Here is a 230,686-nt window from a genome sequence, read left to right on the forward strand (position 1 = left end):
TGGACCGAACACGATACAACAGTTCCGGAAAATGCAGCTGACAGAAAAAAATGGCTGAACGATAAAATAACTTCCTGGAGTAAAATCAATCCACCTGTCCGAAAAACATTGGAAAAATGGTATGGTGCTGAACGTGGTGGTAAAATTGCAACTGCGGAAGCTTTCGAAATATGTGAGTATGGCATAAGTCCAACGGATGCTGATATACGCCGCTTATTTCCAATGTTGCCACGTAATTAAAGATTACAGGTTTACTGCTATTTTTTGTCGGGATGACTGGATTCGAACCAGCGGCCTCTTCGTCCCGAACGAAGCGCGCTACCGGGCTGCGCTACATCCCGAATGGACTCCCAATTAACACAGCAAATATAAAATCCGCAGCTATTTTTTCAAAAAGAAGCATCATAATTCATGTACAGAAATTCCTAATCCTGGTGCTTCAGGCAAAACCACTTTCCCAAAATTGTATTGTAATCCGGTGGCCAGGTCTTCTGCCAGCAGTAACGGACCATCCATATCCAGCCAATCGGCCAGCGGAGCCAGGTGCGCAAGCGCTGAAGAACCTATGGTTGATTCATTCATGCAACCCAGCATCACTTTCATTTTCCGGTTACGGGCATCCGAAATCATTCGTAAAGCGGGCGTTATTCCCGTGCATTTGGTAAGCTTAATATTAATGCCGTGGAAATGCCCTTCGCATTTTGACACATCGCTTTCAAATACACAACTTTCATCTGCAACTAAAGGTAACGGGGACCTTTCATACAACCATTGCATACCTGCCCAATCATCTTTGGCCAGGGGTTGCTCTACAAATTCCACATTCAACTTCGCGAAAGCCGTAATTTTCTCAAGAGCTTCTTCTTTTGACCATGCTGCATTTGCATCAATACGTAAGGGCGTATCCGTGTGTTTCCTGATTGCTTCCAGTATCTCAATGTCGCGATCAGTTCCCAGTTTGATCTTATAAATTGGCCAGGGGGTTTCCTGCATTTTCGCAATCATTTTTTCAGTACTGTCAATACCAATAGTATAATCCGTTAATGGCATTTTTTCTGGCTCAGCACCAAATAATTTATACAACGGCTGTCGTTTTATTTTTCCATAAATGTCCCATGCTGCTATGTCCAGCGCACAAACAAGAAAACCGTTATTTGGGAGTAAGTGGTGCAGGTAATGCCAATAACGGTCTGGCGTAGTAAATGCAAATTTCTCTACAAACATTTTTTTTGCAGTGAGTTCTGCCTGCATTTGTTCTGCCGGAATATTATAATAGCTGATGGATGGGGCCTCCCCATACCCTTTTATACCATTGAATTCGAGCTCCACCACAAAAGTGGGCTGGTGGGTTTTTGTACCTTTTGAAATAGTGAATGGATGTATAAAAGGCAACTCTTTAATGAATGATCTTACCTTCATAAAATTCTGCTCATCAGGCTCTGCCACTGGCCCTGATATATTCTTTCAGTTCGTGGTTAAATGATTTTTCTTTGCTCAGTTCCTCTAAAGTCATATGCATACGGTACCGCCAGTAATGCTTAGCGATGGAAGGGATATTAATGCGTTCATCTGCCGGATCGGGTCTCCTTATTTTTTCATCCATTCCCAGTAAATCCTGCAATTGGAAAATACTCCACATGGCAGGTGAATATAAATGTTGGATCACAATTGCTTTATTGATCCAGGCTTCGCATGATTGCGGGGCTTCTCCCCATTCACCCATTTCATTGTTGAAGAATCGCTGGGTTTTAGCCGGATCTTCTTCCCACCATCCCCTTATAGTACTCATGTCGTGCGTTGATGGTGTTACAACGGATAAATATGGTGCATCATTGGGATGGAAAAATTCTTGTTTCGGGTCCTTGGGCATTCGCTGGATTTCCAGGCTGAGGATGCCGAGTTGCTTCATTACATCGGGCACACAGCCTGGTACCATACCAAGGTCTTCGCCACAAATCAACATATTGGTGGATGCTTTTAGCGCAGGAAGTTTATGCATTGCTTCCTTCATCCAGAAGTCATCCTGGCGTCGATAGAAATAATTCAAATAAAGTTCTTTCAAGTCCTGCCTGGTATTCCATTCCAGGGCCTGGTAGGAACTTGTATTTTCCATTCCAAACCGGAAATGGAATTGTTTTCCGGTGGAACCTTCAGCTTCAAATAATATTATATTGGCATGAAGATCATAAAGTCCCTGCCTGATTGCATCGTTCTCTTCATTTTTTTCCTGGCGTGCAAACCAGGACTCAATTTTCCTTTGGGTATCAAATTCTTCCCTGAAAGTGAATTCACCAAATCCTGTGGCATCAAGGAAAGTGTTTTTTACTCCAAGGGAAAGGCTCTCAAAACGGTCCCAAAGAATCTGTTCTGTAATGTAAGGCCTGGTATACCGGTTAAAATTAAACCATGTATTCCTTTGGTGGAATTCATCAATATGAACAGGAATAGCAGGTACAAAATGGCCCATTATGCCTTCCACCGAATGCCATGGAATTGACCATATCCTGAAAAAGCCAAGAATATGGTCAATACGGAATGCATCGAAGTATTCGCTCATCTGGCTGAACCGTTGCTTCCACCAGGTAAAGCCATCCTCCTGCATTTTGTGCCAGTTATAGGTTGGGAAGCCCCAGTTTTGGCCTTTGATGGCAAAATCATCTGGCGGTGCCCCGGCCTGCTGGTCCATATTAAACAATTCCGGTGACATCCATGCATCACAACTAAACCGGTAAATGCCTATAGGTATATCGCCTTTTACAATGACACCTTGTTTATGTGCATATGCAGTGGCTTTCTTTAACTGCAAGTGAAGGTGGAATTGCATATAATAGTGAAAGCAGATCTGATCGTAATGTTTCAGGTCCGGTGACACAAACTTTTCAATAGCCGCAGCATCATATTTACTATGGTCTTTCCATTTTGTGAAATCTGCGGTGCCATGTTTGTCGCGCAGCAAGCAAAACGCTGCATATGGTACCAGCCAGTGCTTATTTTGTTCAAAGAAATCCAGGTAATCCTGGTCAATGATCCATGATTCTTTTTGTTGCTGGAATATTTCCTGCAATACTGCCAATTTAGTTTTCAATACTTCCTCATAATCTACACCTGGCAGTTCATTCAGTTCCTTCTGCTTTTTTTTCAGGGGTTTTACCAGGGCTGAGTGCTTTTTGCCCGCAACTTCTTCCAGGTTGATATAAATTGGATTCAGCGCAAAAGCAGAGATTGCTGAATACGGATAAGAATCAGTCCAGGTATGTGTTGCTGTCGTATCATTTATGGGTAATAACTGGATCAGCCGCATATTGACCGATTCTGCCCAGTCTGCTAATAACGGTAGGTCTGTAAACTCCCCTATTCCAAAGCTATTATTGCTGCGAAGGCTGAATACAGGTATTGCAACTCCAGCGCCTTTCCAGGTGTTATTGGGCAGGTGAGCGAATCCATCATGTATAATGGTTCTCTCGTGTTGGTAGGCATCCCCAAATAATGTGCGGTTTTCGCCAGTTTCAAATCGGACAAACTCCTTGGCTTTTACATTGAATACGCCATATTTGTAATGCAGGGGAAATCCTTCTTTGGGAAGGTCCAGGTTAGCAGTCCACCAATTACCTGCCAGGTGAAATAAAATGGGATTGTCTGTATTCCATTCCCCCAGCACCGGCCCGCTGCCAGCCATACAAATTACTTCATTTTTGTGTAGTAAAGGTGCTTTCACCCTGAACGTCTGAGTGCCGTTTTTGTTGTGTTTGTTTTTCTTTTTATCGTGCTTTGGCAATAATGTTTCTCTAAAAGGCGCAGTATAAAATGCATTTTCGTATTCGCCGGCAAAGTTCCAGGTATCAATTACCTGAATTTCATTGACGTCGTTATCTGAAAGGGAAATTATCCGGTCATTTCCCCATTCCTCAATAATTTTGCCATCAGGCATCTCTAACTGGTAGGAATACCTGCAAATGGGGTCATGGGCTGGATCAATTTCTACGCTTGCCTGCCAATACTCGTGGTTAAAGTAGGTCATCAAGAATGCCTGGCCATTGTCTTGGGTGAATGCTTTGAGGTTTCCGGTTATCTGGAGTCGCTGGCCGTATGCTGTATGAAACTTAAGGTAAAAGTGAATTTTCATTCAATTATTTTTTGTCGAATGGAATAAATAATTAAAAGTTTATGATTCGTGTATAAGATACACGATAAATGTAATATAATCGATATAAAAACAGACAGCCTCACCAGGGTGAGGCTGTCTTATAAAGATATGAAAACCGGATTAGATGATATCCATTGCCTTAACAAAACTGGTACAAACAAAAGGGATAATCATGGTTAGGTATTCCCAATGCAAAACGATTGCCGCAATTAACGCAGCGGTGGATACGAAGAAACCCAACCACCAAATACCGGTACTCTTTTTTTGTGTTTCCATGCGTTCAAAAAATTTGAAGCGAATTTAGTAAAATGCCCCGAATTAACGGGGCATTTTTTTTATTCTTGGTTCACGGTTCACAATTTACCGTTTACTGCTTACCAGATTATTTCACCTCCTCAAACTCTGCATCGGTAACATTTTCACCTGTTGCTCCTGCCTGTGCACCTGCTGGTCCGCCTGAACCAGGCTGGGCTTCACCTCCTTGTTGGGCTTTGTAAATCTCTTCAGAAGCGGCTGTCCAGGCAGTATTCATTTCAGTTACCGCAGCATCAATAGCAGCGATATCCTGTGTCTTATGCGCATCTTTAAGTTTTGCGAGTGCTGTTTCAATAGGCGCTTTCTTATCCGCAGGGATTTTTTCGCCAAACTCTTTCAGTTGCTTTTCAGTTTGGAAAATCAGGCTGTCGGCCTGGTTGATTTTCTCCACTTTTTCCCTGGCTTCCTTATCAGTTGATTCGTTGGCTTTTGCTTCAGCCTTCATTTTTTCAATCTCTTCTTTAGTTAGTCCGGAGCCTGCTTCAATCCTGATTTTCTGCTCCTTGCCTGTTCCTTTATCCTTGGCTGTTACATGTAAAATGCCATTGGCGTCGATATCGAAGATTACTTCAATTTGCGGCACACCCCGCGGAGCTGGCGGAATATCGTTCAGGTTGAACATACCCAGACTCTTATTTTGGGATGCCATCGGACGTTCACCCTGTAATACGTGTATCTGTACACCTGGCTGGTTATCGCTGGCAGTGGAAAAAGTTTCTGACTTCTTGGTTGGAATCGTTGTATTAGATTCTATCAAACGGGTCATTACGCCACCCATTGTTTCAATACCGAGGCTCAGCGGGGTAACATCTAGCAGCAATACATCCTTGACTTCGCCTGTTAAAACAGCTCCCTGGATACCGGCACCTACTGCCACAACTTCATCGGGATTAACCCCTTTATTGGGCTTTTTGCCAAAGAATTTCTCTACAATTTCCTGCACTTTTGGTATACGGGTTGAACCACCTACCAAAATCACTTCATCGATCTGGGAAATGTTCATTCCGGCATCTTTCAGGGCCTGCTCACAAGGCTTCAGGCAGCGCTCGAACAATTTGTCAGCGATCTGCTCAAATTTAGCACGGCTCAATTTCTTGACAAGGTGCTTAGGAACTCCATCAACTGCGGTTATATAGGGCAGGTTGATTTCTGTTTCAGATGAGGAAGATAATTCCACCTTGGCTTTTTCAGCTGCCTCTTTAAGGCGTTGCAGGGCCATGGGGTCTTTACGGAGGTCAACATTTTCCTCTTTTTTGAATTCATCTGCCAGCCAGTCCATGATCACTTTATCGAAATCATCACCACCAAGGTGGGTATCACCGTTAGTCGATTTAACTTCAAATACGCCATCACCCAATTCGAGAATGGAAATATCGAAAGTACCACCACCAAGGTCAAATACAGCAATCTTCTGGTCTTTGCCTTTTTTATCAAGTCCGTAAGCCAAGGCGGCAGCTGTTGGTTCATTTACTATCCTGCGAACATTCAGGCCTGCAATTTCCCCGGCTTCTTTCGTTGCCTGGCGCTGGGCATCATTAAAATATGCTGGCACAGTGATTACTGCATCGGTCACTTCCTGACCAAGGTAGTCTTCAGCTGTTTTTTTCATTTTCTGTAATACCATGGCACTGATTTCCTGTGGTGTATACAGGCGGCCATCGATGTCAATCCGTACTGTGTTATTATCACCCTTGGCAACTTTATAACTCCAATGGCTGATTTCTTCAGTAACCTCGTCAAAACGACGACCCATAAAGCGTTTTACAGAGGTAATGGTGTTTTGAGGGTTTGTGATAGCCTGACGCTTTGCCGGGTCACCAACTTTACGTTCTCCGTTTTTCAGGAAGGCTACCACAGAAGGGGTCGTACGGCGGCCCTCGTCATTGGCGATTACTACAGGTTCATTTCCTTCCATAACGGCCACACAACTGTTGGTAGTTCCGAGGTCTATACCAATAATCTTTCCCATATGATTAATTTTCCTTTTATAAATGAATTACTCTTTTGATTGTCAATAGATATGCCAATGACTTCGGAAGGTGAAAAAATGGCAGAAATGGCAGTTTTCATGGGTGCCGACTGACAAATTATTATTTTACCCGCCGGGTATTACCCGCCGGGTGGACAAAATGCCCTATGACTGCTCCCCTTTCCGGAAGGTGAATTTGCGCTGGGCCATATAGCTGAAAGCAACCACAATAAGGGTGGTTAGCATCTTCGCAACGGTGGGATAAATGCCAAAACGCTCTACAAAAAGTTTTATAAAAATGTAATTGAGCAATATGCAGACAATAACCATTAAAATATAACGAAACAGCTGGACCCTTCCTTTCAGGTCAGAATCATGGAAAACAACCGTACGCATCAGGAAAAATCCCGTTGGGAAACTAATGGTAAATGCCAGGATAAAAGCCATGATATGCGGACTTATGGCAATACTGCCAAAATGCACGACCTCTTTTTGTAAGATGAAATTGTAACTGATAAAATAAATAAATATATCGAGGAAGGTATTTCCTCCCCCGCAGGCGATATAGCGGAAGGTTTGTAACGGAATGAACCGCTTGAAGGGCGGGTAAAAAAAATCTATAACCTTGGTGATCGTGTTTACTAACCAGTTGGACATAGGCCTGCAAAGATATTCTTATTACTTTTGCAGCCCACAACGAATTTATGGCAATAACAGAACAGATACATCGCCTTGTTTCATCGGCTATCGCTGCTGGCTATCCAGGCCAGGCTGATCCCCAGGCATTCCAGATCAACCAGACCAAACCGGAATTTGAAGGAGATTATACGATTGTTTTATTTGGACTTATCAAATCATTGAAGGCTTCCCCGGAAGCACTCGGAAAAACCCTCGGCGACCACCTGGTGGCTAACAGCAATGGGTTTGTTACACGTTATAATATTATCAAAGGATTCCTGAACCTGGTGATTGCAGACCAGTTCTGGACAGGTTTCCTTGAAAAATCATACTCTGACAAGAACTTTGGCAAGTCACCCCGCAACGGGAAAAAAGTGATGGTGGAATATTCTTCTCCTAATACCAACAAACCCCTCCACCTGGGCCATTTGCGAAATAATTTCCTTGGCCGTAGTACCGCTGAAATTTTGCAGGCAAATGGTTTTGAAGTCATTAAAAGTTGCATTGTAAATGATCGGGGAATCCATATTTGTAAAAGTATGATTGCCTGGCAACGTTATGCTAACGGGGCTACACCCCAGTCAACCGGAAAAAAAGGGGATCATTTCGTAGGTGACTATTATGTACAATTCAACGATGCATTAAAAGCTGAAATTGAAAGCCTGGTTACTGGTGGCATGTCAAAAGAACAGGCCGAAAAAGAGGCTCCGATTATGAAAGCAGCGCAGCAGATGCTTGTTGACTGGGAGGCTGGAAAGCCCGAAATCATTGATCTCTGGAAAAAAATGAATAGCTGGGTTTATGCCGGTTTCACAGAAACCTATAACCGGATCGGAAGCGATTTCGATATTACCTACTATGAAAGCAATACCTACCTCCTGGGCAAAAAAACGGTACAGGCGGGATTGGAAAAAGGTGTGTTTTATAAAAAAGAAGATGGCAGTGTTTGGATCGACCTTACAGCCGACGGGCTGGATGAAAAGCTGGTACAACGGAAAGATGGCACCTCAGTTTACATGACCCAGGATATAGGCTTAGCACAACAGAAATACGAGGAATATAAAATTGACCAGAGCATTTATGTGGTCGGCGATGAACAAAATTACCATTTTAAGGTTTTGAAGCTGATTGCTGAGAAATTGGGGCTTCCCAAGGCTGATGGGATTTTCCATTTATCTTATGGAATGGTGGAACTGCCAACTGGAAAAATGAAAAGCCGTGAAGGCACTGTGGTTGATGCTGATGACCTGGTTGATGAAATGGTAAAAATTGCGGAGCACCATACACAGGAACTGGGAAAGGTTAAGGATTTCAGTCCGGCAGAATTAAAGGAATTGTATGATATAATTGGCCTTGGTGCTTTGAAATTTTACCTGCTTCGGGTAGACCCTAAGAAAAAAATGATTTTCAATCCGGAAGAATCAATCGATATCCACGGATATACGGGGCCTTTCATACAGTATACCCATGCGCGGATTAAATCGATACTTCGCAAAGAGCAACCTGGCAATGGTATTGATTTTTTTGCTGATAGTTTATTACCGCTGGAGAAGGCTTTGCTGGTAACACTGGAACAATACACTGAAATCATAGGCCAGTCTGCCGCAGAACACAATCCTTCAGCACTGGCTAATTATATATACAACCTGGCAAAAACATTTAATTCATTTTATACGGAACATTCAGTCAGTAAAGCGGAAACTCCCGGGAAAAAGGAATTGCGGTTAAGAATTGCCGTTATGACAGCCAATGTGATTGAGTCTGGTATGAATTTGCTGGGAATTAAAGTTCCTGAAAAAATGTAGGAACCATTTTGGTGAAAGCAGGTTTACAGCCCAAATTGCGACCGGTTATTTTTAAGGCTTGCCAGCGAAGGATCCATGGCAATAGCTTTATCGCATAAGGATTCCCCTTTTGAATTTTCTCCAGATTTAATATAGGCAATCCCAATCATAAAAATGGCCCTGGACTGGTTTTTATCGATAGTCAGCATTTTTTCCCAGTAATTAATGGCATCCTGCAATTTGCCCAACCTGTAACTGGCCTCCCCGCCCATGTAAAGCATTTCCAGGTCATCGGGCTTTGCAGCCAGAATTTCATTGGTCAGTTTAAGGCATTTGTCATAGGCTTTTGCCCCCATATAAGATATTACCATGCTGCCCATCACTTCCCTTGTTCTTGGATATCCTTTTCCAATTGCCTTTTCAAACCAAATAACGGCTTTCACTTCGTCAGGAATGGCAGAATATGTCATGGCAACTTCATACATCCATACTTCATTATCCGGTGCCAGGCGTAAGGCCCGCTCGTAAAATTCGGTGGCTTTGGGATATTGTCCCAGTTCAACATAACTGCGGGCCAGGGTAAATGCGGTCTCAGCATTTGAGCTGTCTTTCTTCCAGGCTTTTTCCAGGTATACAGCAGCACTGCCAAATTCCCCTGTTTCGTAATAAGATTTTCCAATTATCCAGTCATTGTTTGTGCCTGAGCTAAAAGTATTCGCCCGCTTGGCCATGTCAATTGCATCAGTCCATTGATGGGTAATGAAATTCATTTGGGCCAGTTGACCGACTGCAGCAGGATCATTTGGTGTTAATTCCAGTAATTTTTTAAAAGTTTCCCGGGCAATGGCGTAGTATTTAAGTTCACTGGCCGAATTTGCCATTCCCCTTAAAGCTACAGGATTTCTGGAGTCGAATGAAGTGGCTTGTTTATAGTATTGATAAGCTTGAAGTGTTTGTGCCGTTGAAATTGCTTCCTGCCCTTTTTTGAGGTAAAAATTCAAACTATCAGACTGTCCATGGCATATGGCAATAGAGATGAAACAAATCATTGTCATGACTAGCTTTGTCATAGAAACGGATTGAAATGATATAACCTGCCGTGGATGATTACCGCAGCACTATAGCCCCTAACGGCGGAAGGTGCAGGTTTATTTCAAATAAATCCCTTTTTTTATCCACCTCAGTAACTGGTATATCAGGATTGAAAACATCGCCGGTACCCCAATACTGCTTGCCATCACTGTTGAATATTTCTTTCCAAACAGCTTTACCATAGGAAGTGATTTTCCAGTCGCGACGCACTTCAGGGGTCATATTCAACACAATTAGCAGGTCATTCTCTGGATTTAAGCCTTTCCGGCGAAATACAATCACTGATTCTGCACGATGGTCGAGATCTACCCATTCAAATCCTTCTTTATCAAATTGTTTCTCATATAAAGCAGGCTCCCTGCGCAATAAAAGGCAAAGGTCACGCACGCAATCCTTCAGGCCGCGGTGTGATTCAAACTGCATCAGTTCCCAGGGTAATTCACTTTTATAATTCCATTCAACAGTCGATCCAAACTCATCACCCATAAAGAGAAGTTTTCCGCCAGGGTGGGCAAACATATAAGAATATAATAATCGCAGGTTGGCAAATTTCTGCCAATCGTCCCCAGGCATTTTATAGATCATCGGGCTTTTGCCATGCACCACTTCATCATGACTAAGGGGCATCATGAAATTTTCGTCATAATAATACATCATGCTGAAGGAAAGTGCATCTTGCGCGAATTGCCTGTAAATGGGGTCTTGTTTAAAATAGCGAAGCGTATCGTGCATCCAGCCCATCATCCATTTCATACCGAAACCCAGTCCGCCTTCGAATGTGGGTTTGGAAATTCCTGGCCAGTCAGTAGCTTCTTCGGCAATAGTTTGTACGTCTGGGAAATCACGGTAAATCGTTTCATTCAGGTCCTTAATAAAAGCAATAGCCTCAAGGTTACCGTCTCCGCCAAATTCATTGGGCTCCCATTGTCCTTCCGACCTTGAATAATTCAGTTTCAGCATGGAAGAAACAGCATCCACCCTGATGCCGTCTATATGGAATTGATCTAACCAAAACCTTGCACTACTTATAAGGAAAGATTTCACCTCTCCCCTTTTATAATTAAAAATATAAGAGTTCCAATCAGGATGATAACCCTTACGCATGTCCGCATATTCGTATGTATGCGTTCCATCAAACATATACAGTCCATGGGAATCATATGGGAAATGTGAAGGTACCCAATCAAGTATAACACCAATACCTGCTGCATGGAAAGCATCGACCATAGCTTTGAAATCCTGGGGCGACCCGAACCTTGATGTTGGTGCAAAATAGCCTGTGCCCTGGTAGCCCCAGCTACCATCGAAAGGATGTTCCATTACCGGCATGAGTTCAACATGTGTGAATCCCATTTCCTGGACATATGGCACGAGCCGGGCAGTAATTTCTTCGTATGAATTATATGTTTCTTCATCATTTTTATCAGGCCGCATCCAGCTTGCAAGGTGTACTTCATATACACTCCAGGGGGCATCCAGGGAATTGTGCTTTTTACGGGTTTCCATCCACTCCTTATCTTTCCAGTCATAATGAAGGTCCCAGGTTATGGAAGCAGTTAATGGCCTCTTCTCCCAGAAATTTGCAAAAGGATCGCCTTTATCCACCTCAATGCCCATAAAACCCTTGATATGGTATTTGTAAACCTCGCCTAAATTGAAGCCAGGTATAAACCCTTCCCAAATACCACTTTTATCCCAGCGGGGATATAATTCATAGTCAAAGTTTTTCCAGTCATTAAAGTTGCCTTTTACAGAAACACTTGTTGCATTAGGCGCCCATACAGCAAAATACATTCCCCATTTATCCAAAACCTTAATAGAATGTGAACCTAGTTTATTATATATACTATAGTGTGTACCCTGTTGATAATTTCGGATATCCTCATCTGTTAGTATGGAATAATTCCAGACTTTCTTGCTTGTATCGATAAAGTTATCTTGTTCGTAGGTTAAGTCCGTTATTGGCATATTAAATCTGTTGTCTTAAAATTAACGTTTTAACGATATATTAATGCATGAACTACCAGTTGTTCGAATATTTAATATCATTTTCGGCATTCGCTTCCAGAACCGATTATGAGAAAATTAAACTACCTTATCATGGGCCTGTTGCTGGCCGGTTCATTGCATGCACAAACTATTATTGTTAGCGGCCAGGTTGGCGATACGTCTGAAAGGAAGCCCCTCTTCAATGCAATTGTTTCAATATTAACCAGGGATTCTATACTGCTAAAATATACAAGGACTGATGCTTCCGGCCACTTCCAGCTAACTGTTAATACTACCAAGCCCTTACTGCTAATGGTTTCCTACCCGAAATTTGCTGATTTCCTCGATGAAATAAAACCTGATGGGAGCAGTTTGGATGTAGGTAAAATTAACCTTATTAAGAAATCGGTCCTGCTGGAAGAAGTAATTGTTTCCCAAAAAATCGGGGCGATAAGAATGCGTGGAGATACGCTGGAATTCAAGGCCGATAGCTTTGCAGTCCGGCAAGGCGCCAATGTTGAGGAATTACTGAAGAAATTACCCGGATTGCAGGTTAATAAAAAAGGAGAAATCACCGCCCAGGGCGAAAAAGTCCAGAAGGTACTGGTAGATGGGGAAGAGTTTTTCAGTGATGACCCTGCCGTGGTTACGCAAAATTTACGGGCGGATGCCATAGATAAAGTGCAGGTATTTGATAAGAAAAGCGACCAGGCGGCATTTACAGGGGTCGATGATGGCGAAAAACAGAAAACTATTAACCTGCAGATGAAGGAAGACCGTAAGAAAGGCTATTTTGGCAAAGCTAAAATTGCTGGCGGATTACCTGGATATTTTGAGAATGAAGCCATGGCCAACCTGTTCAAGGGCAAACGAAAAATTGCAGCCTATGGCACAATGGCAAATACTGGTAAAGCCGGGCTGGACTGGTCTGATAACAACAAATTCAGTGGAGGTGATAATGTGGAATTTAACGAGGAAGAAGGTTATTTCTATTCCTATAACGAAGGTGATGAGTTTAATACCTGGGGAGGGCGTTATAATGGTGAGGGTTTGCCAAAGGCCTGGACTGCAGGAGCCCACTACTCTAATAAATGGTTGGCTGACAAAAGAAACCTGAATGCCAACTACCAATATTATAAACAGGATATTTTAAATGAAGGCACTAATATCACTCAATATATTTTGCCAGATACCCTATACTTTTCCAATCAGTTGCGAAAAACCAATACGCTTAACGACCGGCACCAGTTTAATGGCTTTTATGACGTAAAACTGGATTCATTATCCAGCCTGAAAGTAACGGCAAATGGCAGCCTGGCAAGCGCCAGGAATGAATCCCAGTTTATTACCAAATCCTTAAATGAGGACGGGCAACCGGTAAATGGCCAGTTAAGAGACCTGTTTTCAACAGGCGAAAAGCAACAATCAAGTATATCCGCCATCTGGCGAAAGAAATTTGCCAGGAAAGGCCGTACAATTTCAATTGCCTTCGATCACAAGTACAGTAATAACCAGACGGATGGGCAATTAATGGCCATCAATAGTTATTACAACAGTGCCGGCCTTAATTTCAGGAACGATACGATAGACCAGAAAAAAGATAATTTCCAGCAAAGTAATATTTTTAACGGCAAGATTTCCTACACAGAACCTTTATCAAAGAAATGGTTTGTCGAAATAAATTACGGCTATAGAATTAACAATAGCAGCGCACTGAAAAGCTCCTATAACAAGGATCAAAATGGAAAATACCAGTCTTTGGATTCCATATACAGCAGTGATTATGCATATGATATTAATTCACAGAGTGGCGGCTTAAATTTCAGGTTTAACGGAGATAAAATTACCGCTTCCTTCGGTTCTAATTTATCCAACGCAAGCTATAAACAGACAGACCTTGAAAAGGATACAACCTACCGCTATAATTTTGTAAACCTGTTTCCAAAAGCAAACATCCGCTTTAAAATGGGCGCCCAAAGGGGATTAAGGTTCAGTTATAACGGAAGTACCAGGCAGCCTACACTGCAGCAAATACAGCCTATTGCAGAAAACACAGACCCCTTGAATATACAGGTGGGTAATCCAAACCTTAAGCAGGAATTCAGGCATAATTTCAATGCTTTTTTCAACGATTATAAAGTGCTGACCAGCCGGAATATTTATTTGAATGGCGGAATGGACCTGGTTGAAAATGCAATCAGTGGAAATGATTTTGTTGATTCCGTAGGAAGAAGGGTTTACCAGTTTGTTAATGTAAATGGAAACATTAATTACTTCCTGTATGGTGGCTATTGGTTCCAGTTGAAGAAGCTGAAAGTTAATATAAACTCCGGCCTGAATGCAAATGGTGGCAAGATCAATAATTTCATTAATGGAATTAAGAATACCAATACATACTATACCCTTGGTGGGAATTTAGGGGCTTACTATGATAAGGAAAAAAAGTTTTCAATGAATATCGAAACACGGCCATCATTTACCAATAGTAAATCATCTGTCCGGCCCGATATCATTACCAAATACTGGACTGTAGATAATGAGTTTTCCACAACTGTTCAGCTGCCCTATAAATTCGAAGTCAATTCTTCCTTAATGTATAACTGGCGTCAAAAAACTGATCTGTTTGGCAAGGATCGCAATATTTGGCTATGGAACGGCTGGCTGGGCAAAAAATTCTGGAAGAATGATGCCGGCGAACTTCGGTTTATCATGAACGATATATTAAACCAGAATGTTGGGTACCAGCGAAATGCTGCCAGCAATTTTGTTTCTGAAAATACCTACTTAACCTTAAAACGCTACTGGCTGCTGAGTTTTACCTGGAACTTCAGCAAGAACCCCGGTGCAAAATAGTGCTATGAAAAATATTCTGATACTTATTGCAGGTTTCTGCCTGGTTAGGCAAACCCAGGCACAGACTATTTTTATTAACAACGGTACAATTGAATATGAGCGGAAAATTAATGTTCACCGGCAGTTTGAATCAGAAAATAATGACGATAGCGAGTGGTTCAAGGATTTCCTGACCAAGCAGCCTAAGTTTCATACTTCCTATTTCCAGTTGTCCTTCAATAAAGACAAAGCAATATACCAGCCTGGCAAAGAAGCAGACGCTAAAATGGAGCCCTGGATGATTGGACCGGCTAAAGAAAATTCTGTGCTCACCGATTTCAACGGGCTTTTATTCACGAGCCGTAAAACTGTATTCGAACAAACATTTATTGTTGCTGACAGTACCAATCGCCTGCAATGGAAATTAAGTAGTGAAACCCGCACTATTGCCGGTTTTGAATGCCGGAAAGCAGTAACTGTAATTTGTGATTCCGTATATGTAGTCGCTTTTTACACAGAGGAAATCCCCGTTAGTGGTGGTCCAGAATCTTTTGGCGGATTACCGGGCATGATACTTGGATTAGCTGTACCGCGTTTATATTCAACCTGGTACGCAACAAAAGTTGAACTCAACCAGCCTCCGGCTTCAGTTTTTGCCATCAACGGTAAAGGAAAAAAAATCACAAGCCATGAACTTGCGCCAATGCTCACAAGTACGTTTAAGGATTGGGATAAACGCGGACAAAAATTCATCTGGTGGTCTATGTTATAACTATATTTCACCCCGCCAGGGGTAGTTTTAGCGAAGGTTCAGGACCAGCATATTCATGGGACTTAGATGGAGGCTTTTTCCAAGCTGAAAATTTTTACCGGTCGGGATATCGCTGGCAGTTTTAAATTTGTTTAACCGTTCCCTGAATCGGGAAAGGTCAATGTCTTTTTCAGTATTATTGGTATTCATGATACACATAACAGTTTGCAACTGGTCGTAGCGGAAATAAACATAAACACCTTCTTCGGGGGCAAATTGCATCATTTTGCCTGTTTTGATGGCCGTAGAGGTTTTCCTGAATTGGGCTAAATTGCGAATGTGGTTAAAAATGGCATTTTCTTTTTGGGTGCGTCCTCCGGCTGTGAATTTATTTACCGTATCTCCTACCCAGCCTCCTTTGAAATCCAGCCTCACCCGGCCATCAGGATTTGTAAAACCGGTCATTAGGTTTTCATCCCCGTAATACAATTGCGGCACACCACGAAATGTAAGTAACCAGGAAAGGGCTACCTTATATTTTGCTGTGTCTTCGTTTAATACTGAATAGAATCGCGGCAGGTCATGGTTACTAAGAAAAATCACTTCACGCATTGGGTTCTTATACAGGAAATCCTGTGCAGTAGTGGTATACAGTTTGTTTACACCGTCGGTCCACCCAAATGGTTTTGCCAAAGATTCCTGGATGCCATAAAACAATAGCTGGAAGTCTGTGGTAGCCGGCAAATTACTGTTAAATGACAGTTTCATTGTGTTCTCACAGAAAAAACTTTGGTTGGGCACACCATGCACCCAGGTTTCACCAAACAGGGAAATCCGGGGGTATTCCTCTAATAATGCCTTATTGCAGCGATTCATGAAAGCCAGGTCATTATAAATATAGGTATCTATCCGCCAGCCGTCGACCCTAAAGGTTTCCACGCTCCAGATGGCATTCTGGATCAGGAAATTGGCTACAAAGGGATTATTTTGGTTCAGGTCCGGCATCATAGGCGTAAACCAGCCATCAACCATTTTTTGCTTGTCTGTTTTTGCAGCATACGGATCAAAAAGAGCCTGGTCTTTATAATTGGTACCTGTATAAGTCGGCCATTCGTGCAGCCAGTCTTTCATTGGCTTGTCCTGCACAAAAAAATGGTATAAACCACAATGGTTATAGACTGCGTCCTGTATCAGTTTCATGCCTCTTTTGTGCAGGGCATTACCAAGCGCTATATAATCTTCGTTTGTACCTAACCGGGGATCAACTTTATAATGATCGGTAATCGCATAGCCATGCTCCGTCCTGTCCGGCATGTCGTTTTCCAGCACAGGGGTCATCCAAACTGTAGTTGCACCAAGATCCTGCAGGTAATCAAGATGGTTAATAATCCCTTTAATATCTCCCCCATGGCGGTTGAATATGGAATCCCGGTTCAAAGACTGGTCCTTTAAACCTGGTATACGGTCATTGGATGGATCCCCATTGCTGAACCGGTCGGGCATCAGCAGGTATATCAGGTCTGAAGAAGTAACCCCCTGGGCGTAGGTTCTGCCCTTGCCTTCCTGTCTTACTTTCAGTAAATAATCTGATTTTACAAGTTTTGTGCCTTGTTTAAACTGTATGGCCAGCTTTCCGGGTTTTGTATTTGCCGAAATCAGCAAATCGAGGAATATGTAATTTGGATTTTCTGCTTTAGTTATTTTTTGCAGGGTAATGCCTTGGTATTTTGCAATACTGACCGTGCTTTTGCCAACATCCTTACCATGCACCATGATCTGCAACTTAGGATTCTTCATTCCGACCCACCAGTTTGTGGGATAAAATGAAAGTTCCTGGGCAAATGTTTGGGAAAGCAAAAATATAGCGCATAAAACTGAACAGATCTGTTTCATCCCTTTTTATTATCGGGTTACATTGATAAGTTTTTCCTGTTTGATTTTAACCCAGCCTTCATCATATACAAACAGGACACTTACTGCGGCGCATAACATGAAAAATCCTGCTAAGACAATGGCATAAACTGGTTCTCCATTGTAAATATGTTTAACAATCCAGCCTCCAAATACACCGTTAACTATTTGTGGAAGGGTTATAAAAAAGTTGAAAATCCCCATATAAATCCCCAGTTTACCCGGAGGAATAGAACTTGATAAAATAACATAGGGCATTGCAAGAATGCTTGCCCAGGCAAGGCCAACACCAACCATTGAAAATTTCAGCATGGAAGGGTCTTTAATAAAAAAAATGGAGATCAGTCCGATTCCGCCTGCTATTAAGGAGAAAGCATGCGTTAATTTCCTGCCGAAAGTCCGGGCTATAACTGGCAGGAATAATGCATAAACCATTGCGATGAAATTATAGACACCAAAGGCGGAGCTCACTTTGTTTCCTGCTTCGTTATATTCTATTGATTTGGAATAATCCCCGCTTAAACCATAAACGTGTGTTGCAACTGCATCTGTTGTAAATACCCACATACTAAAAAGTGCAAACCAGCTGAAAAATTGTACCAGCCCCAACTGCCTCATTGTTCTTGGCATGTTTTTGAAATCCTTAAGTATCTCGGTAAGGCCGGCTTTTTCCTGGCTCCTGTCCTGTTTGCCATGATATAGTTCATATTCAGCTGGTGTATATTCATTTGAAAAGAAAATAGTTACCAAAATCGCTGATATGAAAACAGCTGCACCTATATAAAATGAATATTTGATATTATCAGCCACACCATTTGGACCGGCTTCCATACTAAATCCAATTTGCGACAGCAATTCGGGGAGTATTGAACCTGCTACAGCCCCTAAGCCGATTAGAAATGTCTGGATACTGAATCCTAATGTACGCTGGCTATCGGAAAGATTATCTGCGACCAAAGCCCTGAAAGGTTCCATCGCGATATTAAATGAGGCATCCATTACCATTACCATTCCTGCCCCTATCCATAGTACAGGTATTATACCAGCCAAAGTTCCGGAGTTTGGCAGGAATATAAGAGCAAGCGAGGAAAGTAAGGCCCCGGTTAAAAAATATGGTTTCCTTCTTCCCATACGATTCCAGGTGCGGTCACTATAATGGCCAATGATCGGTTGGACAATCATGCCGACCAGAGGTGCTACAAGCCAGAACATTGGCAGGTTTTCAACATCAGCCCCGAATGAACGCAGGATCCTGCTTGTATTTCCATTTTGCAGTGCAAAACCAAACTGGATTCCCAGGAATCCGAAACTCATTGTAAAAATCTGGGCAATAGTGAGTTTTGGCTTTGGGATTAAACCAGTCTTGTTGGAAGCGCCTGGAGACGGTGTTGCGGCCATAACAATCGTTGTTAAATGTGTATGAAAGACACAGTATCTAAATTAAGGTAAAAAAAGTGAAAGGTGAAAGGGAAAAAATCTTTCACCTTTCACCTTTCACCTTTCACTAACTGAAATTACTGTTGTTTAAATAACAAACCCATTCGGTATGATAGCCCCTTTTTTTACAACCACAATTCCATCTTTTACAGTATAAAGGGCATGGTCGCAGTTTTCAAGGTGTGGCCCGCCATTAATCCGTACATCATCACCTATGCGAACATTCTTATCCACTATGGCATTCTTAATATAGCAGCGGTCGCCAATTCCCAGTACCGGATGTCCTTGTGCCTTTGAAGAATTGATTTCAGATATGGTTTCAAAATAATCATTTCCCATCAGGTAACAGCTTACCACTGTGGTTCCGTGGCCAATCCTTGAACGTATTCCAACTACTGTATTTTCAACCCGTGAAGCGTTTATAATAGAACCTTCCGCGATTACCGTTCTTTCCAGGGTAGAACCGCTGATTTTAGCAGGCGGAAGCATACGGGCCCTGGTATAAATGGCATTATTGTTATCGAACAGGTTAAAATCAGGAATATCTTCGGTCAAGCCAAGATTCGCTTCGAAAAAGGAATAGATATTTCCAATATCAGTCCAGTATCCGTCATATTGGTAACTGCAAACTTTGTATTTATCAATAGATTCCGGGATGATTTCCTTACCGAAATCAGTGGCATCCTTTTTTTCATTCTCCAGGAGGTCAAAAAGGAGTTTCCGGTTAAAAATATAAATACCCATTGAAGCCAGGTAATTCCTGCCATGCGCTTTCATTTCGGCTCCTGTATCACTAACCCAGTCTGGCAACAATTCCTTTTTGGGCTTTTCGATGAAAGAGGAAATAAAGCCATCTGAAGTTTTCAGAATACCAAATTCAGGTGCTTCACGGTCTGCTACAGGTATTGTAGCGATGGAAATATCAGCACCGTTCTTTTTATGGTTATCCAGCATGGCACTAAAATCCATCTGGTACAACTGGTCCCCGGAAAGGATCAGTACATATTCACTGTCGAATGGGCCAATGTGGCGCAGGCTCTGGCGAACAGCATCGGCTGTACCCTGGAACCAGGTAGGATTGTCGGGTGTTTGTTCAGCGGCGAGGATATCTACAAAAGCCGAACTGAACGCACTAAAATGGTATGTGTTCTTGATATGCCTGTTCAGGGATGCAGAGTTAAACTGCGTAAGCACAAACATCCTGCTTATGTTCGAATTGATACAGTTCGAAATGGGAATATCCACCAACCGGTATTTACCTGCAATAGGGACTGCTGGTTTGCTTCTGCTCGCAGTAAGGGGGTACAAACGGGTGCCTGCGCCACCTCCAAGAATTACGGCAAGAATCTCTTTACTTATTGACATATATGTATGTTGGATTTATTGGTTTATTAAGGTAATAAAGATTTGTACACATCTATGTATTGTTGGGCACTATTATCCCAACTAAAATCTTTTTGCATCAGTTGCTTCCTGATGGCATTGAAATAGACTTTGTCTTCGTATAATTCAGTACCCCTGAATACAGCATTGGTGATATCCCCAACGCTGGCCTGGTTAAAGCAAATGCCATATCCGCCGGGTTCGCCAATATCCTTAACCGTATCCCGCAGGCCACCTGTTCTGCGTACAACAGGAACAGTGCCATAACGCATCGCATACATCTGGTTAAGCCCGCAGGGCTCCACACGGCTGGGCATTAGCAAAAAATCTGCCCCGGCATACATTTTATGGCTTAATTTTTCATTGTAACCGATCCTGGCATTGTAATTCCCGGCCCAATATTCGCGCATATTATCCAACTCTCCTTCAATGTAAGGCTCCCCACTTCCAAGCACAAGGAAATTCATGCGTTGATTCATATAATATAATGAATCCCCTATTGCCTTCGGAAGTAGTTCGGCGGCTTTCTCACCGACAAGCCTGCCGATAAAAACAAAAAGCGGCTTTTCCTGGTTTAACCCAAATTCGGTACAAAGCGACTCTTTATTGGCCCTTTTGCCTTCAGGCAACGTGTTTATTGAAAAATGTTCGTCGAGATAGCTATCCGTTTCAGGATCCCACACTTTGGTATCAATTCCGTTTAATATACCTGCACATTTCCCTCTTTCATATTCAAAAAGGGCTTCCAGTCCATTGCTTTCTTCCCGCATTTCATGAAGGTAACTCCAACTTACAGTGGTTACCTTCCATGCACTCCTGATGCCTGCTGCGAGTGGATTGATCATATTATTCCAGTCTAATACGCCCCATCTCCAGCCATCCCAATGCGGTATGTAATCGGACTTGCTCCAATCCAGCCAGCCCTGGTATTGTGCATTATGGATGGTCAGTACTGTCGGGATCTCCGCCAAATTCTGGTAAGGATAGCAATATTTGATCATGAAAGGAATCAGCGCAGTATGGTGGTCATGGACATGAATGATATCCGGATGATGCTTCCAGGAAGCCACCCAGTCTACAACTGCAATTTGAAAAGAAATAAACCGTTCCGGGTCATCTTCATAGGAATAAATCCTTTCCCGATCGAGCAAGCCGTTAATATCAACCAGGTATAAATCAAAGCCAAGCGAATTCCTGGCTTCTTTGATAATGGTATAGTCGAACCATGTATTTCCCAGGTAAGCACTGCCTTTGTGGACTACCTCCCATTTGTTGTCATACAGGAATTTGGTCCTGTACATGGGCATAACCACTTTGGCTATATGCCCCGCCGCATTGAGGTATTTGGGCAGGGCACCAACTACATCCCCTAACCCGCCGGCTTTTGCGACCGGGTAGCATTCCGCTGAAACATGAAGAATTTCCATAGTTATAATTGCAATTCAATATAGCAAGAAAAAGCCGAGACAAGTATTACCCGTTAAAAAATTTCAGACAAATAAAATTCCTTCCTATTTTCACCAACTCGGGAAAGTTCATCAATGGTCGGGGAAGGCTGGTCAGCAATAGCAGCGCCTTTAATTTATCTGAGGTTTTCCGGGTAACTAAAACTTAAGATTGCTTATGTCGCAAACTAAACAACCTACCAACACAGGTGCGCTAACTACACTTGTTATGGTGTTCTTTTTCTGGGGATTTATTGCTGCCTCGAACAGCATTTTCATTCCATTTTGTAAAACACATTTTGGCCTGAACCAGTTTCAGAGCCAATTGATTGGTTCAGCTTTCTATGGGGCTTATTTTATTGGATCCCTGGCACTTTTCCTGGTATCTAACCTTCTGGGATATGATATTCTTAATAAAATCGGTTATAAGAAAGGAATCATTTATGGCTTATGGATATCTGTGGTTGGTGCCTTACTTATAATTCCTTCGGCTAATGCAAACTCTTTCTGGGCCATTCTATTTTCCTTTTTTGTAGTGGCGCTTGGGTTTTCCCTGCAACAAACAGCCGCCCAGCCTTTTGCCATTTCCCTGGGTGACCCTTCTACAGGATCCCACCGGTTGAACCTGGCTGGTGGTATCAATTCACTCGGCACCACACTAGGTCCCATTATCGTGAGCCTTTTCCTTTTTGGATCCGTTGGTGGTGAACATAAGGAAGTAACGGTTACCAATGTCAATAACCTTTATATCATCGTAGCAGCAGTTTTTGCTGCCGTTGCCTTGTTCTTCACTTTTTCCAAACTGCCGGAAGGTAAAAACACTGAAAAATTTGAACAGGCTAATAAAGCAGCGATTTCATTGGGCACAATGACAGGAATCATTGCTGCTATCATACTGATTGGACAAATTACTGATCTCAGTAAACTGCCGCTGCTGATAATGACACTGGTAGCTGTCGTTGGCGTTCTTTTCTGGTCAAATAATTCAGCTACCCGTAACAGCGAAGGTTGGGGAGCGATGCGCTACCAGCAATTGATTTTCGGTATGATTGGGATTTTTGTATACGTTGGTGCAGAAGTGACTATCGATAATAATTTTGGGGCCCTGCTGAAATCCCCCGGGTACCTTACTGATGCCGGGTTAGATGAAAGCAAGATCTCACAGTATATTTCGCTTTATTGGGGTAGCCTGATGATAGGCCGCTGGACTGGCGCTATTGGCGTGTTCAACCTATCAAAAATGGGTAAACGGATCGCAACTATTCTGGTTCCTTTTGTTGCTTTTGCTATTATTTTACTGGTGAACCGGGCATATGGTAACGATGTAAGTGATTTGTATGGATATGCTATTGTTGTGGTGATTGGAATTCTGGCATTTTTCTACGGACAGGAAAAGCCGGTTAAAACACTGCTGACTGTTTCTGTATTAGCAACCGTAGCAATGTTGACTGGTGTTTTTACCCATGGAATTGTATCTGTTTATGCCTTCATGGCGGGTGGCCTTTGCTGTTCTGTAATGTGGCCAAGTATATTCTCGCTCAGTGTAGCCGGACTCGGGAAATACACCAGCCAGGGATCTGCTTTTCTGATTATGATGATTTTGGGTGGAGCAATTATTCCACCACTTCAGGGAACCCTGGGAGATATGAAAGAAACTATCGGTTTCCATAATTCGTACCTTCTCGCGGCAGCATGTTTTGCTTTCCTGGCTTACCTTGCGCTGAAGCTGAGGAGTGTATTGAAACACCAGGGATTAGACTTTGACAGCCAGGTTGGCGGGGGACATTAAAATTTTATTTAGAAATATCATGACCAAAACATCGCTCGAATATGCAATTGGTGTCGACATCGGGGGCACCAATACAAAATGCGGAATTGTTAACCGCCGTGGAGAAGTGTTACAATATGAACAGCTTTCCACCCCTGAATACGAAACTCCCCAGGCATTTGTAGATGCCCTTTGTGTGCGCCTGAACCTTATGCTGGATAAGGTTGGTGGCTCTGAATATATTAAAGGGATTGGCATCGGCGCACCAAACGGTAATTATTATACGGGCACCATTGAATATGCACCAAACCTCAGATGGGAAGGTGTCGTTCCGCTGGCTGATATGGTTTCTGAAAAGATGGGATTGCCTACTGCCCTTACCAACGACGCGAATGCAGCTGCTGTTGGTGAAATGCAATACGGTGCTGCAAAAGGAATGCGTGATTTCATTACCATTACGCTTGGTACCGGTGTAGGAAGTGGTATTGTTGCCAATGGACAATTGATTTACGGACACGATGGATTTGCAGGGGAATTGGGTCATACTATTATTCGTCCGGGCGGAAGGCCACACTGGTCAACGAAACTTGTAGGCTCGCTGGAAGCCTATGCTTCAGCGACCGGGGTTGTAATTACTGCAAAAGAAATGCTTGCCAAGAACCCGGAAAAAGAAAGTCTCTTAAGAAAATACAACCTTGAAGAATTAACCAGCAAACATGTTTTTGATTGCGCTATGCTGGGAGATGAAATTTCCCGTGAGGTATACCGGTTTACCGGGCAGATTCTCGGTGAATCACTGGCTAATTTTGTAATGTTCTCTTCGCCGGAAGCAATTATTTTATTTGGTGGATTGATCAAAGCAGGCAAACTTATTTTTGATCCCACTATTGAACATATGGAGAAAAATTTATTGCCTATTTTCCAGAATAAAGTGAAAGTGATAAAAAGCGATTTGCATGAAGCAGATGCAGCTATCCTGGGCGCCAGCGCATTAGTTTGGGAAATGAAGCAGAGTCACGCTTCATTGTAGTTATTGGTAAATAGTGAATGGTGAATGGAATATCCAATTGCCATTCACTATTCACTTTTTTCATTTTGCCATTTATTCTTCCCGTAACCGGCAATTACATGTTTTTCTGAATGATAGGAAGACCTTACCAGGGGGCCGCTTTCTACATAATCCAGTCCCAGGTTATAACCGATTTCCCGGTATTCAGCAAATTCATCTGGATGCACAAATCGGTCAACCGGCAGGTGTTTACGGGTTGGTTGCAGGTACTGACCAATTGTCACTACATCTACCCCATTATCGCGCAGGTCTGTTAACGTTCTGATTACTTCTTCCCGGGTTTCACCTAATCCAAGCATGATGCCGCTTTTTACACGCATTTTGCCTTCTTTTAGTGTACGAAGCACTTCCATGCTTCTCCAGTATTTCGCCTGTATCCTCACTTTTTTGGTAAGCCGTTCAACAGTTTCAATATTGTGGGAAACCACCTCAGGTGCACCTTCGATGATGCGTTGTATCTGGTCTTTAAATCCCCTGAAATCAGGTATCAGGGTTTCCAGCGTTGTATCCGGGTTAAGCTGCTTTACGGCCTTTATTGTATTGTACCAGATGACAGATCCGCCATCTTTTAATTCATCTCGGTCTACAGAAGTGATGACAGCATGCTTAACTTTCATGAGGTAAATGGCTTCGGCCACGCGCTGGGGCTCATCCCAATCAACTGGTTCCGGCCTGCCGGTTGCTACTGCACAAAATCCGCAACTCCGGGTACAAACATTGCCCAGTATCATAAAAGTGGCCGTGCCGGCACCCCAGCATTCGCCCATATTTGGACAATTACCGCTTTCACAAATGGTGTGCAGTTTATTGGTATCTACCAGTTCCCTTACATGTTTGTAATTTTCGCCGGTTGGCAATTTAACCCTAAGCCAATTTGGCTTCTTCACTTTGGTCGTTGCTTCCTGGAGCTTGGATACTACGGGTAATTCCTGCATAATTGGCAAAATTACATTACTTCCGCTTACCAAAGAGCAAGCTTACATAAGCATTGAAAAAGAGGTGATTCTCTTTATTATCTACCATCTGCAGAACACTTTTACCATAGTATTCTAGGTTAACGCCGGCTTCAATGGCTGAAACCGCCTCATTGAAACGTCCGTAATCAAACCGCATGGCGGTTTTCAGGTGTGCACCCGGATTTAATTTTAATTCCCCCCAGCCTACTGTGAAACCTGAGGCCCCCAGGTAAGCATATTGGTTGAAATCTTGTATATCCGTAAACTTTTTACGATCCCTGATTTCAGTATTTACATCTACCACATCAACATAATATGGCTTTTCAAGTCCAATTGCCAACCCTCCTGCCCAAAGCGCAGATACAGAAACCCCATTCTTATTGGATTTTCCGCCTATTAGGTATTGCTGGCCATAGCCTACTTTAAACTGGTAAAAATTAATGGCTTTCCCAAAAACATATTGATTAATATTTCCGAACAAGTCAACACTGCCAGCATCCTTATTTTCTTTGGGATGTTTTTTCTCATTGAATTCAAACTGAAGCAGCCTGGTTTTTTTGGGAGTTAAAAACTTTCCTTTTTCATATGAAAATCCCCAGCCATCTGTATTTAACTTAAATCCAAATACCGAATGCGTATTAAATATCAATTGTCCCTCTTCCTCTATTTTAATCATGGCATTGATCCGTTCCTTCTTCACCGTTTTCTTGTCCTTGGTTTGAGGAGTGGGTGTAGATTGGGCCCAGGTCATCGTTGCACAAATAAATCCGATCGATAATAACAGTATTTTTTTCACGGTCATGATTTTAGATACCAGCTGACGTAAATTTAGGCAAAAATAATAGCATGACAGCATCTGTAGTTTATGAAGGACAACTTCACTGTAAGGCAACCCATATCCAAAGTGGTACCACTATTGAAACTGATGCACCTACTGATAACCGGGGCAAGGGAGAAAGCTTCTCACCAACGGATATGGTTTGTGTAGCGCTTGGAACCTGTGCCATTACTACAATGGGTATTAAAGCCATGGACATGGATATTCAGCTTGATGGCGCTACCCTCGACATTCAGAAACACATGGTCAGCGACCCAAGGAGAATTGGGAAAATTGATGTTGTAATCCGCTTCCCCAAAACGTTAAACCTAAGTGAAAAAGACCGGACCATCCTTGAAAGGATTGGTAACAATTGCCCGGTCGTTAAAAGCCTTTCTCCGGAAGTTGCGGTTAACCTGGTTTACGAATGGTAATGTATATGCCATCACCTGTTCAGCAAGTGATGGCATAGCTGGCAGTCAAGGCATTTTTTGTAATTGCAGTAATAGTTTTTCAGTTCACAAAGTGCCTGGCTTCCGGCTGCATTTTTGGATATAATTCCTTCCCTGTTCCAGTTGCTTATTATGCTGTTTTTTTCTGCAGGCAGCTCTTCAAGCCAGCTGATTGCTCTTTGCCGGAAATGGGGTTGCTGGTGACGATAGCCTATTGCATATACCAATGGTACTATGGCATTGATAATAAGGTGATGGATTGTTTCTTTGCCCAGGTGCTTGGGCTGGAATGGCGTGGCTTCTTCCAGCGTATAATGGTAGTGCCAGAAATCATTGGCGGTAATATTAAGCATTGTTTCCAACCCTTTCCAATCATTGCTTTCAAAAATATGCGTTTGTATTTCTTTCCATCGGTGCAAAAGCATGGCTAACTGGGCCAGACGGACAGCCGGAAATCCAGCAGGTCTCATGCGCAATAGTTGTGCTTGCCCATGAACTTCCGAAAGCTGGTATTTGGAGGATAAAAAACGGTGTTCCCTTTGTAATAACTGTACGTATGGGTCACAGTTAGATTCTTTTAAAAAGTTGGCTTGTCCCAGTAATAAAGCTTCCATCTGTATCACCTGGCTCCTGTGCCTCATCAGGGTGTTTATGGGTAAAGACCTTGCAACCTGTTCAAAAAAAACTGCATTGACCGGACCGCCGAATTGCCGGGCAATCCACCACCAGCTGCACTCTTCCCAATTATTCCTGGCTTCGGTATAGCGATCCAATACCATTTCCGACTTGCGGGTCAGGCGCCGGGTTAGTAATTCTTTTTTCCAGCCTTTCCAAACAGTTTCAGGAACTTTATGCAATAGTTCTTTACAGGCGATCCCTGAGTTCTGCTGCATCAGGGTTTGGTAGCGGCTAAGCATTATGGAAGGCACCCTGTTTTGCAAAACCAGTGTAGGGATTGAGTCAGACAGCATCTTATCGTCATTTTCCCAAACTACATGCAGTATTACATTGTTATAATTTTTATCTGAATGATGCTTATGCTGGTACCATTGTGAACTTTTTATGTGTATTTCAACATGTCCTGCCCATTTAGTACCGTTTAGCAAAATACGGGCATCCAGGAAATCAGGCCCTTGCCGGGTATTGAAAAGGCCGGCATCCTGAATTACAATTTCTTCACCGGTTTCCGTAAATAAAGATGAGGTATTGAAATATTTCTCCTGCCAGATAAATTGTAATAGCCTTTCCTGCATTTTTTCCTGCAAAATAGCTTTTGACACATCCCTTCACAAGCGTTATAACACCCTTTTATTGCCAGTTTGCCAAAGCCTGGACAACCCGGCTTACGGGTAATCCCATTACATTGTAAAAATCACCTTCTATTGATTTGATGCCGGTAACACCGATCCACTCCTGGATTGCATAAGCGCCGGCTTTATCAAATGGCTGGTATTTGTCTACATAGAAAATAATTTGAGCCTGTGTTAACGGATGAAAATAGACTGTAGTAATATCTGAAAATGCAATTTCCTGTTCACCTTTGCGTAATACTACCCCGGTTATAACACGGTGGGCTTCGCCCGACAATTCCTGAAGTATATCAATGGCATGCTGGCGATCCGTTGGCTTGCCTATAATTTTCTGGCCTAAAACAACAATTGTATCAGCAGCGAGAATCAGGTGATTATGGCTTAATTCAGCCTGCACCACTAATGCTTTCTGCCGGGCAATGTGTATGGGGATTTCCGGAATGGGAAGATTTTCAGGATACGATTCGTCAGTTGGCCGGACAATTATATCAAATTCCACTTCAGCCCATTCGAGTAATTGCTTTCGGCGTGGCGATTGGGAAGCCAGGACAATTCTTTCCATTATAAATACCATTTAAAGAAAACCATTGATAAAATACCTGCAAGCATCACCCATTTAATTTGGCTGCTAAGGTGGTGATAGTCTTTGGTGATGCCAGCTTTCCGGAGGTTTATAAGTATTTTACCCAAAGGCAGTAAAACCGCTATGAAACAATAAACAGCTCCGACCCACCACCCTTTCAGCAATCCGTATAACTGAAAAATTATAAGGGCAGAACCAAGAACGATTAACCATACAGATACAAACATTTTAGTGGCCGGTACTCCCCAGACGATGGGCATTGTCCGGCAACCATACCGGGCATCTCCTTCACGATCTTCAATATCTTTTACCACTTCCCTGATCAGTGAAATGATAAATGCAAAACTGCTGTATATGATGGCGTACTTGAATACCGAATTGATCTGGCTCCTGTAAAGAGGCTCATTAAAACGTGAAATACTTAATTCAGAAAAATAGATAACCAGTATTACCCAGGCTGTTAATAGTGAAATCAGGATGTTTCCTGCCAGCAATTGCTTTTTTAAGGATGTGGAATAAAGCCATAACAATAGTACACAACCGAAATTTGCAAATCCAATGATCGGGTTTTTTAATTTCCATGAAAGGTAAAAAGCAATGCCGGCGCCGATTGAGGATAAAACCAGGTGCCAGACTATGGCCCATCTTCTTCTTATAATCCGCTGTATAACGATTGCCCCTGGCTTATTTACCTGGTCAATATTTAAATCAAAGTAATCATTTATAATATAGCCTGCTGCTGCAATTAAACCGGATGATATAACCAGCAAAATGAAGTATTGTGGATCTAGCTTTAAAGGAGTGTCCCATTGCAGGGCGGTTTCCCCGACAGATGCTGTTGGCATCAGGATACAGGTGTAGAATAACACCTGTGTAACGATGATGAACAATAAATTAGGCCACCTGATCAAACGAAAAAATGCAGCAATAAGTTTCAAGCTGGTTGAATTGATTGGCTAAAATATACAAAATGAATGCTTATTTACTGGAAACAGTTGTGTCAATATCCCAATCGCCCCTTAGTTTCATCACTTTTTCAATAATTTCACGAACGCAACCCTGTCCACCGCGGATCCGGCTTATATAATGTGCAATGTGTTTGATTTCCACCGCAGCATCTGCAGGAGCGCAACATAACCCGGCCTGTTTCATGACCGCGTAATCCGGAATATCATCTCCCATATACAACACTTCAGTTCTGGGTATTTTATTTTGTTGACAATACTGTTCCAGCACTTCGGTTTTATTCTCCACTTTTAAGTAAACATCCTGTATGCCCAGTTTAAAAAGACGTTGTTTTACCGCTTCTGAAGTACCTCCCGATATAACCAATACCCGGTAACCTTTTTTAATGGCCAGCTGAAGGGCATATCCATCTTTTATATTCATACGCCTAACCATCTGGCCATCGTCATATATCCATAGGGTTCCGTCGGTCAAAACGCCGTCAACATCAAATACAAATGTGCTTATTTCTTTAAACCGCGGTAATAAAGACATGCAGCTGGTTTTGTTTTTCCCTACCCCTATTTTTGGTTATCGCGCCATTCGTAAACCCAGGAACTCTGGATCATTTCAAGGTGTCCTTCATTGCAATCTTCCCTTTTGCCGACAAAATTTGGCAACTGGAGCACCCACTCTATAAGTTCTGTAAAACGTACCCGGTATATTTTTCCTTCATTGAATTCATCCCCGAATTTCTCATAGAGTTTAAGGGCAATATCTTCATAATCTTTCCAGTGTATTGGTGGTTCGTAATGCGCCATATATGCTTTGTGTTTCTAAAAATGTGGAATCAAATTATTCACCCAGGAATTGGGTCTGGTCTGGAAGGGTTACTGCAATTTCCCCGGATTCTCCGGTATGCAATACGCATTGGCATCCCAGCCTTGAATTCAGCCTTGGATTGACCGCCCTGTCGATGAAATCTTCTTCTTTATCCGTAATCTCATCGATAAATTCTTCACCTTTTTCAAGGTAAAGATGGCAGGTGCTGCATGCGCAAACACCGCCGCAATTATGGTGCAATTCAATGCCATTATCTAAGGCAACTTCCAGTATACTCTGGTCTGCCGCAACATTATTCAAGGTAATTGGCTCCAGTCCCTTCTGTTCAAACTTGAAAGTGATCGAATACATCTATTATTCCTTTTAAACCTGCAAAAATAGCCCAAACCTTGTACATATTGGTTTCAATTATACTCTTCGGGTAAAAAAGCCTGATGTATTAGCAAATTTGTTACTTTAACAGTGCCTAATATATTCAATATGAAATTGCTTTTTAAAATCCTTATATGGATTGCCGGAATAATAGGGATATTCCTTTTGATTGGCGCGTTCCTGCCAGGATCAGCCAATGTTTCCCGGTCAATTACCATCAAAGCGCCGGCAACTTCCGTCTATGGCATTTTGAATGACCTGAAAACCTATAATGCCTGGATGCCCTGGAACCAAAAAGATTCGGCAATGAAAGTGGAATGGGGACCCCAAACCTCCGGTACAGGTGCCTGGTATTCCTGGCAAAGTTCAAAGGTTGGTACAGGCAAGATTACTATTGTTGAATCAGTTCCAGATAAACTGGTGACCACCAGCCTTGCTTTCGGTGGGTTTGACCAACCGTCTGTTGCAGGTTGGGACCTTGTTGAATCGGGCGGGAATACTACCGTAACCTGGAAAATGACTGCCGAACTATCGCACAATCCCGTGAATCGTTGGTTTGGTTTATTCTTTGGAAAATTAATTGGCCCTGATTTCGAAAACGGACTCTCCCAGCTTAAGGAGAAAATCGAAAACGGTAGCCTGAAAGTCCAGGAACCCAAAGTGAGTTTTGAAAAAATGATGCGGCCTGCGATGCAGGTCCTTACTATTATGGATACCGCAAAAATTACCGGGGAAATAGGGCCAAAGCTGCAAAAGGCTTATGGCGAAATGGGACAACTTATGAAAAATGAAAAATTGTCTATGAGTGGTGCGCCGTTTGCCTGGTATTATACCGCGAATGAACCCTTTATTCTGGAAGCGGCTGTCCCAGTAGATAAAGCGCCTGCTAATACAAGCGGCAGGGTCCATTTCAGGAAATTACCTGCCGGGAATGCTGTTGTGGCCCATTTTTTCGGTCCTTACGATAAAGTCTCTATTGCGTATACCCGTTTGGGTGAGTGGGTGAAGGCCAATAATTTAAAGGCCAGTAATCCACCTTATGAAGTGTATGTGGATGACCCTACTACAAAAAAATCTATGTACGAGGTTCAAACAGATATTGTGCAGCCAGTCAATTAAGCCATTCGCTGGATTTCTTCACTCAGCATACTATAGAGTTGTAACCAGTTTGGATGGTTTACAAGCAGTGCCTTATGCTTTTCCAGGGTATTTTGGTCTTTCCTGATTGCAGGTCCGGTTTGCCATTCCCAGGGGTCGTGAATGCTTATCCGCCCTGCTGTTTCTGCTATTAACGGTTTGAGTAACCGGAAGTCCAGTTCTTTTTCCAGGCAAATTTTAAAGGCTATGCTGTACAGCAGGTTTGGAAAATTATTTACCCACACCGCTGCAAGGTGCATTTGCAGTCTTTGTTCATCATTGCTTACCTGAAATGGAGAATGAATAGAACGGACCAGTGTCTTTAGCTTCTTCAGGCCCCCTTCAGTATTCGCATCAATTAAAAATGGGACCTGACCGGTTGAAGGTGCTTGTCCCCGCAGGCTTTGCAAGGGATACAAGACACCATATTGACCTGAAACAGGTTGCAAAACTTCTGCAGGCACGGCACCGGCAGTATGAACAATTAACTGGTCCTTCAACCGGATATGCTGTGAAATTCCTGTGATTGCTGAATCTGAAATGGCTACGACATACAGATCTGCTTCAGGGATCAGTTCCTTCCAGGAACAGGTATATGTGCTTTCCAGCTTGCCTGATAATTCCCTTGCAGAGGCTTCAGTCCTGCCGAAAACCTGAACTATCCTGTGTCCTGCCCTGGTGAATTGTTCACCAAGAACAGTTGCCACATTGCCTGTGCCGATCAGAATAATATTCATGTTGTAGATTTGTAACTATGAAATTAGCACAAAAGCTGGCGATCAATTACCTGCGGGCAAGATTGAATATTGTTGGCATGTTTTCCAAACGTAAAGCCGCTGAGCAGGCTTTTGAAATTTTCTGCACCCCATTACGCAGGTCAAAGAAAAAGGAAACTCCGGTTTTTGCAGAAGCAGAAAGGCATTTTGTTGAGGTTGATGGGCAAAGGGTGATTGTTTACCGCTGGAACAAAGCCGGACTGCGTAAAGTGATGATCCTGCATGGATTTGAATCTTCTGCATTGAATTTTGACCGGTACATCCACCCACTGATTAAAAAAGGGTATGAAGTGATCGCTGCAGATGCGCCTGCGCACGGTGCATCAGAAGGCCAGCAAATCAGTTTGCCGGTTTATGTGAAAACTATTGCAGCGGTATACGAGGAATTTGGTCCTATTGATAGTTTTATGGCACATTCCTTTGGCGGACTGGCTATTGTACATTTCCTGGAAAACATCTCCCATGATGATCATGTAAGGCTTGCACTTATAGCCCCTGCAACCGAAACAATTACAGCAATTGACAGCCTTTTTAAAATCCTTCAGCTGGATGAAAAAGTCAGGGAAGAGTTTGAACTAATTGTTGTTGAAAAAGGCGGTGTGTCTGCTGCTCATTATTCTATTCCAAGAGCACTGGACAGCATCCATGCAAAAATTTTATGGATCCATGATGAAGATGATGATATAACCCCCCTTAAAGACGTGAAACCCATTATTAAAAAGAATTTACCCAATATAGAGTTCATGATTACCCGGGAACTTGGTCATCGTAAAATATACCGTGACCCCAGGGTGGTAAAAAAAGTGGTTGATTTCCTTTAATGTGTTTAACCGGGTTATTGGCCATTTTTCCCTTCAAGCATCGGCACAAAGGAAAAATCGTCAAAAATCTCTTCCGAACAAGTCAGGTCGGCATTCCTGGTAAGTCGCATCATTTTCTGGACACTGCCTTCACCCAGGGGAATAATCATTTTACCACCGACTTTTAGCTGGCTGATTAGTTTTTCAGGTATATATGGTGCTGCAGCGGTAATAAGCACTTTGTCGAATGGTCCGTAAGTTGGAAGTCCTTCAAATCCGTCACCATAAAAGAATTTGATCTTGGGGTATTTCTTCAGGTGGGCAAATTGCTTGTTTTGCTCAAATAAAGTTTTCTGGCGCTCAATAGTAAAAACCTGTGCGCCTATTTCTGCCAGAACACAAGCCTGGTAGGCACTTCCGGTGCCAATTTCCAATACTTTGTCAAATGGCCTGATTTCCAGTAACTGGCTTTGGTAGGCAACTGTATAAGGTTGTGAAATGGTTTGTCCAACAGCTATTGGGAAGGCTTTGTCTTCGTAAGCCTTTTCGTCAAATGCAGAGTCCAGGAAATAATGCCTTGGTATCGTATTAATGGCTTCCAGCACCCTTTCATCGGTAATGCCCTTTTCCCGTAATAAATCAACCAGTTTTTTCCTTAATCCTTTGTGCCGGTAACTGTCTTCATATTTTCTCATACGCATCCGCAAGATAAGAAAACGGTAGGGTGTCTGGCACCTTTTAAGTGCCAGACACAAAAAATCAAACCTTCAGGTCTGCAATTATTCCTTTAATCCGGTCATCCATTTCCTTTTGGACTGATTGGAATGCTGCAGCATTGGGCAATATCGTGTTTACACTGAAATAAAATTTAATCTTAGGTTCGGTACCACTGGGCCTTGCTGAAATCTTGCTGTCATCTTCAAGGATGAATTGCAAAACATTGCTTTTGGGGAGGTCAATCGTCCACTCCTCGCCTGTTTGCAAATTGCGTCCCTTTTGTAATTCATAATCCAGCAGCATGGTTACTGCAGATCCGTTTAGGGTTTTTGGCGGATTTTTGCGGAATCCTTCCATCATTGCCGCGATTTGCTGCTGGCCATCCATTCCTTTTTTGGTAATGGAAATCAGGTGTTCCTTATAATAGCCGTATTGTACGTATAAATCAATCAGCTTTTGGAAAAGGCTCCGGCCCTTTTCCTTTTCATATGCAGCCATTTCACATAACATAGCCACGGCGCTGATTGCATCTTTGTCCCTGATTTGTGAACCGATCATCAATCCATAGCTTTCTTCACCACCTACAACATAATTTTCCTTCCCTTCTTTTGCTTTGATGAGTTCTGCGATCCATTTGAAACCCGTCAGCACATTATAACAATTAATATCGTTCTGCCGGGCTATCTCATCAATAAGGTCTGTTGTTACAATAGTCTTCACCACCATATCATTCTCCCGGGCCAGGCCCTTTGCCTTCCGGGCTTCAATCATATAGTTGAAGGCCAGTACTGCAGTCTGGTTTCCGTTCATTAACACCCAGTTCCCGTCATTATCTTTAACCCCGATGCCTACCCGATCGCTGTCGGGGTCGGTACCCAGTAAAATATCGGCATCAATTTCCTTTGCTTTTTTCAAACCGTATGCCATTGCATCGGCCTCTTCAGGGTTTGGATATCCAACCGTAGGGAAATTACCATCCGGCACCATTTGTTCTTCAACAATGGAAACATTCGTAAACCCGAATCGTTTAAGGATCTCCGGTACCAGGGTTATCCCGGTTCCATGTATGGGTGTATATACAATCCGAAGGTCATGCTGCTTTGCAATAACATCAGGATACACACTCAAACCTTTTACCATGGTGAGGTATGCATCATCAATTTCCTTACCTACCAGTTTTATATTGGATTCGCCTCCTGTAAACCGGACATCGTCAACACTGGCAATTTTTTCGACTTCTGCTATAACATTATTATCATGGGGGGGCACTAACTGGCCGCCATCATTCCAATATGCTTTATAGCCATTATATTCTTTCGGGTTATGCGATGCTGTACAGACAACCCCGGCATGGCAACCCAGGTGCCTGATGGTGAAACTCAATTCGGGCGTAGGCCGCAGCGCTTCAAAGAGAAAAACTTTAATACCATTCGCACCAAAAACATTTGCTGTTGTTTCGGCGAAGAAACGGCTATTGTTCCGGCTGTCATGTGCAATTGCAACTTTAATCTCTGCACCCGGGTAAGTTTTTTTCAGGTAATTGGCGAAACCCTGTGTAGCCATTCCCACGGTATATTTATTCATTCGGTTCGAACCAACGCCCATTATCCCACGCAAGCCACCGGTTCCAAATTCAAGGTTGCGGTAAAATGAATCTGCCAGTTCAGTTGGATTATTTGCAGCTAATTGTTGTATGGCTTCTTTTGTTGCTGCATCATAATTCCCATTCAGCCATTGGTTAACTTTCTCTTGAATCTTTGCATCCATATTTTCAGGTTTAAATCTGGTTTGAAGATATACATTTTCAGTTTTGAATCCACTTCTGCCTGCAAAACGTATTTTTGCCGGAAAGAAACCAATTCTGTAGTGCGCTTTACTTTTTTTTTCACCCCTTTTTTAATCTGCATCCTCCTTGGGTGTTTTATCATTAACCCGGTCCAGGCGCAAAGCCTGCAGACAAATAGCCAGACGGATTCCACAAAACCAGCTGCTAAACCCGACAAAAAAAGGATATGGCTGGTTGCCGGCGTACATGCTGCGGTATGGACCGGTACTTATATTGCCCTTAACAAGGCCTGGTATGCCGATTACCCTAAAGAAAAATTTCACTTTTTCAATGATTTGAAGGAATGGAACCAGATGGATAAGGCAGGTCATATCTGGACTGCCTACCAGCTTGGCAGGTTATCGGGCTCTACCTGGCAATGGGCGGGATTACCCGAAAATAAAGCCATATGGCTGGGTGGCGCCAGTGCGCTGGCTTTCCAAAGCGTGATTGAAATCCAGGATGGGTTTTCTGCTGAATGGGGTTTTAGCTGGTGGGATATGGCTGCCAACCTTACCGGTGCCAGTGCTTATGTGGCGCAGCAACTAGGCTGGAAGGAACAACGCATTCAAATTAAGATGGGCTATTGGCCTTATGATTACCCCGATGACCTCCTGTACCGGAGGGATGAATTATTCGGTTCCGGCAGCCTGGAAAGGATATTAAAAGATTATAACAGCCAGACCTATTGGATCAGTGGCAACCTGCATTCCCTGATTCCGGGAAGCAAAATCCCCAGGTGGTTGAACCTTTCACTGGGTTACAGCAGTGACCTTATGCTGGGTGCCGTGAATAATACCTGGGAAGATTCGGAAGGCAATACTGTGGACAGGACAGATATCGCCCGTGTCCGCCGGTTTTACCTTTCTTTTGATGTGGACCTAACAAAGATCAATACCCGCAGTAAATTCCTGCGGTCTGTATTTTATGCCCTTAACGCATTTAAAATTCCCGCTCCGGCACTTGAATTTAACTCAACAGGGAAATTCAGCTTTCACGCTATTCACCAATAAGCTTATTCCATATAAGCGCCTGTAATCCGGTCTCCGTCTACTTCTACATAGATATGTTCCTGGAGGGTTGTAGCCATGCTGATACCAACATAATCTGCTTTAACCGGGAAAGCCTTGTGCGTGCGTTCCACCAGCGTTAGTATCTGGATCATTTTCGGGTAACCTTCCAGGAATGGCTTAAGTGCATAGAGCAGTGTTTTACCACTATTGGTTACATCATCAACCAATATTATAATCCGGTCTGTAAAATCCATGACGCTATCCAGGTGAATCTCGCCCGGATGCCTTTTATCCAGTGAAACTTCGATAATTTCTGTATTCAGGCCGGCAATGGTTTTTAGTTGGCCTGCCAGGATCCTGGCCATGACTACCCCATTGTCCCTTATGCCTGCTAATATAACCGGAGTCTTCTCACCCACTAATTCCTCGGCAATTTCATAGGCCATTCTTTCCAGCTTTTTTGCAGCTGTATTTTCATCCAGAATGTATTTTCGTTCTGTATTCATACCCGATTTTAAAAGCGAAAAATTACAACAAAACATTGAGCCTTGCTGAAAACGCTTAATTTAGTCGGTACAATACCCTCTCTATGCATTACCTGCAACAAATTGCCTTTGTATTGTTAGCGGCTGTGGCTGTCTGGTTCTTCAGCAGGAAAATCAGCCAGGTGCGCAGGAATATCCTGCTGGGAAAGGATGAAGATTTTTCAGACCAACCCAATGCCCGCTGGAATAATGTATTGCTGCTGGCTTTTGGCCAGAAGAAAATGTTTAAGAATCCATTGGTGGCCGTAATGCATTTTATCATCTATGCCGGGTTTATCATTATCAATGCAGAGGTCCTGGAAATTATCCTGGATGGCATTTTCGGAACACACCGGTTATTTACCGGCCCGCTTGGCGGTTTTTATAATTTCCTGATCAACTGTTTTGAATGGCTTGCCCTGGGTGTTTTGGTTGTTTGTATAATATTCCTGGTTCGGCGTAATATCCTGAAATTAAAAAGGTTTATCAGCAGGGACCTCGATGGATGGCCCCGCAGTGATGCTAATTATATATTGCTGACAGAAATTATTTTGATGTCTTTGTTCCTTACTATGAATGCTGCCGATACTACTTTGCAGGCACGTGGGGTTGGTCATTTTGCTGAACATATTACAGGTGATTTTGCCGTGTCTTCCTGGTTAAAACCATTAATGTCCGGCTGGTCTGATGTGGCATTGATGTCCATTGAAAGGGTTTGCTGGTGGCTGCATATTGCCGGGATTTTTGCATTCCTGAATTACCTTCCGTATTCAAAACACCTGCATATACTGCTGGCTTTTCCAAATGCCTACTATGCACGGTTATACCCGGAAGGTAAGATGCGGAACATGCCGGCCATCCAGAATGAGGTATTGTATGCTATGCAACCTGAACTTGCCCCGTCGGAATCAGGTGAAACGCCATCATTCGGGGCAAAGGATGTAACAGACCTTAGCTGGCGCAATTTACTGGATGCCTATAGCTGTACGGAGTGCGGCAGGTGTACGGCTTCCTGTCCGGCCAATATCACTGGCAAATTATTATCACCACGCAAAATCATGATGGGCACCCGCGACCGCCTTGAAGAAGTTGGGAAGAATATTAATACCAATGGAAGTTTCCAGCCAGATGGCAAATCATTACTGCATGATTATATCAGCGTAGAAGAACTTAGGGCCTGTACGACATGCAATGCCTGCGTGGAAGCATGCCCGGTAAGTATCAGCCCGCTTGAAATTATCCTTGAACTTCGCCGTTCACTCGTGATGGAAGAAAGTAATTCCCCCCAGGAATGGAATTCCATGTTCAGTAATGTTGAAAATAATTTTGCCCCCTGGAAGTTTAGTCCGGATGAGCGTGATGCCTGGGTAACCCAATAATTTATTTTTCATCTGCCGATGGCCCGTAGAGGCCCGGAACCGCTACATTATTCATCCGCAGGTAAACGGACAATTGTCCGCGGTGGTGAATGATATGGTTAAAAACCATAGATCTCAGGACTGCTCCTTTAGGAAGGGTAAAGAAAACATGGCTGCCATTTTTCAGTGTCCAGTTGCGGCCTAATTCTTCATCTGTTACATTTTCCAGGGCTTCCAGGGCCTCCGCTTTTAGCTGGTCAAATAGACTAAGGATGTCTTCTGTATGATTAATCGGAGGAGTTTTAGGGTAATCAGCACTAAAGTCAAGTTCATCCTGCTTTATGGTGATGGTAGCCCATCTGGTCATTTCCGCAACATGAAGGGCAAGTCGTTTTAAAGTCATCGATTTCTCGTGCGGCTTCCAGTCAAAATGTTCCTGTGGCACCCGCTCCAACATTTTACGGGTATTCGCTGATTCCTGTTTAAATTCAGCTATCAATGCGCTATTCATTGCCATTTCTTTTTTTTGAAAGCTACAAAATTATAGGGCAGATGTCCGGTAAATAAATTGTTATGCATAATTATTATACTTACCTCGCTCTTGGTGATTCTTATACAATTGGGGAGCAGGTATTGCTAACTGAAAGTTTCCCATACCAGCTGGTGCAATTGTTCAGAAAACAGGGATTTTTTTTTACAGCACCAGAAATTATTGCAAAAACCGGCTGGACAACTGATGAGTTACTTGTTGAAATCGAAGCATATTCACTGTTGCCGCATTATGACCTTGTTAGTTTATTGATCGGCGTGAATAACCAATACCGGCAAAGACCTGTCGAAATTTATATAAAAGAATTTGAGGTCCTTATAAAAAAGGCAATTCAGTTTGCCGGCAACCGGCCAGGGCATGTGACAGTGTTGTCCATTCCCGACTGGGGCGTTACCCCGTTTGCAGAAGGACGCGACCGGGACCAGATCTCGAGGGATATTGATTCCTACAATAACATCAACCTGGCAATTGCAAACCTGCATCGGGTTAAATATATTGAGATCACCCGGGGTACACGGGAAGCAGCACATAGGCCAGAATTACTGGCTTCAGACCAGCTGCATCCATCTTCGGTTGAGTATCAACGATGGGCTGTAAAAATAGCAAAAGAAATACAACCGGTCAGGTAACGGAGACACCGATCAATTTTCCGATACCGAATGTAACAGCGGCAGCAGCAAGCCCGAATATTACCTGCCGGAAACCTGAAAATCAGATACTTTTTCCTGTGAATAAAGTTATTGCTGACCCAATTAAAAACAAACCGATTGCACTGCAGGCAACACTAATTATTATGGCAGTGAAACCACTGGTAAACATGAAAGGGGCAACTGTAGTGTCTGGTTCGTTCTCGGCTAATTTTTGGTATAAATAGCAGGCATCGACTTCTGTTTGGATATTCTGGTTCATTTATATTCAGGTTGTAGTTTGAAACTTCCGGAAGCTAAAATTATTCCCAGGAATGAAACCAGAAGCAGATGAATTTGCTTTGGTAATTGTGGTAGTACCTTGTAAGTAATTTCCATCCATAAAAGTACCAAATGTTACCAGACTGGACCCGGTTTTTATCAGTTCCAGTTCTGCATTGCAGTCCAGGTAATATGGTGATTTTACCGCAGGCATTGCTGTTGCCTGCTGTTCCATGTTAAATATTCCAGGTTGATATTTCCAGTTTAATCCGATTTGAGGTAAGGATCATCGTATCATTATAATTTTTGCCTGTGCAGAAGCTTCCCATCAATGAAATATTTTTATCCAGAAAGCACTCAGGACTAATATTATCAGCTTGAAAATAAAAGATAGGAGCAATTGTTGAATCTTCAACATTTGCTCCTATCTTAAGTTTTTCAAGCGATATTTCATTCCAAAAACATTACTTCTGCTTTCGCCACTTTCGAAAACCCTGGCGACTTGAATATTTCTTAGTACTCCACATCATCATTTCGCGCCAGCCTCCGTTATTCACCACCTATCGCTTTGCATATTCGTTACGTTTTTACCAATAGACTATATGGTATGTTCAGCACCATGGATAATACAATTTATTTCTTATCTTCTTCCACATCTGCCACTTCATACATGTCTTTCCCATTCTCCTCAATGGGTTGAAAATAAGTTTCACCCAATTTTATGTAGGTAACATCACCCATTTTAACTTCTTCACCACCTTCTGACACATGCTCAACAACTGATCCGGCAAGTGGGGCTACAACCTTATAACCTTTTGAATTCTTTTCATAAAAGGTTCCGCCATAATAGTAATTCTTGGTATTGTCATCCAATGTAATGGTTTCATAACCAGATGGCAGGGTTTTAATTATTGCGCCAATCGGAGCCGAAACAACTGTGTAGCCATCGTCACCTTTAAGATAAAATACGCCCTGATCATAATAATATTCATCTGCTAAGTTCAGGGCACTATTCTTTGGTGTATAATAATAATTTTCCTGGAAATCCATAAGGGTTATATCATATGGACCAGAAAGAGCTAGCGCTGCTTCACTTATATTATGGCCATTTCCCAAATCAGCATTCCAGGCCAGGTTAATATCAGGCGGCATATCATTGTCAGCAAAAGAAACAATTATGGCAGTAGTTGCAAGGGCAGCTATGAAAAATCCCCATGGGTGCCACATCGGACCCCATACAAAAGGATGGAATGGATGAAAGTGGTAAGGGTGGTAGCACATGAACCTGCGGCCTCCATAAACAAAGGGCGGTCGCACATAAGGCCTTGTATTCCTTCTTACAACAGTATTCCGGCTATTATTTACGCGCACATTTGTACTATGGTTAATGTTTATGTTTACATTTTTGTTGTTGGAGCCTACATTATTGGTTCTGTTACCTGGCTTATTTCCGGTAGCTGGCCTGTTTGCCGTCCCGGTGGATGGCCTGGTTCCGGCCACCGGTTTGCTTGCCGTTGCTGGCCTGGCACCACCACCACCTCTTGGCCTTTGCGCTGACAGTTGGAGACCGGCAAACATAAATATTAAACCAAGTCCGAGTACATACCTCAATGGATTTACTTTCATAATTATTGCAGTTTTCATTTTTTGTCTTTTAATAATTAAACAATTTGTTACTTATCTTCTGAAAGCTCCCATAGCCTCGCCATGTCCGGGCTTAAGATGATTTCTATACGCCTGTTTTTCTCCCTTCCTTCCGGGGTATCATTATTGGCTTTAGGGCTGTATTTGCCTTTTCCCGCTGCAGTAAGCCTTGATGGATTGATATTATAGAGATCATGCAAAACCCTTACAACCGCAGCGCCTCTTTCAGTACTCAAAGACCAGTTGTCACCTACCCCTTTTACAGGCAGGGTATCCGTATGGCCAACAATAGTAGCGGTTATGGCCGGGAATTGACGCATCACTTCTGCTAACATATTTAAGGATTCCCTTCCTTTGACACCTATAGTTGAACTACCCGATTTAAAAAAGTACTTATCCTGAATATTAATATGTATCAAACCATTCCTGTAGGTCACATCACCACCATCTTCTTGAAACTTACCAATGGCAGCCGCTGCTTTCTCCTGGATTTCTTTCATAGAAGTGCCATTTTCTGCCAAAGCCTTGTCCAGGTTTTCCATCCGATGTGCCATTGCAGCCTTTGCCATTCGGCATTCTTCCGCCTCTTTACCATATTGGATATTTTCCTGCTTAAGCTGGGCAATCTCCTTTTCATTCTCTGCAACCTTTACATTTAATGTGGTGACCTGTCCGTTCAATTGCTCAATTTGTGCATTTGCTGCTTTTAATTTCTTACTGGGCCCGCAGGAGGCGAATAGGATACTTCCCAATGCGATGGCTAATAGTGTTTGTTTCATGATTTATTTCTTATTTGGTTAATGACTTGTTTATTTTGTTTATTTTTTAATATACAAGATTACTGCGCTATTTTTATTACTGTTCTCCTGCTTTGAGCATGTCCCTCCTCTTTAGAATTATCACCAATCGGGAATTGTTCACCATATCCGACCGATTTCAACCAGTTAACTTCTATTACTTTTGAAACCAGGTATTTCACTGAATTAGCCGGGCGTTTTTCAGAAAGTTTCAGATTATATTCAGTGACTCCTAATGTGCTAGTATGGCCTTCAATGATAATGCTAAGGTCTGGTTTATTTTGAAGGAAGGTAACCACTTTATCCAACTGTGCTTTATCATCTGCGCTTAATGCGGATTCAGCCCTTTTGTAATAAAGCATCATTTCCGGGCAACCTGAATTTCCTGAAATTCCACCTGTATTTGGACATTTATCTTCTTCATCATTAATGCCGTCACCATCATTATCAGAATCAACACTTGCAACAACAACGGGCGTTGCGGCCATTGCCTTTGCTCTCACTTCAGCTTCCGGTTTCTTCTTATTTAAATAAGCGAAAGTGACAGAAAGCCTGAACATATTTGACTTGGCATCATTATCGCCGATGATGATGCCTCCATAATCAGCGTAAGCACCTAAAAATGGTAAAATCTGGTATCCGAGTCCTGCACCACCACCAAGGATACTCATAGTATTGCCATCTTCTACACCGTCAGCAGAAGTCTGGCCACCCTGCTGAAAACGGAGATTACCCACCACCCAAAATCTTGGTGTGAAGTTGTGGGAAAGGTGGTTTTCAACAATGAATAACAGTGCCTGTGTAACCTTTTCAACCTTTTTTGATCCCGGAATCGGATTCCAGGAAGGTTCGTTGTTCGTGCCAGGGTTAAATAACTTACTTGATTCATAGGTGCCCGAATACAATATCAGGCCAGTATAAATCAAGAAATCCGGCATAAATAAGATTGCTTAAAAGTATAATTACCACAAATTTATCTCTTTCAATCCAATTGCCAGATTTACCAGTAAACTAGTTTTTTAAACGGATTGCTTCCCCAACTGGATGGTCTGCCTTAAATTCGAATCCCATTAGGTTTGCCAAAGTTTGGGCCAATTGCTTCTGGAAAACCTGACCGGCTTGTTTAATTTCCCCTTTGGCAGGAATACCAGCGCCTATGAGGGCAAACCAGATTTCATGGGCATCAGGAATTCCCTGGCCATGGTCAGTCCAGGTTGATTTTACCTGGTCGCCACGGCCATGGTCAACCGTAATGAGCAGTGCTGTTTTATTCCTGTATTGTTCTGTTGATTGAAGATAGTCCCAGATGCTTTTCAGCCAGGTGTCTACATGGTGGGCTGCTGCCAGATAATCTTTATACCTCCCCTCATGGGCAAACTCATCTGTTTCGCCATACCCGATAAACAAAACCCGGGGCTTTTTTTCCTGCAAATATTGCATCGCAGCATAATGGGTAAATACATCAAGGCATTCACCATCTCCAAATGGCTTATAGGAGTCCTGGAGCATTTGGTTCAGCAATGATTCCTTTGGACCAGGCGTTTTGCCACCGATCGGATCAAAAGCTGCAGTAACGGGAAAGCCGGACCTGGGTTCATTAAATATCCTGTTAAACGCTTCCCAGGCTCCAAATGCTGCAACCTTTCCTTTAAACTCCGGTCGCTGGTTCAGGAATTCCAGCAAATTAGTATTCGGATTGTTGGGGTAATCATTCGAATTAACCGCAGTATCCGGATAACCGGTAATTATTTCGTTATAGCCAGGATAAGAGAACCAGTAAGGATTGGCATTGTCTACCCTGTTGCCTAAACGCCGGTTTCCATAAAGCTGTCCTTTTTGTGCCACTACTGACCATAAAAAAGGGAAAATTGCTTTTCTCCTGGCTTCTTCCGTAGGCTTCCAATAAGTTGTAAATAAATAATTACTATCCTCCTGGTTGAATTTTTTGTCTGCTGCAATAAGGCTGTCCATGCCTTTATACACTTCCTGCCAGCGCAGCCCGTCAATGGTTACAATAACAAGGTTCTCTGCTTTTTGCTGCGCGTGCAACTGACCCATGGCCAGGACAAGAAAAAACAAAACAATTTTTGATTTCATATGCATAAAATATAGTTACCAGTTTTCAATTTAGTTAAAGGCCGCCTGGTTAACAGGCTCTAAAATAGCAGATTTTTTACACGGGATCATTCCTAACCTGTAACCGCCAGGAATTCTTATTTTATAATTGAATTATCCATGTATCAATGCTTAATAATCGCCGTAATATATTTTTTGCGTATAGCTAGCTATCCCTGGAACAGTCCTCATTGCCTCCCCGATACTACCTCTTTGGGTCCTCTTTGGGTCCTCGGCCCCGGAGGTCTTTCCGAGGACCCAAAGAGGACCCAAAGAGGAGGCAAAGAGGTGTTTTCGAGGTAAAACAGACATTCATCACAGGAATGAGTATAGCCCGTCACAAGAATGAGTACAGACCGTCACATAATTGAAAAAAAATAGCGGTTATGGTTTGATTTTTGGGACCTGGTTACTGCCTGTGGAGTGTTGCGTAAGGTCAATTGGAACGCACCCGATAACCTTCTCCCCGGGCAGGAACCGGAATATCTAAAAACCAATTTTTTATTTAAAAAACCAATTTTATTATGGCAAATTCAAACAATTCCGTCATTACCGGAAAATTCAAAGGCTCCCTCGGGAAAGAACTTGTATTCCGCGAGTGGGCAGGCAAAACTGTTGTGGCCAAAGCGCCAAAAGCCAGGACGGGCGCTGCTACAGCGGCCCAGGCAAAGACCCAGGAAAAATTCCTGCTGGCCGCACGTTATGCAAAATTCATTATCAATGACCCCGCAATGGTAGCAGGCTATGCCGCTAGCTTAAGACCCAGGCAGAACGTATACAGCAGGGCGTTGGAAGATTTCATCAATCCACCGGCAGTGGTGGGTATCACCAGCCGCGGATACACCGGTGCTGTGGGTGATATCCTCACCATCCGGGCCAAGGATGATTTCCGCGTGGCCAATGTACTGTTGGAGATCTATGCCGCAGACGGCACCCTGCTGGAGCAGGGAAATTGCCTGCAGAACAACAATGGTGTTGATTACACCTACACTGCAAAGCAGGCAAATCCATCGCTGGCAGGATGTACAATCAAAGCTATTGCATTCGATGTTCCGGGAAATGAAGGCAGCCTGGAACTAATTTTGTAATGGGCTAATCCGGAAGGTGCATCAGCAATGATGCACCTTCCTTTTTTACTGTTTACATTGTGCCGGGAAGTGGGAGGACTTCGGGTTGTTTCTATATAAACTTCCTGCGTACTACAACAGTATGCAAACCTTATAACTTACGGTTATGTATAAACGTGATTACGAAGCATGTATGATTAATGATTTTTTTGTGTCCTGAATCTTGTCCAAAACGGGACAAAAAAAGAGACAGGTTATAAAAACCTGTCTCTTTTAAATAATTGATTATCACTTCTTTAAGCTGTCGGGACGACTGGATTCGAACCAGCGACCTCTTGCACCCCATGCAAACGCGCTACCGGGCTGCGCTACGTCCCGAAATTCTCCCCGTTTAAGGGGTGGCAAAACTACATTAAAATTTGATTTCACAAAAATCAAATAACAGTCCTAATTTTGCACAACGTTATACAGATGAAAGTATTATTACAACAGGTTATTATCAACGATCCCCGCTCTCCTTTTAACGGTTCCACCAAAGATATTTTAATTATAGACGGCATTATTGTCCGTATTGCTGACAGTATCGAAGATGCTGATGCCAGGACAATTTCAGCGCCATCCTTAACCGCATCCCCGGGTTGGGTTGATCCTTTTGCCCATTTTAATGATCCCGGTACCGAATATAAAGAGACTATAGAATCTGGTTCCGCAGCTGCAGCAGCGGGCGGATTTACCACTGTATTTGTATTGCCCAATACCAAACCGGCGGTTGATTCGAAATCACAGGTTGAATATGTGGTAGCCAAAGCGGCTAAACTTCCTGTTAATATATGGCCAATCGGTGCTGTATCGCGCCAGTTAGAAGGAAAAGACCTGGCTGAAATGTACGATATGAGAGCCAGTGGTGCCATTGCCTTTAGCGATGGAACAAACCCTATCCAGTCTTCCGGTTTACTGGTTAAGGCCCTGTTATATGTAAAAACTTTTGACGGCGTAGTGATCCAGTTGCCCGATGATACCAGCATCGCCGCCCATGGACTGATGCATGAAGGCATTGTGTCAACCCGCCTGGGATTACAGGCCAAACCTATGCTCGCTGAAGAACTGATTGTATCCCGCGATATTGAACTGGCAAGGTATACCGGCAGCCATATTCATTTTACAGGTGTCAGTTCCCCGAAATCCATTGAATATATTCAACGTGCAAAGGAAGCTGGTTTAAAAGTGTCTTGTTCCGTAACGCCATACCATCTCTTTTTCTGTGATGAAGACCTGCAGGAATATGATTCAAACCTCAAGGTAAACCCGCCACTAAGAACCCGCAATGATATGATGGCCCTAAGGGAATCCCTCCGCAAAGGGCATATCGATTGTATCGCAACCCATCACCAGCCGCATAATTATGATGCCAAAGTGCTGGAATTCGAATATGCAAAATTTGGCATGATTTCCCTGGAGTCCTGTTTCGCTGCGCTGCATACCGCTGTACCGGGATTGAGCCCTGAACAAATTGCCAACCTGTTTTCTATCAACGCCAGGAATTTATTTAAACTTCCCGGCGCCCTGATCCAGGAAGGCCAGGTTGCCGATATTACTTTGTATGAACCCGGCGCGGAAATCATTTTCACAAAAGAAATGGTCAGGTCGAAATCGTCTAATTCTCCTTTCCTGGACCGGCTTTTAAAAGGGGCTGTTACTGGTATTGTAAACGGACATCACCTTATTCTTAACAAGGCCTTATGATCAGGAAACTATCCTTGTTAACTGGTGCTGCTGCCGGTTTTCTCTATGCTGCGGTATTATTTATTACCTGGAAATCCGGCATTTCAGCTTTGGCAAATTTCCTTACATTTTATACCTGGACACCCATCATTTTACTGATTATCGGGGGAACCGCCTGGTGGTTGAAAAACAGGTCCGGGATACTTACCGGTTTCAAGGCTATTTTACAATATGCTTTGCTTGCCTACCTTGTGTTTGAAATTATTTATGCCGCAGCCAATTATGGGCTTTTTGGCGTACTCGATAAACAATTAAATGACCAGCTCGTTCAGCACCTGCTCGATAGTACCCGTGAAAAACTACAAAGAGGCGGGGCTGGAAAAGACCAGATTGCATCTGTGGAAGACCTTGCAAATGCAGGGCGGTTACCATTAACCATAAAGCAAACAATTATCGGTCTAGGGCAAAATATGCTGATCGATTTTTTGAAGTGCCTGTTTATTGCTACTATTACCAAACAAAATATTACACCGAAAGTATAATTTGAATATGGATCTTTCAATCGTCATCCCTTTACTGAATGAGGAAGAATCACTTCCCGAACTTTGTTCGTGGATCAATAAAGTGATGACAGAGCACCAATTCAGTTATGAGGTTATCCTTGTAGATGATGGCAGCACGGATAATTCATGGGCAGTGATCAGTAATCTCCAGGCAAAGGATCCGGTACATATAAAAGGCATAAAATTCCAGCGGAATTATGGTAAGTCAGCTGCCCTCAATGAAGGATTCAGGGCCACCCAGGGCAACGTTGTAATAACGATGGATGCTGATCTCCAGGACTCCCCTGATGAAATTCCAGGACTGAATAAAATGATTGTAGAAGATGGCTTTGACCTGGTCAGTGGCTGGAAGAAAAAACGTTACGACAATACGCTTACCAAAAACCTTCCCTCTAAATTATTCAATGCCGCAACAAGAAAAGTATCAGGTATCTACCTGCACGATTTTAACTGTGGATTGAAAGCCTACCGAAAAAAAACGGTTAAGAGTATTGAGGTTTATGGCGAAATGCACCGGTATATCCCGGTCATTGCCAAATGGGCCGGGTTTACAAAAATTGGCGAGAAAGTAGTAGAACACCGGGCAAGGAAATACGGGGTTACAAAATTCGGCCTTAACCGTTTTGTAAATGGTTTCCTGGACCTGGCATCCATCACTTTCGTTGGAAAATACGGCAAGAAGCCTATGCATTTCTTTGGTCTGTGGGGATCACTCTGCTTCCTGTTGGGGTTTACCTCAAGTGCTTATCTCATTGTTACTAAAATAGTAGATCCGGATGTAAGCCTGAGTAACCGGCCGATTTTTTTCATTGCCTTAACTGCAATGATTATCGGGTCCCAACTTTTCCTGGCAGGTTTCCTGGGTGAATTAATTTCCCGGAGCTCTGCCGCTCGTAACCAATACCTGGTGGAAGAAAAACTCGGACTGGGTTAAGCAAACTATCCCGCATGTCTTTAAAAATTGTCATACTTGGTCCCGCCCATCCATTCAGGGGCGGCGGCATCACTACATTTAATGAAAGGCTCGCTGCAGAATTACAGCACGAAGGACACCAGGTGTCGATTTTGAATTTCACGGTACAATACCCTGCTTTCTTATTTCCGGGGAAATCACAACTGACCAGCGAACCGGCTCCTGAAGGTTTGACAATAATAAGAATGCTGCATTCCATGAATCCAATCAGCTGGATTAAAACCGGTAATTACCTTCGCCACCTAAAACCCGACCTGGTCATTGTACGTTACTGGTTACCACTTGTGGGCCCTGCCTTTGGAACAGTGTTGCGAAGGGTAAAAAAGAATGGCCATACTAAAATATTGGCTATTACCGATAACGTACAACCACACGAAAAACGGTTTGGTGATACTGCTTTTACAAAATATTTTGTTGGCGCCTGCGACGCTTTCGTTTGTATGAGCGAAAAGGTTCTGAAAGACCTTAAAACCTTTCTCCACCAACAGCCCGTCATCAAACTCAATCATCCTTTGTATGATAATTTCGGGGAAGGCATTGATAAAAATATCGCCAGGCAAAAACTGGGAATCACAAGGGACGCCCGGCTTTTATTATTTTTTGGGTTTATCCGCAAATACAAGGGACTCGATATTTTATTAAAGGCACTGAAAGAATTGGATGATCCAACGGTTCGGTTACTGGTAGCCGGAGAATTTTATGAAGATGCCGGCAAATACATTGAACTGGTAAATAATTTGGGCATAGGTAAGCAGGTCATTTTTAAAAATGATTTTATTCCGAATGATGAAGTGAAATATTATTTCAGTGCAGCGGATGTAGTGGTTCAACCTTACCGGAATGCCACCCAAAGTGGCGTTACGCCCCTTGCCTATCATTTTGAAAAGCCTATGATCGTAACAAATGTAGGTGGATTACCAGACTATGTGCCGGATGGCAAGACTGGTATAGTGACCCTGCCGGAACCGGTTGAAATGGCTAAATCAATCCGCCGCTTTTTCGAATTAGGAGAAGCTCATTATACAGCAAATATCCTGGCTGAAAAGCAAAAATTCAGCTGGCCGGCATTTTCCCGATCTTTGCTGGACTTGTATAAAACTTTAGTTGAAAGCAATTAATATGCAAAAACAGATTCAAGAAATTATTCAGCAGTCCATCCGGACGAAAGATAAAATACTGGCTAACCCGGAAATTTTGCAGCGGCTGGAAGATGTTGTTGAACTCATTACGGCAGCTTTCAGGAAGGGGAACCGGCTTTATTTTTGTGGCAACGGTGGAAGTGCAGCCGATGCACAGCACCTGGCTGCTGAATTCAGCGGAAGGTTCTATAAAAACCGTAGGGCCCTTCCTGCAGAAGCCCTGCATTGTAATACATCATACCTGACTGCAGTAGCAAACGATTATAGTTTTGATGTGATTTATGCCCGTTTGGTAGAGGGCATTATGGAAAGCGGCGATGTTTTACTGGGATTTTCCACCTCAGGTAATTCACCCAATATTCTATTGGCTTTTGAGGCCGCGCGGAAATCGGGTATCCATACCATTGGTTTCACCGGTTCCTCCGGCGGTAAGCTGAAAGACCTCAGCGATTTCCTCTTCAATGTTCCAGCTGATGATACCCCCCGGATCCAGGAAAGCCATATTATGCTGGGACATATTATTTGCCAGTTGGTAGAGGAAAAATATTTTGCCTAAATACACTTCACATGCTGAACCTTGCAGACGTTGATAAGAACTGGACCCTTTTCCTTGATCGCGATGGTGTAATTAATTATGAAAAAGAAGGCGATTATATTTACCATCCCGGTGAATTTGTTTTTTATGAAGGTGCTGTGGAGGCAATGCAAATATTTTCAAAGCTGTTTAAAAGGATCATAATTGTCACCAACCAAAGAGGCATTGAAAAAGGCCTGATGGCAGAAAAAGACCTGCACGATATACATTCCCATATGCGGGCTATTTTAGCAAATGTGCATGTAACTATCGATGAAATTTATTATTGCACATCACTGGACAACGAACACCCAAACCGGAAACCCCAGCCAGGCATGGCCCTACAGGCACATGCTGATTTTCCGGATATTGATTTTTCCAAAGCTATAATGGTGGGTAATAACCTGAGTGATATGATCTTTGGACGAAATGCGGGAATGCATACCGTTTTTGTTAAAACTACCACTCCGGCCCTGCCCCTTCCCGACCATGCCATTGACCTCGCCTTCAATGACTTGTTAAATTTTGCCAGGGCATTGCCACAGGCATGAAAACTGTACCTTCATAGCAGGTAACAAATATGAAAACAATTATTTTTTTAGCGCTTTTGTTTGCAATGCCAGTCCTGGTTTCGGCCCAGGGGAAGATCAGTGTAAATAACCTGAAGGAACTCCGGAAAAAAGAGGATTCCCTTAAGATTTATGCCGACAGTATGATCAATGCCGGCAGTGCTGGAAAGAGGTTTTTAAATGACAGTATTTTTGTCCGCAGTTTTATCCGCGCCCTTAAAGTGCCCTATTCATTTGAATACGGTTTTGATTCCATAAGCTCTGTTTCCAGGTTGTATGCTCCCGACAGCAGTTTTAAGATATTTACCTGGCAATTGAAAAAAGACGAATATTTCTATTACCAGAAAGGGGCTATCCAGATGAGGACCAAAGATGGCAGCCTTAAATTGTACCCGCTTTTTGATGCTTCCATGTTTACCCGGAAGCCACTTGATTCCATCAGGAACAGGAATGCCTGGATTGGTGCGATCTATTATAAGGTAATCCAGAAGACCTGGCAGAACAAGAATTACTACACGCTGATAGGCTTTGACGGATATACGGTGAGCAGTAACCGAAAATGGATGGATGTGCTGACTTTCGATGATAAAACAGGGGAACCTGTTTTTGGAGGGCCATTTTTCCTGGTACAGCCCGATAGTGCAAAAACGGCCAGGGTGCAATACCGGTTTAATATCGAATACAAAAAAGAAGCCAGTACTACCTTTAATTATAACCCGGAGATGGATATGGTTATTTTTGATCACCTTATTTCTGAATCTGATGAACCAAACCGCCCTGAAACCTATGTGCCTGATGGGGATTTTGAAGGCTTCCGCTGGAAAGATGGGAAATGGGTGCATGTGCCGAAAGTATTTACAGATGTCCCCGATCAATTCAAAAAAGTAGATCCATTTTTAGGGAATGCGCCAGTTGAGGATGCAATCCGGGATAAAGACGGAAACATTGATGAAAAGAAACTGGAAGAGCGTTCCCGGAAAAATGAAGAAAAGGGCAAGGAAAAAGAGAAAGTAAAACCTAAAAAAACGGGTGGCGGATAAAATTAAAATTCCATTCGGACAATTACTGCTGCAGTATAGCAATACTGCATTGAATATTATTTTCCCCCTCATTCTTTTCCCATACATGACCCGAACGCTGGGTCCGTCTGGTTATGGTGTTATCGGATTTTATGAATCGATGATGACTGTCGTGATTGTCCTGGCTGGATTCGGCGTCAATTATTACGGGTTAAGATTACTCAGCAAATCTGCCATAGGTGATACAGACCAATCCAATACTGTTCTTCATTTATTGCTGATCAATACCATTATGGCTGTTTCGGGTATGGCAGTTTACCTGGTTTATGTACTGAATAAGCCGGTCCAGATTGGTGGCAGGGAAATTACCTGGCTGTATGCCTACATTATGACGATTTACATGTTCCATGCCGACTGGTACTTTCAATCACAGGAAAAGTTCAGGTTTTTATTACAGCGTACTTTTATTCTTCGGCTATTCGTCCTTGTAAGTTCATTCATTTTTGTGAGGAACCCGGCGCACCTTATTCACTATATTATTATAAGTGCCATAAACTATACATTAATTGCCGGGAGTGCCTGGTGGAATATGCGCGAAATATTTTCCCATTGGAAATGGGATCCGGCGCTGTTTCGAAGGTTATTAGCTGCCCTTTTACCTTTTGCTTTTTTGGGAGTGCTGAGTTCCCTGTATTTTACGGTAGATACCATATTGCTGGCCCGTACAGGAAAGGTGGCAGATATAGGCCAATATACAGTAGCGGCAAAAATTGTACGCCTTGGACTTAATGTATTTGTTGGCGCTTCCATCGTGTTTTTCGTGCGCCTTTTCCGGAGTGCCGTAGATAAAGACCTGCAATCGCAAAGCTTACTGATGATGCTGCACCTTAGTATACCCATCGGCGCATTACTTTTTTTCTTCGCTTCCCCGGTAATAAGGTTTGTTGTTGGTGATAACTACCTTCCCGCAATTAATATCCTGCACATCTTTGCGTTACTGTGGGTTGTGGTACCACTCCATGATTTTTTCAATATCCAGGTATTAATGGTACACCATCGCGAAAAATTACTGGTGGCAATTTATGCGGCAGCAACAGCTGTATCTTTCCTGCTAAACCTGGTCCTGATTCCGGTTTGGTTTACAACAGGTGCTGCAATTGCTGTACTAATTACAGAATGTGGTGTATTGGTTGCTTCGATCCTTTATTCGAGACAGTATTTTAAGATCAGCCTGGAATTGGCCAGGGAATTGATTGTATGCCTTTCGGCTTTCCCTTTGGCCCTGTTATGTTCCCAGGTAGCCATAATAGCATCACCAACCGCATATGGGCAACTGGCTATTGGTTTGACAGGTTTTGCAGTGCTTTACCTGTTGCTGCAATTAGTCATATTCAGGAATGCCTTTTGGCTGAAAATCTGGTCCCTCGTACAGGAAAAGCTTACTCCTTCTGCCTAATCATCTAATTTGAGAACTGCCAGGAAAGCTTCCTGCGGAATTTCCACAGAGCCTATCTGCCGCATCCGTTTTTTACCTTCTTTCTGTTTCTCCAATAGTTTTCTTTTACGGCTAATGTCTCCACCGTAACATTTGGCAGTAACGTCTTTACGCATTGCGCTGATATTCTCACGGGCAACTACTTTGGCGCCGATGGCAGCCTGGATGGCAATCAGGAATTGCTGTTTCGGTAATAACTCCTTCAATTTTTCACAGAGCTTCCGGCCGAAATCATTGGCCCTGCCGCGATGGATCAGCGCGCTCAGTGCATCCACCCTTTCCGCATTCAGCAGGATATCCATTTTCACAATATCAGCTTCGCGATAGCCGATCGGATGATAATCAAAGGAAGCGTATCCACGGGTTTGGCTTTTCAGTTTATCGTAGAAATCAAAAACTATTTCGGTAAGCGGTAATTCAAAAATCAATTCCACGCGGGTTTGCGTAAGGTAGCTCTGGTTAATCAGAATACCCCTTTTACCCAAACAAAGTGTCATGATATTCCCGATATAATCGGGCTTTGTAATGATCTGGGCTTTAATAAATGGCTCTTCAATCCGGTCAATCCTGCTGGGGTCAGGCATTTCTGTCGGATTATTTACAATAATCTTTTCGCCTTTGCTGGTGTATGCGATGAAACTTACGTTGGGAACAGTGGTAATTACCGTTTGGTTAAACTCCCGTTCCAGCCTTTCCTGGATGATTTCCATGTGCAACATACCCAGGAAGCCGCAACGAAATCCGAAACCAAGCGCCTGCGATGTTTCCAATTCATAAGTAATTGAAGCATCGTTCAATTGCAATTTATCCATGCAATCGCGCAACTCTTCAAATTCATCAGTTTCCACAGGGAAAATTCCGGCGAAAACCATGGGTTTCACTTCCTGGAATCCTTTAATGATTTCAGTAGTCGGGTTATTGGCAAGCGTTAAGGTATCACCCACCCTAACCTCTTTGGCATTCTTGATACCGGTAATTACATAGCCCACATCACCAGCAGACACCTCATTCCGTTCCGTCATTTTAAGCTTAAGGATACCGACTTCATCTGCAAAATATTCCTGCCCGGTAGAAACAAACTTAATTTTATCACCCTTGCGGATGGTACCATTGTTTACCTTGAAATAAACGATAATTCCCCGGTAACTATTAAACACGCTGTCGAAGATCAAGGCCTGCAGGGGTGCATCCGGGTTGCCTTTTGGCGGTGGGATGCGTTCAACAATTGCCTCAAGGATTTTATCCACGCCCAGGCCGGTACGGCCGCTGGCCAGTAAAATTTCTTCCGGTTTACATCCGATCAATTCAACGATCTGGTCTTTAACCTCTTCAATCATTGCACCTTCCATATCAATTTTATTGATAACAGGAATGATTTCAAGGTCATTATCAATGGCCAGGTACAGATTACTGATCGTTTGCGCCTGGATACCCTGGGCAGCATCTACAAGCAATAAAGCGCCTTCACAGGCAGCAAGCGCCCTGCTGACTTCATAACTGAAATCCACATGGCCGGGGGTATCGATAAGGTTTAAAGTATATTCCTGGCCATCGGGATGGCGGTAATTGATCTGGATAGCATGACTTTTAATAGTAATACCTTTTTCCCGCTCCAGGTCCATATCGTCCAATACCTGGTCCATCATTTCCCGTTCACTGATGGTATTGGTGCTTTGCAGCATCCTGTCAGCCAGTGTACTTTTTCCGTGGTCGATATGGGCAATTATGCAAAAATTCCTGATATTCTTCATCTCATGCTTTCTTAAATGCGGTGCAAAAGTAGCAAAAACTAGGCAGGAATTGCGTTAAAATCAATTACTTTCGCGGCAAATTTACACTGGACATGGATCAACAAAGACTATTTGAGCAGGCAGTAGCAGAAAGCAAATCACTTAGTGAGCGTCCCAGCAATGAAACTTTGCTGAACCTATATTCCTTGTACAAACAGGCAACAGAAGGTGATGTAAATGGAGAAGGACCCAGTATGTTTGACTTTGTGGCAAAAGCAAAGTATGAGGCCTGGTCTGCATTGAAGGGCAAATCCAAAGAGGATGCCATGCAGGCTTATATTGACCTGGTGCAGAAACTGAAGAACTAAACACAATGGCTTATTGCCTTATAAAAGTTCTTTGGTGAGCTTATCCAAAGCAGCCTTTAAATGGGCACCTGTACTGATTGCCCTGGCTATAGGTTCCATCCTGGCAACAGTCTCCTTATACTCGGCTGGTGAAATACTTTTAAGCAATTGGGGTATTTCTGCTAATGATTGTACCAGCCAGCCAATCCGGTGCTCTTTAATAAAAGATGCTGACCCTGCAAAACCCGGGGCAATCACCGGCATCCCGGCCAGTATATATAATGATAATTTATGGTGGTTAATAAATTGCATGTAATGCCCCAGGCTTCCTTCCGGACCATCAATTGAATTGCCATCCCAAATTAATCCATAACTGCCTTTAATCAGAGATGGTAATTCATGGGGATCAAAAGCCCCATGCCAGGTAATATTGGGAAGGTTTTTAATGGCTGGGGTAATTCCATTCCCATACAGGTGAAAATGCAATTCAGGTAGCAGGTGCAGGTTTCCCAGAAAAAGGCTTTTAGCTAAATTCCCTGAGAAATTAATGCCTTCATCCTGGCCCCGGTCTGTATAAGCCGGGTTTGTTAAAAAATCAAATGGCCCAAGTTGCGCAATTTTTGCATCTTTTCTGAAAGAACGAACCCAGCCTTCCATATTTTCATTGTGTACAATGAAGAAACTGCAACTGCTTAAGAATTCTTTTTCCTGTTGTAACAACCTGTTGTTGCCATCTTTCAGGCCATCGATATCAGCAAGGAAAACAATTACGGTAACCCCTTTTTTCAGTAATCGCCTGATAAGGTAACGGTACATGCGCGGATAAACCGGGAACTGGCAAACAAGGATAGCATTAGCTGGTGTTTTTTGAGCAATGGAACGTGATACAAGCCACCTTTGCAACGTAAGTAAAGGAGATGAATGCTCTGGCAGCGAAACAGGCCTGTAACCTTCAGCCAACAATATTTTTTCCGCATCAGTATTGCCTACGCCACCATGACGGAATGAAATATCACCGTATGCATGAAGAAAATATTTGTCCGGTTTTATGCCAGCCTTGTTGTTTTCCATATTAATTTGGTAAAAGTAAGTATTGCAATGAATGTAGGAATTCAGGAAACAGATCATTTTGAAGGAGTTTATCCGGTAATCCGTTTGTTTGACAATGGCCATAACCAGTTATTCATTTTTGTGAACCAGCTTACTTACACGAGACTAATTGACCTGCTGGGTCCGGATGCCGGGAAATTTCACTGGATAATACAGGAAGAAAAAGAATCAAGCTTTTCCTTTTGCCTGAAAATCAGGAAGGCAATCATAGAACACCATATCCGACTGCTTTATCTCAATACAGTTTCAAAACATCATTTGTGGTACGCCCTGATTTTACCGTTTGGAAAAACTTCAAGGTCAATTTTAACAGTGCATGACGTGAATTGCCTGTTCAGGGATAAACCCGGATTGTCACCGCGGAAAATGATCAAATACCTTGGCAAAAAATTACTGACTGCCAGGGTGCAATCCTTCAATACTGTTGCTGAAACGGTCAAACCATATTTATTAAAGGTTTCCGGCGGTAGTAAAGAAGTCTTTACCATCCCGGGGGCTGTATATGAAAATCAGCCGGTTGGAATTCCGCCTTATGATCATATTAATATTGCGATACCGGGATCCATCGATAATAAAAGAAGAAATTATCCGGTGGTTTTTGAATTGGCAAACATGCTTAAAGGACTACCGGTAACCATCACCCTGCTTGGTGGTGGTGATAACGAATTTGCACGAAATATCTGGAATCAATGCAGGGATTCCATTTCCGCCAACCTGGTATGGTTCGAGACTAAAATAGTTGACCAGCATATTTTTGATGAAATTTTAGACCTGGCACATTTTATCTGGATACCTTCTGTTATACACACCACTATTTGTGGGAAAATTCCAGAGACATACGGCATTACCAAATCGTCCGGGAATATTTTTGACATTGTAAAACATGCAAAGCCTTTTATTTACCCGGCTTCCCTGCAGGTTCCCGGAATCCTGAAAAAAGCCGGTTACTCTTATGGTTCGGTTGAAGATATTCGTAAACTGATAATACATTCCCTGCAAAATCCGGGTTCTTATGAAGAGCTGGCAACAGCAGCCAGGGAGGCATCCGGTAATTTTACGGTTGAAAACCTGAGAAAGCAGTTTGCGCCTTTGTTTGACCAGGTTCCGGGTAATGTATGAACCAATTATTGAGGATTGCCTTTAAAACTGTGGACAATTCAATTGCTTTTATTGCTTCAGCCTGGTAGTGGGTGGAATAAAAAAATTCGTTAAGTTCCGGACTGACTATTTTTTCGAGGAGTTGATAATCATAAATTTCAGCTGGGCTGGTACAGTTAAATAATGCTACGCAAGGGATCCTGTAAGCAAGTGCGAGATGCATAGCCAGGGTATCACCCGACACAATCAGGCTGCACCGGTTAATTTCGGCCATATAATCCCGTAATGAATTTTTCCTTTCAAAAAAAACAGTTTCATATCCCATGCTGCGAAGGATATCATTTAGTTTATCATAGCCTGCCCAATTTTTATTGGGCCATCTTCGTCCGGCAGTTTTTTCAATTCCTATTAAGTTCCTGTTTTTTTCTGCTGCAGGCTGGTATATTTGATATGGCTCGCCATTAAAGGGCAGTCCGACCATTGCATATAACAATTCGGGATAGCTGAACAGATTCGCTTTCTTCTTTTCATTGGCAATATCTTTCCCAAAAACTGATACCAGGCTCATATCAAACCAGCCGGAAGAATCTTTTGTATATGATATGCCATCAGACCAAAAAATGCCCGTCAACTTTTGTGTATCTGCACTGCTGGCAAGTTTTGCACAAAATTCATCTTCTTCCAATGAAAGTACCAGGTGGAATTTTTCAGACAACAGGCTTTCGGGGATATCCTGTATTGCATAAATCTTTAGATGCGGATATCCTTCAGCCGGAAATAAAGGAACACAGGAAGAATCAGTAATCCATGTAACAAAGTCATCTTTTAATACAGGCAACAAACAGCTTGTACGGACAACATCACCTGCGGCGCCGGTTTTAATTATAAGGATTCTTTTCGGGTTGGACATTTTTTGGTTTTCATTCCCAAAAATGGTTCGTGTAACTATTACAAACCGGCTGGCTTTTATCTTCTTTGAATAGGATGTGATTCAATTCTTTTTCAGGAATAAAATCCTGCATTTGCTGGAATACAATTCTTTCTTCGAAACGGATATGCTGTTCCAATTGGTCGGCAAGGCTGCCGATCAGCCGTTCATTAAGGTTTTGCTGCTTCAGGTGTTCAATACCATTGCGTAAAAGTTCATGGTCCCTTAAAATAGTTGCTGCAAAAGTTTTGCCTTCGGGATACCTGTTAAGCAGGGGGACCAATAGTCTTTCTTCTTCCTCGATATGTGGCAACAGGTCTTTTTCCCAGCTCTTCAGGAAAAAATCTGCCATAACTGCAACGGATGCCTGCTTGCTGATTCCCTTTCGAATCAGCAGGCAGGTCATCAATGCGGCTTTATGTTGCCTTGACAAAGGTTGTAACGTTTCCGCCCGTTGCATAAATCTCTATTTTAATGCTTTGATAATTGCAATAAACTCTTCAGCTACAAGTGAGGCACCGCCCACAAGTCCACCATCCACATCAGGTCCGGCAAAAATTTCGCCGGCATTAGCGCCTTTTACGCTGCCGCCATATAAAATGGATAAATTATCTGCAATGGCAGTGCCATATTTCTGCTGTATAATGCTTCTTATAAATTCATGCATTTCCTGTGCCTGGGCGGCTGAAGCAGTTTTTCCCGTTCCGATTGCCCAGATTGGTTCATAGGCGATAATAACTTTTTCCATATCGCCAGGTTGCAAATGAAAAAGTGATTCTTTCAATTGTGTTTCCACCCAATTGTTTTGGGTGCCTGCTTCCCTGATGGAAAGTGCTTCACCACAACAAAAGATAGGCTGGATGCTTTTTTCCAGAAGAAGGTCAATTTTTTCTGCCAGCTGCTGGTTTGATTCAGCAAAATATTCACGCCGCTCACTGTGGCCGATTACACAATATTTAATCCCGATAGACTGTAGCATTTCAGTAGATACTTCACCGGTAAAAGCACCCGATTTTTTATGGTAGCAATTCTGGGCAGCCACAGCATAATTGTTCTCGTTGGCTACCGCACTGTTCGCCATAATCAGGTAAGGGTAGGGTACTGTAAAAATTACCTGCTGATGAGGAGCCAAAGGAATTTTTGCCGTCAGGATATCATCTAATAATTTTTCTCCCTGCTGGTACGTCAGGTTCATTTTCCAGTTAGCCGCTGCGATTTGCTTTCTCATTAATTGCTATTGGTTTAATAATTATCGTAAATGTATTTCAAGATATGTTCTTCTCTCCTGCTAATTTCTGCATCTTTTAGTCCTTTCCAATTCCTGATATCCCTCAACGCCAGGTCAAAATCATATTTCCTGATACCATCTGCACCCCATGAAAAGTTGGGTATATATTTGGGTAATAGCCCCGAACCAAATACACTACTCGAAACGCCAATAACTGTTCCGGTATTAAACGAAGTATTGATTGCAGAGCGGCTGTAATCTCCCATCATCAAACCGCATTTGATACCAGCTTTACCACGCCCCCCATCACTGGTTGGATGGTAAACATAAACCTCCCCTGCATTATTCTTAACATTAGAAGCGGTTGTACCGGCTCCAAGGTTACACCATTCACCAATTACGGCATCACCAAGATATCCATCGTGCGCTTTATTGGAATATCCCATCATAACGCTATTCTTTATTTCACCACCGGCGATACAACCCGGACCAATAGTTGTTGCACCATAAACCTTACTACCCATCTTCAATACTGCATTTGGAAGCAAAGCTAAGGAGCCCCTTATCATGCAGCCTTCCATAACAAGGGCATTGGCGCCAAAATAAACAGGACCACTGGATGCATTTATAATGCTATTCTCAACCACAGCCCCGGCTTCTATAAAAATATTTTCTTTGCCAATTACCTGGTTGGATGCGCTAACAGGCACAGATTTCCTGCCTTTTGTCAACAGCTCAAAATCGAGCCTCAGTGCAATATCATTTTTCATGAAAATCTCCCAGGGTGCCTTGAGGCAATGCACTTCCTTATCATAATTAGTAGTCTGCCTTACTTTAATACGATGCAGTGAACTGACATCACCTGAGCTAAAATGAAAAGCTATTGCTCCTGACTCAGGATGCATCAGCAATTCCCCAGGCGACAAGGCCATAATAGCTTTTGCAAGAGTTTCGGTGGGGAGAATATTAGCATGTACCAATAGGTAATTTCCTTCTTCCAGTCCGCCATCGATGCGGATAGACCGGGTCCCTTCTTTATAATCACCTTCCCATTTATCAAAGGAAGGCAGACCAAGGATTTTTTCCCATTTTTCACGAATGGTCAGAATGCCGATCCTGATATCCTGAATGCGCCTGGTAAGGGTAAAAGGGAAAAGGTTTTCCGGTTGGCAATATTCTTCAGAAAAGATGATGCATTGCATAGGTATAAAGATAGTGAATCGTATATCGTGAATTGTTAACCGAGAGTTAGGATTTATAATATACTAAACACAAAAAAACCGGCCTGAGCCGGTTTTTCACTATTTCTTCGCGTATTTCTTTTTGAATTTGTCGATACGTCCTGCGGTATCCATCAATACATTCTTACCAGTGAAGAACGGATGTGAAGTATTGGAAATCTCCAATTTAACTAAAGGATATTCTTTACCATCTTCCCATTGAATGGTTTCTTTGGTATTGGCGGTTGATTTGCTTAGGAAAGCAAATCCATTACTCATGTCTTTAAAAACTACAAAGCGATAATTCGCTGGATGGATACCTTGTTTCATAACTGCTATTTTAAGGTCGTACGGATTTTGCCGTACTGTTTTAAATTATTAAGAAATGCAAAATTAGGGCTTTCCAACGGTTCCCCCAAAGACTTGCCAGAAAAAAATAGGCCTCCCAACCTATTGATTATCAGCTCTTCATATTGATATATTGTAAAGGGATGCCTAATCCCCAGGTTTTACTGGCCTGGATAACGGTCTGCAGGTCATCTATTTTCTTACCTGTAACCCTAATGATATCATCCATTATAGCAACCTGTACTTTCAAACCCGCATCCTTAATCAGCTTTACTATTTTCTTGGCATCTTCCTGTTTAAGGCCATTCCTGACGGGAATATCCTTTTTCCATACTTTACCACTCTGGTAACCGGCTTTGGATTCAAAATCATAAATCTGCGCTTCCAGGCCTTGTTTTATAGTTCTGCTAATCAGGACATCAATAACCTGTTGCAGTTTCATATCACTCTCCACTTCGACATTTACCACCAGGTCTTTCTTGTTCAATTCAATCTGAACATGGGAATCTTTAAAGTCAAATCGGTTGGTGATTTCCTTTTTTACTGTATTGATGGCATTGTCTAAGGTTTGCAGGTCAACTTTACTAACCAGGTCAAATGATGGCATATAATTAATTTACTGTACAAAAATAAGGATCGTGTTGTAGAAACAGGACGCTATAAAACTAAACTAACAAATCCGGGATAAATTTTCCGGAATTCCGGAAATAAGAACGGCCTGTTCAATAGAACAGGCCGTTCCGGATAAGGTAACCGGTTAATGGATGTACTTAATTATTGCCCCCTTTTTTAACCCTGTTTTCTTCTTCATTTGCCCCACCGGTGCTTTTCCTGGGTTGCACGCCTTTTATAGGATTACCAAAACGGTACACGAAAGAAATATTAACCACTCTTGAATCACGACTATTATGGAACCAGGCTTCAGTTGTCTGGAAGTTAATATTGCCTTTGACTTTTTCGGTATAGAATAAATCGCGCATATTCATTTTAATAGTTCCTTTTCCTTTCAGTACCTGCTTAGAAACACCTGCAGAGGCTGAGCCCATTGGATTGATCACAATTTGTCCTTCAACTCCTTTTGTCCGGTACCAGCCGCTCAATTCTGCACTCCACCCTTTACCGAAATTGAATTGGTTATTTACATTCATGGTAAGGTTCCCGCCTGCCACATCTATTTTTTCGCCGTTAAGATCTCCGCTGAATGCACTGTAACTATAGTTAGCATATAAGGTGGCCATCCAGCCTTTTACAACCGGCACTTGTGCGCTTACTGCAATTCCTCCATTCTGGCGGACACCAATATTACCCTGGCGAACAATTATAGCATACTCTTCTTCGCCATTTTCTTTTTTACCCTGTGAAAATGTTTCACTTATATAGTCTTTTGTATAACTATAGTTCAGGGTAGTGGTCAGAATTCCTTTAAAAGTGTGGCTTAATTCAATATTATTGGTATACTGTGGGCGCAGGTATGGGTTTCCCCGGCCGTATGTGTATTTATCCAGGTAAAAAAGGAATGGGTTCAGGTCCTGGTAGGCAGGGCGGTCAATTCTTTTTCCATAGGACAATCCAAATTCATTGTTTTTATCGGCTGAATATCCAAGGAAAAATGTTGGAAACAGGTTACCATAACTTCTATTAAAAGATGAGTCTGGTTGTGTTGGGTTACCAAACTGGATTCCTTCCATGATCGTATGTTCATAACGCAAACCTGCCTGCACATTGAATTTCTTTATCTTTCGACTATAGTTCAGGTAGCCGGCAACAATATTTTCCTTGTAGTTGAACTGGTTGGTTTTGCTATAATCAATCTGCTCTGACCCGTTAACAACATTATAGTAATTCGCAACATTCTCAGTATTTACATAACTGGCTTTTATACCTGTTTCCAATTTCGCATTTTTCTTTAAGGGTTGTATATAATCAGCCTTTGCAGAATAAATATCAATGTTTACCGGTAAAACACCTTTCAATTGCTCCTGGCCTTTTTCTACCCAATCCGGCGTATAAATTGTGTTCACAAAATTTTGCTTGCTATTTGAACCATAGGTAACATAATCAATATCTGCCGTCAATTCCCTGCCAGTTGAATCATACTGGTGACGTAAATTAAGGTTTACACTATTATTCTTCCATTGATCTTTGTTATAGCTGGTTGAATAAATAATAGAATCAATATTGGCCTGGTTGTCTTTTAGGTAACTTGTGTTTTGGCCGGACTGTTGTTCAGGCGATAAATTGCCATTCAATACAAATCCGAGGGTGGTTTTTTTGTTTAAGTAATAATCTGCACCAACCTTCAGCGTATAATTTTTATTCTCATGTTTCATGAAGGAATTCTGCTCAAATATTGCCGTAAGTTCCTTTGAACCGGCGTCAGTATATTGCCTTTTGATGTCCAATTCCTGGAAACCGTTCCAGACACTAAAGCCTCCATTGGCGAATACGTTAAATTTTCCATTCCTGTAATTCAGGTTCAGGCTATTATTGGTTCTCCAGTAAGACCCTTGTCCGTAGTTTGCCGTAGCGCTGCCATTAAAACCCTTTTGTTTGTTCTTTTTGGATTTAATATTAATAATCCCGGAGTTGCCGGCTGCATCATATTTAGCGGAAGGGTTAGTAATAATTTCAATCTGGTCAACTGAGCTGGCCGGCATTGATTTAAGCAGGTTAGCCAGTTGGTCGGGGGTAAGGTATGTAGGCCTGCCATCCATCATCACTGTAACACCCTGTTTACCCTTCAGGCTAATATTACCATCCTTGTCAACTGTTACACCAGGAGATTTCTCCAGAACTTCAAGAACTGTTGCCCCAACATTAGTTACAGCGGCATCAACATTTACGATCATTTTATCCATTTTTTGTTCAATTAAGGGACGGCGGGCTGTAACCGTTACAGCACCCATTTCCTTTGAACTGGTACTCATTTGTATTTCGGGTATCTCCACTTCGGTTTTCTCTCCATCAAGGGAAACAGGGGCTGAATATTCCTTTTGAAAGCCAACAGCCGATGCCATAACCAGGTACTGTCCATTTGAAATTTCATTGAAACGGTAAGCCCCGGATTTATCTGTTGCCAAAATTTTTGCAACGGAAGAGTCTTTAGCGTGAAGGAGGCTGATAGTGATGGCTTCTGCTGGTTTTTTACTGGCATCGGTAACTCTGCCCTGAATTATACCTGATTGGGTTTGAGCATGGCCGACCAGGCAAAACTGGGTTAAAACAAGTGATAGTATAGTTAAGGTTTTTTTCATTTTAGGTTATTTTAATCTGTTGGTACCATTCAAAAACAATTACAAATCAAAATTAAGTACTATGCAATGCAATGTACATGGCTTTGTGTCGAATGGCTTTAAAATCTGATTTTCGGTAAAATTCGTGGTAGCTATGTGACGGTGAAGCAAGCCGCAGGTTACAGAAAAGAGATGCTTTCTGATGGATGGTTGTAAAAACGGAAGAGCGGCCAAATGACTTTTGGCCGCTCTTCTAAATATTTAAATTTAGCCTATCCGACTTTGGAAGCTTCTTTAACGGGAAGTTTACCCACCAAAAACCACAGAACCAGTCCTAAAATGATAAGCGCGCTGGAAATCAATTCTGCCTGTGTGGGATGAAATCCGAAAATACTGTATTTGGTATTAACCCTGATTTTTTCAATCAGGAAACGTTCCATGCCATTTAATACCAGGTAAAATGCAAAAATCCGTCCGGGTATTACAATTTTTTTCCTGAAATACCAGATTACGCCAAAAAGAACAAGGCACATCAGTGTTTCATAAAATGCTGTAGGATAAACCGCAAAAGGGAGTTCACTGCAATAGTTTCCGCTACATCCCGGAATCGGAATGCCGGCATTAATAACATTATGTGGATATGTATATGCCCAGGCCCAGTTTGGTATCCAGGAAAAAGGTTTTACACTATTATTCGCTATGCCCCAATCTCCGTCACCTGACACCTGGCAACCAATCCTTCCGATGGCATAGGAAATCATCAGTGCCGGGGCTGCAGCATCACACAAATGCCGCATAGAAATTCCGTGCCGTTTGCCGTACCAGAGAATCGCAATAGCTGCACAAATTAAACCACCATAAAATGTAAGTCCGCTAAATGATAACAAAGCCCCTATTGGGTCAGCAATGAATTCTGTCCAGTTTTCCAGGTTGTGAAATATTTTTGCACCTCCAAAGCCAAATAAAGCTGCGAAAACGACAATATCCCCCACCCTGTCCTGCGGCCATATCCTGATTTTCCGGTCTTCAGGTTTCGGTAATTTTTCCTTGTTTTTTTCCCACCATTTTAATGCAGCAAAAAACAATCCGGTAAGTATGCCTGCAGCCCAGCTACCCTGGCTGGAAAAAATAAAACTTTGGGGGTCATCCGGACCAATTACAAAAGCGCCAATTATTTTATATCCCAGTAAAAAGCCTAAAATAAAATTGGTCAGTAAATCAAGGAAACTTGCGGGTTTACCAATTGTAATAGTAGTTTCTTCATATTGTAAAAGCCCCTCTTTACTTTTCCGCCTCAATTCATTGCTAAGAATCCAGGCTGCCACCAAAAAAGCTATGGCAACAAAAAAGCCAAAAGAATTAATGAATCTTAATCCAGGCAAATTCAGTCCAAACAGGTCCTTGAAGGCATAATACAGATTGGGGTACATGTATATATATTATTATTAGGCGGTATTATTAAAGGGCAATGATAAGAAATCGGCCAGATATCTATCGTGCAAAAAAGATAACCCCTTCAAATTTGAAGGGGTTACCAAAGAAATTAACGGACCACAAAGATCGGACAATTCTAACAATATTGCTCGAAAGCGGCAATCAGGTTGTGTGCAATCATCTGTGCTGAACGGCCTTCAATCTGGTGCCTTTCAATGAAATGAACCAGTTGGCCATCTTTGAATAACGCAATTGATGGAGATGAAGGTGGATAAGGCAAAAGGTGTTCCCTCAGCTTTTTTACAGCATCCAAATCGAAACCCGCAAAACTTGTGGCTAGGGTATCTGGCTTTTTCTCAGTATTATTTACAGCCATCAATACGCCAGGGCGTGCAGTTCCTGCCGAACATCCGCATACTGAATTGATCACCACCAGGGTCGTACCCTGCTGGCTTAACTGATTTTCTACTGCATCAGATGACAGGAGTTCTACAAACCCTTCTTCGGTTAACTCTTCCTTCATCGGAATAACTATTTCTGCTGGATACATAGTGTATTTATTTTTCCATGCAAAGTTACAGAAAAGGAAGTAGAGAAATAATTAGTTCAAAGTGTCATTATGGCGCGCCTTTGCAGACATGGGTGCCATATTGGCAATAATATTAATGTTGCCAGGTCCTCTATGAGTTAAAATGACAGAAAAAAATGGGTTGGTCCGGGGTTTGACAAATAAAAACAAACAACAAACATTAAAACTTAATAATTATGACATTCGTAAAAGTAAACCAGCCGGCCCGTCAGTTTGGAACTATGCTAGATAACCTGTTCCAGGACATTCCATCCTTTATTGGGCGTGAAGTTTCACAGGCTATTCAGCCTGCCCCGGTAAATATAGCAGAAACAGCGGAAGCCTACCATCTTGAATTAAATGCGCCCGGCCGTAATAAGGAAGACTTTAAGGTTACAGTGGAAAATGGTTTGTTAACTATTTCCTACGAACAGAAGGAGGAAGAAAAAGTATCAGAGATTAAATCTGTAAGAAAGGAATTCAGCCTTCCGTCTTTTAAACGGACTTTTACCGTGGATGAAAAAATTGAAACAAATAACATCCAGGCAAAATATGAAAATGGCCTGCTGAAACTATACCTCCCGAAAAAAGAGGCCGTTAAAGTTCAGCCCCAGGCTATTGCGATTCAATAAATGTTTCTCATAAGCAGTTGGTTTTGGTTATGCCCTGTTGTTTTTACAATGGGGCATTTTCTGGGTGGCTTGTCCATTCATCTATTCTAACAAATTGTTAAACAATCATCTGTAAAAAAAATGCTAATATTGCCCCACTTTTAATAACGAAAATATCAATGAAAAATGGCCGTATTTCGGTTTCGAATGTATTGGTTAGGGTTTTTACTGGTAATTTTTACCGGCTCCTTGTATGCGCAGGTTGATACTTCTAAAATTTTACATGCTACAGATACACTTCCTGTTAAAGCAGACACAGCGCTAAGGATAATTAACCTCAATCCTTATATAACATTACACGTTGATTCATCAATCAACTATGACCTTGATATTAATAAAGATTCTTCCAGGTACTATTGGTTTTTAAGGAATGCCCCGGTTGGCTTACGCATTAATAAAGACAATGGTGTAATTTCTTTTAAGGCAGAGAAATCCTATTTTTTATCGGGCCGGTTAAAATACGACCAGGAATACAAGGTTCAGCTGGGGGTTCAAAACCTGAGCGATCCAAGGGAGAAAGTAGATACATTTTTTACCGTAGTATTTTATAATACTGAGATTGTGCTATCAAAGCTAAAGCCTTCCGTTAGCAGCTTAATTTATATTGATGAAGGCGATACCCTTTCTTTTAAAGTACAATGTGAAAACGGGAGTTTTCCGATAGAAAATATTTCCACCCTGGTAAATGTTCCCCTCAAAAACTATGTTGCCATAAATAAATGCAATGATGAATTCAGTTGGGTCATACCATTTGATTTTGTAAAGGAAACGGATTCCGGTAAAGTCAAGATATTTACAATTAGCTTAATCAGTACAGATAAATTTTTTAACCGCGATACGGCCCTGGTAAAAGTTATCGTTCGTGATGCCTTGAATTTTCCCTTCCGCCTGCAGGAATATAATAAAGTGGTTAAGGATATAGAATTGTATACCACACAGCTCAAGTTTACCTTTAAGGAACTGGATAAAAAGGTCAAAAGCACTAAAACCACGCGATCCACATTTGACCTGGCATCCGGAACAACTGCTATGAGCGGTGCAGTAATGGCTACCAGCACTTCTGAAAGTGCAAAAAATCTTGGTAAAGTTATGCCCAGTGTTGGTGTAGCATTAGTTCCGGTTAAGGAAGCAGTGTCCCCGGTTAAGACCTATGAACAGAATTCTGCATCCCTGGTACGTACCAGTATTAAACGGCTGGATTATACCCTTTCGGATAATGCTTTAAGTGGTGAACGTGATCCCGATATCCTGACCAAAATAACAAAGCTCCGTAATGAGCTGAAACAAATCCAGGTGCAGCTATTGGATATTCCGATGGTCGATACCGGAGAAATGACAAAAGAGCAACTGGATGAGTATTTCAACAATCCTAAAGTAAACAAGAAATACAAACTCTCTAAACACTAATCACTTCATTTCGCAAGGTTCTTTTCTGCGGGTATCGATAATGTATTGAAGTTTCCATTCATTATTGATTTTCACCAGCTGGAAAGAATTAACGCCGCAGTGGCTAAATGTTTTGCCCAGGTAAAATTTGTAGGGGGTCCATACTGAAGCCAGGTTGGCCTCGATTAAAATGTTGCCGTATTGAATCTGTTCATCATAAATTTCTTTATGCGGCTTTCCTATTGAACTAATAAATTCATCCACCTGTTCCGTTCTAACCTCAACTGAACCATCTTTTTTCTGCACGATTGTTTGTAAAACCGCAGTTGGAGAGAAGGTCCCTGCGACCATAATGGTATCACCACTACGCATACCCGTAAAAAACCGGTCAATTGTCGTTCTAATTGCTTTTTCTTCCGCAGGTTGGGATTTGGCTGATAATGTAACGCTGGTCAAAAGAAACATAAATAATAATCGCATTGCTGATTTTTTACCTGGTATAAAAGTCAAATATATTACCAACAGCAATACCACAACTCCTATACAGCAGATAAATTCCCTGTTCTTGCGGATTCCTGTTCACTTACCAGGGCCCTTTCAATGGCAGTCATGGGTACAAGCTCCTGCTTTGCCAGGGCAATATCGTAGGGGCCTACGGGTAATAAGAGTTTAGCCAGTACTGGTGCAATTTCAAGCAAAATGATCAGCAGGCTGATCAGCAGATTGGCGGTATATACACTTTCCTCCTCCCCGGATAAATCATGGAGGGCCTTGTTCCGTTCAAGGAAACCGATATTATTAATTGCTGCAGCGGCAAATACCGCCTTCTCCTTTTGCAGGTTCACCAGGGCTTCTGTAAGAAATTTATTCTTTACCAGTAATCCTGAATCAATTTGCCTGAATTCCTGGGCAAAATGACCAGCAGTTTGCTGGTAGGCCCCCTGTTTAAGGATAGTGATAGATTCAACTCCCCTTTTGCCAGACCCCCCGGTTCCATCCGCTTCCTGCACATAAGACATTTGAAGTTTTAACAAAGTATCTTCCATTGCTTTTCGCCGGGACAGCAACTGGTCCCGTTCAGCAAGGACTGGACCAGTAATTGCCTGTTGAATAGCATCCTGTTGAAGATTATAGTTTTTAATCTTGTTGGAAATGTTTGCCGTTACTTTCAGGTTGATTTCTTTTTCAAATAATTTCAGTTCAAGCGGCCGTGCAATGGTAATCCCGATCATTATGGCTAATAGAATCCTGGGAATGGCAACCCGCCACTGGTGGCTGGATGAAATGCCATATTTTCTGATTGTGGCTACCATAAACCGGTCAAAATTGAAAATGATCAATCCCCACAACAGGGCAAATCCCATAGCCCAACCTACAGTACCAAATATAGTATAGAAAGCGTAGCCCGAAGAAAGTGCTGCAAGTGCAAAAGTGGCCAGCAAAACTCCCCCCAACGTATTATATTTTGGGTGTTCGGTGGGGAACTCTTCAAGTGTTGGCGCATGTGCAGCGGCGCACCACCATAAAAAAGACCCGGTTTTGTTCCCATTCCCTGTAAATGCATCATAGCCGGCAATAGAATTGCCCTGGCCCTGGTTTGAATTAGGCATACAAATCAATTAATAAGTAGATGATGTTGAGTTGGTAGAAGTGGGAACAATGCAAAGAACGGAGATTTGCCGGTAATATTTCTTAAAGGATTGGTAATGCTGTTCCAAGGGCTTAATTGGTATTTTCATCCTTATACACTAAACTTGCACGGAGCAGAAGCATTTTTTTAATTGATTTAGAATCACATGGCTAAGAATTTATTGATCGTGGAGTCCCCGGCAAAGGCAAAAACCATTGAAAAGATCCTGGGAAAGGATTTTGAAGTGAGGAGTTGCTATGGACATATCCGTGACCTTGAAAAAGACGAAATGGGTATTGATATTAAGAACCAGTACAAGCCAAGGTATATAGTACCCGACGACAAGGAAAAGGTGGTTCGTGAATTGAAGCAATTAGCCCATAAAAGTGAAGAAGTTTGGCTGGCAACGGATGAGGACCGTGAAGGGGAAGCCATCAGCTGGCATCTTTGCGAAGTACTCGGATTAGATCCTGCAACGACTAAAAGGATTGTATTCCATGAAATTACAAAGCCTGCCATACAGAAAGCCGTTCAACATCCCCGGACTGTTAATATGAACCTCGTTAATGCGCAACAGGCCCGCCGGGTACTTGATCGCATTGTCGGTTTTGAACTGAGCCCGGTACTCTGGCGTAAAATGAGTATGGGAAGTTCCCTTAGTGCAGGCAGGGTTCAAAGCGTAGCTGTTCGGCTGATTGCGGAAAGGGAAAGGGAAATTAATGCGCACAAACAGGTTAGTCACTTCAAAGTGGAAGCCTTGTTCTCCGCAAAAGATAATAATGACAAACAGGTTACTTTCAAGGCAGAAGGACAGCGGTACAATGACCAGGAAGGTGCTGAGAAATTCCTGAGTTCCTGCATTGGCGCAGGTTACAGTGTGGCAGATATCCAGGTTAAACCCGGAAAGAAATCACCGGCTGCTCCTTTTACCACTTCCACCCTACAGCAGGAAGCCAGCAGGAAACTTGGCTATTCGGTTAGCAAAACCATGCTACTTGCACAAAAGCTTTATGAAAGCGGAAAGATCACTTACATGCGAACCGACAGTGTTAGCCTGAGTGAGACTGCAATAGATGCTATTAAGGCACAGGTTAGCACCCAATTCGGGAACAGGTATTTCCAGGCCAGGAAGTATAAAAACAAGAATGAGTCTGCCCAGGAAGCCCACGAAGCAATCCGGCCCACTTATATGGATACGCTTTTTGTAGAAGATCCCGATACACGAAGGTTGTATGAACTAATATGGAAGCGTACCATGGCTTCCCAAATGGCCGATGCTGAATTAGAAAAAACCATTGCTAAAATAAAAATATCCACAAACCAGGAAGAACTGTCTGCCAGCGGTGAAGTACTGAAATTCGACGGATTTCTTAAAGTATACATGGAAGACCGTGACGAAGAAGATATTTCTGAAGAAGATGGTACAGAAAGTATGCTTCCTCCCCTTAAGGTTAAACAGGAATTACCCCTTAAGGAATTAAAAGCTACTGAGCGGTTTAACCGTCCGGCTCCCCGTTATACGGAGGCATCATTGGTGAAAAAACTGGAGGAACTTGGTATCGGCAGGCCTTCTACGTATGCCCCTACCATTACTACGATCCTTAAACGTGGGTATGTTGAAAAGCGTGATAAAGATGGTGTGATCCGGCAATTCCGCATACTCAAACTTGTGGGGAATACTGTTACAAAACTTACAGACCAGGAAACAACCGGCACTGAAAAATCAAAATTGTTCCCGACTGATCTCGGGCTGGTGGTTACCGATTTCCTGAATCAGTACTTTAATGATGTAATGGACTATGGTTTTACCGCAAAAATTGAAGGTGAATTTGATGATGTTGCCACTGGTAAAATGCAGTGGCATAAAATGATTGATGCTTTTTACAATCCATTTAAAAAAGATGTCGATAAAACCATTGAAACGGCTGAACGGATAAGAGGTGAAAGGGAATTGGGTATCGACGCTATAACCGGGAAAAAGGTAGTTGCCCGTATGGGACGCTACGGACCAATGGTACAGATCGGCGATGTAAATGATGAGGAAAAACCACGTTTTGCCAAATTAAAATCCGGCCAGAGTATCGAAACCATATCGTATGATGAGGCGATGGAATTGTTTAAGCTGCCATTAACTATTGGTGAATATGAAGGTCTTGAGGTTGTTATAAATGTGGGCCGTTTTGGTCCATATGTAAAATGGGGGGAAGAATTTATATCCATTCCGAAAGGTGAAGATCCTATGACAGTAGACATGGATCGTGCAATTGCCATCATCAATTCGAAAAAACAGGCAGATGCGCCTATCGCTACCTATCAGGGCGGGCCTGTAACGAAGGGCAAAGGCAGGTTTGGACCCTTCATCAAATGGAACGATTTGTTCATAAACATTCCTAAAGCCTATAATTTTGATCACCTTACCCAGAAGGATTGTGATGAGTTGATTGCTAAAAAGCTGGAAAAGGAAGCCAATCGCTTTATCCGCCAATGGCCGGAAGAAAAGATTGCCCTGGAAAATGGAAGATGGGGGCCATTTATCCGTTTTGGGAAGAAAATGCTTAAACTAGGCCGGAAGCCTGATGGAGGAAAATACGCAGAAGCTGACCTGGCAGATATTTCATTAGATGAAGTAAAAAAAATGATCCTTACTGAAATACCAGGCGCTTTTGATAAAAAAGGTAAAGCGGGGACTACTAAAAAAACTTCCGCAGTAAAGAAATCGCCTGTTAAAAAAGCAGCAACAAAAAAACCGGCAGCCAAAAAAAAATAGGGATTACCGCCTTATTCACGTCTGTGGATAATTAACAAGCATTAATCTTAGCAGGGCAACCGAAATTTATTTGCAGATCCATAACAATAAATGGCTGCCATTAAGCGTCATTATTATAATGCTGATCCAAATAACCCTTTGCGTGAATGGAAGAAACCCGTGAAATATCAGCCCTTTTTCATCTTATTGATGACCCCGATGTAGAGGTATTCTCCACCGTAAGTGAACGTATTATTTCGATGGGAACCAGCATTATCCCAAATCTGGAACACCTTTGGGAAACAACCCCTGATGAATCTGTACAGGAAAGGATTGAGTTACTTATTCACCGCCTTCATTACTGTGACCTTGTTCAGGATTTCGAACGCTGGAAAAAATTGCCAGAGCCGGATTTATTGGCAGGGGCACTTTTGGTGGCTAAATTCCAATTCCCTGAACTGGATGTCAGTACTATTTTACAGGACATTGAAAAAATGCGCCGGAATATCTGGCTTGAATTAAACAGTTACCTCACACCGCTTGAACAAACCAATGTCCTGACCACTATTCTTTATAATTATTACCATTTGAAAGGCACTGAGATCAGTTATACTGACCCCAATGATTTTCTGCTCAATAAAGTCATTGAAACAAAAAAAGGCAATGCACTCAGTAATGGTATTCTTTACCTTGTTTTGTGCGATCTGCTGGATATTCCGATCCGGGCTGTGCCGATTCCGAGGCAATTTATACTGGCTTATTTTGATATAGAACCAGAACAATGGATGCAACTATCGGGTAACAACCCAATGCAACTGATCCAATTTTATATTGATCCCATGAGCGGCCAGGTTTTTTCGCAGAAGGATATAGAAACATATTTTCGCCGGATTTCTGTACCGACTACTGCGTCTTTTTTTAAACCAATGAGTAACATCAGGATAATCCAGATGCTTGTAGAAGAATTGGCTAAATGTTTTGATGATGAAAAAAATGCCTACAAGCGGGATGAACTCCTTCAGCTTGCAGGCATTCTTGGTGAATAGATTATAAAGAAAGTTCCCAGCCTTGCCTTCTTTCCCTCTTCACATACTGGTTTGCTTCCTCGAAATTAGTTATGCGCATATTTTTGGCATCCCACAGTAAGGTTTTTCTGCCGAGGTATTTGTCATTCCAGCCTTTAAGATTTGGATTTTTATACATCCAGCTCCTGATGGCAAGGTTCCCAATTAAGATAGATTCCGTAAATGGTCCGGCATATTCAAATGGAGAGCTGGTAACTCCTTTGCCATGGCCGGCAATGCAGGCATTTACCCACTGGGCATAGTGCCCTTCAGGCACCCTGGGCAGGGTAATTGGTGGTAAGGTTTCTTTCATTTTTACTGTTGGCAGCAGCCGTGGATTATCACCATAGCAATCTGCCAGTAACTTCCCTTTTGTACCAATAAATAAAACGCCACCATCCCAGTTCCCAAAAGCCTCTTCCGGCAATAACTCATCGGGCCTTTCCGGCAACAGGCCGCCATCATGCCAGGAAACTTTTATGGTTCCTTTGTCATCTGTTCGAGGATAGCTGAGGTGAATGATAGAAGAAGGCGGACAACTGTCAGTAAAGCTGCCTTCAACCCACATATCTTTCCATGTATTGGCTACACTACATTCAACCGAACTTGGATATAGTATTGGCAATATCCTGTAAATAGGGTCCATAATGTGACAGGCCATATCGCCAAGGGCACCGGTACCAAAGGCCCACCATCCTCGCCAGTTAAAAGGCAGGTAAGCAGGGTTATAATCAATATATTTTGCAGGCCCAAGCCATAAATCCCAGTTTAACTCTTTCGGGATATCAAATTTCCCGGTAGGTGTTGCAATACCCTGGGGCCAAACCGGACGATTAGTCCAGGCATGAACAGTATGCACATCACCAATTAATCCGGCATCGATAAATTCCTTTGTTCTCCTCACGCCATCCCCGCTTCCGCCCTGGTTGCCCATTTGGGTAACTACTTTATATCGTTTAGCTGCATCCGTTAGTAACCGGGCTTCATAAATATCATGTGTAAGTGGCTTCTGTGTGTAAACATGCTTACCCAGCTGCATGGCTGCAAGAGTGGCATTGGCGTGGGTATTGTCCGGTGTGGAAATAGAAACTGCATCGATATTCTTCTTCTCTTTTTCCAGCATTTCCCTGAAATCCTTATAGTAACCTGCTTTGGGAAAAGAATTGCGGGATGTTGCAGCAGCACGGTCATCCACATCACACAAAGCAACAATATTCACTTTTTTTGTTTTGAAGAATTCCGCCAGGTCACCCTGGCCCTTTCCACCAGCCCCGATACCTGCAACATTTAAGGTATCACTGGGAGCGATATAACCTTTACCAAGCACATGTCTTGGTACAATATAAAATCCTGCTGCGGCCAGCGAGGAGTTTTGAATAAACTTTCTTCTTGAGGATGAATGTCGGGCCATAATAACAAGCAGATTTAAATATTTAAGGAAAATGAATTTACACAAAGCGGCGTATATTGAAAAAAAAATATGATCAGCTGGAATGATTTTGAAAAAGTTGATATGAGGGTTGGGACTATACTGAGTGTACATCCCCTGGAGAATGCAATTAAGCCTGCATTCAGGTTAGAGATAGACTTTGGGCCACTGGGAGTAAAAAAATCTTCAGCCCAGTTAACGAAATTGTATACACCCCATGACCTGCTGGGTAAGCAGGTAATTGCAGTAGTAAATTTCCCGTCAAAAAAAATCGCAGGCTTTGTTAGTGATGTCCTTGTACTTGGCGTCTATAATGAAAACAATCATGTAGTTTTATTAAAGCCTGACCGGCTTGTGGCAAATGGCCATAAAATCGGGTGATGCCTATGTTCATTTCATTTTATAATTCCCCACTGGGAGTTTTACGCATAATGGTTAAAGAAAGTTATGTAACTGAAATCCATTTTTGCACAGATGATGAATTGAAGGATTCAATGGTTACCACCGGATTCCACCCTTTGCTGCAGCAATGCACCGAACAATTAATTGAATATTTCCAGGGAGCCAGGAGGATATTTGAATTTCCTGTACACCAGTCTGGAACTCCATTCCAGCAATCAGTATGGGGAGAACTTACCGGAATTCCTTTCGGCAAAACCATTTCTTATATGAACCTCGCCCGTAAACTTGGAGATCCGAAAGTTATCAGGGCAGCTGCAGCTACCAATGGCAGAAACAAAATTGCCATTGTAGTACCCTGCCACCGGGTTATTGGCAGCAACCGTGAAATGGTCGGATATGCGGGTGGTATCTGGAGAAAAAAATGGTTATTACAGCATGAACAGAAAATAGCTAATGGCGTTCAAACACTCTTTTAAGGTCTGGACATATCCCCGCTGGAAAAAGATAAAGGAAGCAACATGGCCGATTTCGGTATTATGATAATTTTCCCTTCCATGCCACCCAAAATGAGCCTTATAGGTTGCTTTACCCTGTCTTCATATTCCTGCAGTGATTGCCTGCAAATCCCACAAGGAGTAATCGGATGATCGCTCTCAACAAGTTTGCTGTTATAACTCAGTGCTATTGTATCTACCCGGGCATTTGGATACAAAGATGAAATTGAAGCGAGCAATACGCGTTCTGCGCAAAGTCCAACCGGATAAGATGCATTTTCCTGGTTAGTCCCGGTTAAGATATCACCAGTAAACAATCTGGCTGCAGCCCCAACATGAAAATTAGAATAAGGGGCGTAAGCATTTTTGGTAACATCCCTTGCCTTTGTAAGTAACCATGCATCCGCCTCCGTAAGTTCACCAATTTCAGTATAAACTTCATAATCGAAATAATAGGAATTACGGGTCATAAAATGCTCAGTTGGAAATTCAGGATAGTTGTTTACTTAATGCTTCTGAATAATCTATTCCATCGGATACCTTTATTCAAACTCATCCAAATAATCCATGCTTCTCCTACGATATGGTCTTCAGGAACAAATCCCCAAAAACGGCTATCCTGCGATCCATGCCTGTTATCTCCCATCATCCAGTAATAATTCATTTTGAAAGTATACTGGTTAGTGGCAGCACCATTAATGAAAAACTTACCTTCTTTTTGTTCCAGCGTATTGCCTTCATATACCCTTATAGCCCGTTCATAAATCGAGTAATTTTCAGGAGTCAGGGTTAATGTGGCGCCTTTTGCGGGAATCCAGATTGGACCATAATAATCGATAGTCCATTTGTGTATGGTATCATATGGATAATTAACCTGGCCCCATAACCTGGCATCAACCTGGTCGGGCCTTATTAATTGTGGTGTTATAGATTTTGCTAACCCGGATGCCTTCATTTTATCCACTGCTTCGGCCGTTAGCAACATAATATATTTGTTGCCGGTCTGGGAAGGAATTTCTTCCGGGTTTTCTATGTCAATATTATATTGCTCCTTCATGAGGTCAGCATCCAGGGGCTGGCCACTGGTTTCCACTTCATAAAAGATTTGGGAGTGCGGCGGAATAAACCCAGGCTGGCTATTGATATAAACCCTGCCATCCCTCACTTCCAAAGTATCCCCGGCAATAGCAACACAACGTTTAATATAATTCTCCCGCTTATCCACCGGGCGGACTACTAACGGATAAGTTTCCGGATCATTCAGGATCATTTGCCGGCCTGTGTTCAAATTTCCGTTTCCGATTCGCCGGGCAACATCGTAGTAAGGATCTGCAGATTGAAATTCCGGCTTATTAATTACTGTATCACCATTGGGAAAATTAAAAACAACAACATCATTTCGCTTAATCGGGCTCGCAAACCAACGGCTATAAGGAAGTTTGATTAATTCAGAATATGACCTCGCAGAGGTTCCGGGTAAGGTATGATGGACAAAAGGTACAGCAAGCGGAGTATTGGGAATCCTGGGACCGTAGCTCAGTTTACTGACAAACAAAAAGTCATTGATGAGCAAAGTTTTTTCCATTGAACCAGTCGGTATCGTATATGCTTCAAATAGGAAAGTCCGGATAAGTGTAGCTGCAACAATAGCAAAAACACCGGCGTCTATCCATTCCCGTGCAGTTGATTTCTGGTAATGTTTTACTCCTTTTGCACCGATGAACCGCGTTTTTTCATCAAGAGCAACCATCGGGAAATATAAAAAAGGGACAAGGCAGGTTAAAGCATGTTCCCAAAAAGCAAATTTGCCGAAACATTTAATGAATTCAATGAAAATGCCCATCGTTACAAACCAACCCGCTACGGGAATTAATTGCCAAAAAAACCAATGTTTCGGACGTTCCGCAATTATGATCATTTCCCAGGAATTATATAAGGGGACAAAAGCTTTCCACCCGGGCACCCCTGCTTTTTTGAAGAGTTTAGATAATCCAAAAGCAGGCAGAATAAATAATAATAAAGAAATAAGGGCTACGATCAGGATTTGATTCGTTGTCATTCAGCGATTTTTAGAATTCGGGCAAAAATACCATTCTGCCTCAAAAATGGTGTTTATTCAGATCATTTGACGTGGAATTATCGAAAATATGACAGTGACACTCAAAAGAATTTGTTAAGGTGCCTGGTTCTACCGCTTGCCGGAAGTGGAAATCATCTGGGGATCACATTGTTTATCACATCTTCACGAAGTATTGTTTTACCGGATAAAATAACCAAACGTTCAACTACGTTGCGCAGTTCCCGGATATTACCTGTCCAGTTATATTCTTTCAATGCATCCATTCCGCTTTTATCAATTTCCTTTTTGGCAATTCCGTATTCTGAACAGATATTTTCCAGGAATTTATCAACCAAAGCCGGAATATCCTCCCTTCGATCATTCAAAGAAGGAACATGTATAAGGATTACACTCAGGCGATGGTATAAATCTAGGCGGAAATTTTTTTCTTCCACCTCCTTCAGGAGGTCTTTATTGGTAGCTGCAATAACCCTTACATCAACTGAAATTTCTTTATCCCCGCCAACCCTGGTAATCTTGCCTTCCTGCAGGGCCCTTAAAACTTTCGCCTGGGCGCTTAGACTCATATCCCCAATTTCATCCAGGAACAAGGTTCCTCCATTGGCTTGTTCAAACTTTCCGATACGTTGTTTTATGGCTGAGGTAAATGAACCCTTTTCATGGCCAAATAATTCGCTTTCAATTAATTCAGTGGGAATAGCAGCGCAATTAACTTCAATTAATGGACCATTGGCACGGTTGCTTTTTTCATGCAGCCACCTGGCAACCAATTCCTTACCCACCCCATTTTCACCGGTAATCAATACCCTTGCTTCGGTTGGCGCAACTTTTTCAATCGTGTCTTTAATCCGCTGGATGGCAGGTGAATCCCCTATCATTTCCTGTACTTTGCTAACTTTCCGTTTCAGAACTTTGGTCTCAGTAACCAAAGAGGTTTTATCCATCGCATTCCTGAGGGTAATCAACAACCTGTTGAGGTCGGGTGGTTTTGATATATAGTCAAAGGCCCCTTTCTTTACAGCTTCAACAGCAGTTTCAATGGTCCCATGCCCGGAGATCATAATAATTGGCACATCCGGATTTGCTTCCCTTGCTTTATCAAGGAATTCTATTCCATCAAGCTTTGGCATTTTAATATCGCAAAGCACTACATCAAACACTTTTTCCCTGAATTTTTTCAGTCCTTCTTCTCCATCTGAAGCCTCCTCAATTTTATACCCTTCATAGGATAAAATTTCACCCAGTGTTTTTCTGATAGCTCTTTCGTCGTCGATGATAAGGATATTTGACATGACATTGGTTTTTTCTGGAATTCTCTTTGCCCTGTTGGGTTCTGTTCAAATGTAACAATTATTGTCTATGCCATTTTAAAGATGGATATATTAGTATAATTACTATATAAAATGGGTAGATTTCTCCTTGACAAGGCCTGATGGGGATTGTATTTTTGAGTTATCCTATTGAATCATCAAAAAATATCCACCTATGAGCACTTTAGAACATCCCATAAAATCTACGCAAGAGGTTAGTGTATGGCAGTTGACTGCTAAACTTGTAGTATTAGCCGGCGTTTTAATGGCCTATAGCTATTGCTTACTCCTTACTATCGGAAGCGTTTTAAAACTTGCACACAGTTAATTATAACACTATAAATATTAAAAAAGGCCGCTGATCTCAGTGGCCTTTTGGTTTTGCTATTTTTTGAGGTACATCACTTCTTTTACAAGTTTTACCGTACGGGAAACATCAGGAAGTGCTGCAGCAACCAGGTTTGGTGCATAGTGCAGGGGAGCATCTGCTGCTGTTATTCTGCGAATCGGGGCGTCCAGGTAATCAAATCCTTCTTTTTGGATACGATAGGAAATTTCAGATGAAATAGAAGCAAATGGCCATTGTTCTTCAACAATTACGAGCCTGTTGGTTTTTTTAACGCTCTCCAGTATGGTCATCCAATCGAGGGGGCGAATTGATCTCAGGTCAATCACTTCAGCACTTACCCCTTCTTTTTCCAGTTCGGCTGCGGCACCAAGGGCAACTTTCATCATTTTATTAAATGATACGATAGTTACATCCTGGCCGGCTTTCTTAACATCGGCCTTGCCAATCGGGATATAATATTCTTCCTCCGGCACTTCTCCTTTCTCGCCATACATTACTTCACTTTCCATGAAAATCACAGGATCTTCCTCATACCTGATGGCTTGTTTCAATAAACCTTTTGCATCATACGGATTACTGGGGGAGATTACTTTAATGCCTGGAATATTGGCATAATAGCTCTCAAATGCCGTGGAGTGTTGCGCACCAAGCTGACCTGCTGAACCATTTGGTCCACGGAAAACAATCGGACAAGATAACTGCCCACCACTCATAGCAAGCATTTTAGAAGCGGTATTCAGAATCTGGTCAAGTGCTAATACAGCAAAGTTCCAGGTCATGAATTCCACAATCGGGCGAAGCCCATTTTGAGCAGCACCTACGGCAATAGCTGTAAATCCCAATTCTGAGATCGGGGTATCAATTACCCTCTTTTCACCAAACTCATCCAGCATACCCTGGCTCACCTTATAGGCACCATTATATTCAGCTACTTCTTCACCCATCAGGAAAACACGCTCATCGCGACGAAATTCTTCATTCATTGCCTCGCGTAGTGCTTCTCTAAATGCGATTGATCTTGCCATTCTTTAACTTTTTGGAGTGGCAAAAATATTGGTTCAGCAGCAAACGCGCAAAAATTGATATAGGGGGAAGCAAAAAGCCCCGTAAACCGGGGCTTTGCGAAATCATTATGTTCCAATTCTTACTTTAATCCAGGTATTACCTTTCTGGATTCCACCATGAATTTGTATTTATGGGAAGGTAACCGGTTATAACTCCGGATTAATTCAGCATCGCTCCGGATATTATCCTTGGTCTCAGCTTTAAATCCGCCAGTTGTGAGATATTTGAAAGCACTGGCCAGGCAATCTTCAGAAAGGTCCCCCCAGGGTTTGTCAAGGCCATCCATTACCGTGTTATCGGGGGTAAAACCATTGAAATAATTGCCCACATTCAGGCTGTTAACAATGCGAAGGGAAACCGGGAAAACGTACCAATCACCTACAGGAATATTAAAGAAACCGACGGGCTTTCCATGAGTATGGCTGGGTCCAACAATTTTCACATCAACATGCGGTTTCATGATGTTAATTAATGCTTCACTTGCCGATGCTGTATTCTGGCTGGCTATGAAAACGATTTTTGACGGGTTCACTGATCCCTTTTTAGAAAAATAACTTGATCGGTTGTATTGCGAATATTTATCATTATATGACTGGCTGTACATCAATTTTCCATCTTCAGAAGCGGGGGCGAGGTAATTGGCCAACTCTTCCTGTAAAAACACATAACCACCGCCGTTATAACGAAGGTCGACCACTATGTCCGTAACATTATTTGCGGCGAACTTGGTAAAGATATTATTAAAGCCATTTTTAATTTGTGCTGTATCACCCAGGAAGGAATTCAATATAAAATACCCCACTTTTTTACTTCCACTGGTATAAATCGTATCCAAAATCAGTGGTTCTTCTTTATAAGTAGAAGGAGATAAAGTCAGGTCTACTGTTGTGCCATCAGGTTTTAGAAAACTTATATTGGCAGTTTTACCACCATAAATAGCATCAACTATATAATTAATACTTGCATCTGAAGTATTTATAGCAGTGCTTCCATTGATTTTTGTAATCCGCCATGACCTTTCCACACCTGCTGTTCCGGCAACCGACTCTTTCTCTACATAGGAAACACGCAGGTCATTTTGTGCCAGGAAAAATATACCCAAGCCGAGATCCCCACTAATACCACTGCTGGTATTGTTCCAATCTTTCTGTAAAATGCCAAAACTCCACCGGTCAACCGGGTCTGTAAAACCAGGTTCAATACTATAAGGCCTGATTGCCTGCATTACTTTATCGGGGTCTGCATAAGCCCTTGGGTTAAAAGTTGCGGGAATTTTATCGTACCACAAATAAATATCCCTCGCAATCAGAAGAGAGGTATCCTTTACTTTATCGGCCGCACTTACTGTATCACCACCCGGACTTGGAGTTGGAGTTGAAGTGGTAGAACTTTCCTTTTTACAGGCGCCCAGGACGAGTCCAATTATCAGAGAAAGCACCATTACACGTTTCATAAGGGAATCATTTTATATGAAATTAAGATTTAGATTTATTTAGCGATATTCTGCAAAGGTATAAAAAGCCGATAATGGTAAAACTTTAACCATTTGCTACAAATTCCTTACCATCAGCCAATCTGTTTGAAGGTCGTTTCCCAGCATAAATCCATGGCTGCCAACTTTTTCAAATCCGTTTTTCAGGTAAAATTTAATGGCCCTTTCGTTATTTTCCCATACTCCGAGCCAGGTGCTTTTTAAACCACCCTCCTTTGCCCAATTCAAAGCATAGTCCATTAACAGCTTTCCTATGCCAGTAGCAATTACTGTTTTTACAACATATAAACGACATAATTCTATGGAAGGCAATACTTTAATACAGTCTGGATGACTTTCGGGATGTTGCTTAATTTTCATGTATCCAATTGGTTCCCCATCATCCAATGCAATAAAGAAGAAATTGCCAGGCTGGCGGAACTCCGCTTCCAGTATTTCGCTGGAAAACTGGGTATCCATAAATAGATCCGTATCTGCCTTTGTATTGGAATCAGCAAAAGTGTCATAAAATGTTTGCCGGCTTAGCCCTGCGATTTGTAAAGCAGATTCAAATCCTGCAGGTTTCACAATTGCCATAAACCTAATTGATATTTTCAATCACCATGGCTGATGCGCCTCCTCCTCCATTGCAGATCCCTGCAGCGCCATATCGGGCATTCTGCGATTTCAATACATTGATGAGGGTTACGATGATCCGTGCTCCGCTGCAACCTAGCGGATGCCCGAGTGAAACAGCCCCTCCATGAATATTTACGGTTGCAGGGTCCAGTCGCATCCTTTTGCTGTTTTCTATACCAACCACTGCAAAAGCCTCATTAAGCTCCCAAAAATTAATATCCTTCATTGATAATCCGGCTTTTTCAACTGCCCTTGGGACAGCGAGCGAGGGTGTTGTTGTAAACCACTCCGGGGCTTGTTCAGCATCGGCAAAAGATAATATGCGTGCAATGGGTTTAAGTTTGAGTGCATCGGCTTTTTCTTTGCTCATCAGTAACAAAGCAGCAGCACCGTCATTCATTGTTGAGGCATTTGCGGCGGTTACAGTGCCGTCTTTTATAAACGCTGGTTTTAGTTCGGGTATTTTATCAAACTTCACATTCCATGCTTCTTCATCGCGATTGAATAAAACCGGATCGCCTTTTTTCTGGGGAACCGGAACCGGAATAACTTCATTATCAAATTTACCTGCAGCCCATGCAGCCTGGCTACGGCGATAACTCTCAATGGCATACTGATCTTGTTCTTCCCGGCTGATACCGCATTCCTTCGCGCACAATTCAGCCGCATTTCCCATGGCCTTTCCATCATATACATCTGTTAGCCCATCTTTAGCAATTCCATCGATCAATGCAGAATTCCCATATTTATTTCCCCAACGCATGGCATCTATATAAAATGGAACGTTACTCATGCTTTCCATCCCGCCGGCAACAACAATTTCGGCATCTCCCAACAGAATGCTTTGTGCGGCGAGACTAATCGCTTTCATTCCGCTCGCGCAGACCTTGTTAATAGTGGTGCAATTCACTTCATTTGGAAGACCTGAAAACTTTGCTGCCTGTCTTGCCGGCGCTTGTCCCAGGTTTGCCTGGATCACCGAACCCATTAATACGTCTGTCACCATACCAGGCTGAATGCCCGCTTTATGAATTGCTCCTTCAATGGCAATGGCACCCAAGCGGGTAGCCGAAAAATCTTTCAAGCTGCCGCCAAAACTACCAATAGGCGTGCGTACAGCGGAAATAATATAGACTTCTTTCATAAGCTTTTGTATGAATTTGTAGGTACAAATGTACTAAAAGGAACTCGCTGCCTAACTATTGATAGTATCAGGATTTATCATCCCCTAACAGCACAGCAAGAGCTTCGCCACCTTTTATCCGCTCAGCCACAAGTTTCAGGATTGCTGCAAAAGGCACAAAGAGTATCATGCCTGCGGCACCCCATAAAATACCCCCGAGAATAATTGCAACAATTGTCATTAATGTATTCAGGTTAAGTTTCCGGGAAACAGCCCAGGGGAATATAATATTTGCTTCAAGGTATTGTACGAAAGCAAAAATGGCAATTACGCCGATAGGATACCAGACAGAGTTATAGGTAACCCAGGAAATGGTAATTGGAAACAAAGAAGCAACCATAATCCCTACATAAGGAAGAAAAGTAAGTACGGCAGCAATACATCCAAATAATATCGCATGGGGTACGCCAAGTAACAATAAACCAAGGCTGTTCAATATACCAACAACCAGGTAAACAACCAGCATGCCTTTGATAAAATTATAATAGGAATCAATGGCTAAATGGATAATTTCAGTTATGCCAGGTCGATAGTCTGATGGAAGCATTAAAACGAGCGCTTTAAAAAGCCTTTCACGATAATAAAGTATCAGGAAACAATAGATAGGGATCAACAGCAATAGCACCAGGGAAACAATTGATGAACTTATGGTCTGTTGCAGCAGGTTAAAAATATTTGCAGTAGAATTTTCACCAAATTGTTGCAGCCATTTTTGCTGTTGAGCTTCATTTATATTCCACTCTGTGTTCAGGTAAGCAGAAAGCTGTTTAAACGATTCTTCCAATTTGGTTTTTAAAAGCGGCCATTCAGCACCAAAATTATTTAGTTGATTAATCAGCAAAAAAATAATGCCGCCGAGCATGACTGTAACCAACACCAGGTTTATCAGTATTGCAACGCTTTTGGGGATACCTTTTTTCTCCATCCATTTGCATACCGGGAATAAAACAAAACTAATCAGCAGGGCAAAACTCAGGGGTATAAACAGTGACCGGCCGGTATAAAGAATAACTCCAGCAAGAACTATTGCCAATAATATTTGAATTATTCTGGGCATCAGGTGAATAGTTTTATGGTAAGCTAATCAAACTACCGTAAATTAAATCAATCATAACTATAAAAATGAAAGCCTGGTACCAACTTGATATAGAGGAAATATACCAGCTAACAGAAAGTGGAAACGACGGACTAAATACTGCCGCCATTCTCCGGCGCCAGGCGGAATTTGGACTAAATGCAATACCCAAACCAAGAGACAAATCGGTTTTAGCAATTTTTGCGGGTCAGTTTTTAAGCCCTTTGATCTATATTTTGATAGCGGCAGGCCTTATTTCACTGGTTGCCGGCGAAAGCAGGGATGCCCTTTTTATTCTGATAATTATTACCATTAATGCCATTTTGGGAACCTGGCAGGAATATAAAGCTGAAAGCAGTGCTGCTGCGCTGAGAGATTTGGTGCATATTCAGTCGAGGGTTAAAAGAAATGGCAAGATTGTGCAGGTGGACGCCGAAGAATTGGTAACCGGGGATATCGTTCTGTTGGAGTCGGGGGCAAAAGTACCTGCAGACCTCCGTTTGATCAGCTGCCAGGACCTCATAATTGATGAAGCCCTTTTGACCGGGGAGTCCCATGCAGTAAACAAAAGCGCTGAAAAAATAACTTACCTGGAATTGTCATTGGGCGACCAGACTAATATGGCATTTGCTGCCACCACTGTTTTAAAAGGACGTGCCACAGGTATAGTAATTCAGACAGGCGTTCAAACTGAAATAGGGAAGATTGCAGAATCTTTGGCTACCACGACACCGGAAAAGCCCCCCCTTATAAACCGGATGGATATTTTTTCAAAAAACATCTCATTTGCTGTTGTGCTAATATGCGGCCTGTTAGGATTATTAGGTTATATGCGGGGAATCCCTGCCGGGGAACTGTTTTTCTTTATGGTAGCTGTTGGGGTTTCGGCGATTCCTGAAGGATTGCCTGTAGCACTCACCGTAGCTTTGGCTATCGGTACAAACCGGATGGCAAGGCGGAATGTTATCGTCCGGAAATTGCCTGCTGTAGAAGGGCTTGGGAGTTGCACCTTGATTGCTTCTGACAAAACCGGCACGTTAACGATGGACCAGCAATCCGTTAAGGCCATATTCCTTCCCGATGGAAAACAATTACAGGTTTTGGGAGACGGGTATAATGGGATAGGAAGTATAAAAAGCGAAATTGGCAAGGACCTGGATTTTTCAAATGACCTTTTATTCAATTTTATCCAGTGTGCACTATTAAGCAATGAAGGGATACTGCGGCAAAGTGCTGACGGATGGGAATACAGTGGTGATGCCGTGGATGTTGCACTCAGGGCCCTTGCCTATAAGGCTGGGAAAAATCCGGCCTATTTCCTGCAGGAAATTACGATACTCCAAATGGTTCCTTACGAATCAGAAAATAAATTTTCTGGAGTGTTCTATTCCCAGAATGGCCAACTGTATTTTTCCATGAAAGGGGCAGTTGAAGTTGTGAGCCAATATTTATCTGAAACAGGGATGGCTATCAGTTTAAATGAATCGGAAATTATGGCATCAAACGGACAAAGGGTTATTGCATTAGCCTCTGGTCCGGTTGAAAAAGCTGATTTATCACAACTTGGTCAACTCAACCTGGCTGGTTTAGCCGGACTAATAGACCCTCTCAGGCCAGAGGCGATTTCTGCTATAAAAAATTGCAAGGAAGCCGGAATTGAGGTTGTGATGATAACCGGCGACCATCCCTTAACAGCTCTGACCATTTCCAAGCAGTTAGGTATAGCCGCAACAAAGGAACAATTAATTACCGGCAAGGAATTATTTGCACTTGAAAGCTCACATGATAACAGGCTGAACGAAATTATTGCGAATAAAACAGTATTTGCAAGGGTTACACCAATGCAGAAAAAACTGATAATAGATAGTAAAAAAGCTCTTGGACACTATGTAGCGGTTACGGGTGATGGCGTAAATGATGCTCCGGCCCTTAAGGCAGCCCATATTGGTATCGCAATGGGTTCCGGGACAGACCTTACAAAAGACACATCTTCGATTATAATAACGGATAATAATTTCGCATCCATTGAAGCCGGAGTTGAAGAAGGCAGGAATACCTATAATAATTTGCGTAAGATTATTTATCTCCTGGTATCAACAGGACTTGCAGAAATTTCACTCGTAGCCATTCCGATAATTTCCGGGATGCCTTTACCCTTCCTCGCGGTTCAGCTTCTCTGGTTAAACCTGGTTACCAATGGCATCCAGGATGTGGCACTGGCTTTTGAAAGAGGCGATCCCGCAGTAATGAAGGTACCGCCAAGGAAACCGGGGGAAAGTATTTTTGACAGGCAAATGAAGTTGCAGGTTTTTATATCTGCAGGAATCATGACCTTAATCACTTTCGGTTGCTGGGCATTACTGCTAAATGTATGGCATTATGAGGAAAAGCACGCCAGGGTAATTGTAATGATGCTTATGGTCTTTCTGCAGAATTTCCATGTAATAAATTGCCGTTCTGAAACCCAGTCAATTTTTTCAACACCACTTGGGCATAACCAAATTGTTATTATTGGAATTACACTTGCACAAACGGTACATATCAGTGCTGCATATATACCAGGCATCAATGACATTCTGCAACTTGAACCGATTACAGCCATAGAATGGATCATATTGCTTCCAACAGCTTTATTGATCCTTGCAGGAATGGAACTTTTTAAACTGATGATTTCTAAAAATAAAAAAGGGCCAGAATAAAGGCCCTTTTTTATCAGTTACTCACTGGAGAAAAATGATACCCTACTTCACAGAGAATAAACTCATTGGGTACTACATTGAATAAGGTTTGATGCATGTGCTTCTGGTATCGGAGATTGGTTTCCGGTAAGTGTTCAACCAGTTTCCAATTCCTGATTTTTAAAATAGCCATTTTGCTTGCATCGCTCAGGTGATCCTCGATCATTTGGAATTTTTCGGCTATATGAGCCTGATCGTTGAAATACAACTGTTGATTCATCGGCATGGAAGTTTTCATTTAGGGAATTAAACGGATTAAAAACGGATTATTCCAAAAACGGGCAAACCAATCCTAAATTGTGTTTATTCGTCGAAAACATATATAACTAAATGAAATCAAGGTAGTTATATCGTCTAAAATCAACAATCCTAAAATTGGTTTAACCAAACCAGCCTTTTAAATTTAAACTTCTTCTAATACAGAATTCTTATTATAATCTTCGGTTAATTTTTTCTGCAATTCCATTGGCACCGGAGCATAATTATCAAATTGCATTTTAAATTTTGCCCTTCCCTGGGTAATTGATCTCAGCGATGAAGAATATTCATGCATTTCAGCAATGGGCACCTTTGCAATTATTCTTGTAAAATGACCTTCAGACTCCATTCCTTCCACAATTGCCCGTCGCGTTTGAAGGTCACCCATAACTGCTCCGGTAAGTTCATCAGGGCACATCACTTCCAGTTGGAAAATAGGTTCCAGCAGTTGAGGATCGGCATCCTTGAAAGCCTGTCTGAATGCTTGTAATCCTGCAAGTTTAAAAGAAATATCATTAGAATCAACCGGATGCATTTTTCCATCGAATACACTAACCCTGATATCCCTCACATAACTACCGGTTAAAGGGCCTTCCTGCATTTTTTCCATGACGCCTTTTAATATGGAAGGCAGGAAACGGGTGTCAATAGCTCCACCAACAATACAATTGTAGTAGACGAGTTTTCCTCCCCAGGGAAGTTCATGCGTTTCACGGCCGCGGATGGTTAGTCCATGTGGCTCAGGCATACCTTCTATCCAGGGCTCTATACGCATATGTACTTCTCCAAATTGCCCAGATCCTCCCGATTGTTTCTTGTGCCTGTATTGCGCATCAGCTCCTTTACGAATGGTTTCACGATAGGCGATTTTTGGCCTTGTGAATCTTACTTCCATTTTTGCCAGGTGTTCAATTTTCCACTTGATCACTGCGAGATGCATATCACCCTGGCAATGAATAATGGTTTGCTTAAGTTCTCCTGAAACTTCAACCAAAACGGTTGGATCCTCATCAACAAGTTGGTGCAATGCCTGTGATAGTTTTTCATCCTCACCTTTATTGACAGGCTCAATAGCTATGCTCATATTCGGGGAAGGAAAAACTATGGGTTCCAATTCAATATCCCTTCCTTTCTCATGTAATGTATTGTTTACATGGGTATTTCGAAGTTTTAAAGTGGCACCTATATCACCGGCAGTAAGTTCATTTACATTACTGCGCTTATTTCCTTCAACAATAAATAGCTGGCTGATTTTTTCAGAAACATTGGTATTCTCGTTAACCAGTTCCATACCCGATTTTAAAACCCCGGAATACACTTTAAAAAAGGAAAGCTCCCCAACATGAGGTTCTGTAACAGTTTTGTAGACAAATATGCAAACAGGACCTTCAGCTTTACAAGATAATTTTTCTCCTTTCCGGGTAACCTGGGCAGGCATTTCATTGGCACTCGGACAAACATTATCAATGAAGCCCATAAGCCTGCCGCTTCCCATATTACGTTCGGCAGACAAACAAAATATCGGGAACAGATCATGATTTATCATTGCCTTTTTCATTCCGGCTTTCATTTCATCTTCATCCAATTCCCCTTTATCAAAATAATGCTCCATCAGTGTTTCGTCATTGCTGGCAATTGCTTCAACCAATTCTTTATGCAGTTTATCTGCCTTTTCCTTTTCACTATCCGGTATTGGTAATTTTTCAGGCTTCCCGCCATTATCATGAAATTTATACAACGTCATCCTTAATACATCAACTATTTCATGAAATCCTTCGCCTACCTGCAAAGGATACTGCACTACCACACAATTAGAACCAAAATGATCTTTAATCTGGTGAATGGTTTTCTCGTAATCAGCTTTTTCATGGTCCAGCTGGTTTACTGCAAAAATCATGGGAGTCCTAAATTGTTCCGTATACTGCCAAATGATATCAGTACCCACTTCAACGCCCATTGATGAGTTGATAAGCATTACTCCGGTATCGGCTACCCGAAGGGCAGATATAACTTCCCCAACAAAATCATCATAGCCGGGGGTGTCGATAATATTGATTTTATACCCACGCCATCGGCTGTGCATTAAAGTGGAAAATATGGTATTGCCACGCTCCTGTTCAAGTTCGTGGTAATCACTAACGGTATTTCGGGTGGAAACAGAACCCCGCCGGCTGATTATTCCGGCTTCAAAGAGCATACTTTCCGCTAAAGAGGTCTTGCCTGAACCGGCATGGCCAAGCAAGACTATATTTTTTACATGATTTGTATCAAATTCGGCAGGCATCGTTCATGAATTTAAGATGAAAGCAATCCTTATTGTATTTTGGCAACAAACTGCCTGAACTCCTGTTGAACATGCTGAATAGTTTGTTGCAGTTGTTCATATTGAGTATGCAGTTCTTCATGCGCAGACCAGGTTGCATCAGTTACCTGCCCATTCTTTTCCAGTTCCCAGGCGGCAATGTTTTCATGTTCCTTGATGGTATGTTTCAGGTCATGAACGTTAATTAACTGAATGTAAAACTGGTTCTGGAGATGTTCGAGGTCCTGGAGCGTGTTTTTGTCCAGTTGGTTGGAGGCGAGTTGCTGGAGCTTTTCATTTAAGGAAGTCAATTTGCTTCTTTGTTCACGGAGGGTGTTTTTCCAGCCTGAACACTCTCCGGTTAACTGCGCAATGTCTGTGGTAACCATCGGAATATAATTTAGGTGAATAAATAATTTCCACTGATTTGGCGGGGTAGGATTATCTACTTCTAATTTACCATTGTTTTCTGGTAAATACAGTATTTTTTAGGAGCTCGCCGTTCATCCTCAAAATCATATGTATACAAAAACTAAACGCTATTTTTGACCTATGCGCAGAACCCTCGAAATATTAGGAACAGGCATAAAAATGGCCCTGGGTGAATTCAGGTCGAATAAACTCAGGACATTCCTTTCTCTATTTGGCATTACCATCGGCATTTTTTGCATTATTGGCGTGTTAGCCACTGTGAATAGCCTGGAACAGAATGTACAAAAGGATATTAAGGCTCTGGGAAGTAATACAATTTTTATTGACAAATGGGATTATAGCGGCCGTGTACCCTATTGGAAATTAATGAACCGCCCTACTCCCAAGTTCGAGGAAATGAAGTTGCTTAAAGAGACTGTTCCAGAAGCCGCAAATATAGCTTTCTCGCTTCAGAGAATGGATAAAGTAGAATTTGAAGACCAAAAGCTGGAAAATGTAAGGATGTATGGCATTACAGAAGAATTTGGAAATATCCAGACAATTGATGTAGTCGATGGCCGGTATTTCCAGCAAACCGATTATGACTATGCTTCAAATTCAGCTGTGATGGGATATAAAGTTGCCGAAGAATTATTTGGCAAACCGGAAAGGGCTGTTGGCCGGCAGGTTGTTGTTTACAATAAAAATGTAAATATTGTTGGGCTCATTAAAAAGCAGGGAAGCAGTATTATAGGTGGTTGGGAATTTGACAATTGTATATTGTTACCTTATGGGTTCATGAGGACCATTGTAAAAGAAGAATATTCAGATCCTGTAATTATGCTGCAAGGAAAAGAAACCATGCCGATGGCTGCCTTAAGGGATGAAACAGCAGGTGCGATGCGATCTATCCGGAAACTCAAACCTACCCAGCAGGATAATTTTTCTTTGAATGATGTTGATGCATTCGGGGAATTTGCAGCCGGCATTTTTTCAGGAATAAATATGGGTGGGTTTTTCATTGCATTATTATCACTGGTGGTGGGTATGTTCGGGGTGGCCAATATTATGTTTGTCACTGTTCGTGAAAGAACCAGCCAGATAGGGTTAAAAAAAGCTATAGGCGCCAAGAAGAATACCATACTAATGGAGTTCTTAATGGAATCCGCCTTCTTATGTATTATTGGCGGAATGGTCGGGTTATTGCTAGTATTCGTACTAACACAGATAATTTCATCCTCATTGGGATTCCCAATTTATATATCAGTGAAAATAATGATGACCGCCATAGCCATATGTATTTTTGTGGGCATTTTGGCCGGCATTATTCCTGCATCCATGGCGGCAAAAATGGATCCCGTTGTTGCAATAAGGAGTAAATAATGAGCTATCAATTATTGATTTGCAAAAATTTGCAACCTGGAAACTTATGAGTATTACAATACTGGCTATAGAGAGTTCCTGCGATGAAACTGCGGCATCGGTTTGCAGGGATGGAAGGATTTTATCAAATATTATTGCATCGCAGAAAATTCATGAACAGTACGGCGGTGTGGTACCTGAGCTGGCAAGCCGGGCACATATGCAAAATATTGTTCCTGTAGTTGATCAAAGCCTGCTAAAAGCTGGGGTTTTATTGTCTGAACTGGATGCTGTTGCCTTTACCCAGGCACCTGGCCTTATTGGTGCTCTTTTAGTGGGAGCGCAATTTGCCAGGTCAATTGCTCTCGCCCTGGATAAGCCCCTGATAACCGTACACCACATGCAGGCCCATGTTTTAGCTAATTTAATTGACAGCCCTTCGCCATCATTCCCCTTCCTTTGTTTAACAGTAAGTGGAGGACATACCCAGATAGTACTTTGCGAATCTCCAACTTTACTGAAAGTGATTGGTGAAACTATTGATGATGCTGCAGGCGAAGCATTCGATAAATCGGCAAAAATCCTGGGCTTGCCTTACCCCGGAGGACCTTTGATTGAACTTCATGCACAATCGGGCAATCCAAAGGCGTTTAATTTCCCTGAGCCGAAAATACCCGGATTGGACTTTAGTTTCAGCGGATTAAAAACCGCTATTTTATATTTTTTGCAGGACGAGGTAAAGGAAAATCCAGCCTTTATTGATCAAAAGTTGCCAGATATTTGCGCCTCAATACAATATCGCATAATTACAATTTTACTCAATAAACTAAAAAAAGCTTCATTGCAAACGGGAATCCGGGAAATCTGTATTGCAGGAGGGGTTTCTGCCAATAGGAGTTTAAGGTCAGCATTGAAGGAGACTGGTCAAAAATACCATTGGAACACCTATTTTCCTTCCTTAGAATATTGTACTGATAATGCGGCAATGATTGCAATTACTGCATATTATAAATTCAAATCAGGTGATTTTGCTGCAAAAGACGCCATTCCTACTGCTAAAGCAACATGGTAAGTGAAGTTCAAGTAGTTTCGTGTTGTGTCGAATACCTATTTTCAATTCAAGGAATTTATTGTTCACCAGGAAAAATCTGCGATGAAAGTATGCACGGATGCCGCTCTTTTTGGGGCATGGGTTGCAGTAAAATTCAGTTCAGGAAAACTGGTGAATGAAAATGTTTTAGATATAGGCACGGGAACCGGATTACTGAGCCTTATGTTGTCACAACAGTTGTCCATAAAGGTTGAAGCTGTAGAAGTTGACCACCCGGCTTATGAACAGGCTATGGGTAATATTGCTTTGAGTCCCTGGAATAACCAGATCAGGGTAATTCATAAAGATATACTGGCATATGTTCCAGACCATTCCTATGGACTAATTATCAGTAATCCCCCATTCTATCCAAATGATCTGAAATCTGGCCATATGCAAAAAAACCTGGCTAAACATGAATCAAACCTGAGCCTTTCAACTCTATTTGGCAAATCCATTCAATGGATGGATCCAAGTGGGTATTTAGCACTGTTGCTGCCGGCTCACAGGGAAGGGAAAGCTATACAAGAAGCTGATCGCCTTGGTATGCATTTGTGCTATAAAGCCCTTGTTCGGCAAACACCCGGTCATGCTCCGTTCAGGACAATGCTTATTTTTTCCAGGGCACCTTCGGCTACGGAATCAGAAGATATTTCCATTAAGTCTGATAACTTTTATACACAAGACTTTATTTCGCTTTTGAGACCCTATTATTTATATCTCTGAATCATTTACGGAACATAAAATAAACTGCCCCCAAAAGGAAGCCAAAACTCACCAGGTAATTCCACCGGATCGGTTCCTTTAGATACAAAACAGCAAATACTGAAAAGACTATCAAAGTAATTACCTCTTGGGTCATTTTAAGCTGGAAACCGGAAAAACCATTACCATAGCCCATCCTATTGGCTGGAACCATAAGGCAATATTCAAAGAATGCAATGGCCCAGCTAGCTAGTACAGCTTTCCAAAGCGGAACTCCTGTTTGTTTCAGGTGTCCATACCAGGCGACGGTCATAAAAATATTTGAAGCGACCAGCAGGATGATCGTTCTCATATAAGTGATTTTAAAATAAAAAAACCGATCGCCCAGACGATCGGTCTCCTCTTGAATATACAAGAATTGCAACCTCTGGGCTAATATAATTCAGTAAAAATATCCCTGCAACGTAATTCTACCGAGTAAAAAGGCACTACTTTTTGTGTTACTCTTTATATAAATTGGGTATAAATCTTAATTAAGGCTCCTGAAATCTACGGGTACAAGTTTACTAACACCAGGTTCCTGCATGGTTACGCCATAAATTGCATCAACCGCCCCCATAGTCATTTTGTTGTGTGTAACGATAATAAACTGGCTTTCTTCACTGAATCGCCTGATCATATTTGTGAATTTACCCACGTTTGCATCGTCCAATGGAGCATCCACTTCATCAAGTATACAAAACGGAGCTGGCTTGATCAGGTAAATGGCAAAAAGCAATGCAGTTGCTGTAAGGGTCTTTTCCCCTCCGCTCAATTGTGTAATGGAAGAGGGTCGCTTCCCTTTAGGTTTTGCAATAATATCAATGCCGGTCTCTGCCAGGTTTTCAGGATTTTCCAAGATCAGGTCGCATTGGTCTTCTTCTGTAAACAGGGCTTTAAAAACCCTGATGAAATTCTCTTTAACCTGGTTAAATGTATCCAGGAATTTCTGGTTTGCCGTACTTTCGACTTCTGCAATAGTTTGCAAAAGGCTCTCTTTAGCGGTAACCAGGTCATTCTTTTGTTCAAGGATGAACTCATAACGCTTTTTCATTTCAGTAAAAGCTTCAATGGCGGTTGGATTAACTTCACCCAGGTTTTCAAGCCTTTTCTTCATTTTTTCTGATTTCTCCTGCAATTCCTCCACCGGCGTTTCGGTTAACCTGGGCTGATCGAGTATATCATCGAGGTTGATCCTGAACTCTACCTGCAATCTCTCCTTCATCCCTGCCAATTGCAGTTTCAATTCATTCATACGATCCTTTATTGCACTTAGCAAATGTTCAATTTGCTCTTTTTCTTTCACCTTATGCCGGAGTTCTGACTCTTTTTCATTGAGTTTATTGCGAAGGTTATAATATGCCTGGTCAGCTTCATTTAAAACCTTCTCGTTCTCTTCCTTCCGCCTTAATAAATCTTCAAGTCCGGTTTCTGCAGTAGCCAGCAATGCAGCATTTTCGGAAATATTTTCAACGGTTTGCTTCAATTGACTCTGATTGTTTTCAATCTGAAGAGTCAGTTCATTCAACTGGTCATTCTTAAATTTCAGCTCCTGCTGTAATGAGTTGATTTTGCTTTGCTGGCGGGTAAGTGAAAGGTTATATTCATTATATAAAGCATTGGCGCTGTTATAGTCTTGTTCGGCATTTTTATACCCTGCTTCAATTTCAACCAGTTTATTAGTGGTTTCTTCAATGAGTATTAACAATACTTCCAGTTCTTTCCGTGTTCCGGCTATTGCAGAAAGGTTGGATTCCAGTTGCTGTTCAAGGTCTTCCAGGCGATTACGGCTGGTGGATTGCTGTGCATGCAGGTTTTCCACCTTGTTCTGCAACGAAAAGACCTGGTTGGTAAGAATATTGATATCCTGCTGGCTTTGTTTAATGGCCTGTTCTTTCAGCTGTTCATTAAATCCAATAACCTCATTGTGCTTTAGCTGGATATCGGCTTTTAGTCCGTTTACCAGTTCTTCCTGCAAAACAATTTCTCCATGTAATTTCTCCAGGTTTTTAGCACGCCCAATCTTTTTACCTTCAAATAAGCCTACACTTCCACCTGTTAACGAGTATTTTCCTTTTACATATTTGCCAGTTTTTTCCAACACTACAGCACCATTGCTGTTTTCCAGGGCTGCTTCATCTTCAGCAATAAAGACATTGCCCAGTAAATATTCAGCCAATTGGCGGTATTGTGCATCCACTTCAATAACTGACATTGCAGGGATGGTGCCTTCCGGCTGGTGACCGGTTACTTCGATTTCGCTAAATTTATCGAGTAAGAAGAAATTAGCCTTGCCTTTCTTATTAGCGTCAAGCAGGTGTACTGCCTGAAGGCCCTCCTGAAGGTTATTTACTACATAATAATTAAGATAGGGTTCCAATACATTTTCAACTGCGGCCCTGAATTCCTCTTTTACATAAATTATATCAGAAAGAATTGGCGCGGTATGGTTCCAGTCGGGGTTTTTATGTAAAAATTTTATACTATCGGGATACCCTTCCATAGAGTCTATCAAACTTTTCAGGAGGTCATATTCGTTCTTTTTAGCATCCAGTTTACGGCTTTCTTCCGCCAGGTGTTGCCGTAATATTTCCAGTTCACCCTGAGTATACAGGATCTGCTCTTTTGTTCTTTCATGGTGTTCCTGCAATTGTTGCAGGTCTTTATGACGGGTTTCAAGCTCCTGTTCCTTAATCGTTCTTTCTTCTTCCAATTGTTTTAGCTGGCTGGACCTGATTTCCCTTTCTTCTTCTATCTGATGGATAGTCCGCTGCAGATTGACAATAGAAGTATCGGCAACTGCAACCTTTTTTTCCGCTTCAAACTGGCTGCGTTGTATTTGGAGGTTTTCGCTCCTTAATTCGTCTACGGCTTTCCGTTGCTGGTCAAATACAGCCCGCTTATTTTCAACGGCCAGTTTGTATTCATCCAACTGGCTTTCAAATGTTTCAAGTTTTGCAGATTCTTCCTTTACCTGCTGGGAAGTGAAAGCAATACTCTCTTCAAGGCCTTTGAGTTGCCCTGAACTTTTTTGCAGAAAGTCCTGCAGGCTGCCTTGTTTTTCTTCCAGGAAGTTCAGCCTCTGTGCTGCAAGGTTTTTGTCATTTTCTTTAGTTCGTAATACCTGTAAAAAATCATTGAACTCATGTTGCAAACTTTGCAGCTGGCGTTCTTTTTCAATAAATCCAACTTTTTCCTGTTCAATAGCCGCTTCTTCCTGGGCTACCATCGCTTCAAGTTGTACCTTTTTATCAGTTTCAACTGCGGTTTGTTCATTCAGTTCGCGATATGTTACATTAAATCCTTCCAGGGCTGCCTTGGCCAATTCTACGGAAAGCTCCCTGTAATCCTTTTTGATTTCAAAATATTTTTCTGCTTTTTTTGCCTGGTTTTCCAGCGTTTTTAACTGGTTATTGATTTCAAACAAAAGGTCTTCAATACGGGCGAGGTCCTGTTCAGTGGCGTCGAGTTTTTGCCTTGCCTCCTTTTTTCTTGTTTTATAGATTGAAATCCCGGCTGCCTGCTCGAGCATCCTTCGGCGGCTGTTCTCTTTGTCTTTGATCAGGTCATCGACCATGCCCAACTCAATAATACTATAACTATCGGTGCTAACACCGGTATCCATGAACAGGTTTTGTATATCTTTCAACCTGCAACTGACATCGTTCAACCGGTATTCACTTTCACCGCTTTTATAGAATTTACGGGTAATGGTTACTGTATTGAATTCGGTGGGAAGCAGATTCCTGGTATTTTCAAATGTCAGGCTTACTTCTGCTAGTCCGGATGCCGACCTTGTCCTGGATCCATTAAAAACCAGGCTTTCCAGGTTTTCGGACCGAAGCTGACTGATTTTTTGTTCACCAATGACCCAGCGGATACTATCAATGATATTACTTTTTCCGCATCCGTTTGGGCCGACGATGCCGGTGATATTCTGGTCAAAATGCACAATGGTTTTATCAGCAAAACTTTTAAAACCTTTTATTTCTAAGCTCTTTAGACGCACTGTTATCCGATTTTAAAGGGAAGCAAATATATAGGATTAGTCCCTAAAAGGTATGAATAGCATTGAATTGGAAGGCGATAATTGCACACGAGTTATACACAAGATGAAAAAGAACAAATAAATCCCTACATATTCAACTGTTTAAATGCTTACAAATTATATAAATAATTATATTACAATTGATTAAATTAATAATAGGCTATTTAATATAAGAATATTATGAGAATTGAATTAAGGTCAGACACCTTCACAAAGCCGACCCCGGCAATGCTTGAAGCCATGTTCCATGCACAGGTTGGGGATGACGTATTCAGAGAAGATCCCAGCGTTAATGAACTTGAAGCAGGGGCCGCTGCCCTGTTTGGAAAAGAAGCGGCTTTATATTGCCCAACAGGCACTATGAGCAACCAGGTTGCTATCAAAGTTCATACCCAACCTGGCGATGAAGTGATTTGTGAACAACAGGCGCATGTTTATATTTATGAGGGAGGCGGTATAGCATTCAACTCCGGAGCACAGGTAAAAGCATTGCCCGGTAACTATGGCCGTATTACTGCAGACCAGGTTGCCGGCGCTATTAATCCAGATGATATCCATAAAGCGAAAACATCCCTGGTTTGCCTGGAAAACACAAGCAACAGAGGGGGTGGCAGTTGCTATAACTGGAGTGAAATTCAAAAGATCCGCACCGTCTGCACAACACAAAATCTGGCCCTTCATTTAGATGGTGCACGGTTATTCAATGCCCTTGTAGCTACCGGGCAATCGGCCATACAGTATGGTGAAGTATTTGACAGTATCTCAGTTTGCCTCAATAAGGGATTGGGCTGTCCGGTCGGGAGTATTTTGGTCGGTTCTTCTGATTTTGTTCACAAAGCCAGGCGTATAAGAAAAGTATTTGGTGGGGGGATGCGACAAGCCGGATTTATGGCAGCAGCCGGAATATATGCGCTGCAACACCATATAACCAGGCTTCAGGAAGACCATCAGCACGCCACGCAAATTGCAGAAGCCCTTAAGAAAAAAGATTTTACAGGTTCAATTATGCCCGTTGAAACCAATATCATCATATTTGAAGTTCATGGTCGGTTTACCGCCAAAGAGCTGGTGGAAAAATTAAAGCAGCAAAATATCCATTGTATGGCCATATCCCCAACTCAAGTAAGGATGGTAACCCATTTAGATGTTAATTCGTCAATGGTCCAGAAACTGGTTACTGTGATTAGTGGTCTCTAAATCCCTATTTTTACGGCCACAAGCAAACCAAAATACATGCTACCAACTGTTAATCCATCGCAAACCAGTGCCTGGAAAAGCCTCCAGCAACATTATGACCAGGAGATGAAGCAGGCACATATGCGTGAACTGTTTGAGAAGGACCCCGAAAGGTTCAGCCGCTTTTCACGCTGTTTTGGCGATATCCTTTTTGATTTTTCAAAAAACATCATCACCGGGAAAACATGGTCTCTACTGCTTCAGCTGGCTGCAGAAACCAAGGTTAATGAGGCTATACAGGCAATGTTTAATGGAGAACCTATCAACCAGACTGAAGGCCGGGCTGTTTTGCATACTGCATTGAGGAACCAAAGCGGGAAACCGGTAATTACAGCAGGGAAAGATATTATGCCTGATGTTTTGGCGGTTCTTGCCCAAATGAAAAGTTTTGCAGCAAAAATCCATAGCGGGGAATGGACGGGTTATTCAGGTAAGCCTATATGTTATATTGTTAATATCGGGATTGGTGGAAGCGACCTGGGTCCATTGATGGTGACAGAAGCGCTTAAGCCATATTGGGTTCCAGGCATCCAGGCATTTTTCGTTTCCAATGTAGACGGTACACATATGGCTGAAACCCTTAAAAAGGTTGATCCGGAAAAAACCCTTTTTCTGGTAGCTTCGAAAACTTTTACCACCCAGGAAACCATGACAAATGCTTTAACCGCACGCAGTTGGTTCCTGGCTGCCGCCAAGGATGAAGCTTTTATTGCAAAACACTTTGTTGCCTTGTCAACTAATGAAAAAGATGTAGTGAAATTCGGAATTGACAAAGCCAATATGTTTGGTTTCTGGGATTGGGTAGGTGGACGTTATTCCCTATGGAGTGCAATCGGTTTATCGATTGTCCTCACAATAGGTTATGATCATTTTGAGGCCCTTCTGAAAGGTGCTTTTTCTGCTGATGAGCATTTCAAAACAGCAGCACCAGATCAAAATATTCCTATATTAATGGCACTTACCGGACTATGGTATACTAATTTTTTCGGATCAGAAAGTGAAGCAATTTTACCATATGACCAATATATGCACCGTTTTGCTGCTTATTTTCAACAGGGTAATATGGAAAGCAATGGCAAGTCGGTTGACCGTAATGGTGCCCCTGTCAATTATGCAACCGGTCCAATTATATGGGGAGAACCCGGCACCAACGGCCAGCATGCCTTTTACCAGCTGATCCATCAGGGCACCCCTCTAATTCCCTGTGATTTTATTGCCCCTGCCATTAGCCATAATCCGGTTGGAGACCACCATCTAAAGCTGATGTCGAATTTTTTTGCCCAAACTGAAGCACTAATGAATGGCAAAACAGCAGCTGAAGCAAAAGCGGAATTAGTGCAATCGGGTATGAAAGCCGATCAAATTGAGAAATTATTCCCCTTTAAGGTTTTTAACGGTAACCGCCCTACTAATTCCATTTTGCTAAAACAAATTACCCCCTATTCCCTTGGACAACTTATCGCTATATATGAGCATAAAATATTTGTTCAGGGAATTATTTGGAATATATTCAGTTTTGATCAGTGGGGAGTTGAATTGGGCAAGCAACTGGCAAACAAGATCCTGCCGGAACTAACAGACAATACCCAGGTGAATTCACACGATAGTTCAACCAATGGATTGATCAATACTTTCAAGCACATGCGGCATTAAGGGATTCATTCAGGTTTCTTATCTTAGCCGCCAAAACCAAACGGAGTATGGCACAACACGAGGAAGATTTTGATGCAAACCTGGCTGGTGAAGAAGGACAAACAGAGGAGACAAAATCAAGCTGGTTCAAGCGTATTAAAAAAGGTATTCTGACCAGCACTGCAGAGAAAAAGGAAACACCGGAGGGCTTATGGACGAAATGCCCGGAGTGTAATTATATCTGCACAATGAATGAATTGCGCGAACATATGTTCGTATGTTCAAAATGTAATTACCATCACCGCATAGGTAGTACCGAATATTTCGAAATTTTATTCGATGATGGGCAACTGGAAGTTATGTTTGAAAATATCAGGTCAAAAGATTTTTTACATTTTACTGACCTGAAATCTTACGAAAAGCGACTGCAGGAAATTTGGAGCAAAACAGATATTACAGATTCAATAAGAGTAGCTTCAGGTAATATTAACGGCAATCCAATAGTTATTGCCTGCATGGATTTTGAATTTATTGGCGGATCCTTAGGAAGTGTAATGGGGGAAAGAATATCAAGGGCTGTAGACTATTGCCTGGAGCATAAAACACCCCTCATGATCATTTGTAAATCTGGCGGGGCAAGAATGATGGAAAGTGCTTTTTCTTTAATGCAGCTTGCAAAGGTTTCAGGCAAATTATCGCAAATGACCGATGCAAAAATTCCCTATATCTCATTTTTAACAGATCCGTCTTTCGGAGGAATTTCAGCTTCATTTGGTATGTTGGGTGACCTGAATATTGCAGAACCAGGTGCATTAATTGGATTTGCGGGCCCACGGGTTATTAAAGAGACAATTAAACGTGACCTTCCTGAAGGATTCCAGCGCAGCGAATTCCTGCTTGAACATGGTTTTTTGGATTTCATTATCGACCGGAAAAAACTGAAAGAACGATTAAGTACGTTACTTATACTGTTCAAAAACTAAATCTTTGGCATTTAAACTAATTAAGGAGGTACCTTTGCATCCTTATTTTTTATACAGTGGAACTCAGGAACAGAGCAGCATTTCATGATTACTATTTTGAAGCGACCTATATTGCCGGTTTGGTACTTGTAGGTACTGAGGTGAAAGCAATCCGGAATGGGAAGGTAAGTTTCAATGATGCTTATTGCGTTTTTGATAAGGGCGAGCTATATGTTAAAAACTTACATATCTCAGAATATGCTTTTGGTACAACACAAAGACATGTTCCTACACAGGAAAGAAAACTTTTATTGCATAAAAAGGAACTTAAAAAGCTGGAAACCAAGATAAAAGAGAAAGGCTATACAATTATACCCTTAAAAATATTTTTCACAGAAAAAAATATAGCAAAGCTTGAAATTGGACTTGGAAAGGGGAAAAAGGTGCATGATAAACGTGAATCAATAAAAAGCCGGGAAGTGGAGCGCGACATAAAACGCTTTCTTAAATAAATTATTGTATTTGCAGGAACATTCCTGAAAATGCTTTTATAAATCCAATTTTTGCTTAATTTTCGGACATGCATCGTATAATTCTGATATCCTTAATGATTATTTCCCTAAACGCCGGAGCCCAAACTATGGGTGGTAGCTGGTATGGGAAAGCCGACGTAGTGCTTGACGGCACTTTTAATAACTACCTGACCGAGTTAGTAATTAAACAAAAAGGAAATACCGTAGAAGGCATATTCGGGTACTATTTCCGAAATGGCTACCAAAGTTTTTTTGTCAAGGGGACGTATGATCCTCAAACGCGACAGGTAAGTATACCAAACATTCCGGTAGTATTTTACAAAGCTAATTCCATAGACGGAGTTACCTGTAATATGAGTTTTGAAGGGACATTACGAATTTCAAAAGTTGGTAGTTTTGTTCGTGGTGCTTTCAGTTCCGACTCCAAATACAAATATACCTGTCCTGAATTACGCGTACTATTTTCGCAAGACTCCTTGGTACAGCAGGACTCTGTGATAAATAATGGTATGGCGAAAAAGTTATGGCAACCAACAGTTGAAGATCTTATTGTAATTGACGATCCTAAAACAGCAGATGGACCTGTTATAAAAAATGCTGTCACAAGTGCTGGTTTGTCCCGTCCCGAAATAAAAGGTCCTTCAGTAAGCAGCAATTCCCTGGCTAACCTTACCAACAGGTTCAAGCAAAGGCAAACAATTGTAGCTAATGAATTAATTGTTGCTTCTGATTCTGTGCGGATCAGCTTCTATGATAATGGAGATATTGATGGAGACAGCATTTCAGTATTTCTTAATGGTAACCCGGTACTGGAAAAACAAATGATATCGGCTAAGGCCCTAACAATTTATGTTAAACTTGATCCAAACCGTGAATTTAATGACGTTGCCATGTTTGCTGAAAATCTGGGCCGCATACCGCCAAACACTGCGTTGATGGTGATTTATGATGGCGAAACACCGCAGGAAATATTCCTGACCAGTAACTTAACACAAAATGGTTCTGTAAGGATCAGAAAGAAACAACCGCCTAAAAGATAATCTGCCAACTACATAAAAAAAACAACCGCAATTCGGTTGTTTTTTTATGTGGAATATCCAATAGATTAAAATAAGGACGACTGGGGTCCATCTTCTTTTTCCTTTTGCTCCCATTCCATTTCTGTACTTTTTGAATAGTCAGCAAGCTTGTTGCCAACGGCTTTCCACCCCATCACCTCTACAAAATCAGCAAGCTTAATCTTTTGGGTACGGGCTTGTGCACCTCTTCCAGTATGCAGCATCAGAATAGGCTTCGGATCGGAAGTAACCAATTCAAGCCTGTTACCACTTCCCTCCTTAATAAACAGGAACTTGTTTTGCATTGAAGATGTTTCAATCCGGAAGCGCTTTACATTATATTGTAATTTCTCATTATCAAGATAAACTGCGGTTATGACCTTTTCCGGATTATACTTTTCAATCATTAATACTTTTTCGGGATCAAACCGCTGGGTCATTTCCAAATCAGTTAATTCATAATTTCCATCTGTGAATATTACCAATAATTTTTCCGTGCCTTCAAAATTTCCCAGGTAAAGACCCTTTGCTTCAGTATTCAGCCGGCCAAACTTATCGTCAAACCAAAGTTTAATAGCACTTAAAGTTGATCTTCCGGCTTCTTTAAACCTTACATTTTTAATGGGATACTTAGTAATTTGATTTCCAACTGCCCCGCGCCCTTTAATTTCAAGTTCTTCAAAGTAAAAATCCAGTGATTTATTGCGGGCAGTGCAATTCGGACTTAAAATGATATTTACTACTTCAGCTTCCCCATTGGGATTGGCGGTAAAATAATGGACTCTGCTTTTCTCATTTCCACGACTAAGGTCATATTCCTTTTCACGGGTAACTCCTGTGACATTAAACCGCTTTCCATAACTTATTCCAGTGGACCCATCAACATAAATCATATTATAAGTGGTCCTTTCATCATTTTTCTGGAATACGGCTACATGAATAATGTCTTTACCAATGTAAACCTTCTCACCTACCCTAACTACTTTCATTAGGCCCTTTCTGGTAAAAACAATTATATCATCAAGGTCTGAGCATTCAAAAGCCAACTCATCCTTCTTGAGCCCTGTGCCGATAAAACCATCGCTTCTGTTTACATAAACCTTAGTATTAGCTATTGCAACATGTTTGGCCTGGATGGCTTCAAACAAACGGATTTCCGTCTTGCGTTCCCTGCCCTTCCCGAATTTCTTCAGCAGGTTTTCAAAATAAGCTACCGCATATTCTACCAGGTGCTGCAGATCGTAATTTATTTGTTTTATCTCCGCTTCAAGTGCCCTGATCTGCGCATTGAGTTCTTCAATATCCAGTTTATAAATGCGTCTTACCGGCTTTTCGGTAAGCTTAACAATATCTTCCCTGGTAATTGCTCTTTTCAATTGTTTTTTAAAGGGCACAAAGGCCTTATCAATGGCTTCCAGTACTTTCTCCCAGGTTTCATGCTTTTTTTCCAGTTCCTTATAAATTTTCTCTTCAAAGAATATTTTCTCCAAAGAAGTATAATGCCACTTTTCTCCAAGTTCACCGAGTTTAATTTCCAATTCCTTTTGTAAAAGGTCCTTGGTATTGTCTACTGCAACTGTGAGCAATTCATGTACACCCATGAACCGGGGCTTATGATCTACTATAACGCATGCATTAGGTGAAATACTTACTTCACAATCGGTAAACGCATAAAGTGCATCTATAGTAATATCCGGTGAAATACCAGGCGCCAGGTCTACCTGGATTTCTACATTGGCAGCTGTATTATCAGTTACTTTTTTAATCTTAATTTTCCCCTGGTCATTCGCTTTTATTATGGAATCAATTAAACCTGAAGTGGTGATGCCAAATGGCACATTCCTGATCACCAGTGTTTTTTTGTCGAGCTCCTCGATAACTGCACGAACCCTAACTTTACCACCTCTTTTCCCCTCGTTGTAATTACCAACATCCAGCATTCCACCAGTCTGGAAATCGGGGTACAAGTCAAATTTTTTCCCTTTCAGGCATTTTATGGAAGCATCTATTATTTCACAAAAGTTATGGGGTAATATTTTCGTTGACAAGCCAACTGCAATACCTTCTGCTCCATGGGCCAGCAAGAGCGGGAATTTCATAGGCAAAGTTACCGGCTCATTTTTTCGGCCGTCATAACTCAGTTGCCAATCTGTGGTTTTTGCATTGAATGCAACTTCAAGAGCAAATTTGCTAAGTCTGGCTTCTATATACCTGGGGGCCGCAGCATCATCTCCTGTACGTACATCCCCCCAGTTACCCTGGGTTTCGACAAGTAAGTCTTTTTGTCCCATATTTACCAGGGCCTCGCCGATACTGGCATCACCATGTGGGTGGTATTGCATGCTTTGCCCGATTATATTAGCCACTTTATTGAAACGGCCATCGTCCATTTCCTTCATGGCATGTAAAATCCGCCGCTGTACTGGCTTCAGGCCATCTTCTATTGCCGGTACTGCGCGTTCCAGAATAACATAGGATGCATAATCCAGGAACCAGGTTTTATACTGGCCCTGTACCCCTGAGTCATTTTGGTGTACTAATTCATTTGGCTTTCCTTTCGACATTCTCCAAGCTATTTATAATTCGTATAATTCTAATGGTAATCCATCAGGATCGCTAAAAAAAGTAAATCGTTTCCCTGTATATGGGTCAACCCGTACAGGTTCAGTTATCACCCCTTTTTTTTTAAGTGCGCGTATGCTGTCATCAAGGTTTTCTACTGAAAATGCGAGGTGACGTAATCCTTGTGCTTCTGGCTTCGATGGCCTTTGTGGCGGATTGGGAAAAGAGAATAATTCAATTATATACTGACCGTTTAGCGCCAGGTCAAGTTTAAAGGAATTTCGCTCCTCACGGTACACCTCCCTGATTACCTCCAAACCTAAAATATCGGTATAGAAGGCTTTACTACGCTTATAATTTCCAGTTATAATTGCAATATGGTGAATCGCTTTCACTATTTTATTTTTTCATAATATTGGCTACCTATTCTGAATCAGTGACTGGCCCGCCTTTCCATTTAAGCTCAAAATCTTTCATATTCCGGATTTCCCCCTGAACATCCAATGCCCCACCTGCTGCAAGTTGTTTCAATCGCCACAATAGGTAAGCATCCCCGGTAGAATGCTTATTTTTATTCTGGAACTGTGAAATAATTCTGCCGGCTTTCTGCCAGTCATTGGTGATGAATTTTGAGAGGTCAGCATCGTAAAAATCTTCATTATACTGAACCAGTTTTTTTCCGCCTTCCAGGATACGAACTATTTTATTTTCCTGACTAAGCCTGGTCCATTCATCCGGGTCGATTTCAAACTCACTGAGCGTAATAGGCCTGGATAGTTTTTTGGCTTTCAAAAACTCCTTAGGCGGAATGGTGTGCAACCAGGAAGGATAAAATAATTGTCTTTTTTCATTCAGGAAAGGTAGGTTATTAAGGTAGAGGATAAATATGCGTCCCTGGAATTCTTTCAGGAAATGGAGCAACCAATAGTAACCACTAACATCATGTTTATTCTGAGCAGCCCAGATCCAGACTATTTCATCAGGATTGCGCCGAAGTGTACCTACAAGGTGGGCAATTGTTGCATAATCATCTACTTCCCCGTCTTCAGTTTTTCCTTCAAAATCTCCTCCTGACAATACATTTCGCCACCAGGCTTTGCGCAACTCCTTTCCTTCACCGGCATAGATATTTTCAATTGGTCCAACAGAATAATCGTCTTTTATTTGCACCACTTCTCCAGCCATGCTTTCATCCATTTCAATGGCCTGCTTAAGAACCGGTATATCAGCTTCATTAAAAACAAGGTGAATCATTGTCAGTCATTTTTAGTAAATAATCTATAAGGATTATTTGAAAGTCGGGGCATCAATCAGAGTTGACTATTTATTTCCTCTATCAGGTCCAGTTCGACTTTCAGGTTGTCAATAATAAAATCCTGTCTTTGGGGGGTATTCTTTCCCATATAATATTCCAGCAATTGCTGAATATGTGTTTCAGGCATCACCAGGACAGGTTGTTTTCTCATATCTACTCCGATAAAACGGGCAAACTCATCTGGTGAGATTTCTCCCAACCCCTTAAACCTGGTTATTTCCGGCTTTGAACCCAGCTTTTTGATGGCAGCATTTTTTTCTGTTTCATCGTAACAGTAAATGGTTTCCTGTTTATTACGAACCCTGAAAAGCGGCGTTTCTAATATATAAACATGGCCATTCTTCACCAGATCGGGAAAAAACTGCAGGAAGAATGTCATCAGCAATAGCCTGATATGCATACCATCCACATCTGCATCTGTGGCAATAACCACATTATTATAGCGAAGGCTTTCAATACCATCCTCAACATTCAAAGCATGTTGCAAAAGGTTAAACTCTTCGTTTTCATACACTACCTTCTTGGTTAGTCCGTAACAGTTTAAAGGTTTCCCCCTTAAACTGAATACAGCCTGGGTTTCAACATTGCGGGCTTTTGTAATTGAGCCACTTGCCGAGTCTCCCTCTGTTATAAAAATGGTGCTTTCATGTTGCTTTAGCACGACCATTTCCTTGTCTTTACCGGTAGGTTCCTCATTATAATGAAATCGGCAATCGCGCAACTTCTTATTATGCAGGTTGGCTTTCTTAGCCCTTTCATTGGCCAGTTTCTTGATACCTGCCAGTTCTTTTCGTTCTCGTTCGCTTTGCTCAATTCTCTTCTTAAGCGCATCTGCAGTATTGGTATTTTTATGCAGGTAGTTATCAAGTTCCTTAGCAAGGAATTCAAGTACAAAGGCTTTCATGCTTTGCCCGCCTTCCTCAATATATTGTGAACCCAGTTTGGTTTTTGTTTGTGATTCAAATACAGGTTCAACCACGCGTACAGAAATTGCGGCAGTAATGCTGGCCCTTATATCTGAAGCTTCATAATCTTTTTTATAAAAATCACGGATCACTTTAACATAGGCTTCCCGGAAGGCCTGCTGGTGTGTACCCCCCTGGGTTGTAAACTGGCCGTTTACAAAACTGAAAAGTTCTTCGCCATAATCATTGTTATGGGTAATAGCCAGTTCAATATCATTCCCTTTAAGATGAATTATCGGATACCGTAATTCATCTTCATTGGTGCGTCTCTGCAATAAGTCAAGCAGCCCGTTACGACTCACGAATTTTTTACCATTAAACAGGATGATCATTCCCGCGTTGAGATAGCAATAATTCCAGAGCAGGTTTTCAATATATTCTTCCTGGAAATGGAAATTGCGGAAAACGGTATCATCTGGTATAAAATTGACCAGGGTACCATTAGTCTCTTTAGTAGTAGCTTCTTTGTATTCCTTAATAAGTATTCCTCTTTCAAATTCTGCTGTCTTTTCTTTGCCTTCCCGGAAGGCAGTAACTTTAAAATATTGGCTAAGGGCATTCACCGCTTTGGTACCTACACCATTTAAACCAACACTTTTTTGAAAAGCCTTGCTGTCATATTTGGCACCCGTGTTAATTTTACTTACAACATCAACCACCTTTCCCAGCGGAATTCCCCTGCCATAATCCCTGATTGTAACAATACGATCCTTAATTGTTAATTCAATCTGCTTGCCAAAACCCATGGTATGTTCGTCAATACAGTTATCCATCACTTCTTTCAGCAAAACGTAAATACCATCATCCGCACTGCTACCATCCCCCAATTTACCGATATACATACCTGGCCTAAGCCTGATGTGTTCCCGCCAATCGAGACTTCTGATAGAATCTTCTGTATACTCAAAACCTGGTTTGTTGATTTCTGCCATAAACTATTAATACTTTGATCCGGCGGTTATTTCTTTAAAGCTGGCAAATATAAAGAAAGGCCCATCAGCTTTCATTGGTTCATTTTGCACGCCTGTGGAAAATCCAGCTTATTATTTAAATGATTGGTAATCAGTTGCAATCGGTTGATTAAATATAAAATCTGGGGAACCTGGCTTCTTCGCTTTCCCAGCTGATTTTTTATGCTTATTTTTGTCATCCGCAGTGGTTTACTGACAGCAGCATTTTTTTTTACTAACCCCAGGCTTCTGTCCAGCCACCGGCTCTACTAACCCATTATGTGCTGATTTACAATCCGTTAATAGTTTTTATTGTTGAAAAAATGTAGAGTATGTATAGCTATTCCTTGTTGGAGACGAATTGTTATTACCTGATCCAGGAGAAAGCAGAGGGGCCTATTTCTTTAATCAAAGTGAATATGGACTCAGATTATTGTTTATTCCTGACCCGTTTTGGGGAAACGGAAATAACCGAGTGGCGCAGAAAAGATGACACGATTCATGAGATACTTGAATTGTTATCTGATGAAAAGATCAAAGTTTGGCAAGCGGCCTATTATAGTAATGAAGATGCTTTTTATGAAGATGGTGAAGAATAATGATCATCCTTTAAAAACAAACAAATGACAACTTACGCTGACCTGCAGCCTGGGAAATTTTACCTTCTGAAAGATGATGGCAATTCTGATATTGAAATGATTTCTGTTTTAGCACTAACAGATAAATGTATCCTGCTGCGCAGTTTTGGCCAGGAAGAAATAGATTTCTGGAAATTGCGGAAAGACATAATACATGAAGTAATCGAAGAGATGGATTTTGATAGTGCTGCAGCTATTTTATCCCTTTACGATGAAGAAGAAGAGCTTGAAGATGAAGATGATGATTGGGAGGAAGAGGATGAAGATTAAGCCTGGGTCGCTGCAAACCGACCTTTCTGTTTTGCAACGGAAATCCAGTGAAAATGTAATGGAAAATGAAGCTTTCCGGGAATTCCTGCGTCTTCGGGAAGGGCCTCTTGATTCCCTTGTTGCGGAATTAAATGCAGAAGTAACAAAATTAATCGACTGTACTTCCTGCGGTAATTGTTGCAGGAGCCTGATGATCAATGTTAGCACCGATGAGGCGGTTAAATTTGCCAATCGGATAAATAAATCTTTATCAGAAATAAAAGCTGACTATCTGGAAGAAAGTATTGGCGGTCAATTAGTCATAAATACCATTCCCTGCCATTTTCTGGCAGAAAATAAATGTACTATTTACGCCGACAGGTTCGAAGATTGCCGGGCATTTCCACATTTGGATAAACCTGGTTTCAGCCAGCGGATATTTGGCACCCTGATGCACTATGGACGTTGTCCAATTATTTTTAACGTGATTGAAGAGTTGAAACAGCGCACCAACTTTACCAGGCAATAAATGGCCGAATTGACATGAATAAATAATCCTTGCAGTTACTTCTGGTCATTTTTGAATTGAGTTGTCAATTGTCTGGTTAATCCAACTGCCAATTGATGCCGGAAGCTTTTGAACAGAAAGTGAAGCAACCTGGAGCACAGATACTTGATGTAAGAACGGCAGAGGAGTTTAAATCAGGATACATTGCAGGTGCTTTACAGGCTGACTGGCTGAAGCCGGAAGAATTTTCCACCCGCTCTCAGGACCTGGATGCACTTAAAGAAGTGCTGATCTATTGCGCAAGTGGGAAAAGAAGCGCCTATGCTGCCCAAACATTGCGGTCAAAAAGATAAATTGTATATGAATTAACCGGCGGTCTGTACAAATGGAAACTGGAAGGCCGTCCTGTTATAGCAGATGAAGCGGTACCGCAATTCACATCTGCAGATTATGAAAAAATGATTCACCAATCATGAACGGTTTTGGTTGATTTTGGTGCACCATGGTGCCCACCCTGCCGAAAAATAAAACCTGTATTAGCTGAGTTGCAAAAAAGTTTGCCAGGGACCTTTGTTTTGCAAAAAAATGATGGCGGCATTCATACCGATCTCATGAAATCTTTAAATATAAAAGCTTTGCCACATTTCTTTGTCTACAAAAAAGGCGTTAAAGTGTGGTAAAAACAAGTATTGTGAGCATTGAAGAACTCAAGAAGGCGATCCAATAATGCCTGGTTCCCCGTACATGGCCCTGATCACTACACTTGCACACATGCACCCCACAATAGCAGGCATATAGGAAATTGTACCTATCAGCGATTTCTTTGGAAAAGCTTTTTCGGTTTCTATTACCCGGCTCTGGTCAACTTTTTCCGGAGAATATACAACTGTGATACCTTTGCGGATACCAAATTTATGTAGCCTTTTTCGAACATACCTGGCCAGATTGCATTCGTGTGTATCATCAATATCGGCAATGCGTACTTGTGAAGGATCAGTTTTACCACCGGCACCCAATGCGCTTACGATTGGAATCCCCAGATCAACACAATTTCTCATTAATAACACTTTTGGGGAAAGGGTATCGATGCAATCCACCACATAATCAAATTGCCGGGTATTGAGGATTTCTAATATCCTGCCATCCTCTATGTGTTCAGTTAATTCATGTAATTTTAGCAAGGGATTAATATCTTTTAACCGGGTAGCCATTATTTCCGTTTTAAGCAGTTTTTCGGTAGAATGAAGGGCAGGAATCTGCCGGTTGATATTACTCTGGTCTACCCTATCGCCATCAATTATGGTCATTTCCCCTATCCCAGCCCTTGCGATCATTTCAGCACAGATGCCACCTACCCCTCCCAAGCCTACTACCAGCACGTGTTTGGAAATTCCTTGAAGTACGGGTTCATCGCCCATCAGCAATTGAGTCCTTGATAACCAATATGGAACCATATTTTCTGTGATTAAGGCAGCAATTTCGTTAAATTGCCGATTCATCAGATCACATTGATCACCCCAGCTACCATACAACAGATTTTGAACCGCATTGATATCATTGATGTGGTAGGCAGTTTCGTGAAATTGAAGAAGAGAGGAACAAATTACCTGGGCCTGTGTCCATTCCACAACGAAAAAAGCCCGAGTTTTACAGTTTCCCCCAATAAAGAAATCTATAAATGTTTTGGTTGCGGTAAAAGCGGGAATACTATCAGTTTTCTAATGGAGCACGAAAAGTACTCCTATGTTGAAGCTTTAAAATGGCTTGCCAACCGCTATAATGTGGAAGTTGAGGAAACGGAAGTCAGTGCTGAGGTTAGGGCCCAACAGCAGGTTGCAGACAGTTTGTATATATTGAATAGCTTTGCCCAGCAATATTTCACTAATATTTTATTTGAAGATGAAGAGGGACAGAATATTGGCCTTAGCTACCTGAAAGAGAGGGGCTTTACTGAAGCTATTCTAAGGAAATTCCAGGTAGGCTATTGCAAGGAATCACGCAATGCATTTGTTATCGAGGCACTCCAGAAACAATATAACCGGGAATTGCTGGTAAAATCAGGATTGGCAGCCAATCGCAATGACGAACTGGTTGATAATTACCGGGGAAGGATCATTTTTCCAGTCCACAATACGACGGGAAAAATAATCGGTTTTGGTGCAAGGATCATTAAGAAAAATGACAAAGCACCAAAATATATCAATACCCCGGAAAATGAGATTTATATAAAAAGCCGGATCCTTTATGGCATGTATTTCGCAAGGCAGGTAATTGATAAATATGATGAATGTCTCCTTGTGGAAGGCTATACTGATGTTGTATCCCTGCATCAGGCAGGTATAGAAAATGTTGTGGCAAGTGGCGGGACATCCTTAACTACCGATCAAATCAGGCTTGTAAGAAAATATTCAAATAACCTTACAATAATTTATGATGGCGATAGCGCCGGTGTTAAAGCAGCACTGAGGGGTTTGGATATGGCCCTGGAAGAAGGCCTTAATGTGAAATTGGTTCTTATACCAGACAAGGAAGATCCTGATAGTTATGTCAACAAAGTAGGTGCAGAAGCTTTCCGCGACTTTATAGAAGCTAATAAAAAGGATTTTATCCTTTTTCAACTGGAAGTGGCCTTAAAGGATGCTCAAGGCGATAGCCAGAAAAAAGCAGCCGTTGTTAACCAAATCGCTGAAACTTTAGCCAAAATCAGTAAGGCAGAAGATTTTACGAAACAACAGGATTATATCCGCCAATGCGCTGAATTGCTGAAAATAGAAGAAACCGGCCTTAATAACCTGGTGAATAAATTTATCAGGGAAAGAGTCAATAAGCAGGAAGCGAAATGGCAGGCGGAGGCACCAGTTGCAGAATTTGACCAGCCGCCATTGCAGGAATATGATACCGGGAGTGATGAAGTTTTTCAATTACTCATAAAGGATGAGTTACAGGAAAGGGCTGTTGTAAAGGCATTGATTGAATTTGGGTTGAAAGCCTGGGATGAATCCACTAAAGTGGCCGACCATATTTTTAATGAATTGGTGGATGAAGACCTTTTCGACAATCCACAGTTGATGGATGTAATTAATACATATCGCCTATGGTATGATGCCGGATTAGAACCAACAGCAAAAAACTTTTTTTATCATGAGAACCAGGCTTTGAGCGCTGTAGTGGTATCGCTGCTGGAATTCCCTTATGAGGTTAGTGAAAAATGGAAAAATAAGTTTCAAATGCCTGTAAATTCAAGGGAAGAAATTTACCGGGAAGAAGTGATTTCAACCCTTGGCTACCTTAAACTAAGGAAGATCAAACGAATGATGCAGGAAAACCAGATTGATCTGGGTAAGCCACATACACCCGAAGAACAATTGAATTTATTACAGACCCACCAGGCTCTTAAACTGATGGAGCGGGAATTGCTGCAGCACCTGGGAACAGTAATTGTTCGATAATTTAAATTATTTTTCCGCTGGATTTTTTTTGCCCGACATTAATTTCTCAACAGTATTTATTAGCCTGTTTTGCTTTGTTTCTTCCTTTTTTGCACTGTTGATCCACATTATATATTCCTTCTTATTGGTAAAAGATAAACTTTCAAAAAAACTCAATGCTTTCTTGTTTTTTTTCAGCTGCAGCAACCTGGATAACTCTTCAGGAGGAGTAATAGTGCGGGATTCTGTATCAACACCTTCCATTACTGCCGGCTGGGCCCCGTTTGCTGAGGCACGAGTTATCTCCTTTATCTGTTCGGCCCGCTTAAACCGAAGTGCGCTCCAGACTGAATCCAGCGCAACCTGTCTAACACCTTCATAGCCTGCACTCACAACCATATCCCAGCTACAATCGCGGTTCAGGTTCGAAACTATTTTTGATGTTGTTTTTGGATATGCGATCCATAACTTGGCTTCGTCGTGAAGTGCTGGTAGTACATCCTGCAAAATACCATTCAGCTGATTTTCATTAATTGCAAATACCAGGGCAAAATCAATGCGCCTGCTTTTAAGCAATGGGGTTACATTTTTGGCAAAAGCCAGTTTACTGAATTGTTTCTCTATTGAGGAAGGTAATCCCTGAATGAGCAGATTTTTTTCTTCTTTGTATTGCAGTTTTTCGAATAAAGTCTGCGACATACCTGGTATAATTTAACTGAAAAAGATAATTATAGCGGGATGTAAAATTAACAAATTGTAAGGACTAATCCATTATTTAACCCCGATCGGCTTATAATATTTCAATGCTTCGGGCATTAATTGTTTCAGCTTTTCAATACGGGTGGATTCAGCCGGGTGTGTACTTGCAAATTCTGGCGGGGCTTTTCCTGCGCTGGCTGCGGCCATCCGCTCCCATAATGGAATTGCTTCCTGTGGATTGTAACCAGCCATGGCACAATAGTACAACCCGAATTTATCTGCTTCTAGCTCATTGCTTCTGGAAAAAGGCAATACCGCACCATAAGTGGTTCCTAATCCATAAGCACCCATGAAAATGGCCTGCGTCTCAGCGGGTTTGCTGGACATTGCAACAGATAATGCTACACCGCCCAATTCCTGAATCATAGCCTGGCTCATACGCTCATTTCCATGGCGGGCAAGGGCATGTGCTACTTCATGGCCTATAACAACCGCAAGTGCAGCTTCGTTTTGCGTGATGGGTAATAGGCCGGTATATACAACGATCTTCCCCCCTGGCATACACCAGGCATTGGCTTCCTTCGAATCTACAAGGTTATATTCCCATTTATAACCAGCCAATTCGCCCTGGAGGCCTTTTTGGGTATAGAAGCTTGAAATTGCCGTTGAAATTCGGGTACCTACCCTTCTGACCATTTCAGCATCTTTACTGCCAATTGCAGTCACAACTTTGTTTTGTGAAAGGAATTGCTGGTATTGAGTTGATGCCATGGATTGTATTTCGGCTTCGGAAAACAGTACCAGCTGGCTTCTTCCGGTAATTGGGTTTTTAGTGCAAGCGACAAGGCAAATGGCAAAAAAAAACAAAAAAATGCGATTCATTAGATATGATTTACCTGATTGATACTCAATTGTTATACCAGGTTCATGTATGTTTAAATAAGCGATGTTAAATTCCCCGTTTCCGTTTGCGGTCGCGGTATTTCAAAATGGGCACCTTGCCTTCACTTCCGCGAAGCAGGCGGCTGATATTTTTTTGGTGCGTTAGTATCACCAAAAGGGCAACAACAATAGCAAAAACTCGGTAAGCATTGTTATCGACATTAAAAATGATGAGTATGAATATTGGAAAAGCGATACTTGCCAAAATAGAACTAAGCGAAACAAAACGGGTAAGATAAAGTACCAACAAGAAAATTCCGGAACAGCATAATGCGGTCCAAGGGGAAATTCCAATAACCAGGCCAAATAAAGTAGCAACACCTTTACCACCTTTAAAATCTGCCCATACAGGGAAAATATGTCCTAGTACAGCAGCTATTCCCAAACCTATCTGTAGATTGGTCAGGGCTATTTCATGGTCCCAATAAAAGGGCAATAAAAGTGATAATTTAACCGCAGCAAGGCCTTTTAGCACGTCGACAATCATTACCAGGGTGCCCCATTTCGGACCTAATACACGAAAAGTGTTGGTTGCCCCGGCATTTCCGCTACCATAATCACGGATGTCGATATTAAAATAGTACCTGCTTACCCATACCGCGGTGGGTATGGATCCGAGCAGGTAAGCTATTAATATCAGCAAAGCCTCTTTCATTAAATGGTGAGTTGGATTTCAAAAATAGGAAAAACGAGCGTTCAAAATATATTTAGCTACTTTCTTTAACAATCAACAGCCAACATAGCCAGCTATTCCGTTCCTGTTTCGTTGATAACGCCAAATTCAGGGGTGCTATTGCCTTTTCAAGATCCTCCGCATCTGATTGCAAAAGTCCGCTGATCAGAATTCGCCCCCCTTTTGCGGTATGTTGTACCATTTTCTCCAATTGCTCCAGCACTACATGCTTATTGATATTCGCTAAAATGACATCAAATTGTTCCTTCTCAGGAATGGTATCAGCAAGTTCAAGGCGAATTTCCCCTGTTTGATTCTGCTGGATGTTTTCTGCTGCGTTATTAATACTCCATGTATCATTGTCAATAGCCAGTATTTCTGATGCCCCCATTTTACCAGCCAGGATAGCCAGGAGACCGGTACCTGTTCCAAAATCAAGGAGTTTTTTACCTGCAATAGGTATTTTTTGCATAGCCTCAACCATCATATAGGTTGTGGCGTGGTGTCCTGTTCCAAAGCTCATTTTGGGTGTTATTATAATTTCATACCGTACACCTTGTAATGGCTCATGAAAATCAGCCCGGATGGCACAAAAATCATCTACTATCACCGGCTCAAATCCGGCTTCCCATTCAGCGTTCCAGTTGCGTGGTGCTATTTCTTCAAGCGTATAGGATATATTAAAAGGGGCCACCAGGTTGTCGAGTACTGCTGCATCAAAATCTTTAAATGGTAAATATGCTTGCAATAAACCCGGCTCTTCCACAAATCCATCATAGCCGGAATTGGCAAGCAAGGCAACCAGTATTTCCCTGTCTTCAGGTTTACTTACGGAGATGGACACCTGCTGATAACTATTCATCTGATTCAAATTAAAAACCCCGACCAGAGATCGGGGTTTAATGATATGAAAACCTGTCGCTTAGTCTTGTTGGTCGTTCTGGCGGGAAGACATGCCTTCCGGCTTTGGCAACAAAATTTTTCGGGAGAGTTTAAATTTACCTGATTTCGGATCGGTACCGGTAAGTTTAACTTTTACCACATCGCCTTCTTTTAATACGCCCTCAAGCGTTTCAAGACGCTTCCAGCTAACTTCAGAAATGTGCAGCAAACCTTGCTTACCCGGTAGGAATTCTACGAATGCACCATAAGGCTGGATAGACTTAACAGTTGCTTCATAGGTATCGCCAACCGTTGGTTGAGCAGTAATGCCTTTGATCCAGTTTACGGCTTTGTCTACATTTTCCTTTTTAGTACCGAAAATACTTACTTCACCCTGGTTATTCTTCTCTTCAATATTAATTGTAGTACCGGTTTCACGCTGCATTTCCTGGATCACTTTACCACCAGGTCCGATTACCGCACCAATGAATTCCTTATCAATATACAATTTTACCATACGTGGTGCGTGTGGTTTGACATCGCTGCGGGCTGCAGGGAGTGTTTCGTACATGGCATCAAGTATATGCATCCGGCCGCGGTTAGCCTGGGCCAATGCCTGGCGCATGATATCCATGCTCAATCCATCTACCTTAATATCCATCTGCACACCGCAGATACCATCGCGGGTACCGGTTACTTTGAAATCCATATCACCCAAATGGTCTTCATCACCCAGGATATCAGTCAATACTGCAAATTTCCCTTCTTTGGTGATCAGTCCCATTGCCACTCCAGAAACGTGTTTTGGCATGGGGATGCCTGCATCCATCAGTGCTAGTGAACCTGCACAAACAGTAGCCATAGATGATGAACCATTTGATTCCAGGATATCACTCACTACACGAACTGTATATGGATAATCTTCACCTGGCATCATTTGTTTCAGGGAGCGCATGGCCAGGTTTCCATGACCTACTTCCCGGCGACCAGGACCGCGCATCATTTTCACTTCGCCTGTAGAGAAAGGTGGAAAATTATAATGCAGTATAAAATTGCTATAAACAGAAACAGCTGCGCTTTCTACCAACAGTTCATCAAGTGGTGTACCAAGGGTAACTGTTGTGAGTGATTGTGTTTCACCACGGGTAAATAAAGCCGCACCGTGTGGGGAAGGCAATACGTCAACTTCCATAGACAAAGGACGAACATCTTCCAGTCCGCGGCCATCCAAGCGTACACGATCATTCAAAATCATATCACGAACCACATAATACTGCAGGTCACTATAATAATTTTTGGCTTGCTTTTTAATGGTGTCGTCGAGGCTTTCACCTTCGGCTACATTATATTGTGTTTTCAGGAATTCCATTAATTCATTTGCGATCTGATCAAACTTATCGCTGCGGTCATGCTTAGCCAGGGCACTTTTTGCTACTGCATAAACTTTCTCTTTGGCGAAAGCATCAACTTTAGCGCGAAGCTCATCGTTGTGAACCGGTTTATTATATTCCCGTTTAGTGGTAACACCTTTCAGTGCGCGTAACTCAGCCTGGGCTTTAACCTGCACACGGATCGCATCATGGGCCAGTTCGATAGCTTTAATAAGGTCTTCCTCCAAACATTCCTTTGCTTCACCTTCCACCATCATGATATTTTTTTCGGTGGCTGCAATCAGGAAGTCCATATCTGCTGTGGCCAGTTCAGAACGAAGCGGGTTCACTACAAATTGGCCATTAATCCGGGCAACACGCACTTCAGAAATGATCTCCTGGATAGGTACATCTGATACGGCCAAAGCTGCTGATGCGGCCAAACAAGCCAATGCATCTGGCATAACTTCAGGATCACTGGAAATCAGGGTAACCAAAACCTGAACATCACAGAGATAATCTTCCGGGAATAGTGGGCGAAGGGCACGGTCAATCAAACGGCTTGTCAATACTTCATAGTCGTTCAATTTGCTTTCCCTTTTAAAGAAAGATCCGGGAATACGACCTGCAGAAGCAAATTTTTCCTGGTAGTCAACAGTAAGAGGGAAGAAACTCTGGCCTTCCTTTGGTTCTTTATTGGCAACAACGGTAGCCAGGATAATGCAATTTCCCTGACGAACAGTTACTGCTCCGTCGGCCTGGCGGGCAAGTTTTCCTGTTTCAATAGTAACCGAGCGGCCACTACTTACATCAAAGGTTACTTGAAAAGGTTGTGATAACATAGCATCTTATGGTTTATGAGCTGTGGTGAATTATTAGCATGCAAAAAACTATTCCCAACCGGTAATATCAGTTGGGAATAGTTTTACATATCATTAGGTTCAGTTATTTTCTGAGACCAAGTTTTTCAATCAATTGGCGATAGCCAACCAGGTTATGTTTGCTCATATAAGTAAGTAGGCGTTTCCGCTTTCCTACCATTTGCATCAGACCACGGTGTGTGGAAAAATCTTTTTTGTTTGCCTGCAGGTGTTTTGAGATAGAACTGATGCGCTCAGTCAGTACGGCAATTTGTCCTTCGATAGAACCTGTGTTAGCAGCGTTACCCCCAAAATCAGCAAAAATTGTAGCTTTTTTTTCTTTAGTTAAATACGACATCTTATCATTTTTTAAGAAACATCCAATAGTTATTTCAGCTTAAATTGGCGGCAAAGTTAGGGAATTATCGGGAAATAGCTTGCAAATTGCTATTTTTTTTGGATTTTGCCTGGTTATAAGGCCTTGGGAAATTTCCCCATATGCCGGTAAACGAAATCACCATATGGAACCGCGATTTGTTATTATAGGATGTGGCAAGATAGCTCACCGTCATGCAGCACAGGTGAAAAAAATAGGCAGGTTAGTAGGTGTATGTGACCCAAACCAAGATAAACTGGCCATTTTTTCGAAACAATATAATACTACCGGATACAGTGATGCCTTAAATATGATAGAAAATTGTTATGCGACAGTGGCCATTGTTTGCAGTCCCAATTACCTCCATATTGCACATATTAAGTTAGCCTTGTCAAGGAATCTGGATGTTCTTTGCGAAAAGCCTCTTTGCATTACAACCGGTGAAACGGATGAACTCGAAGAATTCATAAAAAAATCAGGTAAAAGGCTTTTTATTGTTTTATCAGCACGCTACCATGAACAAATTATCAACCTTAAAAACCTGTTCAGGCGAAAGGAGATTGGCCGGTTACTAAGTTTCCAATTGAATGCCTGCTGGAACAGAAACCCCGAATACTATCGGGAAAGTGACTGGAAAGGCAGGCAGGAAAAAGATGGTGGAATTTTGTTGACCCAATTTAGTCATTACCTTGATGCAATGATCTGGTGCCTGGGCGATCTTGAACCTATTGCTGTAAAAAGGGCGAATTTTATGCACCAGGATACAATATCCGGTGAAGATACAGGTGTTACGATATTAACAAGCGCTGATGGGGCAATTGGAACATTTCACTGGACAGTAAATAGCGCCATTAAAAATATGGAAATCTCTTTACTTGTTGTATGCGAAAAAGCCACTTTGCGGCTTGGCGGCCAATACATGGAGCAACTTGAATACATAAGAATGGAAAATCGAAATGCAGGTTGGCTGAGAATTAACGATGAGGCTGGTCAACCTGAAATACCCTCCGGCTCCCGGAGCCACCACGACCTGGTTTATACCCAGTTAAACCTCGCTTTGCAAAATAAGTCGCATTCTTTACCAGGTTTAGCTGAGGGGTTGAAATCAGTCGCACTGATAGAATCAATTTACGCAATTTCCCAGGACAATATATCCAGGAGTGGTTATGCATAAAACCATCATTTTAACTATTACTAACGATCCGGATTATGATCAACGGATGCAAAGAATTTGCACTACCCTGTCAGATGCCGGATTCAAGGTCATTCTTGCAGGCAGAAAAATGCGGCAGCCATCAGGATATATTGCAAATTATAAGGTTAAGAGGATGCATTGCCTGTTTCATAAAGGTCCATTACAATATGCGGAATATCATTTCAGGCTTTTTTTCTGGCTTCTTTTCCAGAAGGGAAATATCCTGTGTGCGGTAGATATCGATACCATTTTGCCTGTATATGCGATCAGCTGCATGAAAAGGATTAAAAGAGTATTTGATGCACATGAATACTTTAGTGAACTAAAAGAGGTGGTAACCCGACCGAAAGTGCAGAAATGGTGGAAAACCATAGAGAATTTTGCCATTCCGCGTTTTACAATCGGTTATACAGTTGGCGGAGAAATTGCCAGAGTTTTCAGGGAAAAATATGGTGTGGATTATGCAGTAATCAGGAATGTTCCTCTCATAAAACCAATGAAGGCAACGAATATCCGGAAATTTCAGGCAATTATATACCAGGGGGCCATTAATGAGGCGAGGGGAATGGAATATTTAATTCCGGCTATGAAAAATATTGATGCGGAATTGCATTTTTATGGAACCGGAAATTTCCTGGAACAAAGTTTGAACCTAACCCGCGCTCTTGGATTGACGGACAAAATTAAATTTTTCGGGATGGTTTCCCCCCAGTACCTACAGGAAATTTCCTCCACTTATACAATCGGCATTAACCTGGTTGAGCATGTTGGGTTAAACCAATACTATTCCCTCGCGAATAAATTTTTTGACTATATCCATGCCGGTATTCCGCAAGTCACAATGAATTTCCCAGAATATGCAGCAATCAACCAAAAAGCGCAGGTTGCTGTATTACTGGATGAACTTTCTGTTGAAGGAATTGCATCAGCAGTAAACCTTTTGCTGCATGATAGTGTTCTATATTGTTCCTTGGTCAAGAATTGCCTGGAATTACGCGAAATATATAACTGGGAAATAGAAAGAATAAGATTATTGGAAATATATGAAAAACTGTTATAATACTTGACGCAGCGTATACATATTATTGCACATGATGTTCCCTACCCTATAAATTATGGTGGTGTAATTGATATTTTTTGCACGATACAGTCATTGCATAAAATCGGTGTTGGGGTTATACTTCATTGTTTTGATTATGGCCGTGGGCAACAGGAAGAACTGAATAAATATTGCCAGGAAGTTCATTACTATAAAAGGCTGGAAGGTCATAAGGGCTTCTGTTTTCATCTGCCATATATAGTGGCATCCAGATCGAATAAAGATTTATTAGACCGGATTGCAGCGGATAATTATCCCATATTAATTGAAGGTATTCATAGTACGTACCTGGTTAATGATCCGCGGTTTCGGGAAAGGAAAATAGTTTTGAGATCTTTTAATATAGAGAGTTTGTATTATTTAAAATTGTTCAAACATGAAAGATCACTTATAAAAAAAGCGTACTACCTGAATGAAAGCCGGCTTTTACGCCGCTACGAGGCTGTAATATCTAAAAAAATACCGGTCATAACTTTATCTGAAAATGATGCAGAATACTACAGGGAGAAATCTGGAGCAAAAAATGTGCATTACATCCCGGTTTTTTTACCACATTCTGAAGTGAAATCCATGGAAGGAATTGGTTCATTTTGTTTGTACCATGGAAATTTGGGCATTGCCGAAAATGAAAAAGCTGCAAGCTGGTTACTGGAAGAAATTTTTTTAAAATTGAAGATACCTTTTGTAATAGCAGGTAAGAATCCATCCCCGCGACTGGAGAGGCTTGCCCATATGGGGTGCCATACCTGCCTTGTTGCAGATCCGGGAGACCGTGAATTAAATGACCTGATCAGTAAAGCCCAGATCAATATTCTTCCATCTTTCAATGAGACTGGAATAAAACTGAAATTATTAAATGCTTTATATAATGGCAGGCATTGCATTGTAAATAATGCGGCAGTTGAGGGCAGTCCGCTTGCACCATTGTGCCATATTGCAGAAACACCAACTGCTATACAAAGAATGATACAGCAACTGTATCATTTGCCATTTGGTAAAGAAGAAATCAGGTTAAGGGAAAAAATCTTGTATCAGGAATATGATAATAACAAAAATGCGCAGCAACTTATGTCATACTTATAGTGGCATTATCTTCAACCCTTCCCCTTTCGGTTTTTAAAGTTCTCGCCGGATATTTATTAATTACTAAATAATCGTGGGTTGCCATAACTACAGCAGCGCCATAATCACGACTAATATGGAAAAGCAATTGCATGATTTCATCTGAAGTCTCAGGGTCAAGGTTACCCGTTGGTTCATCCGCCAGTATTAATTTAGGGGAATTCAACAGTGCCCTTGCAATATCCACCCTTTGCTGTTCTCCACCACTCATTTCAAAAGGCATCTTAAACCCTTTTGATTTTAATCCTACCTTATCCAACACATCCGCAATTTTTTCATCCATCAGGTTTTCGTCTTTCCATCCGGTAGCACGCAAAACGAACTTTAGGTTATCGTTTACATTCCTGTCGGTCAGCAACTGGAAATCCTGAAATACAACGCCGAGGTTCCTGCGTAAATATGGTACTTTCTTCCAGTCCATTTCCTTCAGGTTAAATCCTACAACAGTTCCCTCTCCTTCGCGAAGGGTAAGGTCACCATACAGTGTTTTTAGCAAACTTGATTTCCCCGTACCTGTTTTGCCGACAAGGTAAACGAATTCTCCGCGGTTGATGGTAATATTTACATCCTGCAAAATGAGGTTATTGCCCTGGTAAATATTTACATTCCTGAGTTCGATGATCTTTTCTGACATTTCCGGTTAGTTGATTGAAACAAAAATAGTTGTTTCACGCTAAGCCGCAATAAATTTTACCCGATAAAGCCTACACCAACTGTACTGTTGGTGCCTTCATCGATAAGGATAAATGCGCCATTGCGTTTGTTTGATGCATAAGTATCCGCTAAAACAGGCCGGGCCGTTTTAATAGACACATACCCTATTTCATTAAGGCCAATTTCCTCCACCCCTTCTATAGTTTGATAATCTACAATGTTTATACTGCTGAACAAATTGGTAACTTTTGCTTTAACCCTGTTGCTGCCGTGCTGTAAAAGGTAGTTTTTTCCAGGCTTCAATGGCGTATGGTCAAGCCAGCAAACCTGGGCAGACAATTCTTTCATAGGTGCAGGCAGGTGATCTTTTTTAACCAGCATATCTCCACGGCTAAGGTCAATTTCAGAACTGAGCGTAATTACAACACTATCCCCTGATTCTGCCTGGTCGATAGCCTCTTCAAAACGATAAATATTTTCAATGGTTGACTCCTGCATTGAGGGTAACGCAACTACTGCATCGCCTTTTTTTAGAAGTCCGCTGGCCAATTTTCCAGCAAAACCCCTGAAATCATGCCATTGTTCAGACTTTGGCCTTATTACATATTGCACAGGGAAACGGGGCGGGAATTGATTTTCAAGGGAATGCCATTCAATACCCTCAAGAAATTCCAATAAAACCGGCCCCTTATACCAGTCCATTTGCGTAGACTTCGTTGAAATATTATCCCCATAAAGCGAAGATGCCGGAATAAACTGAAGTTGCTGTTCTTTGTAATTGGCTTTTTCAAACAGGTCGTTGAATTGCTCTTTTATGCTCTCATATTGCTTTTGGGCATAATTTACGAGGTCCATTTTGTTGATACAAACAACCACATAAGGAATACGCAACAATTGAGTAATATAAAAGTGACGGTGGGTTTGTTCCACGATACCATTACGGGCATCAATCAATATGACGGCCACCTGTGCATTGCTGGCACCAGTAATCATATTCCTGGTATACTCAAAATGGCCAGGTGTATCAGCAATAATATATTTCCGGGAGGGTGTACTGAAATAAATATTGGCAACATCAATGGTGATGCCCTGTTCCCTTTCTGCGATCAGTCCATCTGTTAGTAAAGAAAGGTCTATATAATCTACACCCCGCCGTTTACTGGCCCTTTCAATGGCCTCCAGTTTATCAGCAGTGATGCTATTGGTTTCAAATAACAAACGACCTATGAGGGTACTTTTTCCATCATCAACGCTACCAGCTGTGGCAATTCTAACAATATCCATATTCAAATTTTTAAATAATTACATAATAGTTTTTACGATAAGGCGAATACTCCAGATCATCACAATAATACCAACTCCGATCATCATAGTTTTAGCAGGCAATTTGCCGGCCAATTTAGCAGAAATCGGGGCTGCTATAGAACCACCAATAAGTAACCCGATTACAACCGGCCAATGGCCCAATCCTGCAGTAAAAAAGAAAGTTGCAGCACTGGCCATAGTTACGAAAAATTCAGTGATGCTAACAGTGCCGATGGTAAAACGAGGGCTCCTTCCTTTCGAAATTAGCGTACTGGTAACAATCGGTCCCCAACCACCACCACCAAAGGAATCCAGGAAGCCACCGCACCAGGCCAGCCAGCCAACACGCTTGATTTTCCCATTGGCTTTTGAATTACCGAATGCCCGGGTGAAAATCTTAAACCCAAGGAACATAGCATAAACAGCAATAAGCGGCATCAACCATTTTCCTGCATGCTCACCCAATAATACCAGCATTGCTGCACCAAGTATTGCACCAACAACTCCAGGAATTACAAGGTGCCTGAATAGCTTTGGATTAACATTTCCAAACTTATAGTGGCTATACCCGCTAATTCCTGAGGAAAATATTTCTGACGTATGAATAGCCGCACTTACAGAAACCGGATTCACTCCTGCAGAAATTAAACAAGTTGCAGAAGTAACCCCATAACCCATGCCCAGCAGGCCATCGACCAATTGTGCCAGGAAACCAGCCAATACAAAAAATCCAAATTGCAGGTTCAGGTATTCTTTTGTATTGTCCCAGATTTGACCAATGGGAGGCAGCGGCACAGAGGAAAATACAACATGACCAACAACCATTGCAGCAAAAATCCAGATCATCCTTGATGCAATGGTCTTCCATTTCTTCTCGGCACTGATTTTCTGCGGATTTGAATCAGCTACCAAAACTCCGGTAATTTCATTCAGCTTCCTGACCTTCTCTGAGAAATTTCCATTCATACGCAAGCGGAGTTCCTGCATATTATCCAGCACCTGGTCCATTTCATGCGGTATTGAATCGTTGAAAAGTTCTTTGAGTCTTTTGGCAACAGTTGGTGATTTGCCATTTGTGCTGATGGCTATTTTAAGGTCACCTTTATTAACGATACTACCCAGGTAAAAATCACACAATTCGGGTGTATCTGCAATATTCGCCAGAATTCCTGCTTCGGTTGCAGCTTTCTTTACTTCGATATTCAGGTTTTTGTCATTTGTGGCTGCAATAACCAAATCCTTTTCGAATAAGTCACCGGCCACAAATGATTTCTGAACTAAAGTGAGGCTTGGATGTTTGGTAGCTAAAGTTCTTATACCATCGCTTATTTCAATGGCGACCAATGTTATGCTCGCATCAGGAGCATTCCTCAATAATGAATTCAATTTTTCCTCACCAACATATCCCCCACCTACTACTAAAACACGCAGCTGGTCGAGTTTAAGAAATACAGGGTAGAGGTTATTGGCATGTTTGCTGTGCATAAATTATTTGCTGTTTTTAGTAGAAATAGTCAAAAGCAGATTTACCTGCAATCCATTATTATATTGAATCACATTATTGTTATCCACCCTTCTTGGTAGTTGTAAAATCTGGTTAAGGTATCCCGCCTCAATCCTGGCAACACTATTGAACCTGAATCCGGCAAGTATTGCAAACCTGTTTTGGTCAAAAATATTTGCATTTACTTCATTTCCAAAACATATCATCACTTCATCGTACATAGTCAAATAAGGATATTTTTGCTGTTTGGCATTCTTTTTAAAAGGCATCTGTAATCGCAACAAATACCTGAGTCTATTCAGGTAGGTATAACCGTCTGGTTTATCAAGTTCAGGCTTACTGTACTTCTCCAGCCACCGTTGTTCAAGCATAAACCTGTGGTTTAGCTCAACGGGACCAATCTTATCTGCAAGGCCTACCATTTGAAAGAGCCGGATTTCATCGAAGGGCTTCCCATATTTATTAATTGGATAAGTTCCATAAGGAGTATTATGTGCATTAGCAATACCGGCCCTTAACAAGATTTTTTCCGATGGCCGGAAATTCAAACCCGTCCTGAACAAAGTCTGCATGTTATCCTGTACAAAATCTACCCTACGGGAATTGAGGTCAATATGCAGGCCCCATTTTTTATTAAACTGCAATTCAGTATTTAACTGGAACCAGGCTATCGTATTACTTTCAGTAACCCTTGGTATCTGGGAATAAGCTTTGTTTCCAATAAGAAAAACACTTAATGCTAGAAAAAGAACAAAAAGCTGCAAGTGCCTTTTGGCACCTGCAGCTGTTACAATATTTGTATTAACTAGAGTTTCAATTTTCATTTTGTCGCCTGGTTAATTTTACCGAATAAACCATCAAACACCAGCGTAGTATAATACAATCCGCCTATTGTCGGACCAGCGGCATACTGGATGTAATGTGTGTTAAACAAGTTTGCTGCACCAACTTTAATGTATGCTTTCCAGGCGGGTATACGATAGGTAAGCTGCGCATCAATTGTATTGAAAGAAGGAACTGTACCGTTTGCCAATGGACTTTCCCAGAGGAAAGAAGTTTGCCACTTCCATACGATATTGAAACCAAGGTTATTCACAACTTCCCGATTACCTACGGAAAGATTAGTAGCCCATTTGGGGGTATTAAATGCCGTTACGAATACATCAGATTGAGCGTTTGTTTTGATTTCGTTATAACTGACGTTTCCCGATATGGTAAACTTCTTGTAGAACCTATAGGTAACTGCAAGGGCCGATCCATAATTTTTGTATGAGTTTTTTGCATTGGTAAACACCCTATAGCGGGTTTGTTTACTCCGGTTTGATGCAAGCATATCTATAACTGCTTGATCTGAACCCACAGTAGCATCTTTTGGTACAGAAACCTCAACCTGGCCAAGGAATCCTGTATAGGTATTATGGTAAAAATCGAGGTCTACAAACAATTTATTGTCCAGGAAAATACCTTTATATCCGGCTTCAAAAGACACAATTTTTTCAGGTTGGGTTGGAGGCAGGTTAGTAACAGTTAAAAGATCCCTGTTTTTAAGGGCAGCGTCATTCGAAGTCATACCTGCTGTTACATCTGTATTTACAGCTGCATTAAAGGTATTTACAGAAGCAAGAGTATAGGAATTATCCAGGTACCCTAATCCTTCATTAATGTAAGACAAGCCACCTACCCTTCGCACATTGCCATTATTAACAAAAGACAAAGCTTCGAATAAGGCAGGGAAGCGGAAACCATTTTGCACTGCAAAGCGAAAATTATGTTGTTCTTTAGGTGAGTAAACAATTGCCGCCCTTGGATTGAATTTTGGTTTAAATTCAAGGTTTTGGTCAAAACGCAATGAAGCGAATACTTTCAATTTATCGTTGAAAAATGTTTTTGTTGCCTGAGCAAAGAAACCGTATTTTTTGTAATAAACATTCTTTCCGAAATTGGAGGAATCAGGCACTTTACCATCAACGGAAACAGGCTTATTCCGCTCATCAATAGGCCGGGAAAAATCAACAAAATTGTTTCCGTCAGGAATGACCTCATAGATCCTTAAATCACCTCCCACCAAAAGATTAAAATATTTTACTTTATTACTAAGGTCCCATTGTGCATCAGTGTGGTACATCCTGCTTTTCTGCAGCAGCCAGGCACCTCCTGTCGGAGGAGCACCAGCGATGCCGGCATTTTTATGATCCCAGTTATTTATGCCGATTATTGTATTTTTCAATTGATCGAATTCGGGTGTACCAGGTTCAACCCTTCCCTGGTCTGCAAATTGCCTTGCCAGTTTCATGGCAGTTGCAAGATCTGTACCGTCATTGAGTGACTGTTGCAGGTTAGTCTTAAACTTGGCACCCCAGGCGCTATTCGACAAGTTAGTCAGGTCAAGATTGTCTGATAAAGGTTTAAGATTGTATGAGTTCCCTGTATTTTCAATCGAAACATACGACCGTACCTGAAAATTCTTTCCTTTCAATTCTAAATGATGGTTTTGTACAATTACATTGTCCAGCTGTACTTTATTTCCCCTTTGAAAGATACCATCCATTTTTCCTACCCTATAGCCATAGATAAGTTCTATAGATGGCTTAATCCGGTAATGCAATGCAATATCAGCCTTCAGGTTGTCCACTACCGGATTTACAAGGTCCTTTTCCCAATAACCTGTTCTTCTCACCAGGAAAGTCTTTTTCCCGCCCTGATAATTAACACCACTTAACGTAATTGCATTATTATTTTCGTCTCCGTATTTATTCCAGGCATCATAAGCCGGATTATTTTCTCCATTTAATTCCGGGTATGCCGGATTAGCAGTATTCTTATCATTTGTATTCTGGTCGTTGGTGGAATTGGACTGCCAATCTGTTCCACGCAGGTAACTAAAGTTAACCTTGAAGGCAAATTTATTATTGAAAGCCTGTGCATATCGTATGGCTGTTTCGGTTAGTACACTGGCATCCTGGTCTTTTTCACCAACATGGTTTACACCAACTTTCTGATAAACACTGAGCCCCTGGTATTGAAACGGGTTTTTGGTAATAAGATTGGCCATACCATTGATAGCATTCATGCCATAAAGGGCCGAAGCTGCACCTGGGGTAACTTCAACGCTCGCAATATCAAGTTCGGTTGGTCCTATTGCATTTCCTAATGGTACGCCCAGCGTAGCAGCCTGCATGTCTACGCCATCAACCAGTTGCATAAACCTGAAGTTATTGGGGATATTAAACCCTCTGGCATTTGGAATTTTGAAAGTTAATGAAGATGTAGTTAACTGTATGCCTTTTAGGTTGCCCAACGCATCATAAAATGATGGTGCAGGTGATTCCTTCAAAGCCTTTATGTCCAGTTTTTCAATAGTTACAGGGGAACGTAGTAATTTCTCAGCTTGCCTGCTCGCAGTTACAACCACTTCATTGGCAATCATTGACTGACTGAATAACTGTACATTAATATTATCATTCAAAGATTTTACAGTTACATTTTTTGGGGCAAATCCGATAGCGGAAAACTGAATTGTAAAAGGAAATGGTTTGTTGCCTACCAGTTTGAATACACCGGCACTATCACTGGATGCACCGAACTTGGTATCCAATATCTGAACTGATACTGACTCAAGGGGGTGTCCCTGGTCGTCGGCTATTTTACCTGTTATGACAAATGACCCATTCAATTGTGCAAATGCTGAAGAATGAATTAAAAATGTTATTAGGAACGTAAATAGTATTCCAGTTTTATATAAACGTGGTTTCATCTTTTTTTTATTTTATTCTGTAATTTTTTTCTTTTTTAATCGTGTGTTTAGCTTACCTGACAACATCCATGAATCAATAAGCAAACCTGATCACTTAAAAATCTTACCATTGTTACTCTAGTGGTTTAGTAGATTAATGATTTAAAAAAAAATGAATTACTCCTACCGGTTAGAAGTAACCTTCTTTCTTACGTTGTTCCATTGCGGCTTCACTCCGCTTATCATCCATCCGCGCTCCTCTTTCAGAGATTTTTGCAGAAAGGATTTCACGGATGATATCATCAATATTATTGGCCGTTGAAGCAACAGCAGCGGTACAGGTCATATCGCCTACCGTGCGAAACCGTACTATTTCTTCAAAAGGAATTTCTTCTTCACTTGTGTTTAAATAAGGGCTATTGGGCCAGATCATGCCATCGCGTTCTATAACTTCCCTCTTATGGGTATAATAAATTGAAGGAATGGCCATATTTTCTTCTTTAATATAGGTCCATACATCCAATTCAGTCCAGTTGCTAATTGGAAAAACACGCACATTTTCACCAATATTAATCCGTCCATTGAGCATATCAAACAGTTCGGGCCTTTGTTTTTTAGGATCCCACTGGCCGAAGTCATCCCGGACAGAAAAGATGCGTTCTTTTGCCCGTGCTTTTTCTTCATCGCGCCTTGCCCCGCCGATGCAGGCATCGAATTTAAACTCCTCTATTGCATCTAATAAAGTAACCGTTTGTAAAACGTTTCGGCTTGCATATTTCCCGGTTTCTTCCTTAACTTTCCCAGAATTGATACTATCCTGAACATAGCGCACAATCAATTCGGCCCCGGTTTCTTTTACCAGCCAGTCGCGGAATTCAATAGTTTCCGGAAAGTTGTGTCCAGTATCTACATGCAGTAAGGGAAACGGAATTTTTCCTGGCCAGAAAGCCTTCTGGGCAAGCCTTACCAGGGTAATAGAGTCTTTACCGCCACTAAAAAGCAATGCAGGCCTTTCAAATTGTGCAGCAACTTCCCGCATGATATAGATACTCTCGTCTTCTAACATCCTTGGAAATGCAGGTATGGTTGATGGAATTGACATACTGGTTCTTCTTTACTTCGTTTATATTTTATTTGGCAGTTTCCTGGTGAAGTCCACATTCCTTTTTTGAACTTTCCCACCACCACCGGCCTGCCCTGATATCTTCACCAGGTTCAATTGCCCTGGTACATGGCTTGCATCCGATGCTTGGAAATCCTTTGTCGTGTAATTTATTATACGGTATATTTTCCTTTTCAATAAATACCAGTAACTGATCAAGAGTCCAGTCGAGCAGGGGGTTAATTTTTATCAGCTGGTGTGTTCCATCCCATTCTGCGTAAGACAGGTTGTGGCGATTTTCACTTTGTTCAGCCCTTAAGCCGGTGATCCATACACGGGCACCTTTCAATGCACGGTTTAATGGTTCGACTTTACGGATAAAACAACATTCCTTTCGGTTTTCAACTGATTCATAAAAACTATTGGGTCCTTTCTCGTTCACCATTGCTTCTACCCTGGAGGCATCCGGGAAAAATATATTCACTTGAACCTTATACCTGGCGATGGTGCGGTCGAGTAAATCATATGTTTCCTGGAAAAGCCTTCCTGTGTCCAGCGTAAAAACAGAAACCGGCAAATGCTGCCTGGCAATTAAATGGGTAATCACCTGGTCTTCCTGCCCCAATGAAGTGGAGAAAACTACACCGGATTCAAACTGACTGCAAATATATTTCAACCGTTCAGCAGCATCCAGGGAAGCCAGCGCGGAATTGAGGTGATTAAGATCCATCTTTTCGAATAATTTTTAGAGAAAACTTGTTTAATTAATACAATCCATCAATAGATAAGTAGCGTTCACCGGTATCATAATTAAAAGTGAGAACGGTACTGCCAGCAGGAATATCTGCAAGTTTTTTGGCAACTGCAGCAAGAGAAGCACCACTTGAAATTCCCATGAAAATTGCTTCCTCTTTGGCAGCTCTTTGGGCGTAAGCAAATGCATCATCTTTACTTACAGTAATCACCCCATCTATAACATCTTTATTATAAATTGCCGGAATAAACCCGGCGCCAATACCCTGAATCGGGTGAGGTCCGGGAGATCCGCCACTTAAAATCGGTGACAATTCAGGCTCAACTGCAAAAACTTTCAGGTTTGGAAACTTAGCTTTCAGCACTTCTGCGCATCCGGTTATATGTCCACCGGTTCCAACACCTGTGATAAGGTAATCCAGGCCATTGGGGAAATCTTTCAGGATTTCCTGGGCTGTTGTCTGGCGGTGTACCTCTGTGTTTGCGGGGTTATCGAATTGAGAAGGCATCCAACTATTCGCTGTTGAAGCAACAAGTTCTTTTGCTTTTTCAATGGCACCTTTCATTCCCTTTTCGCGGGGCGTTAACTCAAAACTGGCGCCGTACAAACTCATCAGCCTTCTTCTTTCAACACTCATGCTTTCCGGCATTACAAGAATGAGCTTATACCCTTTAACAGCAGCGACCATAGCCAGTCCTATTCCCGTATTTCCGGAAGTTGGTTCAATAATTACACTGTCTTTATTAAGAATACCTTTTTTCTCTGCGTCATCAACCATTGCAAGTGCAATACGGTCTTTGATGCTTGCCCCCGGATTACTACGTTCCAACTTTATAAATACATTGTGCGTATTTCCGAAAAGCCTGTTCAGCCTGACGTGAGGCGTATTTCCGATCGTTTCAAGAATGTTTGCGGCAATCATAATAAAAGTTTGATTTGGTGTGTAATTGGTTGAGATTAAAATTTTTATATGACCCAATTTAAGGGCTCAGTGAAGTCTTTTTTGTCTTTTACTGTTATAATAGGCTGGTGATATACTACGCTATGGGCTGGAACCGACTCTACAATAAAACAGTTTCCCCCAATGATACTATCATGGCCAATAATTGTTTTGCCGCCAAGTATGGTACTATTCGCATATACAATTACGTTATCTTCAATTGTTGGGTGCCGCTTTTTCTCCGCTTCTTCCTTTTTAACGGCTAAAGCACCGATAGTTACCCCCTGGTAAATTTTTACACTTTTGCCTATAACTGAGGTCTCACCTATAACTACGCCTGTTCCGTGATCTATTAAAAAAGGCACACCAATTGTGGCTCCGGGGTGGATATCAATTCCGGTAATAGAATGTGCCCATTCGCTGATGATCCTTGGAATAAGCGGTACTTGTTGTTTGTACAATACATTTGCGATGCGGTACGCCATTACCGCCATAAATCCAGGATATGTAAGCACTACTTCTTCCAGTGATTTTGCAGCCGGATCAAATTGCAGTAATTCATTGGCATCTTCCAGGAGTTGTTCCTTAATAAAATCAACAGATTCAAAGAACATGTTGTGAACCTGTTCTTTTTCCAGTTGCACATTTGCGCTAAATGCAAATAAAATTTCAGATAACTGGTTTTTCAGGTTATCCAGTTTTTTCAGGTGTTTTGCTTCATAGGTTTTCTCATTCTCAACAACAGGGAAGAGATAATCCACCAAATCCTGGGCAAATTCAATTACCTGTTTCTTTTTGGGGACCGATGAACTTAAAATATATCCGCGAGTCTGGCTCATAGTTTAATTTTATCAGGCTGTCTTTTGTTTAAACTGTTTTTGAATAACTTCAAACCAGTTCAGTTCCTGGTGATAACGAACAACATCTCCTACAATTATCAATGCCGGGGTACCAATTGAGGCAACCTTTACTTCTTCGGCAATGGACGCCAAATTAGCAGAAATAACCCGTTGATGCAATAGGGTGCCATTTTCAATAACCGCTACAAGTGTTTCTTTTTGCTTTCCAGCCTTTATAAGTTGATCAGCAATCTGGTCAATATGTTTCACCCCCATGTAAAAAACAATCGTGCCTTCAAAGGCTCCCAGCATGGGCCAGTCGAAATTCAATCCTGTCTTACTCCCCCTCTTGGTATGCCCTGTAACAAATAACACCATTTGTGAAGCATCCCGGTGCGTTAACGGGATACCAGCATAGGCTCCGGCGGCCAGGCTGCTTGTGACACCCGGTATGATCTCAAATTCAATACCATGCTGTTTCAGGTAGGCTGCCTCTTCCGCTCCCCTACCAAATATCATAGGGTCGCCGCCTTTTAACCGAACCACTTGCATTGACTGAAGTGCATGTTCAACCATCCATTCATTGATTGTTTCCTGGGTTATAACGGAACAATAAGGAAGCTTGCCCACAAAAATTCTTTTTGCGTGAGAAGGTGCCCATTCCAGCATTTCCGGATTAACCAGGTTATCATATAATATTACATCAGCTTGTTCAATTACTGCCTTAGCCCTAAGGGTCACAAGGTTGATATCACCCGGACCGGCCCCGGTGATATATACTTTTCCATTATTTTGATGTACTGCCTTCATTTCTCCGGTTTTAATTCAATTGTTCATAGGGTTCAACGGTTGATAACAATTTTGACCATTTATGCCATTCCGGACCCTCCTTTTCCTGTTGCCTGACCGTCCAGGCCAGTTGTTTCAGCATATTGGCAGACAGTTCCCTTCCAAACGCTGCAAGGCTTTCAGGATCGACATCCGGATTTTTTTTAATAAATGATTTCAATTGCCTTTCCTGCAACTGGTCAAGCATTATTTTCCATTGCTGCAACGTTTGCCCAACCCATTCCTGCTCTTTCCATGCTTTTAAATCATAAAGGGCTGCCCAAACCAATTGCATGGCATCTTCAATTGCTTCTTTTCTTTTGCATTCATTTCCCTTACTTATCGCTGCAATGTGTTCGAGGTTATATAAAAAAATATTTTTGTTTTCTATCTCAGCAGGAACCTGGTAAGGGAGGGAAAGATCAATGATCAGTTGCTTTACGGTTTTGTTTTTGCTAATACCTGAAAAATCCAGAATAGGTTTTTTCCCGCTTACGGCAATAATTACTGCACCAGCCTGCATAAAATTCATTTCCAGATCATTATAAGCTATAACTGTTCCACCCGTTCTTTTGGCCAGATTAGTTGCCTTAATTGCAGACCTGTTCCAGATTAATAAATTTTTATACCCTTTTTCTGATAAAATTTCTGTTACTAACGATCCCGTTTCACCAGCACCAATTATAAGTATTGGTGCGCTCTTTAATTTCGTATTCTCCCTGGTAAAGGACTCCAATAATGAAACAGCAATTGATGCAACTGAAATATGTCCTTTATTAATAGAAGTAAGAGTGCGTACCAATTTACCAGTTTCAAAGGCTTTGTGGAAGACCTTATTAAGGAACGGTGAAGTTTGCCTCTTTTCTGATGCAATCTGAAAAGCTGATTTTAGTTGGCTCAACACCTGGTCTTCACCGAGAATAGCAGAATCTAATCCAGCTGACACTTTCAGTAAATGCAGCATGGCTTCATCCCCGAAATGCACATAGATGCCAGGTTCCTTCTTTTTTAATCCCAATAATCCTAAAAGTAATCGTTCCGAACTCTTTTGGCAATGCAGGTTTAGGTCAGCATATACTTCAACACGGTTGCAGGTTTCAACCCAAACTTGTCCGGATACCAGCTCAGGTAGGTTTCCAGGAACGAAAGGGCCTCCTGAAAACCGGGCCAACTGTTCAAACCCGGCAGTTTTATAATTTATTCCTGCTACAGCGATCATAATTAGTTAATATGAAAATCTGATTTTGTATAACTATGATGAACTATTCCTTTCCTGACGAGGAAGTCCCCGAAATGTTCCTTTTCTAACCGCTGTTTTGCAAATCCTTCAATCAGGGGATCAAGTGTAGCAATGATTTCCTCTTCGCTTAATGCTTCTTTATGTAAAACGTTTAAACGATCGCCATTGAAGGACGCACCGAGGTAAAGATTATATTTACCCGGAGCCCGGCCAACAAAACCAATTTCTCCCAGGTAAGGCCTACCACAACCATTAGGGCACCCAGTCATGCGAATCGTAATTGGTTCCTGGCCAATGCCATATTTTTCCATTACTACCTGTATCTTATCGATGAGAGAAGGCAAATATCTTTCTGCTTCACTATTGGCAAGCGGGCATAGGTTTAACGCTACACATGCAATTGAATGCTGGTGCAATTTGCTCACTTCCTGGTGCGCCGCAAGGCCATGGTCAACTAATAATTTTTCAACCAATGGCTTTTGTTTATCTGAAACATTACCGATAACCACATTCTGGTTTCCGGTAAGGCGAAAATCGCCCCCATCTAGTATTTCGGCTATAGCACGAAGCCCTTTCCGCAATGCAAATTTTTCATTGTCCTTTACGCGACCACCTTCTATGTAAAGAGTATTGAACCATTTACCATTTACACCTTTAATCCATCCAAAACTGTCACCATTAGTGGTGAATTCAAATGGACGGGCAATGGCCAGGTCATAGCCAAGGCGTTTGTTAAGCTCATTTTTCACAAAATCAAGGCCCAGCCTGTCAATAGTATATTTAAAGCGGGAATTCTTGCGGTTTTCCCTGTTACCATAATCACGTTGGATAGTCACCAGTTTCTCGCAGACGTCGGTTATTTGATCTGTTGGGGAGAAGCCAATCACATTTCCAAGGCGCGGATAGGTTGTATCATCACCGAATGTCATTCCCATACCACCGCCAATACTAACGTTAAAACCCAATAATTTACCCTTTTCTTCAATAGCGATCAGGCCAACATCATGGGCAAATACGTCAGTATCATTATATGGAGGAATTGCAAGTGTTATTTTAAATTTCCGGGGGAGATATGTTTTACCATAAATGGGCTCTTCTACAGGCGCTTCTTCATCTGCGCCAACAACCTGTTCTTCATTTACCCAGATTTTATAATAGGCGGTTGTTTTCGGATTCAGGTGATCGCTTACTTTTTTAGCTACAGCCTGCACATCGTCATGAATCGCTGATGTATGTGGATTTACAGTATTCATCACATTCCGGTTAACATCACCACATGCAGCTATAGAGTTTAGCAAGGAATCGTTGATTTCCTTGATAGTCTGTTTCAGGTTATGTTTGAAAATATTATGCAATTCAAAGGCTTGCCGCGTAGTGAGTTTAAGGGTAGGCATACCATATTTGGTAGCCAGGTCATCAATTACTATCCATTGGGCTGGTGTGGCTATACCACCTGGTACACGGACTCTTATCATAAAAGAATACAGTGGCTCCAGTTTTTGTGCTTTACGTTCTTTGTCCAGCTCACGGTCACTCTGCACATAACTGCCATGAAATTTAATCAGGTGCTGGTCTTGCGCATAAAGGTTGCCTGTAACTTCATCTTTCAGGCTTTCCTGGATGGTTCCTTCAAGGTATTTACTTTTCTCCTTGATGTGTTCAACCTCGCTGAGTTTTGATTTATCCTGGTTAATCGACATGGTTTACTTTAATTGGGTTTTTGATAAAATCGTGCATTAATAAACATCTTCCTGGTACCGTCCTTTCTTAATCAATTGCTTTACATATTCATGGGCATCTTCGGATGAAAGCTTTCCTTCCTGCTGAATTATATTAATAAGGGTTTGCTTTACATCTTTTGCCATTCTTTTGGCATCCCCGCACACATAAAAATGAGCGCCAAGTTCAAGCCATTTGAACAATTCCGGAGCATTCTGCTGCATCCTGTGCTGTACATAAAGTTTGTTCCGGCCGTCCCGTGAGAATGCTGTGTTCATGCGGGTGAGTGTGCCCTGCTTTATAAAGCGTTGCCATTCGGTCTGGTATAAAAAATCGGTACTGAAATGCTGGTCCCCGAAAATGAGCCAATTAATACCCGTGGCCCCGGTTTCTGCACGCTCTTCAACAAATGCCCGGAAAGGTGCAATACCGGTACCCGGACCAACCATAATAACCGGAGTATCACCATCTTCAGGTAAGCGGAATGATTCATTGGTCTCGATAAATAGGTTCACTTCTTTGCCAGCTTCGAGGTTGTCGGCAATGAAATTAGAGGCAACACCCCGATGTATCCTGTTCTTATTTTTGTATTGAACGCGACCAACAGTAATATGAACTTCATCGGGATGTGCCTGGAAAGAACTGGCAATAGAATATAACCTTGGTTGCAGGGGAAGCAAAACAGTGGTCAATTCTTCAATTGTTATTGAAGCAGGAAATTCCTGAAGGATATCCCAGATATCACGGCCGTATACAAACGAACTTAAAGATTGCTTATCGGCCAGTATATTTTTCAATGCATGTGCATCTGCAGGATCATTGATATAAGGAACATAAGCTGATAAGAAACTGCCGCTAACTGTTGTCAGTTCAGCTTTCTGTTGCAGGTAATCAAAAAGGGTTAGCGGAGTGTCTTTATAAATTATAATAGAATTGGGATCCCATTTTTTGAAGGCGATCAAACCATCTACCAACGATTTTTCGTTTTCCACCCAAAGTCCGACAGTGTCACCTGGCTGGTAAGAAAGGCCGCTGTCTTCAAGGGAAAGTTCGACATGGTAAGTTTCTTTCGCTGAGCCGCGACCATTTAACTGTACCTTTTCCAGAACGATAGATTTGAAAGGGTTTTTCCGGCTATAATGAATTGCAGGCTTATGTGTTGCAGCACCGTTAGTTGTAATTCCCTGCTTGTTTGCAGCTGTTTTTAAGACACTGCCTGAAAAAGTTTCCTGTAATCTGGCAACTACGGTATCGATCCATACTTCTGCTGTTTCTTCATAATCTACGTCAGCTTCTACCCTTTCCAGTATCCGGCTGGCCTGAAGTGCTGCTAACCGGGTATCAAAATCTTTTCCTGTCTGGCAATAACTGGCGTAACTTTTATCTCCAAGGGCTAACACAGCGTATCGTGTATCTTTTAAAGCCGGAGCTTTGCGGCCATTTATAAATGCATGGAGGTCCTCCGCAGCAGGTGGAGGATCACCTTCACCATGCGTGCTAACAACAACCAATAACCATTTTTCTTCCTTTAGCCTATTGGGCTGGTATTGGTTCATGTCTTGCAGAACAGCAGTGAAGCCACGTGCAATTAATTTATCATGCAGGCTTTTGGCCACCTTCTTACTGTTTCCGCTTTTTGAGCCGTATAATACTGTAATGGAATCCTGCCCACCTAGTGGCTCAGTAGTAATAGATTCCTGGGTTACAGGAATGCGGTTTATTAATTGCAGTAATTGTTGGTTACTGTGCTGCAAACCGGTTAGGTAACCGGCTAACCATTGCAGTTGCTGGTTGGAAAATTTCTGGATTAAATCCCGCACCTGCTCTTGTTCCTTTGTGGAGAACATGCCGGCTGGCAGAACTAAACTTGTAGCGCTCATACAATGGTTTTAAAAAAATACCCTTTACACAAGGGCAAAAGCTTCAATCGTTTTATATCAAATTGAACCATCCCGGAATTTCAGGTTGTTAACATTAACGCCTGTTCCATTCAATTGATTGTTCTACAATTCAAAGATAAATTACAAATCTGATAATTCCTATGGTTGTAATAGGAATTAGTATAAAAATGCATTTATAAATTTACAATTAATTGATTTATTGTTTTTTATGTATTAAATAATGAAATCTGTATCAAAAGGTTGTCCCTTTTGCATAAGGTCATGTAAGGATTTCCCTTCTATAACTTTAAGGGTGGCGTCGCGCACTTCGAGGAAGATATGGCGAATATTGCAGCTTGATTCGGGATAAGGACAAAGCCGGCAAGGTTCATAAAAATTTTTAGACACGCAGGGAAGTAACGCAATGGGACCATCCATCAGCCGCAAAATCTGCACCATAGGAATTTGCTTAGGGTGTCTCAACAAATAGTAACCCCCATTTTTTCCTGCCTTGCTGCCTAAAATTCCAGCTTTACGCAGTTCAAGGAGTATGGCCTCCAAGAATTTGGCTGGTATTTTCCTTTTTTCAGCTATCTGGTTAATCGGGATATACCCTTGTTGAAAGTGTTCACCAAGGAAAGTCAGGGCATGGATAGCATATTGTGCTTTTGCAGATAACATATAGGCAGGAAAAATACTATTTCTTTTTTATCCGCCGGAAACCACATGAGTTCCCTCAGAAATATTGCAGATATAAGCCAATGGTTCCTGTCCGAACTTTCCTACAAAGGACTTGCTCATTCTTTCTACAACCTCATTTATGTAGGATTTGCGGATGATATTGATTGTGCAGCCACCAAAACCACCCCCCATCATGCGGGCACCTATTATGGCATGTTCATCCTTTGCAAGATCAACCAGGTAGTCCAGTTCAGGGCAACTAACATCATAAAGTTTACTCAGGCCGGCATGCGAAGCATACATTTTCTTGCCAAATCCAACAAGGTCGTTCCTTCGCAAAGCTTCGCAACCAACCTGTAAGCGCAGGTTTTCTTCTACTACATATTTACAACGGGTATAAATAAGGTCTGGAACCCTGTCTTTAAGAGTATATTCAATCATAGCGCGGTTGGCATCGCGGAGGCTATTTACATGGGGATAAATTTTTCTAAGGGCACGAACACCCATTTCACATTGCTCCCTTCGAACATTATATTCTCCCGTTGCAAGGGAATGCTTAACCCTTGTGTCCATTAAAAGGATGGCATGCTGATGAAAATCAAGCGGTATATATTCATATTTAAGGCTTCTGCAATCGAGTAAAATTGCATGGTCCTTTTTACCAAACATACTGGCAAACATATCCATGATACCACATTGAAGGCCCACAAAATTATTTTCCGCCGCCCTCGCAATTTTCACCATGTCCATTTTAGACAAACCAAATGCATACATTTCATTCAGCGCAAATACCACACTACATTCCAGCGCTGCAGAAGAAGACAATCCGGCACCAGCAGGTATATCACCCCCTACTACCAGGTTTAATCCATCAATCCGGAATCCCCTGTCAATTAATTCCTTGATAACACCATTAATATAATTGGGCCAAAATTTGTGGGACTTTGTCAAATTTTTGACTGTGCCGTTGAAATTCTCCCTAAAATCAGGCGCGTAAAAATGCAATTCATCGTCATCCCGCCTGCTAATGGCAATATTCATTTGTTTATCTATTGCAGCAGGAAGTACAAATCCATTATTATAATCAGTATGTTCTCCTATAAGGTTGATCCGGCCAGGCGAACTAACCACTATGGACGGCTCAGCTGAAAACTGATTGAAAAACTCCTGCTCCACAATACTTTGGGAATACAGGATTTTGGGCACCTTTGATTTGTTGGCAGAAGGGGTCATGAATCGTTGATTGCTTAAAAGCCATCTAAATTAAGGGAAAGTTTCTTTACGGATAAAAATGCCTTCGGGAAAACACATATAAAGAATTTACTAAACTTTCGAATTCTGCTATTTGATAGGAGATTCAGCCACTTCCTGAATTTTCTCCTTAGTTCCTGAATTTTACCAGATTTTGATACAAATTGGTATTTTTAAGGTTAGATTTGGGAGGAAACTTAGGTGACTCAAACGATAATTGCAAATAATTTCTCTTGCCATGAAGATCCTTAAAACCGAAATCGCCATTAAGCTGAACAGCTTATTTACCGTTGTTGAACGCAATGAAAGTTTCTTCAGTTCTCCATTGCATACGCATCCCGAATATGAACTTGTTTTTATTAAAGAAAGTTTTGGCAAACGGATTGTAGGAAACCTCATTGAATCATTTGAACCCGGGGACATGGTTTTAATAGGTCCCAATTTGCCCCATATCTGGATGAATGATGAAAGTTATTTGCATGGGGAAAATGCCGGAAGGGCAATTGCCATTGTAGTCTATTTTCATCCCAGCCTTTTTGATGCAGGTCTTTTTTCTTTGGAAGAAGCATCCCATATAAAAGAACTATTGCATAAATCACAAAGTGGCATTTTTATCCAGCACCGCACAAGGGCAATGATAGCCACAAAAATGGAAAACCTTTTGGCATTGAAAGGATTTGAAAAAGTGCTGGGGCTTTTAGAAATATTACACCTCTTGTCCTCTTCCACCGACCTGGCCTCAATCAATTCCGGAAATTTATCCACAGCTGAGAGTAAATCGGAAAAGGACCGCCTATGCGAAGTATATCGTTTTGTGCATGAAAATTTCAGGAATGATATCCAGTTAAAAGATGTTGCACAATTAACCAACCTTACTCCCCAAAGTTTTTGCAGGTTATTTAAGAAAAGAAATAATATACATTTTGTTGAATACCTGAACCAGGTGCGCATTAGCAATGCATGCAAATTACTACTGGATAGTGACTGGACCGTATCGGAAATAGCGTATAACTGCGGGTATAAGACTATTTCTAATTTCAACAAGTTGTTTAAAGAAACTACAGGACATTCACCAAAAAATTACAGGGAACAAGCAACCCACAAAATCGATTTGCTGGTCACTGAAAATTAAGGCCCTCTGGTATCATTTTCCAGGATATCTGATTTCAATCATTTACAACTTTGATGCAGGTCATATCCGACCATAATTACCTGCCCTAAATTTAATTATATAAAAAATAATGCATGTTTGGTATATTAAATACTGAAGAAATAGAAGACCTTATTAACACCCAGTTGGTAGGCCGCCTTGGCTGTCATGCTGATGGATTAACCTATGTGGTCCCTATCAGTTATGCCTATGATGGCGAATCTGTATATAGTTTAGGGTTCGAAGGACAAAAGATGGATATGATGCGGAAGAACCCGTCTGTGTGTTTCCAGGTGGACAATACCAATAATCTCGACAATTGGCAAAGTGTTATTGCCTGGGGCCAATTTGAAGAGTTGAAAGATCCCAATATGCGGAGCGAGGCACTGAAAAAACTCAACCAAAGAAAATTACCGGTAATTATCAGTGAAAGAATGCATTTAACTGATCAGTGGCCTTTTGTTCCTGAAAATTTTGATGATATCAAAGGAATCGTATACCGGATCCACCTTACAAAAAAGACTGGGCGTTATGAAAAAACTATCCCTGGTTCTTTTTTTGCCACCTGACGCTGACATCTTTTCTGTAATACCAAATGAAGGTCATGAATGATTATATAAAACTGTTTAGTGAAATCAGTATTGATGACGTGCCTTCTGTAGGCGGGAAAAATGCATCACTGGGTGAAATGTGCAATAAACTGTCTGCAAAAGGAATTCCTGTTCCGGATGGCTTTGCTACAACAGCATTTGCATTTGATGATTTCTTAACCAGTAATTCACTGCACGAACCTTTATTTAAATTGATGCAGGAACTGGATGTTGAAAATTTTTCGAATCTAAAGGATATTGGCGAAAAAGCCCGCAAACTCATGCTTGCCGGTATATTTTCAAAAAAATTTAATGAGGAAATAATCACCGCCTACAAAAACTTAAGTGGTTCCCTGCCAATAGCTGTAGCCGTTAGGAGCAGTGCGACTGCGGAGGACCTGCCACAAGCAAGTTTTGCAGGCCAGCATGAATCTTACCTGAACATTACCGGTGAAAATGCATTACTCAAAGCTATACATCTTTGTTACGCATCACTTTATACCAACCGTGCAATTAAATATCGACAGGACAATGGGTTTCCACACGAAAAAGTTGCACTATCAGTTGGTGTGCAAAAAATGGTAAGGAGTGATAAAGCCTCAGCAGGCGTTGCTTTTACCCTTGAACCAGAATCCGGATTCAGGGATATCATCCTGATAAGCGGTGTTTGGGGTCTTGGTGAAAATATTGTGCAAGGCACCGTTACACCTGATGAGTTTTACATTTTTAAACCCACATTAAAACTTGGGAAAAATGCCATAATCCAGAAGAAACTGGGTGACAAAGCCATGACCATGGTCTACCAACCAACTGATGAACATCTACATACAACGATAAATATTCCTACTATTATTGAAAAAAGGGAACAGTTTGTATTATCTGATGATGAAATAACCAGTTTGGCCAACTGGTGCCTTCTGATCGAAGAACATTATGGCAAACCAATGGATATTGAGTGGGCAAAGGATGGAATCACCAATGAAGTATTTATTGTGCAGGCCAGGCCTGAAACAGTTCATTCGCAAAGGAATCCTTACCTTATTAAAGAATATAAATTATTGGAGAAAGGAGAAAAATTAGCCAGCGGTAATGCTGTCGGTTCCAAAATAGCTATTGGAATTGCCCGTATACTCGCGTCACCGGCAGATGCCTGGAAATTGCAACCCGGTGAAATTGTTGTAACGGATATGACAAGTCCGGATTGGGATCCTATCCTGAAAAATGCAGGCGGAATTGTAACAAATAAAGGTGGCCGGACAAGCCACGCATCAATTGTAGCCAGGGAGTTGGGTGTAGCGGCTGTTGTAGGTTGTGGCGACGCCACCACCAATATTTCAGATGGGGAAACCATTACCGTTTCATGTTGTGAAGGAAAAACAGGTTTTGTGTACAGGGGAAAACTGAACACCAAAGAAACTACTCTAGATTTTACTGAAACAAAAAAACCGGAGGGAACGGAAGTAATGCTCATTGCCGGAGATCCCGATCAGGCATTTGAATTATCTTTTTATCCTAATGACGGAGTTGGTTTATTACGAATGGAGTTCATCATAACACATGCAGTGCAGATTCACCCAATGGCCCTTGTGAAATTTGACAAATTGAAAGATCCGTCTGTAATCAAAAAGATTGAAACCCTTACCCATCATTATCCGGACAAACGAAAATACTTTATTGATAAATTGTCTCAGGGGATAGCAACTATTGCAGCTGCTTTTTATCCCAAAACTGTCATTGTCCGGATGAGTGATTTTAAAACTAATGAATATGCTAACCTGATCGGTGGAACTGATTTTGAACCAAAGGAAGAAAATCCCATGCTTGGTTTCAGGGGAGCATCAAGGTACTACAACGAGGCGTACCGGGAAGGTTTCCGTTTAGAATGCGAAGCCATTAAAAAAATTCGCCATGAAATGGGCCTGACTAATATAAAAGTGATGATCCCGTTTTGCAGGACAGTGGAAGAAGGGATAAAAGTGATCGAAGAAATGAGCGGGAATGGACTAGACAGGAATTCTGATGAAAGTCTTGAAATATATGTAATGGCTGAAATCCCTTCTAACATTATACTTGCAGAAGAATTTGCAAAAATATTTGATGGTTTTTCCATTGGTTCCAATGACCTTACCCAATTGGTGCTTGGAATTGACCGGGACTCTGCCACAATAAGTCATCTGTTTTCAGAACAAAACCAGGCGGTCAGGGAAATGATTGCGATGGTAATTCATAAGGCAGCGCAGGCCGGTGTAAAAATTGGCCTTTGCGGACAAGCACCAAGTGATTATCCTGATTTTGCCCAATTCCTGGTAGAGCAGGGAATCGATAGCATTTCCTTTAACCCGGATGCCATTGTAAATGGTATTGAAAACATCTTACTTGCAGAAAAGAAAAAAAATGTCCAGGTCATTTCCTGAAAAAACCACTCGTTATGCCAAATATAGTAACGGTAACTTTTAGTCCATGCATCGACAAAAGCACGACAGTCCCCCAATTAATTCCTGAAAAAAAATTACATTGTTCCAACCCGGTTCGGGAAGCTGGTGGTGGTGGCATAAATGTTGCCCGTGCATTGACAAAACTAGGCGAAGACGTTCTTGCTATATATCCGATCGGTGGACCAACAGGAATTAATTTAAACAAATTGGTAACAAAAGAAGGTGTTGAATCCCTCACGATCAAAACCAGTTATGAAACCAGGGAAAACCTTAGTGTTACAGAATTGGCAACAAATAATCAATACCGGTTTGGTATGCCCGGAATTGAATTGCTGGAAGACGAATGGGAAAAATGCCTGCATGCTATTGCCGGTATTCCTATTTTTCAATACCTGGTAATAAGCGGCAGCATGCCTCCGGGATCACCAGCAGATATTTTCAAAAGGCTTTCTAATATTGCCCGGGAAAGAAATGCAAAACTAGTTGTTGATACTTCTGGCAACGCATTACAAGAGGCCGTTCAGGCTGGGGTTTATCTCATAAAACCTAACCTCGCTGAATTAGCAATACTTGCAGGCAAAACCGAAATCCATATAGAACAGGTAGATGTAATTGCGCGTGAACTAATTGATAAAAATCACTTTGAATTAGTAGTTATTTCACTTGGACCAACAGGGGCTATAATGGTTACAAAAGATAGTGTCTACAGGGCAATACCTCCGGCAGTAGTGCGTAAAAGTACGGTTGGAGCAGGTGACAGCATGGTAGCAGGCATATTGTTTGGATTAGTGCAGCAAAAATCAATGGGAGAAACACTTCGTTATGGTGTGGCTTGCGGCACTGCCGCCTGTTTGAATCCAGGTACTGCATTGTGCAAAAAAGAAGATGTTGAGCGCATATTAAAGGTAACAACAGTTTATAATACCTGAACCAGAAAGAATCATTTACTCATTAGTCGGTGTTTATTTTCTTTAAAAGCCTCAATGGATTTCCAGGGGTTGGTATTGAGTATATTTTTCCGGGTACATCCACCTCTTCTGGCAACCGCTACACCAAGTTGCATGAATTTAAACTGGTTCAGGTCATGGGCATCTGTACTAATGGTAATAGTAACCTTTAATTCAATAGCTTTTTTAACCAGGTCATCCTTAAGATCAAGCCTGTTAGGTTGTGCATTTATTTCAATTGCTGTATTAGTATCCGCTGCTTTTTGCAGGAGTTTAACCCAATCAACTGTATAAGCTTCCCTTTTCCCAATCAGCCTTCCGCTTGGGTGCCCAATACAATGTACAAATGGGTGTTCACAGGCTTTAATGAGCCTGCCGGTATTGTCTTTATTAAACAAACTATGAATGGATGCCGTAACCCAATCAAACTGGCTCAATAATTCATCTGGAAGATCAAGGTCACCATTGGCCAGTATATCTACTTCAACACCTTTCTTAATAAAATCCTTTTTCAATTTTTTGTTTACCTCATCAATTTCATCAAATTGTTTGATGAAATCTTGTGGATTCAAACCCCTGGCCAACCGTTCTGATGGTGAATGATCTGTTATAACAATATATTCATACTGCGGAAATTCTTTCTCAATAAAGCGGGCAATGGTTTCTATACTTTCAGCGCCATCGCTCCACATACTGTGCATTTGCATATCTCCACAAATCGCCCTGCTTTCAATTAATTTCGGTAATTTATTTTTCAGGGCCAGTTCAATTTCGCCCCTGTCTTCCCTTAGTTCCGGCTCAATAAATTCCAAATCCAATAGTTTGTAAATATCTTCCTCTTTATGGCCAGCTATCCACTTATCAGTTTTAACATCAAAAACACCATATTCATTTAATTTCCAGCCTTTCTCCTTTGCCATTAAACGTAGGTGAATATTATGCTCTTTAGAACCTGTAAAATATAATAAAGCAGCGCCAAATTCAAATTCCTGGACAAGCCGTATATCAACCTGAACAGTTGAGTTTTTAACTAAAAAACTCGCTTTCGTATCGCCACTTGCTAAAATGCGCCCAACTTTTTCTGATTGCAGTAATCTAGTTATGATTTTTTTCCAATTCTTCCTTTCAGCTATTGCAATGATATCAATATCACCAATAGTTTCTTTCATCCTTCGTAAACTACCGGCTAACATAGCCTTTTGCACTCCGGTCAATCCCTGAACTTCCAACAGGATTTCATTACCCAATTCTAAAGCGTCAGACAATAACATCCGGGTATGGAATTCTTTGAAAAGCTTCAGTCCGCGTTTCATATTTTCAACCCGCTTTTCCCCAAATCCCTTTAACTTGAAAATCCGGCCCAATTCTATCGATGCTATAAGATCTTCCCTATTATTTACTTGCAGCGATTCATGCAGGATTTTAATTGTAGCAGGACCAAATCCATTTATATCCATCAATTCCAATAGGTCTTGCGGGACTTCTTTTTTAAGCTTTTCATATGTTTTTATTTTTCCTGTATCCAGGTATTCCAAAATCTTTTCGGCAATACTTTCACCTATTCCTTTCAGGTTATCTAAACTGGATACATCAGTGGCATAAACAGAAATATCTTCCCTGAGGTTTGAAATGGTCTTTACTGCACCTTCATAGGCCATAGCCCTAAATCGATGTTCGGGACCAAGGTAACGGTAACAGGCTGCCATCCGGTGAAATATTTCAGCCAGTTCAGTATTATGGCTTCTTGCAATTGCTGTTGAGTTTTTTACAGACATTTTATAAACCCCAAATAAACAAGTAAACATTAATTCCAAACCTGATACAAATCAAAAATATGGCTGATGGTGATCATATTTGAAGACTTTAACATACCATAAATTTGCTTCAAAATGTAGAAATTAAATTTTGATATTAAATGAATAAATAGCTTTTTATGGCCACGGAATTTGACAAATATGCACAGAAAGGAAATGAATTCCTAAGTCTGCTTGAAAATGATTTAAAGGTTCCATCAGACAAAGCATTCAGGATTTTAAAATCAGTCTTACATACACTTCGAAACCATTTGGAATTTGAAGAATCATTAAAGGTCATTGCTCAATTACCGATGGCATTAAAGGGAATTTATGTGGACCAATGGACACCCGGACAGAGATCTCCCCGAATGCATCATGTAAAACAGCTATTGGATGAAATAAGGGAAAGTGACAAATCATTGGCGGCCTATGATTTCGGAGATGACGAGACAGCCAAATCATCTGTAAGGGCTGTTTTTAGGACTTTAAACTATTTTTTGTCTGATGGTGAATTTGAAGATATCACTGCGGTATTTGCAACAGAAATAAAGGAATTTATAACTGGAAGTATTGGCCATGGACGAATGGCACTATAATAAAAGTATTCTAATAAAATAAAACAAAAGGAGGTCGTATGCCTAACAAATCACTAATTAAATCCGGAGAAATTTTCCCTTCCGTATTTGATGATTTTTTTAAACCATGGAACGATTGGCTGGGTAATGGTGGAACATTTGGAAGACAATTGACTGTTCCGGCAGTTAATGTTATTGAAAATAAAGATGATTACAAAGTAACTATGGCTGCACCTGGATTAAAAAAAGAAGATTTTAAAATTGATCTGGAAGGCAATATGCTAACGATCAGTTGTGAAAAAGAGGAAAGTAAGGAAGAGAAAGATGCACGCCATACAAGAAAAGAGTACAATTTTTCTTCTTTTAGCAGAAGCTTTACTCTTCCTGATGAAGTTATAAAAGACAAAATAGATGCAATTTATGAAGATGGGGTTTTGAAATTGAGCCTTCCAAAATCAGAAGCTGCCAAAAAAGCTACATTATCTAAGTCCATTGCAGTAAAATAGGACGGTCTGGTCATTTAAATTTATAAGCCTCATCTGTAATCGGTGGGGCTTATTTATGGCTATTAAATATTCATAGTAACCTAATTCAGACATGTCATTTACCTTTAGTCACCCCTACCAGCAATCACCTGAATATTCTACTGCCGTTGCCTATTTCTGCATGGAATATGCTATACATCAACCGTTAAAATTGTATGCTGGTGGATTAGGATTCCTTTCAGGATCGCATATGCGCAGTGCTTTTGACTTGAAACAAAATATGGTTGGAATAGGTATCCTCTGGAAATATGGTTATTATGACCAGGTGCGAAAAAGCGACCAGACAATGGATGTTTTATTCCAGGAAAAAATGTATGGATTCCTACAAAATACCGGAATAAAATTTACAATCCAGGTCACAGGCCATGACACATGGGTAGAAGCATACTACCTACCCCCGGGTATTTTTAATACTGCACCGTTGTTCCTGTTAAGCACTGATGTTCCAGAGAATGATTATCTCTCAAAAACAATTAGTCACAAACTTTATGATCCCAATCCTGAAACAAAAATTGCCGCAGCAATCCTTTTAGGACTTGGAGGTGCAAAGCTTTTGGAAATAATTAACTGGCAACCTGAAATTTACCATCTGAATGAATCCCATGCTCTGCCGCTGGCATTTTATTTATATAGCAAATACAAAAGCATTGATGCATTAAAAAGTCGGCTGGTATATACAAATCATACACCGGAAGAAGCTGGAAATCCACAAACGAATATCTTTCTGTTGGATAAGATGGGATATTTTTGCGGAATACCTTTAACGGAAGTTAAGGCTATAACGCAAACCCAGGGAGATATTCTTAATCATACTGCGTCAGCATTAAAATTATCCGGGATGGCCAACGGGGTGTCGAAATTGCATAAAGAGACATTGCTCAGGATGTGGGATAACGCAGAAGAAATATGTCCATTAACTTCTATTACTAATGCACAGAATTATACATACTGGGCAGATAGTGCTATGTATAAGGCCTTAAGAGAAAATGACGATTTGGCTTTAAGGAAACGAAAATCAGAATGCAAGGAAGTGCTATTTGATATTGTTGCTGACCAGAATGGTGAAATTTTTGAAAAGAATATACTGACAATTGTATTCGCCAAAAGGTTTACTGGTTTTAAAAGGGCTGATTTGTTATTCCGAGATATGGACCGGTTTGAACGACTGGTGACTAACAAAGACAGGCCTGTTCAGATTATTTGGGCAGGAAAACCTTATCCAATGGACTATTCAGCGATCGGCACATTTGATAAAATCGTAAATATCTGTAAATCCTATACCAATTGTTCGGTTATAGTAGGCTATGAGTTGAAGCTTTCAAAATTATTAAAGCAAGGTGCGGATATCTGGTTGAATGTACCCCGATACAGACATGAAGCATCCGGAACAAGTGGTATGGCGGCAGCAATGAATGGAGCCATTAATATGACCATCGCAGATGGCTGGTCTCCCGAATTTGCAAGGGATAAAATAAACAGTTTTGTAATTCCCCATGCCGACCCTCTGCTGCCGGAACACCAACAAGACGATGAAGATGCCAACAACCTTTATGATATCCTTGAAAAAGAAGTATTGTCAATGTATTATGATTATCCGGAAAGATGGTTATCGATCATTAAAAACAGCATGCAGGATATATTTCCTTATTTTGATAGCAACCGGCTGGCGAAGGAATACTATGAACTATTATATAACCGGGTATAAAAAAACAGTAGATAATATAGCCATATTATTTTCATTACTAATTAACATGCATCATGTTTGCTGACCGGAAAGATGCAGCTTTGCGACTGAGCAAGGCGCTTGAAAAATTTAAAGATAAAAATGTTGTGGTTCTGGGCATTCCCCGGGGAGGTGCTGAAACAGCTTATTATGTGGCCCGTCACCTGAATGCAGAATTATCTCTTATACTAGTACGTAAATTAGGTTATCCGGGTAATGAGGAATATGCATTTGGTGCAATAGCGGAAGATGGGTCTGTTTATTATAATAAAAATGCAAGGTCAAAACTTTCACAGGATACTGTCAATACCATCGAAACAAAGGAAAAGGCTGAAATTGAGCGCAGAATACAAACTTTACGAAAAGGGGGAAAACTACCCCAAATAAAAAATAAGACCGTAATTATTGTTGATGATGGTATTGCAACAGGATCTACGATTTTTGCGGCAATAAAAATGTGTAAAAATAAAGGCGCTGCCAAAATAATTGTAGCTGCACCAGTTTCCTCCCCTGACAAAGAAAGGGAATTAAAAAAAGAAGCGGATGAGGTTTGCATTCTCTTAAAACCATATCAATTTTATGCAGTATCCCAGGCATATGATTCATTTTACAATCTTACGGATGACGAAGCTTTAGCGTTCATGGAGAGATGGGAAAAAGAAAAGAGATGAAAGGCAAATTATCCCGGCAGTTGGCTGAGGTATACTTTTGCTAGCTCCAGGTATTGATTAGCCTTAGTTGTCCATTTAATTTCGTCTTTATAAGCAACTTCGAGAATATGCCTTATAACAAGGTAACAGCGTAAACAGGCTTTCTTGATTTTATAAAAAATAATAAGGGAATCGGGAACCTGGTCAGATGCCAGTGAAATATAAGATTCCAGGAATATTTTACCGGCAGAAGGATCACCTAACATTTCACATTCCATCGCTAAAAATGATAACTCTTCTGCAACATCAAGAATCCTGAGGTCCCGGTTGAATTCCAGGCAATCAATTATAGCTGGCGCATGAGCGAGGCATATATGTTCAGGGCGAAGGTCACCGTGAGCTTCAATAACCCTTCCTTCATTTATCCTTTGATAAAATACATTAGGATTATTGGATAAATATTTCAGCAATCCCGTGATAAGTAATTCAATTTGTGTTCCGGGCAAATGATATACTGGTTTTATCAATTCTCGGTAAATACCAGATATCTCCCCTTTTTGTCTTTCCACATATACCTGTGGCTCGATGATTATTGAAGGTGAAATTTTATAAAATTCAGATAATAAAGAGGCAGCCTTCTTTAGTAGGGTTTGGGAAACAGTATTGTTCCTGATGGCATTGTCCAACATATTTTCCTCAGGCAACCTTTTCATTTTAACCAGCCAATCAACAATTTCACCTTTCCCGTTGAATGACAATTGACCACTTTTATCGCATATCAGGGGCACCAGGCCCAGATAAACATCTGGTGCCAGCCTTTTATTTAGCCTTAGCTCCTCCTTACAATTAAGGTATCTTGACTCCAGGTATCGAAAATCAACAAAATTATTTTTGACAGGTTTTTTTAGTTTATAAACAAACCCATTAGCAAGGAAAACCCAGGACATATGCGTTTCCCTCGTTTCAACGTTTGTAACGGGGTGTAAGTAAGAACCGGCCAGCTTAAGAAAAGCAACCTTTTGTCCAATAGACAAAGTAGAGTCAGCAGCCTCATTTAATCTATACTTTTGCATTATCACCCTGATTTATTCCTGCATTAAATCTGTTACTGAACCACCTTCAAATAACCGCGTGATTACTTTGGCAAAAAGTGGTGCCACATTTATTACAAGCACCTTGTTTATAATATTTGTAGTTCCCAGCCTGAAGGGAGGAATGGTATTAGTTACAAATATTTTCTGCAAACAACTTTCCTTCAGGTTTTCTTCAGGTTTCCCTGTAAACAACCCATGGGTTGCAACCGCAAGTACTTTATTGGCACCTGCGTTTTTACAAGCCGTTGCTGCCCTGCCAAGGGTACCACCGGTACTAACCATGTCATCAATAACAATTACAGTCCTGCCTTCAACATTACCAATTATAGTTTCACCCCAAACTTCACCACTGCTACGGTATTTTTCCATAAAGGCCAGCGGCAATTCTTTATTTAGTCTTTTACCAAGCAATCGCTGGAATTGCTCAGCACGCTTGACACCCCCAATATCTGGAGACATAATAACCAGCTCGTCATCTGCAATATCCCGGATAAGGCAATCCGCAAAAAGTGAATTTGCTTCCAGGTTTATTGTGGGGATGCGGAAAGCATTATTAAAAGCCTGGAGATTATGGACATCAATAGTGACAACCTGGTCTGTTCCTGAGGCCTCAAACAATTGTGCAACATACCGTGTAGTTACAGGATCCCTTGGCTTTGATTTCCGGTCCTTACGGGCATAACACAAATAAGGAACTATTGCTGTTACCTGTGCAGCAGAAGCGTCTTTTAAAGCAGAAATAAAAAAAAGAAGCCGGCAAAGTTTATCATTTACACTTTTTGCTGAATCGCTATACAATGACTGTATAACAAAGACATCCTGGTTGCGAACACTTTCCAGGGGCCTGCATTTATGTTCACCATCCTCAAATGATATTTCCTCATGCAAATTCAGGGTTGTACCTAACTCTTTTGCAACCAACTCGCCAAAATCCCTGGAACTATCAAGTGCAAACAGCTTCATACAATATTTTTTAAACCTTTACAGAGCTCGTGATTTCGTCTGGCGGTTCATTATTTTTCCTTGAAACTTCCTCGATTCGGGCATTAAGTTCATTTACAGCTTCAAAAGCAGCCTCTTCATAACTTACGGCTGTCTTATGGACAAAAATCGAATCACCGAAAACAGTCAGGTTTATTTCGCATTTTTTTGCGCCCGTTTCTCCACCTGCCTGCTCGCTCAGGTGGACCTGCGCCCTGGAAATATTTTTATCAAGATGATGATACCCAAGTATTTTGTCGCGAATGAAACTGATCAGCCATTCATTTACCTGTCCTTGCGGAGTTTGAAATTCAATGTTCATAATAATTAGGTCTTACGTTTAACAAATTACTGCCAATATGGAATTCTTAGGGTGAGGGGTGTCATTTCATATTATGATGCTGATCATCAATGCGAAACCAATACAAAGCTGTAAAATCATAACCATTTTTCCGGAATGGCCAAAATCTCCTGACATAGGTCATATATTAAACAATGCAATATTGATAAATTGAAGAAAATCTTGCACATGAAGGTTCAATTAAAAGTCAACAACCTTACGAATCCCTTTACCGTAGAGGAATTGCAAAAAATAATACCCTTCCGGAATGTTGAAGAGCCTGGTATCATAGGCCAGAATCGCGCTGAAAAAGCCATTAGCCTTGGGTTAGGAATCAAATCTTATGGTTTTAATATTTTCGTTTCAGGTGTATCGGGAACCGGAAAACTTACTGCAGTAAAAAGCTATTTAAATGAAATAGCCGTAAAAGAACCAGTACCATCGGACTGGTGTTATATCAATAATTTTGATGACCCCTACCAGCCCAAAAAACTCAGCATGCCTGCAGGCCATGCGATTGAATTGAAGAAAGACATAAAGGCAATCATCCAGGAAGCCAGGCAAAGTTTGGTAAAAGCATTCGAAAGCGAGGAATACGCAAACCGAAAAAGACTTATCCAGGAAAAATATGAAGCACAGGAGAGCACTATAATTAATGCCATAAATCAGCGTGCTGAAAAAGAATCTTTAATAATCAAGCAAACTCCACTGGAAATTTTTACAATACCCATTATTGAAGGAGTCCCTATGACTGATGAACAATTTCTCAGTTTACCAAAAGAAAAGCAGGAAAAAATACACGAAAAACAAAATAAACTGGCTGAAGATGTAAAGGAAGCATTAAGACAAACCAGGAAATTGGCGAAAGCGGCAACTGAAGAATTAAATAAACTCGAAAAGGAAGTAGCAGCATATGCCATCAGCAACTTAATTGAGGACACAGAAGAAAAATACACACAGATACCCGAAGTAATAGAGTACCTCAAAAATCTAAAAAATGATATTTTAGGAAACCTCACCGAATTTTTACTGGCCGACAAAAGCACCGAAAATATTTTAGGTGGGAAAAATCAGGATTTTCTTAAACGATATGAAGTTAATGTCCTTGTTGATAATTCCAGACAGCAGGGAGCCCCGATTATTATTGAAAGCAACCCTACCTATAATAATCTTATTGGACGCGTAGAGAAAGAATCAGTTATGGGAACGCTTTTAACAGATTTCACCATGATAAGGAAGGGGGCACTACACAGTGCAAATGGTGGTTACCTGGTTATCAGGGCTGAAGAATTATTTAAAAATTATTTTTCCTGGGAAGCCCTGAAACGAACCATTAAAAATAAAGAAGTATTAATTGAGGAAGCAACAGACAAACTGGGATACCTGACCACTAAATCAATTAAGCCTGAACCCATTCCATTGAAGGTAAAAGTCATTTTGGTTGGGGATCCACTTTATTACCACCTGTTATACTCATATGATATTGACTTCAGGGAATTATTTAAAGTAAAAGCTGATTTCGATAGTTCCATGAACAGGACGGATGAAAATATTGGTAATTATATTGCATTCATCAATAGTGTATGTGAACTGGAGAAATTAGGGCGGATTCAGGATGGTGCAATGGCAAAAATCATTGAATTTGGCTCAAGGTTGGCAGATGACCAGGGTAAATTGAGTACCCGGCTTGCATTAATTGCCGATATAATCAGGGAAGCAGATTATTACGCATCACAGGAAAAATCATCTCAAATAACACCAATTCATGTGCTTCGTGCAATCAATGAAAAAAATTACCGGGGGAACCTGGTGCAGGAGAAAATAAACGAACTGATTGAGCGCAAACAAATATTTATAGACACTACAGGTAGCAAAACCGGACAGATAAACGGGCTATCGGTAATTGACCTTGGCGATATTTCATTTGGTCGCCCCATTAGAATAACCTGCAGCGTAAACCTGGGCAAGGGAGGTATAATCGCTATTGAACGGGAAGCCGAATTAAGTGGTCCCCTGCATACCAAAGGAGTATTGATTTTAGCAGGATACCTCTCAGAAAAATACTTCCAGGATAAACCAATCAGCCTTTCCGCACGTGTGGTATTTGAACAGTCATATTCTGAGGTAGAAGGAGACAGTGCATCCAGCACAGAATTGTATGCAATACTTTCCAACCTCGCCAATGCGCCAATAAAACAAGGCATTGCAGTAACAGGCTCCGTAAACCAAAAAGGAGAAGTCCAGGCAATAGGCGGGGTAAATGAAAAAATTGAAGGTTATTTTGAATTATGTAAAAAAATTGGCCTAAATGAAGAGCAAGGCGTAATTATTCCTTCGGCAAATAAACAAAACCTGATGCTGAAGGAGGAAGTATTGGAAGCGGTTGCCAATAAAAAATTTAATATCTGGGCGATTGATACTATTGATGATGGCATTGAACTTTTAACCGGATTGCGGGCGGGAAGCATTAATGAAGAAGGAACCATAGCCTACAAAGTAAATACTACACTAATCAATTATTCCGAAAAGATGAAAGAATTTTCTGAAGAAGAAGAAGATAGTGCCGGTGATAATATTTGGGTATCTAACGTAGTTGGATAAACCTGCCTAAAAATTTCCCTATTATGAAAAATGAAACTATAAGCGAAAGCATAAAAATAAATGATACCCTGAAAATAATTTACGACCGCAGGGCAATAAGGAAATATAAAGATAAGCCTGTTGAAATAGAACTAATTGAAAGGATAATTGATGCAGGCCGGATGGCACCTTCAGCAATGAACAGGCAATCCTGGAAATTCCACGTTCTTACCAACACCGAAACTATAAAGGCATTTTCAAAAGAAATAGTAAGTATAGCTGCGAAAAAATTCATTAAAACAGGCTTACGGCAAATAATTAAATCTATTACAAGCATGTTTCATTTTTCTGCGGCCTTTGATGTTTTAAAAAGCGGGGACCCCGTATTTTATTGCGCGCCGGTTGTAATATTCATTTCCGCACCGGTTGATAATGAATGGGCTGAACTTGATATTGGCATGTGCTCGCAAAATATGATGTTGGCGGCTAAATCTATTGGCCTGGATAGTTGCCCCATAGGATTCGGTAAATTTATCCAGCAAACCAAGATATTTTCCCGATTAAAAATACCTGAAACCGAACAGGTTTATTTTTCCATCATTTTGGGATATGGTGATGAAAACCCGGAAATGCACAAAAGGATCAGGGAAAATGTATTTTACATTGATTAAAGGCTTAGCCCGTAAAATATACATTCAGCGAAACTTTTCGTGTTTCTTTTTGATTACCCAATATAAACCTTTAACATTTGTCTCCCATTTCGGCAATAACAATACAATAATAATTTCTTCAATCAATTCAAAGGCTGTAATCAGTACTGTCAAATAAAATAAATTATATAATGGCCTGGGAAGAAAGAAAAGAAGTATCAGGAAAACACCTTGAAAAATAGCGGCAAATTTTGCAGCATAAGTATGAAAGCTGGTTATTTTACGATACCTGATAAGTGCAAGAATAGTCTGTAAAAAAAATAGTACAAATAATATAATCAGCAGGAAACGCTCATAACTTAAAAAATCGGGTTTAAATACAAAAACCCCAACTAATCCGGCAATAATAGTAAGATCGTCAGCAATTGAATCAAGTTTAGTACCGAAAACACTGGCTACATTTAACCTGCGGGCAAGGTAACCGTCTATCAGGTCAGTACAAAAACTAAGGGCTAGTAACCATTTAAACAGATCCAATCTTTCTTTAAAAATCAGCATTATGAGGAAAGGTGCAGCCAACAGGCGATATAAGGTAATTCCATTAACCACATAATAACTTCGTTTATCCATGGTGAAATAATATTAAATAACAGCAAACAAAAGGGGCTGAACCTAACAGGGAGTCAAAGCGGTCGAGCATACCCCCATGTCCGGGTAATATGGTACCTGAATCTTTCAGGTTAAGGCTGCGTTTCATCATCGATTTAACCAGGTCACCGCAAGTTCCGGTTACTATTATAATTACCGCAATAAAGACCCAGTCAATAACGGGAAAAAAAGTAAAAAAATAAGATAAGAGGTAAGATACTAAAATTGCAGATGCCGCCCCTCCTGCACTGCCTTCCCAGGTCTTTTTGGGAGATATACGTTTAAACAAATGATGTATCCCGAAATTTTTACCAATAAAATAGGCCCCGGTATCACTCGCCCAAAGTATAAAAAAATAACCTAAGACCAATTGCAGGTTATAGGTGCCTGGTGGATATGGAAAAAAAGCGAGGGTAATAAAAAAACAAAGCGGAATGGTTATGCAAATGACCCCTAAAAAAGTAAATGCGAGATTATAGAAGGGTTTTTCCGACAAATGAAACAACTCCATCACAAATATGCCGAATGCAATTGGAATAGCCACAAATAGGATCTTCCAGGAAATTATTCCTGCAACATAAAGTGTACAGGCGATTAGCATACTTACTGATAAAATAATGCCGGCAACCTTGCGTGGAAGAAGATCAGTGCTATAAAATAATCGATAAAATTCTAACAGGCTGAGTAAGTCGATGATCAGTACCAAAAATATAAAGCCAAATAAATTCCAACTGACTGTGCCAAGTATAATTATAGCTAATATGATTCCGGTAATAGAACGCTCGGTTAAATTATTTTTTGTTTTTAGGTAATTTGACATATCTGCAGATTAACCTTGCCATACAGCCCAAAACAATTAACAGGCTATTCATTCAGGGCTACATGGCAAGCCATAAAATCACCTTTATCCGGCAGCTTTTTTAACCATCAGTAATTAGCAGGCCCAATGATTATCCCCCCTATTTCCAGGCCGAATCTGGCAACCAGGATATTGCCTCTTTAAAACTATTATTGATATAAAAAAAACTAATATAATATAATTTATCCTTTTCTGAGCTCTAGAATAATATAACTTATTGTTTTTGAATAATTTAGAATGGAATGAGGCATAAGCCAGAAGAAAGCTGGGATAGAGCTAGGAAAGAGCTAGGAAAGACTTACCAATAACATATTTTATTTTCAATTTTTCTCATACCTGTTAAAATCAATAATTTAGGATAAATCTTTCAAAAAAAGAGATAAAATTCATTTTTTATTTATATAATGTATTTTATAATATGAATTATTTTACTGTTTTTATAGTGCTCCCTAATCGAGCAATTGCCTTTATGCTTAAGGAAAATCAAAAAGGACCGGTAAAATAATTTGTTCAGATCAATGACCACTTGTTTTATAAAAATCCTTATTCCCCCTTTTACCATTACCTAAATTAAAGTGGTTAAAATGAATTCTTCATTTGGTATGGATAAAATTGGCCTCAATACAAATTAATGACAACATGAAAAATGTACACCTCAAATTTTTAACCGTTGCTTCGATCTGTATATTCTTTTTTTCATCGATTTCATATGCCCAACCTGGACCGAAAGTATTAGTCGTGAATGCACACCCCGATGATGAAACCAGTTTCCCTATCATATTATATAAAATAACCCATGATTTGAAAGGCACGGTAGACCTGGCTTTAATCACCGATGGCCAGGGTGGCTTTAATGGATCAGAACTGGGTTCGGAATATTATGGTTACAACCTTACCGATTCGGTGGTGGGCAGGTCGGAGCTACCCAGGATCCGTAAAAAAGAATTGATGCTAGCCGGTGATATAATGGGTATCAGGCAATATTATTTTTTTGACCAGCGCGATGATTATTACCACCTGGACCCAATGCCTTATGTAAGCGGACTCAGATGGGATGTTCCCTTTATTGAAAAAAAGCTGGATCAAATCCTGGCAGCCGGCCAATATGATTATATCATTACCATGTTACCGTATGCCGGACAGCATGGTCATCATAAAACCGCTGTAATCATGGCGCTAAGGGCATTACAGCGATACAAGGGCGAAAAACGACCCGTAATAATTGCAGGAAGTACCTATAAAGATGAAACTCCTGATGCATACACGGTGCTTGAAGGATTTCCCGAAACTGCAGTTAAGAAAAAAGCACCTTCTTACTATCTTGATGTAGCCACGCATTTTGGTCATGGAAAGCAGGTTTCTTATAAAACTGTTGCACAATGGGTAATTGCCTGTTACAAGTCTCAGGGGGATATGCAGGAAAACCCATTGTACAAAGGTGACAAGGAGACTTTCAGGTTGTTCGACATAAATGATGATACCGCTATTCAAAAAACTTCACAGTTATTTGAGCAACTCAGGAAAAGCGGGTATTCGGCGCAACAATAACTGATCTCATTATCCTATTATAGATTTTATACGGTCAGACAATCGTAAACTTAATGCAACATAAGTCAGTGTTGGATTAGGAGCTGCGGCTGTTACATAACAGGAAGCACCAGCAACGTGCAAATTGGCAATACTATGTACTCATTTTCACACGGCCAAGTCCCGGATCGGGGCCTGAATAACTAAAGGTAGGTACAGTTAATAAAACTGTTGTAAAAGCTGATAGTTCAAGAAATTCACATCTTCTATTACCAAGGTTATTCCAAATAAACCACCCTTGATTTTCATTTGTTCTTCTTTCCTTCTAAATCGGCAAGGATTTTTACGACCTCTTCATCCTTGAACTCCTTCGCTAGTTTCTTCAGTTCCTTTTTTAATTCTTCAGTCTGCTTATCATATCCATGTTTGCCATAGAGGTTATTCATTTCAGACTTATCAGATTTCAGGTCATATAATTCCCATTCATTAATTGGCCCATAAAACCTGATAAGTTTATACCGCATTGTCCTGACCCCAAAATGTGGGGCTACCTTATGAGGTTCAGGATATTCATAATAGTGATAGTACATCGACTTGCGCCACACTTCAGTTGAATGAGAACCTGTCAATTGCTTTGCAAAGCTCTTTCCCTGGATATCGGCAGGAACCGGTACGCTGGCCATATCCAGCAAAGTAGGTGCAAAGTCAATATTAACTACCATGTCATTCAGCCTCGTTCCCGGTTTGATCCAGCCGGGATATTTAATCATAAAAGGAGTTCGCAGGCTTTCTTCGTACATGAACCGCTTGTCGAACCAGCCATGTTCCCCCATATAAAAACCCTGATCAGAAGTGTACACAACAATAGTGTTCTCTGCGAGTCCTGTTGAATCAAGGTATCTAAGGATACGGCCAATATTCCTGTCAAGTGACCTGGCCGTAGAAAGATAATCTTTCATGTAGCGCTGGTATTTCCACTTCACCAGTTCTTTGGGGTTATTTTTCACCTTGTCATATTCTCCGGCCACACGATCATAATATTCCCTATACGCCTTTTTTTCATTTTGGTGCATGCGACCAAACATGTTTGGTTTATCGTAATTGGCCCTGATCTTCAGGTCGGCTCCAACGGTCATGGTATTGTCGATTGTCATATCCTGTTCAAGAGCGGCCCTGCGATTGTCATACTTATCAAAGAAATTTTCCGGCAATGGAAAATTCACGTTATCGAAAGCTCCAAGGTCCTTGATGTCGGGCATCCAGTTTCTATGTGTTGCCTTTTCGCCAATAACCAGGAAGAATGGTTTTGAACTATCCCTTTCCCCCAGCCAGGCCAGTGAAAAATCACTGATCAGGTTGGTAACATAGCCTTCATGCCGGATCGTATCATTTTTCATATTAATAAAATCAGGCTGGAAATAATTTCCCTGGTCTGGCAATATTGTCCAATAATCAAATCCCTGTGGCAATGATTGCAGGTGCCATTTCCCGATCCAGGCAGTTTCATAACCCCGGTTTCCAAGTAATTTCTGCAGCTGTTGCTGATTCCCATCAAACCTTCGTTCAGCGGAATTGTCTTTCAACCCGTTCAGATGGCTGTATTTTCCCGTCAGCAATACAGCCCTGCTAGGGGCACAGATAGAATTGGTAACGAATGTGTTCCCCAGTATGGCTCCTTCTTTTGCAATACGATCGATCGAAGGTGTGGACATCAGCTTACTTCCATAAGCACTGATAGTTTGTTGTGTATGGTCGTCCGAAAGGATCACAAGGATATTAGGGCGCTTATTCTGCGCGTAGGAATTGTAGTGATAAACAGAGGTAAAAAAGAGTATAAAAAGGATCGTTAAGCGTTGGTGCATTTGACAAAAGAATTCTATTAAAAGGTTAAAAGTTAGCGCATTTAATAAGATAAATCACATAATATCAAAGCATAAACAATCGCCATAACTGAGTTACGAAAAAACAAACCGTTAATCCTATTGCAACAGGTAGAAAAGTTGAAACCAGTGTCCATTTCAGACTATTGGTTTCTTTGTAAATCGTATAGATGGTTGTAGAGCAGGGATTATGCAATAAACTGAACAACATCAGGTTTACTGCTGTCATAAGCGTCCAGCCGCCAGCCTGTAAAATATCCTTAATATCAGCTAATGAACCCGATTGAAACAGTACACCAGCCCCTTCACCCATTCCTATAATGCCGGTACTTACCACAGTCAGCATCAGAATAGTAGGTATCACAATCTCATTAGCAGGAATGGCGATAATATAGGCAAGAAGAATAACACCATTCAATCCGAATAAAAGCGCAAAGGGATTTGCCCAATGGATAAAATGTTCTGCAAGACTAGAACCGCTAACCTGGATATTAGCCAGTAGCCAGATCACAACACCGGCGGGAGCAGCGAAAATTATAGCCCGCCATAAAACAAAGACAGATCTGTCTATCAGTGACGTATATAGTGTTTTCAGAATTCGGGGTGGCCTGTAAGGTGGTAATTCCAAACTAAAAGCAGAGGCCTCGCCTTTTAGGATCGATTTACTTAAACCCCAGGATACAACCAGGCTAAAGAAAATACCTAATACAGCAATCCCGACAACGGCCCCTGCCGAAAGAATGCCGGCCCAATGAGGTGAAGCCGCACTGCCAATGAATAAGGTTGCAATTAATATCTGTGTTGGCCACCTTCCATTACATAAAGAAAAATTGTTCGTTATTATGGCAACCAGTCTTTCACGGGGGCTGTCAATTATGCGGGTGGCAATCACTCCCGCAGCATTACACCCAAAACCCATGCTTAATGTCAATGCCTGTTTTCCATGCGCTCCTGCTTTCCTGAAAAGACTGTCCATATTGAATGCTACCCTGGGGAGATAGCCCAGGTCTTCCAATAATGTAAAAAGTGGAAAAAATATTGCCATGGGTGGAAGCATAACGGATACAACCCATGCAACAGAAATGTATGCACCATCAACAAGGACTCCAGTAAGCCAGTGTGGCATCCCAATATTTGCAGCAAATCCTTTTAAAAAAGGGTGAATTGTATCCAGGAATAATCCGGAAAGTAAGCGGGATGGATAATTTGCCCCCGCTATTGTTATCCAAAAAACTACAGCCAGTACAAGAAACATAATTGGAAATCCCAGCAAACGGCTTGTAACAATTTTGTCGATGGATTTATCTAAATAATAACCTCGCTGCTCCCCTTTTATTTCAACTGTTTTCCTGGCGATCCTGGTTGCGTCCTCATAAATTGATTCAATAACTATATCATGAAGATCTACTCCCAGGTCCCACCGCAGCTTATTGGCAAGGGAAAGTATGGCCTCCTCTTCCTTCTCTGTATTATTACTAGCTGCCATTTTAAATCAGTTTGTTGATAATTCTGCTCCCAGTTTTTCCAACTCCCGTGTTTCCACTGCTTCAATAATTCTTTGATCGCCTTCCAGTAATCTCAGGGCGACCCAGTTAAGGTTTGGCAATCCAGGAAAAAATTGGGCTAACTTTTCAGATAATATTGTAATGGCGCCGTTTAGTTTTGCTGACCTGCTTTTAATCCGGTGGGGCCTGCAGATAAATCTGCCTGTAGCAATTTCTTCAATTGTGGTAATCAGTTCACTCATTCCTGTTTTCTGGCGTGCGTTTGTTGCAATAACAGGAATTCCCAATTCCTTACTAAGCGAACGAACATCTATATTAATATTGTTTCTCTTTGCCTCATCCATCAGGTTCAGGCATAACACAGCGCGATCAGTAATTTCCAGAATTTGCAAAACCAGGTTAAGGTTTCTTTCAAGCCTTGTTGCATCTGCTACAATCACTGTAACATCGGGCTTTCCGAATAAAATAAAATTTCTCGCAACTTCCTCTTCGCTACTGGTAGAAAGCAACGAATACGTGCCAGGCAGGTCAACCAATTTATAAAATTTGCCACCATAGGAAAAACCTCCTTCAGCGCGTGTCACTGTTTTTCCAGGCCAGTTACCGGTATGTTGCCGTAAGCCTGTCAGGTTATTAAAGACTGTGCTTTTACCCGTATTTGGATTGCCTGCTACTGCTACCACATAATCAGCTTTATTCATTGCAACACCAAGCCTGACAAGATTTTCTTTGTGGTGAAAACTACAATTTTCGCAATTTGATTGATTATTCATTGTCCAGCAATTACCCGGTTTACAAAAATATGATCAGCTTGTTTTTTTCTTATGGCAATATTTGCGCCTAATATCCGGTAGGCTACCGGATCGCCTGAAGCACTTTTCAATTCTGCAGTGACCAAAGTGCCGGGTATGATGCCAAGGTCCATTAATCGTCTTCGCTGCTGCCCGCGGCAACTGGGAGAAATTCCTTTTATTTCGGCCTTCTCCCCCAATTTTAAAGAAGACAGCAACGCATAGTTTACCTGAATTTCATGTGGTATCAATACTACTGTGACTGCTGAAGCAAAATGAGAAGTCAGCAAACACTCTTCATTATTAGCAATAAACTTTATTTTTCCATCTGCGGATTCAATAACATGTAACTGCGTTCCGGGGTACAGGCCCAAGGCCATAAGTTGCGCGTAGATTACTTTAGGTTCATCTTCTACATGTACGATACGGCCAGTATCACCAACTTTTAGAGCGCTTAAAGGTTGACCCGTATGTTCAGGAATTTCTCCTGTTGAGGAGGGTATCGGGTCACCATGGGGATCAAAAACCGGATTTCCTATTTGTGCAGCCAGACGGTCTGCCTCTTCAATTGAAAGTCGATGTTCTTTTTGATCGGCAGCTTCATGCCATTCAAGATGTCCGGCTCCTGTTACGTCAGCCAGGTATTTCTCCCATATCCGGTGTAAACGAATGACCTGCAAAGCGTAGGACCTGCCTGAATCAGTAAGGGAGAAAGTATCTCCATGAACTGCAATCAATCCCATCGACGTTAAATGCCCGAGTAATCTGGCCGCTTTCTCTTCAGAAATATCCAGATTTGAAGCTATACTCTGCAGCCCGCAAAAAATGTTTTTATACTCACAATCGAAAAGAAATTTTAGCGCATCCTCAACCTGTTCACGATGGGTATTGTGCCGGGATCTCAATAATATTGAGATCAAACCTATATTGGGCCAGAAAATAAAACCGATGAATATAAGAGTTGCCACTCCAATCAGTAATGCCCAGGCTGGATTTATCATATTAGACATTTCCGGTTTTTTGTAAATTCCGAATATGCTATTAATTCTGACTAATTAAAATGACTTATGTCATGTTTTACCATGAATCTAGTTCCCTGTTAGAAACTGCAACAGGATACAAATCCAAGTTTAATATTAACCAATCAATGCAGTATGGTTTGGGAAAACCTCAAAAAAGTGTTGCGGTAAAATAAAAGGCCAAAACAGGAAATATCTCAGCAATATTTAAAAGCAGTCAAAACAGATTTTTGTTCACAGGTTAAGTTAGCGCAGGGTTAATTACGGTAAACTATTCCGAAGGAACAGCATACTTTTAGTATAAAAAAGGCAAAAAAATAGGTCACTGAAATTCAGCGACCTATTTTTTTTGTGATCCGGCTGGGACTCGAACCCAGGGCCCATACATTAAAAGTGTATTGCTCTACCAACTGAGCTACCAGATCAACTTTCTTTAGCGAAACAGCTCCCTATTTCGTTTTGGGAGTGCAAAAATAAGGATAAAACAATTGTTCCCAAATTTTTTACTGACTTTTTTAAAAAAAGGCTTTGAGAACCTTTTCCCCTTTTCTCCATCTTCACAATTCTTCAACCATCTTTTTTGGGTAGGTTTGCTGTATAATTTGCAAAACCCATTATGTCTTCTTTTTTTACCAATAAAGTCATTGCCATCACCGGAGGAAGTGAAGGTATCGGAAAAGCCCTTATAGATGCATTAATTCCCCTTGGTGCAAAAGTAGCCACCTGCGGCCGCAATTATGACAAGTTGTATAACCTGCAGATGGAATATACCAATGTGATGCTGCACACTGTTGTTGCAGATGTCAGCAAAGAATCTGAATGCAGGAAATTTATTGAATCTACTATTGAGACCTTTGGGGACATTGATATTATCATCAACAATGCCGGTATTTCCATGCGGGCCCTTTTTGAGGATGCAAATACCGAAGTTTTCCGCAAGGTGATGGATGTGAATTTCTTTGGAAGCGTGTATTGCACTAAGTATGCATTGCCCTCACTCATCAGGCGCCATGGGGTAATTGTTGGGATTTCATCCATTGCCGGTTACCGGGGGCTACCCGGAAGAAGTGCTTATTCCGCTTCCAAGTTTGCCCTTCAGGGCTGGCTCGAAGCCCTGCGTACTGAATTATTGGAAAAAGAAGTGCACGTAATGTGGGTATCGCCTGGATTTACCAGCTCCAATATCAGGAATGCAGCACTCGATGCCTCGGCAAAAGCACATGGCAAGACCCCAATGGATGAGGAAAAAATGATGTCTTCAGAAGAATGTGCCGAACATATCCTGCACGCCATTGAAAAAAGGAAACGCAGCGAAGTGCTAACGTTTACGGGTAAACGTACCGTTTTCATGAACAGGTTTTTCCCTTCCTGGGCAGATAAACTTACCCACCAGTTTTTTTTCAAGGATGGCAAATTGGTGAAGTAGTACATTTGCACCCAAGCATTCATGGCATTAATCACCTTAACCTCAGATATCGGAAACCAGGACTACCTGGCAGGGGCCGTTAAAGGGCAGTTGCTGCAGATAGACCCGGGTTTTCAATTCGTGGACATCACGCACCAGATCAGTCCGTTTAATTACCCGCAGGCTGCCTACATCTGCCGGAATGCTTTCCGCCACTTCCCTGAATTTACCTTTCACCTTGTTTTGGTTAACCTTTTCGAGAGAAAACCCGACCAGCTTATCTTAGCCTTTCACCAGAACCAATACATCCTTTGTGCAGATAACGGTTTGTTGGGCATGATCCTTGAAGACAGGCCGGAAATGGTGATCGGCCTTCCCTGCGATAAGAATGCGATCAGAAGTACCTTATATTGTACCGGTGTTTTCGGAAATGCAATCGCTGCAATCGGCCGCGGGGAAAGGCTTTCAGATATTGGCGAACCCGATGTTGTTTACATTGAGAAGAACCCGCTTAAACCTTTACTGAGCGATGCCTGGATTGAAGGCCAGATTATATATATAGATAATTTTGAAAACGTTATTGTGAATATTACCCGGGAACAGTTTGAATCGCAAAGGAAAGGACGCAGGTTTTCGATCGTTTTCAAGCGCGATGAAGTGATTGAAAAGATCTCGGAAACTTATGCTGATGTGCCTGAGGGTGAGAAACTGGCCCTTTTCAATTCAGCAGGGTACCTGGAAATCGCCATTAACAAAGGAAATGCTGCCGGATTGTTCGGATTACAGGGTTACCTGGAGCAGGCCCAGAACGCTTACCTGCAAAATCGGCTCTTTTATCAAACTGTTAAGATCTTATTTGCATAATTTAACTTGCCCTGTTCCCGCATTGGGAACGCCAGATTCTTATATTTGCCTCGCCTTTTCTAAACCAACGCTTTATGAATTTTAACAAAGTGAACAACATTGTCGGCTGGGTGGTATGCGTTATAGCCTGCTCAGTGTACCTGTTGACAATGGAAGCCACAGCCAGCTTATGGGATTGTGGTGAATTTATTTCCAGTGTATTTAAATTGCAAGTACCCCACCCGCCCGGGGCTCCCCTTTTTGTATTACTAGGCCGCCTTTTCATTGTTGTTTTTGGTGGACATAATCCTGCCAAAGCCGTTAATATTTTAAGTGCGCTAAGCAGTGGTTTCACTATTCTCTTCCTCTTCTGGACGATCACCCATTTTGCTAAAAAACTTGTGGGAAAAGGTCTTGCGGAATTAAGCGGACAACAGACATTCGCTATTATGAGTGCCGGGGTAGTTGGTGCTTTAGCCTATACCTTCACTGATTCCTTCTGGTTCAGTGCAGTGGAAGGTGAAGTGTATGCCATGTCTTCCTTATTCACTGCCCTGGTTTTCTGGGCGATCCTAAAATGGGAACACAATGCCGACAAACCTGGCGCTGATAAATGGATCATTTTCATTTTCTTCATGATGGGACTGTCAATTGGGGTGCATTTACTTGGACTTTTGACCATACCTGCAATTGTAATGGTATATTATTTTAAAAGATACCAGCCTACACCCTGGGGTACATTCTGGGCCTTTATGGTAGGCTGTGGTATTACCGGATTTGTTCAGGTTGCGGTGATCCAATGGACAGTTAAACTGGCCGGTTGGTTTGATATCCGTTTCGTAAATGGATTGGGTATGCCATTCTTCTCAGGCTTTATCTTCTTCTTCATATTATTGGCTGCTATTCTTTGGCTGGGCCTGTATATGGCAAAAAAGAACCATTGGAACTTTGTGCGCCTGGGCATCTGGTGCGTAATCTTCATGCTACTTGGTTATTCCAGCTATATTACCACGATGATCCGTTCCAATGCTAATCCGGCTGTTGACATGTATAATGTTGATAACCCGAATTCACTGGTCGGCTACCTTGGCCGTGATCAATATGGTGATTTCCCATTGTTATATGGACAGGTATTTACTGCCTCCCCAAGTGAATACGAGCAAACTTCCATGAAGTATACCAAGGGTGAAAAATCCTACGAGGAAGTGGGTTATGACATTAAACCAGTGTATGCACCTGAAGATAAAATGATTTTCCCCCGTGTATGGGATGCCAGTAATGACCAGGGGCATGCCAATTTTTATAAGGAATGGCTTGGGCTTGCAGACGGCGAAAAGCCGAACATGGGTAATAATATCAATTTCTTTTTCAGTTACCAGTTGAATTGGATGTACTGGCGCTATTTTATGTGGAATTTTGCCGGAAAACAAAACGATATCCAGGGATTTGGCCCGGGTAATGTTCGGGATGGTAACTGGCTCAGTGGCATATCTCCAATTGATAACCTTAGGCTTGGCAACCAGGATGCAATGCCTGATAGCATCAAAAATAATAAAGCCAATAATAAATTATATTTCCTCCCCCTTTTACTGGGAATATTCGGGGCCATCTACCAGTATTTCGCCAATCGCCGTGATTTCCTGGTTGTTGGTCTGTTGTTTTTCTTTACCGGCATCGCTATTGTATTATACCTTAACCAGGCGGGAAACCAGCCACGTGAGCGGGATTATGCCTATGTAGGTTCATTTTATGCCTTCGCTATCTGGATAGGTTTGGGTGTTTTGCAGGTCAGGGAATGGCTTATGCGCAAAACCAGCGAATCAGTATCCAACGTTAGTGCAGCCCTGGTTTGCCTGCTGGCTGTTCCTGTAATTATGGGCTCCCAGGAATGGGATGACCATGACCGCAGTAAAAAAGTACTGGCACGTGACCTTGCAAAAGATTACCTGGAAAGTTGCCCGCCAAATGCCATCCTGTTTACCTATGGTGATAATGACACATACCCGCTTTGGTATGCACAGGAAGTAGAAAATATCCGTCCTGATATCAGGGTTATAAATAATAGTTTATTAGGCATCGACTGGTATATTAACCAGCTACGCTATAAAGTCAATGAAAGCGCACCGATTGATGTAATCTGGTCTGAAGAGCAGATTCGTGGCCGCAATCGCGATTATATCGTATATAATCCGCGTCCGGATGTAAACCAGGAAAAATTTTATGACCTGTATGATGTCATGAAAAATGTTGTGGGCAGCGAAGACCCCGCATTCAAAGTTGCCTTACAGGGAGGAGAATCGATCAACTACATGCCAGCTAAGAAATTCATCCTGCCTGTTGATGAGAAATTTGTTCGTGAAAATGGTACAGTGAATAAAACTGACAGTGTTATTAATCAATTGCCCATTGTAATTCCGGAAAATAAGAGCACACTGTTAAAGAACGACCTGGCTGTATTGAATATCATTGCCGCTAACAAATGGAAAAGGCCAATCTGTTTCACTGCGCCTTATACAGCATCTGAACTGGGTTTTGGCAATTATGTCAGGAAAGATGGCATGACTTACAGGCTTGTTCCGATAGCAAATAATTCGGGCTTCAACACAGATTGGATGGTTGATAAACTCCGTACTAAATTCGGATTTGGAAGTGCTGATATCAAAGGTGTGTATTTTGATGAACAGAATCGTTTGCACCTGAACAGTATTCGCGCTGCATATGCTGATGGTGCAGCATCCCTGGCCGACCAAAACCGCAAAGATGAAGCTAAGCAACTGCTGGATATTGCTGATAAGGGTATCCTGGATGTCAACCTCCCTTATGCCATGGTAAGCAAAAACAACCAGCACAACTACTTTAACTTTAAATTCCTGGAAGCAGCCTATAAAGCCGGGCATAAAGAACTTGCTGATAAAGTTTCTAAAGCTTTACACAAGGATTTTGACCAGCAAATTAAGTACTACGCCCAATTGCCTGAAAGGAAACAGGAGGCCATGCGGCAGGAAATTGCAGGGGCACAGCAATTATCACAGATGCTGGATATGCTAGATAAAAACTACCAAAGTGGAAGTACAGTGCAGCCATCCCTTGAAAACAATGGGGTGATTGCCCCTGCTGCCGATAGTAATAAGAAGAAATAGTTCTACATTTTATAAACGCCAGACCAGAAAGCAGGGAATCCACTTTTTGGTCTGGCGTTTTATTTTAACGAACCGGAACGCCATTTTTTTGTTATCCATTATAATCATTTCGTCGTAATTTGACAAAGAGGAGTTGAAATATTATGAAGGGATATTTATTTACAGGGTTCCGGCCCGACGAATCAGGAAAATCAGCTTTTGAACAATTGCTGGATATCTTTCTCCAGTTACTCACCTATACAAACGGGGATGTAGCGGAGGCATTGAAATGGCTGAATCAACTTGATCGCGAATATGAGATGACCAGGCCTGAGTATGGAATGGGCGATTTCATCGAAGATCTTAAAGCAAAAGGATATATTGATGAGGATCCCGGTAACGGAAGCATCAAAATCACCCCAAAAACCGAACAAGGCATCCGCAAGAAATCACTGGAGGAAATTTTTGGCAAACTAAAAAAAAGCAAACAGGGCAACCACCAATCTTTTAAACCAGGTTTGGGTGATGAATTGAACCCGGAAACAAGGCCATTCAGGTTTGGGGATATGCTGGAGCAGATTGATTTTACAGAAAGCATCAGGAATGCTCAGATCAATCATGGTATAGAAGCTTTTAACCTCCGCGAAGACGACTTGCAGATCAGGGAAACTGATTTTAAAGCACAGACATCAACTGTGTTGATGATCGACATTTCCCATTCCATGATTTTATATGGTGAAGACAGGATCACTCCGGCTAAAAAAGTAGCCATGGCGCTCAGTGAACTGATTACCACCCGCTACCCGAAAGACACATTGGATATCGTAGTTTTCGGAAATGACGCCTGGCCTGTTGAAATAAAGGACCTGCCTTATTTACAGGTTGGTCCATACCATACCAATACCGTTGCCGGACTTGAACTTGCCATGGACCTGCTGAGACGCAGAAGGAATCCTAACAAACAGATCTTCATGATCACTGATGGCAAACCTACCTGCCTTAAAATTGGAAAACGTTATTATAAAAACAGTTTTGGACTAGACAGGAAAATTACCACCCGTTGCCTTAACCTGGCGGCCCAATGTAAAAAACTGAAAATTCCTATCACGACTTTCATGATCGCTTCAGATCCATATTTGCAAAGATTCGTGAATGAGTTTACAGAAACCAACCAGGGGAAGGCCTATTTCGCTTCGCTGGATCACCTGGGCGCCTTCATCTTTAAAGATTTCGAAAGCGGTAAAAGAAAAACACTGTATTAAGAATGGCAAATCGGATGAAAGAAGAAAAGGAAAATTGAACAAAAGCAACCAAAGAAAATGAACAACAAACATATAACTACACTTGGGGAATTAAAAGCTGCCGGCTATAAGCCTAAATCGGTAAAAGAAGAAATCAGGACTAATTTGGTGACCCATTTAAAAGCAGGGGAATCAAGTTTTGAAGGTATTATAGGTTATGAAGATTCCGTTATACCCGATACGGAAAGGGCATTGCTTAGCAGGCATAATATTTTATTCCTCGGATTACGGGGCCAGGCCAAAACGCGCCTGGCCCGGCAGATGACAAGCCTGCTGGATGAGTATATCCCTGTTATAGCCGGAAGCGAAATAAATGACGATCCGCTAAAACCAATATCAAAATTTGCGAAAGACCTGATTGCGCAGCATGGCGACGAAACACCCATACACTGGATCCATCGTTCTGAGAGATATGGCGAAAAACTGGCTACTCCCGACGTAAGTGTGGCTGACCTTATAGGAGATATCGATCCCATTAAGGCAGCAAACCTGCGCTTAAGTTTTGCTGATGAAATGGTAATTCATTATGGTATAATTCCCAGAAGCAACCGCGGGATTTTTGTGATCAATGAATTACCCGACCTGCAAGCCCGCATACAGGTTGCACTTTTTAATATCCTTGAGGAAGGCGATATCCAAATCAGGGGGTTTAAACTAAGGATGCCCCTGGATATCCTTTTTGTATTCACTGCTAACCCTGAAGATTATACGAACCGTGGCTCTATTGTAACACCGCTGAAAGACCGAATTGAAAGCCAGATCCTGACACATTATCCAAAAACACTGGAGCATGCCCTTGCCATTACAGAACAGGAAGCAGATATTAACGATGAACAGTCTGCAAGGGTTATGGTTAGTGACCTCATTAAAAAACTTATTGAGCAGGTCGCTTTTGAAGCCCGGAATAATGAATATGTCGACAAGAAAAGTGGGGTCTCTGCACGATTAACCATTAGCGCATTTGAGAATGCAGTAAGCGCTGCAGAAAGGAGAGCCATCCTGAATGGTGAAAAACAAACCCTGATTTGGGTTAGTGATCTTACAGCGATAATTCCCTCTATTACAGGTAAAATTGAACTTGTTTATGAAGGTGAGCAGGAAGGCCCATTCCAGGTATCCATGAACCTGTTGGACAAATCGATCAGGTCGCAGTTCATGAAAGTTTTTCCAAATCCGGAAACCCTGAAAAAACGCAGAACTTCTTCGAAGGAAGCTGTTAAGGAAGAAGAGAACCCTTACAAGCCGATAATCCGATGGTTCGACGCCGGCCATTCGCTTGATTTGCTTTTTAATGCTACTGACAAAGACAAAATCCTTACCCTTTATAAGGTTGATGGGCTGCATGCGTTGGTAAAAAAATATTTCCCAAAAGCAAATGAAAAAGAAACCGCTTTGCTGATGGAATTTGTATTGCATGGTTTGTCGGCATATTCACTGATCAGCAAAAAAGTGATCGATAATAAAATTGAGTTCAAAGACCTGGTCGGCTCAATGGTAAACCTTGGTAGCGGCAGCTTTCGGGAAGAAGATTTTGACTCAGAGGATTTTTCCTGATCTTTTGAAGCTTAAATAATATTGACTTCCTTTTCGAGGATTACACCAAACTTAAATGCGACACTATCTATGATTTCTTTGCTGAGGGCAAGGATTTCAGTACCGGTAGCAGTGCCATAGTTTACTAATACAAGGGCCTGTTTGCCATGGCAACCTGCATCGCCATTGCGGAATCCTTTCCAGCCGCAATTTTCGATCATCCAGCCTGCAGCAAGTTTAACATCATTTCCCAGTGAGGGATAAGCGACAATATCAGGGAAAGACGATTGTAATTTCTGATATTTTTCCTTTGAAACGATGGGGTTCTTAAAAAAACTGCCGGCGTTTCCAATTAGTTTTGGATCAGGAAGCTTTGATTGACGTATTTGAATAACTGCCTTTGAAATTGCCTGTATACTTAGGGTATGAACACCCATTTTTTCCAGTTCCTGAGTGATGGCTCCATAACTGGTATGGAAAATCGGTTTTTTTCTGAGCCGGAAGGTTACCGATAAAATCGCAAACTGGTTCCGGAACTTATTCTTAAAGACACTTTCTCGGTAGCCAAATTCACAATCCGTTTCTGTGAATGTATAGACTTTGCGATCAAAAAGGTGGTAAGCTTCCAGGTCCCAGAACAAATCCCTTAACTCAACGCCATAGGCACCAATATTTTGCATTGGGGAAGCACCTACATTACCTGGAATCAAAGAAAGATTCTCCAACCCAGCCCAATTGCGTGAAATACAATATTGCACAAATTCATGCCAGTTTTCACCTGCCCCGACTTTTACATACAAGAACTCACTATCCTCATGTAACTCCTCAATACCCATTATTTCATTCTTAAGCACCCAGCCGTCAAAATCATGTACTAATAAAATATTACTACCGCCACCCAGGATCAGTAATTTCTGGTCAGTAATGGGCGATTTTTGGATGGTTAACAAAAGTTCTTCCAGTTGGTCTTCATTGGAAAAACCGGCAAAATGCCTGGCACTGGCATCAATGCCAAAACTGTTATAAGGGCGAAGAGAGAAATTTTCCTGAATTTGCATATATTAATAATAATCCAAAGTTATGGCTAGAAAGGCAACACTCATCGGGGCAAGCGGATTAATTGGCAGTTCTTTATTAGATATTTTATTGAATGACAATTATTATGACGAAGTTCATATTCTGGTCAGGAGATCATTAAACAGGCGCCATAGTAAACTTAAGGAACATATTATCAATTTTGAAAACCCAAAAGAATATTTTGAAGGCATTTCAGGTGCTGAAACAGTTTTCTGCGCTATTGGAACAACGCTTAAAAAAGTAAAAGGCGACCGCGATGCCTACCGGAAAGTGGATTATGATATAGCCGTAAATGCTGCAAAAACTGCTGCCCATTGCGGGGTATTTGGTTTTTCCCTGGTTTCATCTATAGGAGCCAATGCAGCCGACAACAATAATTTTTATTTAAAGCTGAAAGGAATTGTTGAGGAAGCAATTTCAAAGGAACAAATTCCCCAGGTGCATATTTTCAGGCCATCCTTATTGCTGGGACATCGCCAGGAAAAACGTATGGGAGAAGGTATTGCCCAGTTTTTAGCACCTGCAATCGGCGGATTATTATTTGGGAAATGGCGGGTATATAAGCCTATAGCAGCAAACGTTGTAGCTAAAGCAATGGTTTCGGCTGCAAAAATTCAGTCGCGGGGAATTTTCATCCACACCTATGATGATATCATGAAATTTGTGCTTAAAGTGGATCAACATCAGGAGTAACAATCACTGATTTGAAAGGTGGCTGCTGGTGTAAGTGACCGGTTAGCAAATGCACCTGCTCTTTACAATGTTGCAACAAATGCATGTCACGGGGCAATTTGAGCAACAGGTCCATAATATATTGGTTCCTTACCCTGTTAACTACAGGGGCTGCAGGCCCAACGATATAGGGACCAAAAGCAGGTTTCAACCAGTCGGCCATCTGGCGGGCGGCGGCGGCAACGGTTTCGTGTAATTTGTGCCTGAATTGCAATTGTATCATACGGGTATACGGCGGATATCCAAACAATTGCCGGTTAACTAATTCCGCACTTGCAAAAGCCTTATAATCGTGCTGCTGTACAAAAAGTAAAACAGGGTGGCTGGTATTTCTTACCTGGATCAAGACTTTCCCCTGCTCCCCTTTCCTGCCACTTCGTCCACTAACCTGTTCCATCAATTGGAATCCTCGTTCATTTACCCGGAAATCGGCAAACCCCAGTATGGCATCAGCATCCAGGATACCTACCAGGGCAACATGCTCAAAATCGAGTCCTTTCACTACCATTTGTGTCCCAACCAGAATATCCAAGCGATGCTGTTCAAATAACTGGATCAGGGCATCATGGGCATGTTTACCCCTCACTGAATCCACATCCATCCTGGCAACCTTTGCTTTTGGAAACATTTCCAGCAGGGCTTCTTCAATTCTTTCCGTACCGAAATTTTGCTGGGTAAAGTGATGGTTGCCGCAAGCTTCACAAACAGTTACAGGCGGATAAACGGTTCCGCAGTAATGGCATACAAGTTTATTCTGCAGTTTATGGAAAGTAAGCGACACATCACATTGTTTGCAATGCGGAATCCAACCACAGGTCTGGCATACCTGGTAAGGGGAATATCCCCTCCTGTTCTGGAAAAGGATAACCTGCTTATTCCTTGCCAGTGTTTCTTCTACGGCTTGTTGCAAGGCCGGTGAAATAATGACCTTTGATTTATCGGGCAGGCGGATATTTTTAGTATCCACCAGTTTTATTTCCGGTAATGCGATATCCCCATACCTTTGGAATAATTCCACATAACCATATTTCCCCTGCCGGGCATTAAAATAAGTTTCCAGCGACGGGGTTGCACTACCTAGCAGAACTTTTGCAGAATAAAGCGAAGCCAGAAAAATCCCGGCATCCCTGGCATTGTAACGGGGTGCCGGGTCCTGCTGCTTAAACGAAGTGTCGTGCTCTTCATCGCAAATCACCAGTCCGAGTTCCCGGAAAGGCAGGAACAACGCGGATCTTGCACCAAGAACAATCCTGGCTTCCCCGGTTTTTACTTTATTCCAAAGTTCAATTCTTTCATTGGGGTTAAACTTCGAGTGGTAAATAACAATATACCCACCAAAATTATATTGTAACCTTCGAATGAGCTGCGCCGTTAGTGCAATTTCCGGCAGCATATAAAGCACCTGCTGGCCTTTTTTCAGTGCTTCTTCCATCAGCCGGATATATAACAGGGTTTTACCACTGGATGTAACACCGTGAAGGAGGCAGACATTCTTCTGCTCAAATTGCTGCCTTAGCTGTTGCAATGCGGTTTCCTGGGCCATACTAAGTTCTGCACCGATATTAATTTCGCGGGGAAGCTGTTTAATTCGGTCAACAGATCTTTTTTCAGTAATCAGCACACCTTTTTCTACCAGGCCCTTAAGTTGGGTGGCAGATGCGCCTGATTTTTTCAGTAATTCAGACTGAACTACTTCCCCGTTTGTTTTTAACAGGTGCAGGTAGGCAAGTAATAGTTCTAATTGTTTGGGCGCCTTACTCCAGTTATTCATCAGGTCTGCAAGCGCGTCTTCCGACTGGAAAGCCGGATGCAGCAATACAAATATTTCCTTCTTTTCCTTATAGTTTTGTTTCAGTTCTTCCCAAACCAGGCAAATTTTCTTTTCGATCATCCTTTTAATGACCGGGTAAACATGGGTAGCATCGAGCAGTTGCTGAACTTCTGTAAGGCGCAATTCTTTCCGGATGGACAAAGCTTCTGCTACCAGGAATTCTTCTTCATCGAGTTGCGTGAAATCATCACCTGCGTCTTCGTTAAATAATAAAACAGTTTCACTGCTCAGTTTGAAATGCGTTGGCAGTGCGGCCTGCATAACCTCACCTTCGCTGCACATATAATAATTGGCCAGCCATTCCCACAGTTTCAATTGCTGGTGGAAAATTATGGGGGAATCATCAAGTACATTCAGTACCTCCTTAGGTTCAAAAGCAGCAGGCTTTTCCTGGTGCAGCGATTTTACGATACCAGCATATTTTTTATTCCTCCCAAGGATTACTTCAACACGGATCCCGGGTTTTATGCCCTGCACCAGGTGCGGCGGAACCTTCCAGGTATAATTGCGGGGGAGTGCCAAAGGAATCAGCACTTCAACATAAAAAGAAGCCTCTTTAGGTAAGTCAAAAGGAATATGTATTTCCGGTTCTGCCAAGGTTAATTATTTGGATCGATAACGTAAAAGGGCCTCTTCCATCTGGAGATACACTTTCTGTTTTAAGGAAGCGATATCGGGCTCATTTAATCCGTTCAATTCTACCATCGGTAAATATACAGCACGGCAAATTCCCGGCCGCAGTGAAAACACCGAATGGTTACCCAGTCTTTTTACAGAGTCGGGGAAAATAATGGGTTGTATCGGGGTTTGGGTTTCCAATGCGATCCTGAAGGCTCCATCATAAAAATCTTTAAGTGGACCATCGGTTAAATTGAATGTCCCTTCCGGAAAAATAAAAATAGAAATACCCAGGCCAAGTGTTTTCTTCAACTCAGCAACAGATTTTGCCCTCTGGCTGGCATCTTTCCGGTTCACCATTACAACCGCTTTCCGGTAAACATAGCCGAATACCGGGATGCCGGCCATCTCCTGCTTACCCAGAACACGCAAAGGTTCCCGCAGCACATTCACAAGCATTGGGATATCCATATAAGAACTATGGTTTGCTACGAATATGCATGGCCGGTGTTCTGCCAGGATGGCTTCATGCTGCACTTTAACCCGCACGCCAACCAGGAATAACCAGATGTCCGACCAGAAAGAGCAGATTTTATAAAACATATTGCCCCCTTTTACCTTGCCAAATAAGGAGGCGATAAAGAAGGCCGGAAGCAACAATAAAAGCAGCAAAATGAATGTGGCAAAGCCATATATGCTAAAGATAGTCTGGATAATTTTCTTCATAAAATTCAGGAAAACTTATTTGCAATCGCATTCAAAATCATGGTCAAGGTCAATACAGGTAACCACCCTGGTAATATCGTCACACTGTGCGAAAACAATACGAAGGTGCTGGTGATCCTGGATACTGTACCCTTCGAGGGCAAAACTGGGACAAGGACGGTCATCGGGCCGGGTTTTTTGTTGGTTCATCCGACCATTTTTTAATATGTCCATAACTTCTGCTTCACTCACATGCCGGCAATCCATCCTGCAACGGGCATGCCGGCTGTACTGTAAATGGCTGACATTTCTGTTAAAATAATCATTTTCAACAATTTGCGATGAATTCCGATTCAAATAAAATACACCGGCAGCCAGCATGACCAGGATAAATACAACAATCAGTTGGTTCTTACGCATGGTGCCAAAACTACGTATCTTTGCCGCCCTATGGCTGAAAAAAGAACAGTTGCCTTTCATACACTAGGCTGCAAATTGAATTTTTCGGAAACTTCCGCCATCAGCAGGATGCTGGAGGAGGAAGGGTTCGACAAGAAACCATTTGAAGAGCAAGCTGATGTATATGTGATCAATACCTGTTCTGTTACCGATAATGCTGATAAGGAATGCCGGCAGTTGGTGCGCCGGATCCAACGACGCTCGCCGGATAGTATGGTAGTGATAACAGGATGCTATGCCCAGTTGAAACCAAAGGAGATTGCAGAAATACCTGGCGTTGACCTTGTTTTGGGTGCAGCTGAAAAATTCAACATTGCCAAACATTTAGCAGCGCTTACCAAAGGGGATTCCGCCAAAATCTGCAGTTGCGATATTGAAGAAGTGAGTGGGTTTAACAGCTCCTGGTCGGTAAATGACCGGACCCGATCCTTCCTTAAGGTTCAGGATGGCTGTGATTATAATTGTTCTTTTTGCACAATCCCCATGGCAAGGGGGAAGAGCCGCAGCGATAGCATAGCGAATGTGGTGAATAATGCACGCCAACTGGCTGGCAGCGGGGTTAAAGAGATTGTTTTAACCGGTGTGAACCTTGGAGATTTCGGAAAAGGCGCTGATGGCAACAAGAAACATGAAGAAAATTTCTATGACCTGGTAAGAGCCCTGGATGAAGTGGACGGCATTGAAAGGTACCGGATATCTTCTATTGAACCCAACCTGCTTACCAATGATATAATAGCATTTGTAGCTAATAGCCGCAGTTTTATGCCGCATTTCCATATCCCCCTGCAAAGTGGCAGCAACAGCATTTTATCATTTATGCGTAGACGTTATAAAAGGGAACTCTATGCTGAAAGGGTTGCATTAATTAAGCAACTCATGCCCCATTGCGCAATTGGTGCAGATGTAATTGTTGGGTTTCCAGGTGAAGATGATAAGGCATTCCAGGAAACATTTGACTTCCTGCACAGCATGGATGTCAGCTACCTGCATGTTTTCACCTATTCAGAAAGGGCCAATACGGTTGCGTTGGATATCAAGCCAGTAGTTCCGGTCCATATACGCAACGAACGAAATAAGGCGTTACGTAACTTAAGCTATATGAAACAGCAGTATTTTCACCAGCAGCATACAGGTGAAACCAGGAAAGTATTGTTTGAAGGGTACGATAAAGCGGGTATGATGGAAGGGTATACTGATAATTATATCCGGATCAGCACACCCTGGCGAGCGGAATGGGTAAATGAGTTGGTTGACTGGACCATTTGATCGGTTTTATTTCCCTAAAAAAATTTTGCCGTAAAAATCCAGCCCTTATCTTTGCAATCCTGATTTAGAAATCAGCAGTTCTTTTTTCAATTGGAAGCATAGCTCAGCTGGTTCAGAGCAGCTGCCTTACAAGCAGCGGGTCCGCGGTTCGAATCCGTGTGCTTCCACTTATTTTTCGCTCCGGGAGCATAGCTCAGCTGGTTCAGAGCAGCTGCCTTACAAGCAGCGGGTCCGCGGTTCGAATCCGTGTGCTCCCACAAAAAAGGGATTCAATTAAAATTGAATCCCTTTTTTTATGCACTTACAGGTATAATTCAGTAAACTTTTCTGGTAAGATCACAGTTATCTATGTTTTCGGGAATGTATTTTAATATTATACGCGCCTTGATTTTTAAAGTATTTTCGAAAAACACTGAAGACCAACTCTATAAAAAATAGTTGATTGTTCCTGGTTAAAAAACATCCCGAAGAACTCCCTTCCCTTGAAAAATCTATTTTCCGTATTAAAACAGTTAATAGGTTGCCCAATTATTTTTATTTATACAAATCTCAAAAGTTAGCCCGCCTGTATTTCCTTTTGGCGCTTCAATTCACCATTTTTATAAGTTTCGGCCAAAAAGGGATAATCAACAAGGATACTTCAGTTTGTACAAATGCCCGGTTGCCACTTGACGCATATCCGGCCCTCAGTTACCATTGGTTCCCTAAAAATGGTTTAAATGATACCACGAGCCAGCACCCGATTTTGCAAGCCGAAACCACCCGCACTTATTACCTTGAATCGAAGTATTTGTCCGGCAACCTTATTATTAACAGTGATTTCGAAAAAGGGAACACAGGTTTTATAAGTACCTACACATTTTGCAATGCCAATAACTGCCTGTTCCCACTGGCAGGCAATGGTTATTCAGTGGGAACAGATGCCAGTTTCCACCATCTATCCTTCAAGGGGAAGGATCATACAACCGGTAACGGAAATTTCATGATTATCAATGGGGGCAATCCCAGCCTTATTGTCTGGAAGCAGACCATTCCTGTTAAACCGAACACCCGGTATGCATTTGGTTCCTGGATAAGTTCATTGTTTAATTCAAACATTGCAAAAATCAGGTTTTCAATCAACGGCATACAAGTTGGGACAATTTATGATGCACCGGTAACCCTGGATAAATGGGAGCAGTTTTTTACTGAATGGAATTCAGGAACAAGTACCAGTGCTGTGATTGAAATAGCAGATGTACTACCCCAGGTTATTGGAAATGATTTTGGACTGGATGATATTTTTTTTGGTGAATTCACCACTGACACTTCAAGCGTTACCGTAAATGTTATTAACAAATCCTTGTTTACCTCAGACAGCATTGGATTATGCAATGGCCCGATTGTGTTAAATGCAGGCTCCGGTTTTGATCAGTATACCTGGAATACTGGTGCCACAACATCAACAATTTCAGTCCTTAATACCGGCACATATAGTGTATTAGCAACCCAGACCAACGGCTGCAGTGCGTACGATACAATAGTAGTTAAGAATTCCCTGAAAATGACAACAAGGCCTTTAATTGGCTGTGGGGATAATCTTGTCCTGCTAAACAATGGTGTTATTGAAAACGTAAAAGGAAAAGTCATTGAATTTTTTTCGGATAGCGCTAAGACACACCAATTAAATGCCTCTGTAAAAATGAGCACCAGGGCCAGTACTCATGGACGATTCAATTCTGCCATAGAATACAAAAATTATATTGATGCACTTGTAAACCTGCCACCATCATCCGGTTACGGTGATGCTTACCTGCCGGTATACAGGATTGTTAGTAACAATATTGTTTTCAATGGATCGAAAAGTGATATTGCGTATAAGTATACTATCCGCTTTTATGCGCAGGTACCCGGACTTTACCAATTCAGGACTTCTTTTGATTTCGGGAATGGCGGCGCAATTTTCCTGGATGGAATAAATGTTGCCTTCAATAACCAGGATATGTGGTGGGCAGGAAACTGGAATTTACCTGGCCAGTCATTGCAATGGAGTACATCGCTTGGAATCGGTATGCACGAAATTTTGGTATACGGCCTGGAAGATTGTTGCGATGGTGGGGGAAGTGCAGAGTATAAGTTCCCTGGAGGATCGGAGTTTACGGCATTTTCGACGCTTGCTTATGTAAAAGACACCGGCACTTATTATGTATCACTGCACGACCCGGTAACCGGCTGTAATAATAACGGAAGCATAAAAGTAACCAGGAATCCTAAGCCTGTAATACAAGTACAAGACCCGGCACCGGCTTGTTTTAATACACCCGTAAACCTCACTGCAGCTTACATTACTGCAGGAAGTGAGCCTGGATTGGAATTTACTTATTTTAAAAATAAGGAATTGACTGAACGGGTATTAAATCCTGCTGCCATTCTTGATAGCGGCACTTATTATATCGTTGGGCAAGCACCAAATAGTTGTATAAGCGAAGCAAAAGAAGTTAGGGTAAAGAAATTCCCCAACACAGCAGCACAGTTCTCCCCTTCTGTGCAATCAGGCTGCACCACTAAACCAATTACCTTTCGGAATTTATCTTCAGTTAACGATTCATATCGCTATCACTGGACATTCGGTACGGGGAATGCGGGAGATACTTCTAACCAAAAAGACCCGCAATTCAGCTTTTTATTACCCGGGAAATATGCAGTTAAGCTCATTGTTTTTTCTGCGGGTGGATGCTTTGCAGAGCATACAGATACCATCACAATTTTGAAAAACCCAGGCGTCTCCATTACTGGGCCAACTGAAATTTGTGCAGGCAACCAGGTGCAATTTAACGGCACCAGCGATAGGAATGATAACTTAACCTGGTTGTGGAATTTTGGCAATGGTATTACATCAGATTTACAAAAGCCTGCCGCGCAAATATTTACCACCGCAGGTAATTATTCCATACAACTTACTGGTGGTGCTGCCGCCTGTTTTGATACTGCTGTTTTCACCCTTAAAGTAAAAGCCATTCCACTCATAGGGCTTGCTGGTAAAGAAATCAGGATATGCAAGGGAAAATCCGTACAATTAGAAGCCAATAACGGTATAAAGTATTTGTGGAGTCCGCAAACAGGCCTGGATAATCCGGATATTGCCAACCCCGTTGCAAATCCGGCTACAGACACCCGGTATATAGTTAATGTTATTAATGAAAATGGATGTGCTGCAACTGATTCTATCCTGCTTTCTGTTAACAAACCCTTTCAAATAACAGCAAACGAGGATGAAAAAATTTGTGCAGGCACAGAGGTGCAACTGAATGCAGACGGGGCAATTAGGTATGAATGGACACCGGCTAATAGCCTTAACAATGCCGGGATTCCCAACCCTATAGCAAGTCCTGTTGCATCTACAGCATATCGGGTAATTGGTTTTGGGCCTGACAATTGCTTTTCAGATACAGCAAATGTAAACATAACGGTAAACGAATTACCCGCCGTATTTGCAGGAAATGATACTACAATAATTGGTGGTGAATCATTACAACTAAAGATTAATTCAAGCAATGATGTTACGCAATACACCTGGAGCCCGGCTTCTTTTTTGAGTTGCACCAGCTGCCGGCAACCCATAAGTACGCCAGGTGCTGCAATAAGGTATACGGTTACCGTTAAAAATGAGGCGGGATGTACAGCGACGGATGACATAGCCATCACTTTGAATTGTTCTGTGGAAAATGTTTTTATACCAAATGCATTTACACCCAATAATGACGGCGTTAATGATCGCTTTTACCCATTGGGAAGGGGAATCCGTTCTATTAACTACCTGCGGGTTTTTAACCGTTGGGGAATCCTTGTTTTTGAACGTAAGAATTTCTCAATTAATGATCGAAGTGCTGGTTGGGATGGCAGGATTAATGGATCATTACCACCTTCTCAGGTTTTCGTATATACATTACAGCTAATCTGCGACAATGGCCAATTAATTGACCTTAAGGGCAACCTGTCATTAATCCGATAGAATATCAGCATTAAATATCATCAGCATTCCTTACCCTTAAAGGCGGTAAAATAAAATCACCCGGAAATCTCCTGAAATATCTCCAGATGTAACCGATCAGCTCCGGATATTCGCGCAGCTGGATTCCCCTGGATTTCAAAGCCACAAAGTAGGCTAGTGAAAAACTTACGAAGAAATTCAAAAAGCCAATACCCAACACACCAAAAAAGACAGTCAGCAGGTAGGATAAGGGTAAAGGCTGTTCAAGGCCAAAATATCCAATGGCAGTATTACCTGCTGAAATGGTAATGTGCCTTATATCAAAAGGAATCCCAAATATTTTGCCTACTGCGGCTGACATACCCAAAAAGAATCCAAGGGCGATGCTACCTGTTAAAGCACCTGAATATGTATTCAGGGAGTCAACCAACCGGTTTAATTTTCGCGGCGACATGGAATGGCTTAAAACGGGGTGATTCCTTAACCGTTCATTCAGTTGACCATATACGATATGATTTTCCACATACCCGGAAATAATGCCGCTCAAAAACAGGAACACACCCGTAAAGCAGGCATATAATAAAGACAGGCTATGGAAAGGATGCTGGCTTTCAAGCAATTTTAAGGCGCCTTCACCATCTACAATCCGGTATTGGAAAAAACGATCCATCATCCAGGCAAGCAGATATGTAAAAGGAAAAACAACCAGGAGATTACCAGCAAAAGAAGCGATCTGGCTACGGGAAATATTACCAATTGTTATTGCCAGGTTTTTCAGCTCGGGTTTTCCTTTATGTTTTTTACTGTCCAATGAATTTGCAACAGCAGATGCAGTATATGCCGGTTGTTTGGTAGCCAATGTGGAATTTGTTCTGTCCATCAGTACAAAACCGGCAGAGTAATTCACACTGTATGCAAAGCCCAGCCAGAAAGGGGTCCAGGGCAGTTTACCCATCAGGTTTTTCAGGACTGCCACAAAACTTACGATAAATCCTCCGCTCACTGCACTTTGAAAAAGCTGGTTGAATTCCTTACTGTTTGTAGTAATATACTTCTCCCCTTTTTTTCCCTTGTGTTCGGCAATCTGGTATGCCAGTAAACCAAGGTTATCACTCAGGAATTCGCGGATACTATTTTTCTTATTTTCGTTGGTTACAACAGTAAGAAAATAATCAATAAACCGGTCCTCGTCAAGTTGGTTATCACGATCAAATACATCCGAAATAATCAGCATGCGGTCAATCATTTGCAATATCCTTGTAGTAAGGAATGTTTGCGAAAGGCTCGTACCATGGTATACCCGCTGGTCGCGCAGCCATATAATACTTTGCCGGCAATTATGCAATTGTTCCTGGAAATTGCTTAACAAAAGCCGGGCATCATCGTCAGTAATTTCACCTTCTCCAAGGAACCTTGTAATTAACCTGTTTTGTTCAAGGAAGGGTACAATGGCATCTTTGTTAGCACCAAATCTTTTGGCTACTTCCTTTTCCAATCCGAGGGTTGCCACCCTGAAAGACAAAATCCGTAAACTGCTGCGCAACTGGTCAATAAGTTGCTGGTCATTCATATTAATATGCACCCGCAATAACCTGAATAGTTTTTTCCAGAGTTCACGGTCAATATTACCCACCCAGATATAATCTGTATTCTTATAAAAAACCCTGCTGATCACGAAAAGGAAATCTGATTTTTCCTGGAGTTCAGGCAAAATCTTATGCTTAAGTTTCCTGCCCAGTTCCTGCACAAATCCCCGGGAACTGATCAGACCGCTTTCTATCAGCGCAGGAAGAACTTCGCTTTTAACAAATTGCGAACGGATGGCTGCCCTAAGGGAAATTAAGGAACTGGCATCCTGTTGCAACTGGTATAACAATGATTTAAATCGTTGTTCGGCTTGTTCCGTTTTCTGCGGTGAATTGGGCCTGATTTGTTTGACGAGTTCAATCAGGTATTCGAGGCCCCGGTCTGCAAGCAAAATAGGCAATACAATACCCTTGGTTTCCGGAGAAACCTGGATTACCCTTTTTTCATCTGTACCGGTGTTTTCCATATAATTTTCCTGAACGGGCAATTTCGCGTTAAAATTACTAAGTCGGGAATTTTCCTTTCCTGCAAATTGTAGTATTATGCGCTTTGGCCAGATTTTTTAATTTTGCGTAAAGATTTGCTGATGTTCAATTTTAAGGAAGACAAGGATCATGCCACCCATGAAGAAGTAGATGTTCTTACAGAAACAGGTAACCCTTACCGGTTAGTTGTATGGAATGATGAAGTAAACAGTTTTGAATGGGTAATTGAAACCCTTATTGTTGTTTGCGGACATAATCCTGAGCAGGCTGAACAATGCGCCATGCTCATACATACCAAAGGAAAATATGGGGTTAAAAATGGGGAATATGATGAATTGAAGCCCATGTGCGATGCCATAACAGATCGTGGTATTGGCGCCACTATTGAAATCACCGCCTGATCCATGCCGATTTTTGTTTTAGATGACAGTCTTTCATTCCCACCTGCGGCAGCCGCTGAAGCAGATGGATTGTTAGCCATTGGCGGAGATCTTTCACCGGAAAGGTTATTAAATGCTTACAGGTCAGGGATTTTTCCCTGGTACGAAGGAGACCCGATTCTTTGGTGGAGCCCGGATCCACGGTTTGTTTTAATTCCACAGGAATTAAGAATTAGCAAAAGCATGCGGACAGTTTTGAATCAATCGAAATTCCGTTTTACGACGAATACAGCTTTTCGGTTGGTAATGGAAAATTGCCGGAATGTAAGGAGAGCCAACCAGGATGGAACCTGGATAAATGAAAATATGATTAATGCCTATTCCCAATTGCACCAGCAGGGCTATGCCTTTTCTGCAGAGGCCTGGGAAAAAGATGAGTTGGTTGGCGGTCTTTATGGCATTTGGATTGGTAAGGCATTTTTTGGGGAAAGTATGTTTTCCCTAAAGAGTAATGCCAGCAAATTTGCCTTTATTAAATGGGTCCAATTCCTTCAGAAGAAAGGCGTGCAACTAATCGATTGCCAGGTTTATACTGAACACCTGGAAAGCCTGGGTGCGCGAATGGTCAGCCGTGAAAGTTTCCTGGAATTTCTTGCTTTAAATAATAAGGCTGAGGCTTAGCCTAAAAACGAGTGGCCAGATAATGTGGCAACATAGTTCTCCAGGTAGGCCAATCATGTGTCATATCTGCTCCCCAGATATCCAGTTCATAAGTGATGCCTTTATTATACAGTATGCCAGCCAGTCTCCTAGCTGCATCAGGATCTTCATAAGCACCACTGCCACTGAGAATATGTATATGGTGGCTCTTCCTGATTTGTTCCAGTACACCATGGTCAGACAGGTTGGGCAGGTAGTGACAGGGACTATTGAAATAAACATCTTCATCAAAATACCCCTTGGTATATTCAGTAAGGTCGTATACACCGCTCATCGCAAGACAGCCGTTGATAAGGTCCGGTCGTTTAAAAAACAGGTTTGCGGAATGCAATGCGCCAAAAGAAGCTCCACTGGTAATAATAGAAGTTTCAGCGCTGGTATGGGTTCTAATAAAAGGGATGACCTCATTAAAAATATAATTATTCCATTGCTGGTGCCGTATCGCTTTGTGCCTGGGCTCCATACTATCGTTCATCCAGCTTTCATTATTGATACTGTCTACAGAAAAAACCTTCACTTTTCCCGATTCAATAAAGGGTTTAATGGAATCCATTAACTGAAACCGCTCGTACTCAAGATAATCAGCAGCGGCTGTAGGGATAAGCAATAGGGCAAAACCATAATGGCCATATACAGCAACGGGCATTTCTTTCTGCAGCGACGGGCTGAACCAGGAGCTAAGATTTCTATCCATAAAATGGTATTAAATATTAAAAATCACGATGATTTGATTTGAAAAATAACCTAAAAAAATTTCAAAACCTGTATAAAAAACGTATATTGTGGTTACGATTTGTACCTTATCGAATCCGTTCCACCAATCCCCTGAAACCCATAAGACCCGTGCGATCATTTTTTTCACGAATAAATGGTTTTCTATGAGACGTATTTTTGATTTATCAAAAGCAAGTACTGGTAAATTATTGTTGATTGTTTTAGCACTGTATGGTACAATTGCAGTCATTACTTATTTCGTTTGGAAATAAACAATAAAACCGGTCTATTAATGGTGCCTGGATTAGTGAAGTTCATCCTTCAGATCTAACCGGGTAAAGTTTTTTTTCGCTGCAAACTGGTAAAGTAGCCCCCGGATATAATCATTATCCGGTGAGGGTGAGATTTTTTGCCTCCAGGATTCAAGCGATAAAGGCAATGTAAAGGGTTTCTCAATAAAGCCCATGCCGTAAAACCGTCCTTTTTCCATTATATATACCGCGCATTGATTTCCGGAACGATCAGTGTTTTCTACCAATGCAAAACTGGGCAATTGTCCCTGTAAATTGCTGATTGCTTCATTTATCCTGGCATTATATTCTTCAGCTGGCTCTTCCACCAGCTCAGTCCCCGCATTACCTCTTAATTTCCTTATATAAGATTGCCCTTCCGGCAGCCAGTCAAACGTATAAATAGCGGGAAGGTGATTTTTCTTTTTGTCAATCACCAGTTGCAGGTATCCCCTGCTATCTTCATAAGTATACAAACCATATTTATGGTGGTATTTCTTTTGGCTCCTGTTGAAAAGCGGCCATAGCCGCCTAATTTCCTGGCTTTCCAAAATAAGCGCCATCAATTCACTACTGCATACCTGGAAACGGATATGGTGTACCTGGCGAAGTAATTCCTGCCTCCTTTTACTGTTATCATTATTGGAGAAATGGCTTTTTACCCTTTTTACCAGGTTGACCGCCTTACCCACATAAATAACTTCTTTTTTCTGGTTTTCAAAATAATATACCCCTGGCGCTGAAGGCATTTTTTGTAAAACATCAGCAGGCAAATGCGGTGGAAGATACTGCTCCGCATTTTTACCTTTCAACATTTTTGAAATAACCTGTTGCTTGTCCTCCTGCAGCATACGGGTAAATAAAATGGCCGTCGCTGCTGCATCCCCTTCTGCACGATGCCTGTTTTCTATAGGTATGCCCAATGACCTGCAAAGGTTCCCTAAACTGTAGCTGGGTAATCCGGTAAATATTTTCCGGGCCAGCCGGACAGTACACAATTTTTTTACCGCTAAGGCATAACCGCTATTTTCAAGATTTGATTTAATAAAGGAAAAATCAAAATTCACATTATGTGCCACAAATACCCTGTTCGACAATAATGCATGGACTTTCTCTGCCACTTCTTCAAACCTTGGCGCATTTTCCACCATTTCATTAGTAATCCCTGTTAAAGCACTGATATACCGGGGTATGAGCTGACCGGGATTAATAAGTGTCTTATAAGCGCCTTCAATTTCGACACCATTGTGCAGCAGAATAGCAATTTCAGTAATTCCATGGTTTGCTGCAAAACCACCAGTAGTTTCTATATCAACAATTGCATACACAGGACAAATATACAAAGCCCATGAAATAAAACTAAATTATTTAGCAATCAGGCAGGGGTATCTTTTTTATTTAATTGGTTTAGAATATCAGGATGGATGCTTTTTATATGAAGGTCTTGTTGTGGAAAAGGCATTGAAATTCCTTCTGTGATAAACTGATTATAAATATTCTTCAATACTTCACTTTTAAGGCTTGTCCAATTATCAAAATCACTGGTCCAGAATAACACCCTCATATTTACCGAATTGTTGCCAAGATCGTTCCAAAGAATGGTCGGTGCAGGCTGGTATGCAATTTTGGTATCACCATCCAGCAATTTTTGTACAATTTGCTGCGCCTTTTCCAGGTTGGTTCCATAGGCAACAGAAACCACTATTTCAATACGCCGGTAATTATTGTTATGGGTCCAGTTTATCAACCGTTGCGAAATAAAATCACCATTGGGTACAATGATATCTGCCCCGTCGAAAGTGCTGATTTTACTGCTACGGATACCAATCTCTTTTACCCTTCCGGTATTCGGGCCAATTTCAATAACATCGCCCACATCCATAGGTTTTTCAAAAGCCAGGATAATACCGCTTACCAGGTTGTTGACAATATTCTGAAGGCCGAAGCCGATACCCACACCAAGGGCGCCAATAACTATGGCCAGTTTGTCCAAAGGAATTCCTGCTGCCCCCATCGCTAATAAAAACCCGATAGAAATAATTACGAGCCGTACCAGCAGGATCCAGGAACCCATTTTGTTCCTATTTTCCCCACCCATTACCTGGGTTTTTCCCCCAAAGAAAAATCTCAACATATTAGACACAGTAAAAGATATCCACAATACCGCAAGGAAAACCAAAATACTTCCCAGCGTAAACTGCACTGAACCAATGGACCTCTCTTGTGTTAGAAATTCTTTTAAATCATCTGTAAAAATATCAATAAGGTTAAGGCTCCATAAAAAAGCAATAACCCACAATAGTACACCTATAAAAATCAGCACTTTCCTGAACTTGTCTTTAATGGCAGCGAATTGGAAATAGGATGCGATTCTTGATTTTTTATTCCCTTCTAAAACCAGGTAAACAGCTTCTACCATTATTTCTACCAAAAGAAAGAATGATAATGCATGGGCAAGTCCTATCACCGCAGTATTACTGATTAGTTTAGCCAAAGTAAATCGCCCGAAAATATTAAGCAGAACAGAAACCAGGTTTGCGATTACAAATAACCAGATCACCTCCCTTTGAAATTCCGGGTACCGGGAAGGGTTTTCCCGCACTTCCCGCAATAGCTTTAATCCCAGCAGGACAGCAATTATTGTAAAACCCAATATGGACCACCGTTCAAATGTTGACACCCTTGTTAAAAGGTTATCATACCCAAAAAGAAAAAACAAACCAACAATACCCCACCAATTTTTGTGGTATATGCCAGACCAGTCGGGCCACGCCAGCCTAGTTGCAACCAGCAGCATGGCAAACCAGAATAATTCAATATATACTGCCGGCGGACTGAATGATATGAAGGGTATAATTGTAAATGCCAATAAAGCCGAACACAATACTGCGTTGCGGGAAAGATATTTCACAGGGGTGAGTAATTCAGGCTTGTTTGTATTTGAAATTTGCTTCTTTTTATACTGGACTCTTAAAAAAAACGCGAGTGCAATAACCAGGTAAAGTAAAATGTTACTCCAATGGTTAACAAAGTAAAAGCGGAATAATCGCCAACCTAAAAAAGTTGATTTAGAAAAGGAATTTAAGAAGCCGCCAATTACAACCGGATGTGGTTCCCAAATAAAAGGGTCTGTTTTTGAAAGCAGGCTCCTTCTGAGGATTTTACTGCGGGAACTCACTTCATCCAATAAGTCAGTTGTTGTTATTGATGCAGTGGCTACCTTTTGCAATAACACAGCGATATTTTTATTTCTGCTTTCGTAATCAACTTTCATTTTATTCCACTTCATCCACAGATCCTTCAATTGCACATTATATACCCTGAGCAATGATGTATCCCCAAATTCTTTACGTTCAATTATCGCAAGAATCTCCTCACGCAAATCCTGCAGGTTGGCATTGTATTTCTCCAGCGTTTTTTGCCAGACCGCCAGCCTGGATGCATATTGCAACAGGATAACCCTTGACGTGCTCAGGCTTCGCTGGGTAACAGGAAGGTCCGATGAAAAAAGGCTTCCTTTGACATTTTCAATCATCCGGGAAACTTCCGGCAGGTAATCATGAATTTCCAGGGTATCCAACCCCCTTTTCAGAAAACTGTTCACTTTATTCAGGGCCCTGGTTAAATCCTCCATGTCCTGGAAAAATTTACCCGAAAGTGTATCGGTATCTGTAAATGGATTAAGTGCAGTTTTCTGCAAAAGGGGTGTTATTGTATCCTGGTCAGCCTTTTTAAAGAGGGAATCCGGTATTTCCTGGCCAAATACCGGCGCAAAACCAACAATTAAAGAAAAAAAAGCCAGAAAAATTCGATAGCGCATAGCAGATGTTTGATGGTCTGGTCCTGATCGGCTGGTCAATTTAAGCATTTCTGCCTTCTTTAGCAGTTTGCTCAGTGCGGTTTTCTTATTTTTGCAGCCCAAACTTATATCTAGCTCACAACAGTATGGAACTGACCAAGAATTTTACACCAGCCGAAATTGAAATAAAATGGAACCAGCATTGGAAATCAAAACAGTATTTCAACAGTAAACCCGACCATCGACCTGCATTTACCGTTGTTATTCCACCCCCGAATGTTACAGGGGTGTTGCACATGGGACATACGCTTAATGAAACGGTGCAGGATATATTGGTAAGAAAGGCAAGGATGAGCGGATTTAATGCCTGCTGGGTACCTGGCAGCGACCATGCATCTATTGCCACTGAAGCCAAAGTTGTGCAAATGCTGGAGAAGGAAAAGGGCATCCGGAAAGCGGACCTTAGCCGGGAGGAATTCCTTCGTTTTGCTTTTGAATGGAAAGAAAAATACGGCGGCATTATATATAACCAGATCGAAAGATTGGGCTGCAGTGTAGATTGGAACAGGGTCACCTTTACTATGGATGACCATTATTATAAAGCTGTTATTAAAGTATTTATTGATTTATACCAGAAAGGCCTCATTTACCGCGGAGCCAGGATGATCAACTGGGATCCTGCAGCTAAAACCGCCCTGAGTGATGAGGAAGTTGAATACAAGGATATCCAGGGTAAACTTTACCACTTAAAATACGCCCTGGAAAATGGCGGCGAAATCGTAATTGCAACGCAACGCCCTGAAACCATTATGGGTGATACTGCCATTTGTGTAAACCCTAACGATAACCGCTATTCGCACCTGAAAGGCAGTTATGCTTTTGTGCCATTGATCAACAGGCGCATACCCATAATATTTGATGAATATGTTGACCCTGCTTTTGGAACGGGCGCTTTAAAAGTTACGCCGGCTCATGATATTAACGATTATAACCTCGGACTAAAGCATAACCTGGAAGTAGTTGATACACTAAATGAAGATGGCACCCTTAGCAAGGCCGCGCAAATTTTCGTGGGTATGGATCGCTTCAAGGCACGGAAGCAAATCCTGGCCGACTTGCAGGAAAAGGGATTCCTTTTGAAGGAAGAGGAATATGCAACAAGGCTTGGCTACAGTCAGCGCTCAGGTGTTGTGGTAGAGCCCCGCATTTCAACACAGTGGTTTTTGAATATGAAGGAAATGGCCGGCCCCGCACTAAAGGCAGTTGTAGAGGGGGATATTAAAATACATCCGGGTGATAAATTCCTTGCAACGTACCGTTATTGGCTGGAAAATGTAAAAGACTGGTGTATCAGCCGCCAATTATGGTGGGGCCAGCAAATTCCGGCATGGTACACTCCGGATGGAAGTTTAGTGGTTGCCGCAACCAGGGAGGAAGCGTTTGCGGAATTGAAAGCCCGCGCTGTTTCTAACAATCAAAATTTTACATTACAACCTGAACAGTTAAACCAGGACCAGGATGTTTTGGATACATGGTTCTCTTCCTGGCTTTGGCCAATGGAAGTTTTCAATGGTATTACGCAACCAGGTAATGCTGAAATAAAATATTATTACCCAACTTCTGTTTTGGTAACCGGCCAGGATATCATTTTTTTCTGGGTGGCCAGGATGATTATGGCCGGATTGGAATATGAGGGAACAAAACCGTTTAGCGACGTGTATTTCACCGGAATGGTAAGGGATAAGCAGGGCCGGAAAATGAGCAAGAGCCTTGGCAATTCCCCGGACCTGCTGGAACTGATTGACAAATATGGCGCAGACGCTGTAAGGTTTGGCATCATGATCTCCTCTCCCGCCGGAAATGACCTTTTATTTGATGAAGCCGCTTTGGAACAGGGCAGGAATTTCAATAACAAGATGTGGAATGCGCTTAAGCTGATCGGGATGTGGAAAGAGAAGCCTTCTTTCATACCTTCAGAACAGGACCTTCAATCATCTTCTTCAGCCTGGCCCGATAACTGGTTCCGGAGCCGATTAAATGAAGCAAAGGCTGAGGTTAACCAACTGATGCAGCAATTCAGGCTAAGTGAAGCATTAAAGATTTTGTATTCACTGGTATGGGATGACTTCTGCAGTTGGTACCTCGAATGGATCAAACCCGGGTTTGAAGAACCGGTAAATGCCCATCACTTAAAGAATGCTATTGTATTTTTTGAAGAACTTGTCCAACTTCTACATCCATATATGCCATTTATTACCGAAGAAATCTATCACCACTTAACAGAGAGAAAAGATGGAGATGATTTGTGCATCAGGCAGTTTAGTAAGTTGGAGGACCAGGATTTTATTCTGAATGGCAAATCTGCAAGTACATATTTGTCAGAAGGTAAATTGCTGAAAGAAGTTATAAGTGGTATAAGGGATGCAAGAAATAAAGCACAACTAAAACCTAAAGAAACTATCACCCTTCATATAAATACTACTGAAGTAGAAATATACAAGACTATCCGGCACCTGCTTGCCAAACAGGTGAATGCAAAAGATATCCAATTTGTAAAAGCTTCAGTCCCCAATACCATTGGAACTGTAATTGGCAAACACCAGTTTTACCTGGAAACTGAACAGCCGATTATCCAGGAAAACCAAAAAGAAGAATTGGCCAAAGAACTGGAATATTTGCGCGGATTTTTAGTAAGCGTTGAAAAGAAACTGGGCAATGAAAGATTTGTCAAACAGGCTAAACCTGAAATTGTGGAAATGGAAAAAAGGAAAAAAGAAGACGCCCTGAGTAAAATAAAAGTGATCGAGGAAAGCCTTGCTGCCCTGTAAGTTTTAGTAAAATATCAGTTAATAAACCCAAATTCCTGATACATTTTTAAATTATTGGGTAGCTTGTAGCCCATGAAAAATTCCTTCAGGAAGCATTTTGCCTTTATATTTTGTTTGCTTGCCCTGCAGGTATCTTCCCATGCGCAATTTGCGAACCTTGATAAATCGACCCTGGTTGAATTACAGGAAGACCGAACCAGTGGAAAAACCAAATTCTACCAGGGGGTTTCAAATTCTGCCGGACTGATCAGTGTTGGCATTCCGGTGGCTTTATTGGTAGCTGGTGAAATTAAAGGAGACCGGCCTTTAACACAAAGAGCCCTTTACATTGGGGAGAGTATTGTAGTATCCAGCGTAATAACATGGGGATTAAAATACACCATCAACAGGCCCCGCCCTTTCAATACATATCCGGGGGAAATCACAACAGCAGGAAATGGCGGTAGTCCATCTTTTCCATCCGGACATACTTCGCAGGCTTTTGCAACGGCTACGTCCTTATATATGGCTTTCCCGAAATGGTATGTTGCAGTGCCTGCTTTTGGCTGGGCTGCTACAGTTGGATATTCCAGGATGTACCTGGGCGTTCACTATCCAAGTGACGTTGTCGCTGGGGCGATTGTTGGGGCCGGTAGCGCCTGGTTAACCTATAAAGGAAATGAATGGATCAGGCGAAAACACCAGCTTAAAAAGCAAGCTGTCTCTTTGAATTGAATCCACCTGGAAAAAGGTTCACAGGAAGAATAAACTGCCATCGGTTATTGCCGGTACCACCAAAAATATCCTCATCAAGGAGCCTTGAATATCTTATACCAAAACTTATTGGCAATTGGTTCCACCATTTGGTATCAAAAAAAAGCTCAGATCCCACCGAACGAAATTCTGCCTGCTGTTGGTCTGGCCAATATTTGGGGTCCTTTACAGTAGCCTGGTCATAGAAGAAATTGTTCCTGATACGCAGTAGGTAAATGATATTCCATGCACCGATATCAGGATAAATAAGTGGCAATTGGTAATTCAAGCCCCACTTAACCATTTTTTGAAAATTCTCATTTGCATATCCCCTTGCAAACGGAAAATCATTGGTGAAGCTAATGCCATTAGTCGTATCCCTTTGCTGTGCAGCAAGGTTCACCACAAAACTATGCGTCCGGAAAAATCCTGGAAAATAAAAATTTGAAGTGGCCATCAATTGCCAGGAATTATAATTGCTGAGGGTATTCCGGAATTGAAGCCTTAAGGTTTGCGCCCAACGCGGATTAAATTCCTGTCTTGCCTGTTGTACCTGGTGTGTAAACCTTAGCTCATTGTTTAATGAAAAATATGACCGGTCACCCAATGCCGATTTTTCCGGCTCTTTAAAATATTCCTGGTTATACCCGAGGTCACTCCCAAATTGCAAATAACTGAGACTCCTGCCTTTGCTTAAATTGAGGGGCACTGCAAAACCAAGGGTAGTTTCTAATTGGTCCCAATAAATTGTTTTGTTGTTATAAATTCCCCTTCTTTCGAAAGTATAATTCAGCCCTCCTTTTAAATAAGGGAAAAAACCGCCAAAAATGCCATTAAAACCAATTTTCTTAAACCCTTCGTTGTTATTATACAAAAAATACAACTCACTTTGGAAGGTATTCAATACGTTTTGGCCTAAAACAGTAAAACTGAATTCCGGATCTTCATAATAGGGCTGCCAACTGTGAAAGTTAAATAACCGCGTAGTTTTCCGGTATCGATGTCCGTTATAAACAGAGCCATTGGAAGGATTTGCCGTAGCATTAAATACGGATTCAAGTGAAGGGGACTGGAATTTTCGGAATGTATTAGTGTCAGGTATATTAATGGCCTGCCATTTAAGATTATTCCCGGAAGTAAAATTAAACTTAAAGCCAGCAGCAGTAAAACGAGTACTGGCCAGGCCATTTCCATATATTTTGGGCTGGTAAATACCTGTATGTAAAACTTCTGTTGTGTCAATTAATAAAAAAGCTTGCTTGTTGGGCATATCAAGAGCAACGGAACAATCCTTGCCCTGATAGGCCATACTGAAATAAATGGTATCTCCCCGGCCGGAAGGGTAACCTAAAACATTTCCTGTCCATGGTAAAAGTGCAGTGTAAATGCCATTTGCCGGATTCACCAGTAACAAATTCATATTACCAGATGCGTTTTTTGCAGCAACTATTACCTTACCCTGCCAGAAAATGGGGTGCGAAAAACTGTAATTGCTGTCATTGGATATGGTTTGCAAAAGTTTTCCATCGGTATTAAGGATGTGAAGGCATTGGTGTCCTTTCTCAGGAATATTTACTGCCACTATACTATCAGCACTTATTGAAAGAGCGGGTGTGAAATACCTGGACTTAAAACTTATCCTTTTCTGTTTGCGCGTTTTTATATTCAACAACTGCAACTCACTGTAATCAACCCAACCCCAGCGGGTATTAGGCCGGTAAGACGCATATACCACCTGGCCATTGGCAAAGGAAAAATAATTGTCAAGGGATATGTCCCTGGTTCTTATTTTAGAAAGTGATTGCCCCTTTTCAAGATAATATGCCGGCACAGCCTTGTACGTACTCTTCAAAAACAGGCGTTCCCCATTATCGGTAAGCGACGGGTTTTCCTCATTAACAACTGCAGGTGGCCGGTTTTTAACTATCTGGTGTTGGCCATTTAAACGGCCCCTGCTTTCTTCAAGGGCCTTGTTAACAAAGCTTGTAAATGATAGCGAACTATTTCGTTTCACGGATTTTTGAAACGGATAAAACACACCGTTCATTGCTGCTGCATTTTCAGTAACATTCTTCCAGAAAGCAGGTCCGTATTTTTCACGGCCATAGGCTACCAGCAAATAACCAAACTCATAATGATTAGGTACATAATGCTTTAATGATCCGTTGCGCAATTTTAAAAAGGAATAGTTCAGGCCTGCATCCCATAACGACCTGTACCCGTTAAAAAAGGATGGTAACCTTCCCCTGCCATGTTCGCTTAATATTGATTCCTGGTAAACAGCATCTCCCTCAAAAAACCAATCTGGCACTGTAAGTGCGTTGGCTAATGCCTGTCCCTGTTCCCCCAACAATATTCTAAAAAGCTTTGCCCCTCCTCTGTTAAAATTGCTGTACTGCTCAACATGCCGATATTCATGAAGGGCAAGTTGGTCAGGCCAGGCAAGACCACCCACATCAAACGCGCTTACCGGTGGCGTCATCATAAACTCGCTCCTGAAAGGAGCCAGCGCAACATACCCATTGGCTACAGTAGTAGCATATTGCAGTACAATACCAACTGTTTTTCGCTTGCTTCCGATACTGCTGTCGGTAAGGTAATTGATACGGTTAAGGAGGTTACTGATCCTGATTGCGGCACTATCATTACCTGCCGGATAAATTATTTTAGCCCTGGGGATATTAATTATCTCCCATTTCTGGGAAGCAGGGTTTCCCCCGAATTCCTGTGAAAACCCGCAATAAGAACCCAATAACCCGAGAAACAAAAGGAGGCGATTTAGCATGGAGTGAAATTCTCTGTCAATATTAATTCACTAATTTCAGCGCGACAAACTATTAACCATGGAACTGTTGGCTTTCGCATTGGCCCCGGGGATTGCGATAATGTGGTTCATATATTTGAAAGACAGATATGACCGGGAACCCCTGCTTGCCCTGGTGAAATCATTTTTCCTGGGTATGCTGGCTACCATTCCGGCAATAATATTACAACTTACCGGTAATTATTTCCTTAAGCAAATATTGCCTGTTTCAGGTTGGAATTATTATTTCTTTTTTTCTTTTTTTGTGGTAGCATTATCAGAAGAGTTTTGCAAGTTTGCCATGGTAAGGATGTATGCCTACCCCCGCCCTTTCTTTAATGAACCCTTCGATGGTATAATCTATGGGGTGATGGTGGCTATGGGATTTGCCACCCTTGAGAATATTGGCTATGTTATGCAAAACGGAATAGGAACGGCTTTTGCAAGAATGTTTTTATCGGTTCCGGCCCATGCAACATTTGGCGTTTTCATGGGATATTATATTGGTTTGGCCAGGTTTACCCATAACCGGAATTCTAATTTTTTAATACTACGGGGACTCCTTCTCGCTATATTATTTCATGGTCTTTTTGATTTATTCCTTTTTGCGCAGGCGGATGGGGAAATCACAAAACATATTTCATCAGGAGTCCTCTTTGGCAGTGCGGTATTTTCCTACCTTGTTGCTGTAAGGTTAGCCTGGCAAGCCATTAAAATGCACCAGGCCATATCAAAAAATAATTACCATTCCACTGAAAACCAAGTTTAATTTTTATGAGTGAAACGTTAGTCATAAGAAGTGCAGACCAGGATGATATTTCAACCATAGGTTACCTTGCCCACCAGGTTTGGCCGGTAACCTATAATGAAATCTTATCTTCAGAACAAATGGATTATATGCTGCGTTTATTTTATAGTCCGGGTTCCCTCGAACAACAGATTTCCGAATTCCAGCATCATTTTATTATTGCCGAAATTGATCTCGAAGAAGTAGGTTTCGCATCCTTCAACCAGGTGGATGAAGCAACCTGGAAACTACAGAAGCTGTATGTACTTCCTGAAGTTCAGGGTAAGGGAGTAGGCAAAGCATTAATGGACATGGTAGAAGAAGAAGTGCGGATCCACAATGGCGCGCACCTTATTTTGAATGTTAATAAATTCAATAAATCCATCCGTTTTTATGAAGCCATGGGCTTTACCATTGAAAAAGAAGAGGTTATCGATATCGGCAATGGTTTTATAATGGATGATTATGTCCTGGGGAAGGATGTTTAGTGGTGGTGGTTTTCCCGTCTTCCTGATTCCCTTTGTTGCGGAGGAAATGAAGAAGGTGGCCTGCTCCCGTTGCCCCGGTCCCGACCAGAACGGTCCCCAGGTTCGTACCCCCTTGAAGGTACTTCGCGGCCTGGCCATTCATTTCGTGTTTCTGGGCGGGTATTTGAATAGCCACGGTCATTCCTGTTGTCAATTTCTGTTGGCCTTCTGTAATCTGGCCGGCTCGAATAATACCTTTCCCGGTCCGGAGTTACTATATCCCTCCTTTGCTGGTAAATATTATTCCGGGAATAATATCCCGGAGATGGGTATCGGGGTCTTTCATTTACCCATACCTGGTTATTCCTGTAACCATAATAGCCACAATTATGGTAATATGGCGCACAATATGGTGGGCGGTACAATGATGGCCCCCACCATCCCATATTGAACCACCCTCCATAGAAATTAAAACCAAATGACCAGCCGGTCCAGGGTGTGTATTGCATATTAAAGCCCCAGGTAAATGGCCTGGGGTAATAATAATGCCTGTGCCACGGCCGGTAATAATAGCCGGTACCAAATACAATAGTGGGTCCATAAATAAAAGTATTCAGGTATCCCGGGGTATACCCTACATATATAAACTGGGGAGTCACATCATATATATAGACATATTTTACATTATAAACAGGGTAAGTCGGTGGAATCAGGTCTACCCCTTCAGGCCGGTATGAACTTGCTATCCAGGGGCCTGAGGGAGAAAATGACCGGAACCATATCCCATTATCAACAAGGAAATATTGTCCTTTATATCGAATTACGGTAGAAGCTGTATTTCGGGCATAAGCTAATTGGGTGCCGGAAATATTTTCAAATTCTGGGGTACCGTCATAATTTACTGAAGCCTTTGCTGAATTGCGGTTAACCTTTGCCGTTTGCGGTACCTGGGCATCCAGGATGGCATTTTTGGCGGCCGGAGTACCTGCAACGCTGGACAGCACATTATCCTTTGCTGATCCGGGTGGAATCCTTGAAAAATCCGGAGGCAATTTGTCGGCACTGATATGGGTCCAGTTGCCACTTAATGCCCTCGATGTGTACCACCTGCCAGCTAATAAAATATAATATTGTTGTGATTCTATGTCCATGAATATGTCGTTGGGTGAATTTTCAACATATAACAAATTGGTGTTTGTGATTGGGTTGAATGCAGCTTCTCCATCTGACTGGATTAATTCAGCCGGTTCCATGCTCACAATTATTTCTGAAACCGGCATATTGGCGGTATAATCCCCATCCTGAATAAATTGGGATTGATCTTTCCCAGTCGATTTGGGCAGGTTTTCTTCAATCCTGCTAAGGTTGGCCGGGATTTTATCTACATAATTGTAAGGTCCGGTTAACTGTTTGGCCCTGTACCAATGGCTGGCGCCATATAAATAATATTGCCCGTCATCATTTTTAATAAGTGTGCCTGGTGAATTGGCCAGTACTTCAACACCCCATGCTTCATTTTTTTGCCAGACAGGATCTCCGTCAATAAGTACAAGGATGGCAGGATGGTTGCGATAAATCACTTTGGGTGCCTTATTGGAAAAAGACTGGTCCAGGTTCTGTTTCTCCTGTTCCAATTTCAAATCGTTTTGAACCTGTTTTTTTGAAACGTGCAATTCCCGTTCAGGAATGGCTGATTCAATAGCTGCCTTAATATCCTTGCTATAAGATTCGCTGATATCAGCAGGAAAGCGGATATCCGTTACCGAAATTGAGGAAAGATCAAGATTATCGGACCCCGACCGGCTCCTGGTTTGCGCATTGGCCCAGACCATCCCGAACACTGGTTCTGAACTACCAGCCCTGGTTATTGAAATAGCAGACCGGAAAACCAATCGATCATTGGTGAATGAATTGGGTTGGGGCGAGTAAAGCTTTACCTGCTGTCCATTTTCCAGGGTAATGGTAGCCGGCCAGTCCTGCGCAAAGCTTCCTGCAAAAAATAGAAGAAATAGAATCAGGCAGGAAAAATGTCTATAAAAATTCCTCATACGATGGCGTTTAATAAACTATTCGTAAGAAGGATCCAAACCTCAAAGGTTTAACTGGCCTTTTGGCTTTAACTTGTTATTTGCATTTTCATGGCAGCATTTTTCATTTCGGCAGCCTGTTTATGCCCTAAATACCTCTCGATAAACCCATGAATCAGGTATATGATTGGTGTGCATAAAATTGCCACGGTAAATTTGTAGGTATATCCAACCAGGGCGATGGCAGTAACTTTCGGGAAAGAAAAACCCAATGAAAAATACAGGTAGATATAGGACACAACAACAGTATCAACTAACTGTGAAAAAAGGGTGGAAATAGTAGCCCTCATCCAGATATTTTTCTCGCCGGTAATTTGTTTGATTTTTTTGAAGATAATTGCATCGGTCAATTGTCCAACAAGAAAGGCAGTGAGTGATGCGAATATTATATTCATTCCCTGCCCGAGTATTTGTGTATAAGCCGCCTGCATATCAGGAACCCCTTTTGCAGTTTGTGATTCCCGCCACCATCCCGTAGCAGAAGTGTGGATGGAAAAATAAAAAACCACGAAAGCAAAGGCTATCAGGACTGCGGTCAGCACAGAAAGGAACCGTACCCCCCGCACTCCATAATATTCATTGATGATATCGGTCATAATAAACACAATAGGCCATGGTAACACTCCAACAGTCAGGTCGTAGGAAAGGCCCGATTCACCCAACAGGGTAAAACTTGCCTTAGTGAAACCAAAGGTTTCTTCCAGTGAAAAAATCTTAACTCCTATTATTTCTGCAATAATGGCATTTGCAATAAAAAATCCGCCAAGGAATATAAATAATCGGGTTGGCTTGTCTTTGATAATATTATGGATCATGATCTGGTATTACTTAAAGATAGCAATCCGGAAAAGAATACAATAATTACAAGCTGTAAACCAAAAACGCCTGCATTAAATGCCTGTAGAAAAATTCCGTATTGCTGCTCTCCCCTAAAATACAGATATAAATAATAAAGGTTCAGTACGCAATTCAGGATTGGTGAAATGATTAGTCCGGTTATCAGTATAAGCGATTCCATTAACGTACCCTGAAGAATTGGGTAAAATCGCATAACAATTGCAGTAATAAATGCCAGGTTAGCTATAAAAGCCAGCTTATTAAACAATGAAAAATTCATAACGGGTGTAAAAATCAGTTTATTTTGCCATCCAATGAGTACCATCAGCATAATAATTATTACCTATAACAGGCCTGAAGATGCCCTAGGCCTGTTGCAGGATATTGAAAAGCTGAATAATAAAGCCGGGCTGCTAAAAGAAGTAATCCTGCTGAATAACGCCTCCTCAAAGGATTACGGCAAGGTGCGTGATTTTGTTAAACAGCATCCGGATAGCTGGTTCAGGTACATTGATGCCACTTCCAACCTGGGAGTTTCCATGGGCCGGAATTATGCAGCAAGCCTGGCCACCGGCGACATTTTTGTTTTCCTGGATGATGATGTGGTTATTGAGAACCAGGATTTGCTTAACGCTTTTGCAAAGGCTTTTTCCCGGAATACGGGTATGGATAGACGATTAGGGACTATCAGTTGTAAGGTCAGGTATTATTCAAACCGTGAAGTACAGGTGAACGCCTTCCCCCATAAGCAATACAATGCATATAAGGACCTGCCCTGGTTTCTGACGGGTTATTATGTGGGTTGTGCACATGCTTTTTTGCGGGAGTGCTGGCTGGCAGCCGGCAATTACCCGGATGATTTCTTTTATGGCATGGAAGAATATGACCTAAGTTACCGGGTCCTGGAAGCAGGCTATGCAATAGGGTATGACGCGTCGGTTGAGGTTTTTCATAAGGAATCACCACATGGCAGGACGGCGAAATCTGAGAAACTGCAAATGATGTGGGTGAATAAATCCATCGTTGCCTGGCGGTATTTACCCCTTCTTTATTTTTTTACAACAACAATTGCCTGGTCTGCCTTTTACCTGGTAAAAAGCAGGTTTGCCCTGCCTGGATTATTTAAAGGCTGGATCAGGGTATTGGGAATTCCGTTCCAACAAGCCCGTAAACAGGTTCAACCAGGCACCCGGCAATATTTACGGCAGGTCAAAGCCAGGTTATGGTTCTGACCTGAACAGGTCTGGTAGCAAAATATGTATTATTTTGCCGGCCAAAACCGCAAACAGCCAATATGAAATCATCCTGGTTCAAAACTGCATTACCTCATATACTTGCCATTGCAGCATTCTTTTTTATTGCACTGATTTATTGCCAACCAGCTATCCAGGGAAAAGTATTGGAGCAGCACGATATTACCGGCTGGAAAGGTATGGCCCAGCAATCTTTTGAATTCAAGGAAAAATACGGGCACTTCCCTTTGTGGACGAATAGCATGTTTGGCGGTATGCCGGCTTATACTATCGCTTATGATGGTCCACCGGTGCAAACAATTTTCTTACAAAATGTTATCACGCTTGGCTTGCCTGTCCCTATCAGCTTTTTTTTCCTGGCCTGCATCGCCTTCTATTTTATGTGCCTGGTTTTCAGGGTTAATCCATATATAAGTGCAATGGCTGCTATTGCCTATGCATATGCCACTTTTGATCCGATCATTATTGCCGTTGGGCACAACACTCAGATGATGGCTATTGCCTACGCTCCTGCTGTGATTGGTTCACTGATTTTAATTTACCAGCGAAAATTCTTACCCGGGGCTGCTTTGCTGGCGCTATTCTTCGGATTACAGATCAGTACACAACACGTTCAGGTGGTTTATTACACCTGTATCATTATGGGCCTGGTAAGTATTGCCTGCTTTATAAATAGTTTGAAAGAAAAGGAATTACCGAAGGTATTACCGGCATTTGGTATTGCATTACTGGCCGCCCTGGTCGGCTTAGGCACTTATGCGGTTACATGGATGCCATTGCAGGAATACTCCCACGAAACTATGCGTGGTGGAAAATCAGAATTGACGGCAGCGGATAGTACTAATAAATCAAAAGGCGGACTGAATAAGGATTATGCATTCTTTTACGGCAGTTATGGTATTGCAGAAACCTTTTCAGTTTTTACGCCGGGTATCTATGGAGGTGGCAGTGCCGCGAAATCATTTAAGCCGGGCAAATCAGCCTTCGCAAATAAACTTACGGAGGCTGGTGTACCAGAGGAAAGTGCGATCCAGTTCGCCAATAGTTATGCTTATTGGGGTAACCAGCCAGGGCATGCAGGCCCTGTTTACTTCGGTGCAATTATTTGTTTCCTTTTTATCATGGCACTTGTCTTTATCAGGAGCTGGCACAAGTGGTGGATACTTTCCGCTGTTATCCTGGCTGTGTTCTTATCCTGGGGTAAAAACTTTTCAACGTTTAACTATTTCATTTTTGACTACCTGCCTTTATACAATAAATTCCGCGCGCCTTCCATGTCTTTGGTGATTCCCCAACTTTGTTTCCCTTTACTGGCTGCACTGGGTTTGCAGGAATTAGTAACCAGTAATTTAGCCAAAGAGGAAGCCTGGAAAAGGTTTAAAAAAGGCTTATATATAACCGGTGGTGTTTTTGCCTTGCTTATCGCTTTTTATTTTACTGCTGATTTTACCGGACCCAATGACGCGGCCTTGAAAGAACAGCTATCCGGAATGATGTTATCCGGCGCACAAGGCAATCCTACACCTCAATTGCAGCAGCAGGCTGCAAGTTTCAGCCAGTCAACAGTCCATAGCCTTCAGGATGATCGTAAGGATTTGTTCACCGGCGACCTTGTCAGGAGCTTCATACTGATCGCTATTGCTGCTTTACTGGTTGGCGCTTACCTGAAAGAAAAAATCAACCAGCAAATCCTATTGATTGGTTTACTGGTTGCCTGTTCATTCGACCTTTTAGGTGTTGCCTCCCGTTATCTTAATGCTGACAATTATGTTGATAAGGATATTGCTGAAACATCGTTCCAACCGACCGCTGCAGACCTTGAAATATTAAAGGACACGAATAAGCCATTCCGGGTTTTTGACCAGATCGATAACCAGGGCCCATTTAATGGTTCACGTGCTTCCTATTTTCACAATTCAGTAGGCGGTTATAGTCCGGCTAAACTTAGCTTGTACAATGACCTTATTGAAAAGCAATTGTCCAAAGGAAATATGCAGGTATTCAATATGCTGAATACAAGGTATTTTATAGGTTCTAATCCGGCCAACAACCAACCTGTTGCACAACTTAATGCAGCTGCATACGGCCCTGCCTGGCTGGTTAAATCGATAAAATTTGTAAAGAATGCAGACGAGGAAATGCAGGCACTCGACAGTACCAACCTGAAGGAAATAGCAGTTATCCAGCAGAAATACGCAGAAGTTGCTGGGCAGTCTCCTGCTTTTGATTCAACCGCTTCAATCCAATGGGTAGAAAACCTGAATGATAAAGTCACCTATAAAACTGCAGCAGCCAGCAACCAGTTCGCTGTATTTAGCGAGATCTATTATGATAAGGGATGGAATGCTTACGTAGACGGGCAATTGAAACCTTATGCAAAAGTAAATTATGTGTTAAGGGGAATGCCCGTTCCTGCAGGAAGCCATACTATTGAATTCAGGTTTGAACCATCATCGGTAGCAACCAGCAGGACGATTACTACAATTTGCGCAATACTGGTTTACCTTCTGTTATTGGTTGCCGGGTGGCAGGTATGGCAGCAAAGGAAAAAAGCCTGACAAGTAAGCCTTAGAGCAGCTTATAAAAATAAGGCCGATTCAGCAAAAGTCTTGGAGTAAGGCCCAGTAACCGGATCATATTAATAACGTATCCTTTCAGCATTGAAAATGGATACGTTTTTTTTGTGGTTAATTGCCCGATGAGGAAACCAAGAAAAAGCACAGGCACCTCAACCAGGTAAACCAATAAATGAAGGAGGAACCAGCCGGTTCCAAATTGCTTCCGTATCCGCAAAAAATTGGATACCAGTATCTGGAGACCTTTCCGGTCATAGAGGTTATAATATCCTTTCCCTGAAGATGCAAAACTCTGGTTGGCGGTTTCACCCTGCAGGTGCGTAACTTTAAGGTCGCCGTAAATACAGAGTTTACCGGCCTTCCTTAACCTGGCACACCATTCAATTTCTTCTGCATAGAGAAAGAAGTCTTCATCCAGTAATCCGGCATCCTGTATTGCTTTTTTCTTCACCATCAGGAAAGCGCCATTGATCCAATCTACTTCAACCAGGGTATTGCTATCAGGAACATTCGGCTTCTTCACTTTCAGTTTTTCGCCCAGCCACCTGAGAAGTTCACCTATAATTGGCAAGGGAAGCAGGTTGTTGAGTCCGCCTTTCATAAAGTAGTTTCCTGATATTTGCGGACTCCCATCAGCATTTAGCAACTGAACACCACAAGCTACATATTGGCTATCCCTGAATTTCTGGTAACACTGTTCGATAGCATGGTTTGGTGCCAGTGTATCTGGATTTAATAGTAATACGATTTCTGAAGATGACTGCTTTATCCCTTCATTGTTGGCCCTTGCAAAACCAGCATTATAGCCCATCTGGACCACCTTAACGCCTGGAAATGCCTTCAATATACCCTGCAGCCTGTTTTCGCCAGATGCATTGTCAACGATTATAATTTCAGCATCGATTGTAGTACCAGGTAAAAAGGAACTGAGCGCGTCAAAAATCAACTGCTCAGATTTATAATTGACTATTATAATGGATAGCGTCACTGATGATGGCTTAAAGTGGATTTGTTCTTCAGGTAAGAAACAAACATAAAGGATTTGGAAAGGATGCCAAACCTTAAAAGCAGTGAAGGTATTTTTGAAAGGTCTTTTACCATCCTTTTGATCACCAGGGGCCAGTCACCGGGAGCATATTGTTCCAATTGTTGATTTGACCGGATGTCCATATTGCGTAGTAATCGCCACCAGGCATCATACACCCATATATTTTTTAGCCGGAAGTCACCATGCTTGTCCAGGAGCCGCTTTCCTTCGGGAAGTTCAACATTTGGCTTATAAATACAGGATTGTGTTACCTGTGATTCACTGACACCAACATTTACCAGCACATCGTTAATATACTCATATCCATTCAACATATTTAACAACCGGACATAATATTCCATATCAACACGCCATTTCAGCGCTTCATCATATAGTTCAGTTATACTGCGGTGAACCATTATTACGCTTGGCGGACCAATCACATTATAAGCCAATAAGGTCATCGGTTCCCGTAAGATTTTCCGTGCCCAGGAATCGGGCAGGAATTTTTGTTCGACTGGTGTTTTACCGTCTTCAAAATGATTGGCGTAGGCCGAAAATATAAACTTCTTTCCCATTTTGGTATGGTCTGCGAAGATTTGCAGGCTATCCGGACTGGAAAACCAATCATCGTCGTGGATCAATTTAATCCATTCCCCCCTGCATTGCTTTATACCGGAATTCCAGTTTGCAGGTGTGCCGAGAGCCACTTCATTTTTTTTGTACCTGATGTTCAGGTGATGGTATTTATCAACCATCAACGCAACCGAATTATCCGGACTATCATCTGTAACAATGATTTCAAAGTCACGGAAAGTTTGCTGCTCAATACTGCGCAGTAACCTTTCAAGGTAATTTATCCGCTGGTAAGCGGGGATACAAATAGAAATTAAAGGCCTGGACATTGCTTAAATTGATTAATCTTATTCAAAGTGAATTTCCAGCATCCAGCTGTTAAATAAGTATTTGCCTAAACCCAATTGGTGTTTTTTCCACTTTGCAAATCTACAGTCCCGCTGCCAAATAAGCTTTGCCTATAAATTAATACCTTCACCAAAAAAGTTGAAACCATCAACTATTTATCTAATACGAAAAAGGGCTCTTGGGGATGTTTTATGGATTGAACCTCTGATACGGGAGTTAAGCAAGCAATATAAAAAGGTAATTGTATACACAAAATTTCAAGTCCTATTTGAAAATTACCCTGAACCTAATGTGGTCTTTAAGGAGAATCTTAACCTTTTCGAAAAAATGCTAATAACTGTCGAGCATTTTTTTCACATATCCCTGTTCACTATAAACCTGGATATGTCTTATGAAAAAGACCCTTTAAAACATGTATTAGCAGCATATTTTAATGCAGCCCGGTTACCATTAAAAAGGTATTACCCGAAACTTTACCTTTCAGATAAAGAGAAAAATTCAATAAACCGGCAAAAACCTTTTGCAATCATACATTTGAAAGCCAGTTCAGCTGCTAAGAACTTCCGGAATGCATTTGGGATAAACTGGGATTCTGTTATTGAACACCTCGAAAACACAGGCTTTGATATCGTGGAAATTGGGGATGCCCCTGGATTAATACCCCAATATTACCAGTCGACATCCATCAGGGAGATGATAGCCTTGATGTCAAAAGCTTCGCTGTTTATAGGCATTGATTCAGGCCCCAGCCATATTGCCGCTTCGCTGGAAATTCCCTCAATCGTATTTTTTGGGGCGGTAAATCCCGAATTCAGGCATTTTAAAGATCAATTCAAAGGCATTATTTTGCAGCAATTTTGTGAATATGCCGGCTGTTACCATACCAACCCAATTGCCTATAAAAGTCACTCCTGCAGGTTAGTGGGAGATTCAGGAATTCCCAAATGCTGCAATTTTACAACCATACAGGTTGTAGATACAATTAATGAACTTGTCGCTAAATATAATATTAAACATGCTTGAAAAACTACTTAATAAGGTTAAAAGAAAACTTGGCATTCCGATTATTTATCCTTCAGAAACATCCAAAGTCAGGCATTTAATTCTCCAGTACTGCAATGGCAAGGGCTGCGATATTGGGTTCGGGGGCGACAAAGTAAAAAAAGAGAACTGTATCGGGATTGACTATAGCCAGCCGTATGCCTACACAGGAAAGGATAAAGTGGATATTGCCTGTGATGTTATGAATGAAAAAATCCCGGTTGCAGATGACAGTTTTGACTATGTTTACACCAGCCACTTAATTGAGGATTTTGCAGATACGAAAATGGCACTTGTTGAATTCATCAGGATATTAAAATCTGGTGGCAACCTGATCCTGGTGTTCCCTGACCAGCCAAAATATGAACAATATTGTAAACTGACGGGGCAGCCATTAAACACACACCATATCCATAAAACAATGGGAAGCGAATTTATGCTTCAGCGATTAAATGAAATTACAGGTATCAATTATCAAGTGTTGTTTTTAAGTGATTGTGAAATAGATTATAATGTTATTCAAGTATTAAAAATTATAAAAAATGGGATCAATAAAGCGATTTAACCTGGGCAGGATCATAAAAGAATATAACTGCGATTATTTTTTTGAAACAGGTACCTGGAAGGGTGACGGAGTAGCATACGCCAATAAATTTCCATTTAAGAAAATTTACTCATCCGAAATCATTCCGGAAATCGCCCAAAGGGCACGTGCAAGATTCAGCGGCCTGGACAATATTGAAATCCTTGAAGGGAACAGTACAGATGTGTTTAAAGCCCACCTGCCAAACATAAAAGGGAATTGCATCTTTTGGCTGGACGCACATTTTCCGGGAGCTGAAGAAGGTATTAATAAATATAATGACTATGAAGATGAACAGGTCAAATTACCCCTTGAAGAAGAAATAAACCAGATTAAATCATTAAGGAAAGGTTATACCGATGTTATTTTGATTGACGACCTAAGGATTTATGAAACCGGTAATTTCGCATCAGGCAATATGCCTGAAGGTATTTTACCACCCAAAAGAAGAAATTCATTATTTGTAAATGAAGCTTTTGGTAAAACACACAAGATCATTAAATCATTCAGGGACGAAGGCTATATATTGGTTCTTGACAATGAAATTTTCACTAAAAATAATACAGGTATCAGGAAAACATTTTTTGACCTCAGGAATAAACTGTTTAAGCAAATCTATTAGTGAAATGGCCGATTGCCCTGCATATTTTTAAAGACTATTATTTTTATTACAGACGATCATGTTAAAAAAATTATTACAATCGATACTCAAAAAGCGGGGCATATACCTGGTTAAGCCACCCACCGTTAAAGGCAACCTGAAGTTCAGGCAAAATGAATTTCAATATGATATTGTGATCCCTTCAGCCAATTATGCACCCTGGCTCGGGGATGAAGAATTTATGAAAATCTACCAGCAAATCAAGGAAAATACCTTGGTAGATATTTATCGCTGTTACGAATTATGGGAACTGGCAGGAAATATTTACCATGTAAACAACCATGCAGGTTTTTTGGAGGTCGGTGTCTGGAGGGGCGGTACTGCAGCTATTGTTGGCCGGAAATTGGAATTATTAAATTCGAAAGCTGATTTTTACATCGCTGATACTTTTACCGGCGTTGCAAAGGCTTCGAAAAAAGATGGATTTTATAGCGGTGGAGAACATGCGGATACATCCCAGGAAATTGTGGAAAACCTTTTGTCAAACGTATACAGGAACTACAAAATAATAAAAGGAATATTCCCGGAAGATTCTGCACACCTGGTTAAGCCTGGATCCATATTTGGCTTTTGTCACATTGATGTAGATGTTTACGATTCAGCAAACGATATCGTTAACTGGATTTGGGATAAAATGATTGTTGGCGGCGTCATTGTTTTCGATGATTATGCTTTTCATTCCTGTGATGGAGTTACAAGATATGTAAACGAACAAAAAAACAAACCTGACAGGATCATCGTCCATAACCTGAACGGCCATGCAATTATGGTAAAAGTGAAATGAGCAGTTAATTTACCGCAATAAATTAACTATCCCCTTTTTGTCTATCAACCCACAGCCGGACTGTCCCCTGACAATGTAAACATAAGTACCATTGGGCTGTTTAATGCCCTTAAAAGTACCATCCCAGCAAACATCCGGGCGTTCAGTTGTAAAAACCTGCTGACCAAACCTGTTGAATATTATCATGGAATAATTTGTTACAGCACCCCATGATTTAGGACCAAAGCACTCATTCTTTCCATCGTTATTTGGTGTGAAAGCATTCGGAAGCTGTAAGGATGTATTTGGATTACCTCCTTTGAAAATCAAAATGCTATCCATGCCTGTACCGCAGGAATTCAATGCCGTTGCTATATATGTCCCCGATTGAGTTATAGTCCTTACCTGGTCAGTAGAACCATCCAGCCAACCTGAGAAAAATCCATCATTCACTTTCACCTGGACACTTACAGGCTGACCCTCACAAATAGTTATATCCCGCCCAAGGTCCACTATAGGAATATTCCGGGATAAAACTTTTATGGTATCTGCTGCTACGCATCCATTATTAGTCACTGATACTGAATAATCCCCGGGCCCGGCAATCTGTATCACTTTACCATCGTCACCTGTATTCCACCGGTAATTTTCTCCATAAATACCGGCATCAAGCATAATTGTTTTCCCTTTACAAATAAATGTATCAATGCCCAGGTTTACAGGCGTTGCATTTTTTACAACAATATCAATGGAATCTTTTGAAATACAACCTTTACTTGTAACCTGTAAAACATAGTTTCCGGATGATGTAACAGGAATAGTATTGCTGCTATTACCATTGCTCCACAAATATGAATCAGCACCCGGCGGACCATTTAACCTGAAATTGGTATTAGCACAAATACTGGTATCAGTTCCCAGTGAAAATGATAGCACAGGTAATTCTGACAGCTGGATAGTATCTTTTGCGGCACATCCGAACTTCGTTAAAACATCAACCCAGTATTTACCCGCACCCTTAACAGTAATAAGGCTTGTTTTTTCACCTGTGGACCAGGTAATAACTTTATAATTACTATCGAGTGTATTCAATTGCAATAAACTGTTTTTGCAAATACTGGTATCATTTCCCAAAACAGTTGCCGGAGGCGCAACAACTGTTATTTGTTTACAAAAAGTTCCCTGGTTAGGCAGGCCTTCATTTGCAAACAAATTAACCGTGTACTTGCCCGGCTGGGCATAGCTAAATGCTGGAGGGGTAAATGCATTTGAGGATTGTATAGATGAATTATTACATCCGGCAAACCTGATCCTTGAAATTGTATTGTTGCGGACATTGGTTACAAAACAAAACAGGTCAGTCCCAATCCTGAATATTTTAGAAATCGAATGCGGAAAATCAAAACCTCCGATATTCCCAAATGAAGTAGCTTCCGGAACAACATTGAGGTCGTTGTGAAAATCAAGTTTTACCAGGTCATTGGTGCCGGGCATCCCATTAACGGAAAATCCAACTGTTTCACCGCAGGTTCTAAGGATAGTAATGTCCCTTGGATGCTTTAATATATTCCCTGGATTACCCAGGTTAACACCGGTTGGCGTATTTAACAATGAACTGCCAAAATCCAGCCTCGATAAAGAAAAATTGCCACTCGTTGTTGTATTATTGCCTGCATTGGTAATGAATACTTTCCAGTTTCCATTATCATTAATGGGAAAAATACTGGTCGGATATTCCAACCCCCCAATATTGCCCAGGTTTGTAGCTGTTGGAATATTATCAAAGGAGTTTGTAAAATTGAACCTGGTGATGGTATTGTTTTCCGCATTTACGGTTAATCCATACCAATTTCCCCCGTCCTGGAAAACGTTCAAATCAATTGGCTGTAATAAATTCCCTATGTTACCCCAATCAACAGTTAAAGGATTCACATTTTCAATATTAGCCCCGAATTCAATTTTAACTATCCTGGGTGAATATCCTACAGGCGGATATCCGGCTACCATAATACCATACCATTTACCTTCATTAAATACTACCTGTATGCATTCTGCCCCATCTCCCGGAGGTATTACGCCATTAAGGTTGGTGATATTCACAGGTGTTGGCGTATTTAATAAACTGTTCCCGAAATCTAACCGCAAAATATTCCCGCCACGGTAATTGGTCACAAAGGCATAGTATTTGCCATTATCAAAAACGTAATCCATAAATACAGGCCAATCCAGGTAACCGCCCGGATTACCCAAATTCGTTGCTGTTGGTACAGAATTCAAATCCCCGGAACAAAAGCTCCAGTAACTGGTAGCTACATTGGAGGACGTATTTACAATATTAATTGGGGTATTTACACAAACTGTATCGGGTGCGGTAAAGGAAACCACAGATTGTTCTCCCAATATGCTAAGTGATGGATTGTTTGCTGTTTTATTTTGCGCAAAAATGTTCGTGGTAAAAAGACAAAAGCAAATAAATAATATAAAATAGGGAATAACTAACTTGCCGGATTGCATTAATTAAGGGATTAGAAAGGTGGCAGCGAAAAGAAGGAATTATTCTGAAAAAAACAAGTGAATTAAATATATTTTGCATTAAAATCTCCAGCTTGCAGCCACTATAACCTGTAAAACGGATATTATAGAACAAAATTACAATGGCGACGATACAAACAAAAAGCATCCAATCCACCGCTATGATCATGATTGGGTTTACTATTGGTGCCATCAATATGCTTGTCCTATCCCCGAAAATCCTTACAACTGAACAACTGGGACTGACCCGTATTATTGCAGATGCCGGCCTTACCCTTGCTACGCTATGCACATTGGGAAGCCTACCGGTGATCTATAAGTTCTTTCCGTTTTATAAGTCCTATTTGAATAAAGACCAAGTAGACCTGCCCTTTGTAACAGGAATGATTTGCCTTGCCGGACTATTAATAATGAGTTTTACAGGTTGGTTAGCAAGGGATATTATCGTTCGCAAATTCAGTGAAAAATCACCCTTATTTGTCGAATACAGCTACCTGGTTTATCCTTACTGCTTTTTTATGCTATGCTTTATGTGGCTTGAAAGCTTTGCTATCTCCCTTCACAAAGGCGTATTATCAAATAGCCTCCGGGAATTATTGCCCCGGGTATTCTTCACCTTACTGTTGGTTATTGTAGGTTTTAAAACTATCAGTGAAAAAGAGTTCTACCACTTGTTTTCTGTTTCATATTTTCTACCGGTTGCTATCTTATTTTTAATCCTGAGGAAAACCCGCCAGTTTCAATTCGTTCCGCAATTGAGTTCGGTGACCACCCGGCTCAGTGGCAAGATGACTAACTTTGGATTGTTCGTCTTCGGCGCGCAGTTCTTAAACCTGCTCTCCAGGACCGTCGATACTTTCATCCTATCGGCCAAGGGTGACCGCGGATTAACAGATACTGCCATATTCACCATTGCCACCTATATTGTAACACTGCTGGAAGTGCCGCAACGCAGCATGAACTCCGTAACCATACCCGTGCTGGCCGAAGCCTGGAAAAACAAAGATCTTGCACATATCCAAAGGATCTACCAAAAAAGTGTAACCAATTTATTAGTTGTTGGCCTGGTTATGTTCGGATTGATCTGGTTAAACTTGCACAATATTGGCAGCTTCCTGGGAAAAAACTTTTCCGGTATTGAAGCAGTTATCCTGTTTATGGGTGTTGGAAAACTGATTGACCTGGGCACTGGCGCCAACAGCCAGATTATCGGCACATCCAACTTCTGGAAAGTTGATTTTACCACAAATGTGATCTACACTATAGTGGCGCTTCCCATGAACTACTTCCTGATTTCACGATATGGATTGATGGGCGCTGCCTATTCCACCCTGATTTCATTGACTTTTTATAATGCTATGCGCTTTGGGTTTTTATGGTTCAAATTTGGCATGCAACCTTATACTATGAAAGACCTTTGGGCCGTCATCATTGCTGTTGTTGCTATTTTCCTGGCCAATATCCTGCCTTTGCAACCAAATATCTTTTTTGATTGTTTTGTACGCACATCCCTTTTTTGCATAATTATTTTACCCGGCCTCTATTTCATGAAGATTTCATCCCAAATAAATGACTGGGTTGAAAAAACTGTCTGGGACAAATGGGTAAAAAGAAAATAATCTTATCACCATTGGTATTTGCGCAAATAACTTAAATAAAGATCAAGTCCGGCTTTATTTTCTGGTGATAATGCGTATTCAATATTCTTCCTGTAATACTCGTCCAGATCATAATAGGGATAGGGATATTCTTTAATAACTTCCTCCAGCCTGTCTAGACCATACTGGTTCATTGCATTGAAATCCTGTTCGAATTTTTCAGGGAGTTTTTTATTGCTAATCCATGCAGCATACACAAATGGTAACCCGGTAAAATCTTTCCAGGCTTGCCCGAGATCATAGATATAGGCTGTTTTACCTCTTTGCTCCAAAGCCCTGTCCCCAATCAGCACTATGGCAGCAGTGCCACCGACCTGCAAACTGAAATCTTCACCAAAATCCTTCACCAATGGATCAACTTTCCAGTATTCTTTCAACAATATCCTGGCAAGCCTTACCGAAGTGCGACTCTGGTAATCCATATACACTTCTGTTATTTCTTCTACCGGCACCTCACTATACAGGCAAACAGATGCTACAGGACCGTTTGAGCAAATCCCATAACCTGATACAATATGGTACTCTTTCAATTTTGGTATAATTGCTACCGGCACCAACCCGATATCAATCTCATCATTCAAAAGTTTTTGGGCAATATTGGCCGGGTAATCCAACACAAGTTCAATGTCATCTTTCATTAAACCCTTCTCCAGTCCATATATCAACGGCTTTGTATTTAAATAACTCACCGCCCCTACTCTGATTTTTCTGTCCACTCGCTTTGATTTAATTTCGCAAATGTACAGGACATTCCAGATTGGAAACGCTTATTAAATAAACATGGAACTTCAAGCACTTACTGCCATCTCCCCTATTGACGGCCGCTACCGTAATCAATTGCATCAGTTAGATGAGTATTTTTCTGAATATGCTTTGATGAAATACAGGGTGATCGTAGAAATCGAATACTTCTTGTTCCTTGCTGATAACCGTTTATTTAAACTGCCCGTCAAAGCCAGGAATTTCCTGAAACAGGCAGCTGCCGATTTTAGTCCGGCTGATGCACTTCATATTAAGGAGACAGAGAAAATCACCAACCACGATGTTAAAGCGGTCGAATATTTCATAAAGGAAAAGCTCGACCAGTGCGGCATCGGGCAGTTAAAGGAATGGGTGCACTTCGGGTTAACTTCCCAGGATATCAACAATACTTCCATTCCCCTGTCCTGGAAACAGGCCATCGAATTTGAATACCTCCCGGCTTTACTCAACCTGAATAATGAATTTAAAATCCTGGCCCATAGCTGGCGGAATATAACACTACTCGCCAGGACACATGGACAACCAGCCAGCCCGACACGCCTTGGCAAAGAAATCATGGTATTTGTGGAAAGGATTGAAAACCAGGTAGAGCAATTCATTAATGTGCCCTTCAGTGCAAAATTTGGTGGGGCGACAGGAAATTTCAATGCCCATTTTGTTGCGTTCCCCAAAAAGAACTGGCCTGTATTGGGCGATCAGTTCGTTGCCTCAATAGGCCTGCAAAGACAGCAGTTTACTACGCAGATTGAACACTACGATAACCTGGCTGCGCATTTTGATGCAATGAAAAGGATCAATACCATCCTGGTGGATTTCTGCCGCGATATCTGGACTTATATTTCCATGGATTACTTCAAGCAGAAAACAAAAAAAGGGGAAATAGGCTCTTCGGCTATGCCACATAAAGTAAACCCGATTGATTTTGAAAACGCAGAAGGCAACCTGGGTATCGCCAATGCCCTGTTGGAGCACTTATCGGGTAAACTACCGGTCAGCAGGCTGCAACGTGACCTCACTGATTCAACGGTTCTCCGCAATATTGGGGTGCCTTTCGCCCATATCATCCTGGCCTTCCGTTCTATTGAAAAGGGCCTTGGTAAACTGGTGCTTAATGAAAGAAAAATCGCTGACGACCTTGAAAATAACTGGGCCGTTGTTGCAGAAGCCATACAGACTATCCTCCGCAGGGAAAATTATCCCAAACCTTATGAAGCTTTAAAAGACCTTACCCGCGGCAAAAACGCTATCGACAAAAAGACCATCCAGACTTTTATCAGGAGCCTTAAAGTCAGTCCTGCAATAAAAAAGGAGTTATTAAACATAACCCCTTCAAATTATTATGGTATCTCTCCGGATTACTGATCCGCTTTATGGATTTCAGAAGTGAAATGGAATTCTATATCCGGGTTGTTGTTCCGTTCGGTATTCAGGAACCATTCACTTTGTGCCAGGTAAACCACATGCCCGTCTTTATCTTCCGCAATATTGGACGATTTAAAACGGGTGAAATCCTGCAGCTTCTTTTCATCTTTACTGGTTAACCAGCAAGCCTTGTAATATGGCTGGGCCTTGAATTCCACGGAAGCACCATATTCCTGTAACAGGCGGTACTGGATAACTTCAAATTGCAGTTCACCTACGCAACCAATAATCTTTTTATTGCCACCAAACTGGGTAAACAACTGGGCAACCCCTTCATCGGTTAATTGCAGCAATCCTTTCTCCAGCTGCTTGGTTTTCATCGGGTCTTTGTTCACCACTTCCTTGAATATTTCCGGGGAGAAAGAAGGAATGCCGGTAAAATAAAAATCTTCGCCTTCAGTAAGCGTATCGCCAATTTTAAAATTCCCGGTATCGAATAAACCAACAACATCCCCAGGGTACGCCTCTTCAATTACATCCTTGCTCCGGGCCAGGAAACTATAGGGATTGCTGAACCTAACGTCTTTATCCAACCGAACATGATGAAAATACTTATTGCGTTCAAATTTACCGGAACAAACCCTAAGGAAGGCGATCCGGTCGCGGTGTTTGGGGTCGAGGTTAGCATGTATCTTAAATATGAACCCGCTGAACCTGTCTTCTTCCACATCCACCTTTCTTTTGCTGGTTTCCCGGCTCCTGGGGGTTGGGGCAATCCTTATAAAAGTGTCCAGCATTTCCTTTACGCCGAAATTATTAACGGCACTCCCGAAAAATACCGGCGCCACTTTCCCTGCAAGGTAATCTGCAACATGGAGTTCCCCGTGTACGCCATCAACCAATTCCACGTCTTCCCGCAGGATGGCCGCATCGCGCTCCCCTAGTTTTTCATCCAGTAAGGGATCCGAAAGGTCGCTGATGTGCAGCACATCGTCCTCCTCTGCCTTGGTACTGGCTGCAAAAAGTCGCAGGCTCTTATTATCAAGATTATAGACCCCTTTAAAGTCCTTTCCGCTGTTAATTGGCCAGGTCATTGGGTGTAAATGGATACTGAGCTCTTTTTCCACCTCTTCTATCAGGTCGAAGCGGTTTTTACCATCCCGGTCCATTTTATTCACAAATACAATAACCGGGGTGTCGCGCATCCGGCAGACTTCCATCAGCCTGCGGGTCTGTTCCTCTACCCCGTTTACGCTGTCAATAACCAGTATTACACTGTCAACAGCTGTAAGGGTCCGGTAAGTATCTTCGGCAAAATCCTTGTGACCAGGGGTATCCAAAAGGTTAATAAGGATGCCCTTATATTCAAATGTCATTACTGAGGTAGCCACGGAAATACCCCTCTGGCGCTCGATTTCCATGAAATCAGACGTAGCATGCTTCTTGATCTTATTGCTTTTTACAGCTCCCGCGGTCTGGATGGCACCTCCGAATAAGAGCAATTTCTCGGTCAGGGTCGTTTTACCGGCATCGGGGTGGGAAATAATCGCAAAACTTCGGCGTCGTTCTATTTCGGAATGGTATTTCATAACGGGCGCAAAGGTAATACATGGCAAGGGATCATGTATTATATTTGAAAAATCAGTAAATTTTCACCATGAAAGTAATCCTCGTTCCAATAGACTTCTCGGAGACATCGCGTAATGCTGCCCGTTTTGCCCTTGCAATGGCCTCTGGTATTATAGATTCCAGGCTGATATTTTACCATGTATTCAGTAAAGTACCTGCAGGTTCTGACGGTACGCCGGTACAGAATGACCGGGAAAGCCGAAAAAAAATTGTGGAAACGGCACTGCAAAATTTTGTAACAGAATTATCCCCTTCTGATTCCGTGGAAATTGTGGCTGAAGAAGGGGTTTCCTTAACAGATACCCTGGTTCGCTACGTAAGGCACCATGAAGCTGACCTGGTAGTAATGGGACTTACAGGCGCTACCCGGCTGGAACAGTTGCTGATGGGCAGTAATGCGCTGAACATGGCACTCGAGGCAGTTTGCCCCGTATTGATCGTGCCCCCTGATGCACAATACACCGGCATAAAAAATATATTGTTTGCAACAACACTAAAAGAGGTGAGTACCCACACACCTATTAAACAACTTAAGCAACTCCTGTCCTTCTTCAGGGCAAACCTGCATATTGTAAATGTTGACGTTGACCATTATGTTGAACTTACCGACGAATACAAAAAAGAGAGGGCTGAAATGCAATCTTTGCTTGCAGATTTTTCACCTGAATTCTATTTTATCAGGATCATGGATTTTGTAGACGCAATCAATACTTTCGCAGCGGATTTTAAAATTGACCTTATTATTACAGTTCCCAGGAAACATAGTTTTTTATCCTCTCTTTTCAACCAAAGCAGTACCAAAAAATTGCTTTACCATACCCATGTTCCGTTGGTTGCCATCAGGGAGTAACAGGTTAACTGGATCATTAATGGTTCCGGTAGGTTTTAACATACAGGAATAACTACCTTGTACCCCGGACTTTTTTACTAAATCCCCATTTAGTTACCAATCTGTTTTTATGCCTAAAGAAATAACGTTTGCATCAGTTACCAGTGAAATTGGTACCCTCCGAAGACTTTTAGTGCATAGCCCGGATAGCGGTATCGGAAAAGTTGTTCCTTCAAAGGCGCAGGACTGGCTTTTTGAAGATATCGTTCACCTCGATACCATCCGCCGGAAAGAGTATGACTTCTATACCAAGATCCTGTTGTACTTCCTGGACCCGGTAAAGATTAAAGGCAGGCTGAAGGATATTGATGCCGAAGCAGCTGACAGGAATTTTTATAAACCAGGGCATCCGGATTTCTTCCGGTCAGATAAAGTAATTGAACTGCAATGGCTGCTGGAAGAAATCCTGGAAAACCGCGAAATCAGGTTAACCCTGGTAGCTTCTGTTTGTGCAGTGGAAGGCTGCTCCTACCAGGTGCAGCAGGACCTGCTGAATTACCACCCATCAGACCTGGCAAAAATATTTATCAGCGGTACCGATTCTGATACCACCATGCTGTTCGCCCCCATCCCCAATTTCATTTTTACCAGGGATATCGGTATTACCATCAATAACCATATTCTCCTGAATAAACCAGCTAAAAAGGCCCGCACCAGGGAAGCCCTGCTGATGCGTTATATTTTCTTCAACCACCCTTTATTTGCCGACCTGCGCGATAATATTATTGAACTTCCCGACACCCACCAGCATTTCCTGCTGCCCAGGGAAGGGGACGACAAAAAAGTTACACTGGAAGGTGGCGATGTAATGGTGGTCAGCAAAGATCATGTGCTGATTGGCGTTAGTGAAAGGACCAGCCTGGAAGCCGCACACCAGGCCGTACATGCACTTTTTGAAAAAAACGTGGTGAAGAAAATATCTATTGTAAAGATTCCCAAGAAGCGAGATTACATGCATATTGATACTGTTTTCACACAGGTAAAAAGAAATGTCTGGGTGATGCTCGGCGCCTTCTCCAAAAAATCTATTAAGAAAGAAGATGCCGATATCGTGCAACGTATCCTTGAAGGGAAAAAGGATGATAATAAAATAAGGATTATCCAATTCAGGAAAAAGGATATCGAAAACCCTGTATATTTTGATAACCTGGAAGACCTGCTTACGGATATCAGCAGGAATGATTTAAACAGCGAAGAAAAAGTAAAATTCATTTATTCCGGCAACAACGAATTCCCTTTCGATGCCCGTGAACAATGGACCGACTCCTGCAATGTATTGGCGCTGAAAGAAGGCGTGGTATTGGGTTACGACCGCAATGACAAAACAGCCGACGCTTTCCGGGCAGCTGGTTTTTCGGTTATACCAGCCGGTGAATTACTGGAACAGCTGGAAAATGGCAGTGCCACTACTGAAGGCCTGAAAAATTGCCTTATCCTTATGCCATCCGCAGAATTATCGCGGGCAAGGGGTGGCTTTCACTGTATGAGCATGCCTATATTAAGGGACCCAATTGATTAAATTATTGCCATGCAATCAACCTCCAACATTTTAATGATCCGGCCGGTAAACTTCAGCTTCAATGCTGAAACTGCCGTGAATAATGCCTTCCAGGTGAAGGGCCAGGACCTGGATGCACAAAATAAAGCCAGGAAGGAATTTGATGGTTTTGTTACTAAGCTGCAGCACCATGGCATTAATGTGCTGGTGGTCAACGATACTCCTGAACCATATACACCGGATTCAATTTTTCCCAATAACTGGGTGAGCTTCCATGAAGATGGCACAGTTATATTGTACCCGATGTTTGCTGCAAACCGCAGGGCAGAAAGGAAACAACATGTGCTGGACAATATCTATCTCCGTTTTACAAAGCATAAACTGATTGACCTGACTGCCGGGGAAGCCAGCAATCATTTCCTGGAAGGAACCGGCAGCATGGTTTTGGACCGTGAAAACCGGATTGCATATGCATGCCTGTCGCCACGGACAGATAAAAAACTGGTAGAAGAATTCTGTACCCGCATGCACTACAGTCCTGTTACATTTTTTGCGCGCGACCAGAAGGGCCAGGAAATTTACCATACCAATGTAATGATGTGCGTCGCCGACAAGTATGTGGTGATCTGCCTGGCATCCATAACCGATGAAGCTGATAAAGCCAGGGTATTGAAAGCCATCAAAGACAGCAACAAGGCAGTAATAGATATTACCCCTGGCCAGATGAATTCCTTTGCCGGCAATATGTTGCAGGTGCAGAACAATGAAGGGGAAACTTACCTGGTCATGAGTTCCCAGGCTTTCCATTCATTAACAGCAGCACAGGTAAAAGAACTGGAGGCCTATAACCAAATCATCCATTCAGATATATCAACTATTGAAACCAATGGCGGGGGAAGCGCCCGTTGTATGATGGCTGAAATATTCCTGCCGGAACAATCATCCCTTTAACCGATCCAGGTTGTTACGGAAATCCCCTGGTGCATAACCCAACCGGGTCTTTGCTTTTTCAATGGTAAAACCAGTCCTTGCCGGCCTCTTTCCGGGTTGTGAGAAATTGTTAGCGGTCACCCTTTCAATAAGCGATTTATCCAGGTTGAATTTTTCCGCAATGGCATGGGCCATCTGGTAAGGGGTGAGCAGGTCTTCACCAGATAAATGCCAGATGCCGGTTGCTTTTTGTTCAATGACCAGAACAATGCCATTCACCAGGTCCTGCACCCAGGTTGGTGTCCTCCATTGGTCATCCACTACTTTAATGGCCTTACCTGTTTCCAGGCTACTTTTCACCCAACTGAATAAATTTTGCCGGCCAGCCTCTACCGGTAACCCGTATACCAGGCAGGTCCTTATAATCGCCCAGGGAATTTCTGCTGTCTCCACGATAGCTTCCGCTTCTACTTTTGTTTGCCCATACCAGCTGATTGGTTTTACCGGGTCTGTTTCACTATACAGTCCGGTTTCCCCATCAAAAACAAAATCGGTGGATAGAAAGACAAAGAATTTGCTGTAAGCTTCAGCATCCAGCAGCAGGCGCGCGGTGGCCTCTACATTTAATGCATGGGCCTCTTTCTGGTTTAATTCACAGTCATCTACCTGGGTCATCGCTGCACAGTGCACAATACAATCGGGTTGTTCTTTTGCCAGGATGGACTGTACTTCAAAAGGATGTGTCAGGTCTGCGGAATAGTAAGAAAACTGATCCGATTGAACCTTGAAACGCTGGTCTCCCTTTCCAAGGGCAACAACTGTATATCCCTTTTTTAATAATATTTGAACAAGGTTTTGTCCAACCATTCCATTCGCACCTGTTATTACTATTTTTTGCATATCTCTGCTTTTATGTCCCTGCTTCCTGCCAAATGAAAGGAACCTGAAAAAAAATTCCCAAAAACTAACAAATGTAAGCAACGATACAACGCCCTGTTTTACTGGCATTCCGGAAAAAAAATGCTAAACAGCCAATTTCCTGAAAACACGTATTGGGGTTGTTCCCTTCATAATCAGGGCAAATCCTTATTTTTGGCGCGCATAATCAATCCTTTTGTCAGGATTACTAAGCTTGCCAGCCATTATAAGCTTGTTAAAACAAACTAATTTAATTCAATGAATGACAGCAAGGTCACAAAAATTGGCGTATTAACTTCAGGTGGTGATGCTCCCGGTATGAATGCAGCGGTTAGGGCAGTAGTGCGTACGGGACTTTACCACGGTCTGGAAGTTCATGGCGTGTTGAGAGGATATAGCGGGATGGTGGATGATGATATATTTCAAATGGAGTCACGCTCTGTGGCTAATATTATCCAGCGCGGCGGAACTATATTAAAAACTGCACGGTGTAAAGAATTTTTTGAATACGAAGGCCGGTTGAAAGCCTACGAAAACCTGAAGAAAAGAGGTATAAACGGATTGGTTATAATTGGTGGCGATGGCAGTTTCAATGGTGCCCTGAAATTCAGCAAGGAATTCGACATACCCTGCGTCGGTATCCCCGGCACAATTGATAAGGATATTGCAGGAACTGATTTTACAATCGGGTTCGACACCGCTGTAAACACAGCTGTTGAAGCAATTGACAAGATCAGGGACACTGCAGATGCACACGACCGGTTGTTCATTATCGAAGTAATGGGCCGTGATGCTGGTTATATTGCCTTACACAGCGGAATCGCCACAGGCGCAGAACACATACTTATCCCGGAGCGCAAGACAGATATCGACAGCGTTGTAGAAAGCCTGCTCGAAAAAGAAAAGCGCAAAAAACTGGTTAACCTGATTGTTGTTGCCGAAGGCGATGAATTTGGCGGCGCAGAAGAAGTTGCCAAACACGTTAAGTCGAAATTACCTAACGTTGACACAAGGGTTTGTATCCTTGGGCATATCCAGAGAGGCGGTTCTCCTACCTGCCTGGACAGGCTTATTGCCAGCAGGATGGGTTACCATGCGGTTGAATCTTTAATGACCAACAGGCACAATGTTATGGTAGGCATCCAGAACAATAAAATGCATTATACCCAACTGGAATATGCAGTAAAGGCCAAACAAAAAATTAATGAAGAGTGGATGAAGATCGTTAAGATCCTGGCATCCTGATACCAATAAGCAAGCAACGAAATAGAAAAATATGTCTAAACACGCTTCGAAATACCTGCACCAGGAAATGGATAAAGAAGCAGGAATTCAACATGCTTTCAAAAGAACAAAAATTGTAGCAACTGTTGGCCCCGCCTGTGATACTTATGACCAATTATTAGCACTGGTTAGAGCCGGGGTGAATGTTTTCCGTTTGAATTTCTCCCATGGATCCCATGAAGACAAAGCGGCAATTATTGAACATATCCGGAATATCAACAAAACTGAACCTTATAATATTGCCATCCTTGGCGATTTGCAGGGTCCGAAATTAAGGGTGGGTGAAATTGAACACAACAAACTACATGTAAAGGAAGGTGATATCCTCACTTTCACCAATACAAAATGCATTGGCACCCTGGAGAAAATTTATGTTAGTTACCCCAACCTCCACCAGGACGTTGTTGTTGGGAACAGGATTTTTATTGACGATGGCAAGATTGAAGTGGAAGTTGTTGAAATCACCAAAAGCAACGACGTAAAAGTAAAAGTAACCCTGGGCGGCAACCTCTCTTCCAAGAAAGGTATTAACCTGCCGGATACTAAAATATCACTGCCTGCATTAACCGAAAAAGACCTGGTTGACCTCGATTTTATTATCAAACAAAAACTCGACTGGGTTGCGCTTTCTTTTGTTAAGCGCGTGGATGACCTGCGTGAACTGCGTTCTATACTGAACAGGCACCAGAGCAAGACAAAAGTCATTTCTAAAATCGAAATGCCTGAAGCGATTACCAACCTCCGCGACCTGATTATTGAAAGCGACGGTGTGATGATTGCCCGCGGTGACCTGGGTATTGAGATCCCCATGGAACAGGTTCCCCTGATCCAGAAAGATATTATCCGCAAATGTATGCACAGGGCGAAACCGGTTATCGTTGCTACCCAGATGATGGAGAGCATGATTGACCGTGTAAAACCCAACAGAAGCGAGGTTACGGATGTGGCAAATGCAGTGCTTGAAGGCGCTGATGCTGTTATGCTTAGCGGTGAAACCGCAACCGGGCAACACCCGGTGCTGGTTATCGAAACCATGAGCAAGATCATCGGTGAAATTGAAAGGAAGGCTTATAACTTCAACCGCGAGGAGGACTTAACCCCCCAACCACACTCCCCTTCTTTTTTAAGCGATGCTATTTGCTATAATGCCTGCAAGATGGCCAAGGATGTAAATGCTGAAGCCCTGGTGGGTATGACGCAAAGTGGCTATACCGCATTTATGCTGTCGAGCTACCGCCCTAAATCTCCTTTATATATTTTCACCAAGGAAAGGACCCTGGTTAACCAATTAAGCCTTAGCTGGGGTGTTCGTGCCTTCTTTTATGAAGAAGAAGAAAGCCTTGACGACATCATTTCTGACCAGATCGAAATCCTCAAGGAAAGGGGATTCATTAAAAGCAAGGACGTTGTAGTCAGCACTGGCAGCACTCCTGTTAATGAGCACTTGCCGACGAATGTGTTGAAGATTACGAAGATAAAGTAGGTGAGCGGTAAACCGTAAGCGGTGAGCGGTGGGGTCATGGATATGCAGGCAGAAAAATAAAATGTAAAACTCAAATAAAAAAGCTACCGGAAAATCCGGTAGCTTTTTTATTTCGAATTACCGCTCACCGCTTACTGCTTACCGCTCACCGCTCACCTCCCTCACCAACGCCTCCACCTCTTCCGGGTCCACCCCATACGTCCCCCCTTCCTCATGGATGTTACCATTCCGGTATGACATGGCACTCGCTACTTTTTTACGGGCGGAACTATGGAACTCAGTTAGTCCCGTTGCTGCTGCCAATGCTTTTATATTGCCCGACCTGATGCCCGATCCCGGCAAAATGGTAATCCTGCCATCTGCTGCCGCAACACAGGCTTTAATCAGCTCAATCCCTTCTATGGCTGTATCTGCAGCCCCGGATGTGAGTATCCTGTTGCAGCCACATTGAATAATATCTTCCAAAGCCTTCAGGGGTTCACGGCTATGGTCAAACGCCCTGTGGAAGGTTACTTCCATGGGATAGGCCAGTTCTACCAGCCTGGAAATCTTCGGGATATCTACATTTCCATCTTTGTCCAGCATGCCAAACACAACACCATCCATTCCTGTTTCGCGGCATAACAGGATATCCTGTTGTATTATCGCATACTCTTCATCGGTATACAGGAAGTCCCCGCCCCTGGGCCTGATTATCGGGAATATTGGAATACTTACCGCTTTCCGGGCGGCCTTCATCATGCCATAGGAAACGGTCGTACCACCTTCGAGCGGGTTTGCACAGAGCTCTATCCGCCCGCCGCCTGCTTTTTCTATTAATCGGCAACTGCCAATATCAAATGCTATTATTTCGAACAGGAAAGCCATTACTGCTGGTTTTAATATGATTATTTGAAGGTGAAATGTACTGCATTTCAGGATGCAATTCAGTACTTTTAGCAATCCTAATTATATCGTATAACACAACATTTCATGAGAAAAACTTTTATTTTACTGGCCGCACTTTTCAGCATTTTAAATGCAAGTGCCCAAACCATCTTCCAGCAGGACTCTGCCTGGATCCGCGACAATTACACCAAGAAGGAACTGTACATCCCCATGAGGGATGGCAAGAAATTGTTTACCGCCATCTATGCACCTAAGGATGGTTCCGAAAAACATCCTATCCTGATGAACAGGACACCTTATTCCTGTTACCCTTATGGCGAGCAAAATTTCCGCGCGATGTGGAACAGCCACTGGCGGTATTACCTGCGTGAAGGATATATTATCGTTATCCAGGATGTTCGTGGCAGGTGGATGAGTGAAGGTGAATTTGTAGATGTGCGCCCTTTTAACCCCGACAAAAAAACGCCGCAGGATATTGACGAAGCCAGCGATACTTATGATGCTATCGACTGGCTGGTGAAAAACCAACCCAACAATAATGGGAATGTTGGCGTTTTTGGCATTTCCTATCCGGGCTTTTATTCTACCATGGCTGCTGCAAGTGGCCACCCTGCTTTGAAAGCAGTAAGTCCGCAGGCTCCGGTAACAGAATGGTTCCTTGGTGATGACTTCCATCATAACGGTGCTTTCAGCCTCGTGGATGCTATCAGTTTTTATGGCGGCGGTTTCGGTTTTCCAAGACCCGCGCCAACTATGCAGGGCCCGTCCAGCTCACTCAAACTCCCGGATAATGACAACTACCAGACTTACCTGCAGATCGGGGCCTTGCCCAACTTCATGAAACTGCTGGGCGACAGTGTAAAATTCCTGAAGGATTTGTATGCGCATCCTAATTATGATGAATTCTGGAAAGCACGTAATGCCCGGAATGCGATGTATAATATTAAACCTGCAATGCTGGTGGTAGGCGGACTTTTCGACGCCGAGGATTGCTATGGTGCCTGGAACCTTTACAAGGCTATTGAAAAACAAAACCCGTCTGCCAACAACAAACTGGTTATGGGTCCATGGCACCATGGCCAGTGGAGCGCTCCTAATGGAAGCAGTATGGGCAATGTCCGTTTTGGCAGCCGTACCTCTGAATGGTACCAGAACAATATTGAACTTCCCTTCTTCAATTTCTATTTAAAAGGCAAAGGGGAAGACCCCAAACTTGCCGAAGCTACCATCTTTTTCTCCGGGGAAAATCAGTGGAAAAAGCTGGACCAATGGCCGCCTGCCGCAATGCAGCCGACCCCGGTTTACCTGCAAAGCAATGGTACGCTCGACTGGAATAAACCTGCTGCAAAAGAGGGTTTCA

Annotated in this window: 198 protein-coding genes and 5 tRNA genes (2 of these 203 only partly in view); 89 read left to right on the plus strand and 114 right to left on the minus strand. The window is 41.8% G+C overall.

Going from position 1 to position 230,686, the window contains the following annotated elements; all coding sequences use genetic code 11:
• Positions 1 to 240, plus strand: partial view of a PIG-L deacetylase family protein gene (locus LAQ65_RS03605; protein ID WP_224115571.1) — the final stretch only. It extends 657 nt beyond the left edge of the window; 240 of the gene's 897 nt are visible here — the last part of the coding sequence; its start codon lies beyond the left edge, outside the window; it ends in the stop codon at positions 238 to 240.
• Between the two features lie 27 nt (positions 241 to 267).
• Here the strand turns inward: LAQ65_RS03605 and LAQ65_RS03610 are convergent.
• The 6 genes from LAQ65_RS03610 to LAQ65_RS03635 all read right to left on the minus strand — a co-directional run bounded on the left by LAQ65_RS03610 (position 268) and on the right by LAQ65_RS03635 (position 7,085).
• Positions 268 to 341, minus strand: a tRNA-Pro gene (locus LAQ65_RS03610).
• Between the two features lie 61 nt (positions 342 to 402).
• Complete coding sequence (locus LAQ65_RS03615; RefSeq protein ID WP_224115572.1) at positions 403 to 1,419, minus strand: dipeptide epimerase; 1,017 nt, start codon at positions 1,417 to 1,419, stop codon at positions 403 to 405.
• Positions 1,420 to 1,432: 13 nt separating this feature from the next.
• Complete coding sequence (locus tag LAQ65_RS03620; protein WP_224115573.1) at positions 1,433 to 4,123, minus strand: 4-alpha-glucanotransferase; 2,691 nt, start codon at positions 4,121 to 4,123, stop codon at positions 1,433 to 1,435.
• A 141-nt stretch (positions 4,124 to 4,264) separates the two neighbouring features.
• On the minus strand, positions 4,265 to 4,420 hold the full coding sequence (locus LAQ65_RS03625) for a hypothetical protein (RefSeq protein ID WP_162836158.1): 156 nt from the start codon (positions 4,418 to 4,420) through the stop codon (positions 4,265 to 4,267).
• A 106-nt stretch (positions 4,421 to 4,526) separates the two neighbouring features.
• Positions 4,527 to 6,428: a molecular chaperone DnaK gene (gene dnaK, locus LAQ65_RS03630; protein ID WP_224115574.1), complete on the minus strand. Its 1,902-nt coding sequence runs from the start codon at positions 6,426 to 6,428 to the stop codon at positions 4,527 to 4,529.
• A gap of 165 nt (positions 6,429 to 6,593) precedes the next feature.
• Positions 6,594 to 7,085 carry a GtrA family protein gene (locus tag LAQ65_RS03635; protein ID WP_224115575.1) on the minus strand — a complete coding sequence of 164 codons (492 nt, stop codon included), beginning with the start codon at positions 7,083 to 7,085 and terminating at the stop codon, positions 6,594 to 6,596.
• 47 nt (positions 7,086 to 7,132) lie between these two features.
• On the opposite strand from LAQ65_RS03635, the gene argS reads away from it, so the two are divergent.
• Positions 7,133 to 8,911: an arginine--tRNA ligase gene (argS, locus tag LAQ65_RS03640; RefSeq protein ID WP_224115576.1), complete on the plus strand. Its 1,779-nt coding sequence runs from the start codon at positions 7,133 to 7,135 to the stop codon at positions 8,909 to 8,911.
• 23 nt (positions 8,912 to 8,934) lie between these two features.
• On the opposite strand, the gene LAQ65_RS03645 is transcribed toward argS, so the two are convergent.
• Together LAQ65_RS03645 and glgB are read right to left on the minus strand one after the other, a co-directional pair.
• On the minus strand, positions 8,935 to 9,960 hold the full coding sequence (locus LAQ65_RS03645; protein ID WP_224115577.1) for a tetratricopeptide repeat protein: 1,026 nt from the start codon (positions 9,958 to 9,960) through the stop codon (positions 8,935 to 8,937).
• Positions 9,961 to 9,997: 37 nt separating this feature from the next.
• Positions 9,998 to 11,950 (minus strand): 1,4-alpha-glucan branching protein GlgB, encoded by a 1,953-nt coding sequence (gene glgB, locus LAQ65_RS03650; RefSeq protein WP_224115578.1) that lies wholly within the window; start codon positions 11,948 to 11,950, stop codon positions 9,998 to 10,000.
• Between the two features lie 108 nt (positions 11,951 to 12,058).
• On the opposite strand from glgB, the gene LAQ65_RS03655 reads away from it, so the two are divergent.
• Both LAQ65_RS03655 and LAQ65_RS03660 read left to right on the plus strand, forming a co-directional pair.
• The gene (locus LAQ65_RS03655; protein ID WP_224115579.1) at positions 12,059 to 14,824 is read left to right on the plus strand and encodes an outer membrane beta-barrel family protein; all 2,766 of its coding nucleotides are present in this window, start codon (positions 12,059 to 12,061) and stop codon (positions 14,822 to 14,824) included.
• Positions 14,825 to 14,828: 4 nt separating this feature from the next.
• Positions 14,829 to 15,575, plus strand: coding sequence for a GLPGLI family protein (locus LAQ65_RS03660; RefSeq protein WP_224115580.1), 747 nt, complete (start codon positions 14,829 to 14,831; stop codon positions 15,573 to 15,575).
• 27 nt (positions 15,576 to 15,602) lie between these two features.
• Here LAQ65_RS03660 and LAQ65_RS03665 read toward each other — a convergent pair whose 3' ends face one another.
• From LAQ65_RS03665 to LAQ65_RS03680, 4 genes are all read right to left on the minus strand, one after another.
• Positions 15,603 to 17,447 carry a glycoside hydrolase family 13 protein gene (locus tag LAQ65_RS03665; protein WP_224115581.1) on the minus strand — a complete coding sequence of 615 codons (1,845 nt, stop codon included), beginning with the start codon at positions 17,445 to 17,447 and terminating at the stop codon, positions 15,603 to 15,605.
• A gap of 9 nt (positions 17,448 to 17,456) precedes the next feature.
• Positions 17,457 to 18,863 (minus strand): MFS transporter, encoded by a 1,407-nt coding sequence (locus LAQ65_RS03670; RefSeq protein ID WP_224115582.1) that lies wholly within the window; start codon positions 18,861 to 18,863, stop codon positions 17,457 to 17,459.
• 126 nt (positions 18,864 to 18,989) lie between these two features.
• A complete protein-coding gene (locus LAQ65_RS03675; RefSeq protein WP_224115583.1) occupies positions 18,990 to 20,267 on the minus strand; it encodes a glucose-1-phosphate adenylyltransferase in 1,278 nt (425 codons plus the stop codon).
• A 26-nt stretch (positions 20,268 to 20,293) separates the two neighbouring features.
• The gene (locus LAQ65_RS03680; RefSeq protein ID WP_224115584.1) at positions 20,294 to 21,712 is read right to left on the minus strand and encodes a glycogen synthase; all 1,419 of its coding nucleotides are present in this window, start codon (positions 21,710 to 21,712) and stop codon (positions 20,294 to 20,296) included.
• 196 nt (positions 21,713 to 21,908) lie between these two features.
• Between LAQ65_RS03680 and LAQ65_RS03685 the strand changes: the two genes are divergently transcribed.
• Both LAQ65_RS03685 and LAQ65_RS03690 read left to right on the plus strand, forming a co-directional pair.
• Positions 21,909 to 23,519 carry an MFS transporter gene (locus tag LAQ65_RS03685; RefSeq protein WP_224115585.1) on the plus strand — a complete coding sequence of 537 codons (1,611 nt, stop codon included), beginning with the start codon at positions 21,909 to 21,911 and terminating at the stop codon, positions 23,517 to 23,519.
• Positions 23,520 to 23,538: 19 nt separating this feature from the next.
• Entirely contained in the window at positions 23,539 to 24,528 is a 990-nt protein-coding gene (locus tag LAQ65_RS03690) for an ROK family protein (protein WP_224115586.1), read from the plus strand.
• 47 nt (positions 24,529 to 24,575) lie between these two features.
• Here the strand turns inward: LAQ65_RS03690 and lipA are convergent, their stop codons facing one another.
• Entirely contained in the window at positions 24,576 to 25,502 is a 927-nt protein-coding gene (gene lipA / locus LAQ65_RS03695; RefSeq protein ID WP_224115587.1) for a lipoyl synthase, read from the minus strand.
• A gap of 16 nt (positions 25,503 to 25,518) precedes the next feature.
• Positions 25,519 to 26,319 carry a hypothetical protein gene (locus LAQ65_RS03700; protein WP_224115588.1) on the minus strand — a complete coding sequence of 267 codons (801 nt, stop codon included), beginning with the start codon at positions 26,317 to 26,319 and terminating at the stop codon, positions 25,519 to 25,521.
• A gap of 50 nt (positions 26,320 to 26,369) precedes the next feature.
• On the opposite strand from LAQ65_RS03700, the gene LAQ65_RS03705 reads away from it, so the two are divergent.
• Positions 26,370 to 26,774 carry an OsmC family protein gene (locus LAQ65_RS03705; RefSeq protein WP_224115589.1) on the plus strand — a complete coding sequence of 135 codons (405 nt, stop codon included), beginning with the start codon at positions 26,370 to 26,372 and terminating at the stop codon, positions 26,772 to 26,774.
• An 11-nt stretch (positions 26,775 to 26,785) separates the two neighbouring features.
• On the opposite strand, the gene LAQ65_RS03710 is transcribed toward LAQ65_RS03705, so the two are convergent.
• The 6 genes from LAQ65_RS03710 to LAQ65_RS03735 are packed head-to-tail and all read right to left on the minus strand — an operon-like array spanning position 26,786 to position 30,824.
• On the minus strand, positions 26,786 to 28,072 hold the full coding sequence (locus tag LAQ65_RS03710; RefSeq protein WP_224115590.1) for a DUF2851 family protein: 1,287 nt from the start codon (positions 28,070 to 28,072) through the stop codon (positions 26,786 to 26,788).
• A 28-nt stretch (positions 28,073 to 28,100) separates the two neighbouring features.
• Positions 28,101 to 28,664 carry a Maf family protein gene (locus LAQ65_RS03715; protein WP_224115591.1) on the minus strand — a complete coding sequence of 188 codons (564 nt, stop codon included), beginning with the start codon at positions 28,662 to 28,664 and terminating at the stop codon, positions 28,101 to 28,103.
• Positions 28,664 to 29,623, minus strand: coding sequence for a geranylgeranylglycerol-phosphate geranylgeranyltransferase (locus LAQ65_RS03720; protein ID WP_224115592.1), 960 nt, complete (start codon positions 29,621 to 29,623; stop codon positions 28,664 to 28,666). The genes LAQ65_RS03715 and LAQ65_RS03720 overlap by 1 nt, the downstream gene beginning before the upstream one ends.
• Before the next feature lie 40 nt (positions 29,624 to 29,663).
• A complete protein-coding gene (locus LAQ65_RS03725) occupies positions 29,664 to 30,185 on the minus strand; it encodes a KdsC family phosphatase (RefSeq protein WP_224115593.1) in 522 nt (173 codons plus the stop codon).
• A gap of 26 nt (positions 30,186 to 30,211) precedes the next feature.
• Complete coding sequence (iscX, locus tag LAQ65_RS03730; RefSeq protein WP_224115594.1) at positions 30,212 to 30,451, minus strand: Fe-S cluster assembly protein IscX; 240 nt, start codon at positions 30,449 to 30,451, stop codon at positions 30,212 to 30,214.
• A gap of 34 nt (positions 30,452 to 30,485) precedes the next feature.
• Complete coding sequence (locus LAQ65_RS03735; protein ID WP_224115595.1) at positions 30,486 to 30,824, minus strand: 2Fe-2S iron-sulfur cluster-binding protein; 339 nt, start codon at positions 30,822 to 30,824, stop codon at positions 30,486 to 30,488.
• 129 nt (positions 30,825 to 30,953) lie between these two features.
• Between LAQ65_RS03735 and LAQ65_RS03740 the strand changes: the two genes are divergently transcribed.
• Positions 30,954 to 31,964 carry an SRPBCC family protein gene (locus LAQ65_RS03740; protein ID WP_224115596.1) on the plus strand — a complete coding sequence of 337 codons (1,011 nt, stop codon included), beginning with the start codon at positions 30,954 to 30,956 and terminating at the stop codon, positions 31,962 to 31,964.
• Here the strand turns inward: LAQ65_RS03740 and LAQ65_RS03745 are convergent.
• Positions 31,961 to 32,719, minus strand: a complete 759-nt coding sequence (locus LAQ65_RS03745; RefSeq protein WP_224115597.1) for a Rossmann-like and DUF2520 domain-containing protein — start codon at positions 32,717 to 32,719, stop codon at positions 31,961 to 31,963. The genes LAQ65_RS03740 and LAQ65_RS03745 overlap by 4 nt on opposite strands.
• A gap of 17 nt (positions 32,720 to 32,736) precedes the next feature.
• On the opposite strand from LAQ65_RS03745, the gene LAQ65_RS03750 reads away from it, so the two are divergent.
• Positions 32,737 to 33,579, plus strand: a complete 843-nt coding sequence (locus tag LAQ65_RS03750; RefSeq protein WP_224115598.1) for an alpha/beta hydrolase — start codon at positions 32,737 to 32,739, stop codon at positions 33,577 to 33,579.
• A gap of 14 nt (positions 33,580 to 33,593) precedes the next feature.
• Here LAQ65_RS03750 and LAQ65_RS03755 read toward each other — a convergent pair whose 3' ends face one another.
• Entirely contained in the window at positions 33,594 to 34,253 is a 660-nt protein-coding gene (locus tag LAQ65_RS03755) for a protein-L-isoaspartate(D-aspartate) O-methyltransferase (RefSeq protein ID WP_224115599.1), read from the minus strand.
• Between the two features lie 64 nt (positions 34,254 to 34,317).
• The gene (locus LAQ65_RS03760; RefSeq protein ID WP_224115600.1) at positions 34,318 to 36,042 is read right to left on the minus strand and encodes a phospho-sugar mutase; all 1,725 of its coding nucleotides are present in this window, start codon (positions 36,040 to 36,042) and stop codon (positions 34,318 to 34,320) included.
• A 21-nt stretch (positions 36,043 to 36,063) separates the two neighbouring features.
• On the opposite strand from LAQ65_RS03760, the gene LAQ65_RS03765 reads away from it, so the two are divergent.
• The gene (locus tag LAQ65_RS03765; protein ID WP_224115601.1) at positions 36,064 to 37,113 is read left to right on the plus strand and encodes a DUF2279 domain-containing protein; all 1,050 of its coding nucleotides are present in this window, start codon (positions 36,064 to 36,066) and stop codon (positions 37,111 to 37,113) included.
• Positions 37,114 to 37,115: 2 nt separating this feature from the next.
• Here LAQ65_RS03765 and LAQ65_RS03770 read toward each other — a convergent pair whose 3' ends face one another.
• Positions 37,116 to 37,619, minus strand: a complete 504-nt coding sequence (locus LAQ65_RS03770) for a phosphoribosyltransferase family protein (protein WP_224115602.1) — start codon at positions 37,617 to 37,619, stop codon at positions 37,116 to 37,118.
• Positions 37,620 to 37,702: 83 nt separating this feature from the next.
• Here LAQ65_RS03770 and LAQ65_RS03775 point away from each other — a divergent pair, with 83 nt between their 5' ends.
• Positions 37,703 to 39,016 carry a (Fe-S)-binding protein gene (locus LAQ65_RS03775; RefSeq protein WP_224115603.1) on the plus strand — a complete coding sequence of 438 codons (1,314 nt, stop codon included), beginning with the start codon at positions 37,703 to 37,705 and terminating at the stop codon, positions 39,014 to 39,016.
• Between the two features lies 1 nt (position 39,017).
• Here LAQ65_RS03775 and LAQ65_RS03780 read toward each other — a convergent pair whose 3' ends face one another.
• The gene (locus LAQ65_RS03780) at positions 39,018 to 39,506 is read right to left on the minus strand and encodes a DinB family protein (RefSeq protein WP_224115604.1); all 489 of its coding nucleotides are present in this window, start codon (positions 39,504 to 39,506) and stop codon (positions 39,018 to 39,020) included.
• A gap of 62 nt (positions 39,507 to 39,568) precedes the next feature.
• On the opposite strand from LAQ65_RS03780, the gene LAQ65_RS03785 reads away from it, so the two are divergent.
• Positions 39,569 to 40,174 carry an SGNH/GDSL hydrolase family protein gene (locus LAQ65_RS03785; protein ID WP_224115605.1) on the plus strand — a complete coding sequence of 202 codons (606 nt, stop codon included), beginning with the start codon at positions 39,569 to 39,571 and terminating at the stop codon, positions 40,172 to 40,174.
• Positions 40,175 to 40,256: 82 nt separating this feature from the next.
• Here the strand turns inward: LAQ65_RS03785 and LAQ65_RS03790 are convergent, their stop codons facing one another.
• From LAQ65_RS03790 to LAQ65_RS03810, 5 genes are all read right to left on the minus strand, one after another.
• Positions 40,257 to 40,454, minus strand: a complete 198-nt coding sequence (locus LAQ65_RS03790; protein ID WP_224115606.1) for a hypothetical protein — start codon at positions 40,452 to 40,454, stop codon at positions 40,257 to 40,259.
• Positions 40,455 to 41,086: 632 nt separating this feature from the next.
• Positions 41,087 to 42,097 carry a DUF6515 family protein gene (locus LAQ65_RS03795; protein ID WP_224115607.1) on the minus strand — a complete coding sequence of 337 codons (1,011 nt, stop codon included), beginning with the start codon at positions 42,095 to 42,097 and terminating at the stop codon, positions 41,087 to 41,089.
• 29 nt (positions 42,098 to 42,126) lie between these two features.
• Complete coding sequence (locus LAQ65_RS03800; RefSeq protein WP_224115608.1) at positions 42,127 to 42,876, minus strand: OmpA family protein; 750 nt, start codon at positions 42,874 to 42,876, stop codon at positions 42,127 to 42,129.
• Positions 42,877 to 42,935: 59 nt separating this feature from the next.
• The gene (locus tag LAQ65_RS03805) at positions 42,936 to 43,832 is read right to left on the minus strand and encodes an OmpA family protein (protein ID WP_224115609.1); all 897 of its coding nucleotides are present in this window, start codon (positions 43,830 to 43,832) and stop codon (positions 42,936 to 42,938) included.
• 73 nt (positions 43,833 to 43,905) lie between these two features.
• The gene (locus LAQ65_RS03810) at positions 43,906 to 44,991 is read right to left on the minus strand and encodes an alkaline phosphatase family protein (RefSeq protein ID WP_224115610.1); all 1,086 of its coding nucleotides are present in this window, start codon (positions 44,989 to 44,991) and stop codon (positions 43,906 to 43,908) included.
• A 542-nt stretch (positions 44,992 to 45,533) separates the two neighbouring features.
• Between LAQ65_RS03810 and LAQ65_RS03815 the strand changes: the two genes are divergently transcribed.
• The gene (locus LAQ65_RS03815) at positions 45,534 to 46,097 is read left to right on the plus strand and encodes a hypothetical protein (protein WP_224115611.1); all 564 of its coding nucleotides are present in this window, start codon (positions 45,534 to 45,536) and stop codon (positions 46,095 to 46,097) included.
• A gap of 283 nt (positions 46,098 to 46,380) precedes the next feature.
• Here LAQ65_RS03815 and LAQ65_RS03820 read toward each other — a convergent pair.
• Positions 46,381 to 46,454: transfer RNA gene (locus LAQ65_RS03820), tRNA-Pro, on the minus strand.
• Positions 46,455 to 46,547: 93 nt separating this feature from the next.
• Between LAQ65_RS03820 and LAQ65_RS03825 the strand changes: the two genes are divergently transcribed.
• From LAQ65_RS03825 to LAQ65_RS03860, 8 genes are read left to right on the plus strand one after another with little or no spacing between them, the layout of a single operon-like run.
• Entirely contained in the window at positions 46,548 to 47,819 is a 1,272-nt protein-coding gene (locus LAQ65_RS03825) for a dihydroorotase (protein WP_224115612.1), read from the plus strand.
• Positions 47,816 to 48,340 carry a DUF4199 family protein gene (locus LAQ65_RS03830; protein WP_224115613.1) on the plus strand — a complete coding sequence of 175 codons (525 nt, stop codon included), beginning with the start codon at positions 47,816 to 47,818 and terminating at the stop codon, positions 48,338 to 48,340. Before LAQ65_RS03825 ends, LAQ65_RS03830 begins: the two co-directional genes overlap by 4 nt.
• Positions 48,341 to 48,347: 7 nt before the next feature.
• Entirely contained in the window at positions 48,348 to 49,295 is a 948-nt protein-coding gene (locus tag LAQ65_RS03835) for a glycosyltransferase family 2 protein (protein ID WP_224115614.1), read from the plus strand.
• 14 nt (positions 49,296 to 49,309) lie between these two features.
• Positions 49,310 to 50,452 carry a glycosyltransferase gene (locus LAQ65_RS03840; RefSeq protein ID WP_224115615.1) on the plus strand — a complete coding sequence of 381 codons (1,143 nt, stop codon included), beginning with the start codon at positions 49,310 to 49,312 and terminating at the stop codon, positions 50,450 to 50,452.
• Between the two features lies 1 nt (position 50,453).
• Positions 50,454 to 51,029, plus strand: a complete 576-nt coding sequence (locus LAQ65_RS03845) for a D-sedoheptulose-7-phosphate isomerase (protein ID WP_224115616.1) — start codon at positions 50,454 to 50,456, stop codon at positions 51,027 to 51,029.
• 11 nt (positions 51,030 to 51,040) lie between these two features.
• Complete coding sequence (locus LAQ65_RS03850; protein ID WP_224115617.1) at positions 51,041 to 51,598, plus strand: D-glycero-alpha-D-manno-heptose-1,7-bisphosphate 7-phosphatase; 558 nt, start codon at positions 51,041 to 51,043, stop codon at positions 51,596 to 51,598.
• A 29-nt stretch (positions 51,599 to 51,627) separates the two neighbouring features.
• Positions 51,628 to 52,656, plus strand: a complete 1,029-nt coding sequence (locus tag LAQ65_RS03855) for a hypothetical protein (protein ID WP_224115618.1) — start codon at positions 51,628 to 51,630, stop codon at positions 52,654 to 52,656.
• The gene (locus tag LAQ65_RS03860) at positions 52,646 to 54,091 is read left to right on the plus strand and encodes an oligosaccharide flippase family protein (protein ID WP_224115619.1); all 1,446 of its coding nucleotides are present in this window, start codon (positions 52,646 to 52,648) and stop codon (positions 54,089 to 54,091) included. The genes LAQ65_RS03855 and LAQ65_RS03860 overlap by 11 nt, the downstream gene beginning before the upstream one ends.
• On the opposite strand, the gene lepA is transcribed toward LAQ65_RS03860, so the two are convergent.
• On the minus strand, positions 54,088 to 55,881 hold the full coding sequence (lepA, locus tag LAQ65_RS03865; RefSeq protein ID WP_224115620.1) for a translation elongation factor 4: 1,794 nt from the start codon (positions 55,879 to 55,881) through the stop codon (positions 54,088 to 54,090). The genes LAQ65_RS03860 and lepA overlap by 4 nt on opposite strands.
• A 92-nt stretch (positions 55,882 to 55,973) precedes the next feature.
• On the opposite strand from lepA, the gene LAQ65_RS03870 reads away from it, so the two are divergent.
• Complete coding sequence (locus LAQ65_RS03870) at positions 55,974 to 56,228, plus strand: acyl-CoA-binding protein (RefSeq protein ID WP_224115621.1); 255 nt, start codon at positions 55,974 to 55,976, stop codon at positions 56,226 to 56,228.
• A gap of 18 nt (positions 56,229 to 56,246) precedes the next feature.
• On the opposite strand, the gene LAQ65_RS03875 is transcribed toward LAQ65_RS03870, so the two are convergent.
• Positions 56,247 to 57,278, minus strand: coding sequence for a hypothetical protein (locus LAQ65_RS03875; protein WP_224115622.1), 1,032 nt, complete (start codon positions 57,276 to 57,278; stop codon positions 56,247 to 56,249).
• Here LAQ65_RS03875 and LAQ65_RS03880 point away from each other — a divergent pair.
• Positions 57,231 to 58,436, plus strand: coding sequence for a hypothetical protein (locus LAQ65_RS03880; RefSeq protein WP_224115623.1), 1,206 nt, complete (start codon positions 57,231 to 57,233; stop codon positions 58,434 to 58,436). The genes LAQ65_RS03875 and LAQ65_RS03880 overlap by 48 nt on opposite strands.
• Here the strand turns inward: LAQ65_RS03880 and LAQ65_RS03885 are convergent.
• From LAQ65_RS03885 to LAQ65_RS03925, 9 genes are all read right to left on the minus strand, one after another.
• Positions 58,372 to 59,325, minus strand: a complete 954-nt coding sequence (locus LAQ65_RS03885; protein ID WP_224115624.1) for a glycosyltransferase family 9 protein — start codon at positions 59,323 to 59,325, stop codon at positions 58,372 to 58,374. The genes LAQ65_RS03880 and LAQ65_RS03885 overlap by 65 nt on opposite strands.
• 10 nt (positions 59,326 to 59,335) lie before the next feature.
• Entirely contained in the window at positions 59,336 to 59,803 is a 468-nt protein-coding gene (locus LAQ65_RS03890) for a hemerythrin domain-containing protein (protein ID WP_224115625.1), read from the minus strand.
• A gap of 6 nt (positions 59,804 to 59,809) precedes the next feature.
• Positions 59,810 to 60,571 (minus strand): triose-phosphate isomerase, encoded by a 762-nt coding sequence (gene tpiA / locus LAQ65_RS03895; RefSeq protein WP_224115626.1) that lies wholly within the window; start codon positions 60,569 to 60,571, stop codon positions 59,810 to 59,812.
• A 14-nt stretch (positions 60,572 to 60,585) separates the two neighbouring features.
• Positions 60,586 to 61,773: a putative sugar nucleotidyl transferase gene (locus LAQ65_RS03900; protein WP_224115627.1), complete on the minus strand. Its 1,188-nt coding sequence runs from the start codon at positions 61,771 to 61,773 to the stop codon at positions 60,586 to 60,588.
• 99 nt (positions 61,774 to 61,872) lie between these two features.
• The gene (locus LAQ65_RS03905; RefSeq protein ID WP_224115628.1) at positions 61,873 to 62,121 is read right to left on the minus strand and encodes a type B 50S ribosomal protein L31; all 249 of its coding nucleotides are present in this window, start codon (positions 62,119 to 62,121) and stop codon (positions 61,873 to 61,875) included.
• Positions 62,122 to 62,251: 130 nt separating this feature from the next.
• On the minus strand, positions 62,252 to 62,746 hold the full coding sequence (locus tag LAQ65_RS03910) for a YajQ family cyclic di-GMP-binding protein (protein ID WP_224115629.1): 495 nt from the start codon (positions 62,744 to 62,746) through the stop codon (positions 62,252 to 62,254).
• Positions 62,747 to 62,909: 163 nt separating this feature from the next.
• Positions 62,910 to 65,393 carry an outer membrane beta-barrel protein gene (locus tag LAQ65_RS03915; RefSeq protein WP_224115630.1) on the minus strand — a complete coding sequence of 828 codons (2,484 nt, stop codon included), beginning with the start codon at positions 65,391 to 65,393 and terminating at the stop codon, positions 62,910 to 62,912.
• 251 nt (positions 65,394 to 65,644) lie between these two features.
• Entirely contained in the window at positions 65,645 to 66,802 is a 1,158-nt protein-coding gene (locus tag LAQ65_RS03920) for a prolipoprotein diacylglyceryl transferase (protein ID WP_224115631.1), read from the minus strand.
• Positions 66,803 to 66,942: 140 nt separating this feature from the next.
• Positions 66,943 to 67,356: a BrxA/BrxB family bacilliredoxin gene (locus LAQ65_RS03925; RefSeq protein WP_224115632.1), complete on the minus strand. Its 414-nt coding sequence runs from the start codon at positions 67,354 to 67,356 to the stop codon at positions 66,943 to 66,945.
• A 215-nt stretch (positions 67,357 to 67,571) separates the two neighbouring features.
• Here LAQ65_RS03925 and LAQ65_RS03930 point away from each other — a divergent pair, with 215 nt between their 5' ends.
• Both LAQ65_RS03930 and LAQ65_RS03935 read left to right on the plus strand, forming a co-directional pair.
• A complete protein-coding gene (locus LAQ65_RS03930) occupies positions 67,572 to 68,006 on the plus strand; it encodes an Hsp20/alpha crystallin family protein (RefSeq protein WP_224115633.1) in 435 nt (144 codons plus the stop codon).
• Between the two features lie 165 nt (positions 68,007 to 68,171).
• Entirely contained in the window at positions 68,172 to 69,452 is a 1,281-nt protein-coding gene (locus tag LAQ65_RS03935) for a hypothetical protein (protein WP_224115634.1), read from the plus strand.
• Here LAQ65_RS03935 and LAQ65_RS03940 read toward each other — a convergent pair whose 3' ends face one another.
• Together LAQ65_RS03940 and LAQ65_RS03945 are read right to left on the minus strand one after the other, a co-directional pair.
• Positions 69,453 to 69,911 (minus strand): nuclear transport factor 2 family protein, encoded by a 459-nt coding sequence (locus tag LAQ65_RS03940; protein ID WP_224115635.1) that lies wholly within the window; start codon positions 69,909 to 69,911, stop codon positions 69,453 to 69,455.
• A 59-nt stretch (positions 69,912 to 69,970) separates the two neighbouring features.
• The gene (locus LAQ65_RS03945; RefSeq protein ID WP_224115636.1) at positions 69,971 to 71,041 is read right to left on the minus strand and encodes a DUF4407 domain-containing protein; all 1,071 of its coding nucleotides are present in this window, start codon (positions 71,039 to 71,041) and stop codon (positions 69,971 to 69,973) included.
• 186 nt (positions 71,042 to 71,227) lie between these two features.
• On the opposite strand from LAQ65_RS03945, the gene topA reads away from it, so the two are divergent.
• Both topA and LAQ65_RS03955 read left to right on the plus strand, forming a co-directional pair.
• A complete protein-coding gene (topA, locus tag LAQ65_RS03950; RefSeq protein ID WP_224115637.1) occupies positions 71,228 to 73,828 on the plus strand; it encodes a type I DNA topoisomerase in 2,601 nt (866 codons plus the stop codon).
• A gap of 146 nt (positions 73,829 to 73,974) precedes the next feature.
• The gene (locus tag LAQ65_RS03955) at positions 73,975 to 74,853 is read left to right on the plus strand and encodes a transglutaminase-like domain-containing protein (RefSeq protein ID WP_224115638.1); all 879 of its coding nucleotides are present in this window, start codon (positions 73,975 to 73,977) and stop codon (positions 74,851 to 74,853) included.
• A gap of 1 nt (position 74,854) precedes the next feature.
• Here LAQ65_RS03955 and LAQ65_RS03960 read toward each other — a convergent pair whose 3' ends face one another.
• On the minus strand, positions 74,855 to 76,282 hold the full coding sequence (locus LAQ65_RS03960; protein ID WP_224115639.1) for a Gfo/Idh/MocA family protein: 1,428 nt from the start codon (positions 76,280 to 76,282) through the stop codon (positions 74,855 to 74,857).
• A 69-nt stretch (positions 76,283 to 76,351) separates the two neighbouring features.
• Here LAQ65_RS03960 and LAQ65_RS03965 point away from each other — a divergent pair, with 69 nt between their 5' ends.
• Positions 76,352 to 76,681: a tRNA-binding protein gene (locus LAQ65_RS03965; protein WP_224115640.1), complete on the plus strand. Its 330-nt coding sequence runs from the start codon at positions 76,352 to 76,354 to the stop codon at positions 76,679 to 76,681.
• A gap of 5 nt (positions 76,682 to 76,686) precedes the next feature.
• Positions 76,687 to 77,178 (plus strand): methylated-DNA--[protein]-cysteine S-methyltransferase, encoded by a 492-nt coding sequence (locus tag LAQ65_RS03970; protein ID WP_224115641.1) that lies wholly within the window; start codon positions 76,687 to 76,689, stop codon positions 77,176 to 77,178.
• Here LAQ65_RS03970 and LAQ65_RS03975 read toward each other — a convergent pair.
• The 3 genes from LAQ65_RS03975 to LAQ65_RS03985 form a co-directional block, all read right to left on the minus strand.
• Positions 77,175 to 77,666, minus strand: coding sequence for a cytidine deaminase (locus LAQ65_RS03975; RefSeq protein WP_224115642.1), 492 nt, complete (start codon positions 77,664 to 77,666; stop codon positions 77,175 to 77,177). The two genes, LAQ65_RS03970 and LAQ65_RS03975, sit on opposite strands and share 4 nt — an antisense overlap.
• 32 nt (positions 77,667 to 77,698) lie before the next feature.
• Positions 77,699 to 79,255 (minus strand): signal peptidase I, encoded by a 1,557-nt coding sequence (lepB, locus tag LAQ65_RS03980; RefSeq protein WP_224115643.1) that lies wholly within the window; start codon positions 79,253 to 79,255, stop codon positions 77,699 to 77,701.
• Positions 79,256 to 79,407: 152 nt separating this feature from the next.
• Entirely contained in the window at positions 79,408 to 80,568 is a 1,161-nt protein-coding gene (locus LAQ65_RS03985) for a sigma-54-dependent transcriptional regulator (protein WP_224115644.1), read from the minus strand.
• A 193-nt stretch (positions 80,569 to 80,761) separates the two neighbouring features.
• On the opposite strand from LAQ65_RS03985, the gene LAQ65_RS03990 reads away from it, so the two are divergent.
• Positions 80,762 to 80,914 (plus strand): hypothetical protein, encoded by a 153-nt coding sequence (locus LAQ65_RS03990; protein ID WP_224115645.1) that lies wholly within the window; start codon positions 80,762 to 80,764, stop codon positions 80,912 to 80,914.
• 56 nt (positions 80,915 to 80,970) lie between these two features.
• Here the strand turns inward: LAQ65_RS03990 and LAQ65_RS03995 are convergent, their stop codons facing one another.
• The 5 genes from LAQ65_RS03995 to LAQ65_RS04015 form a co-directional block, all read right to left on the minus strand.
• Entirely contained in the window at positions 80,971 to 81,960 is a 990-nt protein-coding gene (locus LAQ65_RS03995) for a pyruvate dehydrogenase complex E1 component subunit beta (protein WP_224115646.1), read from the minus strand.
• A 119-nt stretch (positions 81,961 to 82,079) separates the two neighbouring features.
• A complete protein-coding gene (locus LAQ65_RS04000) occupies positions 82,080 to 83,453 on the minus strand; it encodes a S41 family peptidase (protein ID WP_224115647.1) in 1,374 nt (457 codons plus the stop codon).
• 96 nt (positions 83,454 to 83,549) lie between these two features.
• A complete protein-coding gene (locus tag LAQ65_RS04005; protein WP_224115648.1) occupies positions 83,550 to 84,068 on the minus strand; it encodes a GNAT family N-acetyltransferase in 519 nt (172 codons plus the stop codon).
• A 4-nt stretch (positions 84,069 to 84,072) separates the two neighbouring features.
• Positions 84,073 to 85,254, minus strand: coding sequence for an acetyl-CoA C-acyltransferase (locus LAQ65_RS04010; protein WP_224115649.1), 1,182 nt, complete (start codon positions 85,252 to 85,254; stop codon positions 84,073 to 84,075).
• Positions 85,255 to 85,321: 67 nt separating this feature from the next.
• Complete coding sequence (locus LAQ65_RS04015; RefSeq protein ID WP_224115650.1) at positions 85,322 to 86,350, minus strand: AI-2E family transporter; 1,029 nt, start codon at positions 86,348 to 86,350, stop codon at positions 85,322 to 85,324.
• A gap of 65 nt (positions 86,351 to 86,415) precedes the next feature.
• Between LAQ65_RS04015 and LAQ65_RS04020 the strand changes: the two genes are divergently transcribed.
• Entirely contained in the window at positions 86,416 to 89,067 is a 2,652-nt protein-coding gene (locus tag LAQ65_RS04020; RefSeq protein WP_224115651.1) for a cation-translocating P-type ATPase, read from the plus strand.
• Between the two features lie 13 nt (positions 89,068 to 89,080).
• Here the strand turns inward: LAQ65_RS04020 and LAQ65_RS04025 are convergent, their stop codons facing one another.
• From LAQ65_RS04025 to LAQ65_RS04035, 3 genes are all read right to left on the minus strand, one after another.
• Complete coding sequence (locus tag LAQ65_RS04025; protein WP_224115652.1) at positions 89,081 to 89,344, minus strand: hypothetical protein; 264 nt, start codon at positions 89,342 to 89,344, stop codon at positions 89,081 to 89,083.
• 165 nt (positions 89,345 to 89,509) lie between these two features.
• A complete protein-coding gene (locus LAQ65_RS04030; RefSeq protein WP_224115653.1) occupies positions 89,510 to 91,648 on the minus strand; it encodes an elongation factor G in 2,139 nt (712 codons plus the stop codon).
• 29 nt (positions 91,649 to 91,677) lie between these two features.
• Positions 91,678 to 92,055 (minus strand): hypothetical protein, encoded by a 378-nt coding sequence (locus LAQ65_RS04035; protein WP_224115654.1) that lies wholly within the window; start codon positions 92,053 to 92,055, stop codon positions 91,678 to 91,680.
• 163 nt (positions 92,056 to 92,218) lie between these two features.
• Here LAQ65_RS04035 and LAQ65_RS04040 point away from each other — a divergent pair, with 163 nt between their 5' ends.
• The 3 genes from LAQ65_RS04040 to LAQ65_RS04050 are packed head-to-tail and all read left to right on the plus strand — an operon-like array spanning position 92,219 to position 95,255.
• Positions 92,219 to 93,460 (plus strand): ABC transporter permease, encoded by a 1,242-nt coding sequence (locus LAQ65_RS04040; RefSeq protein ID WP_224115655.1) that lies wholly within the window; start codon positions 92,219 to 92,221, stop codon positions 93,458 to 93,460.
• A gap of 46 nt (positions 93,461 to 93,506) precedes the next feature.
• Positions 93,507 to 94,511, plus strand: coding sequence for a tRNA (adenosine(37)-N6)-threonylcarbamoyltransferase complex transferase subunit TsaD (gene tsaD / locus LAQ65_RS04045; protein WP_224115656.1), 1,005 nt, complete (start codon positions 93,507 to 93,509; stop codon positions 94,509 to 94,511).
• A gap of 24 nt (positions 94,512 to 94,535) precedes the next feature.
• Positions 94,536 to 95,255 (plus strand): tRNA1(Val) (adenine(37)-N6)-methyltransferase, encoded by a 720-nt coding sequence (locus LAQ65_RS04050; protein ID WP_224115657.1) that lies wholly within the window; start codon positions 94,536 to 94,538, stop codon positions 95,253 to 95,255.
• A 1-nt stretch (position 95,256) separates the two neighbouring features.
• Here the strand turns inward: LAQ65_RS04050 and LAQ65_RS04055 are convergent, their stop codons facing one another.
• A complete protein-coding gene (locus LAQ65_RS04055) occupies positions 95,257 to 95,586 on the minus strand; it encodes a DMT family protein (RefSeq protein ID WP_224115658.1) in 330 nt (109 codons plus the stop codon).
• Positions 95,587 to 95,763: 177 nt separating this feature from the next.
• Complete coding sequence (smc, locus tag LAQ65_RS04060; protein ID WP_224115659.1) at positions 95,764 to 99,282, minus strand: chromosome segregation protein SMC; 3,519 nt, start codon at positions 99,280 to 99,282, stop codon at positions 95,764 to 95,766.
• 219 nt (positions 99,283 to 99,501) lie between these two features.
• Here smc and ltaE point away from each other — a divergent pair, with 219 nt between their 5' ends.
• The 5 genes from ltaE to LAQ65_RS04085 all read left to right on the plus strand — a co-directional run bounded on the left by ltaE (position 99,502) and on the right by LAQ65_RS04085 (position 104,724).
• Entirely contained in the window at positions 99,502 to 100,518 is a 1,017-nt protein-coding gene (gene ltaE, locus LAQ65_RS04065; RefSeq protein WP_224115660.1) for a low-specificity L-threonine aldolase, read from the plus strand.
• 36 nt (positions 100,519 to 100,554) lie between these two features.
• Positions 100,555 to 102,210, plus strand: a complete 1,656-nt coding sequence (gene pgi, locus LAQ65_RS04070) for a glucose-6-phosphate isomerase (RefSeq protein WP_224115661.1) — start codon at positions 100,555 to 100,557, stop codon at positions 102,208 to 102,210.
• A gap of 47 nt (positions 102,211 to 102,257) precedes the next feature.
• Positions 102,258 to 103,172, plus strand: a complete 915-nt coding sequence (gene accD, locus LAQ65_RS04075; protein WP_224115662.1) for an acetyl-CoA carboxylase, carboxyltransferase subunit beta — start codon at positions 102,258 to 102,260, stop codon at positions 103,170 to 103,172.
• A gap of 56 nt (positions 103,173 to 103,228) precedes the next feature.
• Positions 103,229 to 103,663 carry an SsrA-binding protein SmpB gene (gene smpB / locus LAQ65_RS04080; protein ID WP_224115663.1) on the plus strand — a complete coding sequence of 145 codons (435 nt, stop codon included), beginning with the start codon at positions 103,229 to 103,231 and terminating at the stop codon, positions 103,661 to 103,663.
• 68 nt (positions 103,664 to 103,731) lie between these two features.
• Entirely contained in the window at positions 103,732 to 104,724 is a 993-nt protein-coding gene (locus LAQ65_RS04085; RefSeq protein WP_224115664.1) for a hypothetical protein, read from the plus strand.
• Between the two features lie 65 nt (positions 104,725 to 104,789).
• Here LAQ65_RS04085 and LAQ65_RS04090 read toward each other — a convergent pair whose 3' ends face one another.
• Genes LAQ65_RS04090 through LAQ65_RS04105 form a run of 4 tightly spaced genes read right to left on the minus strand, consistent with a single transcriptional unit; the run spans position 104,790 to position 110,516 of the window.
• The gene (locus LAQ65_RS04090) at positions 104,790 to 107,306 is read right to left on the minus strand and encodes a DNA gyrase/topoisomerase IV subunit A (RefSeq protein WP_224115665.1); all 2,517 of its coding nucleotides are present in this window, start codon (positions 107,304 to 107,306) and stop codon (positions 104,790 to 104,792) included.
• 12 nt (positions 107,307 to 107,318) lie between these two features.
• On the minus strand, positions 107,319 to 107,699 hold the full coding sequence (locus LAQ65_RS04095) for a VOC family protein (protein ID WP_224115666.1): 381 nt from the start codon (positions 107,697 to 107,699) through the stop codon (positions 107,319 to 107,321).
• A gap of 28 nt (positions 107,700 to 107,727) precedes the next feature.
• Entirely contained in the window at positions 107,728 to 108,558 is an 831-nt protein-coding gene (locus tag LAQ65_RS04100) for a DUF1835 domain-containing protein (protein ID WP_224115667.1), read from the minus strand.
• A gap of 56 nt (positions 108,559 to 108,614) precedes the next feature.
• Entirely contained in the window at positions 108,615 to 110,516 is a 1,902-nt protein-coding gene (locus tag LAQ65_RS04105; protein ID WP_224115668.1) for a DNA topoisomerase IV subunit B, read from the minus strand.
• Positions 110,517 to 110,866: 350 nt separating this feature from the next.
• Between LAQ65_RS04105 and LAQ65_RS04110 the strand changes: the two genes are divergently transcribed.
• From LAQ65_RS04110 to LAQ65_RS21145, 5 genes are all read left to right on the plus strand, one after another.
• Positions 110,867 to 111,133 carry a hypothetical protein gene (locus tag LAQ65_RS04110; protein ID WP_224115669.1) on the plus strand — a complete coding sequence of 89 codons (267 nt, stop codon included), beginning with the start codon at positions 110,867 to 110,869 and terminating at the stop codon, positions 111,131 to 111,133.
• Between the two features lie 24 nt (positions 111,134 to 111,157).
• Positions 111,158 to 111,442, plus strand: coding sequence for a hypothetical protein (locus LAQ65_RS04115; RefSeq protein WP_224115670.1), 285 nt, complete (start codon positions 111,158 to 111,160; stop codon positions 111,440 to 111,442).
• Positions 111,384 to 111,950 carry a YkgJ family cysteine cluster protein gene (locus tag LAQ65_RS04120; RefSeq protein ID WP_224115671.1) on the plus strand — a complete coding sequence of 189 codons (567 nt, stop codon included), beginning with the start codon at positions 111,384 to 111,386 and terminating at the stop codon, positions 111,948 to 111,950. The genes LAQ65_RS04115 and LAQ65_RS04120 overlap by 59 nt, the downstream gene beginning before the upstream one ends.
• Positions 111,951 to 112,045: 95 nt before the next feature.
• Positions 112,046 to 112,282, plus strand: coding sequence for a rhodanese-like domain-containing protein (locus LAQ65_RS04125; RefSeq protein WP_224115672.1), 237 nt, complete (start codon positions 112,046 to 112,048; stop codon positions 112,280 to 112,282).
• Between the two features lie 129 nt (positions 112,283 to 112,411).
• On the plus strand, positions 112,412 to 112,609 hold the full coding sequence (locus LAQ65_RS21145; RefSeq protein WP_224115673.1) for a thioredoxin family protein: 198 nt from the start codon (positions 112,412 to 112,414) through the stop codon (positions 112,607 to 112,609).
• A 27-nt stretch (positions 112,610 to 112,636) separates the two neighbouring features.
• Here the strand turns inward: LAQ65_RS21145 and LAQ65_RS04135 are convergent, their stop codons facing one another.
• A complete protein-coding gene (locus tag LAQ65_RS04135; RefSeq protein ID WP_224115674.1) occupies positions 112,637 to 113,428 on the minus strand; it encodes a tRNA threonylcarbamoyladenosine dehydratase in 792 nt (263 codons plus the stop codon).
• Between the two features lie 9 nt (positions 113,429 to 113,437).
• Here LAQ65_RS04135 and dnaG point away from each other — a divergent pair, with 9 nt between their 5' ends.
• Positions 113,438 to 115,378 (plus strand): DNA primase, encoded by a 1,941-nt coding sequence (gene dnaG, locus LAQ65_RS04140; RefSeq protein ID WP_224115675.1) that lies wholly within the window; start codon positions 113,438 to 113,440, stop codon positions 115,376 to 115,378.
• A gap of 6 nt (positions 115,379 to 115,384) precedes the next feature.
• On the opposite strand, the gene LAQ65_RS04145 is transcribed toward dnaG, so the two are convergent.
• From LAQ65_RS04145 to rpsO, 6 genes are all read right to left on the minus strand, one after another.
• Positions 115,385 to 116,056, minus strand: coding sequence for a YdeI/OmpD-associated family protein (locus LAQ65_RS04145; RefSeq protein WP_224115676.1), 672 nt, complete (start codon positions 116,054 to 116,056; stop codon positions 115,385 to 115,387).
• A 72-nt stretch (positions 116,057 to 116,128) separates the two neighbouring features.
• Positions 116,129 to 116,938: a M48 family metallopeptidase gene (locus LAQ65_RS04150; protein ID WP_224115677.1), complete on the minus strand. Its 810-nt coding sequence runs from the start codon at positions 116,936 to 116,938 to the stop codon at positions 116,129 to 116,131.
• A 67-nt stretch (positions 116,939 to 117,005) separates the two neighbouring features.
• The gene (plsY, locus tag LAQ65_RS04155) at positions 117,006 to 117,653 is read right to left on the minus strand and encodes a glycerol-3-phosphate 1-O-acyltransferase PlsY (RefSeq protein WP_224115678.1); all 648 of its coding nucleotides are present in this window, start codon (positions 117,651 to 117,653) and stop codon (positions 117,006 to 117,008) included.
• A gap of 52 nt (positions 117,654 to 117,705) precedes the next feature.
• Positions 117,706 to 118,533 (minus strand): 50S ribosomal protein L11 methyltransferase, encoded by an 828-nt coding sequence (gene prmA / locus LAQ65_RS04160; protein WP_224115679.1) that lies wholly within the window; start codon positions 118,531 to 118,533, stop codon positions 117,706 to 117,708.
• A 60-nt stretch (positions 118,534 to 118,593) separates the two neighbouring features.
• Positions 118,594 to 120,765, minus strand: coding sequence for a polyribonucleotide nucleotidyltransferase (pnp, locus tag LAQ65_RS04165; protein WP_224115680.1), 2,172 nt, complete (start codon positions 120,763 to 120,765; stop codon positions 118,594 to 118,596).
• A gap of 103 nt (positions 120,766 to 120,868) precedes the next feature.
• Positions 120,869 to 121,141 carry a 30S ribosomal protein S15 gene (gene rpsO / locus LAQ65_RS04170; RefSeq protein ID WP_224115681.1) on the minus strand — a complete coding sequence of 91 codons (273 nt, stop codon included), beginning with the start codon at positions 121,139 to 121,141 and terminating at the stop codon, positions 120,869 to 120,871.
• A 163-nt stretch (positions 121,142 to 121,304) separates the two neighbouring features.
• Here rpsO and LAQ65_RS04175 point away from each other — a divergent pair, with 163 nt between their 5' ends.
• The 3 genes from LAQ65_RS04175 to LAQ65_RS04185 are packed head-to-tail and all read left to right on the plus strand — an operon-like array spanning position 121,305 to position 124,536.
• Positions 121,305 to 122,333 carry a Gfo/Idh/MocA family protein gene (locus tag LAQ65_RS04175; RefSeq protein WP_224115682.1) on the plus strand — a complete coding sequence of 343 codons (1,029 nt, stop codon included), beginning with the start codon at positions 121,305 to 121,307 and terminating at the stop codon, positions 122,331 to 122,333.
• The gene (locus LAQ65_RS04180; protein ID WP_224115683.1) at positions 122,326 to 123,414 is read left to right on the plus strand and encodes a glycosyltransferase; all 1,089 of its coding nucleotides are present in this window, start codon (positions 122,326 to 122,328) and stop codon (positions 123,412 to 123,414) included. Before LAQ65_RS04175 ends, LAQ65_RS04180 begins: the two co-directional genes overlap by 8 nt.
• Positions 123,415 to 123,417: 3 nt before the next feature.
• Positions 123,418 to 124,536, plus strand: a complete 1,119-nt coding sequence (locus LAQ65_RS04185; protein ID WP_224115684.1) for a glycosyltransferase — start codon at positions 123,418 to 123,420, stop codon at positions 124,534 to 124,536.
• On the opposite strand, the gene LAQ65_RS04190 is transcribed toward LAQ65_RS04185, so the two are convergent.
• From LAQ65_RS04190 to galK, 15 genes are all read right to left on the minus strand, one after another.
• On the minus strand, positions 124,520 to 125,209 hold the full coding sequence (locus tag LAQ65_RS04190; RefSeq protein ID WP_224115685.1) for a cell division ATP-binding protein FtsE: 690 nt from the start codon (positions 125,207 to 125,209) through the stop codon (positions 124,520 to 124,522). The two genes, LAQ65_RS04185 and LAQ65_RS04190, sit on opposite strands and share 17 nt — an antisense overlap.
• Positions 125,210 to 125,265: 56 nt before the next feature.
• The gene (locus LAQ65_RS04195) at positions 125,266 to 126,513 is read right to left on the minus strand and encodes a sulfate adenylyltransferase subunit 1 (protein ID WP_224115686.1); all 1,248 of its coding nucleotides are present in this window, start codon (positions 126,511 to 126,513) and stop codon (positions 125,266 to 125,268) included.
• Between the two features lie 18 nt (positions 126,514 to 126,531).
• On the minus strand, positions 126,532 to 128,019 hold the full coding sequence (locus LAQ65_RS04200; RefSeq protein WP_224115687.1) for a TSUP family transporter: 1,488 nt from the start codon (positions 128,017 to 128,019) through the stop codon (positions 126,532 to 126,534).
• Positions 128,020 to 128,022: 3 nt separating this feature from the next.
• Positions 128,023 to 128,862 carry a DUF2490 domain-containing protein gene (locus tag LAQ65_RS04205; protein WP_224115688.1) on the minus strand — a complete coding sequence of 280 codons (840 nt, stop codon included), beginning with the start codon at positions 128,860 to 128,862 and terminating at the stop codon, positions 128,023 to 128,025.
• Positions 128,859 to 131,792 (minus strand): TonB-dependent receptor, encoded by a 2,934-nt coding sequence (locus LAQ65_RS04210; protein ID WP_224115689.1) that lies wholly within the window; start codon positions 131,790 to 131,792, stop codon positions 128,859 to 128,861. The genes LAQ65_RS04205 and LAQ65_RS04210 overlap by 4 nt, the downstream gene beginning before the upstream one ends.
• Positions 131,793 to 131,961: 169 nt before the next feature.
• Positions 131,962 to 132,873 (minus strand): sulfate adenylyltransferase subunit CysD, encoded by a 912-nt coding sequence (cysD, locus tag LAQ65_RS04215; protein WP_224115690.1) that lies wholly within the window; start codon positions 132,871 to 132,873, stop codon positions 131,962 to 131,964.
• A 28-nt stretch (positions 132,874 to 132,901) separates the two neighbouring features.
• Complete coding sequence (locus tag LAQ65_RS04220; protein WP_224115691.1) at positions 132,902 to 133,603, minus strand: phosphoadenylyl-sulfate reductase; 702 nt, start codon at positions 133,601 to 133,603, stop codon at positions 132,902 to 132,904.
• A 34-nt stretch (positions 133,604 to 133,637) separates the two neighbouring features.
• Positions 133,638 to 134,549, minus strand: coding sequence for a cysteine synthase A (cysK, locus tag LAQ65_RS04225; protein WP_224115692.1), 912 nt, complete (start codon positions 134,547 to 134,549; stop codon positions 133,638 to 133,640).
• A gap of 44 nt (positions 134,550 to 134,593) precedes the next feature.
• Entirely contained in the window at positions 134,594 to 135,406 is an 813-nt protein-coding gene (gene epsC / locus LAQ65_RS04230) for a serine O-acetyltransferase EpsC (protein ID WP_224115693.1), read from the minus strand.
• Between the two features lie 12 nt (positions 135,407 to 135,418).
• Positions 135,419 to 136,216 carry a uroporphyrinogen-III C-methyltransferase gene (gene cobA, locus LAQ65_RS04235; RefSeq protein ID WP_224115694.1) on the minus strand — a complete coding sequence of 266 codons (798 nt, stop codon included), beginning with the start codon at positions 136,214 to 136,216 and terminating at the stop codon, positions 135,419 to 135,421.
• A gap of 10 nt (positions 136,217 to 136,226) precedes the next feature.
• Entirely contained in the window at positions 136,227 to 137,453 is a 1,227-nt protein-coding gene (gene hemA, locus LAQ65_RS04240) for a glutamyl-tRNA reductase (protein ID WP_224115695.1), read from the minus strand.
• A gap of 2 nt (positions 137,454 to 137,455) precedes the next feature.
• Positions 137,456 to 139,174 carry an assimilatory sulfite reductase (NADPH) hemoprotein subunit gene (gene cysI / locus LAQ65_RS04245; RefSeq protein ID WP_224115696.1) on the minus strand — a complete coding sequence of 573 codons (1,719 nt, stop codon included), beginning with the start codon at positions 139,172 to 139,174 and terminating at the stop codon, positions 137,456 to 137,458.
• Between the two features lie 36 nt (positions 139,175 to 139,210).
• Positions 139,211 to 141,073, minus strand: a complete 1,863-nt coding sequence (locus tag LAQ65_RS04250) for an assimilatory sulfite reductase (NADPH) flavoprotein subunit (RefSeq protein WP_224115697.1) — start codon at positions 141,071 to 141,073, stop codon at positions 139,211 to 139,213.
• A 234-nt stretch (positions 141,074 to 141,307) separates the two neighbouring features.
• Positions 141,308 to 141,754 carry an RrF2 family transcriptional regulator gene (locus tag LAQ65_RS04255; protein ID WP_224115698.1) on the minus strand — a complete coding sequence of 149 codons (447 nt, stop codon included), beginning with the start codon at positions 141,752 to 141,754 and terminating at the stop codon, positions 141,308 to 141,310.
• A 27-nt stretch (positions 141,755 to 141,781) separates the two neighbouring features.
• On the minus strand, positions 141,782 to 142,987 hold the full coding sequence (galK, locus tag LAQ65_RS04260) for a galactokinase (RefSeq protein ID WP_224115699.1): 1,206 nt from the start codon (positions 142,985 to 142,987) through the stop codon (positions 141,782 to 141,784).
• Positions 142,988 to 143,243: 256 nt separating this feature from the next.
• Here galK and LAQ65_RS04265 point away from each other — a divergent pair, with 256 nt between their 5' ends.
• The 4 genes from LAQ65_RS04265 (at position 143,244) to LAQ65_RS04280 (ending at position 148,109) form a co-directional block, all read left to right on the plus strand.
• Positions 143,244 to 144,137, plus strand: coding sequence for an AraC family transcriptional regulator (locus tag LAQ65_RS04265; RefSeq protein WP_224115700.1), 894 nt, complete (start codon positions 143,244 to 143,246; stop codon positions 144,135 to 144,137).
• A 113-nt stretch (positions 144,138 to 144,250) separates the two neighbouring features.
• Positions 144,251 to 144,724, plus strand: a complete 474-nt coding sequence (locus LAQ65_RS04270; protein WP_224115701.1) for a pyridoxamine 5'-phosphate oxidase family protein — start codon at positions 144,251 to 144,253, stop codon at positions 144,722 to 144,724.
• A gap of 35 nt (positions 144,725 to 144,759) precedes the next feature.
• Positions 144,760 to 147,159, plus strand: a complete 2,400-nt coding sequence (ppsA, locus tag LAQ65_RS04275; protein ID WP_224115702.1) for a phosphoenolpyruvate synthase — start codon at positions 144,760 to 144,762, stop codon at positions 147,157 to 147,159.
• Between the two features lie 14 nt (positions 147,160 to 147,173).
• A complete protein-coding gene (locus tag LAQ65_RS04280) occupies positions 147,174 to 148,109 on the plus strand; it encodes a 1-phosphofructokinase family hexose kinase (RefSeq protein ID WP_224115703.1) in 936 nt (311 codons plus the stop codon).
• An 11-nt stretch (positions 148,110 to 148,120) separates the two neighbouring features.
• Here LAQ65_RS04280 and polX read toward each other — a convergent pair whose 3' ends face one another.
• Entirely contained in the window at positions 148,121 to 149,902 is a 1,782-nt protein-coding gene (gene polX / locus LAQ65_RS04285) for a DNA polymerase/3'-5' exonuclease PolX (RefSeq protein WP_224115704.1), read from the minus strand.
• Between the two features lie 158 nt (positions 149,903 to 150,060).
• Between polX and LAQ65_RS04290 the strand changes: the two genes are divergently transcribed.
• The 4 genes from LAQ65_RS04290 (at position 150,061) to LAQ65_RS04305 (ending at position 153,437) form a co-directional block, all read left to right on the plus strand.
• The gene (locus LAQ65_RS04290; RefSeq protein ID WP_224115705.1) at positions 150,061 to 150,519 is read left to right on the plus strand and encodes a DUF2267 domain-containing protein; all 459 of its coding nucleotides are present in this window, start codon (positions 150,061 to 150,063) and stop codon (positions 150,517 to 150,519) included.
• Between the two features lie 38 nt (positions 150,520 to 150,557).
• Positions 150,558 to 151,004 carry an Hsp20/alpha crystallin family protein gene (locus LAQ65_RS04295; protein WP_224115706.1) on the plus strand — a complete coding sequence of 149 codons (447 nt, stop codon included), beginning with the start codon at positions 150,558 to 150,560 and terminating at the stop codon, positions 151,002 to 151,004.
• A 91-nt stretch (positions 151,005 to 151,095) separates the two neighbouring features.
• Positions 151,096 to 152,748 (plus strand): alpha-glucan family phosphorylase, encoded by a 1,653-nt coding sequence (glgP, locus tag LAQ65_RS04300; RefSeq protein WP_224115707.1) that lies wholly within the window; start codon positions 151,096 to 151,098, stop codon positions 152,746 to 152,748.
• 53 nt (positions 152,749 to 152,801) lie between these two features.
• Complete coding sequence (locus tag LAQ65_RS04305) at positions 152,802 to 153,437, plus strand: phosphoribosyltransferase (RefSeq protein WP_224115708.1); 636 nt, start codon at positions 152,802 to 152,804, stop codon at positions 153,435 to 153,437.
• Between the two features lie 8 nt (positions 153,438 to 153,445).
• On the opposite strand, the gene LAQ65_RS04310 is transcribed toward LAQ65_RS04305, so the two are convergent.
• Genes LAQ65_RS04310 through LAQ65_RS04320 form a run of 3 tightly spaced genes read right to left on the minus strand, consistent with a single transcriptional unit; the run spans position 153,446 to position 155,813 of the window.
• Positions 153,446 to 154,489 (minus strand): hypothetical protein, encoded by a 1,044-nt coding sequence (locus LAQ65_RS04310; protein ID WP_224115709.1) that lies wholly within the window; start codon positions 154,487 to 154,489, stop codon positions 153,446 to 153,448.
• Positions 154,490 to 154,501: 12 nt separating this feature from the next.
• Entirely contained in the window at positions 154,502 to 155,473 is a 972-nt protein-coding gene (locus LAQ65_RS04315) for a ribose-phosphate diphosphokinase (protein WP_224115710.1), read from the minus strand.
• Between the two features lie 10 nt (positions 155,474 to 155,483).
• Positions 155,484 to 155,813 carry an HPF/RaiA family ribosome-associated protein gene (locus LAQ65_RS04320; protein WP_224115711.1) on the minus strand — a complete coding sequence of 110 codons (330 nt, stop codon included), beginning with the start codon at positions 155,811 to 155,813 and terminating at the stop codon, positions 155,484 to 155,486.
• Between the two features lie 207 nt (positions 155,814 to 156,020).
• Between LAQ65_RS04320 and LAQ65_RS04325 the strand changes: the two genes are divergently transcribed.
• Entirely contained in the window at positions 156,021 to 158,432 is a 2,412-nt protein-coding gene (locus LAQ65_RS04325) for a Lon protease family protein (RefSeq protein WP_224115712.1), read from the plus strand.
• 23 nt (positions 158,433 to 158,455) lie between these two features.
• Complete coding sequence (locus LAQ65_RS04330) at positions 158,456 to 159,082, plus strand: nitroreductase (protein WP_224115713.1); 627 nt, start codon at positions 158,456 to 158,458, stop codon at positions 159,080 to 159,082.
• Between the two features lie 24 nt (positions 159,083 to 159,106).
• Here LAQ65_RS04330 and LAQ65_RS04335 read toward each other — a convergent pair whose 3' ends face one another.
• A complete protein-coding gene (locus LAQ65_RS04335) occupies positions 159,107 to 159,691 on the minus strand; it encodes a CDP-alcohol phosphatidyltransferase family protein (RefSeq protein ID WP_224115714.1) in 585 nt (194 codons plus the stop codon).
• Positions 159,684 to 160,529 (minus strand): phosphatidate cytidylyltransferase, encoded by an 846-nt coding sequence (locus LAQ65_RS04340; protein ID WP_224115715.1) that lies wholly within the window; start codon positions 160,527 to 160,529, stop codon positions 159,684 to 159,686. Before LAQ65_RS04340 ends, LAQ65_RS04335 begins: the two co-directional genes overlap by 8 nt.
• Positions 160,530 to 161,207: 678 nt before the next feature.
• Here LAQ65_RS04340 and LAQ65_RS04345 point away from each other — a divergent pair.
• Entirely contained in the window at positions 161,208 to 162,116 is a 909-nt protein-coding gene (locus LAQ65_RS04345; RefSeq protein WP_224115716.1) for a PIG-L family deacetylase, read from the plus strand.
• 284 nt (positions 162,117 to 162,400) lie between these two features.
• Here the strand turns inward: LAQ65_RS04345 and LAQ65_RS04350 are convergent, their stop codons facing one another.
• The 5 genes from LAQ65_RS04350 to LAQ65_RS04370 form a co-directional block, all read right to left on the minus strand.
• Positions 162,401 to 163,957, minus strand: coding sequence for a sulfatase family protein (locus LAQ65_RS04350; protein WP_224115717.1), 1,557 nt, complete (start codon positions 163,955 to 163,957; stop codon positions 162,401 to 162,403).
• Between the two features lie 64 nt (positions 163,958 to 164,021).
• On the minus strand, positions 164,022 to 165,461 hold the full coding sequence (locus LAQ65_RS04355; RefSeq protein ID WP_224115718.1) for a nucleoside recognition domain-containing protein: 1,440 nt from the start codon (positions 165,459 to 165,461) through the stop codon (positions 164,022 to 164,024).
• A 6-nt stretch (positions 165,462 to 165,467) separates the two neighbouring features.
• Positions 165,468 to 166,253 (minus strand): FeoB small GTPase domain-containing protein, encoded by a 786-nt coding sequence (locus LAQ65_RS04360; RefSeq protein WP_224115719.1) that lies wholly within the window; start codon positions 166,251 to 166,253, stop codon positions 165,468 to 165,470.
• Positions 166,250 to 167,281: a metal-dependent transcriptional regulator gene (locus LAQ65_RS04365; RefSeq protein ID WP_224115720.1), complete on the minus strand. Its 1,032-nt coding sequence runs from the start codon at positions 167,279 to 167,281 to the stop codon at positions 166,250 to 166,252. Before LAQ65_RS04365 ends, LAQ65_RS04360 begins: the two co-directional genes overlap by 4 nt.
• A gap of 361 nt (positions 167,282 to 167,642) precedes the next feature.
• A tRNA-Lys gene (locus LAQ65_RS04370) sits at positions 167,643 to 167,715 on the minus strand.
• 191 nt (positions 167,716 to 167,906) lie between these two features.
• On the opposite strand from LAQ65_RS04370, the gene LAQ65_RS04375 reads away from it, so the two are divergent.
• The 5 genes from LAQ65_RS04375 (at position 167,907) to LAQ65_RS04395 (ending at position 175,512) form a co-directional block, all read left to right on the plus strand.
• Complete coding sequence (locus LAQ65_RS04375) at positions 167,907 to 168,716, plus strand: SDR family oxidoreductase (RefSeq protein ID WP_224115721.1); 810 nt, start codon at positions 167,907 to 167,909, stop codon at positions 168,714 to 168,716.
• A 21-nt stretch (positions 168,717 to 168,737) separates the two neighbouring features.
• The gene (locus LAQ65_RS04380; protein WP_224115722.1) at positions 168,738 to 169,559 is read left to right on the plus strand and encodes an SAM hydrolase/SAM-dependent halogenase family protein; all 822 of its coding nucleotides are present in this window, start codon (positions 168,738 to 168,740) and stop codon (positions 169,557 to 169,559) included.
• 74 nt (positions 169,560 to 169,633) lie between these two features.
• Entirely contained in the window at positions 169,634 to 172,678 is a 3,045-nt protein-coding gene (locus tag LAQ65_RS04385) for a glycosyltransferase family 117 protein (protein WP_224115723.1), read from the plus strand.
• 143 nt (positions 172,679 to 172,821) lie between these two features.
• A complete protein-coding gene (locus LAQ65_RS04390) occupies positions 172,822 to 173,919 on the plus strand; it encodes a vWA domain-containing protein (protein WP_224115724.1) in 1,098 nt (365 codons plus the stop codon).
• Between the two features lie 57 nt (positions 173,920 to 173,976).
• Positions 173,977 to 175,512: a MoxR family ATPase gene (locus tag LAQ65_RS04395; protein WP_224115725.1), complete on the plus strand. Its 1,536-nt coding sequence runs from the start codon at positions 173,977 to 173,979 to the stop codon at positions 175,510 to 175,512.
• Between the two features lie 11 nt (positions 175,513 to 175,523).
• Here LAQ65_RS04395 and murB read toward each other — a convergent pair whose 3' ends face one another.
• Positions 175,524 to 176,549 (minus strand): UDP-N-acetylmuramate dehydrogenase, encoded by a 1,026-nt coding sequence (gene murB, locus LAQ65_RS04400; protein WP_224115726.1) that lies wholly within the window; start codon positions 176,547 to 176,549, stop codon positions 175,524 to 175,526.
• A 22-nt stretch (positions 176,550 to 176,571) separates the two neighbouring features.
• Between murB and LAQ65_RS04405 the strand changes: the two genes are divergently transcribed.
• Entirely contained in the window at positions 176,572 to 177,261 is a 690-nt protein-coding gene (locus LAQ65_RS04405; protein ID WP_224115727.1) for an NAD(P)H-binding protein, read from the plus strand.
• Here LAQ65_RS04405 and priA read toward each other — a convergent pair.
• From priA to LAQ65_RS04420, 3 genes are read right to left on the minus strand one after another with little or no spacing between them, the layout of a single operon-like run.
• Positions 177,236 to 179,728, minus strand: a complete 2,493-nt coding sequence (gene priA, locus LAQ65_RS04410; RefSeq protein ID WP_224115728.1) for a replication restart helicase PriA — start codon at positions 179,726 to 179,728, stop codon at positions 177,236 to 177,238. The two genes, LAQ65_RS04405 and priA, sit on opposite strands and share 26 nt — an antisense overlap.
• Positions 179,729 to 179,734: 6 nt before the next feature.
• Complete coding sequence (locus LAQ65_RS04415; protein WP_224115729.1) at positions 179,735 to 180,475, minus strand: lysophospholipid acyltransferase family protein; 741 nt, start codon at positions 180,473 to 180,475, stop codon at positions 179,735 to 179,737.
• Positions 180,476 to 180,490: 15 nt separating this feature from the next.
• On the minus strand, positions 180,491 to 180,874 hold the full coding sequence (locus LAQ65_RS04420; protein ID WP_224115730.1) for a DUF4258 domain-containing protein: 384 nt from the start codon (positions 180,872 to 180,874) through the stop codon (positions 180,491 to 180,493).
• 30 nt (positions 180,875 to 180,904) lie between these two features.
• Between LAQ65_RS04420 and mtaB the strand changes: the two genes are divergently transcribed.
• From mtaB to LAQ65_RS04440, 4 genes are all read left to right on the plus strand, one after another.
• Positions 180,905 to 182,179 (plus strand): tRNA (N(6)-L-threonylcarbamoyladenosine(37)-C(2))-methylthiotransferase MtaB, encoded by a 1,275-nt coding sequence (gene mtaB, locus LAQ65_RS04425; protein ID WP_224115731.1) that lies wholly within the window; start codon positions 180,905 to 180,907, stop codon positions 182,177 to 182,179.
• 92 nt (positions 182,180 to 182,271) lie between these two features.
• Positions 182,272 to 182,346, plus strand: a tRNA-Val gene (locus LAQ65_RS04430).
• Positions 182,347 to 182,361: 15 nt separating this feature from the next.
• Positions 182,362 to 182,436: transfer RNA gene (locus LAQ65_RS04435), tRNA-Val, on the plus strand.
• 185 nt (positions 182,437 to 182,621) lie between these two features.
• The gene (locus LAQ65_RS04440; RefSeq protein WP_224115732.1) at positions 182,622 to 186,170 is read left to right on the plus strand and encodes a CCXG family PEP-CTERM protein; all 3,549 of its coding nucleotides are present in this window, start codon (positions 182,622 to 182,624) and stop codon (positions 186,168 to 186,170) included.
• A 10-nt stretch (positions 186,171 to 186,180) separates the two neighbouring features.
• Here LAQ65_RS04440 and LAQ65_RS04445 read toward each other — a convergent pair whose 3' ends face one another.
• Positions 186,181 to 188,202 carry a site-specific recombinase gene (locus LAQ65_RS04445; protein WP_224115733.1) on the minus strand — a complete coding sequence of 674 codons (2,022 nt, stop codon included), beginning with the start codon at positions 188,200 to 188,202 and terminating at the stop codon, positions 186,181 to 186,183.
• Between the two features lie 120 nt (positions 188,203 to 188,322).
• Between LAQ65_RS04445 and LAQ65_RS04450 the strand changes: the two genes are divergently transcribed.
• Together LAQ65_RS04450 and aat are read left to right on the plus strand one after the other, a co-directional pair.
• Positions 188,323 to 188,622 (plus strand): ATP-dependent Clp protease adaptor ClpS, encoded by a 300-nt coding sequence (locus LAQ65_RS04450; protein WP_224115734.1) that lies wholly within the window; start codon positions 188,323 to 188,325, stop codon positions 188,620 to 188,622.
• A 3-nt stretch (positions 188,623 to 188,625) separates the two neighbouring features.
• A complete protein-coding gene (gene aat / locus LAQ65_RS04455; RefSeq protein ID WP_224115735.1) occupies positions 188,626 to 189,282 on the plus strand; it encodes a leucyl/phenylalanyl-tRNA--protein transferase in 657 nt (218 codons plus the stop codon).
• A gap of 1 nt (position 189,283) precedes the next feature.
• Here the strand turns inward: aat and LAQ65_RS04460 are convergent, their stop codons facing one another.
• Genes LAQ65_RS04460 through LAQ65_RS04475 form a run of 4 tightly spaced genes read right to left on the minus strand, consistent with a single transcriptional unit; the run spans position 189,284 to position 194,145 of the window.
• Positions 189,284 to 190,015, minus strand: coding sequence for an esterase family protein (locus tag LAQ65_RS04460; RefSeq protein WP_224115736.1), 732 nt, complete (start codon positions 190,013 to 190,015; stop codon positions 189,284 to 189,286).
• A gap of 9 nt (positions 190,016 to 190,024) precedes the next feature.
• Positions 190,025 to 190,285 carry a hypothetical protein gene (locus tag LAQ65_RS04465; RefSeq protein ID WP_224115737.1) on the minus strand — a complete coding sequence of 87 codons (261 nt, stop codon included), beginning with the start codon at positions 190,283 to 190,285 and terminating at the stop codon, positions 190,025 to 190,027.
• Positions 190,286 to 190,339: 54 nt separating this feature from the next.
• Positions 190,340 to 191,653, minus strand: a complete 1,314-nt coding sequence (locus LAQ65_RS04470) for an exonuclease domain-containing protein (RefSeq protein ID WP_224115738.1) — start codon at positions 191,651 to 191,653, stop codon at positions 190,340 to 190,342.
• A 47-nt stretch (positions 191,654 to 191,700) separates the two neighbouring features.
• Entirely contained in the window at positions 191,701 to 194,145 is a 2,445-nt protein-coding gene (locus tag LAQ65_RS04475) for a mechanosensitive ion channel family protein (protein WP_224115739.1), read from the minus strand.
• A 125-nt stretch (positions 194,146 to 194,270) separates the two neighbouring features.
• Between LAQ65_RS04475 and LAQ65_RS04480 the strand changes: the two genes are divergently transcribed.
• Both LAQ65_RS04480 and LAQ65_RS04485 read left to right on the plus strand, forming a co-directional pair.
• The gene (locus LAQ65_RS04480) at positions 194,271 to 196,952 is read left to right on the plus strand and encodes a valine--tRNA ligase (RefSeq protein WP_224115740.1); all 2,682 of its coding nucleotides are present in this window, start codon (positions 194,271 to 194,273) and stop codon (positions 196,950 to 196,952) included.
• Positions 196,953 to 197,024: 72 nt separating this feature from the next.
• Positions 197,025 to 197,666 carry a phosphatase PAP2 family protein gene (locus tag LAQ65_RS04485; RefSeq protein WP_224115741.1) on the plus strand — a complete coding sequence of 214 codons (642 nt, stop codon included), beginning with the start codon at positions 197,025 to 197,027 and terminating at the stop codon, positions 197,664 to 197,666.
• On the opposite strand, the gene LAQ65_RS04490 is transcribed toward LAQ65_RS04485, so the two are convergent.
• On the minus strand, positions 197,638 to 200,469 hold the full coding sequence (locus LAQ65_RS04490; RefSeq protein ID WP_224115742.1) for a hypothetical protein: 2,832 nt from the start codon (positions 200,467 to 200,469) through the stop codon (positions 197,638 to 197,640). The two genes, LAQ65_RS04485 and LAQ65_RS04490, sit on opposite strands and share 29 nt — an antisense overlap.
• A gap of 58 nt (positions 200,470 to 200,527) precedes the next feature.
• Here LAQ65_RS04490 and LAQ65_RS04495 point away from each other — a divergent pair, with 58 nt between their 5' ends.
• Entirely contained in the window at positions 200,528 to 201,256 is a 729-nt protein-coding gene (locus LAQ65_RS04495) for a PrsW family intramembrane metalloprotease (protein WP_224115743.1), read from the plus strand.
• 5 nt (positions 201,257 to 201,261) lie between these two features.
• Positions 201,262 to 201,762: a GNAT family N-acetyltransferase gene (locus tag LAQ65_RS04500; protein ID WP_224115744.1), complete on the plus strand. Its 501-nt coding sequence runs from the start codon at positions 201,262 to 201,264 to the stop codon at positions 201,760 to 201,762.
• Here the strand turns inward: LAQ65_RS04500 and LAQ65_RS04505 are convergent.
• Positions 201,759 to 203,789, minus strand: coding sequence for a hypothetical protein (locus tag LAQ65_RS04505; protein ID WP_224115745.1), 2,031 nt, complete (start codon positions 203,787 to 203,789; stop codon positions 201,759 to 201,761). The two genes, LAQ65_RS04500 and LAQ65_RS04505, sit on opposite strands and share 4 nt — an antisense overlap.
• A gap of 68 nt (positions 203,790 to 203,857) precedes the next feature.
• Entirely contained in the window at positions 203,858 to 204,643 is a 786-nt protein-coding gene (locus LAQ65_RS04510; RefSeq protein ID WP_224115746.1) for a queuosine precursor transporter, read from the minus strand.
• 336 nt (positions 204,644 to 204,979) lie between these two features.
• On the opposite strand from LAQ65_RS04510, the gene LAQ65_RS04515 reads away from it, so the two are divergent.
• Together LAQ65_RS04515 and LAQ65_RS04520 are read left to right on the plus strand one after the other, a co-directional pair.
• Positions 204,980 to 205,897, plus strand: a complete 918-nt coding sequence (locus tag LAQ65_RS04515) for a glycosyltransferase family 2 protein (RefSeq protein ID WP_224115747.1) — start codon at positions 204,980 to 204,982, stop codon at positions 205,895 to 205,897.
• Positions 205,898 to 205,959: 62 nt separating this feature from the next.
• Complete coding sequence (locus tag LAQ65_RS04520; protein WP_224115748.1) at positions 205,960 to 208,476, plus strand: YfhO family protein; 2,517 nt, start codon at positions 205,960 to 205,962, stop codon at positions 208,474 to 208,476.
• A 10-nt stretch (positions 208,477 to 208,486) separates the two neighbouring features.
• Here the strand turns inward: LAQ65_RS04520 and LAQ65_RS04525 are convergent, their stop codons facing one another.
• Both LAQ65_RS04525 and LAQ65_RS04530 read right to left on the minus strand, forming a co-directional pair.
• Entirely contained in the window at positions 208,487 to 209,482 is a 996-nt protein-coding gene (locus LAQ65_RS04525; protein ID WP_224115749.1) for a glycosyltransferase family 2 protein, read from the minus strand.
• Positions 209,479 to 210,426, minus strand: coding sequence for a glycosyltransferase family 2 protein (locus LAQ65_RS04530; RefSeq protein ID WP_224115750.1), 948 nt, complete (start codon positions 210,424 to 210,426; stop codon positions 209,479 to 209,481). Before LAQ65_RS04530 ends, LAQ65_RS04525 begins: the two co-directional genes overlap by 4 nt.
• A 346-nt stretch (positions 210,427 to 210,772) precedes the next feature.
• On the opposite strand from LAQ65_RS04530, the gene LAQ65_RS04535 reads away from it, so the two are divergent.
• The 4 genes from LAQ65_RS04535 to LAQ65_RS04550 are packed head-to-tail and all read left to right on the plus strand — an operon-like array spanning position 210,773 to position 213,514.
• Positions 210,773 to 211,468 carry a glycosyltransferase family 9 protein gene (locus tag LAQ65_RS04535; protein WP_224115751.1) on the plus strand — a complete coding sequence of 232 codons (696 nt, stop codon included), beginning with the start codon at positions 210,773 to 210,775 and terminating at the stop codon, positions 211,466 to 211,468.
• Entirely contained in the window at positions 211,461 to 212,051 is a 591-nt protein-coding gene (locus LAQ65_RS04540) for a class I SAM-dependent methyltransferase (RefSeq protein WP_224115752.1), read from the plus strand. The genes LAQ65_RS04535 and LAQ65_RS04540 overlap by 8 nt, the downstream gene beginning before the upstream one ends.
• Entirely contained in the window at positions 212,029 to 212,691 is a 663-nt protein-coding gene (locus tag LAQ65_RS04545) for a hypothetical protein (protein WP_224115753.1), read from the plus strand. The genes LAQ65_RS04540 and LAQ65_RS04545 overlap by 23 nt, the downstream gene beginning before the upstream one ends.
• A gap of 58 nt (positions 212,692 to 212,749) precedes the next feature.
• Complete coding sequence (locus LAQ65_RS04550) at positions 212,750 to 213,514, plus strand: TylF/MycF/NovP-related O-methyltransferase (RefSeq protein ID WP_224115754.1); 765 nt, start codon at positions 212,750 to 212,752, stop codon at positions 213,512 to 213,514.
• 9 nt (positions 213,515 to 213,523) lie between these two features.
• Here the strand turns inward: LAQ65_RS04550 and LAQ65_RS04555 are convergent, their stop codons facing one another.
• Positions 213,524 to 215,893, minus strand: a complete 2,370-nt coding sequence (locus LAQ65_RS04555; RefSeq protein WP_224115755.1) for a T9SS type B sorting domain-containing protein — start codon at positions 215,891 to 215,893, stop codon at positions 213,524 to 213,526.
• A gap of 254 nt (positions 215,894 to 216,147) precedes the next feature.
• On the opposite strand from LAQ65_RS04555, the gene LAQ65_RS04560 reads away from it, so the two are divergent.
• Positions 216,148 to 217,644, plus strand: a complete 1,497-nt coding sequence (locus LAQ65_RS04560) for a polysaccharide biosynthesis C-terminal domain-containing protein (protein WP_224115756.1) — start codon at positions 216,148 to 216,150, stop codon at positions 217,642 to 217,644.
• Between the two features lie 5 nt (positions 217,645 to 217,649).
• On the opposite strand, the gene LAQ65_RS04565 is transcribed toward LAQ65_RS04560, so the two are convergent.
• A complete protein-coding gene (locus tag LAQ65_RS04565) occupies positions 217,650 to 218,399 on the minus strand; it encodes a menaquinone biosynthetic enzyme MqnA/MqnD family protein (RefSeq protein ID WP_224115757.1) in 750 nt (249 codons plus the stop codon).
• A 64-nt stretch (positions 218,400 to 218,463) separates the two neighbouring features.
• On the opposite strand from LAQ65_RS04565, the gene purB reads away from it, so the two are divergent.
• Complete coding sequence (gene purB, locus LAQ65_RS04570) at positions 218,464 to 219,807, plus strand: adenylosuccinate lyase (protein WP_224115758.1); 1,344 nt, start codon at positions 218,464 to 218,466, stop codon at positions 219,805 to 219,807.
• On the opposite strand, the gene LAQ65_RS04575 is transcribed toward purB, so the two are convergent.
• Entirely contained in the window at positions 219,801 to 221,396 is a 1,596-nt protein-coding gene (locus LAQ65_RS04575) for a peptide chain release factor 3 (protein ID WP_224115759.1), read from the minus strand. The genes purB and LAQ65_RS04575 overlap by 7 nt on opposite strands.
• A gap of 68 nt (positions 221,397 to 221,464) precedes the next feature.
• On the opposite strand from LAQ65_RS04575, the gene LAQ65_RS04580 reads away from it, so the two are divergent.
• The 3 genes from LAQ65_RS04580 (at position 221,465) to ctlX (ending at position 224,774) form a co-directional block, all read left to right on the plus strand.
• Entirely contained in the window at positions 221,465 to 222,286 is an 822-nt protein-coding gene (locus LAQ65_RS04580) for a universal stress protein (protein ID WP_224115760.1), read from the plus strand.
• Positions 222,287 to 222,395: 109 nt separating this feature from the next.
• Positions 222,396 to 223,844, plus strand: a complete 1,449-nt coding sequence (locus LAQ65_RS04585) for an arginine deiminase family protein (RefSeq protein ID WP_224115761.1) — start codon at positions 222,396 to 222,398, stop codon at positions 223,842 to 223,844.
• A 9-nt stretch (positions 223,845 to 223,853) separates the two neighbouring features.
• Complete coding sequence (gene ctlX / locus LAQ65_RS04590; RefSeq protein ID WP_224115762.1) at positions 223,854 to 224,774, plus strand: citrulline utilization hydrolase CtlX; 921 nt, start codon at positions 223,854 to 223,856, stop codon at positions 224,772 to 224,774.
• Here ctlX and LAQ65_RS04595 read toward each other — a convergent pair.
• Positions 224,763 to 225,653 carry an SDR family oxidoreductase gene (locus tag LAQ65_RS04595; RefSeq protein WP_224115763.1) on the minus strand — a complete coding sequence of 297 codons (891 nt, stop codon included), beginning with the start codon at positions 225,651 to 225,653 and terminating at the stop codon, positions 224,763 to 224,765. The two genes, ctlX and LAQ65_RS04595, sit on opposite strands and share 12 nt — an antisense overlap.
• A gap of 276 nt (positions 225,654 to 225,929) precedes the next feature.
• Between LAQ65_RS04595 and pfkA the strand changes: the two genes are divergently transcribed.
• A complete protein-coding gene (gene pfkA / locus LAQ65_RS04600) occupies positions 225,930 to 226,916 on the plus strand; it encodes a 6-phosphofructokinase (protein WP_224115764.1) in 987 nt (328 codons plus the stop codon).
• 31 nt (positions 226,917 to 226,947) lie between these two features.
• Positions 226,948 to 228,438 (plus strand): pyruvate kinase, encoded by a 1,491-nt coding sequence (gene pyk / locus LAQ65_RS04605; protein WP_224115765.1) that lies wholly within the window; start codon positions 226,948 to 226,950, stop codon positions 228,436 to 228,438.
• A 138-nt stretch (positions 228,439 to 228,576) separates the two neighbouring features.
• On the opposite strand, the gene LAQ65_RS04610 is transcribed toward pyk, so the two are convergent.
• On the minus strand, positions 228,577 to 229,305 hold the full coding sequence (locus tag LAQ65_RS04610) for a copper homeostasis protein CutC (protein ID WP_224115766.1): 729 nt from the start codon (positions 229,303 to 229,305) through the stop codon (positions 228,577 to 228,579).
• 105 nt (positions 229,306 to 229,410) lie between these two features.
• On the opposite strand from LAQ65_RS04610, the gene LAQ65_RS04615 reads away from it, so the two are divergent.
• On the plus strand, positions 229,411 to 230,686 hold the 5' portion of the coding sequence (locus tag LAQ65_RS04615) for a CocE/NonD family hydrolase (RefSeq protein WP_224115767.1). The gene runs 596 nt beyond the window's last position; only the first 1,276 of its 1,872 coding nucleotides appear in the window; its start codon is at positions 229,411 to 229,413; the stop codon falls past the right edge of the window.

The sequence above is a fragment of the Flavihumibacter profundi genome, assembly GCF_020076305.1.
Classification (GTDB): domain Bacteria; phylum Bacteroidota; class Bacteroidia; order Chitinophagales; family Chitinophagaceae; genus Flavihumibacter; species Flavihumibacter profundi.

Coding starts and splice junctions, on each gene's coding strand:
- LAQ65_RS03785 (WP_224115605.1), top strand. CDS start 39,569: ATGCATAATTATTATACTTACCTCGCTCTTGGTGATTCTTATACAATT.
- LAQ65_RS04015 (WP_224115650.1), bottom strand. CDS start 86,350: ATGCCCAGAATAATTCAAATATTATTGGCAATAGTTCTTGCTGGAGTT.
- LAQ65_RS04120 (WP_224115671.1), top strand. CDS start 111,384: ATGAAGAAGAAGAGCTTGAAGATGAAGATGATGATTGGGAGGAAGAGG.
- LAQ65_RS04205 (WP_224115688.1), bottom strand. CDS start 128,862: ATGAAAATTGAAACTCTAGTTAATACAAATATTGTAACAGCTGCAGGT.
- LAQ65_RS04495 (WP_224115743.1), top strand. CDS start 200,528: ATGGAACTGTTGGCTTTCGCATTGGCCCCGGGGATTGCGATAATGTGG.
- LAQ65_RS04190 (WP_224115685.1), bottom strand. CDS start 125,209: ATGTCAGAAAAGATCATCGAACTCAGGAATGTAAATATTTACCAGGGC.
- pyk (WP_224115765.1), top strand. CDS start 226,948: ATGTCTAAACACGCTTCGAAATACCTGCACCAGGAAATGGATAAAGAA.
- LAQ65_RS04460 (WP_224115736.1), bottom strand. CDS start 190,015: ATGGATAGAAATCTTAGCTCCTGGTTCAGCCCGTCGCTGCAGAAAGAA.
- cysI (WP_224115696.1), bottom strand. CDS start 139,174: ATGTCGATTAACCAGGATAAATCAAAACTCAGCGAGGTTGAACACATC.
- LAQ65_RS04220 (WP_224115691.1), bottom strand. CDS start 133,603: ATGGATCTTAATCACCTCAATTCCGCGCTGGCTTCCCTGGATGCTGCT.
- LAQ65_RS03960 (WP_224115639.1), bottom strand. CDS start 76,282: ATGGCCCGACATTCATCCTCAAGAAGAAAGTTTATTCAAAACTCCTCG.
- accD (WP_224115662.1), top strand. CDS start 102,258: ATGGCACAACACGAGGAAGATTTTGATGCAAACCTGGCTGGTGAAGAA.
- LAQ65_RS03655 (WP_224115579.1), top strand. CDS start 12,059: ATGAGAAAATTAAACTACCTTATCATGGGCCTGTTGCTGGCCGGTTCA.
- LAQ65_RS03670 (WP_224115582.1), bottom strand. CDS start 18,863: ATGGCCGCAACACCGTCTCCAGGCGCTTCCAACAAGACTGGTTTAATC.
- cysD (WP_224115690.1), bottom strand. CDS start 132,873: ATGTCAATTCCATCAACCATACCTGCATTTCCAAGGATGTTAGAAGAC.
- LAQ65_RS03620 (WP_224115573.1), bottom strand. CDS start 4,123: ATGAAAATTCACTTTTACCTTAAGTTTCATACAGCATACGGCCAGCGA.
- LAQ65_RS04320 (WP_224115711.1), bottom strand. CDS start 155,813: ATGAACATTGAATTTCAAACTCCGCAAGGACAGGTAAATGAATGGCTG.
- LAQ65_RS03955 (WP_224115638.1), top strand. CDS start 73,975: ATGGAAGAAACCCGTGAAATATCAGCCCTTTTTCATCTTATTGATGAC.
- LAQ65_RS04580 (WP_224115760.1), top strand. CDS start 221,465: ATGAAAGTAATCCTCGTTCCAATAGACTTCTCGGAGACATCGCGTAAT.
- LAQ65_RS03985 (WP_224115644.1), bottom strand. CDS start 80,568: ATGTCAAATATCCTTATCATCGACGACGAAAGAGCTATCAGAAAAACA.
- LAQ65_RS03795 (WP_224115607.1), bottom strand. CDS start 42,097: ATGAAAACTGCAATAATTATGAAAGTAAATCCATTGAGGTATGTACTC.
- LAQ65_RS04345 (WP_224115716.1), top strand. CDS start 161,208: ATGAAAAATGTACACCTCAAATTTTTAACCGTTGCTTCGATCTGTATA.
- LAQ65_RS03970 (WP_224115641.1), top strand. CDS start 76,687: ATGTTCATTTCATTTTATAATTCCCCACTGGGAGTTTTACGCATAATG.
- LAQ65_RS04545 (WP_224115753.1), top strand. CDS start 212,029: ATGGGATCAATAAAGCGATTTAACCTGGGCAGGATCATAAAAGAATAT.
- cobA (WP_224115694.1), bottom strand. CDS start 136,216: ATGAAGGCAGTACATCAAAATAATGGAAAAGTATATATCACCGGGGCC.
- LAQ65_RS04005 (WP_224115648.1), bottom strand. CDS start 84,068: ATGGCAATTGTGAAACCTGCAGGATTTGAATCTGCTTTACAAATCGCA.
- LAQ65_RS03810 (WP_224115610.1), bottom strand. CDS start 44,991: ATGAAATCAAAAATTGTTTTGTTTTTTCTTGTCCTGGCCATGGGTCAG.
- LAQ65_RS03890 (WP_224115625.1), bottom strand. CDS start 59,803: ATGCAACGGGCGGAAACGTTACAACCTTTGTCAAGGCAACATAAAGCC.
- LAQ65_RS03905 (WP_224115628.1), bottom strand. CDS start 62,121: ATGAAACAAGGTATCCATCCAGCGAATTATCGCTTTGTAGTTTTTAAA.
- LAQ65_RS03855 (WP_224115618.1), top strand. CDS start 51,628: ATGAAAACAATTATTTTTTTAGCGCTTTTGTTTGCAATGCCAGTCCTG.
- murB (WP_224115726.1), bottom strand. CDS start 176,549: ATGCAAATTCAGGAAAATTTCTCTCTTCGCCCTTATAACAGTTTTGGC.
- LAQ65_RS03825 (WP_224115612.1), top strand. CDS start 46,548: ATGAAAGTATTATTACAACAGGTTATTATCAACGATCCCCGCTCTCCT.
- LAQ65_RS04055 (WP_224115658.1), bottom strand. CDS start 95,586: ATGAGAACGATCATCCTGCTGGTCGCTTCAAATATTTTTATGACCGTC.
- LAQ65_RS04465 (WP_224115737.1), bottom strand. CDS start 190,285: ATGACTGCAATTGTACCATACAGTGCTAAAACAATCAACAATAATTTA.
- LAQ65_RS03645 (WP_224115577.1), bottom strand. CDS start 9,960: ATGACAAAGCTAGTCATGACAATGATTTGTTTCATCTCTATTGCCATA.
- LAQ65_RS03690 (WP_224115586.1), top strand. CDS start 23,539: ATGACCAAAACATCGCTCGAATATGCAATTGGTGTCGACATCGGGGGC.
- LAQ65_RS04125 (WP_224115672.1), top strand. CDS start 112,046: ATGCCGGAAGCTTTTGAACAGAAAGTGAAGCAACCTGGAGCACAGATA.
- LAQ65_RS04420 (WP_224115730.1), bottom strand. CDS start 180,874: ATGCGTAAGAACCAACTGATTGTTGTATTTATCCTGGTCATGCTGGCT.
- LAQ65_RS04515 (WP_224115747.1), top strand. CDS start 204,980: ATGAGTACCATCAGCATAATAATTATTACCTATAACAGGCCTGAAGAT.
- LAQ65_RS04150 (WP_224115677.1), bottom strand. CDS start 116,938: ATGAATCGCATTTTTTTGTTTTTTTTTGCCATTTGCCTTGTCGCTTGC.
- LAQ65_RS03715 (WP_224115591.1), bottom strand. CDS start 28,664: ATGGAAAGAATTGTCCTGGCTTCCCAATCGCCACGCCGAAAGCAATTA.
- LAQ65_RS03725 (WP_224115593.1), bottom strand. CDS start 30,185: ATGTCTTTATTACCGCGGTTTAAAGAAATAAGCACATTTGTATTTGAT.
- LAQ65_RS03835 (WP_224115614.1), top strand. CDS start 48,348: ATGGATCTTTCAATCGTCATCCCTTTACTGAATGAGGAAGAATCACTT.
- LAQ65_RS03815 (WP_224115611.1), top strand. CDS start 45,534: ATGGCAAATTCAAACAATTCCGTCATTACCGGAAAATTCAAAGGCTCC.
- LAQ65_RS03775 (WP_224115603.1), top strand. CDS start 37,703: ATGCATTACCTGCAACAAATTGCCTTTGTATTGTTAGCGGCTGTGGCT.
- LAQ65_RS04500 (WP_224115744.1), top strand. CDS start 201,262: ATGAGTGAAACGTTAGTCATAAGAAGTGCAGACCAGGATGATATTTCA.
- LAQ65_RS03870 (WP_224115621.1), top strand. CDS start 55,974: ATGGATCAACAAAGACTATTTGAGCAGGCAGTAGCAGAAAGCAAATCA.
- LAQ65_RS04535 (WP_224115751.1), top strand. CDS start 210,773: ATGCTAATAACTGTCGAGCATTTTTTTCACATATCCCTGTTCACTATA.
- mtaB (WP_224115731.1), top strand. CDS start 180,905: ATGGCTGAAAAAAGAACAGTTGCCTTTCATACACTAGGCTGCAAATTG.
- LAQ65_RS03885 (WP_224115624.1), bottom strand. CDS start 59,325: ATGTCCAACCCGAAAAGAATCCTTATAATTAAAACCGGCGCCGCAGGT.
- ltaE (WP_224115660.1), top strand. CDS start 99,502: ATGAGAATTGAATTAAGGTCAGACACCTTCACAAAGCCGACCCCGGCA.
- LAQ65_RS03750 (WP_224115598.1), top strand. CDS start 32,737: ATGAAATTAGCACAAAAGCTGGCGATCAATTACCTGCGGGCAAGATTG.
- LAQ65_RS04390 (WP_224115724.1), top strand. CDS start 172,822: ATGAAGGGATATTTATTTACAGGGTTCCGGCCCGACGAATCAGGAAAA.
- LAQ65_RS04450 (WP_224115734.1), top strand. CDS start 188,323: ATGTTCAATTTTAAGGAAGACAAGGATCATGCCACCCATGAAGAAGTA.
- LAQ65_RS04025 (WP_224115652.1), bottom strand. CDS start 89,344: ATGAAAACTTCCATGCCGATGAATCAACAGTTGTATTTCAACGATCAG.
- tpiA (WP_224115626.1), bottom strand. CDS start 60,571: ATGAGAAAGCAAATCGCAGCGGCTAACTGGAAAATGAACCTGACGTAC.
- LAQ65_RS03880 (WP_224115623.1), top strand. CDS start 57,231: ATGAAGAAAATATTTGTCCGGTTTTATGCCAGCCTTGTTGTTTTCCAT.
- LAQ65_RS03900 (WP_224115627.1), bottom strand. CDS start 61,773: ATGCAATGCATCATCTTTTCTGAAGAATATTGCCAACCGGAAAACCTT.
- LAQ65_RS03945 (WP_224115636.1), bottom strand. CDS start 71,041: ATGCCTAATTCAAACCAGGGCCAGGGCAATTCTATTGCCGGCTATGAT.
- LAQ65_RS04210 (WP_224115689.1), bottom strand. CDS start 131,792: ATGAAACCACGTTTATATAAAACTGGAATACTATTTACGTTCCTAATA.
- LAQ65_RS04295 (WP_224115706.1), top strand. CDS start 150,558: ATGCCTAACAAATCACTAATTAAATCCGGAGAAATTTTCCCTTCCGTA.
- dnaK (WP_224115574.1), bottom strand. CDS start 6,428: ATGGGAAAGATTATTGGTATAGACCTCGGAACTACCAACAGTTGTGTG.
- LAQ65_RS04355 (WP_224115718.1), bottom strand. CDS start 165,461: ATGGCAGCTAGTAATAATACAGAGAAGGAAGAGGAGGCCATACTTTCC.
- LAQ65_RS03840 (WP_224115615.1), top strand. CDS start 49,310: ATGTCTTTAAAAATTGTCATACTTGGTCCCGCCCATCCATTCAGGGGC.
- LAQ65_RS03925 (WP_224115632.1), bottom strand. CDS start 67,356: ATGTATCCAGCAGAAATAGTTATTCCGATGAAGGAAGAGTTAACCGAA.
- LAQ65_RS03745 (WP_224115597.1), bottom strand. CDS start 32,719: ATGAATATTATTCTGATCGGCACAGGCAATGTGGCAACTGTTCTTGGT.
- LAQ65_RS04310 (WP_224115709.1), bottom strand. CDS start 154,489: ATGCAAAAGTATAGATTAAATGAGGCTGCTGACTCTACTTTGTCTATT.
- LAQ65_RS03935 (WP_224115634.1), top strand. CDS start 68,172: ATGGCCGTATTTCGGTTTCGAATGTATTGGTTAGGGTTTTTACTGGTA.
- LAQ65_RS04395 (WP_224115725.1), top strand. CDS start 173,977: ATGAACAACAAACATATAACTACACTTGGGGAATTAAAAGCTGCCGGC.
- LAQ65_RS03920 (WP_224115631.1), bottom strand. CDS start 66,802: ATGTACCCCAATCTGTATTATGCCTTCAAGGACCTGTTTGGACTGAAT.
- LAQ65_RS04350 (WP_224115717.1), bottom strand. CDS start 163,957: ATGCACCAACGCTTAACGATCCTTTTTATACTCTTTTTTACCTCTGTT.
- LAQ65_RS03770 (WP_224115602.1), bottom strand. CDS start 37,619: ATGAATACAGAACGAAAATACATTCTGGATGAAAATACAGCTGCAAAA.
- LAQ65_RS03675 (WP_224115583.1), bottom strand. CDS start 20,267: ATGTCAATAAGTAAAGAGATTCTTGCCGTAATTCTTGGAGGTGGCGCA.
- LAQ65_RS04365 (WP_224115720.1), bottom strand. CDS start 167,281: ATGTCTAATATGATAAATCCAGCCTGGGCATTACTGATTGGAGTGGCA.
- LAQ65_RS03735 (WP_224115595.1), bottom strand. CDS start 30,824: ATGTATTCGATCACTTTCAAGTTTGAACAGAAGGGACTGGAGCCAATT.
- LAQ65_RS04560 (WP_224115756.1), top strand. CDS start 216,148: ATGGCGACGATACAAACAAAAAGCATCCAATCCACCGCTATGATCATG.
- LAQ65_RS04265 (WP_224115700.1), top strand. CDS start 143,244: ATGAAGATCCTTAAAACCGAAATCGCCATTAAGCTGAACAGCTTATTT.
- LAQ65_RS03830 (WP_224115613.1), top strand. CDS start 47,816: ATGATCAGGAAACTATCCTTGTTAACTGGTGCTGCTGCCGGTTTTCTC.
- LAQ65_RS04325 (WP_224115712.1), top strand. CDS start 156,021: ATGAAGGTTCAATTAAAAGTCAACAACCTTACGAATCCCTTTACCGTA.
- LAQ65_RS03755 (WP_224115599.1), bottom strand. CDS start 34,253: ATGAGAAAATATGAAGACAGTTACCGGCACAAAGGATTAAGGAAAAAA.
- pfkA (WP_224115764.1), top strand. CDS start 225,930: ATGAATGACAGCAAGGTCACAAAAATTGGCGTATTAACTTCAGGTGGT.
- LAQ65_RS03685 (WP_224115585.1), top strand. CDS start 21,909: ATGTCGCAAACTAAACAACCTACCAACACAGGTGCGCTAACTACACTT.
- LAQ65_RS04250 (WP_224115697.1), bottom strand. CDS start 141,073: ATGAGCGCTACAAGTTTAGTTCTGCCAGCCGGCATGTTCTCCACAAAG.
- pgi (WP_224115661.1), top strand. CDS start 100,555: ATGCTACCAACTGTTAATCCATCGCAAACCAGTGCCTGGAAAAGCCTC.
- LAQ65_RS04510 (WP_224115746.1), bottom strand. CDS start 204,643: ATGATCCATAATATTATCAAAGACAAGCCAACCCGATTATTTATATTC.
- LAQ65_RS04485 (WP_224115741.1), top strand. CDS start 197,025: ATGAAAAATTCCTTCAGGAAGCATTTTGCCTTTATATTTTGTTTGCTT.
- LAQ65_RS04505 (WP_224115745.1), bottom strand. CDS start 203,789: ATGAGGAATTTTTATAGACATTTTTCCTGCCTGATTCTATTTCTTCTA.
- LAQ65_RS03800 (WP_224115608.1), bottom strand. CDS start 42,876: ATGAAACAAACACTATTAGCCATCGCATTGGGAAGTATCCTATTCGCC.
- LAQ65_RS04375 (WP_224115721.1), top strand. CDS start 167,907: ATGTCTTCTTTTTTTACCAATAAAGTCATTGCCATCACCGGAGGAAGT.
- epsC (WP_224115693.1), bottom strand. CDS start 135,406: ATGAGCCAGACTCGCGGATATATTTTAAGTTCATCGGTCCCCAAAAAG.
- LAQ65_RS04530 (WP_224115750.1), bottom strand. CDS start 210,426: ATGTCCAGGCCTTTAATTTCTATTTGTATCCCCGCTTACCAGCGGATA.
- polX (WP_224115704.1), bottom strand. CDS start 149,902: ATGTCTGTAAAAAACTCAACAGCAATTGCAAGAAGCCATAATACTGAA.
- LAQ65_RS04180 (WP_224115683.1), top strand. CDS start 122,326: ATGCATAAAACCATCATTTTAACTATTACTAACGATCCGGATTATGAT.
- LAQ65_RS04200 (WP_224115687.1), bottom strand. CDS start 128,019: ATGCACAGCAAACATGCCAATAACCTCTACCCTGTATTTCTTAAACTC.
- LAQ65_RS04360 (WP_224115719.1), bottom strand. CDS start 166,253: ATGAATAATCAATCAAATTGCGAAAATTGTAGTTTTCACCACAAAGAA.
- LAQ65_RS04040 (WP_224115655.1), top strand. CDS start 92,219: ATGCGCAGAACCCTCGAAATATTAGGAACAGGCATAAAAATGGCCCTG.
- topA (WP_224115637.1), top strand. CDS start 71,228: ATGGCTAAGAATTTATTGATCGTGGAGTCCCCGGCAAAGGCAAAAACC.
- LAQ65_RS04445 (WP_224115733.1), bottom strand. CDS start 188,202: ATGGAAAACACCGGTACAGATGAAAAAAGGGTAATCCAGGTTTCTCCG.
- glgP (WP_224115707.1), top strand. CDS start 151,096: ATGTCATTTACCTTTAGTCACCCCTACCAGCAATCACCTGAATATTCT.
- LAQ65_RS04335 (WP_224115714.1), bottom strand. CDS start 159,691: ATGGATAAACGAAGTTATTATGTGGTTAATGGAATTACCTTATATCGC.
- tsaD (WP_224115656.1), top strand. CDS start 93,507: ATGAGTATTACAATACTGGCTATAGAGAGTTCCTGCGATGAAACTGCG.
- LAQ65_RS04550 (WP_224115754.1), top strand. CDS start 212,750: ATGTTAAAAAAATTATTACAATCGATACTCAAAAAGCGGGGCATATAC.
- LAQ65_RS04085 (WP_224115664.1), top strand. CDS start 103,732: ATGCATCGTATAATTCTGATATCCTTAATGATTATTTCCCTAAACGCC.
- LAQ65_RS03635 (WP_224115575.1), bottom strand. CDS start 7,085: ATGTCCAACTGGTTAGTAAACACGATCACCAAGGTTATAGATTTTTTT.
- LAQ65_RS04380 (WP_224115722.1), top strand. CDS start 168,738: ATGGCATTAATCACCTTAACCTCAGATATCGGAAACCAGGACTACCTG.
- LAQ65_RS04490 (WP_224115742.1), bottom strand. CDS start 200,469: ATGCTAAATCGCCTCCTTTTGTTTCTCGGGTTATTGGGTTCTTATTGC.
- LAQ65_RS03680 (WP_224115584.1), bottom strand. CDS start 21,712: ATGGAAATTCTTCATGTTTCAGCGGAATGCTACCCGGTCGCAAAAGCC.
- aat (WP_224115735.1), top strand. CDS start 188,626: ATGCCGATTTTTGTTTTAGATGACAGTCTTTCATTCCCACCTGCGGCA.
- LAQ65_RS04255 (WP_224115698.1), bottom strand. CDS start 141,754: ATGTTATCTGCAAAAGCACAATATGCTATCCATGCCCTGACTTTCCTT.
- rpsO (WP_224115681.1), bottom strand. CDS start 121,141: ATGTCGTATTTAACTAAAGAAAAAAAAGCTACAATTTTTGCTGATTTT.
- LAQ65_RS04175 (WP_224115682.1), top strand. CDS start 121,305: ATGGAACCGCGATTTGTTATTATAGGATGTGGCAAGATAGCTCACCGT.
- LAQ65_RS03780 (WP_224115604.1), bottom strand. CDS start 39,506: ATGAATAGCGCATTGATAGCTGAATTTAAACAGGAATCAGCGAATACC.
- LAQ65_RS04540 (WP_224115752.1), top strand. CDS start 211,461: ATGCTTGAAAAACTACTTAATAAGGTTAAAAGAAAACTTGGCATTCCG.
- ppsA (WP_224115702.1), top strand. CDS start 144,760: ATGAATGATTATATAAAACTGTTTAGTGAAATCAGTATTGATGACGTG.
- LAQ65_RS04000 (WP_224115647.1), bottom strand. CDS start 83,453: ATGAAACGTGTAATGGTGCTTTCTCTGATAATTGGACTCGTCCTGGGC.
- LAQ65_RS03995 (WP_224115646.1), bottom strand. CDS start 81,960: ATGGCAAGATCAATCGCATTTAGAGAAGCACTACGCGAGGCAATGAAT.
- LAQ65_RS03850 (WP_224115617.1), top strand. CDS start 51,041: ATGCTGAACCTTGCAGACGTTGATAAGAACTGGACCCTTTTCCTTGAT.
- LAQ65_RS04290 (WP_224115705.1), top strand. CDS start 150,061: ATGGCCACGGAATTTGACAAATATGCACAGAAAGGAAATGAATTCCTA.
- LAQ65_RS04475 (WP_224115739.1), bottom strand. CDS start 194,145: ATGCGCTATCGAATTTTTCTGGCTTTTTTTTCTTTAATTGTTGGTTTT.
- LAQ65_RS04135 (WP_224115674.1), bottom strand. CDS start 113,428: ATGAATCGGCAATTTAACGAAATTGCTGCCTTAATCACAGAAAATATG.
- LAQ65_RS04340 (WP_224115715.1), bottom strand. CDS start 160,529: ATGTCAAATTACCTAAAAACAAAAAATAATTTAACCGAGCGTTCTATT.
- LAQ65_RS04610 (WP_224115766.1), bottom strand. CDS start 229,305: ATGGCTTTCCTGTTCGAAATAATAGCATTTGATATTGGCAGTTGCCGA.
- plsY (WP_224115678.1), bottom strand. CDS start 117,653: ATGAAAGAGGCTTTGCTGATATTAATAGCTTACCTGCTCGGATCCATA.
- LAQ65_RS04330 (WP_224115713.1), top strand. CDS start 158,456: ATGAAAAATGAAACTATAAGCGAAAGCATAAAAATAAATGATACCCTG.
- purB (WP_224115758.1), top strand. CDS start 218,464: ATGGAACTTCAAGCACTTACTGCCATCTCCCCTATTGACGGCCGCTAC.
- LAQ65_RS04520 (WP_224115748.1), top strand. CDS start 205,960: ATGAAATCATCCTGGTTCAAAACTGCATTACCTCATATACTTGCCATT.
- lipA (WP_224115587.1), bottom strand. CDS start 25,502: ATGCAGGAATTACCCGTAGTATCCAAGCTCCAGGAAGCAACGACCAAA.
- galK (WP_224115699.1), bottom strand. CDS start 142,987: ATGACCCCTTCTGCCAACAAATCAAAGGTGCCCAAAATCCTGTATTCC.
- LAQ65_RS04480 (WP_224115740.1), top strand. CDS start 194,271: ATGGAACTGACCAAGAATTTTACACCAGCCGAAATTGAAATAAAATGG.
- glgB (WP_224115578.1), bottom strand. CDS start 11,950: ATGCCAATAACGGACTTAACCTACGAACAAGATAACTTTATCGATACA.
- LAQ65_RS04305 (WP_224115708.1), top strand. CDS start 152,802: ATGTTTGCTGACCGGAAAGATGCAGCTTTGCGACTGAGCAAGGCGCTT.
- lepA (WP_224115620.1), bottom strand. CDS start 55,881: ATGAAGAATATCAGGAATTTTTGCATAATTGCCCATATCGACCACGGA.
- LAQ65_RS04315 (WP_224115710.1), bottom strand. CDS start 155,473: ATGAAGCTGTTTGCACTTGATAGTTCCAGGGATTTTGGCGAGTTGGTT.
- LAQ65_RS03910 (WP_224115629.1), bottom strand. CDS start 62,746: ATGCCATCATTTGACCTGGTTAGTAAAGTTGACCTGCAAACCTTAGAC.
- LAQ65_RS03845 (WP_224115616.1), top strand. CDS start 50,454: ATGCAAAAACAGATTCAAGAAATTATTCAGCAGTCCATCCGGACGAAA.
- LAQ65_RS04405 (WP_224115727.1), top strand. CDS start 176,572: ATGGCTAGAAAGGCAACACTCATCGGGGCAAGCGGATTAATTGGCAGT.
- LAQ65_RS03975 (WP_224115642.1), bottom strand. CDS start 77,666: ATGACCCGTAATTCCTATTATTTCGATTATGAAGTTTATACTGAAATT.
- LAQ65_RS04595 (WP_224115763.1), bottom strand. CDS start 225,653: ATGCAAAAAATAGTAATAACAGGTGCGAATGGAATGGTTGGACAAAAC.
- prmA (WP_224115679.1), bottom strand. CDS start 118,533: ATGAATAGTTATCAGCAGGTGTCCATCTCCGTAAGTAAACCTGAAGAC.
- LAQ65_RS04090 (WP_224115665.1), bottom strand. CDS start 107,306: ATGTCGAAAGGAAAGCCAAATGAATTAGTACACCAAAATGACTCAGGG.
- LAQ65_RS03625 (WP_162836158.1), bottom strand. CDS start 4,420: ATGGAAACACAAAAAAAGAGTACCGGTATTTGGTGGTTGGGTTTCTTC.
- LAQ65_RS04105 (WP_224115668.1), bottom strand. CDS start 110,516: ATGGCAGAAATCAACAAACCAGGTTTTGAGTATACAGAAGATTCTATC.
- LAQ65_RS03760 (WP_224115600.1), bottom strand. CDS start 36,042: ATGGATGCAAAGATTCAAGAGAAAGTTAACCAATGGCTGAATGGGAAT.
- LAQ65_RS03805 (WP_224115609.1), bottom strand. CDS start 43,832: ATGCCGGATTTCTTGATTTATACTGGCCTGATATTGTATTCGGGCACC.
- argS (WP_224115576.1), top strand. CDS start 7,133: ATGGCAATAACAGAACAGATACATCGCCTTGTTTCATCGGCTATCGCT.
- LAQ65_RS03940 (WP_224115635.1), bottom strand. CDS start 69,911: ATGCGATTATTATTTATGTTTCTTTTGACCAGCGTTACATTATCAGCC.
- LAQ65_RS04035 (WP_224115654.1), bottom strand. CDS start 92,055: ATGGTTACCACAGACATTGCGCAGTTAACCGGAGAGTGTTCAGGCTGG.
- LAQ65_RS03740 (WP_224115596.1), top strand. CDS start 30,954: ATGAAATTGCTTTTTAAAATCCTTATATGGATTGCCGGAATAATAGGG.
- LAQ65_RS04100 (WP_224115667.1), bottom strand. CDS start 108,558: ATGATTCACCTTGTTTTTAATGAAGCTGATATACCGGTTCTTAAGCAG.
- lepB (WP_224115643.1), bottom strand. CDS start 79,255: ATGACAACGAATCAAATCCTGATCGTAGCCCTTATTTCTTTATTATTA.
- ctlX (WP_224115762.1), top strand. CDS start 223,854: ATGCAATCAACCTCCAACATTTTAATGATCCGGCCGGTAAACTTCAGC.
- LAQ65_RS04415 (WP_224115729.1), bottom strand. CDS start 180,475: ATGAAGAAAATTATCCAGACTATCTTTAGCATATATGGCTTTGCCACA.
- LAQ65_RS03930 (WP_224115633.1), top strand. CDS start 67,572: ATGACATTCGTAAAAGTAAACCAGCCGGCCCGTCAGTTTGGAACTATG.
- cysK (WP_224115692.1), bottom strand. CDS start 134,549: ATGATTGCCGCAAACATTCTTGAAACGATCGGAAATACGCCTCACGTC.
- LAQ65_RS04110 (WP_224115669.1), top strand. CDS start 110,867: ATGTATAGCTATTCCTTGTTGGAGACGAATTGTTATTACCTGATCCAG.
- LAQ65_RS04585 (WP_224115761.1), top strand. CDS start 222,396: ATGCCTAAAGAAATAACGTTTGCATCAGTTACCAGTGAAATTGGTACC.
- LAQ65_RS04010 (WP_224115649.1), bottom strand. CDS start 85,254: ATGAAAGAAGTCTATATTATTTCCGCTGTACGCACGCCTATTGGTAGT.
- hemA (WP_224115695.1), bottom strand. CDS start 137,453: ATGATCGCTGTAGCAGGAATAAATTATAAAACTGCCGGGTTTGAACAG.
- LAQ65_RS03705 (WP_224115589.1), top strand. CDS start 26,370: ATGACAGCATCTGTAGTTTATGAAGGACAACTTCACTGTAAGGCAACC.
- LAQ65_RS03660 (WP_224115580.1), top strand. CDS start 14,829: ATGAAAAATATTCTGATACTTATTGCAGGTTTCTGCCTGGTTAGGCAA.
- LAQ65_RS04195 (WP_224115686.1), bottom strand. CDS start 126,513: ATGGATATTGTTAGAATTGCCACAGCTGGTAGCGTTGATGATGGAAAA.
- LAQ65_RS03790 (WP_224115606.1), bottom strand. CDS start 40,454: ATGAACCAGAATATCCAAACAGAAGTCGATGCCTGCTATTTATACCAA.
- LAQ65_RS04030 (WP_224115653.1), bottom strand. CDS start 91,648: ATGCCTGCCGAATTTGATACAAATCATGTAAAAAATATAGTCTTGCTT.
- LAQ65_RS03665 (WP_224115581.1), bottom strand. CDS start 17,447: ATGAAACAGATCTGTTCAGTTTTATGCGCTATATTTTTGCTTTCCCAA.
- LAQ65_RS03875 (WP_224115622.1), bottom strand. CDS start 57,278: ATGGAAAACAACAAGGCTGGCATAAAACCGGACAAATATTTTCTTCAT.
- LAQ65_RS04020 (WP_224115651.1), top strand. CDS start 86,416: ATGAAAGCCTGGTACCAACTTGATATAGAGGAAATATACCAGCTAACA.
- LAQ65_RS04575 (WP_224115759.1), bottom strand. CDS start 221,396: ATGAAATACCATTCCGAAATAGAACGACGCCGAAGTTTTGCGATTATT.
- LAQ65_RS03965 (WP_224115640.1), top strand. CDS start 76,352: ATGATCAGCTGGAATGATTTTGAAAAAGTTGATATGAGGGTTGGGACT.
- LAQ65_RS03915 (WP_224115630.1), bottom strand. CDS start 65,393: ATGAAAAAAACCTTAACTATACTATCACTTGTTTTAACCCAGTTTTGC.
- iscX (WP_224115594.1), bottom strand. CDS start 30,451: ATGGCGCATTACGAACCACCAATACACTGGAAAGATTATGAAGATATT.
- LAQ65_RS03990 (WP_224115645.1), top strand. CDS start 80,762: ATGAGCACTTTAGAACATCCCATAAAATCTACGCAAGAGGTTAGTGTA.
- LAQ65_RS04270 (WP_224115701.1), top strand. CDS start 144,251: ATGTTTGGTATATTAAATACTGAAGAAATAGAAGACCTTATTAACACC.
- pnp (WP_224115680.1), bottom strand. CDS start 120,765: ATGTTATCACAACCTTTTCAAGTAACCTTTGATGTAAGTAGTGGCCGC.
- LAQ65_RS04115 (WP_224115670.1), top strand. CDS start 111,158: ATGACAACTTACGCTGACCTGCAGCCTGGGAAATTTTACCTTCTGAAA.
- LAQ65_RS04280 (WP_224115703.1), top strand. CDS start 147,174: ATGCCAAATATAGTAACGGTAACTTTTAGTCCATGCATCGACAAAAGC.
- LAQ65_RS04145 (WP_224115676.1), bottom strand. CDS start 116,056: ATGTCGCAGACTTTATTCGAAAAACTGCAATACAAAGAAGAAAAAAAT.
- LAQ65_RS04385 (WP_224115723.1), top strand. CDS start 169,634: ATGAATTTTAACAAAGTGAACAACATTGTCGGCTGGGTGGTATGCGTT.
- LAQ65_RS03615 (WP_224115572.1), bottom strand. CDS start 1,419: ATGAAGGTAAGATCATTCATTAAAGAGTTGCCTTTTATACATCCATTC.